At 70.9% G+C, this 226,802-nt stretch carries 220 protein-coding genes, 2 tRNA genes, 2 pseudogenes and 1 riboswitch (2 of these 225 only partly in view); of the genes and pseudogenes, 124 read left to right on the plus strand and 100 right to left on the minus strand.

Annotation, left to right across the window (positions count from 1 at the left end; all coding sequences use genetic code 11):
• The 5 genes from P3T41_RS05505 to P3T41_RS05525 all read right to left on the minus strand — a co-directional run.
• Positions 1–260, minus strand: the 5' end (the start) of a protein-coding gene (locus P3T41_RS05505; RefSeq protein ID WP_280688236.1) for a cation acetate symporter. 1,468 nt of this gene lie to the left of the window's left edge; only the first 260 of its 1,728 coding nucleotides appear in the window; its start codon is at positions 258–260; its stop codon lies off the left edge, out of view.
• Positions 257–643 carry a DUF485 domain-containing protein gene (locus tag P3T41_RS05510; protein ID WP_280688238.1) on the minus strand — a complete coding sequence of 129 codons (387 nt, stop codon included), beginning with the start codon at positions 641–643 and terminating at the stop codon, positions 257–259. The genes P3T41_RS05505 and P3T41_RS05510 overlap by 4 nt, the downstream gene beginning before the upstream one ends.
• A gap of 204 nt (positions 644–847) precedes the next feature.
• Positions 848–1,117, minus strand: a complete 270-nt coding sequence (locus P3T41_RS05515) for a hypothetical protein (RefSeq protein WP_280688239.1) — start codon at positions 1,115–1,117, stop codon at positions 848–850.
• Positions 1,118–1,304: 187 nt separating this feature from the next.
• Positions 1,305–2,204, minus strand: coding sequence for a response regulator transcription factor (locus P3T41_RS05520; protein WP_280688241.1), 900 nt, complete (start codon positions 2,202–2,204; stop codon positions 1,305–1,307).
• Positions 2,205–2,263: 59 nt separating this feature from the next.
• Entirely contained in the window at positions 2,264–3,118 is an 855-nt protein-coding gene (locus P3T41_RS05525; RefSeq protein ID WP_280688244.1) for a class E sortase, read from the minus strand.
• A 146-nt stretch (positions 3,119–3,264) separates the two neighbouring features.
• On the opposite strand from P3T41_RS05525, the gene P3T41_RS05530 reads away from it, so the two are divergent.
• Positions 3,265–4,110, plus strand: coding sequence for an alpha/beta hydrolase (locus tag P3T41_RS05530; protein WP_280688246.1), 846 nt, complete (start codon positions 3,265–3,267; stop codon positions 4,108–4,110).
• A 63-nt stretch (positions 4,111–4,173) separates the two neighbouring features.
• On the opposite strand, the gene P3T41_RS05535 is transcribed toward P3T41_RS05530, so the two are convergent.
• The 3 genes from P3T41_RS05535 to P3T41_RS05545 form a co-directional block, all read right to left on the minus strand.
• A complete protein-coding gene (locus P3T41_RS05535; RefSeq protein ID WP_280688247.1) occupies positions 4,174–4,821 on the minus strand; it encodes a hypothetical protein in 648 nt (215 codons plus the stop codon).
• An 87-nt stretch (positions 4,822–4,908) separates the two neighbouring features.
• Positions 4,909–7,626, minus strand: coding sequence for a BTAD domain-containing putative transcriptional regulator (locus P3T41_RS05540; protein WP_280688249.1), 2,718 nt, complete (start codon positions 7,624–7,626; stop codon positions 4,909–4,911).
• A 120-nt stretch (positions 7,627–7,746) separates the two neighbouring features.
• Positions 7,747–8,604 carry an SGNH/GDSL hydrolase family protein gene (locus P3T41_RS05545; protein WP_280688251.1) on the minus strand — a complete coding sequence of 286 codons (858 nt, stop codon included), beginning with the start codon at positions 8,602–8,604 and terminating at the stop codon, positions 7,747–7,749.
• Between the two features lie 167 nt (positions 8,605–8,771).
• Here P3T41_RS05545 and P3T41_RS05550 point away from each other — a divergent pair, with 167 nt between their 5' ends.
• Positions 8,772–11,633, plus strand: coding sequence for a BTAD domain-containing putative transcriptional regulator (locus P3T41_RS05550; protein WP_280688253.1), 2,862 nt, complete (start codon positions 8,772–8,774; stop codon positions 11,631–11,633).
• A 44-nt stretch (positions 11,634–11,677) separates the two neighbouring features.
• On the opposite strand, the gene P3T41_RS05555 is transcribed toward P3T41_RS05550, so the two are convergent.
• A complete protein-coding gene (locus tag P3T41_RS05555) occupies positions 11,678–12,241 on the minus strand; it encodes a sigma-70 family RNA polymerase sigma factor (RefSeq protein ID WP_280688255.1) in 564 nt (187 codons plus the stop codon).
• A gap of 506 nt (positions 12,242–12,747) precedes the next feature.
• On the opposite strand from P3T41_RS05555, the gene P3T41_RS05560 reads away from it, so the two are divergent.
• A complete protein-coding gene (locus tag P3T41_RS05560) occupies positions 12,748–13,305 on the plus strand; it encodes a hypothetical protein (protein ID WP_280688257.1) in 558 nt (185 codons plus the stop codon).
• Between the two features lie 106 nt (positions 13,306–13,411).
• On the opposite strand, the gene P3T41_RS05565 is transcribed toward P3T41_RS05560, so the two are convergent.
• The 12 genes from P3T41_RS05565 to eccD all read right to left on the minus strand — a co-directional run bounded on the left by P3T41_RS05565 (position 13,412) and on the right by eccD (position 45,215).
• The gene (locus P3T41_RS05565) at positions 13,412–14,035 is read right to left on the minus strand and encodes a type VII secretion system-associated protein (RefSeq protein ID WP_280688258.1); all 624 of its coding nucleotides are present in this window, start codon (positions 14,033–14,035) and stop codon (positions 13,412–13,414) included.
• 112 nt (positions 14,036–14,147) lie between these two features.
• Positions 14,148–35,192 carry a hypothetical protein gene (locus P3T41_RS05570; protein ID WP_280688259.1) on the minus strand — a complete coding sequence of 7,015 codons (21,045 nt, stop codon included), beginning with the start codon at positions 35,190–35,192 and terminating at the stop codon, positions 14,148–14,150.
• Between the two features lie 79 nt (positions 35,193–35,271).
• The gene (locus P3T41_RS05575) at positions 35,272–35,589 is read right to left on the minus strand and encodes a hypothetical protein (protein ID WP_280688261.1); all 318 of its coding nucleotides are present in this window, start codon (positions 35,587–35,589) and stop codon (positions 35,272–35,274) included.
• Positions 35,582–36,037 (minus strand): YbaB/EbfC family nucleoid-associated protein, encoded by a 456-nt coding sequence (locus tag P3T41_RS05580; protein WP_280688262.1) that lies wholly within the window; start codon positions 36,035–36,037, stop codon positions 35,582–35,584. The genes P3T41_RS05575 and P3T41_RS05580 overlap by 8 nt, the downstream gene beginning before the upstream one ends.
• Positions 36,038–36,208: 171 nt before the next feature.
• Positions 36,209–38,530, minus strand: a complete 2,322-nt coding sequence (locus P3T41_RS05585; RefSeq protein ID WP_280688264.1) for a hypothetical protein — start codon at positions 38,528–38,530, stop codon at positions 36,209–36,211.
• 54 nt (positions 38,531–38,584) lie between these two features.
• Positions 38,585–40,867: a hypothetical protein gene (locus P3T41_RS05590; protein WP_280688266.1), complete on the minus strand. Its 2,283-nt coding sequence runs from the start codon at positions 40,865–40,867 to the stop codon at positions 38,585–38,587.
• A gap of 133 nt (positions 40,868–41,000) precedes the next feature.
• A complete protein-coding gene (locus tag P3T41_RS05595) occupies positions 41,001–41,345 on the minus strand; it encodes a hypothetical protein (RefSeq protein WP_280688268.1) in 345 nt (114 codons plus the stop codon).
• Between the two features lie 2 nt (positions 41,346–41,347).
• On the minus strand, positions 41,348–41,548 hold the full coding sequence (locus tag P3T41_RS05600; RefSeq protein ID WP_280688270.1) for a hypothetical protein: 201 nt from the start codon (positions 41,546–41,548) through the stop codon (positions 41,348–41,350).
• Between the two features lie 7 nt (positions 41,549–41,555).
• Positions 41,556–41,846 carry a WXG100 family type VII secretion target gene (locus tag P3T41_RS05605; RefSeq protein ID WP_280688272.1) on the minus strand — a complete coding sequence of 97 codons (291 nt, stop codon included), beginning with the start codon at positions 41,844–41,846 and terminating at the stop codon, positions 41,556–41,558.
• 52 nt (positions 41,847–41,898) lie between these two features.
• A complete protein-coding gene (locus tag P3T41_RS05610) occupies positions 41,899–42,228 on the minus strand; it encodes a hypothetical protein (RefSeq protein ID WP_280688274.1) in 330 nt (109 codons plus the stop codon).
• Positions 42,229–42,341: 113 nt separating this feature from the next.
• Positions 42,342–43,784, minus strand: coding sequence for a type VII secretion protein EccB (gene eccB / locus P3T41_RS05615; RefSeq protein WP_280688276.1), 1,443 nt, complete (start codon positions 43,782–43,784; stop codon positions 42,342–42,344).
• 48 nt (positions 43,785–43,832) lie between these two features.
• Positions 43,833–45,215 carry a type VII secretion integral membrane protein EccD gene (gene eccD / locus P3T41_RS05620; protein ID WP_280688688.1) on the minus strand — a complete coding sequence of 461 codons (1,383 nt, stop codon included), beginning with the start codon at positions 45,213–45,215 and terminating at the stop codon, positions 43,833–43,835.
• A 230-nt stretch (positions 45,216–45,445) separates the two neighbouring features.
• On the opposite strand from eccD, the gene eccCa reads away from it, so the two are divergent.
• Together eccCa and P3T41_RS05630 are read left to right on the plus strand one after the other, a co-directional pair.
• Positions 45,446–49,435, plus strand: a complete 3,990-nt coding sequence (gene eccCa, locus P3T41_RS05625) for a type VII secretion protein EccCa (RefSeq protein ID WP_280688278.1) — start codon at positions 45,446–45,448, stop codon at positions 49,433–49,435.
• Between the two features lie 88 nt (positions 49,436–49,523).
• On the plus strand, positions 49,524–51,899 hold the full coding sequence (locus P3T41_RS05630; RefSeq protein ID WP_280688280.1) for a hypothetical protein: 2,376 nt from the start codon (positions 49,524–49,526) through the stop codon (positions 51,897–51,899).
• 18 nt (positions 51,900–51,917) lie between these two features.
• On the opposite strand, the gene P3T41_RS05635 is transcribed toward P3T41_RS05630, so the two are convergent.
• The 8 genes from P3T41_RS05635 to P3T41_RS05670 all read right to left on the minus strand — a co-directional run bounded on the left by P3T41_RS05635 (position 51,918) and on the right by P3T41_RS05670 (position 63,792).
• Positions 51,918–53,114, minus strand: coding sequence for a hypothetical protein (locus P3T41_RS05635; RefSeq protein ID WP_280688281.1), 1,197 nt, complete (start codon positions 53,112–53,114; stop codon positions 51,918–51,920).
• A 255-nt stretch (positions 53,115–53,369) separates the two neighbouring features.
• Positions 53,370–53,891, minus strand: coding sequence for a hypothetical protein (locus P3T41_RS05640; RefSeq protein ID WP_280688283.1), 522 nt, complete (start codon positions 53,889–53,891; stop codon positions 53,370–53,372).
• Between the two features lie 65 nt (positions 53,892–53,956).
• Positions 53,957–56,752, minus strand: a complete 2,796-nt coding sequence (locus P3T41_RS05645) for a hypothetical protein (RefSeq protein WP_280688285.1) — start codon at positions 56,750–56,752, stop codon at positions 53,957–53,959.
• A gap of 2 nt (positions 56,753–56,754) precedes the next feature.
• Complete coding sequence (locus P3T41_RS05650; protein WP_280688286.1) at positions 56,755–58,080, minus strand: S8 family serine peptidase; 1,326 nt, start codon at positions 58,078–58,080, stop codon at positions 56,755–56,757.
• Positions 58,081–58,109: 29 nt separating this feature from the next.
• Entirely contained in the window at positions 58,110–61,544 is a 3,435-nt protein-coding gene (locus P3T41_RS05655; RefSeq protein WP_280688288.1) for a right-handed parallel beta-helix repeat-containing protein, read from the minus strand.
• 63 nt (positions 61,545–61,607) lie between these two features.
• A complete protein-coding gene (locus P3T41_RS05660) occupies positions 61,608–62,951 on the minus strand; it encodes a hypothetical protein (protein ID WP_280688290.1) in 1,344 nt (447 codons plus the stop codon).
• A 121-nt stretch (positions 62,952–63,072) separates the two neighbouring features.
• A complete protein-coding gene (locus P3T41_RS05665) occupies positions 63,073–63,546 on the minus strand; it encodes a hypothetical protein (protein ID WP_280688701.1) in 474 nt (157 codons plus the stop codon).
• Between the two features lie 51 nt (positions 63,547–63,597).
• Positions 63,598–63,792: a hypothetical protein gene (locus tag P3T41_RS05670; RefSeq protein WP_280688702.1), complete on the minus strand. Its 195-nt coding sequence runs from the start codon at positions 63,790–63,792 to the stop codon at positions 63,598–63,600.
• Here P3T41_RS05670 and P3T41_RS05675 point away from each other — a divergent pair.
• Together P3T41_RS05675 and P3T41_RS05680 are read left to right on the plus strand one after the other, a co-directional pair.
• On the plus strand, positions 63,757–64,137 hold the full coding sequence (locus tag P3T41_RS05675) for a phosphodiester glycosidase family protein (protein ID WP_280688689.1): 381 nt from the start codon (positions 63,757–63,759) through the stop codon (positions 64,135–64,137). The genes P3T41_RS05670 and P3T41_RS05675 overlap by 36 nt on opposite strands.
• 439 nt (positions 64,138–64,576) lie before the next feature.
• The gene (locus P3T41_RS05680) at positions 64,577–65,437 is read left to right on the plus strand and encodes a nuclease-related domain-containing protein (RefSeq protein WP_280688292.1); all 861 of its coding nucleotides are present in this window, start codon (positions 64,577–64,579) and stop codon (positions 65,435–65,437) included.
• Between the two features lie 192 nt (positions 65,438–65,629).
• Here the strand turns inward: P3T41_RS05680 and P3T41_RS05685 are convergent.
• Positions 65,630–65,716, minus strand: a tRNA-Thr gene (locus P3T41_RS05685).
• A 615-nt stretch (positions 65,717–66,331) separates the two neighbouring features.
• Between P3T41_RS05685 and P3T41_RS05690 the strand changes: the two genes are divergently transcribed.
• Positions 66,332–68,659, plus strand: coding sequence for a hypothetical protein (locus tag P3T41_RS05690; protein WP_280688293.1), 2,328 nt, complete (start codon positions 66,332–66,334; stop codon positions 68,657–68,659).
• A gap of 41 nt (positions 68,660–68,700) precedes the next feature.
• On the opposite strand, the gene P3T41_RS05695 is transcribed toward P3T41_RS05690, so the two are convergent.
• Both P3T41_RS05695 and P3T41_RS05700 read right to left on the minus strand, forming a co-directional pair.
• Positions 68,701–69,519 carry a class I SAM-dependent methyltransferase gene (locus P3T41_RS05695; RefSeq protein ID WP_280688295.1) on the minus strand — a complete coding sequence of 273 codons (819 nt, stop codon included), beginning with the start codon at positions 69,517–69,519 and terminating at the stop codon, positions 68,701–68,703.
• Positions 69,516–70,529 (minus strand): XRE family transcriptional regulator, encoded by a 1,014-nt coding sequence (locus tag P3T41_RS05700; protein WP_280688297.1) that lies wholly within the window; start codon positions 70,527–70,529, stop codon positions 69,516–69,518. Before P3T41_RS05700 ends, P3T41_RS05695 begins: the two co-directional genes overlap by 4 nt.
• A 500-nt stretch (positions 70,530–71,029) precedes the next feature.
• Between P3T41_RS05700 and P3T41_RS05705 the strand changes: the two genes are divergently transcribed.
• The 5 genes from P3T41_RS05705 (at position 71,030) to P3T41_RS05725 (ending at position 74,790) form a co-directional block, all read left to right on the plus strand.
• Positions 71,030–71,524 carry an ATP-binding protein gene (locus P3T41_RS05705; RefSeq protein ID WP_280688299.1) on the plus strand — a complete coding sequence of 165 codons (495 nt, stop codon included), beginning with the start codon at positions 71,030–71,032 and terminating at the stop codon, positions 71,522–71,524.
• A 178-nt stretch (positions 71,525–71,702) separates the two neighbouring features.
• Positions 71,703–71,846: a hypothetical protein gene (locus P3T41_RS05710; protein ID WP_280688301.1), complete on the plus strand. Its 144-nt coding sequence runs from the start codon at positions 71,703–71,705 to the stop codon at positions 71,844–71,846.
• Between the two features lie 13 nt (positions 71,847–71,859).
• On the plus strand, positions 71,860–73,047 hold the full coding sequence (locus tag P3T41_RS05715) for a cupin domain-containing protein (protein WP_280688303.1): 1,188 nt from the start codon (positions 71,860–71,862) through the stop codon (positions 73,045–73,047).
• Positions 73,044–73,940 (plus strand): aldo/keto reductase, encoded by an 897-nt coding sequence (locus P3T41_RS05720; RefSeq protein WP_280688305.1) that lies wholly within the window; start codon positions 73,044–73,046, stop codon positions 73,938–73,940. Before P3T41_RS05715 ends, P3T41_RS05720 begins: the two co-directional genes overlap by 4 nt.
• Positions 73,924–74,790, plus strand: coding sequence for a hypothetical protein (locus P3T41_RS05725; protein WP_280688307.1), 867 nt, complete (start codon positions 73,924–73,926; stop codon positions 74,788–74,790). The genes P3T41_RS05720 and P3T41_RS05725 overlap by 17 nt, the downstream gene beginning before the upstream one ends.
• 84 nt (positions 74,791–74,874) lie before the next feature.
• Here P3T41_RS05725 and P3T41_RS05730 read toward each other — a convergent pair whose 3' ends face one another.
• The 3 genes from P3T41_RS05730 to P3T41_RS05740 all read right to left on the minus strand — a co-directional run bounded on the left by P3T41_RS05730 (position 74,875) and on the right by P3T41_RS05740 (position 77,587).
• The gene (locus P3T41_RS05730; RefSeq protein WP_280688309.1) at positions 74,875–75,282 is read right to left on the minus strand and encodes a hypothetical protein; all 408 of its coding nucleotides are present in this window, start codon (positions 75,280–75,282) and stop codon (positions 74,875–74,877) included.
• Between the two features lie 385 nt (positions 75,283–75,667).
• Positions 75,668–76,810 carry a DUF3631 domain-containing protein gene (locus P3T41_RS05735; RefSeq protein WP_280688690.1) on the minus strand — a complete coding sequence of 381 codons (1,143 nt, stop codon included), beginning with the start codon at positions 76,808–76,810 and terminating at the stop codon, positions 75,668–75,670.
• Between the two features lie 552 nt (positions 76,811–77,362).
• On the minus strand, positions 77,363–77,587 hold the full coding sequence (locus tag P3T41_RS05740; protein ID WP_280688691.1) for a hypothetical protein: 225 nt from the start codon (positions 77,585–77,587) through the stop codon (positions 77,363–77,365).
• A 113-nt stretch (positions 77,588–77,700) separates the two neighbouring features.
• Between P3T41_RS05740 and P3T41_RS05745 the strand changes: the two genes are divergently transcribed.
• Complete coding sequence (locus tag P3T41_RS05745) at positions 77,701–78,315, plus strand: helix-turn-helix transcriptional regulator (RefSeq protein WP_280688311.1); 615 nt, start codon at positions 77,701–77,703, stop codon at positions 78,313–78,315.
• An 11-nt stretch (positions 78,316–78,326) separates the two neighbouring features.
• On the plus strand, positions 78,327–80,075 hold the full coding sequence (locus P3T41_RS05750; protein ID WP_280688313.1) for a tyrosine-type recombinase/integrase: 1,749 nt from the start codon (positions 78,327–78,329) through the stop codon (positions 80,073–80,075).
• A gap of 86 nt (positions 80,076–80,161) precedes the next feature.
• Here P3T41_RS05750 and P3T41_RS05755 read toward each other — a convergent pair whose 3' ends face one another.
• On the minus strand, positions 80,162–81,412 hold the full coding sequence (locus P3T41_RS05755) for a tyrosine-type recombinase/integrase (RefSeq protein ID WP_280688315.1): 1,251 nt from the start codon (positions 81,410–81,412) through the stop codon (positions 80,162–80,164).
• Between the two features lie 400 nt (positions 81,413–81,812).
• Complete coding sequence (locus P3T41_RS05760) at positions 81,813–82,169, minus strand: helix-turn-helix domain-containing protein (RefSeq protein ID WP_280688317.1); 357 nt, start codon at positions 82,167–82,169, stop codon at positions 81,813–81,815.
• A gap of 520 nt (positions 82,170–82,689) precedes the next feature.
• Between P3T41_RS05760 and P3T41_RS05765 the strand changes: the two genes are divergently transcribed.
• The 29 genes from P3T41_RS05765 to P3T41_RS05905 all read left to right on the plus strand — a co-directional run bounded on the left by P3T41_RS05765 (position 82,690) and on the right by P3T41_RS05905 (position 95,830).
• Entirely contained in the window at positions 82,690–82,932 is a 243-nt protein-coding gene (locus P3T41_RS05765) for a hypothetical protein (RefSeq protein WP_280688318.1), read from the plus strand.
• Between the two features lie 100 nt (positions 82,933–83,032).
• Positions 83,033–83,353, plus strand: a complete 321-nt coding sequence (locus tag P3T41_RS05770) for a hypothetical protein (protein ID WP_280688320.1) — start codon at positions 83,033–83,035, stop codon at positions 83,351–83,353.
• Positions 83,350–83,526 (plus strand): hypothetical protein, encoded by a 177-nt coding sequence (locus P3T41_RS05775; protein WP_280688321.1) that lies wholly within the window; start codon positions 83,350–83,352, stop codon positions 83,524–83,526. Before P3T41_RS05770 ends, P3T41_RS05775 begins: the two co-directional genes overlap by 4 nt.
• 142 nt (positions 83,527–83,668) lie before the next feature.
• On the plus strand, positions 83,669–83,809 hold the full coding sequence (locus tag P3T41_RS05780; RefSeq protein ID WP_280688322.1) for a hypothetical protein: 141 nt from the start codon (positions 83,669–83,671) through the stop codon (positions 83,807–83,809).
• 14 nt (positions 83,810–83,823) lie between these two features.
• Positions 83,824–84,228 (plus strand): hypothetical protein, encoded by a 405-nt coding sequence (locus tag P3T41_RS05785; protein WP_280688323.1) that lies wholly within the window; start codon positions 83,824–83,826, stop codon positions 84,226–84,228.
• Positions 84,229–84,324: 96 nt separating this feature from the next.
• On the plus strand, positions 84,325–85,521 hold the full coding sequence (locus P3T41_RS05790; protein WP_280688324.1) for an AAA family ATPase: 1,197 nt from the start codon (positions 84,325–84,327) through the stop codon (positions 85,519–85,521).
• Complete coding sequence (locus P3T41_RS05795; RefSeq protein ID WP_280688325.1) at positions 85,518–86,048, plus strand: hypothetical protein; 531 nt, start codon at positions 85,518–85,520, stop codon at positions 86,046–86,048. The genes P3T41_RS05790 and P3T41_RS05795 overlap by 4 nt, the downstream gene beginning before the upstream one ends.
• Complete coding sequence (locus P3T41_RS05800; protein WP_280688326.1) at positions 86,045–86,431, plus strand: hypothetical protein; 387 nt, start codon at positions 86,045–86,047, stop codon at positions 86,429–86,431. The genes P3T41_RS05795 and P3T41_RS05800 overlap by 4 nt, the downstream gene beginning before the upstream one ends.
• A complete protein-coding gene (locus P3T41_RS05805; RefSeq protein ID WP_280688327.1) occupies positions 86,428–86,904 on the plus strand; it encodes a hypothetical protein in 477 nt (158 codons plus the stop codon). The genes P3T41_RS05800 and P3T41_RS05805 overlap by 4 nt, the downstream gene beginning before the upstream one ends.
• A complete protein-coding gene (locus tag P3T41_RS05810) occupies positions 86,901–87,188 on the plus strand; it encodes a WhiB family transcriptional regulator (protein ID WP_280688328.1) in 288 nt (95 codons plus the stop codon). The genes P3T41_RS05805 and P3T41_RS05810 overlap by 4 nt, the downstream gene beginning before the upstream one ends.
• A complete protein-coding gene (locus tag P3T41_RS05815; RefSeq protein ID WP_280688329.1) occupies positions 87,185–87,415 on the plus strand; it encodes a hypothetical protein in 231 nt (76 codons plus the stop codon). Before P3T41_RS05810 ends, P3T41_RS05815 begins: the two co-directional genes overlap by 4 nt.
• Positions 87,412–88,455, plus strand: coding sequence for a hypothetical protein (locus tag P3T41_RS05820; RefSeq protein ID WP_280688330.1), 1,044 nt, complete (start codon positions 87,412–87,414; stop codon positions 88,453–88,455). Before P3T41_RS05815 ends, P3T41_RS05820 begins: the two co-directional genes overlap by 4 nt.
• Before the next feature lie 91 nt (positions 88,456–88,546).
• Complete coding sequence (locus tag P3T41_RS05825; protein WP_280688331.1) at positions 88,547–89,410, plus strand: hypothetical protein; 864 nt, start codon at positions 88,547–88,549, stop codon at positions 89,408–89,410.
• Entirely contained in the window at positions 89,410–90,123 is a 714-nt protein-coding gene (locus P3T41_RS05830; protein WP_280688332.1) for an ATP-binding protein, read from the plus strand. The genes P3T41_RS05825 and P3T41_RS05830 overlap by 1 nt, the downstream gene beginning before the upstream one ends.
• Positions 90,123–90,347: a hypothetical protein gene (locus P3T41_RS05835; RefSeq protein ID WP_280688333.1), complete on the plus strand. Its 225-nt coding sequence runs from the start codon at positions 90,123–90,125 to the stop codon at positions 90,345–90,347. The genes P3T41_RS05830 and P3T41_RS05835 overlap by 1 nt, the downstream gene beginning before the upstream one ends.
• A gap of 93 nt (positions 90,348–90,440) precedes the next feature.
• Entirely contained in the window at positions 90,441–90,956 is a 516-nt protein-coding gene (locus tag P3T41_RS05840; protein ID WP_280688334.1) for a hypothetical protein, read from the plus strand.
• 3 nt (positions 90,957–90,959) lie between these two features.
• Positions 90,960–91,181 carry a hypothetical protein gene (locus P3T41_RS05845; RefSeq protein ID WP_280688335.1) on the plus strand — a complete coding sequence of 74 codons (222 nt, stop codon included), beginning with the start codon at positions 90,960–90,962 and terminating at the stop codon, positions 91,179–91,181.
• Positions 91,178–91,819: a hypothetical protein gene (locus P3T41_RS05850; protein WP_280688336.1), complete on the plus strand. Its 642-nt coding sequence runs from the start codon at positions 91,178–91,180 to the stop codon at positions 91,817–91,819. The genes P3T41_RS05845 and P3T41_RS05850 overlap by 4 nt, the downstream gene beginning before the upstream one ends.
• 22 nt (positions 91,820–91,841) lie before the next feature.
• Complete coding sequence (locus P3T41_RS05855) at positions 91,842–92,552, plus strand: hypothetical protein (RefSeq protein WP_280688337.1); 711 nt, start codon at positions 91,842–91,844, stop codon at positions 92,550–92,552.
• Positions 92,553–92,627: 75 nt separating this feature from the next.
• Entirely contained in the window at positions 92,628–92,807 is a 180-nt protein-coding gene (locus tag P3T41_RS05860) for a hypothetical protein (protein WP_280688338.1), read from the plus strand.
• A 64-nt stretch (positions 92,808–92,871) separates the two neighbouring features.
• Positions 92,872–93,297 (plus strand): hypothetical protein, encoded by a 426-nt coding sequence (locus P3T41_RS05865; RefSeq protein WP_280688339.1) that lies wholly within the window; start codon positions 92,872–92,874, stop codon positions 93,295–93,297.
• 53 nt (positions 93,298–93,350) lie between these two features.
• Complete coding sequence (locus P3T41_RS05870; protein ID WP_280688340.1) at positions 93,351–93,656, plus strand: hypothetical protein; 306 nt, start codon at positions 93,351–93,353, stop codon at positions 93,654–93,656.
• Positions 93,653–93,868, plus strand: coding sequence for a hypothetical protein (locus tag P3T41_RS05875; protein WP_280688341.1), 216 nt, complete (start codon positions 93,653–93,655; stop codon positions 93,866–93,868). Before P3T41_RS05870 ends, P3T41_RS05875 begins: the two co-directional genes overlap by 4 nt.
• Positions 93,865–94,107 (plus strand): DUF6354 family protein, encoded by a 243-nt coding sequence (locus P3T41_RS05880; protein WP_280688342.1) that lies wholly within the window; start codon positions 93,865–93,867, stop codon positions 94,105–94,107. The genes P3T41_RS05875 and P3T41_RS05880 overlap by 4 nt, the downstream gene beginning before the upstream one ends.
• Positions 94,104–94,340 carry a helix-turn-helix transcriptional regulator gene (locus tag P3T41_RS05885; RefSeq protein WP_280688343.1) on the plus strand — a complete coding sequence of 79 codons (237 nt, stop codon included), beginning with the start codon at positions 94,104–94,106 and terminating at the stop codon, positions 94,338–94,340. Before P3T41_RS05880 ends, P3T41_RS05885 begins: the two co-directional genes overlap by 4 nt.
• Positions 94,337–94,678, plus strand: a complete 342-nt coding sequence (locus P3T41_RS05890) for a DUF6085 family protein (protein ID WP_280688344.1) — start codon at positions 94,337–94,339, stop codon at positions 94,676–94,678. Before P3T41_RS05885 ends, P3T41_RS05890 begins: the two co-directional genes overlap by 4 nt.
• Positions 94,675–95,499 carry a hypothetical protein gene (locus P3T41_RS05895; protein ID WP_280688346.1) on the plus strand — a complete coding sequence of 275 codons (825 nt, stop codon included), beginning with the start codon at positions 94,675–94,677 and terminating at the stop codon, positions 95,497–95,499. The genes P3T41_RS05890 and P3T41_RS05895 overlap by 4 nt, the downstream gene beginning before the upstream one ends.
• Positions 95,496–95,672: a hypothetical protein gene (locus P3T41_RS05900; protein WP_280688348.1), complete on the plus strand. Its 177-nt coding sequence runs from the start codon at positions 95,496–95,498 to the stop codon at positions 95,670–95,672. Before P3T41_RS05895 ends, P3T41_RS05900 begins: the two co-directional genes overlap by 4 nt.
• Before the next feature lie 11 nt (positions 95,673–95,683).
• The gene (locus P3T41_RS05905; RefSeq protein ID WP_280688349.1) at positions 95,684–95,830 is read left to right on the plus strand and encodes a hypothetical protein; all 147 of its coding nucleotides are present in this window, start codon (positions 95,684–95,686) and stop codon (positions 95,828–95,830) included.
• A gap of 17 nt (positions 95,831–95,847) precedes the next feature.
• Here P3T41_RS05905 and P3T41_RS05910 read toward each other — a convergent pair whose 3' ends face one another.
• Entirely contained in the window at positions 95,848–96,060 is a 213-nt protein-coding gene (locus P3T41_RS05910; protein ID WP_280688351.1) for a type II toxin-antitoxin system Phd/YefM family antitoxin, read from the minus strand.
• A 117-nt stretch (positions 96,061–96,177) separates the two neighbouring features.
• On the opposite strand from P3T41_RS05910, the gene P3T41_RS05915 reads away from it, so the two are divergent.
• From P3T41_RS05915 to P3T41_RS05930, 4 genes are all read left to right on the plus strand, one after another.
• Complete coding sequence (locus tag P3T41_RS05915; RefSeq protein ID WP_280688353.1) at positions 96,178–96,522, plus strand: DUF6011 domain-containing protein; 345 nt, start codon at positions 96,178–96,180, stop codon at positions 96,520–96,522.
• A 37-nt stretch (positions 96,523–96,559) separates the two neighbouring features.
• On the plus strand, positions 96,560–96,757 hold the full coding sequence (locus P3T41_RS05920) for a hypothetical protein (protein ID WP_280688355.1): 198 nt from the start codon (positions 96,560–96,562) through the stop codon (positions 96,755–96,757).
• A gap of 83 nt (positions 96,758–96,840) precedes the next feature.
• Entirely contained in the window at positions 96,841–97,032 is a 192-nt protein-coding gene (locus P3T41_RS05925; RefSeq protein WP_280688356.1) for a hypothetical protein, read from the plus strand.
• A gap of 67 nt (positions 97,033–97,099) precedes the next feature.
• Complete coding sequence (locus P3T41_RS05930; RefSeq protein WP_280688358.1) at positions 97,100–97,327, plus strand: hypothetical protein; 228 nt, start codon at positions 97,100–97,102, stop codon at positions 97,325–97,327.
• Between the two features lie 9 nt (positions 97,328–97,336).
• Here the strand turns inward: P3T41_RS05930 and P3T41_RS05935 are convergent, their stop codons facing one another.
• Positions 97,337–97,876 (minus strand): HNH endonuclease, encoded by a 540-nt coding sequence (locus P3T41_RS05935; RefSeq protein ID WP_280688359.1) that lies wholly within the window; start codon positions 97,874–97,876, stop codon positions 97,337–97,339.
• Positions 97,877–98,069: 193 nt separating this feature from the next.
• On the opposite strand from P3T41_RS05935, the gene P3T41_RS05940 reads away from it, so the two are divergent.
• The 9 genes from P3T41_RS05940 (at position 98,070) to P3T41_RS05980 (ending at position 102,194) form a co-directional block, all read left to right on the plus strand.
• Positions 98,070–98,960 (plus strand): DUF2637 domain-containing protein, encoded by an 891-nt coding sequence (locus P3T41_RS05940; RefSeq protein WP_280688361.1) that lies wholly within the window; start codon positions 98,070–98,072, stop codon positions 98,958–98,960.
• Positions 98,961–98,969: 9 nt separating this feature from the next.
• Complete coding sequence (locus tag P3T41_RS05945) at positions 98,970–99,128, plus strand: hypothetical protein (protein WP_280688362.1); 159 nt, start codon at positions 98,970–98,972, stop codon at positions 99,126–99,128.
• Between the two features lie 6 nt (positions 99,129–99,134).
• Positions 99,135–99,299 carry a hypothetical protein gene (locus tag P3T41_RS05950; protein ID WP_280688364.1) on the plus strand — a complete coding sequence of 55 codons (165 nt, stop codon included), beginning with the start codon at positions 99,135–99,137 and terminating at the stop codon, positions 99,297–99,299.
• A gap of 3 nt (positions 99,300–99,302) precedes the next feature.
• On the plus strand, positions 99,303–100,034 hold the full coding sequence (locus P3T41_RS05955) for a hypothetical protein (RefSeq protein ID WP_280688366.1): 732 nt from the start codon (positions 99,303–99,305) through the stop codon (positions 100,032–100,034).
• Positions 100,034–100,501: a hypothetical protein gene (locus tag P3T41_RS05960; protein WP_280688368.1), complete on the plus strand. Its 468-nt coding sequence runs from the start codon at positions 100,034–100,036 to the stop codon at positions 100,499–100,501. Before P3T41_RS05955 ends, P3T41_RS05960 begins: the two co-directional genes overlap by 1 nt.
• A complete protein-coding gene (locus tag P3T41_RS05965) occupies positions 100,501–101,190 on the plus strand; it encodes a hypothetical protein (RefSeq protein WP_280688370.1) in 690 nt (229 codons plus the stop codon). Before P3T41_RS05960 ends, P3T41_RS05965 begins: the two co-directional genes overlap by 1 nt.
• Positions 101,191–101,302: 112 nt before the next feature.
• Positions 101,303–101,524 (plus strand): hypothetical protein, encoded by a 222-nt coding sequence (locus P3T41_RS05970; RefSeq protein ID WP_280688372.1) that lies wholly within the window; start codon positions 101,303–101,305, stop codon positions 101,522–101,524.
• Positions 101,521–101,916: a DUF6221 family protein gene (locus tag P3T41_RS05975; RefSeq protein WP_280688374.1), complete on the plus strand. Its 396-nt coding sequence runs from the start codon at positions 101,521–101,523 to the stop codon at positions 101,914–101,916. The genes P3T41_RS05970 and P3T41_RS05975 overlap by 4 nt, the downstream gene beginning before the upstream one ends.
• Entirely contained in the window at positions 101,913–102,194 is a 282-nt protein-coding gene (locus P3T41_RS05980; protein WP_280688375.1) for a hypothetical protein, read from the plus strand. Before P3T41_RS05975 ends, P3T41_RS05980 begins: the two co-directional genes overlap by 4 nt.
• A 107-nt stretch (positions 102,195–102,301) precedes the next feature.
• Here the strand turns inward: P3T41_RS05980 and P3T41_RS05985 are convergent, their stop codons facing one another.
• Entirely contained in the window at positions 102,302–102,577 is a 276-nt protein-coding gene (locus tag P3T41_RS05985; RefSeq protein ID WP_280688377.1) for a hypothetical protein, read from the minus strand.
• 142 nt (positions 102,578–102,719) lie between these two features.
• Here P3T41_RS05985 and P3T41_RS05990 point away from each other — a divergent pair, with 142 nt between their 5' ends.
• The 22 genes from P3T41_RS05990 (at position 102,720) to P3T41_RS06095 (ending at position 119,502) form a co-directional block, all read left to right on the plus strand.
• Entirely contained in the window at positions 102,720–103,244 is a 525-nt protein-coding gene (locus tag P3T41_RS05990) for a helix-turn-helix domain-containing protein (protein ID WP_280688379.1), read from the plus strand.
• On the plus strand, positions 103,241–103,453 hold the full coding sequence (locus tag P3T41_RS05995; protein WP_280688381.1) for a hypothetical protein: 213 nt from the start codon (positions 103,241–103,243) through the stop codon (positions 103,451–103,453). The genes P3T41_RS05990 and P3T41_RS05995 overlap by 4 nt, the downstream gene beginning before the upstream one ends.
• 306 nt (positions 103,454–103,759) lie before the next feature.
• Positions 103,760–105,082, plus strand: coding sequence for a phage terminase large subunit (locus P3T41_RS06000; protein WP_280688383.1), 1,323 nt, complete (start codon positions 103,760–103,762; stop codon positions 105,080–105,082).
• Between the two features lie 90 nt (positions 105,083–105,172).
• Positions 105,173–105,433, plus strand: a complete 261-nt coding sequence (locus tag P3T41_RS06005) for a hypothetical protein (RefSeq protein WP_280688385.1) — start codon at positions 105,173–105,175, stop codon at positions 105,431–105,433.
• Positions 105,430–106,812: a phage portal protein gene (locus P3T41_RS06010; protein ID WP_280688387.1), complete on the plus strand. Its 1,383-nt coding sequence runs from the start codon at positions 105,430–105,432 to the stop codon at positions 106,810–106,812. Before P3T41_RS06005 ends, P3T41_RS06010 begins: the two co-directional genes overlap by 4 nt.
• A 23-nt stretch (positions 106,813–106,835) precedes the next feature.
• Positions 106,836–107,081 carry a hypothetical protein gene (locus P3T41_RS06015; protein ID WP_280688388.1) on the plus strand — a complete coding sequence of 82 codons (246 nt, stop codon included), beginning with the start codon at positions 106,836–106,838 and terminating at the stop codon, positions 107,079–107,081.
• Entirely contained in the window at positions 107,078–108,421 is a 1,344-nt protein-coding gene (locus P3T41_RS06020; RefSeq protein WP_280688390.1) for a head maturation protease, ClpP-related, read from the plus strand. The genes P3T41_RS06015 and P3T41_RS06020 overlap by 4 nt, the downstream gene beginning before the upstream one ends.
• On the plus strand, positions 108,418–109,818 hold the full coding sequence (locus P3T41_RS06025; RefSeq protein WP_280688392.1) for a phage major capsid protein: 1,401 nt from the start codon (positions 108,418–108,420) through the stop codon (positions 109,816–109,818). Before P3T41_RS06020 ends, P3T41_RS06025 begins: the two co-directional genes overlap by 4 nt.
• A 52-nt stretch (positions 109,819–109,870) precedes the next feature.
• Entirely contained in the window at positions 109,871–110,293 is a 423-nt protein-coding gene (locus P3T41_RS06030) for a hypothetical protein (protein ID WP_280688393.1), read from the plus strand.
• Between the two features lie 3 nt (positions 110,294–110,296).
• A complete protein-coding gene (locus P3T41_RS06035; RefSeq protein ID WP_280688394.1) occupies positions 110,297–110,767 on the plus strand; it encodes a hypothetical protein in 471 nt (156 codons plus the stop codon).
• 118 nt (positions 110,768–110,885) lie between these two features.
• Entirely contained in the window at positions 110,886–111,161 is a 276-nt protein-coding gene (locus tag P3T41_RS06040; RefSeq protein WP_280688395.1) for a hypothetical protein, read from the plus strand.
• Positions 111,158–111,583, plus strand: a complete 426-nt coding sequence (locus P3T41_RS06045; RefSeq protein WP_280688396.1) for a hypothetical protein — start codon at positions 111,158–111,160, stop codon at positions 111,581–111,583. The genes P3T41_RS06040 and P3T41_RS06045 overlap by 4 nt, the downstream gene beginning before the upstream one ends.
• A 4-nt stretch (positions 111,584–111,587) precedes the next feature.
• Entirely contained in the window at positions 111,588–111,845 is a 258-nt protein-coding gene (locus P3T41_RS06050) for a hypothetical protein (RefSeq protein ID WP_280688398.1), read from the plus strand.
• Between the two features lie 54 nt (positions 111,846–111,899).
• Positions 111,900–112,454, plus strand: a complete 555-nt coding sequence (locus P3T41_RS06055; RefSeq protein WP_280688400.1) for a hypothetical protein — start codon at positions 111,900–111,902, stop codon at positions 112,452–112,454.
• Positions 112,451–113,506 carry a hypothetical protein gene (locus P3T41_RS06060; RefSeq protein ID WP_280688402.1) on the plus strand — a complete coding sequence of 352 codons (1,056 nt, stop codon included), beginning with the start codon at positions 112,451–112,453 and terminating at the stop codon, positions 113,504–113,506. The genes P3T41_RS06055 and P3T41_RS06060 overlap by 4 nt, the downstream gene beginning before the upstream one ends.
• 1 nt (position 113,507) lies before the next feature.
• A complete protein-coding gene (locus tag P3T41_RS06065) occupies positions 113,508–113,900 on the plus strand; it encodes a hypothetical protein (RefSeq protein WP_280688404.1) in 393 nt (130 codons plus the stop codon).
• Complete coding sequence (locus tag P3T41_RS06070) at positions 113,900–114,355, plus strand: hypothetical protein (protein WP_280688405.1); 456 nt, start codon at positions 113,900–113,902, stop codon at positions 114,353–114,355. Before P3T41_RS06065 ends, P3T41_RS06070 begins: the two co-directional genes overlap by 1 nt.
• Positions 114,355–115,302, plus strand: coding sequence for a hypothetical protein (locus P3T41_RS06075; RefSeq protein ID WP_280688407.1), 948 nt, complete (start codon positions 114,355–114,357; stop codon positions 115,300–115,302). Before P3T41_RS06070 ends, P3T41_RS06075 begins: the two co-directional genes overlap by 1 nt.
• Positions 115,302–115,727 (plus strand): hypothetical protein, encoded by a 426-nt coding sequence (locus tag P3T41_RS06080; protein ID WP_280688409.1) that lies wholly within the window; start codon positions 115,302–115,304, stop codon positions 115,725–115,727. Before P3T41_RS06075 ends, P3T41_RS06080 begins: the two co-directional genes overlap by 1 nt.
• A 2-nt stretch (positions 115,728–115,729) precedes the next feature.
• Positions 115,730–116,137 carry a hypothetical protein gene (locus P3T41_RS06085; protein WP_280688411.1) on the plus strand — a complete coding sequence of 136 codons (408 nt, stop codon included), beginning with the start codon at positions 115,730–115,732 and terminating at the stop codon, positions 116,135–116,137.
• Position 116,138: 1 nt separating this feature from the next.
• The gene (locus tag P3T41_RS06090) at positions 116,139–116,558 is read left to right on the plus strand and encodes a hypothetical protein (RefSeq protein WP_280688412.1); all 420 of its coding nucleotides are present in this window, start codon (positions 116,139–116,141) and stop codon (positions 116,556–116,558) included.
• A 133-nt stretch (positions 116,559–116,691) separates the two neighbouring features.
• The gene (locus P3T41_RS06095; RefSeq protein ID WP_280688413.1) at positions 116,692–119,502 is read left to right on the plus strand and encodes a phage tail tape measure protein; all 2,811 of its coding nucleotides are present in this window, start codon (positions 116,692–116,694) and stop codon (positions 119,500–119,502) included.
• 8 nt (positions 119,503–119,510) lie between these two features.
• Here P3T41_RS06095 and P3T41_RS06100 read toward each other — a convergent pair whose 3' ends face one another.
• Positions 119,511–120,065, minus strand: coding sequence for a hypothetical protein (locus tag P3T41_RS06100; protein ID WP_280688414.1), 555 nt, complete (start codon positions 120,063–120,065; stop codon positions 119,511–119,513).
• Between the two features lie 30 nt (positions 120,066–120,095).
• On the opposite strand from P3T41_RS06100, the gene P3T41_RS06105 reads away from it, so the two are divergent.
• The 7 genes from P3T41_RS06105 to P3T41_RS06135 all read left to right on the plus strand — a co-directional run bounded on the left by P3T41_RS06105 (position 120,096) and on the right by P3T41_RS06135 (position 125,801).
• Complete coding sequence (locus tag P3T41_RS06105; protein ID WP_280688416.1) at positions 120,096–120,602, plus strand: hypothetical protein; 507 nt, start codon at positions 120,096–120,098, stop codon at positions 120,600–120,602.
• Between the two features lie 3 nt (positions 120,603–120,605).
• On the plus strand, positions 120,606–122,834 hold the full coding sequence (locus P3T41_RS06110; protein ID WP_280688418.1) for a hypothetical protein: 2,229 nt from the start codon (positions 120,606–120,608) through the stop codon (positions 122,832–122,834).
• Positions 122,835–122,842: 8 nt separating this feature from the next.
• Entirely contained in the window at positions 122,843–123,373 is a 531-nt protein-coding gene (locus P3T41_RS06115; RefSeq protein ID WP_280688420.1) for a hypothetical protein, read from the plus strand.
• Between the two features lie 345 nt (positions 123,374–123,718).
• Positions 123,719–124,204, plus strand: coding sequence for a hypothetical protein (locus tag P3T41_RS06120; protein ID WP_280688422.1), 486 nt, complete (start codon positions 123,719–123,721; stop codon positions 124,202–124,204).
• Positions 124,201–125,094, plus strand: coding sequence for a hypothetical protein (locus tag P3T41_RS06125; RefSeq protein WP_280688424.1), 894 nt, complete (start codon positions 124,201–124,203; stop codon positions 125,092–125,094). The genes P3T41_RS06120 and P3T41_RS06125 overlap by 4 nt, the downstream gene beginning before the upstream one ends.
• Positions 125,095–125,106: 12 nt before the next feature.
• Complete coding sequence (locus P3T41_RS06130; protein WP_280688426.1) at positions 125,107–125,472, plus strand: hypothetical protein; 366 nt, start codon at positions 125,107–125,109, stop codon at positions 125,470–125,472.
• On the plus strand, positions 125,469–125,801 hold the full coding sequence (locus tag P3T41_RS06135; protein ID WP_280688428.1) for a hypothetical protein: 333 nt from the start codon (positions 125,469–125,471) through the stop codon (positions 125,799–125,801). Before P3T41_RS06130 ends, P3T41_RS06135 begins: the two co-directional genes overlap by 4 nt.
• 72 nt (positions 125,802–125,873) lie before the next feature.
• Here the strand turns inward: P3T41_RS06135 and P3T41_RS06140 are convergent, their stop codons facing one another.
• Positions 125,874–126,188 carry a hypothetical protein gene (locus P3T41_RS06140; RefSeq protein WP_280688430.1) on the minus strand — a complete coding sequence of 105 codons (315 nt, stop codon included), beginning with the start codon at positions 126,186–126,188 and terminating at the stop codon, positions 125,874–125,876.
• Between the two features lie 63 nt (positions 126,189–126,251).
• Between P3T41_RS06140 and P3T41_RS06145 the strand changes: the two genes are divergently transcribed.
• The 4 genes from P3T41_RS06145 to P3T41_RS06160 all read left to right on the plus strand — a co-directional run bounded on the left by P3T41_RS06145 (position 126,252) and on the right by P3T41_RS06160 (position 129,550).
• A complete protein-coding gene (locus tag P3T41_RS06145) occupies positions 126,252–126,887 on the plus strand; it encodes an HAD family hydrolase (RefSeq protein ID WP_280688431.1) in 636 nt (211 codons plus the stop codon).
• Between the two features lie 96 nt (positions 126,888–126,983).
• Complete coding sequence (locus tag P3T41_RS06150) at positions 126,984–128,162, plus strand: helix-turn-helix transcriptional regulator (RefSeq protein ID WP_280688433.1); 1,179 nt, start codon at positions 126,984–126,986, stop codon at positions 128,160–128,162.
• A gap of 240 nt (positions 128,163–128,402) precedes the next feature.
• Positions 128,403–129,317: a terpene synthase family protein gene (locus P3T41_RS06155; protein ID WP_280688435.1), complete on the plus strand. Its 915-nt coding sequence runs from the start codon at positions 128,403–128,405 to the stop codon at positions 129,315–129,317.
• Positions 129,318–129,334: 17 nt separating this feature from the next.
• Positions 129,335–129,550, plus strand: coding sequence for a hypothetical protein (locus tag P3T41_RS06160; RefSeq protein WP_280688437.1), 216 nt, complete (start codon positions 129,335–129,337; stop codon positions 129,548–129,550).
• Between the two features lie 214 nt (positions 129,551–129,764).
• Here the strand turns inward: P3T41_RS06160 and P3T41_RS06165 are convergent, their stop codons facing one another.
• The gene (locus P3T41_RS06165; RefSeq protein ID WP_348533629.1) at positions 129,765–130,001 is read right to left on the minus strand and encodes a helix-turn-helix transcriptional regulator; all 237 of its coding nucleotides are present in this window, start codon (positions 129,999–130,001) and stop codon (positions 129,765–129,767) included.
• Between the two features lie 515 nt (positions 130,002–130,516).
• Positions 130,517–130,590, minus strand: a tRNA-Thr gene (locus P3T41_RS06170).
• A 286-nt stretch (positions 130,591–130,876) separates the two neighbouring features.
• Between P3T41_RS06170 and ugpC the strand changes: the two genes are divergently transcribed.
• The 3 genes from ugpC to P3T41_RS06185 all read left to right on the plus strand — a co-directional run bounded on the left by ugpC (position 130,877) and on the right by P3T41_RS06185 (position 133,496).
• The gene (gene ugpC / locus P3T41_RS06175) at positions 130,877–131,968 is read left to right on the plus strand and encodes a sn-glycerol-3-phosphate ABC transporter ATP-binding protein UgpC (protein WP_280688438.1); all 1,092 of its coding nucleotides are present in this window, start codon (positions 130,877–130,879) and stop codon (positions 131,966–131,968) included.
• A gap of 163 nt (positions 131,969–132,131) precedes the next feature.
• Positions 132,132–132,608 carry a hypothetical protein gene (locus P3T41_RS06180; RefSeq protein WP_280688440.1) on the plus strand — a complete coding sequence of 159 codons (477 nt, stop codon included), beginning with the start codon at positions 132,132–132,134 and terminating at the stop codon, positions 132,606–132,608.
• Positions 132,609–132,704: 96 nt separating this feature from the next.
• Positions 132,705–133,496 carry a nucleotidyltransferase family protein gene (locus P3T41_RS06185; RefSeq protein WP_280688442.1) on the plus strand — a complete coding sequence of 264 codons (792 nt, stop codon included), beginning with the start codon at positions 132,705–132,707 and terminating at the stop codon, positions 133,494–133,496.
• 96 nt (positions 133,497–133,592) lie between these two features.
• Here P3T41_RS06185 and P3T41_RS06190 read toward each other — a convergent pair whose 3' ends face one another.
• The 6 genes from P3T41_RS06190 to P3T41_RS06215 all read right to left on the minus strand — a co-directional run bounded on the left by P3T41_RS06190 (position 133,593) and on the right by P3T41_RS06215 (position 140,503).
• The gene (locus P3T41_RS06190) at positions 133,593–135,491 is read right to left on the minus strand and encodes a DoxX family membrane protein (protein ID WP_280688444.1); all 1,899 of its coding nucleotides are present in this window, start codon (positions 135,489–135,491) and stop codon (positions 133,593–133,595) included.
• A 275-nt stretch (positions 135,492–135,766) separates the two neighbouring features.
• Complete coding sequence (rlmB, locus tag P3T41_RS06195) at positions 135,767–136,762, minus strand: 23S rRNA (guanosine(2251)-2'-O)-methyltransferase RlmB (RefSeq protein WP_280688446.1); 996 nt, start codon at positions 136,760–136,762, stop codon at positions 135,767–135,769.
• A 112-nt stretch (positions 136,763–136,874) separates the two neighbouring features.
• Positions 136,875–138,269 (minus strand): cysteine--tRNA ligase, encoded by a 1,395-nt coding sequence (cysS, locus tag P3T41_RS06200; protein WP_280688448.1) that lies wholly within the window; start codon positions 138,267–138,269, stop codon positions 136,875–136,877.
• 233 nt (positions 138,270–138,502) lie between these two features.
• Entirely contained in the window at positions 138,503–139,003 is a 501-nt protein-coding gene (gene ispF, locus P3T41_RS06205; protein ID WP_280688449.1) for a 2-C-methyl-D-erythritol 2,4-cyclodiphosphate synthase, read from the minus strand.
• Entirely contained in the window at positions 138,993–139,727 is a 735-nt protein-coding gene (gene ispD, locus P3T41_RS06210) for a 2-C-methyl-D-erythritol 4-phosphate cytidylyltransferase (RefSeq protein ID WP_348533630.1), read from the minus strand. The genes ispF and ispD overlap by 11 nt, the downstream gene beginning before the upstream one ends.
• A gap of 293 nt (positions 139,728–140,020) precedes the next feature.
• On the minus strand, positions 140,021–140,503 hold the full coding sequence (locus P3T41_RS06215) for a CarD family transcriptional regulator (RefSeq protein WP_030244332.1): 483 nt from the start codon (positions 140,501–140,503) through the stop codon (positions 140,021–140,023).
• Positions 140,504–140,989: 486 nt separating this feature from the next.
• On the opposite strand from P3T41_RS06215, the gene P3T41_RS06220 reads away from it, so the two are divergent.
• Entirely contained in the window at positions 140,990–141,664 is a 675-nt protein-coding gene (locus P3T41_RS06220) for a DUF461 domain-containing protein (RefSeq protein WP_280688452.1), read from the plus strand.
• A 112-nt stretch (positions 141,665–141,776) separates the two neighbouring features.
• Here the strand turns inward: P3T41_RS06220 and P3T41_RS06225 are convergent, their stop codons facing one another.
• Positions 141,777–142,472 (minus strand): response regulator transcription factor, encoded by a 696-nt coding sequence (locus tag P3T41_RS06225; protein WP_280688454.1) that lies wholly within the window; start codon positions 142,470–142,472, stop codon positions 141,777–141,779.
• Positions 142,469–143,761 (minus strand): ATP-binding protein, encoded by a 1,293-nt coding sequence (locus P3T41_RS06230; RefSeq protein WP_280688456.1) that lies wholly within the window; start codon positions 143,759–143,761, stop codon positions 142,469–142,471. The genes P3T41_RS06225 and P3T41_RS06230 overlap by 4 nt, the downstream gene beginning before the upstream one ends.
• A 275-nt stretch (positions 143,762–144,036) precedes the next feature.
• Here P3T41_RS06230 and phoU point away from each other — a divergent pair, with 275 nt between their 5' ends.
• Both phoU and P3T41_RS06240 read left to right on the plus strand, forming a co-directional pair.
• The gene (phoU, locus tag P3T41_RS06235) at positions 144,037–144,702 is read left to right on the plus strand and encodes a phosphate signaling complex protein PhoU (RefSeq protein WP_280688458.1); all 666 of its coding nucleotides are present in this window, start codon (positions 144,037–144,039) and stop codon (positions 144,700–144,702) included.
• A 179-nt stretch (positions 144,703–144,881) separates the two neighbouring features.
• Positions 144,882–145,070 (plus strand): hypothetical protein, encoded by a 189-nt coding sequence (locus P3T41_RS06240; RefSeq protein ID WP_280688459.1) that lies wholly within the window; start codon positions 144,882–144,884, stop codon positions 145,068–145,070.
• Between the two features lie 62 nt (positions 145,071–145,132).
• Here P3T41_RS06240 and P3T41_RS06245 read toward each other — a convergent pair whose 3' ends face one another.
• A complete protein-coding gene (locus tag P3T41_RS06245) occupies positions 145,133–145,891 on the minus strand; it encodes a phosphoglyceromutase (protein WP_280688461.1) in 759 nt (252 codons plus the stop codon).
• Between the two features lie 158 nt (positions 145,892–146,049).
• On the opposite strand from P3T41_RS06245, the gene P3T41_RS06250 reads away from it, so the two are divergent.
• Positions 146,050–147,336 carry an MFS transporter gene (locus tag P3T41_RS06250; protein ID WP_280688463.1) on the plus strand — a complete coding sequence of 429 codons (1,287 nt, stop codon included), beginning with the start codon at positions 146,050–146,052 and terminating at the stop codon, positions 147,334–147,336.
• Here the strand turns inward: P3T41_RS06250 and P3T41_RS06255 are convergent.
• Positions 147,306–147,875 (minus strand): YbjN domain-containing protein, encoded by a 570-nt coding sequence (locus tag P3T41_RS06255; RefSeq protein ID WP_280688464.1) that lies wholly within the window; start codon positions 147,873–147,875, stop codon positions 147,306–147,308. The two genes, P3T41_RS06250 and P3T41_RS06255, sit on opposite strands and share 31 nt — an antisense overlap.
• A 76-nt stretch (positions 147,876–147,951) precedes the next feature.
• Positions 147,952–149,274, minus strand: a complete 1,323-nt coding sequence (gene mshA / locus P3T41_RS06260; protein WP_280688694.1) for a D-inositol-3-phosphate glycosyltransferase — start codon at positions 149,272–149,274, stop codon at positions 147,952–147,954.
• A gap of 426 nt (positions 149,275–149,700) precedes the next feature.
• On the opposite strand from mshA, the gene P3T41_RS06265 reads away from it, so the two are divergent.
• Positions 149,701–150,423 carry a class I SAM-dependent methyltransferase gene (locus P3T41_RS06265; protein WP_280688466.1) on the plus strand — a complete coding sequence of 241 codons (723 nt, stop codon included), beginning with the start codon at positions 149,701–149,703 and terminating at the stop codon, positions 150,421–150,423.
• A gap of 134 nt (positions 150,424–150,557) precedes the next feature.
• Here P3T41_RS06265 and P3T41_RS06270 read toward each other — a convergent pair whose 3' ends face one another.
• Complete coding sequence (locus P3T41_RS06270) at positions 150,558–151,115, minus strand: O-acetyl-ADP-ribose deacetylase (protein WP_280688468.1); 558 nt, start codon at positions 151,113–151,115, stop codon at positions 150,558–150,560.
• A 224-nt stretch (positions 151,116–151,339) separates the two neighbouring features.
• Here P3T41_RS06270 and P3T41_RS06275 point away from each other — a divergent pair, with 224 nt between their 5' ends.
• Positions 151,340–153,058, plus strand: coding sequence for a SpoIIE family protein phosphatase (locus P3T41_RS06275; protein ID WP_348533631.1), 1,719 nt, complete (start codon positions 151,340–151,342; stop codon positions 153,056–153,058).
• A gap of 68 nt (positions 153,059–153,126) precedes the next feature.
• Here P3T41_RS06275 and P3T41_RS06280 read toward each other — a convergent pair whose 3' ends face one another.
• From P3T41_RS06280 to P3T41_RS06290, 3 genes are all read right to left on the minus strand, one after another.
• Positions 153,127–153,471, minus strand: a complete 345-nt coding sequence (locus P3T41_RS06280) for a DUF2516 family protein (protein ID WP_280688470.1) — start codon at positions 153,469–153,471, stop codon at positions 153,127–153,129.
• 174 nt (positions 153,472–153,645) lie between these two features.
• Positions 153,646–154,179, minus strand: a complete 534-nt coding sequence (locus tag P3T41_RS06285) for a hypothetical protein (RefSeq protein ID WP_280688471.1) — start codon at positions 154,177–154,179, stop codon at positions 153,646–153,648.
• Positions 154,180–154,205: 26 nt separating this feature from the next.
• Positions 154,206–154,556 (minus strand): helix-turn-helix transcriptional regulator, encoded by a 351-nt coding sequence (locus P3T41_RS06290; protein WP_280688472.1) that lies wholly within the window; start codon positions 154,554–154,556, stop codon positions 154,206–154,208.
• A gap of 420 nt (positions 154,557–154,976) precedes the next feature.
• Between P3T41_RS06290 and P3T41_RS06295 the strand changes: the two genes are divergently transcribed.
• Both P3T41_RS06295 and P3T41_RS06300 read left to right on the plus strand, forming a co-directional pair.
• Complete coding sequence (locus P3T41_RS06295; RefSeq protein WP_280688474.1) at positions 154,977–155,261, plus strand: hypothetical protein; 285 nt, start codon at positions 154,977–154,979, stop codon at positions 155,259–155,261.
• A complete protein-coding gene (locus P3T41_RS06300; RefSeq protein ID WP_280688476.1) occupies positions 155,258–155,464 on the plus strand; it encodes a DUF6193 family natural product biosynthesis protein in 207 nt (68 codons plus the stop codon). The genes P3T41_RS06295 and P3T41_RS06300 overlap by 4 nt, the downstream gene beginning before the upstream one ends.
• Positions 155,465–155,560: 96 nt before the next feature.
• Here P3T41_RS06300 and P3T41_RS06305 read toward each other — a convergent pair whose 3' ends face one another.
• Both P3T41_RS06305 and P3T41_RS06310 read right to left on the minus strand, forming a co-directional pair.
• Positions 155,561–155,749, minus strand: coding sequence for a DUF397 domain-containing protein (locus tag P3T41_RS06305; protein WP_184945486.1), 189 nt, complete (start codon positions 155,747–155,749; stop codon positions 155,561–155,563).
• 18 nt (positions 155,750–155,767) lie between these two features.
• Positions 155,768–156,010: a hypothetical protein gene (locus P3T41_RS06310; RefSeq protein WP_280688480.1), complete on the minus strand. Its 243-nt coding sequence runs from the start codon at positions 156,008–156,010 to the stop codon at positions 155,768–155,770.
• A 182-nt stretch (positions 156,011–156,192) separates the two neighbouring features.
• Here P3T41_RS06310 and P3T41_RS06315 point away from each other — a divergent pair, with 182 nt between their 5' ends.
• Positions 156,193–156,429: a hypothetical protein gene (locus P3T41_RS06315; protein ID WP_280688482.1), complete on the plus strand. Its 237-nt coding sequence runs from the start codon at positions 156,193–156,195 to the stop codon at positions 156,427–156,429.
• 318 nt (positions 156,430–156,747) lie between these two features.
• Positions 156,748–157,839: a hypothetical protein gene (locus tag P3T41_RS06320; protein ID WP_280688484.1), complete on the plus strand. Its 1,092-nt coding sequence runs from the start codon at positions 156,748–156,750 to the stop codon at positions 157,837–157,839.
• Between the two features lie 62 nt (positions 157,840–157,901).
• Here the strand turns inward: P3T41_RS06320 and P3T41_RS06325 are convergent, their stop codons facing one another.
• The 3 genes from P3T41_RS06325 to P3T41_RS06335 form a co-directional block, all read right to left on the minus strand.
• Positions 157,902–159,287 carry an ABC transporter permease gene (locus tag P3T41_RS06325; protein WP_280688486.1) on the minus strand — a complete coding sequence of 462 codons (1,386 nt, stop codon included), beginning with the start codon at positions 159,285–159,287 and terminating at the stop codon, positions 157,902–157,904.
• Positions 159,284–160,228 (minus strand): ABC transporter ATP-binding protein, encoded by a 945-nt coding sequence (locus P3T41_RS06330; protein ID WP_280688488.1) that lies wholly within the window; start codon positions 160,226–160,228, stop codon positions 159,284–159,286. The genes P3T41_RS06325 and P3T41_RS06330 overlap by 4 nt, the downstream gene beginning before the upstream one ends.
• A gap of 201 nt (positions 160,229–160,429) precedes the next feature.
• A complete protein-coding gene (locus P3T41_RS06335) occupies positions 160,430–163,144 on the minus strand; it encodes a PKD domain-containing protein (protein ID WP_280688490.1) in 2,715 nt (904 codons plus the stop codon).
• Between the two features lie 429 nt (positions 163,145–163,573).
• On the opposite strand from P3T41_RS06335, the gene P3T41_RS06340 reads away from it, so the two are divergent.
• Complete coding sequence (locus P3T41_RS06340) at positions 163,574–164,818, plus strand: MFS transporter (RefSeq protein ID WP_280688492.1); 1,245 nt, start codon at positions 163,574–163,576, stop codon at positions 164,816–164,818.
• A 113-nt stretch (positions 164,819–164,931) separates the two neighbouring features.
• On the opposite strand, the gene P3T41_RS06345 is transcribed toward P3T41_RS06340, so the two are convergent.
• The 3 genes from P3T41_RS06345 to P3T41_RS06355 all read right to left on the minus strand — a co-directional run bounded on the left by P3T41_RS06345 (position 164,932) and on the right by P3T41_RS06355 (position 169,595).
• Positions 164,932–166,086: a MerR family transcriptional regulator gene (locus P3T41_RS06345; protein WP_280688494.1), complete on the minus strand. Its 1,155-nt coding sequence runs from the start codon at positions 166,084–166,086 to the stop codon at positions 164,932–164,934.
• An 84-nt stretch (positions 166,087–166,170) separates the two neighbouring features.
• Positions 166,171–166,380, minus strand: coding sequence for a hypothetical protein (locus tag P3T41_RS06350; protein WP_280688495.1), 210 nt, complete (start codon positions 166,378–166,380; stop codon positions 166,171–166,173).
• Positions 166,377–169,595: a DEAD/DEAH box helicase gene (locus tag P3T41_RS06355; protein WP_280688497.1), complete on the minus strand. Its 3,219-nt coding sequence runs from the start codon at positions 169,593–169,595 to the stop codon at positions 166,377–166,379. Before P3T41_RS06355 ends, P3T41_RS06350 begins: the two co-directional genes overlap by 4 nt.
• Before the next feature lie 202 nt (positions 169,596–169,797).
• On the opposite strand from P3T41_RS06355, the gene P3T41_RS06360 reads away from it, so the two are divergent.
• A complete protein-coding gene (locus P3T41_RS06360; protein WP_280688499.1) occupies positions 169,798–170,418 on the plus strand; it encodes a YceI family protein in 621 nt (206 codons plus the stop codon).
• Positions 170,419–170,518: 100 nt separating this feature from the next.
• Here P3T41_RS06360 and P3T41_RS06365 read toward each other — a convergent pair whose 3' ends face one another.
• Positions 170,519–171,553, minus strand: coding sequence for a LysR family transcriptional regulator (locus tag P3T41_RS06365; RefSeq protein WP_280688502.1), 1,035 nt, complete (start codon positions 171,551–171,553; stop codon positions 170,519–170,521).
• Positions 171,554–171,676: 123 nt separating this feature from the next.
• Here P3T41_RS06365 and P3T41_RS06370 point away from each other — a divergent pair, with 123 nt between their 5' ends.
• On the plus strand, positions 171,677–173,041 hold the full coding sequence (locus tag P3T41_RS06370) for an MFS transporter (protein WP_280688503.1): 1,365 nt from the start codon (positions 171,677–171,679) through the stop codon (positions 173,039–173,041).
• On the opposite strand, the gene P3T41_RS06375 is transcribed toward P3T41_RS06370, so the two are convergent.
• Positions 172,942–173,475 carry a GNAT family N-acetyltransferase gene (locus P3T41_RS06375; RefSeq protein ID WP_280688505.1) on the minus strand — a complete coding sequence of 178 codons (534 nt, stop codon included), beginning with the start codon at positions 173,473–173,475 and terminating at the stop codon, positions 172,942–172,944. The genes P3T41_RS06370 and P3T41_RS06375 overlap by 100 nt on opposite strands.
• Before the next feature lie 453 nt (positions 173,476–173,928).
• On the opposite strand from P3T41_RS06375, the gene P3T41_RS06380 reads away from it, so the two are divergent.
• Positions 173,929–174,642, plus strand: coding sequence for a TetR family transcriptional regulator (locus P3T41_RS06380; RefSeq protein ID WP_280688696.1), 714 nt, complete (start codon positions 173,929–173,931; stop codon positions 174,640–174,642).
• A gap of 44 nt (positions 174,643–174,686) precedes the next feature.
• Here the strand turns inward: P3T41_RS06380 and P3T41_RS06385 are convergent, their stop codons facing one another.
• A complete protein-coding gene (locus P3T41_RS06385; protein ID WP_280688507.1) occupies positions 174,687–175,979 on the minus strand; it encodes a GNAT family N-acetyltransferase in 1,293 nt (430 codons plus the stop codon).
• A gap of 75 nt (positions 175,980–176,054) precedes the next feature.
• Positions 176,055–177,419: an MFS transporter gene (locus P3T41_RS06390; protein WP_280688508.1), complete on the minus strand. Its 1,365-nt coding sequence runs from the start codon at positions 177,417–177,419 to the stop codon at positions 176,055–176,057.
• 92 nt (positions 177,420–177,511) lie between these two features.
• On the opposite strand from P3T41_RS06390, the gene P3T41_RS06395 reads away from it, so the two are divergent.
• Entirely contained in the window at positions 177,512–178,432 is a 921-nt protein-coding gene (locus P3T41_RS06395; protein ID WP_280688509.1) for a LysR family transcriptional regulator, read from the plus strand.
• Between the two features lie 55 nt (positions 178,433–178,487).
• Here the strand turns inward: P3T41_RS06395 and P3T41_RS06400 are convergent, their stop codons facing one another.
• The 5 genes from P3T41_RS06400 to P3T41_RS06420 all read right to left on the minus strand — a co-directional run bounded on the left by P3T41_RS06400 (position 178,488) and on the right by P3T41_RS06420 (position 187,380).
• Positions 178,488–179,717 (minus strand): C40 family peptidase, encoded by a 1,230-nt coding sequence (locus P3T41_RS06400; protein WP_280688511.1) that lies wholly within the window; start codon positions 179,715–179,717, stop codon positions 178,488–178,490.
• Between the two features lie 142 nt (positions 179,718–179,859).
• Positions 179,860–180,810 (minus strand): hypothetical protein, encoded by a 951-nt coding sequence (locus tag P3T41_RS06405; protein WP_280688513.1) that lies wholly within the window; start codon positions 180,808–180,810, stop codon positions 179,860–179,862.
• Between the two features lie 79 nt (positions 180,811–180,889).
• A complete protein-coding gene (locus tag P3T41_RS06410; RefSeq protein ID WP_280688515.1) occupies positions 180,890–182,809 on the minus strand; it encodes a threonine/serine exporter family protein in 1,920 nt (639 codons plus the stop codon).
• Between the two features lie 183 nt (positions 182,810–182,992).
• Positions 182,993–185,407 carry a hypothetical protein gene (locus tag P3T41_RS06415; RefSeq protein ID WP_280688517.1) on the minus strand — a complete coding sequence of 805 codons (2,415 nt, stop codon included), beginning with the start codon at positions 185,405–185,407 and terminating at the stop codon, positions 182,993–182,995.
• Positions 185,404–187,380, minus strand: a complete 1,977-nt coding sequence (locus tag P3T41_RS06420) for an ATP-binding protein (RefSeq protein WP_280688519.1) — start codon at positions 187,378–187,380, stop codon at positions 185,404–185,406. Before P3T41_RS06420 ends, P3T41_RS06415 begins: the two co-directional genes overlap by 4 nt.
• Positions 187,381–187,638: 258 nt before the next feature.
• On the opposite strand from P3T41_RS06420, the gene P3T41_RS06425 reads away from it, so the two are divergent.
• Positions 187,639–187,956, plus strand: a complete 318-nt coding sequence (locus P3T41_RS06425; protein WP_280688521.1) for a hypothetical protein — start codon at positions 187,639–187,641, stop codon at positions 187,954–187,956.
• Positions 187,957–187,963: 7 nt separating this feature from the next.
• Here the strand turns inward: P3T41_RS06425 and P3T41_RS06430 are convergent, their stop codons facing one another.
• Complete coding sequence (locus tag P3T41_RS06430; protein ID WP_280688522.1) at positions 187,964–189,313, minus strand: TetR/AcrR family transcriptional regulator; 1,350 nt, start codon at positions 189,311–189,313, stop codon at positions 187,964–187,966.
• A gap of 187 nt (positions 189,314–189,500) precedes the next feature.
• On the opposite strand from P3T41_RS06430, the gene P3T41_RS06435 reads away from it, so the two are divergent.
• Positions 189,501–190,658, plus strand: coding sequence for an acyl-CoA dehydrogenase family protein (locus P3T41_RS06435; protein ID WP_280688524.1), 1,158 nt, complete (start codon positions 189,501–189,503; stop codon positions 190,656–190,658).
• Positions 190,659–190,731: 73 nt separating this feature from the next.
• On the plus strand, positions 190,732–192,471 hold the full coding sequence (locus tag P3T41_RS06440; protein ID WP_280688526.1) for a class I adenylate-forming enzyme family protein: 1,740 nt from the start codon (positions 190,732–190,734) through the stop codon (positions 192,469–192,471).
• Between the two features lie 50 nt (positions 192,472–192,521).
• On the opposite strand, the gene P3T41_RS06445 is transcribed toward P3T41_RS06440, so the two are convergent.
• Positions 192,522–192,800, minus strand: coding sequence for a hypothetical protein (locus P3T41_RS06445; protein ID WP_280688528.1), 279 nt, complete (start codon positions 192,798–192,800; stop codon positions 192,522–192,524).
• Positions 192,801–193,127: 327 nt separating this feature from the next.
• Here P3T41_RS06445 and tatA point away from each other — a divergent pair, with 327 nt between their 5' ends.
• The gene (tatA, locus tag P3T41_RS06450; protein ID WP_280688530.1) at positions 193,128–193,406 is read left to right on the plus strand and encodes a Sec-independent protein translocase subunit TatA; all 279 of its coding nucleotides are present in this window, start codon (positions 193,128–193,130) and stop codon (positions 193,404–193,406) included.
• A gap of 138 nt (positions 193,407–193,544) precedes the next feature.
• On the opposite strand, the gene P3T41_RS06455 is transcribed toward tatA, so the two are convergent.
• Both P3T41_RS06455 and P3T41_RS06460 read right to left on the minus strand, forming a co-directional pair.
• Entirely contained in the window at positions 193,545–194,741 is a 1,197-nt protein-coding gene (locus P3T41_RS06455; RefSeq protein ID WP_280688532.1) for a histidine kinase, read from the minus strand.
• Positions 194,742–194,872: 131 nt separating this feature from the next.
• Complete coding sequence (locus tag P3T41_RS06460; protein WP_280688533.1) at positions 194,873–195,865, minus strand: MmcQ/YjbR family DNA-binding protein; 993 nt, start codon at positions 195,863–195,865, stop codon at positions 194,873–194,875.
• 173 nt (positions 195,866–196,038) lie between these two features.
• Between P3T41_RS06460 and P3T41_RS06465 the strand changes: the two genes are divergently transcribed.
• Positions 196,039–196,713: a MerR family transcriptional regulator gene (locus tag P3T41_RS06465; protein ID WP_280688535.1), complete on the plus strand. Its 675-nt coding sequence runs from the start codon at positions 196,039–196,041 to the stop codon at positions 196,711–196,713.
• 7 nt (positions 196,714–196,720) lie between these two features.
• Here the strand turns inward: P3T41_RS06465 and P3T41_RS06470 are convergent, their stop codons facing one another.
• Positions 196,721–198,358 carry a protein kinase gene (locus tag P3T41_RS06470; RefSeq protein WP_280688537.1) on the minus strand — a complete coding sequence of 546 codons (1,638 nt, stop codon included), beginning with the start codon at positions 198,356–198,358 and terminating at the stop codon, positions 196,721–196,723.
• Positions 198,359–198,740: 382 nt separating this feature from the next.
• Between P3T41_RS06470 and P3T41_RS06475 the strand changes: the two genes are divergently transcribed.
• The gene (locus tag P3T41_RS06475) at positions 198,741–199,685 is read left to right on the plus strand and encodes an alpha/beta fold hydrolase (RefSeq protein ID WP_280688539.1); all 945 of its coding nucleotides are present in this window, start codon (positions 198,741–198,743) and stop codon (positions 199,683–199,685) included.
• A 73-nt stretch (positions 199,686–199,758) separates the two neighbouring features.
• Here the strand turns inward: P3T41_RS06475 and P3T41_RS06480 are convergent, their stop codons facing one another.
• The 3 genes from P3T41_RS06480 to P3T41_RS06490 all read right to left on the minus strand — a co-directional run bounded on the left by P3T41_RS06480 (position 199,759) and on the right by P3T41_RS06490 (position 201,819).
• On the minus strand, positions 199,759–200,358 hold the full coding sequence (locus P3T41_RS06480) for a cation transporter (protein ID WP_280688541.1): 600 nt from the start codon (positions 200,356–200,358) through the stop codon (positions 199,759–199,761).
• A 92-nt stretch (positions 200,359–200,450) separates the two neighbouring features.
• Positions 200,451–201,050, minus strand: coding sequence for a hypothetical protein (locus P3T41_RS06485; RefSeq protein ID WP_280688542.1), 600 nt, complete (start codon positions 201,048–201,050; stop codon positions 200,451–200,453).
• Between the two features lie 37 nt (positions 201,051–201,087).
• Positions 201,088–201,819 (minus strand): class I SAM-dependent methyltransferase, encoded by a 732-nt coding sequence (locus P3T41_RS06490; protein WP_280688544.1) that lies wholly within the window; start codon positions 201,817–201,819, stop codon positions 201,088–201,090.
• Positions 201,820–201,907: 88 nt separating this feature from the next.
• On the opposite strand from P3T41_RS06490, the gene P3T41_RS06495 reads away from it, so the two are divergent.
• Positions 201,908–202,594, plus strand: coding sequence for a hypothetical protein (locus tag P3T41_RS06495; RefSeq protein WP_280688546.1), 687 nt, complete (start codon positions 201,908–201,910; stop codon positions 202,592–202,594).
• 99 nt (positions 202,595–202,693) lie between these two features.
• Here P3T41_RS06495 and P3T41_RS06500 read toward each other — a convergent pair whose 3' ends face one another.
• From P3T41_RS06500 to P3T41_RS06540, 9 genes are all read right to left on the minus strand, one after another.
• A complete protein-coding gene (locus tag P3T41_RS06500; RefSeq protein WP_348533632.1) occupies positions 202,694–204,001 on the minus strand; it encodes an erythromycin esterase family protein in 1,308 nt (435 codons plus the stop codon).
• Positions 204,002–204,266: 265 nt separating this feature from the next.
• Positions 204,267–205,055, minus strand: a complete 789-nt coding sequence (locus P3T41_RS06505) for a hypothetical protein (protein WP_280688548.1) — start codon at positions 205,053–205,055, stop codon at positions 204,267–204,269.
• A 16-nt stretch (positions 205,056–205,071) separates the two neighbouring features.
• Entirely contained in the window at positions 205,072–205,917 is an 846-nt protein-coding gene (locus P3T41_RS06510; RefSeq protein ID WP_280688550.1) for an aldo/keto reductase, read from the minus strand.
• Positions 205,914–207,104, minus strand: coding sequence for a cupin domain-containing protein (locus tag P3T41_RS06515; RefSeq protein WP_280688552.1), 1,191 nt, complete (start codon positions 207,102–207,104; stop codon positions 205,914–205,916). The genes P3T41_RS06510 and P3T41_RS06515 overlap by 4 nt, the downstream gene beginning before the upstream one ends.
• A gap of 14 nt (positions 207,105–207,118) precedes the next feature.
• Complete coding sequence (locus P3T41_RS06520; RefSeq protein WP_280688554.1) at positions 207,119–207,259, minus strand: hypothetical protein; 141 nt, start codon at positions 207,257–207,259, stop codon at positions 207,119–207,121.
• A 94-nt stretch (positions 207,260–207,353) separates the two neighbouring features.
• On the minus strand, positions 207,354–207,518 hold the full coding sequence (locus P3T41_RS06525; RefSeq protein WP_280688556.1) for a hypothetical protein: 165 nt from the start codon (positions 207,516–207,518) through the stop codon (positions 207,354–207,356).
• Positions 207,515–207,970, minus strand: a complete 456-nt coding sequence (locus P3T41_RS06530; protein ID WP_280688558.1) for an ATP-binding protein — start codon at positions 207,968–207,970, stop codon at positions 207,515–207,517. Before P3T41_RS06530 ends, P3T41_RS06525 begins: the two co-directional genes overlap by 4 nt.
• 393 nt (positions 207,971–208,363) lie before the next feature.
• Complete coding sequence (locus P3T41_RS06535) at positions 208,364–208,993, minus strand: HAD-IA family hydrolase (protein ID WP_280688559.1); 630 nt, start codon at positions 208,991–208,993, stop codon at positions 208,364–208,366.
• Positions 208,990–210,336 (minus strand): helix-turn-helix domain-containing protein, encoded by a 1,347-nt coding sequence (locus P3T41_RS06540; protein WP_280688561.1) that lies wholly within the window; start codon positions 210,334–210,336, stop codon positions 208,990–208,992. Before P3T41_RS06540 ends, P3T41_RS06535 begins: the two co-directional genes overlap by 4 nt.
• A gap of 218 nt (positions 210,337–210,554) precedes the next feature.
• Between P3T41_RS06540 and P3T41_RS06545 the strand changes: the two genes are divergently transcribed.
• The 5 genes and pseudogenes from P3T41_RS06545 (at position 210,555) to P3T41_RS06565 (ending at position 215,960) form a co-directional block, all read left to right on the plus strand.
• Positions 210,555–211,601 (plus strand): tetratricopeptide repeat protein, encoded by a 1,047-nt coding sequence (locus P3T41_RS06545; protein ID WP_280688562.1) that lies wholly within the window; start codon positions 210,555–210,557, stop codon positions 211,599–211,601.
• 48 nt (positions 211,602–211,649) lie between these two features.
• Positions 211,650–211,772, plus strand: a pseudogene (locus P3T41_RS06550) (transcriptional regulator); the annotation flags it as partial.
• Between the two features lie 58 nt (positions 211,773–211,830).
• On the plus strand, positions 211,831–212,373 hold the full coding sequence (locus P3T41_RS06555) for a flavoprotein (RefSeq protein WP_280688564.1): 543 nt from the start codon (positions 211,831–211,833) through the stop codon (positions 212,371–212,373).
• Between the two features lie 2 nt (positions 212,374–212,375).
• Positions 212,376–212,786, plus strand: a complete 411-nt coding sequence (locus tag P3T41_RS06560; protein WP_280688566.1) for an NUDIX hydrolase — start codon at positions 212,376–212,378, stop codon at positions 212,784–212,786.
• Between the two features lie 468 nt (positions 212,787–213,254).
• Complete coding sequence (locus P3T41_RS06565) at positions 213,255–215,960, plus strand: TIGR02391 family protein (RefSeq protein WP_280688568.1); 2,706 nt, start codon at positions 213,255–213,257, stop codon at positions 215,958–215,960.
• 711 nt (positions 215,961–216,671) lie between these two features.
• Here the strand turns inward: P3T41_RS06565 and P3T41_RS06570 are convergent.
• The 6 genes and pseudogenes from P3T41_RS06570 to P3T41_RS06595 form a co-directional block, all read right to left on the minus strand.
• Positions 216,672–216,857 (minus strand): hypothetical protein, encoded by a 186-nt coding sequence (locus tag P3T41_RS06570; protein WP_280688570.1) that lies wholly within the window; start codon positions 216,855–216,857, stop codon positions 216,672–216,674.
• A 565-nt stretch (positions 216,858–217,422) separates the two neighbouring features.
• Positions 217,423–217,689, minus strand: coding sequence for a hypothetical protein (locus P3T41_RS06575; protein WP_280688572.1), 267 nt, complete (start codon positions 217,687–217,689; stop codon positions 217,423–217,425).
• A 19-nt stretch (positions 217,690–217,708) separates the two neighbouring features.
• A complete protein-coding gene (locus P3T41_RS06580) occupies positions 217,709–218,434 on the minus strand; it encodes an MgtC/SapB family protein (RefSeq protein ID WP_280688574.1) in 726 nt (241 codons plus the stop codon).
• Positions 218,435–218,487: 53 nt separating this feature from the next.
• Positions 218,488–218,742 (minus strand): annotated as a pseudogene (locus P3T41_RS06585) (winged helix-turn-helix domain-containing protein); the annotation flags it as partial.
• Positions 218,743–218,913: 171 nt separating this feature from the next.
• Entirely contained in the window at positions 218,914–219,207 is a 294-nt protein-coding gene (locus P3T41_RS06590; RefSeq protein ID WP_280688576.1) for a hypothetical protein, read from the minus strand.
• Between the two features lie 168 nt (positions 219,208–219,375).
• Entirely contained in the window at positions 219,376–221,025 is a 1,650-nt protein-coding gene (locus P3T41_RS06595; RefSeq protein ID WP_280688580.1) for a divalent metal cation transporter, read from the minus strand.
• A 316-nt stretch (positions 221,026–221,341) separates the two neighbouring features.
• Positions 221,342–221,519: riboswitch (M-box (ykoK) riboswitch) on the minus strand.
• Positions 221,520–221,786: 267 nt separating this feature from the next.
• Here P3T41_RS06595 and P3T41_RS06600 point away from each other — a divergent pair.
• From P3T41_RS06600 to P3T41_RS06615, 4 genes are all read left to right on the plus strand, one after another.
• Positions 221,787–222,377: an NAD(P)H-dependent oxidoreductase gene (locus tag P3T41_RS06600; RefSeq protein WP_280688581.1), complete on the plus strand. Its 591-nt coding sequence runs from the start codon at positions 221,787–221,789 to the stop codon at positions 222,375–222,377.
• Positions 222,378–222,642: 265 nt separating this feature from the next.
• Positions 222,643–223,557: a permease gene (locus tag P3T41_RS06605; RefSeq protein WP_280688698.1), complete on the plus strand. Its 915-nt coding sequence runs from the start codon at positions 222,643–222,645 to the stop codon at positions 223,555–223,557.
• A 46-nt stretch (positions 223,558–223,603) separates the two neighbouring features.
• Positions 223,604–224,338 (plus strand): TIGR03943 family protein, encoded by a 735-nt coding sequence (locus P3T41_RS06610; RefSeq protein ID WP_280688583.1) that lies wholly within the window; start codon positions 223,604–223,606, stop codon positions 224,336–224,338.
• Between the two features lie 126 nt (positions 224,339–224,464).
• Positions 224,465–225,745 carry a hypothetical protein gene (locus tag P3T41_RS06615; RefSeq protein WP_280688585.1) on the plus strand — a complete coding sequence of 427 codons (1,281 nt, stop codon included), beginning with the start codon at positions 224,465–224,467 and terminating at the stop codon, positions 225,743–225,745.
• A 48-nt stretch (positions 225,746–225,793) separates the two neighbouring features.
• Here the strand turns inward: P3T41_RS06615 and P3T41_RS06620 are convergent, their stop codons facing one another.
• Positions 225,794–226,802, minus strand: partial view of a transglycosylase domain-containing protein gene (locus tag P3T41_RS06620; RefSeq protein WP_280688587.1) — the 3' end only. Its footprint extends 1,013 nt past the window's final position; only the last 1,009 of its 2,022 coding nucleotides appear in the window; its start codon lies off the right edge, out of view; the stop codon is at positions 225,794–225,796.

A 226,802-nucleotide genomic window follows, 5' to 3' on the forward strand; every position in this document is an offset into this window, starting at 1 on the left:
ACCAGGTAGCCGGCGGTGTAGCCGACCGGGTACCAGAGCACCTCCCGACCCTGGGTGAGCACCAGGCCCGCGATGCCGAGGAAGGAGGCCGCGGAGAGGTACTCGCCGCTGATCGCCGCGCCGTTGAGCCGGGGGTTGACCATCCGGGAGGCGACGTAGAAGTCGGAGGTGGTGCGCGAGACCCGCAGGCCCAGCGCGCCGATCAGGACCGTCGCCGCCGAGACCACCGCGACCGCGACGAGCGCGTAGGAGCCGCTCATCCGGTCGTCCCGGCCGCGCCGTCGTCCGGTGGCCTGCTCTCGTTCGCCTCGGCCCGTGCGACGTACCAGCGGCCGATCAGCCAGAGCACCGGGTAGCTGAGCACGCCCAGCACCACCCAGACCGTGTTCACGCCGGCGATGCTGCTGCCGGCCAGGCCCGGTGCCACGGCGAAGAGCAGCGGGAGCAAGGCGATCAGCAGCACCAGGGCGGCCGCGGCGGTGAGGGAGGTGCGCAGCTGACGCCGGATCAGCGCGCTGACGGCGGGATCGGCGGGCTCGGCCGGCGGGGGCGCGGGGGCCGAGCCTCTGGGAGCCGGGACCCGTCCGGCGCGCGGTCCGCCGGTGACCAGCTCGCGGCGCGGGCGCGGCTCCTCTGCGGTCACGGTGCTTCCCTCCGCGTCGGCATGCGCGCATGTGTGCGCACACATGCGCGCATGGCACGGCAGCCGCCCGCCGCTGTCGGTGTCTTGAGTCGCACAGTGTACGCATCCGGTCGGATGCGGTCATCACCGATCACCACGGGAAAACACACGGAAAATACAGTGAAAACAGGGGAGAAACCGGCGGTGCCGGGCGGCGGCCCGGGGTCAGCGGCCGGACGTCCCGGACGCCGCGGTGTGGGCGATCTGCAGCTCCACGAAGGACTCCTCGGCCCGGCGGAAGGCGATCTCCATCGCGGCCGCCGCTGGGGCACTCGCCAGCCCCCGGCTGGCCTCGGAGACCTCCAGGAGCACATCGGCCCACCAGGCCGCCACCGTCTTCAACCGCCCCAGGTGCTCGGCGAGTTCGCGAGGATTGGTGGGTGTCCCGACCGGGAGGCGATGGACCTCGACCAGCAGCTCATCGATGTGGGACACCCCTGGTTCCTCCTAGCTCGGTCCGCCGTCCGCAGGACATCCCGCGGTCCCCTTCACGGCGCGGGACCAGGGCCAACGATAGGGCAACCCCCTCTGTGCGGAGGGCATTCGGCGAGCCCCGTCGCCGTACGGCGGCTCTGGTGCGCCGTACGGCAGCGGCGCGGCGACGAACGGTCGCGGCAGGCCGCTACCCCGGGCCGTTGGTGGCCCGGCGGACCAGCAGATCGCGCAGCGCCCGGGCGTTGCGGCGGCTCACCGCGAGCAGCTCACCGCCGACCCGGACACTCACCGCGCCGCCCTCCGTCTGCAGTTCCTGCACCGCGCGCAGCGCCACCAGGTAACGGCGGTGGATCCGGACGAACCCCTGCGCGCGCCACCGCTCCTCCAGAGTGGCGAGCGGGATCCGGACCAGGTGGCTGCCGGTGGCGGTGTACAGGCGGGCGTAGTCGCCCTGGGCCTGGGCGTAGTCGATCTGGTCGACCGGGACGAACCGGGTGATGCCGCCCAGCTCGACCGGGATCACGTCGTCCGCCGGGAGCGGGGCGGCGGGCGGCTCGGCGTGATCGGGTGCCCGCGCGGGTCCGGCGAGCGCCGGCGGCACTGGCGGCACTGGCGAGACCGACGGGACCGACGGGGCTGACGGCGCGGCGGGCTCCGGCGGCGCCACGGGCGCGGCCGGCGGCGCGGCACGGTCCGGCTCGACCCGCTCGCAGACCCGGCGGACCGCCTCGGCCAGGCGCTCCCGGCGGACCGGCTTCAGCACGTAGTCGACCGCCTTGAGGTCGAAGGCCTGGACGGCGTACCCCTCGTGGGCGGTGACGAAGACGATGGCCAGCGGCTTGGCGAAGCCGGCCAGCAGCCGCGCGGTGTCCAGGCCGTTGAGCCCCGGCATGTTGATGTCGAGGAAGACCACGTCCAGCCGGTTGTCCCCGTCGTTCCCGGTCTCCAGGGCCTGGCCGATCCGCCGCAGCGCCTCGGTCGCGTTGCCCGCCCCGTCCGCCCGCTCGACCCGGGGGTCGGCGCGCAGCAGGTAGAGCAGCTCCTCGAGGGCCGGGGGTTCGTCGTCCACCGCCAGTACACGTAGCACGGCGTTGGAGTCTAGTGCCGCGTCAGGCAACAGGGCCTGTCCGGGCGTGGCGTCCCCGTTCACAGGCCGGGGATCCCGGTGGGCTGGGCGGAGCGCGGGACGACCTTCACCAGTTGCCCGAAGCGGATCAGCCGGCCCGCCGAGCTGTACTCGGGCGTGCAGGTGGTCAGGGTCAGGTAGCGGCCCGGCGCGGTGAAGCCGGAGCCGGCCGGGATCGGGGCCAGCACGCCGACGTCCCCGGTGGCGACCTGGGGGATGCCGCCGGTGAAGGCGTAGACGAAGAACTCGTCCGCCGTCTCGACCACGGCCTCGTCGCCCGGCTTGAGCTCGGCCAGCCGGTTGAACGGCGCGCCGTGGGTGGTGCGGTGCGCGGCCAGCGCGAAGTTGCCCAGGCCCTGCCAGGGGAAGGCGGTCTCCTGGGCGCCGGAGTAGTGGCCGATCAGTCCGTGGTCGAGCACGGTGGTGGTGTCGGTGCCCTCGGCGATCGCGGTGTCGAGGCCGATCGCGGGGACGTGCAGCACGGCGAAGGCCTGGCCCTCGGCGTAGTGCTGGGGGTAGCTGCCGGTCGCGGTGAGGCCATGGGCAGCGGTGGCGGTCGGGCTCGGGACGGTGGACGAGCTCGGCCCGGCGGTCGGGCCGGCGGACGGCTTCGACGCGGCCGCCGCCTGGCTCCAGCCGCGCTCGACACCGGCGGTGACCTGAGCGGCCTGGTCGCGGGCCTGCTGGTCACCGATGGTGAACTCGTAGACCAGCGGCAGCGGCAGCCCGATCCCCAGCGCCAGCAGCGCCGCCCCGCTCCCCCGGGAGAGCCGCAGCCGCCGCTGCCGCGCCCGCTTGCGCGCCGCCGCGCGCTGGACGCTCCACGACCACCGGCTGAGCTGGCGGTCGAGCGGGTTCGGGTCACCGGTCGGCATGACGACTCCCGTCAGGTGCGGAACTGCGGACAAGGCGCCGGAATCCACCGGCACTTGTGGAACACGGCCCGGAGCCGGTGCCGGGTTCACCGAGGTGGTGTGGTCTGATCATCAGGCCTCACGCGCCACCGACAGGAGCTGACCCCATGTCAACAGCCACCGCCACCCAGCTGGTCATCGGCCAGCACACCTTCGACGCCCTGGTCGCCGGGCCGGCCGACGGCGAACTCGTCCTGCTGCTGCACGGGTTCCCCGAGTTCGCGGACTGCTGGACCGAGCAGCTCGACGCCCTCGCCGCAGCCGGCTACCGCGCTCTCGCGGTGGACCAGCGCGGCTACTCCCCCGGCGCCCGGCCCGAGACCGTCGAGGAGTACGCCGTCGAGAAGCTGGTCGCGGACGCCCTCGGCTTCGCCGACGCCCTCGGCGCCGAGCGCTTCCACCTGGTCGCCCACGACTGGGGCGGCCTGGTCGCCTGGGCGCTGGCCTGGGCCCACCCGGAGCGGCTGCGCAGCCTCACCGTGCTCGCCACCCCGCACCCCGAGGCCCTCTACCGAGCCCTCACCGGCGACGGCGACCAGCGGGAACGCTCCCAGTACGTCCGGCACTTCCGGCTGCCCGGGCACGTCGCCGAGCTGGGGCTGCTGGCGGACGACGCGGCCACGCTGCGCGCGCTCTACCGCGGCGCGCTGTCGCCGGAGCTGATCGAGTCCAACGTGAAGCGGCTGACCGAGCCGGGGGCACTGACCGGCGGGATCAACTGGTACCGCGCGCTCAACGAGGAACTGCGGGTGCCAGCCGGCGAGATCACCGTGCCCACCCTCTTCGTCTGGGGCACCGAAGACCGCGCGCTGGGCCGCGAGGCCGCCGAGCTGACAGCGGACCACGTCAAGGCGCCGTACCGCTTCGTGGCCCTGGAGGGCGCCACCCACTGGCTGCCCGAGGCCGACGCCGAGCGGATCATGCCGCTGCTGCTGGAGCACCTGGCCGGCTGAGCCTTCCGGACGGTCCGCAGGCCCGTCGCGGGGAGTCGACGGGCCTGCGGGAGTGCGTCCGCGTCAGTGGTGACGCGCGGCGCGGCGGGTGAAGAAGAGGACGGCGCCACCGGCGGCCAGCAGGGCGGCGGCCCCACCGGCGATGCCCGTCACGTTGCCGGCACCGGTGAAGGCGAGCTGCTGGCCCTTGGGCGAGGCGCTCGCGGTCGGGCTCGACGGAACCACGGCCGCCGGCTTGGACGGCGAGGCGGTCGGCGTCGCGCTCTGCGATGAGCTCGGGGTGACCGACGGGCTCGCGGGGACGCTCTTGGTCGGGGTCGGGGTCGGGGTCGGGCTCGGCGACGGGCTGGCCGGCGCGCACTTGGGCTCGGCGACCGTGGTGACCGAGGCGTGCACGTCCTCGCCCGGGAGGTCGAACTTGACCGTCCAGGTGGTCCCGGCACCCGCGTAGGGGACGGTGAAGTCGGCGGTGCCGCCGCCCTTGACCGTGCCCTTGACGGTGTCGCTCGTCCTGTCGTTGCCGATCACGAACGAACCCTCGTGCGAGTCCTTGTCCGTCACCGTGAGGACGATCTTGCCGGGCTCGTCCTTGCAGGTCGCGGTGAGCGTGACGCTGCCCGGCGCCCAGGCGTACGCGGTGCCCGCACCGCAGATCACGGACGCGGCGAGGCCGGCCGTACCGAGAGCGACCGCGGCCCTCTTGCGAGTCATGCTGTCTCCATCTGTCTCAGGTGTCTCGCCCGAAGGCCGGGCGCACCCCGCAGAACGGGCCCGCCGCCACCCCTGGTTCAGAGCTCGCTACCCCCGGTTCGGACCGTGGTTCAGCCTGGCCACCAGCTCGCCGCCCTCCGCCACGAACTGATCCCGCTGCGGGAACGCCTCCTGGGCCATCGCCAGAACCGGCTCCAGCACGCCCCGGGCGAGTTCCAGCGCCTCCCCGGGCCGGCCGAGCAACTCCAGCACCAGCGCCCGCTCCAGTACCAGCCAGCGGTGCTCCTCCTCCGTGCACACCTCGCCGAGCGCCAGCGCCCGTTCGACGTACCGCAGGGCCGACTCCGGGTCGCCGCAACTGCGGGCCAGCCGGCTGCACCGGCGCAGCACCGCCGCCAGGACCCGTGGTTCGTCCAGGGCCTGCGCGCAGCCCACCGCGGCCTCCCAGACGGCGAGGCAGGCCATCGGCGGCCGGCCCAGCGCCTCGCCGCAGATCGCCAGCCGGATCTGGCCGGCGCACAGGTTGCGCAGGTCCCCGGCGGCCATCGCGGTGGCCACGGCCCGTTCCAGGTGGGGCAGGCCCTCCTCGGGGCGGCCGGCCCGGGTCAACGCGAGCCCCAGCTGCCCGGTGAGCCGGCCGACGGCGGTGGGCGAACCGGTCGCCTCTGCGGCGCGCAGGCCGATGGTCGCGGTGGTCAGCCAGTGCCGGGCCGGGTCGGAGCGCCAGTAGAGCGTGCTGAGGTTCTCCACCAGCCGCCAGGCGTGCCCGGCGCGGCCCAGCCGGGCGGCCTCCTGGATCAGGAAGCGCAGCTCCGGCTCGTGCTCGCCGTACCATTCCTGTTCCTCGACCCCGGTCTCCCAGGAGGGCAGGCCCGGCGGCTGCGGTCCGGCCGGGCGCTCCACCGACCACCAGAAGACCGCGAACGGCTCCGCCGCCGCGGCGCTGACCGCCAACCCGAAGTCGAGCAGCCGCTCGAAGGCCTCGTCCCGCTCCTCGGTGGGGACGGTCTCCGCCAGCAGGTGGGTGGAGTAGCGGCGGATCAGGCTGGAGCGGGTGTAACGACCGGGCCGTTCCTCGGAGATCAGGTGGTAGGCGGCCAGGATGCCCAGCGCGAACCGGGCCAGGGTGAGGTCGCAGCCGAGCAGCGTCGCCGCCACCCCGGGGTTGATCCTGCCCCCGGAGCAGAGCCCGAGCAGCGCCAGCAACCGCGCTGACACCGGCGGAAGTTGACGATACGTCAGAGCGAGGGTGGCCCTGATGCCGATGCCGCCGAAGGTGTCCAGGCCGGCCAGGCCGGTCTGTTCGTCCTCGATCTCGGCCACCAGTTGCGCCACCGTCCACCCCGGCCGGACCGCCAGCCGGGAGGCGCAGATCCGCAGCGCGAGCGGCAGCCGGTCGCAGAGCCCGGCGAGGCGCCGGGCGGCCGCCGGATCGGCCGCCACCCGCGCCTCGCCGACGGTGGCCGTCAGCAGCGCGACGGCCTCCTCGACCGGCAGCGGCTGGAGCAGGTGCCAGGCCGCCGCGTCCTGGGCGACCAGGTCGAGCAGCGCGATCCGGCTGGTCACCACCACCGCGCAGCCCTCGCCGGCGGGCAGCAGCGCCCGGACGTCCTCGGCGGAGCGCACGTTGTCGAGCACCAGCAGCAGGCGGCGGTCCCTGGTCAGCCGTTCGAACAACTCGGCCAGCGCCTGCTCCCCGGCCGGGATCTGCTCCGGTTCCACGCCGAGCGCCAGCAGGAAGCCGCTCAGCACGTCCTGCGGATCCTTCGGATCCTGCTCGTCGAAGCCCCGGAGGTCGGCGAAGAGCCGGCCGTCGGGGTAGCGGCCGGCCGCCCGGTGGGCCCAGTCGACGGCCAGCGAGGTCTTGCCGACCCCGGCCGGGCCGACCACCACCGCCAGCGGCACCTCGCCCGGCCTCGGTTGGAGCGCCTGGTCCAGCCACTGGCTGTCGCAGGCCCGGCCGATCAGCCGGTCGACGCGGGGCAGCCGCTCCGGGCCGGCGTCGCCCACCGTCGGGCCGGCGGGATCGGCCGGGGGTGCCACAGCGGCCGGGACCGCGGCCCGGTCCGGCTCGGCGGCGGGCTCCCCGGCGAGCACCCGGCTGAGCGCCTCCCGCAACTCGGGCCCCGGGTGGACGCCGAGCTCCGTGCGGAGCAGCGTCGCGGCCCGCCGGTAGGCCTCCAACGCCTCGGCCTGCCGGCCCGCGTGGGAGAGGCAGCGCATCAGGGCCGCGACCAGGTCCTCCCGCAGCCCTTCGGCCAGCACCGCCACCTCGAGCACCGGAATCACCCGGCCGATCCGGCCCCGGCGCAGCTCGCAGTCGGCCCAGGCCGTCAGCACGGTGAGGCGCACGTCGTAGAGCCGCACCGCCACCTCCCGCTGGAAGGCGCTGGGCGGCAGGTCCGCCATCGTGCTGCCGCGCCAGAGGCCGAGGGCCTGCTGGAGCAACTCCGAGCGCTCGTCCTGGTCCTCGGTGGCCCGGGCGCGCCGCCACAGATCCGCGAAGACCTCGCTGTCCACCAGCGACGGATCCCCGGTCAGCCGGTACCCGGAGGGGAGGGTCTGCAGGCAGAGTTCCTGCGGCAGCACCTTGCGCAGGGCCGCGACATGGCCGTGCAGTGCGGCCTTGGCCTGGGCGGGCGGCTCGCCGTCCCAGACCAGGTCGAGCAGCCGGTCGACGGAGAGCGGCTGGTTGATCTCCAGCGCCAGCGCGGCCAGCACCGCCCGGCGCTTGGGCCCGCCGATCTGCACCGCCGCGCCGCGCGCGTCGCGCAGCGCGATCGGCCCCAGCAGCAGGACCAGCATGCGGACTCCCCACGCCATCGGACTCCGGCGATCGCCGCACGTCATCGCGAGTCCGCGCCGCCTTCGGTTCGCCGAAGACTACGGGACGTCCGGCCGGCGGCGCATCCACCGGCGTGACCGTCAGGAGCCGGTGCCCTCCTGCGGAGCGGTCGCGATGGTGTGGAGGAACTCGGCGGCGATCGCCGCGTAGCCCACGGGGTTCGGGTGCAGGTTCTGCTCGGTGCACATATAGGTGAGGCCGCAGATCTCGGCCACGTTCAGCGGTACGGGGGCGCCGCTGAAGTCGTCGGTGTGCCAGACCTGCTCGACGTCCGCGACCAGGTAGCCCGCCTGCTGGTAGGCGCCGGCCTCGACGGTGTTGAACGCGTCCGTCAGCGGCACCGACGCCTTGGCCTCGGCCTGGCCCGCCGGGCCGGACAGCCAGGCGGCCAGCACCGGGTCGTAGGTGCCCATGCCGACCGAGACGGGCGCCCGGCCGCCGGCCGCCGCGTCGAGCCCGCTCAGGATCAGCGGCAGGTTGGTGGACACGTTCCGCATGGCCTGCGGGACGCAGGAGCTGTCGACACCGGTCGGGGTCACGCAGGCGGAGATGTCGTTGGCACCGATGTTGATGGTGAGATACGCCACCTGCCCCTGATGCGTGCTCAGGAAATCCTCGGCGGCCGCGAGCTGGCTCGGGAAGCCGGCGTAGGCGCAGTGGCCGCCGTTCAGCATGGTGACGGAGGTCTCACCGGTGCAGCCCAGCTTGACCAGCTGGAGGTTCGGGTGGGTGAGCCGGAGCCCGGCGTAGACGTCGTCCACGTAGCCCTGGTCGGTGTTGCCCTGACCTGGCTGGTAGCCCTGGGAGAGCGAGTCGCCGAGCGCGAGGTAGTAGCTGGGCTGGGCGGTGTCGGCGTGGGCGGGCAGTTGTCCGGCGGCCGCCAGGCCGAGGGCGGCGACGGTGGTGCCGAGGGTGCGGAGGGCGCGGAGCAGGCGCATGCGAGGGTCTCGATTCTTACCGGTGGGGGATGGCGGTGGACCTTCGGGGGATGGCGGAAGGACTCGAGGTTCTGTCACAGAGCACGTCAGGGGCGGTGAGCGTGGTTCAGCACGCCGTTAGACTTCGGATCCGGTGCTGTGCGGACACCGAGGTGGGAAACAGAGACATGGGCATACGGCTGCTCGGCCCGGTCGAGTTGCGGACCGGCGACGGGGGACTGGCCGAGATAGCGGGAGCGAAGCGGCGCGCGGTGCTGGCCCTGCTCGCCCTCGAACTGGGCCAGGCCGTCCCGGTGGAGCGCTTCTTCGAGCTGCTCTGGGGCGAGCAGCCGCCGGCCCAGGCCAAGGCCGCACTGCAGGGGCACATCGCGGCACTGCGCAAGGTGCTCGACGGCACCTGCTTCACACTGCTCACCCGCTCCCCCGGCTACCAACTCGACGGGGACGCCCGGTCGGTGGACACCCGGCACTTCGAAGCCCTGGTCACCGAGGCCGCCACGACCGCCCACGACGCCGTGGCCGCGGCACTGCTCCAGTCCGCGCTCAATCTGTGGGGCGGCCCGGCGCTGGCCGACCTGCCCGACACCCCGCTGGCCCTGGCCCTGGTCGACCGCCTCGACGGCGCCCGCGTCGCCGCCGTGGAGTCCTGGGCCGAGCGGCTGCTGCGACTGGGCAGCGGCCCGCAGGCGATCCCGGCGCTGGAGCAGGCCGTGCGGGCCGACGGACTGCGCGAATCCACCGTCGCCCTGCTGATCCGCTGCTTGCGGCAGGCCGGCCGGAACTCGGCGGCGCTGGCCGCCTATCAGCACGCCCGGACCCGGCTGGACGAGGAGCTCGGCGTCAGCCCGGGCGCCGCGCTCCAAGCGGCGGCCGACCGTCTGCCGGCCACCGACGGCGCACCGGACGCCCCGTGCGATGTCGCGGCCGTCGCCAAGCCGCCGCGCGCCGGCGCCACGCTGCCCGGCGCCGGCCTCGCCGCCGCGCCCCGGGCCCACAGCGCCGCCGACCTGGTCGGCTGCCGGCTGCCCCGGCGGCCCGGTGGTTTCGTCGGCCGCGGCGCCGAGGCCCGGTGGCTGGACCGCGAGTGCGGCGCCGACCGCACCGGCGCGGGCCTGGCCGTCGTGGTCGGCCCGGCCGGCACCGGCAAGACCGCCACCGTGGTGACCTGGGCGCACGCCACGGCCCCGGGGTTCCCGGACGGCCTGCTCTTCACCGATCTGCGTGGCTTCGACCCGGCGGGCCCCACCGATCCCACCCAGGCGCTGGGCCGGTTCCTGCACGCGCTGGGTCTGCCGGAGAGTGCGATCCCGGAGGACCTGGCCGCCCGTGCGGCGCTGTTCCAGGAACGGACCAGGAACCGCCGGCTGCTGGTCGTGCTGGACAACGTCCGCCGCGCGGCCGATGTCACCCCCCTGCTGCCCGCCGGGCCCGGCTGCGCCACGGTGGTGACCAGCCGGAGCACGCTCGAGGACCTGGTGGTCGCCGAGGGCGCCGCCGTGCTGCGGCTGGAGGCGCTCGCCGAGGAGGAGGCCATCGGCCTGCTGGAGCGCCTGCTGACCCCGGCCCGGGTGCGGGCCGAGCGGGAGACGGCGGCCAGGCTGGTCGAGCTCTGCGACAAACTGCCGCTCGCGCTGCGGATCGCCGCCGCCCGGCTGACCTCCCGGCCCGGCTGGACCATCGCCGACCTGGTCGCCGAGCTGTCGGACGAACGGACCCGACTGCTCGCCCTGGACACCCAGGGCACCGCCAGCGTGACCAGTGCCCTCTCTCTGACGTACCGTCACCTCCCACCGGACGCCGCCCAGTTGCTCGGCCTGCTGGCCGCCCATCCGGGCACCGAGGTGGACGCGCTGGCGGCGGCCGCGCTGCTCGGCAGCGGGACCGGGCCGGCCCGGCACGCGCTCGGCGCACTGGCCGCCTACCACCTGCTCGGCGAGAACGCGCCGGGCCGCTACGGGCGGCACGACCTGATCCGGCTGTTCGGTGCGCAGTTGCTGGCCGAGCAGGGCGAGGGCGGCCGGCGCGGCGCCTCGGTCCGGCTGCTCGACTACTACCTGGCAGCGGCCCGAGCGGCCGCCGAACTGGTCCAGCCGGGCGGCGAGATCAGCCCCTGCGCGATCGAGCACCCGCCCGCCGCGCTGCCCCGGATCGTCGACGTGCGCTCCGCGCTGGCCTGGTTCACCGCCGAAGAGCCGACCATCCGCCGCCTGGTCACCATCGCCGCCGACCAGGGTGAGCACCAACGGGCCTGGCGGCTGGCCGCGTTGAGCTACGTCCTGTACCACGGGGCGGCCCGGCTCACCGACCAGCTGAGCTGCCTGCGGTCAGGGCTGCTGGCGGCCCGCCGCAGCGGCTCGCGGACGGCACTCGCGGCGCTGCAGGCGCTCACCGCGAGCGTGCTGGCCGACACGGGGCGGCTCGAGGAGGCGCGGGAGCTGGTCGGCGAGGCGGTCGCGGGGACCAGTGCGACGGACGGCCAGGTGCATGTGGTGGCGCTGGTCACCGATGCCAAGGTGCGGGCGAAGTCCGGCGAGATCGACCAAGCCGTCGTCGTGATCAATCGAGCCGTGGAGCTGCGCAATTGGCTGGGCCTCGGCATCGAGTCGGCCGGGCTGCTGAGCAATGCCTCGGCCCTGCACGGCATGGCCGGGCAGGTCGGCACCGCGCTGAAGCTCGCCCGGCAAGTCCGCCGGCTGCTGGCGGACCATCCCGAGGCGACCCATCACCTCTCGGCGATGGTGAACGAGGCGCACGCCCTGCAGAGCCTCGGGGAGTGGGAGGCGGCGGAGGCGGCGTGGCAGGAGACGCTGGCCCGCTGCCGGAGCGCCGGACTGCTCCAGCTGCACGCCATGACGGAGCGTCAGTTCGCGGAGTTCCTGCTGGAACGCGGGCGCCCGGACGACGCCGCCGGGCATCTGCGGATCGCCGTCGAGCTGTACACGACACGCGGGGAGCTCGCCCTGGCCCAGCAGTTGGTGGCCCAGGTGGCCGAGGTGGAGGCGCTCGTCGCGCAGCCGTCCGGGCGTTAGGGCTCGGTCGGCCGGTGGGCGGTTGACCGATGGCGCCGGCCGCGTCACGCCAGGACGGCCAGGCCGCGCTGCTCGAGCACCGGGCGCAGCGCCCGGATCGCGTAGAAGTTGCGGGACTTGACGGTGCCGGCCGGGATCCCCAGCACGGTGGCGGCGTCGGCCACCGAGCGGCCGTTGAGGTGCAGCTCGACCAGCACCTCGCGGTGGTGCGCCGGCAGTTCGGCCAGCGCCAGGCCGATGTCGTGCGCGGCCAGCACGTCGTCGTACGGGTCGTGGATGAGGTCGGCCTCCTCGGGGACAGTGCCGTCCCCGACCTCCTGGGCGCGGGCGGCCCGCATCCGGAAGTGGTCGATGGCGATCCGGCGAGCCACCGTGAAGAGCCACGGGCGGCTCTTCTCCGGACCGCCGGCGATCGCCTCGGGGTGCTGCCAGGCCCGCAGCAGCGTCTCCTGAAGGATGTCCTCGGCCCTGCCCCGGTCGCCGCTGGTCAGCCGGAGCAGCGCGCGCAGCAGGTGCTGGCCGTGCAGTCGGTACAACTCGGCCAGCGTCTGCTGGTCCAGCGTCCGCCGCTCGGCGGTGCCGCCCTTGACCATCTCCTGTGCCTGCATCGCCACCGCTTCCCTTGCCTCGGCTCGACCCGAACGGTCGAGGTGCCCCCCTGACCGGCGGGTCCTCTCAACAGAACTCAGCGTGCCGTAGGCCGCCAACGGACTGCCAACGTTCCTAACAATTCCCGACGAGAAGGCTGTGACCTGTGACTTTCCGGCGATGGCAAGGCGGGGCCGGCCAAGACTGCCAATTTTGGGGGCCTTCGGCGGCCGCCGGTCGACCGCTGGACCGGCGGACGGCGACCGGCGGACGGACGGCGGACGGTCGGGGGCCATTGGGGACCATCGGGGACCGGCCGACCGTCCGCCGAACGGTCGACCGTCGGACGTCACACGCCGAACGGGCGAACGGTCACCACGCGCACCAACGGCACCGCTCGCACCAACATCGCGCCAACGCCCGCGCCGAGCGGGCACTGAACCCCGGCTCCGGTGCCCCCCGTACCTCTGGCCGGGGAGCATCCACCGAACGACCAGAGACGACCAGGAACGACCGGGAGAGAGACATGGCGCGTAGCTACCGAGGTGCCTGGCGGATCACGGTGGTCAAGAAGGCCGCCGACTGGGACAACCGGGTACTGGTCAGGGTGCGGGGGCGGGAGATCGTGATCCCGGGCCGAACCGGGGCCGGGCAGCTGATCGACGCGCCGGAGTGGGAGATCGAGCTCCAGCACAACTACGGTGCCGGCTGGCGGGAGAACATCCGGACCGTGCCGCGCGCGGGCGGACGCAACAACAACGGCCTCACCAGCGAGCTGCTCTACAGCAAGGACCACGACTGGCCCGGGGACACGGTGGAGGAGAACATCGTGATCCGCCTGGACCAGGTCGGGAACCCGTACGAGCAGGAGCAGCGCGCCCCCGCCACCTCGGCGCGGACCGCCGAGCGGCCCGGTATCGCGCCCGCCGCACGGGTGTCGACGGTCTCGGGCGGCGGCGGTGTGCCCGCCACGCCCGCGGTCTCCAGGACCGTGCCCAGGACCGCCGCGACCGCGCCCGCTGTCCCCGCTACCCCCGCTACTGCCCCGGCCTCGACCGAACGCGGCTGGTCCGCCCGGGGGTGAACGCCGGCCCCACGCTGGGGCCGTGGGTGCGGCGAAGCCCGTGCCGTCCGGAGCATCGGACGGCACGGGCTTCGCCGTGACCGGGGGCAGCTCTTGGGCATCCGGATCAGGAAACCGCGGCGGCGCCCTGGGCCTCGAGCAGCGCGCGGACGTCCGCCGGGTCGATCCGCATCGAGACCGGACCGCCGAGGTTGACCATGATCCACAGCCCCTCGGGGATGTTCCCGACCAGCCCCGCCAGCTCGACCTCGCCGTAGGACTGGACCTCCGCCGCCTCCAGGTGCTCCTCCGCCGTGTACACCAGCACGGCCCGCTCCCCGTCCGGCAGTTCGACCACCTGAATGGACTTGTCCTCGCCCACGGCAAGGGCCACCGTCGCCCCGGCCAGCGCCCGCAGGACGTCCTCGGGCGAGCCGTAACCGGTGGCCGCCAGCTGGACGGCCGCGTCGACCGGGTCGGTCGGCTCCGGCCACTCGTGGGCGAGTGGCGAGGGGCGGTACTCCTCGTTCTCCTTGAACTCGGTCACCTCGCCGCCCTCGTCCCCGAGCCACTCCCCCAGCACGGCCCAGGCCGGCGGCGGCCCCTCACCCTGCCAGGTCGGGTCGACCAGGCCGATCCACTGACCGGGCGCGGCCTTCGCGGCAGCGCGGACGTAGTCGGGAATGTCCTGCGCACCGATGGCCGGTGCGACCAGTGCCTCGGCGGCACTCTCGGTGGCGATTTCGGCCACGACGGCCTCCTGATCGTTGGGGGAACGCGTTTCGAACGCACAGCGGCGTCCGTCTGGATCCACGGCCGGGGCTCGGCCGAAGGTTCAGCCGAGCCCCGGACCACCACCGGCCTCAGCCCATCAGCGCGTTCGCGATGTCGTCGGCGATCGAGGGCGGATTGGCGGTCGAGGGCGGGCTGAGCACCTCCTCCACCACCGGGGTGTCCTGCTCCGCGGCCGGATCCACCCGGACGAAGCCCTGCGCCCCTCCCGGCGAGCCACCGTCCGCCGGCCATCCGATCGCCGGAATCCAGCTGCCCCGGCGGCCGGGCAGGAACGCGTGTCCACCGGTCAGCGCGAAGACCGTACGACCCGTCAGGTCCGCTACCTGGTAGGCTAGTTCCATCCCGCCGACCCCCGCGCCGGGGACCATCAGCACGATCGGCGCCGCCTTCGGCAGCTTCGCCAGCGCCGGGTCCGCCGCGACCATCTCGGCGAAGCCGTCAGGCTCCACCGCGAGCGGCGAGTCCGTCCCGGCCGTCAGCCTCACCTCCTGCGCCGTACCGCTCGCCAGCACGAAGTACGGCTGGTGCTCGGCCGACCACGGCGCCTCGACCGAACCGTGCTCCCCTTGGACGTAGCCGGGCTCGCCCGGATACACCTCAGGATCCACGGTGACCTTGCTGAACGCCCGCGCGCCGCCGTCGAACCCGAAGATCACCGGGTCGATGCTGTCCCAGTCACCCGGGGACAGGTACGCGCGACCGGCCGGCTTCGTGTCGTCCTCGCCCAGCGGCATGCCGTGCACCAGCGTGTCCGTGCCCGGCACCCGGTGCAGATCGCGGCCTTCCGGCCCGGCGCCCGGGTGGTAGCCCGAGGGTGCGCTGGTCAGTGACTCGGCGAGGGCGCTGTCGGGTTCGAAGGTCTGGAAGCGGCCCTTCGTCCCGTCCCGCATCAGCATGGAGAGCGTCGGACGCTGGGTGCCGTCGGACGGGACGGTCGGGGCAACCGCAATCAGATGTGTCGGTGCGTGCACCTTGAGCCCGGAAGCAGCGGACACGTCCCGGGCCACCGATGCCGCCTCGCACCCCATGAGCACGAGCTCCGGCTTCTGGCCACGCTGCGCAGCGGCCTCCTTCAGCCCCTTCACGACCTGGAGGCGCTTGAGATAGCCGCCGAACTGGGCGCCGCTGAACCTCTTGTCGCCCAACTCCGTGGACGTGCGCACACCGAGCTTCCCGGCGTGCGTCACATAGAAGACCGTGTTCTTCGGCTCGTACGGAACCTTCTCGACCAGACCCGTCGCCAGCTGCGGATGCACCCGGTGCTCATAGGTGTCGAGCTTCAGCAGGTGCGAGTACAGGCTGGGATCGCGGTCCATCGCGCCGAAGCGGCCGATCAGCTCTCCGTTGGGGCTGTAGAGATCCTTGGCGATGACCTGGTCGTCCCGCACGATGGTCCCGTCGAGTGCGACCAGCTGACCGGCCTCCTCCGAACCCGTCAGCTGGGCGGAGCCGGCGGCAGCCGTGCCGTTCGAAGCTTCGTCATCAGCCAGCCAGGCAGCCGCCGACTCGTGCTCGTCGGTCGAGAGCACCGGGTGGTCGCCCGGGTGCAGCGACACGGTCTCGGGTACCGGCGACGCATCCTCGCCGAACATCGAGTCGCTGGACTCCGGCCAGACGATCTCGCCGATCTGCGCCCCGATCCGACGCGGATCCCCGCCGAACGGACCGAGGCTGACCCGACGATCGGGCAGTTCGGCCTCCTGCTCGGCCAACGACAGAAGCGGTCGCTCCCCGCCGGGGACGAAGCGCAGCAGCGGTTCGAGACCCGGCTGGTCCTTGAGCCCCTTGGTCTCCGAGGGCCGGTGGGTCCCCACGATCTTCTGGTAGATCCCCAGGTCGAACGGCTTGGTCGGCTTCCAGAACATGTGCGCGCCGTGCTGGACGATGCCCGCGTCGAGCATCTCCTGCTTGGCCGCTTCGTACTCGTCCTCGTCCAACCGGATGCCGTCTGCCCGCTGGAGGTCGAACACGTCGTGGTCACCCGTCAGCGGCCGCCACACCCCGTCCTTGTCCAGCTGCTCGACCACGCCGTCCACCACCCGGAAGCGCGGCTGCTCCGCCTGCCCGAACTGCCGCATCTTCTCCTGGAGTTCCTTGAACTCGGCGCCCCGCTGCTGGTGGCGCCGCTGGACGGCGACCCAGAGCTTGTCGTCGGCCAGTTCCGGCCGGGACGACCGCTCCGGCAGCACGGGCTCGAAGAACCCGACGAGGCCGCGGTCGGACGGCTTCGCTCCCGGTACGTCGTCCCGAAGGTAGAGGTCCTCCGGGCTGATCGTCTTCGCCTTGATGTCCTCCGGCTTGGGCAGCGCCCGGATACCGTGATCGCCCCTCAGGTGCGCCACCGCGTCGGGGTTGGTCGGCCGGACCTCGATGACGACGCCCAGCCGGTCGGTGATCTCCTGGAACTTCTGCTGGGTCTCCCGGGGCATGCCCAGCACCTCCTCCGCGTAGCGCGGGGCCATGCGCAGGAAGCTCACCTTGCCCAGGACCGCCTCGGGCACCTGCTCGATCTTCGGGACGCCGGAACGCACCGTGCCACGACGCCAGTCGCGCGAGGCATCGCCGATCTGCGGCGGACCCGAGGAGGAGGTCCTGGTGGCCGGCGGCTGGTCCGTCAACGTCCCGGGCGACTGGTGACTCGGCAGGTCGCCGGGTCCGGCGTGGCCGCCGTCCGTCTCCGTGGTCGCCGTGCCCTCGACGGAGTGGAACAAGCCCCAGTCGCTGGCCGGCAGCTCGGCCTCGACGCTCGAAGCCCGATCGGAGGTGAACCAGTCGATGCCGCCCTTCCGCGACGACCCCGTGCGGTCGGGCTGCGTCCCGTCCAGCAGCGGCCGAGCAGGCTTGGCGGCGGGCCCCGACGCGACCGACGAGACACCGTCGTGGCCACCCGGGTAGAAGGTGCGGAACTCCCCTTCGCCACCTTCAGCATTGGGGGCCACGGCGATCGTGACCTCCTCCGAGCGGTCGTACGGGTCGTCCGGCGGTGGCGTGAAGCCGACCATGGCCGTCGGTGCGTGCACCGTGAGACCGAGTTCGTCCGCGACCGCCTGCGCGTGCGCGGCCGACTCGCAGGACATCAGCACCACCGAGACGGGCTTTCCGGCAACCGCCTCCTGCTTGAGCGCGACGATGCTCGGCCTGCGCTTGAGGAACCCGCCGAGTTGCGGTCCATCGGCCGGTGCGGCACCCGGGACGAACTCGAAGCCCGTCTCGTCCGCGTGCGTGTTGAAGAAGTACGCGTGCTCCGGGTCCCAGGGAACGTGGTGCTCCGGACCGCTGAGCGACTCCTCATCCGCCAGGCTCTGATAGGAGAAGAGCTCATTCAGCCGACCGAGCAGCGGAGCCTGCTCATGCTGGGTGCTCTGGTCCAGCAAGGCCCGACCGATCGGCCTCCCATGACCGTCGATGATCGTCCAGCTCCGCAGTCGGCTGTCGGCGACCTGTGTTCCGTCGACCAAGGTCACCTGGCCGGAGTCGTCGCCGTGCGCGGGGTCGACACCACCGGCGGACGGCGGGTCGACCCGCACGATCGTGCCGCGCGGCACGGGTTCGCCGTGGCCGTCCTGATGCGGGGTCCGCAGGCCCAGCGACCAGCCGTCGTCCTCCGGCACCATGTCCATGTCGCCGGTCAGGGCGTACACGGTCCGGTCCGTGGCCGCTGCGATCCGGCGCGGCAGGTCCAGCGTGCCGTCGCCGCTGTGCGGGATCGCGAGGACCAGCGGGACGTCCTCGGGAAGCCGGGCCAACTCCGAATCGCCCGCCAGGACGGCCGCGAACGCATCGTGGCCGACCGTGATGAGGTTTCCGCTCTCGTCCGTCATGAGCAGTTCGTCCCCGGAGTGGCGTCCCATGACGAAGTACGGCTCCGGGCCGCCCAGCCACGGCACCGGGAAGCGGCCGAGGTCCTGCACCAGGTAGCCCTGCTCGTCCGGGTCCCGCTCCGGGTTCACCAGGATGTGGCGGTAGTCCACCAGGTGACTCCGGAAGCGCGGAAGTTCGCCATCGAGCTCCTCGAAGTCCTCCGGCTCCGCGAAGGCCCGACCCTTGGCCCGCGGGTCGTCCTCCGAACCGAGTGGGCGGCTCTGGACCAGTTGCTCCGTTCCGGGCAGCTCGTGCAGATCGCGGCCGTCCGGCCCTGACTGCGGGAAGTGCAGCGCGACCGGCGAACGGTCGTCAGCGCTGCCAACGTGCTCGCCACCGAACGTCACCGCACCGGGCAACCGGGACAGCGCCTCGGTTTCACGTTCGATCGTGATCAGCGAGCTGCGACGGCGCTGCTCGACGGTCTCTCCCATCGCGGCCGGGTTCGGGTCGCGTCCCTTGGAGCGGCTCTGGATGTTGAGCTGATCGACACTGGCCGTGCGCTTCGGATCGCCGGCGATCTCGGCCTCCTTCTTCAACGCGGCCGAGACGTAGCCCAACAGGGCGTGCTCGGTGGCGACGCTGCGCCTGCGGCCCTGCGCCTTCGCGTTGAACGGGATTCGGGAGTTGCTGTAGCCGGTGATCCCCACCTTGAACGAGGGCGGCTGGTCGTTGCGCCAGTCGTAGTGCAGTTCCTTGAGGACCTGCTCGGAGAACTTCTGTACCCGTTGCTGCGCGAGATCGTCGAGCGACGTGCCGTTGCGGTCGAACGCGATCGTGGTCTGGTTGAAGCCACGGCCGCCGGACACGACACCCGCGAACGGGTTGGCGAGCTTGACCCGCTGGGCGACACGCCACTCGTAGAAGGTCTCCTCCTTGGCCCGGCCGTACATCTGGAAGAAGTACAGATCGGTGTCCTTACCGAGGTGCTCCGGAGAGAGCCGCTTCAGCACGTTGACCGTCTTGTCCCGGACCGCGGAGAGCTGCTTCTCCAACTCGGGACGATCCGCCTCGTCGGCCGTGTCCAGAGCGGCGCGAAGATCGCGCATCTTGCCGAGGTTATCGAGGAGTTGGGCGCGTCCCCCGGACGGGTCGGCCATCCGACCGGACTTCAACTCCGCGTCGATCTGCGGCAGCACATCCTTGTACCGGTCGTAGATCTGGTCGGTCGCCTCCTGCAGTGCGTTCCGGACCCCGCCGTCGCGCCGGTAGTTCTGCAGCGTCATGTGGTGCAGGTCGTCATCAGCGGCGGCGATCACGGAGGCGAAGTGGTAGCCACCGCGACGGCCTTCCTGGTAGCCGTTCACCGGGTCCAGGGAGAAGTCAGCGCCGAAGTCACGATCGCCGGTGATACCGCCGCTACCCACCGCCTGGATCAGATACGCCTCACTGACATCGGGCCAGGCGAACTGGTTGGTCCCCAGCTTCATCGAGGCCTCGGCCAGCGGATCCGGCTCTGCCGGATCCTGTCCCCAACTCGCGTGCAGTGCTTGCCCGTAGCGCTTGCCCTGTCCTGCCGAACCGCCGAACTCGCCAGGCTTCGTCGCGTCCTTCAGCACCGAGACGGCCTGCTCGCCGGACAACTCGTCCAGTGACACGCCACCCTCGGCGACCTTGGCCAGCAGGTCGGCGATCTCATGGGTGCCGGTCACCTCGATCCCACTCGCCGCCTTCAGCGGCCCGACCAACGCGTTCAGGCCGCCCTCGTCCTTACCGAGCGCCGTGCCCAGTCCGTCCCGGAAGACGAAATGCGAGGGAGCGCCACCCAGCACGATCGCCGCGAAGTCACGGCAGACCTCCGTCAGCTTCGCGTCACCGAAGTCCGCCACCACCATCGACAGCTTCCGCTGCGCGCCGTCGACCGTCACCTCGACGCTGTTCTCCGGCACGATCCGCAGCGTCACTCCGCTGTCGGCCCGGCGCAGCGCCGCCGAAGCCTGCTCCACCACCTCCTTCGTGGCGTAGAACTCACCGTGCTCGCCGAGCAGCGAGTTCACCGCCATCGACCCGTCCGCCGACAGCCGCAGCGCCGGCTTCTCGTCGTGGTGCAGTACCCGTGCCACCTGAAGATCACCGAACGAGCCCACCAGGTCACCCGACGAGCCGAAGACCACCTTCGCCCTCGGTTCCCGACGGGTGAAGGGCACCGGCACGCCCTGGCCCGAGGCCCCGTCCTTCGCATGGCCAGACGTCAGCACATAGTCGCTGACCGTCGAACTACCGGTCCACTGCGAACGGATGGCGTGGGTGATTCCCTCGACCGGCCGACCGCCGGAGTCCACCAGGCCGGACAACCCGTGGAACGCCCGGCCGTGATCCCGCGGCAACGGCCCGTCGCCAGAGCCCGCCAGGCGCGCGAACCGCGACCCGTCGTGCGTCACGTATCCCTTCGGCGCAGCCACCGAACCCACCGGCGACCGGCTGTCGTCCACCGGCAGATGAGCACCCAACCGCTCGACCGTCACCTCACCGGCACCAGCGGACACCTTCAGCTTCAGCCAGTGTCCACCGGTCTGCACCGACGGCCGACCCAGCAGATCGAACCCGAGACCGTTCGCGCTCGACACCACCAGATGGCCCGACCCCGACGGCCGAACCGCTCCGTCCTTGCCCACCGGCGGCGCGAACCAGAGCGTGCCCTCCGGTGCGTACGCCTCCAGGTCCAGCTGCGGCAGCTTCTCGTGCAGCGCCCGCAACACGTCGGCGGCAAAGGACGCCTCGGCGCCGCTGGCCGCGTCACAGGCCGACAGCAAGAGCGGCTTGTCACCCTGCCACACCCCCAGCCCATGCAACTTCGCCAGCACCGAAGCGAGTTCGTCCACTGATACCGGCCGGCCCTCCCACAGCGGCCGCCCCTGTCGATCGGTGTGTGCTGCCAGCACGAAGAACCGGTCATCTCGCGGGAAACGATCCACCGCGTCCCGGCGACCCTGCGACGCCGAGCCGTCATCCAAGAGCCTGGCACCCGAGCGACTCTGATGGTGCATCAGCGCGGAGACCATCGCGTCCACTCGGTCGCCGCTTGACGACACCACCGCCGGACCGGCTACCCGATCACCACCGAACGCCACAGCTCCGGACAGCTCGGAGTGCTCCTCCGGGTTGTTCGCGTCCTGATGTCCCAACTCAGCGTGCGCGGCTTCCTGACTCTCCGTCAGAGGTCGCTCCTGGGCCGGCTCGAGCCGAACGGGCTCAGGGATCGGCTCCAGCTCGTCGGCGACGTGCGACGGGCCAGGTCGGTCCGTCGCCGGCGCGGTCCCGGTCAGTTGCACGCTGCCCACGCGGCGCCGGACGGACGTGCGCTCCTCGGGCAGGACGTCCTTCGCGGGAAGTCGCTGGCCGCGGGAGGTCGCGACGATGTTCACCTGCGTGTGGTCGAACGGGTTCTCGCTGTCCCGGCCGGCGATTTCGAGGAAGCTCTGCAGGTCACCCTTCAGGTTGTCCGCGCGGAGCTGACCGGTGTCCTTGCGCCGGGACACCCGGGCGTTTCCGCCGACCTCGATCTTGACGGCGAACTTCGACGGGTCGTTGTACACCTTGATGAGTTCGGCGACCTTCCCACCGAACTTGTTGATCTCGCTGTGGCCCTCGGAGTCGAGCGTCTTCGCACCCTTGTCGAAGATGACGTTCAGCTCGTCCAGCACCAGCGGTCGCTCCACGGACGGCTCCTGGTGCCGACCGGTCGCCAGGCTCTCCGGGTCGAGCTTGGTGCCCGCCGCCTTGGCCAGCGCGGCCGCGGTCAGCGGACGTCCGCGCCGCTTGGCCTGCTGCGCCAGGGCGAGCAGCCGCTGCCGGTCGCCGGGCTGGACCGCCGCCTCGGCGTCCATGCCCAGGACCGAGCGGGCCAGCCGGTCGAGGTGTTCAGGGCGCAACTCGCCGCTGTGGCCGTACTCCTGGCGCAGGACGTCGGAGAGCCTGCGAACGTGCGTCAGCTCGGCCACGGTGGGCGTGGCGTCGGAGCCGGTGAGGTACCGGGTCACCTTGACGATGTCCCGCATCCGCAGGATCTCGTCCCCGGACACCTCGGCGCTCGGCTCGGACCCTCGCCCCAGGAGGGTGCGCGGCTCCCGGAGCAGTCCGGTCTCCCTTGCCAGGTCGGCCAGTTGCTCCGGCGTGTGCTCGGCCGGGTGGACGCTCAGCGTCGCACTGATGGCCAGCTGCGAGAGGATCGGCTGCGCGTCCGGTCCGTCGTAGAGCTCGGGGTAGTCCCGCTTCAGCGCCTCCGGATCGCGGGCCCCGAGCTCGGTGGTGATCTCGATCCGGTCGGCCGTCAACCGTTCCTCGCCCGGCTCCAGATGCTGCTGGAAGTCGTCCAGGTAGTGGCCGAGACGTCGACCGAACTCGGCCACCGCCGCATCCGTCAGCCCACTCGCCGACTCGTGCTCGGTCGGCAGCGAGTGCGTCGTGAAACGGACGGACGGCAGCTCGACTTCCTGGCGGAAGCGCCACAACGCGGCCTTGGCCACCCGGTGCGCGATGTGGTCGACACGGTCGCTCTGGATCTCGGTGAGCTGTTCCGTCTCGGCTCCGAACTCCAGCTCAATTCGCGGGTCGGCGTGATCGCTGAGCACGACCATGGCGATCGGGTTGTTCTTGTTCCCGCGCGTCGTGCGACTGTCGAGCATCGCGTACTGCTCGAAGAGCGTCTCGCCCTTGGCACGACCGTTCATGGCGAACCACCACATGTCACCTTCGCGGCCCATGTCGTCGCCGGAGAGGGCGAGCATCACGCGGTGCCCGTTGGCGCGCGCGTCGTCGAGCTCGGACTGGAGGGAACGCTCCTTGAGCGCCAGCTGCTGATCGTCGCCGGTACCGGCCTCCCGCAACTGCTCCTTGACCCGTGCGAGCTCCGCACCCACATCCCGGATCTGGACGATCACCTTGGCCAGCCCGACCTGCGGGTCTCCCTCGGAGAGCTCCCCCCGCGCCACGGCCTCGTTGAGGTCCTCCAGGATGGCGTCGATGCGCTCCCCGTAGTGCTGGATGTTGGCGTCCAGCGCCTCGGCCGCGAGCTCCCTGGCGCGCGTGTGGAAGTTGGCGTTCTCCAGGGTGATCTGGTGCTGACCGTCGAGGCTCTCGATCACGACCGGCGCGAAGTGATAGCCCCAGACCGGTGCCCGGACCCCGTCGTCGTCGCTGCCCAAGGTCTGGGCGAAGTCGAGGGAGAACCGGCGCCGGCGGTCTCGGTAGTCGTGGGCGACCGACTGCATGACGTAGCCTTCGCCGCCGACCCGGGCCCAGGCCTCCTCGTTCACCCCCATGCTCTTGGCCTGCTCGGACAGCTTCTTCCGCAGCGCCTCGTTACCGGGCGTGAACCGATTCAGCGCCCGGCCGTATGCCTCGCCGGGAGTGGGCCAGTCACTCTCCTTCGTCTTCGGCGCCTGCGCCATCACCGCCTGGCCCCACTCGGGGTCCAGCTCCACCGTGCTCTTCCCGTAGGCAGCCTTGGCGAGGGCGTCGGCCAGGTGATGAGTTCCCTCGATCTCGACGCCGTTGTTGGTGCCGATCCTGGCAGTGACCGTCTTTCCGGTGCCGCCCTCCTCGGGACTGCGCATGTCGGAGAGCACCGCGTGCGTGTGAGAGGCACCGAGAACCTTCTCGGAGAAGTCGCGACATACGGATGACGGGTCACTGTCGAAGCGCACGCTGACCTTGAGCAGCTCACGCTGCTCGCCCTCGTGGCTGAAACGGATCTTCACCTTGGTGTCGATCACCAACTCGGCCTTACTGCCGGCTTCGCGAAGGCTCTGCTGCGCGTGACGGATGGCGTCCGGGTGGCCGAAGAACTCCCTCGAGCGCCCCTGGTGGCTGGCGATCACCAGCGATCCATCGCCGGAAACCCGCAGCTGCGGGTGGTCAAGGCTCTCCACGGGCCGCTCGGCCCGATACGCGGGGAACGACGTGCTGCCCTCGCCATCGCCGACCTGCTTGACCCGGCCGCCGGTGGCGTAGGCATCGCGGTAGTTGAACACGGACTCCGGGTGCTCGCGCTGCCCCGACTCCTGCGCGGTGACGTCCTCGTGCTCGTTGATCACCTCGTAGTCGTCGAGGTAGGTCGACGGCCGCGCCTGCTCCCGGGGAACCGGCCGGCGGCCCCGGACGACCTGGTACCCGTCCTCCCTCGGGCCGTTGTCGGGGCTGAGTTCGTGGCCGGTGGGCGGGTCGTCGTGGTGGCGCAGTTCGACGGTGTACTGGTAGCCCTTGTGCTGTGCGTGCTGCTCCAGGGTGGTCTTCAGCTCCTGGGCCCGCGCGGCAGTCGGCAGGCTGTCCGGGTTCGGACCCGTGTGCCCCTCGTGCAGGTGGTTGACCGTGATCTTCTGCAGGTCCGACCAACGCAGCGGACCATGGACCTGCGTCTCGAAGTACGACTCCGTCGTCACACCGTTCTTCTTGACGTCCTCCCCGAACGCCTGGTCATGCGCGAACCCGGTCGCCTCACCGAACGCCAGGCGAACCTGGTGCGCGTCACCGTAGTTGAGCAGCGGGTCCAGGTGCGAGTCCGGCGTCACGGACCGCGCACCCATCTGGCCGGCCGTCCAGCTGTCGCGCGGCGTGTGCGTCACCCGGCCACGGATGTCCCCGTCCCAGTGCATCACGAACGCGCCGTACCGGGTGGCCACACCCCGGGTCTGGTACTTCGAGATCATCGCCGCGTACTTCGGCAGCTCATCCGGGTTCTCCGGCTTGAACTTCGACCCCTTGCTCTCCGTGTCCTGGAAGAACGCCTTCGTCGCCGAGTCCCGCCGCAGCGACGGCGCGTATCCGAAGTGCTCCTCCACACTCCCGCGACGCGAGTCGTCGACCGCCGCCTGCGACGCCCGGGTCCGCCACGTGTTACGGAACTCCTGACCCTCGTCGTTGATCAGCTTGTCCAGCAGCGTCGCGTCCACCCCAGACGACGAACGCCGCTTGAACGGCTCCCTCAGCTTGTCCAGCATCTGCGACGAACGACGACGCCCACCACCCGTGCTCACCTTCCGGTTCGCGTTCAGCTCGCGATCCAGGTGGAAGTTGGTCGCGATGCTCATGTTCTGGTGCATGTGCTCGTGCACCTGCTGCAACAGCGACGAGATCTCCTCGTCAGTGCCGACCGGGTAGCCCTTCACCCACGCCCAATCACCCTTCTGCTCCCGCAGATTGGTGATCAGCAGCTGACGCTCACGCGCCTCGAACTCGATCGCCTTACGCTCCGCCAACACCAACGCGGCCACCTGCGCCGGCTCCAACGCCTTCCAGTCCGTCTGGTCCTTCAACGTGTCGAACAGCGCACGGTCCTCCCGCGCGCGCCGCAGATCCAACGCCGCCAACGGGTTGTTCGGCTCCTCGACCGCCAGCGCCTGGGCCTGCGCGATCTTCTCGTCCAGGTGCGCCACCGCGCTCTCGGGGTGCTGCAGGTCGTGCGACAACTCCAGGTCACGCGGACCCGGAATCATCAACTGGCGTGGCCGGCCCTCCAGATCCCGCAGACCCTGCTCGGTCTGAAGGTCGGCGACCTCCGCCTCCACGTGCTGGAGCTTCGCCTGGACATGCTCGATCTGCCACTGCGGGTCGGAGCCGAGCGTGAGCGAGCCCAACTTCTCACGCAGCGAGGCGATCTCCGCCGTGCGGCGGTCCATGCCCGTTTGGAGCGACTCGTCCGACCCCCGCAGGAACCGCGAGAACTCCGAGCGCAGGCTGTCCTGCTGGCGCGGAATGCCTCGCTCCAGCTTCCCAAGACGATCCTTCTCCTGGTCCGACAGGGTGTCGCCAGCGTTCTGACGATCCTTCAGGCCGGCCAGCTCCTGACGCTGCGACCCCAGGTCATCCCACTTCTGCGAAGCGGTGGTGAACGGGTCCTCCGTCTGATCGCCCGCCACCCGCAACGGACGGTCCAACGGATGCCCCGCCACCCCCATCTCGATCACCGGACGCGGACCATCGGCCTCATCGTCAGGAGTGTTGTCAGGGCTCACCTCGGTCCGCTGGTCCCGCGGCCCGACGGAGTCCAACGGGTGCACGGAGTCATCACCACTGTGCGTGGTGACGGTCTCCTTCGGCCGGGGGTGGAAGGTCTGGAACGACCCCTCCTCACCGTTCGCCGACGGCCGCACATAGAGCACCGCACCCGACTTCGCGTTGAACGGGTCCTCCGGGTCACCACTCACCACGCCAGCACGGCCGGTCGGCGCGTGCACCACCATCTTCGTCTCGTCCGCGACCGCCTGCGCCTCCGCCGCCGACCCACAACTCAACAGCACGATCGACGCCGGCTTCTCCGGCTCCTTCTCCAAGGCCGCAGCAGCCTTCAGATCGATCAGACTCTCACGCCGGTTCAGCAGCCGACCGAGACCGTTGCCACCCACCCACTTCGTGCGACCGTCCTCGGTCTCCAGGCTGAAGCCCTTCGCCTCGTAATGGTCCGCGAAGAGATAGAAGTCCTTACCCCACGGCACCTGCTGGAACTTCCCCGAGGGCGTACGCCAGTCATCACGCTGCTCGTAACTCCGCAAGTCCCGCAACTGCCGGTACAGATCCTGCCGGATCCGCCAGTCACCGTCCTTGAACACCGCGCGGCCGAACGACTTGCCGCTCTGGTCGGTCAACTGCCGCGTCCGCACCTGCGAATCATCGATCACCTCCCCGCCATGCGTCTGCAGCGGCGCGTTGTCAGGGCTCGGCTCGTGGGAGGCCGATGCCACGGGCCCGTCGTGCAGTTGGAAGCCGTGCTGGGGCTTGCTCTGCTCCTCGGCGCCCATGAGCTTGCGGAAGTCCTCGGACATCCGCCGCTCGGCCGCGACGGCTTCCACCGGGTTGGCCCGCTCCGAGTGGACCGCCTGCGGGTCCGGGCCGTAGAGGCGCTCCAGCAGCGGCAGGAGCATCGGCTCGTTCGCGCGAACCCACTCGTGCCCGTTGTTGCGCGGATGATCCGTGTACGGGTCCTTGTTGGTATTGGTCCCCAGGTACGCGTTGCTGACCTGGGCGAAGTACTCGTACTCGTTGCGGGAGGCGTAGTTGTCGCCGCTTGGGTGGTCGTACCGGCGCGGGCCGTCGGACCACGCGACCAGGCTGTCCTGGCCTAGGGCGTGAGCTGCCTGGTCCATCATCAGCTTGTACTGGTACGCCGAAGTCACCAGTTGCTTGTCCTCGGGCGACAGGCCCGCTTCATGGACCGCGTGGGCGAACTCGTGCGTCGTGGTCGAGTAGCCGTCCGGGTAGTGTCGGACCCAGCCGATCGAGGTGTCCTCCCCGAGCAGGTTCTCCTCGGTGACGGCGGCCTCGCCGCCGGCCTGCAATCCCCTGATCTGGTCGAGGCTTCGCCCGTCACCGGACGCACCCTCCGCCTTCTGCCCGCGCAGACCCTCGAACGGCGGGACCTCCGTCATCATGACGTCCCTGGGCACCACCGTGGCCCCGGCGCCCTTCTTCAGCATCCGGGCGGCCACATCCGGGTCCTGCAGCATCCGTGCGACCTGCGCACGGGCCGCCAGCCGGGCCGAGATCGGCTGCTCCGCACGCGGATCCACCCGGACGATCAGCTGGGCCGCCGTCGCGGCCAGCTCCTCCTTCGACAGTGAGGCGCGCAACCCGTTGACGAAGTCCGGGTTGAGGGCCAGCCAGCGACGCTGTGCGTCGGTCAGCGAATCCAGCTCGCGAGCGCGCTCCTGCGCCGACTTGGTCGGCAGCTCGTTGACCAGCTTGAAGGCCTCGTCCCCCCCGATCGTGTCGAAGTGCCCCTGCAGAAGTCCCTCCTGGAACCAGCGGCTCCGGCTCTCGGCGTCCAACTGCGGGTCGACCGAGGACGCGCCGTGCGGGGCGGTGTCGGTGGCGGTCCCGGCCTCGCTGTCGGTCCCGTTGTCGGGGCTGAGTTCGTGGTTGGTGGGCGCGTCGTCGTGGTGACGGAGCTCGACGGTGTACCGGTAACCCTTGAGCTGCGCGTGCTGCTCCAGGGTCGCCTTCAACTCCTGGGCGCGGGCGGCGGTCGGCAGGCTGTCCGGGTTCAGGCCCGTGTGACCCTCGTGCAGGTGGTTGACCGTGATTGTCTTCAGATCCGACCAACGCAGCGGACCATGGATCTGCGTCTCGAAGTACGACTCGGTGGTCACACCGTTCTTCTTGGCGTCCTCGCCGAACGCCTGGTCGTGCGCGAAGTCGGTGGCCTCGCCGAACGCAAGGCGGACCTGGTGCGCGTCACCGTAGTTGAGCAGCGGGTCCAGGTGCGAGTCCGGCGTCACGGACCGCGCGCCCATCTGACCGGCCGTCCAACTGTCGCGCGGCGTGTGCGTCACCCGGCCACGAATCGCCCCGTCCCAGTGCATCACGAACGCCCCGTAACGCGTCGCCACACCCTTGGTCTGCAACGGCGAGATCAACGCCGCGTACTTCGGCAGCTCATCCGGGTTCTCCGGCTTGAACTTCGAACCCTTGCTCTCCGTATCCTGGAAGAACTCCTTCGAGGCCGAGTCCCGCCGCAGCGACGGCGCGTACCCGAAGTGCTCCTCCACACTCCCACGACGCGAATCATCGACCGCCGCCTGCGAAGCCCCCGTCTCCCACGTGTTACGGAACTCCTGACCCTCATCCTTGATCAGCTTGTCCAGCAACGTCGACGGACGCCGCTTGAACTTCTCCGTCAACTTGTCCAGCAGCAGCCCCGACGAACGGCGCCGACCACCCACGCTCACCCGGCGGTTCGCGTTCAGCTCGCGGTCCAGGTGGAAGTTGGTCGCCACCGTCATGTTCCGGTGCATGTGGTCGTGCACCCGCTGGAGCAGCGCACTGATCTCTTCGTCACTGCCGAGCGGGTAGTCCTTCGCCCACGCCCACTCACCCTTCGGGTCCCGCAACTTCTCGATCAGCAACTGACGCTCACGCGCCTCGAACTCGACCGCCTTGCGTTCCGCCAACACCAACGCCGAGACCTGCGCCGGCTCCAACGCCTTCCAGTCCGTCTGGTCCTTCAACGTGTCGAAGAGCGCCCGGTCATCCTGCGCGCGCCACAGATCCAGCGTCGCCAGCGGGTTGTTCGGCTCCTTCGCCGCCAACGCCTGGGCCTGCGCGACCTTCTCATCCAGGTGCGCCACCGCGCTCTCAGGGTGCTGAAGGTCGTGCGACAACTCCAGGTCACGCGGACCCGGAATCATCAACTGGCGCGGCCAGCCCTCCAGATCGCGCAAACCCTGCTCGCCCTGGAGGTCGGCGACCTCCGCCTCCACATGCTGCAGCTTCGCCTGGACATGCTCGATCTGCCACTGCGGGTCCGACCCATGCGTAAGCGAGCCCAACTTCTCACGCAGCGAGGCGATCTCCGCCGTGCGGCGGTCCACACCCGCCTGCAGCGACTCATCCGAACCCCGCAAGAACCGCGAGAACTCCGAACGCAGACCGGACTGCTGACGCGAAATACCCCGCTCCAGCTCCCCCACACGACCGCGCTCGGCATCCGACAAGGCCCCGCCAGAATCCTGACGATCCTTCAGGTCTGCCAACTCTCGGCGCTGCCCTGCCAACTCGTCCCACTTCGAGGCCGCAGTGGTGAACGGGTCTTCGGTCTGATCGCCTCGCACCCGGAGCGGACGGTCCAGCGGATGCCCCGCCACCCCCATCTGCGTCACCGTCTCCGGACGCGGACCATCACCCTCATCGTCAGGAGTGTTGTCAGGGCTCACCTCGGTCCGGTGCTCAGCCGACCCGACGAGGTCCAGCGGGTGCACCGAGTCATCGTCACTGTGGGCGCTGAGGGTCTCCTGCGGCCGGGGGTGGAACGTCTGGAATGTCCCCTCCTCACCGTTCGCCGACGGCCGCACGTACAGCACCGCACCCGACTTCGCGTTGAACGGGTCCTCCGGGTCACCACTCACCACACCGGCCCTACCGGTCGGCGCGTGCACCACCATGCCCGTCTCGTCCGCGACCGCCTGCGCCTCAGCCGCCGACCCACAGCTCAACAACACGATCGACGCCGGCTTCTCCGGCTCCTCGACCTTCCCCTGAGCCGCAGCAGCCTTCAGGTCGATCAGGCTCTCACGCCGGTTCAGCAACCGACCGAGACCGTTCCCACCCACCCACTTCGTGCGACCATCCTGGGTCTCCAGACTGAAGCCCTTCGCCTCATAGTGATCGGCGAAGAGATAGAAGTCCTTACCCCACGGCACCTGCCGGAACTTCCCCGACGGCTGACGCCAGTCATCACGCTGCTCATAACTCCGCAAGTCCCGCAACTGCCGGTACAGATCCTGCCGGATCCGCCAGTCACCGTCCTTGAACACCGCCCGACCGAACGACTTACCACCTTGATCGGTCAACTGCCGCGTCCGCACCTGCGAATCATCGATCACCTCCCCGCCATGCGTCACCAACCGCCCGTTATCGGGCAGCGAGAACGGACCAGAACCGAAGAACACCTTCCCCGGCATATCCTCCGCGAGCGAGGCATACGCGATCTTGTTCTCTTCGGTGTTCCCGAAGGTCTCACTCGTCCAGCCCAGGCCCACGACCTTCACACTGTCGTTTTCCGGCCCCCGCCCATCGACCACGATCGCCACATGCTGCGAGTTCGCACCCAGCACCACCAACTGGCCGACCTTCGGCTCCCGCACACCCGCCACGAACTCGCTCTGTGAGAACGGCAGCAGACGCTTCGCCAGCCACTGATTCCAGTCCTGGCCCCCCGTGTCCGTGGTCTGGTACGTCTCCCTGATCCACTCCGCCGACAGCACACGCTTGTGGAAGCCCGCCAACATCACGGTCTCCCAGCAGTTCGCCGACGTGCCCTCCGCCAACTTCGGCGCCAGCTCCGGATCCGCACCGTTCCGCGCCCAGACCGCGAAGTCGGTCGTGCCTTCCTGACCCGACGAATCCCACCGCATCCGCGCCTGCTTCACCGCGAGCTCGTCCAGCAGCGACGAGACCCGGCGACCTGCCCGCAGCGGCTGCCCCGGGTGGTCGTCCAGCGCACCCGAGATGTTGTGCATCAGCAGCTGGTCCGCCAGGCCTTCGGCCGACTCCGCCAGGTGCGGAATGTCGTGCTGCTGCAGGAACTCCCGCACCTTGGCGACATCCGCCGGGTGGTTGTCACCACCAACCCCGACCGAACCCTCGACCTCCAGGTCCAGGTGCGCCAACTGCTCACGCCGCAACGGCTGCTGCCGCGCCACCTCGATGTGCTCCAGCAGCTCCAGACCGATCTCGATCTTCACCTCGGTCGGACGCGGCGCCGGACGACCCTTCACCGCACCGATCGCGACCGACTCGCTCGCCTTCTTCTGCAAGTCCTTCTCGGCGATCGGCGCCAGCGCGTCCTTCAACGACTTCGCCTGATCCGCCGACAGCAACTCGAAGTTGCTCATCCGCGACACGAGCTCATCAAGCTCACGCGCGGAACCGTTCGTCCTCCCGTTCGCACCGAGAATCGCACCCGACGGCAGATTCACCTGCAGCTCGGGCAGCCCGTGCTCACTCGGACCGTTGTCCGGGCTCATGGCATGGACGTCGGACGCGACCGACTCGTGGGCAGCCGGTTCCACGTTCACGTTCGGCGCCACCGGCTCGGACCGGTCGGCACGCGGCGTCATCGCCAGTTCGTCGAAGATGTCGCCGAACGACGAGACCTCGGCGATGGTGGGGAGTTCGAGGTTCCCACCGGCGACGTCCTCATGCGTGTCCGCTGCCGACGACTCGACGGCGGGCTTCGGACCGTCCCCCATGGACTCAGAGGCGGTGGGCTTCGGCGCCTCGACCTCGCTGTCGGTCGAACCATGGTCGCCGGTCAGGCTCTTGTACTCCTCCCCCTCGACCAGCGTGGGCTTCGCGGGCGCCTTGACCGTCGAGCGGGCCGGCGGCGTGGTGTCCGACTCGATGGGACCCTCGCCGTGGCTGCCGGAGTCCTCGACCACGGGCTCCTCGTCGACCCCGCCGAACAGAGTGTCCGCCCACTCGCGGAACTCGGCCGGCCCCTCCTCTCGCTCCGGAGTCCGCTCGCGCGCCTGAGTCAGCTTCGCCTGGTAGCCGTCGCCGTCGCGGTGCACGGTGACCTCAGGGCGGCCCTTGGGGCCGTGGACCGCGAGTTCGTGCTCGATGCCGGCCTCGTCCCTGCTCACGACGCGCAGCCGGATGCCCAGCGCGTGCGCCGTCAGCGGCACCAGCGTCTCGTCCTGCCGCGCACCCGAGTTGACCAGCTCGCGGAGCTGCTTGAACTCCTCCTCGGAGAGCATGGTCCGGCTGTTGGTGCGGGCCTTCGCCAGCAGGTCGACCAGCTTCTCCTTGGCGAGCCGGTTGAGGTTGATCCGCACGCCCTTCTTGGCCAGGTAGGCGAACTGCTGCTCCGCCGAGAGCGTGCGGCCACCACGGCCCGGGAACTTCTGGCCGAACTCGGCCTCGGCCTCGGCACGGGCCCGCGCCGGGGTGATGCCCTTGGACTCGGCGAGCTCCGCCGCACGCAGCTCGATGTACTGGCGGCGCAGCTCGCCCGCCTCGTCGGCCGGCTGCTCCCGGTGGGCGGCGACGAAGCTACGGGCGGCGTTGCGGCCGGTCTGGTTCCGGAAGTCCCAGGCGACCTCGGTCTCGGCCGTCCGGTGCGCGTACTGCTCGCTGCGCCCCTGACCGGTGAGCTCCTTGACCCGCGCCTTGAGGTAAGCGGCCTGGAGCACGTGCTCGGGGACCACCTCGTGGCTGGGCGCGCTGCTCAGGCCCAAGGCCCGCAGCTCGGACCGAACCTGATGGACCGTCATCTCCTCGGCGGCCGCGTGCACGGCCTCGGGGTTCTGCTGGCGGAAGGCCTTGGCGACCTCGACCGGCAGCGTCTGCGGCGTGGTCTTGGTCAGGAAGGCGTCGACCGTGAGCTTCGTGCTCCGGCTAGCCGTCGCGAGCTGCGTGTCGTCGAGGAGGCTGCCGTGGCGGCTGACCTCCAGCGCGGAGAGCAGGCTGTGGCTGTCGGCCACGCTGCCGTCGTTGAACCGGTCGGTGACGGTCTTGAGGGCGGTGTTCCAGGAGTCGCTCAGCGTGGTGTTCCCGACGGTCTCGTGGATCGTCGGGGACTCCTCCGCGTTGCTGAACAAGGGGGTGTGCGAGGTGGTGGGGGCATCAGCGGTGCTGGCGAAATCCGCGGAGGCGGTGGCAGTGGCAGTGGCAGTGGCGTGCTCGGAAGCGGTGGCGGGCTTGAGCCCCATCCCGGTGAGCGCCTCGTCGCTGAACGAGGTGCTGACCGGCTCGATCGGCTTGAGGAAGCCGCCGTCGCTCACGGTGCTCGGGCGGGCGCTGGGCAGGTTCTCCGGCTGCATGCCCGTGTTGACCAGGTCGCCGAACGACTCGCCCAGGTCCGGCTCGGCCAGCTTGGGCGCGGCGGAGGAGGTGGCCGGCCGGGAGACGTCCCCGAGGTCCGGCCAGGTGTGGCCCGCGTAGAGGTCCTCGACCATGGTCGGCGCGCCGTGCGGGTTGTTGCGCGGCACCGGGAAGGGCGCCTCGTAGCCGGCCAGGTTGGCGAGCATCGAGAGGTACGTGATCGGGTCCTTGGCGCCGTAGTACTTGTCCCCGCTCGGCGCCCGGTCGGGGTTGTTCCGCCAGGCGTTGATCTTCTCCATGTACACGTGGCCGAGCGGGGACGTCACGTGGTGCATGGCCTGGCCGAGCACGCCCATGGCCATGCCGGACATGAACCCCACGGCGTTGACGTCGAAGTTCTGGCCGTTGGCCGCGTTGATGATCCAGCCGGAGAAGAGGTTCTGCAGGCCCTGGTCGACGTGGTTGATGATCTCGCGGCCCATCAGGAACGTCGAGTCGCCCTCGCCGATGTGGTCGATCAGCTCCGGCAGCAGGTGCGACAGCGTGCCGACCGCACCCGCGTCCATCCGACCGGCTCCCTGGGTCAGTGTCCGCTCCAGTGCGGCGCTCAGATCGGTGTGGTCTGCGCCGGCCCGGCCCCACATCTGAGTGATCGTCCTACCGAAGTCCTTGCCGACGTCCCCCGCGAGCTTCCGACCGCCCAGTACCTCGCCGAGGTGCTTCCGGAAGAGGTTGTCCATCTTCTGCTCGAAGGACTCGGCGATCGAGCCCTCGCCCATTCGCTGGAAGCCGGTCCCGAACTGGGTGGCCGTCGCCTTCAGCAGCATCCCCAGGTCCTGCGAGAACGCCTCCGAGGCCTGCGTCTCCAACCACAGCTGGGCGACGGCAGTCGCCTCCTGGGGCGTCAGAGACCCGCCGTGGTCGAGCTGCCCGGCTTCCTTCTCCACCTCGTGGACCGCGACTTCGGTGACCTCCTCGGCCACGACGTGCTCGACGGCTGCCTCCGCCTCCTGCTCCGCGGCTTGCTTCGCGGCCTCCTCGGCGGCCGCCCTGGCCGCGAGCGCCAGCGTTTCGTCGACCTGCGTCTCGACGCTCTGCGTCACGTCGTGGCCGGCCACCGTGGTGACGTCGTGCGTGACGTCGTTGGTGACCTCGTGCGTGAGGTCGTGCGTGAGGTCATGCGTCACGTCGTTGACCACGGCGTGGCCGAGGTCGCCCGCCGCCGTGTGCGTGCCGTCGTTCACAGCGGTGTCCAGCGCGTGCGCGAGGTCCCCGGCCAGCACCTCGCCGCCACTACGGCCGAGCGCCGAGCTGAGGAAGTCGCCCAGGCCCTTGCCGACGATGTGCATGATCGGACCGAGGATGGCGTTGACGCCCGCGTTCTCCAGCGTCGAGACGATGTTCGACGTGTCGTAGCCGTCGCGGTGGCCCTCGATGATCTGGATCGTCTGGACCAGGGCGTCGAGCCGCAGACCTGAGGTGACCTGGTTGAACGCCTGCTTCGCGACCTGCTCCACGAACCACTTCGAGAGCTGGACCAGGAACTCCTTCGTCAGGAAGTACTCCCAGGCGAGCTCGAACAGCACCTCCGGCTGGAACGGCGCCCAGAGCCACGCGTTGATCGTGTTGATCAGCAGGTCCACCAGCTGAGCAATGATCATCAGCTGCGTGTACTCGGTCTGGGTCGCGGTCTGGTAGGCGTAGGCCGCCAGGTCCGACACCTGACTCGCGGTCATCGACAGGGGGTCGGTGCCGTCCGACAGGGCGACCAGGTTGCGCATCGAATCGACGAACGCGCTGCCGCCCTGGCCCTGGAAGTTGTCCGCGAGCCAGTTCGTCAGCGCGGTGATGTGGTCCCGCAGTTCCGGGAGGTCCTTCGCGAGTTGCTGGTAGGCCACAGCGGTCTCCCGCATGCCGTCCGGGTCCATCGTCGGATAGCACTGCTGGCCGCCGAGCACGGCGAGCATGTTCAGGAGGTCTTCACTCAACTTGGCCATTACCGCGTATCCTTAAATGCTTACTACCAGCAATGCGAACGAACTGGACCGGCCCCCGGAACCGCCCGGCCGACCGGTACTAGTGGTGGAAATCCGCGAGATGAACCGATGCCTCATCGATATTGCCGATGTGGTTGACCGCGGTCCGCCCGTTCACACCCTTCGCGTCCACGACCTCGCCAAGGCGGCCGACCGTGTCCGTGGCGTCCCTCATCACGGGATCGCTCTGCTCGAAGTACGCCTCGGCGGCGGAATCGACCGTCCGGTCCCCGCCGAATTCGGTGTTGTACTCGTTCAGCGTGTGGAGGTCCCCCTGGACCTTCAGGAGCGAATCCGAGACGCTCTGGAGAAGTTCGAAACCCCGTGGGGACTCCTCGCCGACGAAAAGCTCAACCATTGAATTCCTCCTGCTTCTTGTTCCGGTTCTTCCTGGCCTCCGCCTCGGCGTAGCCGGGACGCATCGACCGCAGCGGTTCGAGCAGCGCGTGCAGCTCCGCGCCGCCCGGGACCGACAGGCGGAGCAAGTCCTGTACGCCGTCCAGGCGTTCGGTCGGCTTGGTGAGCTTCTCGCCGACCTTCGCGCGGGCCTCGTTGAGGAGGTCGGTGAGCACGGTGGCGAGTTGGGCCGGTGCCATCGCCTGGTACGCGGTGGTGTGGAAGGTCAGCGAGACGACCTGGCCCTGCGCACCGACCTTGGCGGTGACCATCCGGTCCTTCGTGGTGACCTCGGCGGTCGTCGCCAGGTACTCCTTGCGCATCTCCTGCAGCTTGGCGTGGTGCTCCTGGACCCTGGCCATCACCTCCTGGACGTGCTCCGAGCCGGACGGGTCGTCCATCTCCGCCATGTCCCACCTCCGAATAACTCACTGAACTCACTGAAAACCGAGATGCGCGCCGGGCCGGACGTGCCGGGCCCGACGCGCATCGACGCGGGTACCTCTCGCCTCTAACCGGCTCTACGGGCACGGTCCACGGCGAGGTTCAGAGTGGGGTTCACAGGGGGTCGGGCAGGCGGATCAGCGCCCGATGACTCCGTCCACCGCGGTCGACTCCGTCCCCCAGGTCTCCTCGTCCTCGGAGAGCCAGGTGGTGCGCTGCCGCTCCTGCCCCTGGCCGCCGGCACCGCCCGCGCCCATGCCGCCCATGCCGCCCATCGGCGGCATCATCGGGGGTTGTTGGGACTGGGTCGGGGTCGGCGTCGAGGGACCGCCGGACGACTGGGACGGGTCGAGCGAGGAGGCGGCGGAGGACGTGCTCCGGCCCGGGTTCTGCCCGCCGGGGACCTGGTCCGGGTTCAGCGCCGCCGCCTGCTGGGCGGCCTTCGTCTGGTCCGGGGTCAGCAGGCCGCCGTTGTTCAGGACCTGCTGCGGGTTGAAGCCGGAGCCCGCACCACCCGTGGTGGGCAGCGGGGTGGAGGCGGGGATGTTGGAGGTGTCGAACTGGGGCGGTCCGCTCTGCGGCAAGGGGGTGTTGTTGAAGTCGTTCCAGCCGCCCTGCTGCTGCGAGGGGTGGTTGGAGCTCATCGCGGCTTCCTCGTCGGCCAGCAGCTGGCTCGACTGCGAGACCGGGTTGCCGCTGGAGTCGAGCACGGAGCCGTCGTGGCTGATCGTGTCGCCCTGGCCGAGCACGATCTTGTTGCCGTTGCTGTCCGTCAGGAGCTTGCCGTCCGGACCGGTGACCGTCCCGTCCGCGTTGATCTTCGACCCTGCCGGAACCTTCAGCGCGTCGCTGTTCGCGTTGGGGTTCTGCTGTTGCTGCTGCGTGCCGACCTTGCTGCCCTTGGGCGGGAAGTACGGGTGACCGCCGATCATGTACGGGTGACCGTCCGGCCCGTAGAGTTCGCCGTTCTTGCCGATCGTGGAGCCCGGCGGAACCATGATCGGATTGCCGTGCTTGTCCTTCAGCGGCTGGCCGTTCGGGCCGAGCAGCGGGACGTCACCGTTGCTGTTGGGGTTGGCGTTCGGGTTGAGATTGGGGTTCAGGTTCGGGTTGTGCGTGGAGTTCGGGTTCGGGAGGCCGTTGCTGTTCTTGTTGAGGTTCGGGACGGAGTTCTTGGAGTTGCTGCCCGGCAGGCCGCCCGGCAGGCCACTGCCGCTGTTCTTGCTGTTCTTGCTGTTCGGACCACCTGGCAGGCCACCGCCCGGTGAGCCGCCGCCCGGCAGACCGCTGTTGCTGTTCGGCAGCGAGTTGCTGTCGAGGTTCGGATTGAGGTTCGAGTTGCTGTTGATGTTGCTGTTCGAGGGGCTCTGCGGCAGCGGGATGTTCTTCGGCGCCGGCGTGATGTTGGTGGGGATCTTGTCCATCAAGGTCTGGATCACCTTGTCGAAATCGGACATCGCGTTGCCGGCACCCACGTCCAGCGTCGTCTGCAGATTGAGGAGCCACTTCTGCATGGCGGCGTTCCGAACGTTGTCCCAGAAGGCCTGGTTCGGATTGCTGTCCTGCATCACATTGCTGTACACCGGGGTGCCGTCGTCGTAGAGCTTGGGACTGTCCACGACGGTGCCGTAGGGCGTGGTGATGCTGACCTGGAGGGGATATCCGTACGAGTCGTACTGGATGTTCGCCTTGACCCCGTTCATCGGCTGTCCGGGACCGACACCGAGCACCCACTTGAAGCAGTTCGCCGGGTAGGCGAGGTCGGTCGCCAGCCACTGGTTGTAGGTGTCCCAGAGCGCGCGGTGGGTGGCCCCGAGTTGCGACCGGACGTCCTGCAGCGGCTGGGCGAGCGAGCCCTGCATGTTCAACTGGTCGTGCAGGCTGCTGAACTCGCCGGCCAGTCCGTCCAGCACCATGCGGAACTCGTTGGCCGCCGTACCCTGCCAGTCGCTGCTCGGATCGCCGACCGTGTCCCGCCAGCCCTGGATCGTCTGCTGCCAGCCGACCAGCCAGGAGTCGAAGTTCCCGATCATCTGGGAGGCGGCGTCGAAGCTCCACACGCTCGTGGTGTCGTTCTGGGCCCCACCCCAGAGCAGGTCGGTGAGCACCTGGCCGGGCTGCTGGTAGAAGTTGGAGAAGGCGGAACCCGTGTCGAAGGCGGGGTAGTTCATCTTGATGCCGACGAACGTGTACCACCAGTTCTGGCCGAACCCGTCCAGGTAGGGGACCCAGAGGCAGGCGTCGAAGGTGCTCCAGAGATTGGTCTGCGTCGTCCAGACGAACTGGCCGCTCGGGATGAGCCACTGCGTGGACGGGGAGTTCGAGTTGTTGGGGTTGAGCTGCCCGCTCGAATTCTTGACCATCGGGTTGGTCCCGTCCGAGGCGACGGCACTACGGTCGACGATGTTCGCCGCCTTGGCGGACCAGTCGAACGTCTGCAGCGTTTCTTCCCAGTTCATGGCGGTTGGCTCCCAGTGTGTCCAGACGTGCTGATGATCGGTACTGCTGCGGCGCTACCGGCCGATGACGCCACGCACCCCTTCGTCGGTATCGGTGCCCCAGGTCTCCTCGTCCTCGGAGAGCCAGGTGGTCCGCTGCCGCTCCTGCCCGCTCTGGGAGCCGATGCCGCCCATGCCGCCCATGCCACCCATCGGCGGCATCTCCGGCATCCCCGCCGAGCTGGTCGGCGTCGACTGGCCTTGCAACTGCGCCAGTTCCATCGGATCGATCTGCTCCGGGTTCAGCGCGAGGCCCTTGTCCTGAAGGCTCTGCTCGTTGACGCTGAGCTGGGGGTTGGTCCCGCCGACGGTCGCCACCCCGGACAGGCCGGAGGCGTCCGGCATCCCACCGTCGGGGTTGACCGCGAGCCCGCTGGTGCCGGAGGCCAGGGGCCGGTGCGAGCCGATGCTGAGCCCGCTCGGGTCGAACTGGGTGGGCCCCGGCGGGAGCAGCGAGAGCGTGTGCTGCTCGTCGGCCAGCAGCTGGGTGGACTGTGAGACCGGATTGCCGTTCGCGTCCAGCACGGTGCCGTCGGCGCTGATCGTGTTGCCCTGGCTGAGCACGACCTGGTTGCCGTTGCTGTCCGTCACGAGCTTGCCGTCCGGACCGGTGACCGTGCCGTTGGCGTTGACCGTCGAGCCTGGCGGAACCTTCATCGGCATGTTCGAGCCGGGCATCGCGAGGGGGTTCGGCGAGGCGCCGACCTGGCTGCCGCTCGGCGCGTAGTAGGGCATGCCGTTGATCATCAGCGGCAGGCCGTTCGGCCCGAGGAGCTCGCCGTTCGTACCGATCGTGGAACCCGGCGGGACCAGGATCGGGAAGCCGTTCCGGTCCGTCAGCGGCAGGCCGTTCGCACCGAGCACCGGCACCTGGCCGCTGCCGCCACCGAGCCCCGGGCCGAAGCCTGGGCCGAAGCCCGGCAGGCTCGGGCCGCCAGGGTTCATGGCCGGGTTGCTGGTGCCGCTCGGACGTGACACCGGCGGGAGGCCGCCCGGGCCGAGACCGTTCGGGATGGAACCCGCCGGCAGGCTCTTGCCCGAGGAGTTGCCGTTGCCGGCCGGCGGGCCGACGGCCGGCCCGCTGATCGACGAATTGGCGCTGGCGTTGGCATTGGCGTTCGCGCTGGCGTTGCTGTTGGCATTGGCATTGCTATTGGCGTTGGCGCTGCTGTTGGGGCTCCCGAACGCGTTGACGTTCAGCGAGACCGCGCTGATCGTGGGGATCTTGTCCAACAGCGTGACGTACACCCCGTCGAGCGTGCTCATGGCCTGGCCGGCCGGGCCGTCGAGCAACGTCGTGACGCTGGTGAGCCACTTGTTCCAGGCCGCCGTCTTGAGCTTCAGCCAGAAGTCCGCGTGGTTCCCATCGGGCACCGGGCTCGACGAGCCGAACGGACCGCTGTTGTAGTGGGCGTTGGCGTCCGGGTTGTCGACGATGACGCCATAGGGGGTGGTGATGGTGACCTGGGTCGGCGAGTAGTTGCTCATGTCCGTACCGCAGATCGCGACACCGCTCGCGCCGGCCATGCCCCCGGCGGGATCGAGCGCCCACTTCAGGCAGTTCAGCGGATTGGAGAACGGATCGGCGCGCCAGGCCCAGTAGATGGAGTACAGCTGCGAGTGGGTCGCACCGAGCGTGGTGAACGCGGCGTCCAGCGCGGGCGCGATGGCCTGCATGTTCATCTGGCCCTGCAGGCCGTGGAATTCGACGCCGAGCGCGTCCAGGACGGCCCGGAACTCGTTGGCCGCACTCCCCTGGAAGTCACTGGTCGGGTCGCCCACGGTGTTGCGCCAGGTGTTGAGCGTCTGCTGCCACGTGCTGAACTGGGCGTCCAGGTTCCGGGCGAGCGTGGAGGCGGCCTCGAAGCTCCACTTGCTCGTGGTGTTGTTCTGGGCTCCTCCATAGCACAACTGCTCCCAGGTGTTGGCCGGTTGGGTGATGAAGCCGTCGTAGGGGCTGCCGGTGGCGAACGCGGCCTGGTTCGCGTTGATGCCGATGTAGGTGGTGTAGACGATGCCGGTACCGCTCTGGTTGTCCACCACGCCGGTGACGCTGGTGTTCGTGTAGAAGCCGCCGCCGGTGTCGAAACTGATCATCCAGCAGTAGTCGAAGGAGTGCGAGTAGTCGGCGTTCGAGGTCCAGACGTAGCGGTTCGAGTCGGTGTACCACGCATCCTGGCCGCTGCCGCCGGAGCCGGCGCTCCCGTCCGAGGCCACGGCGGCGCGTTGGGTGACGGTCGGGACCAGCTTCGTGTCGGCGAAGGTCCCCACCACGTTCTCCCAGTTCATTGCCGCCATTGCCGTGGACTCCCATGGGTGCGGACGGGCTGACGCCGTCGTGGTCGCGGTTCGTGGTCGCGGGTCGGGGCCCGGCCGAGGTTCGGCCGGGCCCCTGGGGTGCCGCGGTTGCGGCTGCCGGTACCGGTCGGTGCTACGGGCCGGGCGGCGGGGTGAGGTTGAGATTGCTGCTGCCGCCACCGGGCGGCACCACGTCGCTGAGGACCAGCCAGATGTCCGCCGACGTGAGGCTGTCGGTGTCGGAGTTGTGCAGCGTGGTGCTCGCGTTCTTCAGGTCCTGCTCGGTGCGCTGGACCTGTCCCTGGATCGTGACGACCTGCGTCTGCAGACTTCCGCAGAAGGTCTTCCACTTCTGCTGGAGGTCTCCGGCCCGCGAGTAGTAGGCGGGATTGCCCGGCATCAGCAGGGTGTAGCGACCGGCTTGCGCGGTGCGCCCGTCGGTCGCCGGCGGACCGCCGGTGCTGTTGGGGTTTGCCATGCTCAACCGCCCTGTGGGGTAGTTCCGCCCGTGCCGGCGAAATCGTGCAGCATGTCGATGACATGCGTGCCGTTGTTCCCGGTGCTGCCACTCATGTCGTCGTACATGTTGTTGAGGTTCGGCACCATGTACTCGGTGAACCAGGCGTCGGTGACAACGGTCACGCCCGCGCTGCCGTTGTCCCAGTTCGTCGTGGAAGCCATCCCGGCCTCAGTGCTGCGAGAGGATGGACGCCGCGCTGCTGTCGCCCTGGTGCAGGGCGTCGGAGATGTTCTGCAGCGCGACGGAACCCTGCTGGAGGTCCGTCGTCAGCTGGTCGTGGCTCCGGTTGAGCAGCTGGCTGAAGGTGTCGAACGGGTCCTTGTAGGGGCCCTGGAAGGACTCGGTGCTGTTGGTCAGGTTCTGGATCAGGTTCGCCAGATCCTGCTCCATCGCCGCGCTGGCCTGGGCGAACTGGGTGATGCAGTTGGCGATCTCGTCGTACTCGATGGAGATGTCCATCGGAGGCTCCTTTCGTTGGGTGGCTGAACCGGTGGACGTGCGGTGGGTCGGCTCAGCCGCCGAGGGCCTTGGTGATCAGGCTGTTGCCGCCCCAGTTGCCACCAATCGCGTGGGCCTCGTCCTCGGCGTTGTTGAGGACGGTCTGGGCGTGGACGGTGGCGTCCAGGAAGCTCTGGAAACCGGTCATGAGGTTGCCGTAGGTGGAGTTCCAGTCCCGCATGGTGCCGACGAAGGACTGGGCCGCCAGGGACTTGAACCAGGTCTCGACGTCGACCGTGACCTGCTCGATCTTCTGGGCGTGCGTGATCATGCTGGCGACCTGCTCCTGCAGACCGTTGATGCACGACTGGACGTCGGCATCGACTTTGGACGATGTGGCCACTGTTGCTCCTTCTCTCGGTGTGCCGATCTCTCTCGACGCGCGGATCAGCGGCGTCTCACCAGGGTGAACGGGCTGCCGGGGACGGCCGGTTCAGCTCTGGAACCGCCGCGCCGTCACCCCGCGCAGGGGGCGTTCGTCGCCGACGGGTTGACCACCCCGCCGTTGGCCAGCAGGCTCGGATCCAGGCTGGGCCCGGTCGGCAGGAAGGTCAGCAGCCCGTCCGGCACCGCCGTCGGCGAAACCGCCGCGTAGCCCAGCGACTTGACCACGGCGGCGGACGGGATCGGGTACTTCACCCCCGCGTCGGTCACCAGGTAGTCGGTGGTGCCGTTGCCGCCACCCGACAGCGCCCGGACCAGCGCTCCGCCGCCCGGCCGGACCGCGATCAGGTCGGCCTGCGTGCAGGTGGGCACCACGCCCGGCTGCGGCGGGGGCACCAGGCCCGCCACCGCCGCCGCGTCCACGATGCTCACCGAGGTGACCGGGGACCCGGCACCGGGGTGCGTGTCGGCGCAGACGCCCTGCCCCTGACCCGGGGTCACCAGCTGCGGCGGGTCGGCCGGCAGCGCCGTCGAGGGCTTCACCCCGGCGGCGGTGTGCGCGGCCAGATCCTCCGGGCCGATCGTCGCCACCGTCACCGCGCCGCCGCCGTAGGCGTCGTGCTGGGTGCGCGGGTCGCCGCGCAGCAGTGCCAGCAGGGTGTTGGTGAGCGGCACCAGACCGGAGCCGGTGAGCACGTAGTGCTCGCCGCTCGGGCCGGCGAAGAGCTGGCCGACCTTGCTGGGCGCGCCGGCCAGCGACGGACCCGCCGTGCCGCGCCCGTCGATCACCGGGGCGGTCAGCTCGGAGCCGGCCGGCAGGGCGTTGAGGAAGCTCGCGGTGACCGGGGTCGGCGTGGCCTGGGCGTAGCCGAGGGCCTGCAGCGCGCCGTTCGCCGTGTCGACCTTCAGCCGCTGCCCGTCCCAGAGCAGGTAGCTGCCACCGTCCGGGGTGGCGACCAAGGCGCCCTGGGTGGCGCTCAGCTGATCGCCCTCGTCCTGCGCGCCGACCGCGAGGGCCAGTTGGGGCGTGGCGCCGCCGGACTGGCCGGGCTTGCTGACGCCGCAGGCCAGCCAGGCACCGCCGTCGAGCTGGGCGGCGGGCGGCAGCCCGTCGGGCGCGCCGACGATGCCCACCGGCGCGGCGCGGGTGACACCGGCCAGCGAGGCCTGGCCGACCTGTTGCATCGTCATCTGGTCGCCGGCCAGGAGCTTGGCGCTGGTCTCGTTGAGGACGGAGTGCAGCGCGCCGCCCAGATACAGGTAGCGCGCTCCGGTCTCCTTGACCATCACCAGCGTGCCCGCCTTGGGGAGGCTGGTGCTCACCCCGGGCGAGATCAGACCGAAGACGCCGACGCCGGCGCAGGCGGCCATGCCCAGGGCGATGCCGATCACCGCGCCGCGCGTGGTGCGCCCGTGCGGGGTGTCCGGCGCGTCCGGCTCGGCGCGCAGCATGCCCGAGGCAAGCCGGCTCATCACGAACAGGTGCGCCTGCACCTGATCGCGTCGGGACTGCATCCTGTTCCTCCAGTGGCGTTGTTCCGACTACCGCAACCCCGGCGAAGCTCAGCCGCCCAGGCCCCTGACCTTGCCGAACACGCCGATCGCCCACATGCCCAGCGGCACCAGCGAGACCGCCGAGAGGGTGTGCAGCAGGTCCGCCGCGCGTCCCCAGTACGGCAGCAGCCGCTTGCCGGGCACCGACCAGGCGGCCACCAGCAGCACGGAGGCGATCGAGACGAGTCCGGCGAGCACCCCGAGCCGACCGGTCGGGGACTGGTGCAGCGCGATCCCGGCGAGCAGCAGCGCCAGGCCGTACGCGCCGGGCAGCAGCACCGTGAGCCGCTGCCAGATGCTCCCGATCGCCCGGGCGTGCAGCAGCAACAGCACGCTCAGGGCGACCGTGAAGCAGCGGGCCGCCGTGCTGGTGCCGGTGCCCAGCAGCGACAGCGAGGCGGTCAGCGCCAGTCCCGCCACCAGGTGGAAGGCCAGCAGGTAGTTGTCCGCGATCACGCTGCGGCTCAGCACGCCCGACGCCTCGAAGGGCTCGATCTCCTCCTGGAGTTCCTCGGCGTTGCGCGGCAGCGCCGGCAGCCGCAGGCCCGAGAGCCGGAACGCGACCGACGGCATCAGCGCGCCGAACACCACCACGACCACCGCGACCGCCAGCGCCGAGTCGTGCGCCGAGAGCCCGCAGAGCGCGAGCACCCCGGAGATCACGCCGAGCAGCGCGAGCACCACGGCCCCGAGGAAGAACGGCGCCGAGCAGCCCACCGCCGCCAGCCCCAGCACGGCCGCGCCGGCCGCCGCCGAGCTGCCCGCCAGCAGCCGGGCACCGGTCAGCGCCGGGCCCGCCGTGCCGACCGGGAGCAGCAGACCGGCCGTCGCCAGGTACGGGATGGCCATCGCGCCCAGCGCGGTGCCCGCGATCGCGTCGCCGACCGCCCGGGCGGCGCTGACCGCGCCGAGCAGCAGCAGCATGCCCACGACGGTGGCCGCGATCTCGCGCAGTTGCTGCGGTCCCGGCATGGCCAGCAGGGCGAGGCCACCGGCCAGCGCCACCAGGCCGAGCCCGAGGGCGAAGTGGTGGGTCAGCGCGGGCCGCCAGTTGTCGCCGCGCTCCTGCATGCCGGTCCTGACGCCGTCGACCAGGTCGTCGAAGTGGACCGGCGGGAACGCCTGACGGCGCGGCCGCAGGTGGAGTTCGTCGCCGTCGTGCAGCTCGAGGGCGTCCAGGGTGCGGTTCTCGTCCAGCGGTTCCCCGCCGAGCTTCTGCAGCACCCAGCCGCCGTGCTCCAGGCCCTTCTCCTCCAGGTCGGCCCCGGCGTAGCCGAGCACCGTGGGGAGCAGGTCGGCCAGTTGGACGTCCGCGGGCACCGCGAGCTCGAAGGTCGTCTCCGGCGCTCGGAATCTGAGGCGGCACAGACCCGCGATCGCACTACCGCTCATGCTCACGCTCGCCCACCCTCCTTGGCTGTCGGCCGCACCCGTTCGCCCGGTGCGGGAAGTCCATGAGCGCGTGTCGGCTGAGCACGGCTCCACCGCACTGAACGGCTGCCGCGAGCCGAGCGGTTCAGCGGCCTCTCGACACGAATCGGAGCAACCCGGCCGAATGAACCGGACCGCGAGCGCGAGCCGTGGACCGGGGAGACGGCCTTGGTCAAGTGGAGGAGCCTTCGTTGAGCGTTGTCCTGGTCAACCGCACCGCCAGGCGCCCCGGCCCGGAGATGCCGGACGGGGAGATCCAGCTGCAGGAGCCGCCGCCACTGCCCGAGGCGCAGAGCGCCATGTCCAACATGATGCAGATGCTGCCGATGGCGCTCGGCTCGCTCTCGATGCTCTTCATGTTCATCCGCCCGGGCGGCAGCGGCGGCGGCGCCATGTCGTACCTCGGCATGGGCATGATGGGCCTGTCCGCCGTGGGCATGCTGGTGGTCTCGCTGGTCCGCGGCTCCGGCGACCGCAAGCGCCAGCTGAAGGCCGAGCGCCGCGACTACCTCCGCTACCTCTCGCAGATGCGCAAGCAGGTCCGCAAGACCATCGCCAAGCAGCAGGAGGCGCAGGCCTGGCGGCACCCCGTCACCTCCGAACTGGCGGCCCTGGTGCGCACCACCCGGCTCTGGGAGCGGCGCACCCAGCACCCCGACTTCAGCGACGTGCGGATCGGCACCGGCCCGCAGCGGCTCGCGGCCAAGCTAGCGCCGCTCTCCACCAAGCCGGTCGAGGACCTGGAGCCGCTCACCGCGCACGCCCTGCGGCGCTTCATCCACGCCTACGGCACCGTCCCCGACCAGCCGATCGCCATCTACCTGCGCGGTTTCTCCCACCTCCTGGTCCAGAGCGAGAACGCCGAGGCCGCTGAGAGCGCGGAGGACACCGAGCGGGCCCGGGCGATGGTCCGCGCCATGATCGCGCAGCTGTCCGTCTTCCACACCCCCGACGAGCTGCGGATCGCCGTGGTCGCCGACGGCGAGCAGCGCGAGCGGTGGGAGTGGAGCAAGTGGCTGCCGCACGCCCTGCACCCGACCGACACCGACGGCGCGGGCGCGGTGCGCCTGATGGCCAGCTCGATGATCGAGGTGGAACAGGTCCTCGGCGAGGAGTTCGGCGCCCGTCCGCCGTACGAGGCCGACGCGGTGCCCAACCGCGAGGAGCCGTTCACCGTGATCGTGCTGGACGGCGTGCCCGTCCCGGCGACCAGCCGGGCCGCCCTGACCGGCTACCGCAACGCCATCGTGATCGACCTCGCCGGTGTGCTGGAGTACAAGCACGCCAAGTACACGCTGCGGCTGAAGATCGAGGGCGAGACGCTCTCGATGGTGACCGCCGACCGCAACCGCAAGGACACGGACACCGAACTCGGCCGCCCCGACGGCATGTCGATCGCCGAGGCCGCCCGGCTGGCGGTGCTGATGGCGCCCTACCGGATCGGTGACTCGGCCGACACCAGCGAGCCGCTGGAGACCGACTTCGACCTCACCGCGCTGCTCGGCATCAGCGACCTGTACGAGCACGACGTGGCCGCGCACTGGGCCAAGCGGACCCTGCAGACCAAGCTGCGGATCCCGATCGGCCTGGGCGCCGACGGCCAGCCGATCGACCTGGACATCAAGGAGTCCGCGCAGGGCGGCATGGGCCCGCACGGCATGCTGATCGGCGCCACCGGCTCCGGCAAGTCCGAGCTGCTGCGCACGCTGGTACTGGCGCTGGCCGTCACCCACTCCTCCGAGCTGCTCAACTTCGTCCTGGTCGACTTCAAGGGTGGTGCCACCTTCCTGGGCCTGGACGGTCTGCCGCACACCTCCGCCGTCATCACCAACCTGGCCGACGAGGCCCACCTGGTCGACCGGATGCGCGACTCGCTGCACGGCGAGATGGTCCGCCGCCAGGAGCTGCTGCGCTCCGCCGGCAACTACTCCTCGCTGCTCGAGTACGAGACCGCGCGGCTGAACGGCACCCCGCTCGACCCGATGCCCAGCCTCTTCGTGGTGGTCGACGAGTTCTCCGAACTGCTCGCCGCGCACCGCGACTTCATGGAGCTGTTCATCATGATCGGCCGCCTCGGCCGGTCGCTCGGCGTGCACCTGCTGCTCGCCTCGCAGCGGCTGGACGAGGGCCGGATGAACGCGCTGGAGTCGCACCTGTCGTACCGGATCGGTCTGCGCACCTTCTCCGCCATGGAGAGCCGCGGCGTGCTGGGCGTCCCGGACGCCTACCAGCTGCCCTCGCAGCCCGGCAACGGCTTCCTGCGCAGCGACATCTCCACCCTGACCCGCTTCAAGGCCGCCTACGTCTCCGGCACTTACAAGCTCAAGCGCCGGCCCGCCCGGCAGGCGGTGGTGGCCGGCCAGGTGGTCCGCTACGGCACCGACTACGTCGAGCCCCGGCACGTCGAGGTCGAGATCGAGGAGGAGACCCCGGCCTTCGAGGAGACCCGCTCGCTGTTGGAGATCGCGGCGGAGAAGCTCTATGACGCCGGTCCGCCCGCCTACCAGGTCTGGCTGCCGCCGCTGGACGTGCCGCCGACCCTGGACGAGCTGCTGCCGCCGCTGGCCCCGCACCCGCGGTACGGCCTGACCGTGGAGAGCCAGAGCGAACGCGGACGGCTGCGGGTGCCGGTCGGCGTCATCGACCGCCCGTTCCACCAGCTGCGCGACGTGATGTTCGCCGACCTCTCGGCGGCCGGCGGCCACGTCGGCATCGCCGGCGCCCCGCAGAGCGGCAAGAGCACCGTGCTGCGCACCCTGATCACCGGCCTGGCGCTCACCCACACCCCGGCCGAAGTGCAGTTCTACTGCCTGGACTTCGGCGGTGGCACGCTCTCCGGCCTGCGCGGCCTGCCGCACATGGGCGGGGTCACCGGACGGCACGACCCGGAGCGGGTGCTGCGCACCATCGCCGAGGTCAACAGCATCATCACCCGGCGCGAGCGCTCCTTCGCCGAGCAGGGCATCGACTCGATCACCGCGTTCCGCAAGCTCAAGGCGGCCGGCAAGCTCCCGGACGAGCCGAACGGCGACGTCTTCCTGGTGATCGACGGCTGGAACACCGTCCGCCAGGAGTTCCCCGACCTGGTCGCGGTCCTCGCGCTGATCTCGCAGCGCGGGCTCAACTACGGCGTGCACCTGATGATCGCCACCAGCCGCTGGGGCGAGCTCTCCGGCTCGCTGCGCGACCAGTTGCAGACCCGGTACGAGCTGCGCCTGGGTGACCCGGTGGACTCCCAGATCAACATGCGCGCGGCCCAGAAGGTGCCGAAGCTGCCGGGCCGTGGCCTGACGGACGATCAGATGCACTTCCTGATCGCGCTGCCCCGCACCGACGGCTCGGGCACCACCGAGGACCTCGGCGAGGGCATCGCCGACCTGGTCGACGCGATCGCCGACCACTGGCAGGGCCCGCGCGCCCCGCAGGTCCGGATGCTCCCGATCAGCCTGGACGCCACCGAGCTGCCGGCGCCGCGCGGCCGCCTGCAGGTCGCGATCGGTCTGGAGGATCAGGAGGTCGAGCCGCAGTGGCACGACTTCGAGTCCGACCCGCACCTGATCGTGGTCGGCGACACCGAGTCCGGCAAGACCAACCTGATGAAGCTGCTGGCGAAGTCCATCATGAAGGCCTACACCCCGGCCGAGGCCAGGATCATGCTGATCGACTTCCGGCGCGAGCTGTACGACACCATCCCGGAGGCGTACCGCCTGGGCTACGCGGTCTCCGTGGACAGCGTCCGGGAGATCGTGGACGGCGCGGCCAAGGCCATGAAGAACCGCGTCCCCTCGGCCGACATCAGCCCGGCCCAGCTCAAGCTGCGCGACTGGTGGCAGGGTCCCGAACTGTTCATCCTGGTCGACGACTACGACCTGGTCAGCACCAGCAGCGGCGCCCATCCGTTCGCGCCGGTCCTGGACTACCTGGCACAGGGCACCGAGATCGGCCTGCACCTGATCGTCGCCCGCGGCGCCAACGGAGCCTCGCGCGGGCTCAGCGACCCGCTGCTGCGCAAGATCCAGGAGGTCAACTCGCCTGCGGTGCTGCTCTCCTGCCCGCCGTCCGAGGGCTTCCTGTTCGGCAACTTCAAGCCCCGCCAACTGCACCCCGGGCGCGGCTTCTACATCACCCGGCGGCGCACCGTCCAGGTGCAGACCGGCCTGCTGCCGGAGGACCAGGGCTGAACCCCCGGTGTCCACCGGCTCGTAGAACCGGGTGGGAGCCGGTACTGACAGAGCATCACCCGGCGATCAGCGACGGAGGCGGCAGACGATGAAGGCGACGACCATGCATCCGCAGGGAACCCCGCAGACCGGGGCGGCGCCCGGTCCTGCCGTCCCGCCCGCCGCCGCGACGCTGCGGCCGGTCGGCCCGCACCTGGTGATCGCACCGCCGGGAGCCGAGGACGACAGCCTCTGGGCCGCGCTGGGCGGGCTGCCCGCCGTGCCGGACGCGTTGATCCTGCTGGTGGCCACGGCGAACGCCGCGCCGGTGCTGCGCCAGCAGCTGCCCGAACTCGCCCGCACCGCCCGGGCCCGGGGGGCGAGCACCATCGTGCTCGCCGCCTCCGGCCTGGCCGCCGCCGCTGGGAGCGGGCGGCGCCCGGCCGAGCAGGTGGCCGGGATGGTCGGGCTGACGGTGATCGCGCCGGACGGCATGGTCTCCATCCAGCCGGACGGCACGCTGGAGGTCACCCCGGCCGGGCCGGGCGGCGCGGCATCCTGGTGGCGGTGCACGGCCACCGGGCCCGCCGAGCCGCTGGGGGCCAGCTGGCCGGCGCCGGTGTTCGAGGCGGAGCTGGTGGCTCCGGTGGCTCCGGTGGCCTTCGAAGCTCTTATCGCAGCACCCTCCCCCCAGCCCGGCGGTCCGGCCGTGACGCCGCTCCAGTTCGGGTACTGGATCAGGTCGGCGGCGTTCGACGACGACGCCGTCCTCGGCCCGCGCCTCGACTCCCTCGCCGCCGACCCCGGCACCCTCGTCCTCGTCGTCGGCCACCCGGCCGCCCCGGTGGTCCCCGCGAGCGTCCTGGCGACCACCGTCCGAACCCACGCACCGGCCTCGGCCGGGCTGTTGCTGAGCGCACCGTGGGCCGACCCCGAGCAGCTGGTAGCGCTGGCCACCGAGCTGGCCTGGGAGCTGGACCGCGACGTCCGGGCCGCCGTCGGCCTCCCCGCACTCACCGGCAGCGGCAACTCGACCGTGCTGCTCGGCCCGGACGGCTCCGCCACCTGGGAGCCCTACCTGACCGAGCTGACCGCCTCCCCGAGCCGGGGCCGGGTGGTGGCCACCTCCTGGCGCCACCGCCAGGACGGCTGGACACCGCTGGCCCCCGCGCTCTTCGGCGTCCCCGCGCTGCCGGGCTGGCTGCTGGAGGCGATCCCCGCCGGGCTCTGGCTCCGCACGGACGGCCACCCGGCCGACCCGGCGACCCGCCTGCTGCCGCCCGAACCGAACCGGCCCGTGCTGGTCGTCGGCGAGCCCGACCGGCCGGTGGCCCAGGAGGTCTTCGAGCGGCTGGGCCAGCTGCTGGACGGACTGCCGCCGGGCAGCCCGGTGCGCCCCGGCCTGCTGGTCGACGCGCCGCTGAGCGCCGACCTGCGGGCGGTCGCCCGCTTCGTGGCGCGGGTGCACCAGCTCGACTGGGTCGAGCGGCCGGCGGCCGTGCCCGCTCCCGCGCAGGCGAGCACCGAGCCCGCGCTCATCGCGGCACCGGCACAGCTGGCCACCATGGCGAGCGCGGCGCAGCCGGGGAGGCCGCTGGGCATCATCGGCGCCCGCGAACCCGACCCCGTCCCCGTCCCCGTCCCCGCCATCGAGCCCGAACCGGCCGAGGCGGTCATCGACTCCCTCTCACTCTCGCTCTCGCCGCGCGCCTTCTCTTCTGATGGTCCGTCAGTCCAGCTCGGTGCCAGCACTTCTGAGGACCGCGAGCAGCTCAAGGCGCTGCTCGGCCCGACCTTCGTCCGGCTGGCGAACAAGGCCGACCAGATCGCCACCCGGCTGCCCGGCCTGCGCTCCACCACCGTCACCGACATCAAGGCCGACCTGGTGGCCGTGCTGCTGCACCACACCGACACCGGCGTCCCGGCCACCCGCGCCGAGCTGATCGACGCGGCCCGCGGCGACCGGCCGAGCCACCTCTCGGCCTTCCTGACCTGCCTCGGCTCAGGCCTGCGCCGCCTGCCGAGCCACCACGGCGCCGTCCTGCTCGGCGCGATCGCCGGCGAACGCGAGCTCGAGCAGTACACACCGGGCTCCCTGCTGCTCGAACCGGCCCCGGTCGCCGCCCTGCCCGCCCACGACGTCGACCTGGGCGCACCCGTCGAGTTCGCCGTCTGGTCCACCACCGGCCGCCGCACCGCACTCTTCGGCGCCCCAGGCGACGAGCCCGCCGTGGTCTTCCCACCCGGCACCCGCTTCAGCGTCCTGAGCATGCTCCCCAGCACCGAGCCCGGCACCCCGAGCCGCGTCCTGCTCCGCGAGGTCAGCGCCACCACCGAGGACGACCGCGGCGCGGACCGCGAACGCGGCATCCAGGACCGCCTGCTGAGCTGGCTGGAACGCCGCGACCGCCTCTCCGCCCAGGAACGCCGCGCGATCGACCGCCCGGAGCGCTTCCACCTCACCCCGGGCGTGACGCTGAGCTGACCTGATTCGTTCCGGTGATCAGGCGGCCAGGAAGGCCGCCGCCCGCTCGTCCAGTTCCTGGGCCGGCCGGATGTTCCGGGCCCGGACCGACGCGAGACTACGCCGCATCTCCACCGCGGCCTTGCGGGTGCGGACCGACTGCACGCCCTCCATGCTGTCGAGCGCCCGGCCCCACGTCGCGCACGCCTGCTCGATGTGCCCTTGAGCGTGCTGCATCTTGGCCTGTGCCACCAGGTCGAGGGCGAAGATCCGGGCGTAGGTGCTCGCCGACCGCCCAGCGGCGGCGGCCGCGTATTCTTCCGCTGCCCGCCGCTGGTCCCGCAACTTGTCGAACACCTTGGCCGTGCGGGAATGCACGGTGGCCTCGACCGGCCCCCACGACAGCGCCCAGAACGGCACCTCGTCCCCCTGATCGGCCGTCAGGAAGTCCTGCGCCCGCTGGACGGCTTGAACCGCGCCCGTGCGGTGCCCGGCCCCCGCGAGGGCGTGCGCCCGGGTCACCTCGAACAGCGCCTCGGTCCGGGTGTCCACTCGCCCGCGCACCTTGCGCATCGCGACCTCCGCGAGCGCCAGGCAGTGCTCCGGCCGGTTCAGCTTCATCCCCTGCTGCGACATGGTCCGCATCACGAAAGCCTCGTGACCGGTGACACCCGATTCCCTTGCCAGAGCCAGGGATTGGAGGTAATACCGCTGGGCAAGCCCCTGCTCGCCCGCGTCGTACGCCTTCCAGCCCGCGAGATGCACACCGGACGCGGCGGCCGACAGCATCGCGGCTCGGTCGTCCTCCGTGCGGAACCGACCCCGGCGCAGCGACGCCACATCACTCATGAGGTACTGCACCAGTGAACTGCGTCCGTGCTGGCCGCCGTGGCGCTCGTCCATCACCGTGAACATGTGGATCATGTCGCGCACGGCAACGACCTCGTGCTTGCCGGACACCGCCCCTCTGCGGGCCGCCTCGGTCCGCTGGGCGATCTCCTGGACCTGGCCGAGCGGAAGCAGGGCGCCGGCCACCGAGTAAGCCGAGGTCGAGAGAGAGCGACGGCGGTCCAAGTCAGCCCTCCAGATCCGCGAGAGGACGCCCACCGCGTCCGGCCCGATCGACAGGCCGATGTTGGTGTCATCCCCTTCCGCGGCTGAGCGTAGACCGAGGTCCGACGGGACGAGCATCCGGCCCAGCGCATGGCCGGTGCTGGAGAGCCGGGTCGACGGCACCGTGTGCGCCTACCAGGGCGGCCCACGAGCCCTTTCCACCCTGGAGGCTGTGGCCACGAAATGGCTGTCCAGCGGGCGCCCGGGGCTCGACCGCTACGGGCTCACCGTGACCCCAGAAGCGAACAAGGTCTGACTGGATGAACTCGACAACACGATCGGCGTCTTCGGGTAGCGACCACTGCGATGGCCCCGAGTCCGGCTCGGGGCCATCGGCATTCGGCTCGACCATCAAGGGTGACGCGCCCAACGCACCGATCAGAGGAACGCGCTGTAGTCGTCCCCCGCCGTCGCGACCCGAGCCGGCGCTTCGCCCGCGCCCGCGCCACCGGAGGTGTTCACCCGCGTCGGCGCACCACCGGTGACGGGCATGCCGCCTGAGGTGGTCGTGCGCGCGGGCTGCGTGCTCGTGCGAGCGGACCAGGACGACTCGACCGACGCACGCGCGGTCGCCACGGCCTCCGCCTCCGGGGCCCGCCCACCGCGAACCGTCTTCTCGACCCGCAGCGTCAGGTTCCGGTCCCGTCGGTCGCCCGGGCGGTCCCGGTCCTTGCTGCGGATCAGCTGGCTCTCGACACCCCCCACCTCCTGCCAACGCGACTGCACAGCACGAATGTTGGCGAACCAGGTGCCGTCGATCCGATGCTCCAGTGCGAGGTCCCAGCTCTCGGCCTCGATCACCTCGCTCGCCCCCTCCGTGCCCGGGATGACGATGGTGCGGCCGGTGCCCCGGATGGTCACCACGGCCCGCTGCGGCCACTCGGCTTCCACTCCGGTCACCGTGATCCGGCAGGGTCCTTGGTACCAGGCCATGATTCTCCATACCTCCTGCGTAGCTGGTGGTCTCACCCCGGTGAACGGCTCGCGCGCACCCGCTGGTTCGAGGTGGGCAGCGGCAGGTAGCCGACCGGCGGCACGAGCGGGCGGACCTTCGGTGGCGGAGCAAGGGCGCCGGGTCCGGCCCGGACCAGGCGGACGGGCACGCCGAGGTAGCGCTCCAACCGCCGGGCGAAGTCCCGGATGGCCGCCGCGCTGCCTGCGGGTACGACGAGGTCCACCGGCCGCCCGGCCGCGCCGACCGCGAGCACCAGCAGCGCCAGACCCTCCGGCCGGACCCCCAGCTGCTCGGTCCAGTCCAGCCCGGGGACCAGGCCGAGGCTGATCCGCAGGTGTCCGGGCGGCACCGCGGCGAAGCGGCCCTCGTGCCGCCACAGGCCGGTCGTCTGCGGCGTTCTGAGCCAGAGCCCGATGGCCTGGCCGAGCGGATCCACGGCGACCTCGGTCAGCGGCGCCAGCCGATCGAGGTAGGCCGGCAGCGGTTCGTCCGGCTCGCGCAGGACGGCGGGTGAGACGAACTCGTCCAGCAGCCTGGCCGGGACCTCCGGCACGGGCAACTGCGAACCGATCCAACGGTGTTCGGGGCACGCTTCGCGGTCCAGCAACAGTTCCGCCTCGGGGGGCAGGTCGACCCGCTCGGCGGTGCCGTCGTCGCCCCGGCGCGCGTCGGTCACCGAGGCCACCGCCTGCCAGGGGCCGGCAGCCGTCGGCAGGACCCGGAGCAGCGCGGTCCACGCCGCGTCGGGATCGGGCAGGGCACGGATCACCGGGTCCACCGCAGCGAGGTAGAGGTCCCCCTCCCTGGCCAGCAACTGCCATTCCAGGAACGTGAGGCACCGGGCCAGCACCTCCGTCACCTCGTCGGCGGACGGCTGTCGGGGCCCGGCCCCAGCCGCGTCCGCCGGCAGTGGCCGGCACCAGCTCCCCTCGCTGCCGTAGATCCGGGCGGGGTCGGTGGGCGGCAGGTCGTCCCCCTGGAGGCCGAGCAGGCGCAGGACGTCGTGGTGGATCCGGCCGGACCGGCAGGGGGCGATCTGCCGCAGGTCCTGGTCGTCGTGGCCGACGTAGGGCCTGGCCATCGCCTGGACGCCGCCGAAGACGTCCGCCTGGGTCCGGCTGTAGTTCAGCCGGGCGCACTCCGCCCAGAGCGCGATCGCGGGGTGGTGCGCCGGGGCGACCAGGATGTCGTTGCAGACACCCTCGCCGGGCAGCGGGTTCATGGTGAACCCCAGGAGCGAGCCGGCGACCCGGTCGAAGAAGTCCGGCAGGCGCTCCTCGGGCTCGGACTCCGCGTCCGCGCCGACCAGGACGACGTCGCCGTCCGCGTACGCGCCGCCCAACCGCTCGATGATGTCCACCCGCAGGTGGTCACTGGCCGAGGCGTAACCCCGGGCCAGCTGCTTGGACATCTCCAGGACGAACGGAGCGCGCAGCTTCATCGGAGCCTCGGCATGGAACACCTCGAAGATGTTCACCAGGTGGATCCCGTTGCCGGTGGCCCAGTCGAGCAGCGACCGGACGGCCGCCAGCGGGTCGTTGCGGCCGCGCCTCGGCACCGGTTCGGCGCGGGCCGGTTCGACGGGGCACGGTTCGACGGGGCCCGGTTCGGCGCGGGCCGCGTCGAACAGCTCGCGGGGCACGTCGGTCCAGAGCACGAAGTCCACCTGGCCGGCGTAACGGCGGGCGGCCCGTGCGTAGTTCTCCCGGAACACGGTGGTCCGGGGCATCGGCTTGCCCAGCCAGATGCCGTGCACGACCCGCGGTATCCGGGTCAGCTCGGGGAGTGGCGGCGCTCCCGAGTCCGCCGGCTGCCCCCAGCGCCGCAGCTCGGCGGTGCGGGCCGACTCGCTGACCGGTCCTGGATCCAAGTCCAGTGCGGCCGGGGTGAGTTCGGCGGCCGTCGGGGCGGGGCGGATCATGCTCAGGCGCCGCAGCAGCGGGGCGAGGTGCTCGGGCGGCAGTGAGTCGAGGTCCAACCCGGCCAGGAAGGGTGGCGGCGGGGGCAGTTCGCGCAGGCCGAACGGATCGGCGCCGAGCCAGGCCGCCTTCACGTCTTCGCACTCCGGCAGGTGCAGGGCGGGGTGGGTGAGCCCGCGCAGCCAGTCCAGCAGTTGGGGATCAGTCGGCACGGTCGGCCGATCGCCGACGGCCGGACCCCGCCGGACCCGGGCCAGCAGCCGCCCGGTCAGCTCTGCCGCGCGTCGCTCCCGCCCCCGCCGGGCCGCCGCGAGCCGTCGGCGCGTGCCGGCCCGGGCGGCCACCTCATCGACTGCTGTCTCAGCGAGTTGACGAACCATCAGCTCGACGGCTTGCTCCAGCTCCGCCCCGCGTTCGTCCAGCGCCGCCGCCCCACCCCGGGCCATCGCCGCGCTCCGCGCCCGACGCACCGCCACTTCGTCCAACACCCCGCCAGTGGCGAGGAGTTCGGCCACCCGAGCCGCATGCTCCGGCCCGTTGAGCTCCTGCACGATCCGCCGCACCCGGGCCACCGCACCGGCCGCGAGCACGGCGCGCTCGGCGAGGTCGGCGGAGAGCCGCCCGGCCGGCAGCGCGTCGATCGCCTCCCGGGCGAGCTTCGCGGCGTGCTCCTGGGCCAGGCTCGCATCGCCCGTCGTCACCAGCCGGGTCATCGTCTCGGCCTCGGCAAGCAGCCGGGCCAGGTCCGCCTCGCCCAGCGCCGCGCGCCCCAGCAGCCCCTCCAACTCCCCTGCGGCGCGCCGCCCGTACTCCTTTAGCCTGGGCAGCGCGTGCGCCAGGGCCACTGCCCGCGCGGCATCCACCGTCTGGTCAACAGACCCCGACACGGCTAGGCCTGCCCCGTCGGGCCCACGTACCGTCCCGGACGCCAGCCGCGTCGCCGCCCGCGCGGCAGGATGACCCCGACGGCCGCCACCACGACGACCACGGCGAACGCGATGCCACCGACCATCAGCGCCTGCCCTCGGCCGCTGACCACGCGGACCACCGCCGGCATGGTCATCGGCGTGCCGGGCGGCGCCGGTCGCGGCGAGGCGGCCGCGCCGGTCTCGCCGGGGACGAAGGCCGTCACCGCCGCGACCGGGTCCACCGTGCCGTAGCCGAACCGGGGGTCGGGCAGCATCGTGCCCGGATGGTAGGCCGTGGCCTCCAGGCGGTGCGCCAGCTGAATGGCCGTCAGATTCGGCCGGTAGCCGAGCGTCAACGCCGCGGAACCGGACACGAAGGCCGCCGCGAAGCTGGGCCCGGAGGCCGTGAAGTAGCCCGTCCCGGCGGGCCCGGTGCTCATCACCGAGTCGCCCGGCGCCATCAGGTCGACCCGGACACCGCTCTGCCCGCTCTGCCCGAGCGCACTCGAACTCCCCTGCGGGGCCGTCCCGATGGGGCCCAGGTCGGAGACCGAGAGCACGCCCGGGTAGGCCGCCGGATAGGCCGCCGCCTGGTTGCCGCCGCCACCACTGTCCAGCGCGGCCGGGGCGACGACCAGCGCGCCCTTGCCCTGGGCGTACTGCACTGCGCCTGAGAGCGCGGGGCTGCCCACCTGGGCCGGCATCGCGATGTCGATCACCCGGGCACCACCGTCGGCCGCCGTGCGGATGCCGGCGGCGAGCGTGTCCGCGTTGGTGATGCCGGTCTGGTCGGTCACGCCCACCGCGAGCACCTGGGCCTGCGGGGCGATCCCGGCGAAGCCGACGCCCGGCCGCCGCTGGGCGGCGATCAGACCCGCCACGAAGGTGCCGTGGCCGACGCAGTCCTGCCCCGAGGTGGTCGTCCCGTACGCGCGCTGCCCGAGCGTGAGGCGTCCGGCGAGCACGCCCGCCGTGTCGTCCACCCCGGAGCCGACCACCGCGACGGTCACCCCGCTGCCCTGGGTCAGCGACCAGACCTCGTCGGCCCGCAGAAAGGTCTGCGCCCACGGGATCCGGGTGCTGCTCGCACCGGACCCGGTCTGGCAACCGTTCTGCTGGGTACCGCTGTTGGTCTGCGCCAGGCCCGGCAGCGTGCCGGCATCGGACGACGATCCGGTCGGCGAGGGCGAGGGCGAGGCCGACGGCGAGGGCGAGGCCGACGGCGACGGCGAGTCCGCGACGGCGGCGCCCGCCGGCAGCAGCAGCGCCCCCACCAGCACAGACCCCGACAGCAGTGCCCTGGACAAGGCCGCGACAGCGCCCGCCTGCCGCGCCCTCATCCCGCGACCCCCAGCCGGTCCGCCGGGAGGTCCCCGGGCAGCAACAGGCTGAGCTCCGCCAGGTCGTTGATCTCCAACTTGCTGAGCCGGCCCGCCTGACGGGTGATCATGCTCTCCAGGAGCTGGCGCGCCGAGCGCCCGTTGCCGAAGGTGCGGTCGCGCGGCATCGCCGCGAAGAGCCCACCGAGCGCGGCCACCGTCTCGCTCGCGAGGTTGTAGCCCGCGCCCTCGGCCATCGTCTCGACGATGGTGACCAGCTCGTCGTCGGTGTAGTGCTCGAAGGCGATCTGCCGGGAGAAGCGGGAGGCCAGACCGGGGTTGGAGCCGAGGAAGTGCTCCATCTCGTCCTGGTAGCCGGCCACGATCACCACGACCTCGTCGCGGTGATCCTCCATCAGCTTCATCAGCGTGTCCACGGCCTCCTGGCCGAAGTCGTTGCCGCTGCCGTTCCTCGGCGTGAGGGTGTACGCCTCGTCGATGAAGAGCACTCCGCCGCGCGCCCTGTCGAAGGCCTCCTTGGTCAACTGCGCGGTGTGGCCGACGTAGCGGCCGACCAGGTCGGAGCGGGCCGTCTCGATCAGCTGGCCGCCGGGCAGCACGCCCAACTCGGCCAGCAGCTTGCCGTAGAGGCGGGCCACGGTGGTCTTACCCGTACCGGGCGGCCCGGCGAAGACCAGGTGGTGGCTGATCGTCGCGGTCGCCAGGCCGGCCTCCTTGCGCCGGTTGACCTGCTTGATCAGGTTGACCAGGTCCTCGACCTGCTCCTTGGCGGCGGGCAGGCCGATCATCGCGCGCAGCTCGTCCAGCAGTTCGGTGCTCTTCGGCGCCTCGGCCTGCTCGGCGGGCCGGGCGATCGCGGCGGCCGCCTCCGCGCCGACGTCCTCGGGGACCAGCAGCGCCAGGTCCTCGTGGCCGATCTCGGGCAGCGTGGCCAGCCGGGAGGCCTGCCGGTCCACCATCTCCTCGAAGACCTTGCGGGCCGCGCGGCCGTTGCCGAAGTCGGGGCCCTTGGGCAGCTTGTCGAGGTGGAAGGCGAGCGCCTCGCGGGCGCCCTCGGCCAGCTGGTAGCCGTGCCCGGTGGCCGCCCGCTCCACGATGGTGGTCAGCTCCGCCACCGAGTAGTTCTCGAACTCGATGGTGCGGCTGAAGCGGGAGGCCAGGCCCGGGTTGGAGTCGAGGAAGCCCTGCATCTCCGCCGAGTAGCCGGCCACGATCACCACGATGTCGTCACGGTGGTCCTCCATCAGCTTGACCAGGGTGTCGATGGCCTCCCGGCCGAAGTCGGGTCCTGAGCCGCCGCCGCCCTGTGAAAGGGTGTACGCCTCGTCCAGGAAGAGCACACCGCCGAGTGCCTGGGTGAAGACCTCGGTGGTCTTGATCGCCGTGCCGCCGATGATCGAGGCGACCAGGTCCGCCCGGGCGACCTCGACCAGGTGCCCGCTGCGCAGCACCCCCAGCTCCGCCAGGATCGCGCCGTAGAGCCGCGCCACCGTGGTCTTACCGGTGCCGGGCGGTCCGGCGAAGATCAGGTGACGGCCCATCGGCAGCGCCGGCATCCCGGCCAGCTCGCGCCGCCTGGCCACCTTGTTGAGGTTGACCAGGGTGTTGACCTGCTCCTTGACCCTGCCCAGGCCGACCAGCGCGTCCAGCACGGCCAGCGGGCCCTCCGGGTCGACCCGCTCGGTTCGCGCGGCCCGCGCGGCCCGCTCGCCGGACTCGGTGGGCTCGCCCTCGCCCTCGCGGAACTCGCCGAACTCGCCGAACTCGCCGTACTCGCCGTACTCGCCGAACTCGCCCCGCGCGCCCCGCTCGCCGCCGCTCTCGGCGGTGGCGGTGCTGTGCGCGTCGGGCATGCCGTTGTCCCGGCTGTGCACGGTCTCGATCGACAGCCGCGAGCTGGGCTTGCTCTGCCGCAGGCCCGAGCCCCGGTTGCCGGTGACCGTGCAGTCGATGATCCGCACCGGGTCGGTGGAGTCGATCCGGATGCCGTCCGCGCCGTTGTCCAGCGCCTCGCACTGGGTCAGGCTGGCGCGGGCGCCCTGGGCGAGCAGGATCCCGTGCCGGCGGTTGCCCCGGGCCCGGGTCCTGGTGAGGTTCGCCTCGCCGTTGTCCTCCACGACCAGCCCGTCCTCCCGGGAGTCGTTGAGGTCGCAGTCGCGCAGCGCGGCGATGCCGGTGCCGCCGACGCTGACGCCCGAGGTCCCGGCGTCCCGCACGGTGGTGTTGCCGATGTAGGTGTTGGCACCCTCGGCGACCCGGATCCCGGCCTTGCCGGTCGCGGACACCTCGGACGCCTCCAGCCGGCCCCGGCCGTCCTGGCGCACCTCCACCCCGTGACCACGGGTGTCGGAGACGCTCGCCCGGCGGATCAGCGGGTTGGCGCCCTCACGGATGCTGATGCCCTCCGCGCCGACGTCACGGACCTCCAGCCGGTCGAACTCCGCCGCGTTCTCGCCGACCAGCTCCACGCCGATCGCCCCGCAGTCCCGCACCGAGACCCGGTTCAGCGCCGGACTGGACGACTCGCCCACCCAGATCCCGGTCTGCTCAGCGCCGCTGACCTCGCAGTCCTCGAAGGTGCCCCGGGACTTGGCGGTGACGTGGATGCCGTGCCCCTTGGTCCGCACCGTCCGGCAGCGGCGCAGCACCGGGTCGGTGCCGGCCACCAGCGCGATGCCGTGCGCGGCGGTGGCGGTGACCGTGCAGTCCTCCAGCACCACCCGGGCGCCGGAGCTGATGTAGACGCCGAGCGTCACGTCCCGGACCTCGGTACGCAGCACCCGGGTCGAGCTCTGCTCCTCCAGCGCGATCGCCGGCTTGTCGGTCGCGGAGATCTCGCAGTCCTCGATGGTGCCCCGGGCCTCGCCGTTGGCGCACACACCGTTGCCGCGCGCGTCACGCATCACGACCCGGCGGACCACCGGGTTGGCGCGCTCACCGATCACCACCGCGGAGGTCGCCACGTGCTCGACCACGCAGTCCTCGATCACGCTGGTGCCGGTGGAGGTCTCCACGATCCCCGCCCCGGCCGGGTTGACGACCCGGCAGCCGCGCATCGCGAGCGAACCCTGCTGGCGGGTGAGCACGGCCGTCCACGAGTTGCCGATCACCTCGCAGTCCTGCAACGCGGCCTGACCGCGCGGGACATCGACGGCGGGCAGGTCGTCGTCCCGCCCCTGCAGCACCAGGCCGGTCAGCTGGACGGCATCCGCCACCACCTGCACCACCGGCCCGCTCGCGGGGCTGACCCGGACGCTGCCCCGGCCGTCCTCGGCGGTGATGGTCACCATCTTCGTGATGACCAGGCTCTCCTCGTACCGGCCGGGGCGCACTGAGATCACCGCGCCGCTGCGCGCCACCTTCAGAGCCTCGCCGATCGTGCGGTAGGAGCCGCTCTGCTCCGCACACACTGTCAGCACATGGCGCGACATGCCCTGGTGTTCCCTTCGTCCATGGTGGTTGGCGGTGACCGCCGGGTCCCGGCCGTTCCGTACCTAGGCGGTGCAGCTGACCTTGACGGCGTCGGCCGCGTGGTGGGCGTAGGTCTTCGTCGAACCCGACCAGTCCTGACCACGGGTGTGCAGCATGACCGCGAGCTGCCCGTTGCTCACCGAGAAGCTCCCGGCGCCGACCCAGTGGCCCCGGTTGGCGGTCTGGTTGATCGAGAACGAGCCGATCGTGCCGCTGCCCGGGCCGAACTGGTTCTGCACGGTGTAGTAGGTCGGGTCGCCGCCGACCGCCTTGATGTCGCCGTCGTTCGGGATGTAGACCGAGACCTGGCAGGACCCGCTGGAGACCGCGCCGGTCTTGAACGTCCAGACCGTGGAGTTGCTGTCATCGTGCGTCGCGTCACCGGACATCGGGACGGCGCTGTACTTGCCGCTGCAACTGTCGCCGGTCCAGCCGCCGGTGCTGGTGTTGTACCAACCGGTCTGGCCCTGGTCGAACCAGCCGTACTGGTTGAACCCGGTGCCGCTGTTGGAGCACCAGGGCCCGGCCACGCCGGTGTACGTCGCCGGAGCGGGCGGGGCGGCGGCCTGGGTGGTGGGCTGCGCGGCGGGCTGCGCGGGGGCCTGCTGAACCGGCGGGGCGGCCTGCGCGGGGGGCTGGGCGCTGCTGGGGTGTGTGCTGGTTCCCGGGTTGCCGCTGCTCCGCTGGGCAGCGGCACCGGCACCGGCACCGGCACCAGCACCGGCACCGGCACCGGCACCGGCACCAGCGGCCACCGGACCGGGCGCGGCCGAGGTGCTGCCCTGGGCGGCGACGGGCGCGGCGGCGGAGGGGGAGGGGCTCGGCGACCCGCCCACCATGGCCGCCGCCGGGGCACTGCTCCCGTGGGAGTCGAAGGTCGGCACGAAGCCGTTGCCGCCGTTCTGCTGGCTGAACCCGGCCGGCGCCGGCCCGGGCGGCACGCTCGGCCCACGGTGCGGACCGGACCCGCCGAGGTTGGAGAGGAGCAACGGCAGCCCCATCAGCACCACGCCGGCGGTGGCCGCCGCGGCGATCATCGGCCGGGAGATCCGCCCCGGCTTGGCGACCCGCTCCACCCCGGCAGCGGGGACGAGCTCGACGACCGCCTCGGACTCGGCCGCGGTCTCGGCCACCTGCTCGGGGACGGCGGGCGCCTGACCCGCCGCGCCGACCGCCGCCCCGGCCATCAGCGCCGGGTCCGCCGTCCCAGCCTTGGCCGCTGTCCCAGCCCTGGCCGCCGTCTCAGCCCTGTCAGGGTGGGCCTGACCCGGCTCCGGCTCGCTCTCCCAGGCGACGGCCGGCAACTGGTAGCCGGCCGCTGCCTGTGCGACCGCCTCGCCCGCGCTGTCGTGCCGATCCTTTTCCACTGTTGGCCCCCTCGCCCCTTCGACGATCCGCTGCGCATGGTGCGTGCACCCGGTTCGACGGATCACGAGCCGTTCAGGGTTCAACGCACGGTGCGGCGGTGATCCGGAACCGCCCTGACGGTCAGCCGGCCCGCCAGACCGGCTCGTCGTCCGCGGTCTCCGGCGGGGTCAGGATGAAGGCGGCAGCCCGCTCGACCGTCTCCTGGTCCGGGGTCCAGTCGAAGCTCCCCCGCTCACGCAGGTGCGCCAACAGCCCCGGCTCGGGCGCCAGCCCGTACTCCTCCAGGTAGTACGTGACGGTGTCGGTCCAGATCCAGCTGCCGTCGGTGCGAAAGTTCATCGGCACCACGGCCCCGCGCGACGGGTCCACCACGTCGTCCATCAGCGTCGGCGTCATCAGCACCGGCACCCCGGCACCGAGATACCCCACCAGCGCCTCCAGCCCCGCCTCGTCCTCGATCACCGGGTGGTCCTCGGCGAACGCCGGCCCTGTCACCGGGTCCACCAGGTCGAAGACCGCCGCCAACTCGAACCGCGCGGTACCGCCCGCCTGCCCACTGATCGCTTCCACCACGGTGCCGCTCCTGTCGCTCAAGGTCCGCCACCTCGTTCGACGTGCCGGCCGACCCGCCGGGTTCAGGCCCCGTCACACACCCGCCCCGCCCGGCGACTCGGTCCTCCAGTCCATCGGCACCGAGGCGAACTGGCTCTCCACCACCCTGAAGACCGGCCAGCCGGTCACCCTGAACACCAAGGTGACGGACGAACGCGGCACCCGGTCACCTTCGGCCCGCACGACTCCGTCATCAACGGCGGCCCGCAACTCCTCGGCAACGGCCACGAGGACATCAACCCGGTCGCCGACGGCGTGGCCCACCCCGGCGACCCGTCCTACTTCTACGGCTGGGGCATCCGCCGCAACCCCCGCACCATGATCGGCAAGGACAAGCCGAGCCACCTCGTCCTGCTGGAGGCCGACGGCCGCGAGTCCGGCTCCAGCCAGGGCCTGACCCTGGACGAGGAGGCCAAAACCCTCAAGTCCCTCGGCGTGTTCGCGGCCATGAACCTCGACGGCGGCGGCTCCTCAGCCATGCACGTCGACCACGCCCTGGTCAGCAAGCCCGACGCCACCGGCGAACGCCCGGTCGGCGACGCCGTCGTGGTCGTCCCCGCACCGGCGAAGTAGCGCAACTGACGCTCGACTCAGCGCGTGGGCGGCCGCCGATGCGCTGATCCGTGACGCCCCCGTGCTCGCCGTCCCACCAGCCGACGAACTCATGCAGGTGGTCCCTCTCGCGCCACCTCGGCGCGGATCCCCTCCGCCGGCTCCTCCGGCAGCATCACGGTGTACTTCTTCGTTGCCACACCAGACATCATGCCGTCCGCCGGCCCCTTCAGAGGGCCACAATGCACCCGGGTACGCCCCTGGGTGGCCGGCCAAGGAGCGAGCGGCCGGGCTCGTGCCGCGCCTCGCCGTGCGCGGCGCCTTGAACCCACAGAGAAGGCCTCTGCTCACCCAACCGCTCCGGGCTCCTGGCCCCCTGTGCTCCGCTGGTGCGCCCTTGGCGCGCCCCCTGGGATGTGCTGAGGTGGTGCAGGCTGATCAACGACTCCCGGGGGTGGGGATGGACGGCTTCGGCGTTGCACGCTGGCGACGGCACGGGCAGGACCGGCTGTATGTGAACCGGACCGAGGGCGGGAAGGCCGTCGGCTGGTACGACTTGAAGAGCCATCAGCTTGTGATCACGGATGAGAGCAGTCGGACCGCTGTGGTCGAGGCGCTGACCCCTCATCTGCCTGACGTGGTGTTCACGCCCGCTCCTGCCGCTGCACCGGAGCCGGCCGCCATGGATGACATCGAGATCTCACCAGCGGGGGACCTCGCTTCCAACCAGCCAGGTGACGCGCTCCGGCGGAAGATCGCTCAGCTCGAACCCACCTTATGGAAGCGGGTGTTCGCTCGGTGGCTGTCGAACGAAACCACGGAGGCGCACTCATGGGCCGTGGGCCTGGCCGGTGAGCGGCTCGTGGGTGGCCGACTGAATCGTCTCCGACGAGGCGGATGGAAGGTCTTGCATTCGATCCAGCTGCCGAGCGGATCGGACATAGATCATCTGGTCATCGGTCCGCCCGGCGTATTCACCGTCAACACGAAGCACCACAAGGGCAAGTCCGTCTGGCAGGGAGATCACGCCATCACGGTGAACCGATCAACCACCAGGTATCTGCCGATCAGCGAGAGCGAAGCAGAACGTGTCGGGCGCGTCCTGTCTGCTCGTAGCGGGTTCCTGGTGCCTGTCCGGCCGGTGTTGGCAGTTGTCGGCGCCGCCTCCGTCACGACGAAGAGCGCGCTTCCGCCCGTGGTGCTTCTCGTGGACGGCTCGCGAGTCGATCAGCGCTTGTCCGGGCTGACGCCGGTGCTCGCGCAGGAGCAGGTGGATGCGCTCTTCGCAGTGGCTCGGCAGCCTCAGACCTGGATGCGGTGATCCTGCCTACCCGCTGGCGGTCGCCAGCCTGCGCCCGCGGTGGACACGAACCTGGGGGGCGTCGCCCAGAGCGCGACAGTGGCACGGCCGGACCGACCACCCGCGCAGCCCGAACAACCATCAAGGGCCAGGCTCCCCGGACAACCCCGGGTGACCTGGCCCTTGCCATGCGCTGTGGAGCTTCGTTCCCTGAGCCCCCTGTCGGGTTCGAACCGACGACCCCCGCTTTACAAGACGAACCCGGATCATGACGGCGCGTGACGCCTGATGCCGCGTGGCGCTGAACCTGCAGGTCGGCGCCACGCAGCCGATTGCTTGATCCACATCCAGTTAGGTCCTGCCATCTCGTCCGCTCACGCATCGCTCACGCACACGGGAGCCTCCCTGCGTTGTTCTCCCATATCAGCGACGGCGACGAGAGAGAGCCTCCATCAGCAACCGTAGAACTGAACGAGCGGCAGCCCGTCGATACGCGTGACGGGACCAAACCGCTGGTAGTGCGACACCGACAACCACAACCAGCGCAAGGCCCGCCGCCGCCGCCAAGACAACCGGCACATCCGCTGCCTGCACAACTCCAGTCAGAAGCTTCACCCTAGTCTCCGAACTCCTCGTCCCTGCTCGCTGACGACTGGAAGTAGTCCAGACTGGGAAGTGTCCGTCGATCGCTCAAGACGGTCGGCCGGGGAAACCCGCAGGTGAGAAGCATGTCCGGAGTATCCGGAGTCGGACAGTGGGCAGCATGGACGGGACGGTCAGGTGGAACGGTTGGATAAGGCTGGCAACGCCCGGACCAGGCTGGCTGCCGCACTGCGGACGCTGCACCAGTCCGCCGGGGGCCCATCTCTTCACGCCGTCGTGCGACGAGCGGCGGAACACGACAAACACTCGCCATTGAACACGTCATCAATCAGCGAGTGGATTAATTGCAAATCCATACCAGGGAGAAAGCGCGAGCTAGCCGTCCTAGTCAGAACATTACTACTCTGGGGGAATTCGTCATTCGCCTCTCAGAAAAACGCCGGGCTGGCAATCGAGGAGATAGCAAGAATTGAGCGACTGCGACTGGCCGCGCAGGCCGAAAAGCGATCACCGACGGCCGCCAAGGAAGATGCAACGCACCATTGGGTGGGCCGTCCACTGGCAGCCTGGAGCGATCCGATAGCTCTTGAGGTTCACCGCCCGATCAATGTGGCCGGATCCTCAAATGATCTACCTGAATACCTAGAACGCGCACATGACCAGATAATCGCGAACGCCCTCGCCGAAGACTTGCCGCGCTTGATAGTGATCGTCGGTGGATCCTCAACCGGCAAGACTCGCGCCGCCTACGAGGCCATCCGAAAGCTCCCTCAAGATTGGTATCTCCACCATCCCATATCACCCAATAAGCCAGAGGCCCTGATTAAATGCCTCCAGCCCGGGAAACTGAAGCCTAGAACCATAATCTGGCTCAACGAGCTTCAAGAATACCTATTCCCCGCAAGCGGAGAAAAAGCTGCTGCCGCATTGAGAGAATTCCTCTCCGGAAACGATGAAGTAGTAGCGATAGGGACGCTTTGGCCCGATTACTGGCAAGACCTCACCCGGGCACGCGGCCCCGAGGAGGACGATCATAGCCAGGCCCGAGGGCTCCTAAAGCATGCAGCCCAAAGAATTGACATAGCCCCAGACTTCTCGGCCAGTGAACTCGAGGAGCTGGGGAATCGCGACCCTAGAGTCCGAATGGCTCTCAAATCGGCAAGAGATCGGGTAACTCAATACATCGCAGCCGGCCCAGCCCTTGTGGAGTTCTTCATAGACTCCCAGCAAATCGCCCCAGGGGCCTGGGCCATGCTATCTGCTGCGATGGATTGGTGTGTCGTAGGAAATTCAAACGAGACCACCGAAGGATTTCTTCGCATCGCTTCCGAGGGCTACCTGGATGACGATCAATGGGGAACACTTCAAGACGAATGGTTCTGCGCCTCGCTAGATCACGCGATGACACAACTCCATGGAGCAATCAGGCCACTTACCCGAATTCGCTCCCGGGATGACGACAGCCCGGGTATACGATATCGGCTGGCCGATTATCTTCTTCAGGATGCCCGACAGAACCGGTCTTCGATCCCCGTGCCTGCAAGCTTTTGGCGTGGCGTGCTCGCGGCAGAAGATGGGTTTTACATTCCCACATATGCCCATGCTGCCGAAGACAGGGGAATGCATGAAACAGCAGCACAGCTCTGGGCTCCTATGGCCATGGACGGTGACCCTGTGGCCCTTGCTTCCCTTCTTCGCAACCCACGCGCGGATCAAATTGCAGTACAAAGCATGACTGCCAGTGCTATCGACAGCCTTGATCAATGGGATTCAAGTAGCCTCGGATGGCTACTCCAAGAACTGAGGGACTTTCCTGAGTGGAGCGGGATCGCCACAGAAAGGGTCAGCAGGAGAATTGCGACCCTGCCTGTCGCTTCGCCAATTGATATGGGCTCCATCCTGGAGTTGCTCGAGCGCCACGGCCACCTCGAATCGGTAGCCGAATATTCACTTAAGATAGAACAGAATATCTCAAGCATTGACTTGACCGAGCCATCAGAGCCGCTCTTCCTTGTCGAAATCCTCCGGGAATCGGCCACCGATCAGGCCCAGAGAACTGCCTTGGTCGTCGCGCGCCATGTCTGCGAGACCGAAATTAGCGTTGGGAATTTTGCTCTTCTGCTTGCACTTATGCACGATACAGATATCTTCAGCGAGGGGGTACGGCGACTGGAGGGAATGCTCGATAAGGTCGACACGACAAATCTCATGCAGACGCACCCACTGGCCTTTAACATGAGGTCACTCGGACTAACGGATGCAAGCCGGGCACTGCTGAGGCGCGTGTCGGAGACGATTGGTGATCTGTCGATCGATCAGTCGTATGCACCACTTGAGATAATGGCCCTCCTCCAGGGAGAGGGTTTCCATGACGGCGCTTTCTGCCTAGCCGTCCGGGTGTCCAAGGAATATGATCCTGGCTTGACTGGGGCAGCAGCTCACACGCTCAGAAAATTGAATGCCTGCGCCCCCAGAAGCGTCGTTGAGGAGTATGCGCAACGCATGGCCCACTCTGGCCCAATAATCCCAGTCGAAGACGCAGCCGAGGTCGCCGATTTCTTTGGCGAGCTCGAAATGAGTGAACTCCGGAGAATCTATTTGGCGCGCGTCAATGATTTTCTGCTACGGGAGGGATCCTAATCCCCTAGAAATAGACCCGCGCACGGTGGCGGGCGGCTCTCCTAATAACGGCATACTAGAATTCCGCCCATGCATGTGATCTTGAACGAGCCTTCGGTCGCGATAGTGGCGGCAGCGATATCGGCTGCCCGGCTGACGGTCTCATGGAACGGAACACCGCATTGGTCGGCCCACGCCTCATAGGAGGCAAGGTGGGCGACGATCGGCGCCGCGTCGGTGATCTCGATGGTGCCAGGCAGTTCCCGCACCCGGATGTCCTTGAACGCCGTTCCGAGGTACCCGGGAGCCTTCTCCAGGGAGAAACGGGAGCTGAGGGAGACCCGTGCCGGCCCCTTGGGGATCCCGAGGACGTCTCCTGCGGCCCTGGCCCAAAGCTTGTCCAGCTCCTGCTTGTCGGTGTCGCTGTTGGTCGAGGCGATGAGCGCGCCGCCAGGCCGAAGGACACGGGCCAGCTCCTTGATCGTGGCCTCAATGTCGCTGACGTGGTACAGCATGTGCAGGGCCAGCACGGCATGGGCGCTGTCGTCGGCGAAGGGCAGGGCCTGGACATCGGCCACCAGGACCGGCTTCTTGACATCGGCAAGGATGCCCGCCGAGATGTCCATCCCGACGACCTGAAGGTCCGGCCGGTCATTGTGCAGGCGGCTGACGAACTTGCCGTTGCCGCAGCCGACGTCGAGGACGATCCCGCTGCTGCCGGCCAACTCTTCGAGGACGATCCCGGGCAGGTCGTACTGCGGCTGCTGCCACCGGTAGATGGACTGGCGGGCGGCCAGGTGGCGTCCGTCAGCGTAGGCGCTGTTCGCGAGGATGGACTTGTCGGCGACAGCGGCGTCCTGCTGTGCGGCGTTGCTCGTCACTGTGGCAGCTCCGGAGGGTTCGTGAGTGCGGGTCGAGAGCAGGCTTCTCTGACATTCTCACGGAGACTCAGGACGATCGGGGAGCCTGCGTAGGCGGGCTCGGCGAGACGAGTGCTTAGCGCCCGAAGGCGGCTGGAGATGCTCGCTGTTCGCCGGTCCGGTGCGGCAGCCAGCACCACCGAGAGCTTCTCCTGCACACCGTCAAGGTCGCCGTGTGCGAGATGGGCGTTGACGAGATCAAGGTGGGCGGCCAGTAGGTCACCGGAGGACTGCTCCTGCTGCGGTGCGGACTCGTACATGGCGATGGCCCTGGAAGACGCCTCGATGGCGCGGTTCACGTGAGCCTGGCTACCCAGGGCAAGGAGGGCCGTGCCGGCGTAGGTGAACTGCTTTGCCTCGGGGAACGTGAACACGCCTGGGAGATCCACGGCGGCCACTGTGCTCCGCGCTGCCTCGCCTGCCCCTACCGCTCGGAGCGCGCTCACACTGTCGCCCAGTGCCGCAGTGGCCCGTGCTTCGAGACTGAGCAGACGGGCTGCGATCGTCCCTCCGTCCGCGTACAGCAGCCCAGCTCTGGCCAGCTCGGCCGCCTGGCGATGGTCCTGCTGCCAGTAGGCGATAAGGGACTGGACGGATCGGATCCAGGCCCGAAGGCCGTTGTGGCCAGCTGACTCCGCACAGCGCCAGGCCGTGCGCGAGTGCGTAGCAGCAGCTGTGTACTGACCGAGGTCGAGGGCAACATGCGTGGCCAGGCCACAGAGACGCCCGGCCTGTAGGTAGAGATGACTTGTCTGGTAGGGGTGTTGGCGGCCGTGCAATAGCTCGAACACCCCTCGCCGGAGAGCCCCGATGTCGTGGAAGACCTCGGCTACGGGCTTGCTGACGTAATCCTCTGCCAGCCTGGCGATGTCCGCATCGATCTGCTCCAGCAGCGTGTCATCTACATTGGAGGCGCTCGCGAAGCGGAGGAAGACCGCGGACTCCGCTGAGTCGGCCGCCACTACCGCCACGAGACCATTGCCGTGGTCCGTGCGCAGAGCAGGCACGGGAGCCAAGGCATTGTCATCACCAGCCGGAGATGAAACTGCTTCGGTGCTTCCGGAGGGCGCCAGCAGGTCCGCCAACTGGTCGACGGAGAGCCGCAGGGCCCGGGCGAGCCTCGGTCGCATCCAGGGCTGCGGACTACCTCTACCGCTCTCCCAGCGCCCAACGGTCGAACGGTCCACCTGGAGGGCCTCGGCCAGGGACTCCTGCGTGTGGCCGACGGCCTCCCTGCGCTGGACCAGCTGGGACCTCCTGGGTGCCATCCCGAGTCCTCCAGTGGTACGTCAGTTCGTCTGTAGCCACAACAAGCCAGGTCATGGCCAGGTTTGCAGCACGGATCCCCCATTGCCGCATCAATTCTGCTCTGGTTCACCAGCTTTGGAGGCGGTTCTGTAGATCCCTGTCGGGTGAATCCCGGCGCGAATCGGCCCGATGCCGACCTCGTCCCCGTGAAAGGTCCGCGCGCATGTCCGTCGCCACCCAGCAACCCACCGCCCCCACCCCGTTCGGCTTCCGCGTACTACCCAGTGTCGAGGCCGTACCGGACGCACGGCGGCGGGTGATACGGACCGTGCGCGGCTGGGGCCTGCCGCTGGCGGAGGACGCGCTCCGGGACGTCGAGTTGCTCTCCAGCGAGCTGATCACCAACGCCGTGTCCCACACGAACGCCCCGTGCGTCGTGTGCGTGTCCTGGGGCAGTGGGCGGCTGCGCGTCGAGGTGGTGGACAGCAGCCACAAGCTGCCGGCTCCCGGTGGGATCGACCTCGACGCGACCGACGGGCGGGGGCTGTTCCTCGTGGCGGCACTCGCGACGGACTGGGGCGCGGAGCCGGACCCCGCCGGCAAGCGGGTCTGGTTCGAGGTCGGCACCACCGCCGCCGTGTCAGGGGACGAGCGCCTCACTGCGCTGGTGAGGGCCGCTGCCCCGAGCGCACAGGAGGTCGTGCCGACCGACGTCTGACAAGACTTCCTCCCACCCACCTCGGGCGGGAGGGATGCAGGTGGCCGCACCGCCAACAGCGCTGCGGCGTAAGCACCTGAGGTTCCCCGCTACGGCTTGCCCGGGCAACGGGAGCCATCGCAGCACACACGACGGGGCCGGGCAGCCAGCCCGCCCCATGACCTCGAAGGAGCACTTCATGCCCGAGAACCTGATGACCACCAGCACCGAGTTGGAGGGCGACGGCCTGCTGGTCGCCCGCGCGAAGGTCACCGCGGCCCGCTCGCGCGGCGAGCAGCCGTCCGACGGCGGTTCCACCGGCCGCACCGACACCAACGACTGACGGCTGCATCACGATGACCGCCGAGCGCTTCTCGGTGGTTGAGCGTCTGGGCGGGGATGACTTCCTCGCCCAGACGCTCGGCCTCAGCTTCAAGGTCGCACGCGGGCACGCCGCGTCACTCGCCGGACTGATGAGCTGGGATGACCTCAACGCCATCCTGACCCACCACCGGTTCGAACCCCCGCGCTTCCGCCTCGCCGCCAACGGCGAGCAGGTGCCCGCGCACACGTACTCCCAGCCGATCGTCACCCGGCGAAGCACCGTCTGGCACCGCCTCCAGCCCTCCGAACTACACAAGCGTCTCGCCGAGGGCGCCACGCTGGTGCTGGACGCGGTCGACGAACTCCACCCCGGCATCAGTGCCCTGGCCGGCCAGCTGGAGCGCTGGCTGCGGATCGGTGTACAGGCCAACCTGTACGCCTCCTGGACTGGCACTGAGGGCTTCGGTGTTCACTGGGACGACCACGACGTGGTCGTCGTCCAGCTCGACGGCGCGAAGCGCTGGCGCATCTACGGGCCCACCCGCACGGCACCGATGCACCGCGACGTCGAGACGCCGGAGCCGCCGCCCGAGGAGCCCATCGCCGACCTGGTCCTCACCGCCGGTGACGTGCTCTACCTACCTCGGGGCTGGTGGCACGCCGTCGCGGCCTCCGAGGGTGAGCACTCGCTCCACGTCACGTGCGGACTGCAGAGCACCACGGGCGCCGACCTGATCACCTGGCTGTCGGAGAAACTGCGAGCCCACGAGGCCGTCCGGGCGGACATCCCGCGCTTCGGAACCGCCGAGGAGCAACGCGCCTTCCTGGACACGCTCGGCAAGCTCATCGCGGCCGAGCTGGAGAACGACGACCTGATCGCCCGCTTCTGCACCGCTCGCGATGCCACCGAGCGCGCCCGGCTCGCGCCGTCGCTGCCCCACATCACGGCGGCCCCGCCGGACCCCGACTTGCAGGTGCGCCTGATCACCACGCGGCCCGCCCTCATGGCCCTACCCGACGACACCATCAACCTGACCACCGGCGGAGAGGAGTGGACGTTCGCTGCAAAGGCCGAGCCAATGCTCGTGCTCCTCACCGACGGTGAGCCCCACCGGCTGGCCGACCTCGCACAGGCCGCAGGCATCACCCTCGCTCAGGCGGCTGGTGTCGTGACGGAGCTGGTCGACGGCCAGGCCGCTGCCATCGGACGCCCACGGTGACGGCGCAGCTGGGACTGGGCACCTACCGCTGCCCTGACGTGGCCGAGGCCGCACTGATGGCCGCGTCCCACGGAGCGGACTGGGTGGACACTGCACCCAACTACGAACACGGCCGGGCAGAGGCGTCCCTCGCCGAGGTGCTAGCCGCCTATCCGGGGCTGCGCATCTCCACGAAGGTGGGTTTCGTCCCAGCCAACGCCAGGGAACTCGGCCTGCAGGCCGACGTGCTGACCGCAGCGGACGCCGAACGCGGGCACTGCCTGGCCCCGAACTACATCGCCTGGCAGCTCGCCCGCAGCAAGCGCGTGCTCGGCCGCGTGCCCGACCTGGTGTTCGTGCACAACCCCGAACACGGCTGCGGGGAGGCCGACGTCCCCGCGCGGCTGCATGCCGCTTTCGTGGCTCTGGAAGAGGCGTGCAACCACCAGGTCATCAGCTCCTACGGCGTGGCGACCTGGCGGGGCATCAGCAGCAGTGTGTTCGACGTGCCAACGCTGCTCGACCTCGCGACCAAGGCTGGTGGCGCGAACCACCACCTCCGAGCGATCCAGCTCCCGATCTCGCTCGTCCACCTGGCGCCCGTCGCTCAGGCTCTCGACGGACGCGGACCGGTCGTCGATGCGGCGGCAGCGGGGCTGGAGGTGTTCGCCTCCGCCCCGCTCCACGGCGGCGAGATCCCCGGCATGGTGACCCCGGAGCTGTCCGAGCTGATCAACCCCATTTGGGCTCCTGCCGAGGTGGCTCTCGCCATCGTGGCATCTGCCCCTGGGGTGACGCGTGTGCTCCTGTCGACCGGAAACCCGGAACACTGGACGCAGGCAGTCGAAGCCGTCGGCCGACCGCCGCTGTCTCCGGACTTACTCCGAAGGGTCGTTGATGTACTCGGAACCTGAGCCGAACACCGCCGAGCGGATGCGCAAGGCGCACGCCACAGCGGCGACGGTGCTCGGCGCGATCCCGAACGGCTCCCACGAGTCGTGGGGCTGGCGCGGACGCACCCTCAGCCGTCCGGTCACCACGGCGTCCGGCGTGGGCTGGCTCCGTCTGCTGTCCGCCCCGGCCGAGAAGGCCGGCGGCAAGCTCTGGGAGGGACCGCAGGAGGCAGAGCTCCTCATGCCTCCTACGGTCCCCAGGCCACGCCTGAGGAGCCGACACACCTGGACCGAAGACGAAGACGGTTACCTGGCCGAGCTGTACGACAGGGTCACCGTTCCCACCATCACCACCCACGAGCCGATCCTCCGGAAGGCTCCCGACCTGGACGACGCCTGGTGGGACGGACTCAGCACAGCCCTCGACGCCATCGCCGCCGTCCCCAGCGACCGGGTGGCGGTCCGTCAGGAGTATCTGGACCGCGCCATGCCGCAGTACCTCGGCATCCCGATCGACACCAAGGCCCCCTCCTGGACCACCGCCCACGGCGACCTGCACTGGGCCAACCTCACAGGCCCGACCCTCACGGTCCTCGACTGGGAAGGCTGGGGCATCGCGCCGGCCGGCTACGACGCCGCGCTGCTGTACTCCTACAGCCTCCTGGTGCCCGACACCGCTGCCGACATCCGGCGGCGGCTCGGGCACATCCTCGACACGCCCGCCGGGAGGTTCGCGGAACTCGTGGTCATCACCGAACTCCTGCAGACCACCACCCGGGGCGACAACCTCGACCTTGAGGAGCCCCTGCGGAGGCGAGTCTTCGAGATCACCAGCGCTCGGCCCTCCGGTCGAGGGAACCACGTCGAGTAGCCCTTGGGATATCCAACGCGACAACTTGCTCTGCCCACTCGCTCGGTGGGACTGAGGAGTGCGACTCAGCTTGTCGCAGACACATCAGCCTTTTCCGGTAAGGGACTTCGCGACACCGATGATCGAGGAGAGGAGGGCAACGATCGCACCCAGGCTCGCGAGGCTCGTAGTGGCGTTGGGGAAAAGGTCCGCCGAGATCTCTCGCCACCGGCGTCGCACGACGAGTCCCTTCAGCTTCTGCCATTGATGCTGCTTGATGTGGCAACCACGAAGAACACCACGGCCGTTGTTGCGGCAGGTCTGCGCCTCACCACGATTCAGAGCGGCACACGGGACTGGTGCTTGGAAGAGAAACCACAGGAAGCTCAGAGCAGACAGAGCTGTGATCGCTAGGGGCCCAAAGTCAGCGGTCAACCATCCGGTCATAGCAACGACGAAAGCAATCAGCCCCCAGTAGCGCCAAATGCCGTTCATTCTCTTCTTATTAGCCACAGCGGCGTACGGTATCGACGCGTAGGGAGGCGCAGGAAGAGCGCACAAGCGCACGGGGCGCGCGACGGGCGTGGGCTTCTGGGACAGGTGCAGTACGTCGAGCCGCTTGCAACTCTGGCCGCCCTCGGCCCGCAGGCTCGGCTGCTCCGCCGCCGACCAAGCAGAACCTCGGGGCAAGGACTCCTTACCCCATAACTTGCTCCGCGTGCGGTCTCAGCCTGTGGTCCTCCGACGGACACCAGGATGCCGTCACAGTCGTCCCACCCGTCGCGTTGCTGGTCAGGCTGGTACGGATCGCGGAGACGGGACGGCTGGACTCGTTGCGGGGAAGTGACCCGTCCCCGCCCTGAGCTGGGCGGGGACGGGTGGTACGGGTGGTGGAGGGTCAGCGGCCGATCCTGGAGGGCTGCTCGGCCGGATCGGGGCAGTAGCGGTTCCAGGCGTCCAGGAAGCTGTTGCGGGTGAAGCCCTTGCGCTGGGTGTCGCGGTCGAAGCAGATGTTCGCCGAGCTGATGCCGTAGTCCTTGAGCAGGAGCTGCAGTCCTCGTGCACTCAGCCCGGTGGGTCCGTATTCGGCCCACGGGGCCTCACTGTCGGCCTTCAGGGCGGCCAGAAGGTGCTCGGTAGACAGGGCGTCCGGATTGCCGCCCGCTGCGAAGACTCGGCGGATGTCGAGCAGGATCCTGCTCTTCAGGCCGCCGTCCTCGTCCTGTCCGGACTCGTGCGCGGTCATGGCGCGGCAGGCCGCACGGGCGCGGACGGGCCACTCGCCTCCGGCGAGGTCGGCGACCGCCACCAGCGGCTCCCAGGTGTCCGCGGCGCGGTCTTCGACGGGCATGGGAGGCTCCAGCTCTCCAGCCACGTCGACCAGAGGTGCCACCCAAGCGCGGAGGCGCTCTCGCAGGCCGTGCAGGCCCGGGGTGTCCCGAATGGTGCGGAACGAGGCGACGGTCTCGCCCGGTGCTCGGCGACGCATGCGGATGACCACCGACCGGTCCATGATCGTGTCCGGAAGGTCACCGATCCCGGCCAGGGCCGCCATGGCGAAGGTGGGGAACTTCATTGGCTTGTGGTCGGGCCCGGACACCCGCAGTGTGGGCCGGTTGCGCTGGTGACCGGCGTTCAGCAGGCCGCGCAGATCCTCGTTCTTCTCCGCAGCCTTGACGCTGCCGAACAGGGTGTCAGCCTCGTCCACCAGCAGGGTCGGCGGCTTGTCGGTTATCGACCGGAAGATGGCCGCCGGGGTCGCGTTGACCGTGATGAGCGGGTCGTGGACGGTCTCGGTGATCACGTCGAGTAGCCGGGACTTGCCGCACCGCTTGGCGGGGCCGATCACCGCCAGCCGCGGGGCGTGCTGCCACGCAGGCTGCAGGTGGGTGGCGGCCACCCACAGCGTCACCGCGTCCAGGGCCTGCTCGGACGGCAGGATGACGTACCTGGCGATGGCCGAGCGGAGTTCGGACAGCAGGCCCGCACCTGGCGTCGCGGGGGCGACCGGGTCACCTGACCGGGCGCCCGGGTCGGTCAGCGCAGACTCGGCTGTCAGCCGGTCAATCTGCCCAACTGCTTTGGGTAGCTCAGCGTCAGTGACCGGTGTGACCGGGTCACTGACCGGCTGGTCGGTGGTCACGGCGGTCAGTGACCCGGTCAGTCCGGCGGAGTTCCGGTCAGCTTCGTCGGTCAGTTCAGCGTTCTGACCGATCGCCGGGCGGTACTGACCGGGCCTGCCGGGGATCGCGGTGGGAGGCCAAGGCTTCGGGCCTCCCGGTATGGACTGCGGAGAAGTAGAGTCCATGGTGAAGCTCCTCGCTGGGGCGCACGACCTGGCAGTCGCGCGCCACCGGTTCGAACGGTTCGCCTGATCTGGGGACTTCGCCCGGCCCTCGGTGTTCGTAGCACCGGGGGCCTTCGCATGCCTGGCCGCGTCTGCGACTCAACGTGCAGGCAACGGAGCCGCGTTGCGGTCGCGGCGACCTGCTGGCGACCGCGACGATACGACCGCTTCCGGGGAAGATCCACTGTTCGGGCGGGCAGTCCGCCCACGGCAGACAGCCGTGCGCGCAGCCCGCCCACAACACCGTCACGCGGCGTCGCCGACACTGCCCTCGACCGACGGGTCAATGCCCAGCAGGCGAAGCAGATCGGCAGTGATGACGCGGTACTTCTTGCCCAGCCGCAGGACTCGACAGGGGTAGGCGTCCCGGCGCGCCAGCTCGTAGCCCTTGCTGCGGCCGAGGCCGATCGCCCGGTTCGCAGTGTCCAGGTCGATGGCCGCCGGCAGCACGAGCAGCTCGGCCCGGCTCATGCCGAAGGTCTCCTGGTTCACGGTCTCGGTTCGCACAGCTGTCTCCGTTCGTCGGCGCGCCCCCGGCGGGTCGCGGGAACAAGGGACAGAATGCGCGGCCATAAAGTGTCGATATGACACAAGAAGCGATGGAAGAGTGGGCAGCCCGGATCACGAAAGCCGTGATCGCCGAGGTCCGCAGGGCCAGGAAGGAGCTGGGCATGACCGCGCAGGACCTGGCCGATGCCTGCGAGGAGCTGGGCCACCCCATCCCCCGCAACGTCATCGCGAACTGGGAGTCAGGACGGCGGCTGACCCTGACCGTTCCCGAGCTCATCGTGCTCGCCAGAGCGGTCGACACGCCGCCGGCCGCGCTGGTCTTCCCCCTCGGCGGAAGCAGCGTGGAGTACCTCCCCTCCGAACGCTCGGACCCGTGGACGGCCTTCAGCTGGTTCGTCGGCGAGGACGTGGATCACGCGACCGGCGACGCGGCCCTGTTCCGGACGTACGCCAGCAAGGAGGAAAACCTCCGAACCAGCCACCACGACGCCTGGCAGCTCCAGTTCCTCCCCGGAGGAGATACCTGGCCGCCCGGATCCGACGCGAAGTTCGAGCTGTTGGTCCAAGCCGTCCGCTCGGAGCTCCTGCCGATCCGAGCCCGACTGCGCGAGTGGGACCTGACTCCTCCCCCGCTTCCGAGCCACCTCGCGTTCCTCGATGAGGAAGCCAATTCCGCCAACCGTGCATAGGAAGGACCGTCTTGAAGGGCTCCACCTACCATCGCTGCTACTGCCGCGACTCCGACACCGGGAAGCCGCTCGGCAAGTCGTGCCCCAAGCTCGCCAGCCGCAAGCACGGCTCCTACGCGATACGCCAGGAGCTGCCCAACCGCCCGGACGGCTCGCGCCGGGCCTTCAACCGCTCCGGCTACGAGTCCCGCAAGGCCGCCCAGGCCGATCTCGACCAGGTCCGCGAGCTGCTGCACATCCCGGACTCGGACGACCCCGAGGGCCTTGCCCAGATAGCCGACCTCCTGGAGCAGGTCGGCCACGAGAAGGCCCCGCTGCCCGACGTCGAGGAGATCCGGCGCCGACTCACCTCCGGCCAGGACCTCCAGAACCGGCTGACGGTCGGCGAGTGGCTCGATCAGTGGTTGGCGGGCAAGCGCGGCCGCCAGACCGCGATCAGCCGCGACGAGAGCAGCATCCGGCTGCACCTCAAGCCGCGGATCGGCCACATCCGGCTCGACCGCCTCCGAGTCCAGCACCTGGAGGAGATGTTCGCGGCCATCGAGGAAGCGAACATCGAGATCGCCGAGGCGAACGCCCAGCGGCAGGCCACCATCGACGAGCTGGCCCAGATTCCCTGGAAGGGGCGGGAGTTCCGCGCGCAGCGCAAGGCTCTCAAGGCCGCCCTCGCCGAGATGGAGCCGTTCCGGCGCACCGTCAGCGCAGCGACCTGCCAGCGGATCCGCTCCACGCTCAGGGCCGGTCTCAACGCCGCGATCCGGCGGCAGATCATCACCTTCAACCCGGCCTCCCACGTCGAGTTGGAGTCCGCGAAGCGGCCCAAGCCGCTCGTCTGGACGGATGAGCGGATCGAGCAGTGGGAGCTCACCGGCGAGCGGCCGTCCTCGGTGATGATCTGGACGCCGGAGCAGACCGGCGCCTTCCTCGACCAGGCCGCTGGCGACCGCCTCTACGCGCTGTTCCACCTCATCACCTTCCGCGGGCTCCGGCGTGGCGAGGCGTGCGGCCAGCGGTGGGCCGACACCAACCTGAGGGCCGGACTCCTCACGGTGGCCAAACAGCTCGTCGTGGACGGCTGGGCGGTCTACGAGGACGACCCCAAGACCGACGCGGGCGCCCGCACCATCGCCCTCGACTCCGAGACCGTGGCCGTCCTGGAAGCGCACCGCGAGCGGCAGCGGTCCGACCGCGAGAAGTGGGGCGGCGCCTGGGTCGAGACCGGCCGGGTCTTCACCAAGGAAAGCGGCGAGTGGCTGCACCCCACCGCCGTCACAGACCGCTTCCGCGAGTTGGCCGACGAGGCCGGCCTCCCGCCGATCCGCCTGCACGATCTCCGCCACGGCGCGGCGAGCCTCGCTCACGCCGCCGGAGCGGACCTGCACACGATCAAGGAGATGCTCGGCCATTCCTCGATCGGCATCACCTCAGACACGTACACGACCCTGCTCCCCCAGGTCGACCGGGCCATCGCCGAGGCCGCAGCGCAGCTCGTCCCCCGGGCGAACAAGCCGCGCAAGGCTGCCCAGTCCACCGCGAACCCCCAGCCCACCGCGCCATCCGCTCACGCATCGCTCACGCAAACGGCCTCGGACCAGGAGTCCGAGGCCGGTGATCAAGCCCCCAGAAGGCCGAACCTGCAGCTCATCCGGGGTGGCGCACTGAGCCCCCTGTCGGGTTCGAACCGACGACCCCCGCTTTACAAGAACAGGAAAGCGAGTCTCCGAGGTTTTGAGAGTTCCGGAGAGGCGGAGAGTGCTTAGCGGAACCGACTCAGCCCCCCTCGACTGTAAGTCTGAGAGAGGCTGAGAGAGGATCAGCTATCAGGGGATGTGGATTCGTTGTGGACTCAGGACACCACGCGCAGTCGCGGCTGGTCAGCACCCGCGAGAGCGGCCCGCACCGACTCCACTACCTCCGGCCCGGCGTGAGTGTACAACCACGTCACCTTCGACCCGCGATCATGCCCCATGATCACCTGAACGTCCTTCTCCGGCACGTTGAGGTCTTTGAGCCGCGACGCGAACCGGTGCCGGTAGTCGTGGATCCGCGGCCACCACTCCGTCCGCTTCGTCTCCAAATTGACCACCTTCCGCGCAACGCCCGCATCCTGGATCGCCTTGATCCAAACACGGCGAAAGTTGTGCCGGCTGAGCACCCCACCGCGCGGGCCGAGGAACAGCAGTTCCTCCGAGTGCAGTTCGCCGTCCGCGATGTCCGACCGGGTCGCCTTCGGCTTCCACCGATCGACCATGCTCTGCACCGCAGCCACTGCGGTCGGTGTCAGCGGCACCGTCCGGAAGCCGGCGTCCGTCTTGGGCGCCGGCTGTCGGAAGAGCCCGCTGTCATCCTCGGAGATGATCTCCTTGACGCTCGCCGTGGCGCCCACCAGGTCGACGTTGCACAACCGCAGCCCCGTGTACTCGCCCCAGCGCATGCCGGTCTCATCCGCGAAGTCCAGGAGCGGCCGGTAGTACTCGGGCAGCTGGGCACGGATCAGCGCGCACTGCTCGTCGGTCGGCGGGGCCAGTGCGTCGGCATGCTTCGCAGGAGGCGCCTCGAGTGCGATGCCGAAGCAGGGGTTGTCCACGCGCCGCTTGTCCAGGATGGCGGCCTGGAACAGCTTCCGCATGTACTCCAAGGTCTTCTTGCGGGTGTGGTAGCCCTTCACCTCGTTCTGCAGCCAGTCGTCCAGCTCGATGAAGCCGACCGATGCCACCGGCCATGCCCCCCACTTCGGTTCGACGTGGACGGCCCAGATCGACTCCTTGCGGCCGCGGGTGGTCGGGCGCCCCTTCTTCTTCTGGGTCTTCCACCACGTCGCGTGGAAGTCTGCGAGCTTCATCTGGCCGCGCTTCGGGTCCAGGTAGGTGCCCTGCCGGACCGTCGTACGCACCTGGTCGAGGAAGGCGTCCGCCTCCCCCTTCTTCGCGAAGTGCTTCGCCTTCTGCTTGCCGTCCGGCCCGCGGTACCGGGCCTGCCAGGAGCCGATGCAGTCCCGACGCTTCTTCCGCTCGCCCGGATACTCCTCCAGGCAGGCGGCGCAGCCGCAGCTCTTGCTGCGGAGCTGGCGCGGGTTGTTGAGTGCCCTACGAGGCAACGTAAGCCTCCCTGTGTCGTTGAGCGGGCACCCGGAAGGTCTCCACGGGGGCCCCGCACCAACACACTGCCTCATCCTGCGGCTGAGGGATGCCAAGTTCAGCCAAAACCGCGCGTACGGCGATGACTTGGCGGTCGCAGGAGAGGCCGGCGGGGATGGTGATGACGCCGAGCACGGCGTCCCAGGGTCTGCTTGGGTGTGGGCTGCGGTGGACGAGGATGCACATGCGAGCGTCCCCCTTGGGGCATGGGTGGCCGTCAGGGCCGCTGGGGGAGGACGGTGCAGCGGCATCTCGTGGGGTGTCTGGGCACACGAACATACCGCTGCGGGAACTGCAGCGCTATCGCCTTGAACCAGAGATTCCGGTCTGCTGACGGGTTGCCATGGGACGAGCTGACTGTTAGTCGGCGTCCCGACTCGCGAGCGCGGCCATCTGGACTTCCATGATCCGCTGTTCGTCAGCGGTGAGCCGACGGTAGAGCTCCAAGATCCGCTGCTCGGCGTCCGGGCTGAGCGGGCCGGGCGCGCGGCGGCTTGCTGCGGCGAACACGTGCTCGCGAGGTTCGCCGATGGCGTCCGCGAGCTTGTCACAGGACTTCCGGGATGGGACCCGCACGCCGTTCACCCAGGTGTTGACGGCGGAGATGGAGACGCCGGCCCTGCGCGCGATCTCGGTCTGGGTCAGCTCAGGATGCTGCTCCTGGACCCTCCGGATCAGCTGCGCGAGCGTCTCGCTGCTCTCGTCAAGCTTGTCCATGTACGCAAGCATGCCAAACAGCCTTCTACGTTTACAAGCGCACTGTAGAAGGCTGGCGGAAACTCGCCGAGCTTAGAACGCACGTTCGAATCACTGCAACCATGGTGATCGTTCCCCCTGACGCTCTCCCGAACCCCTCCCGAACCCCCTTGACCGCTCTTCTACTTTTACTGTAGAACTGTAGATGTCAGCGGCAAGCACTGCAGCCGACAACCACAAACCGCGAGGTCATGCATGTCCCGCCTGCACCGCAAGAGCGACGGCCAGCCAATCCGCGACGCCATGTTGGCCGGCGGTTGGTCGATCCCGAAGCTCGCCGAGGCCACCAAGTCGGTGGACCCGCTCGGACGCGGAGTCAGCCGGTCAGCCGTCGGAGTGCTCGTCTCCAGCGGCAGCTCGGGGCGGGAGAGATGCCGACTCCGCACCGCATGGCTGATAGCCGACGCGCTCGGCCAGCCGCTCCAGAAGCTCTTCGACATGCCTGGAGCTTCTACTTCTACAGAAGAAAGGTCAAGAGCCGATGACCGTCAGCACGCTGCCGGCCCCACTGCTTAAGCAGACCGAGCTGGAGACCTACTACGGCGTCTCCGCCTGGCTCGTCAACAAGTGGGTCCGGGACGGATGCCCCGTCGAGCGGCTCCGCAGTGGACAGCGGCGCTTCGACCTCGCCGCAGTGAAGGCCTGGCACGCGGAGGGATCCGCAGACGGCCAGCAGGCCAGGGCCATCCAGTCCGAGCAGGCGCTTAGCCGCCGCTCGGCCTGACCCCCAACTGTGGGCGGGCCGCCCCCGGATGCGACCCCAGGGAGCGACCCGAAGCCCACCACTTCACCCGATCTGACAGAACAAGAGGAAGGGGCAGGCCATGAGCCAGCCTACCGACCGTGGCGCCTCGTTGGCGCCCGTCGACCCGAACATCTCCCGGCGGACGATCGTCGCCGCCGACATCACCGAGTTGAACGCGTACTGGATCGCGGCGGGGCCGCGGCGGACGCTGGCGACGACGGGCCGGTACGAGCGCCGCGGCGGCCAGTTGTTCGCGACGGGTGGCCTGGACTGGCACCTGACGGACGGCCTGTTGGTCGTGGTGGCCGTGACGGCCGAGGACGAGGTGCCGGATCTGCCGGTGGTGCGTGCGGCCAGCCTGGTCCCGTCGGTACCGAGCGCAACGGCGGTGGCGGCATGAGCGCCGGCCAGCGGCCGGTGCCGCTTCCGGTGCGCGAGCGGTACACCGAGGCCGAGCTGGAGTTGATGGCCCAGTGGGTCGACCAGCACGGGGATCCGGCGGACTGGTGTGAGGAGACGCGCCGCGCCTACGCGAACACGCTGGCCAACATGCGCGCTCTGGGGACGTTGTGAGCCGCCTGCGCGCCGTCTGGCGCCGCCGCCTCGCGTTCCTGCGGTACCGCCGGGCGCTCGCCGTCCAGCGCAGCCACTGCGGCGGGATGTGCTCGACCGCTGACCGAGCCCGCGTGATCCCGCGCCAGCTGCGGAGGTCGTCGTGATCTTCGCGCTGATCTGCCTGGCCGCCTGCGTGCTGGTGACGGGCGTGTGCTGCCGGGCCCTGCTGGCCGCGGCGCGCTGCGTCGCCACCGCCCTCGGCCTGACCCTCACCAACGACCGCAAGGGGGACCCCCGATGATGCCGTTCCTGTCCATGCCGTTGCCGACGTGGCTGCGCCGCCGGAGCACCGAGCCCGAGCAGTGGCAGCCGGGCAACCCGAAGCGGCTCGCCGACGACTTCCAGGCGCTGCAGGCGGACGCGGCCGAGCTGGGTCGCCAGCTCACCGTCACCCGGCAGGCGCTGGACGTCGAGGCCGCACGGGCGTCCGCCGCCGCACAGCGGGCCGAGGCCGCCGAGGGCGAGCACTCCAAGGCCGCCGAGCTGCTGAAGCAGTCGCACCGCGGCCTGCGCGATGTGGCCGACGAGCGCGACCGGCTGACCACCGCCAACAGCAGCCTCCGCCGCCAGCTCCACCGGGAGTTCGGCTACGACGAGGCCGCGATCGACGCGATCGAGAACGGCAGCGGCGAGCCCGCCGGCAAGCGGGCGCTGACGTGATCACTACCCGCACCGGCCAGCCCCGCAAGGCCTGACCCACCTCGAACTTCCGCCGGGCGCCGCGAGCGCCCGGCCCACATCACGGAGACACCCCTGATGACCAGCTTCACCTTCGCCCCGGCCACGCGTGAGCAGGCAAAGGCCCGCATCGCCCTCCAGGGGCCGGCCGGGTCCGGCAAGACCAAGTCCGCCCTGCTCATGGCCGAGACCCTGGCCGCTGGCGGCCCGATCGGCCTCATTGACACCGAGCGCCGGTCCGCCGCCAAGTACGCGCCGGTGCCCGGCCGGCCCGACCTTGGCGGCCACCAGTTCCTTCACCTGCCCATGGACTCCTACGACCCGCGTGACCTGGCCAAGGCCGTGCATGCGGCCGCTGACGCGGGGATCGCGTGCCTCATCGTCGACTCCTGGTCGCACTTCTACGCCGGGAAGGGCGGCCTGCTGGAGCTGGTCGACGGGTTCGGCCGCAAGGCCGGAGCTGCAGGCACCTTCGGCGGCTGGAAGGAGGCCACGCCGATCGAGCAGGAGACCCTCGACACGCTGCTCCGGTTCCCGGGCCACCTGATCGTCACGCTGCGGACGAAGAACGACTACTCGCTGGAGGGCGGCAAGGTCACCCACCACGGCGTCAAGGTCATCCAACGGGAAGGCACGGAATACGAGTTCGACGTCATCGCCACCATGGTGGAGGGCACGGCGACGTTCACGAAGACCCGCTGCCCCGCACTGACCGGGGCCGTGTACCGGCACCCGGGCGAGGATGTCGCCAACGTGATCCTGGAGTGGCTCGGCGAGGGCGTCGACCCTGTCCAGGTGATCCTGGACGACCTGCTCGCCGAGGGGCTGACTTACCAGGCTGCCATCGACCTGCACAACCGAGCTAAGGGACGGAACCTGCTGGACGCCGCCGTCCAGCACCCGGTGTCGAGGGCGTCGATGACGCTCGGAGCGCTGATCGCTGAATACGGGCAGGCCGCGAAGCCGAAGGCGGCGCCGACACGTCCGCAGCAGCCGACCGACCACGAGGTCGCCCTAGCCGCATCCTCGCAGTACCACGCCGTCCGGGTCGACGCCCACTCGGTCACGGACGAGCGGCTCGCGGCGGAACGGCCCACCGCAGCACCAACGGACCCGCGCGCGAGGGCGCTCGACGAGCTGCGTGGCGCCGCCGTCGCGGCGGACGTGGCGGCCACCCTGGAGACGGACTTCGCCCAGTCCTATGGCGTCGCCCTCACCGGCGCCACAGTCGAGCAGATCCGCGAGATGGCGGCCCTGCTGCGGGGTGCGGCATGAGTCTCCAGGACGCTGCGGCCCGCGAGGCCGTGCTGAAGGCCCTGTCCGACCGGATCGGGGACGCGCTGAAGGCGGTCCGCACCGAGGTGCAGGCCGAGTTGGATGCGGCGGCTGGCGTGCGGCAGATCGAGGCGCGGCTGCCTGACGGCAAGTTGGTCGCGAAGGTCTCGCTGACCGACCCGGCTCCGGCAGCGGTCGTCACCGACCCGGATGCCTACCTCGCCTGGGTCCGTGACCAGCACCCGGCCGGCAAGGACAACGTGGTCCGGCGCTTCGTCACCGAGGTCCGCCCGGCGTTCACGACCGCGCTGCTCGCCGAGCTCACCGCCGCTGGCGTGCCGCAGTGGTGCGACCAGCAGACCGGCGAGGTGCACGACGTGCCCGGCGTCGAGATCCGGGCCACCCGAGCCCGCTCGCACTCGGTGCGGTTCGAGAAGACCGGCCGCGACCTGGTGGCCGAGGCCTGGCAGGCCGGTCTGTTGGCCGACATCGTCCTGCCGCAGATCACCGCCGGAGGTGCCGAGTGAACGCCGCCCTGCCACCGACCAGCATGGACGCTCTCCGCGAGGAGGTTGAGCGCCTGCGCGTCCACCTCGCCGAGTTCGTCGGACACGAGCCCACCATCCGCGAGGAGATGGGCTACCTCAGCAGGGAGCGCATGCGCCTGCGTAGCGAACGCGACCGGGCGCGCCGGATCGCGGTGCAGTTGGAGCAGGAGAACGCCCGGCTCCACCAGGTGATCGGCTTCCTGCTCACCAACCCGCTGCAGCGCATGGCGATGCGCGTCTGGACGAGCGACATCGACGCGATGCTCGGCCGGGTTGAGCTGGCTGACCTCGGCAACGACCGCACCGAGATCACCTACCAGTGGCTCCAGGACCGGCTCGCCGCCCCGGACGGTGCGTCATGACGCCCGAGCAGCGGGGCGAGCTGGCCGAGCGGCTGCTGCCCCACGCGGCCGCCCTGGTCTGCCTCGTCCACGGCGACGGCGACCGGCGCGACATCCAGCAGGCCCTCGCCCGCCTCACCCAGGTCGAGCGGGACGCCCTGCCGGTGGTGCTGGCCGCCCTGGTCGACCCGGACGCCGAGATCGCCGACCTGCTGGCGTTCGTCACCTGGGATGAGTACGGGCGCCCAGCCACACCGGTTCGGGTCTCCGGGTCGGTTCGGGACCTGGCCGACGCCGTGGAGACGATGCCGTCGCCCCAGGGTCGGGCTGCGGCGATCGTGGAGGACACGGCCGAGCTGGTACTGCAGGGCCTGCCGCGTTCCGCGATCGCCGACCGATTCGGCGTGACCTGGAACGCGGTGCAGAAGGCCCACGAGCGCACCGGCGTCCCGCTGCCAGCCATCATCGCGGACGAGTTGGCGGGTGCCGCATGACGCTCATCATCAACCGAGCGGCATGGGTCGACCGCGCGCTCTGCCGCGGCTCCGGGCACCTGTTCTTCCCCGAGGGCCAGCATGCCCGGCACCGTACCGAGGTCGCGGTCCGGATCTGCGCGGCCTGCCCGGTCACGGCGCAGTGCCTGCAGCTCGCGCTCGACGCCGAGGGCAACGCGGCTGCCGGCGCCCGGTACGGGGTCTACGGCGGCCTCACCCCGGCTCAGCGCCGCAAGGTCTACGACCGCCGCCGGCAGCGCAGCACCGAGCAGGCCGCGTCATGACGCGCCGCCACCAGTTCGAGACGGACCCGCTCGACCAGGGCGCCCCCGTCATCAGCGCCCACACCCGCACCACCGTTGCCCAGCGGGCCCGCGCCCGTCGGTACGTCGCCGCCAACGCACACGACACCGACGACCTGCGCGACCTCCTCGGCTACCTCGGCCTCAACGACCCGACCGAGATCACCGCCCAACTCGCCCACCGCCACCAGCAGGGAGACCAGACGTGACCACCGAGACCGCCGCCCCGGCCAAGGCCACCGTCAACGCCTACAAGCTCCGCCAGCTGCTCGCCAAGGTCGAGCCGCACGTCAACCACGGCGACTACTACCCGGGCATCGCCGGACTCCGCCTCGAAGGCGACGGCCAGCAGCTCCACGCCATCGCCACCGACCGCTACACCATGGCCATCGCGCGCACCAGGACCTCGGGGGCCGGCGACTGGGCAGTCACCATCCCCGCCGCGCGGCTCAAGTCCCTCCGCCACTGGGTCAAGGGGCACGACCGCGACACCCTCATCGACATCACCCCGTCGGCCCGCAGCATCGCGTTCACCAGCCCCACCGCCGAGCTCAGCATGGCCGGCGAGGACGGCGACTTCCCGAAGTGGCGCGCCATGGTGGCCAAGCTCCTCGCGAAGGACCCGCAGCCTGTCCCGCTGACGGCCGTCACCAGCGAATACCTCAGCCGCTGGGGCGCGGCCAGCACCTGGCTGAGCGTCACCCAGGCCGGTCCGAACGAGCCGTTCATCTTCTTCGGAGACGACTTCATCGGCCTCCAGATGCCGGCCCGGCGCGAGGACGGCGCCACCCGCGAGAAGGCCATCGCGCAGTGGAGCACCACCCTCGGTGCGGCCCCGGCCGAGACGGTGGAGAGCCCGATGCTGGACAAGCCCTCCAGTGCAGTCCCCGCCGCCACACGCGAGCTGCTCCGGCAGGTCCTCATCTCCGCGAACGACCTGTTCGAGGACGACGACGCGCACCCGTCCGCCATCGGCGCCCACGCCAGGGCCGGCGTGCACGCCTGGATGGCGCACCGCCTGCTCCAGGCCCTCCAGGTCACCGACTCGCGCCTCGCCGAGCAGGTGCTGCGGTCCCTCGACGACGAGCTGGAGGCCGGTGACTTCTCCGAGACCGCCTGGGAGGAAGCCGACGCGCTTGGCCACGACCCGAAGGCATGGATCGACGACTACGCGGCCGCCCGCGCACGCCGCGCCGAGAAGGTCGCCGCCGAACGCGAGGCCGCCGCGCAGCTGACCGCCAGCGACTGACCCGCACCGCCCTGACGGCCCGTGGCGGGGCCGGCACCAGCCCCCCCGCCACGGGCGCACCACCCACCACCGCACCGCCGGAAGGACCACCGTGACCCTGGACGCCATGTACTGGGTGTGGCTGCACTCCCAGTCGAAGGGGACCGGCCGGCACTGCCTGCTCGCCGTCGCCAACAAGGCGCCCGGAGCGGACTGTGTCGCGTCCGTCAGCACGGCCGAGTTCGTCCAGTGGTCGAACGCCGCGAAGTCCTCGGTCGTCACCGCAGTGGACAAGCTGCTGCAGTCAGGTGAACTGAAGCTCATTCAGCCGGCCAGCGGGAGCCGCGCCGCGGTGTACGCGCTGCCTCTCGCGGTCGGCTACAAGAGGCCGAAGCCGGGTTCTCTTGGTCCGGTTTCCGGACCAAGAGAAGACGAAGCTCGGTCCGGAAACGAGACCAAGAGCGACCCGTCTTGGTCCGGAAACCGGACCGAGAGCCCAGAACCTCTTGGTCCGGAAACAGGACCATCAGGGTCCGGAAACCGGACCAATAAGGGTCCGGAAACCGGACCCCTCTACCAATCCCACTCTCCCAAGAGGGAGAGAGCGATCGACGCGCCAGCCTCTGGCGCCAGCTTCCCCGAGTTCGCCCGGCCCCTCGCCGACCAACTCCAGCTCGCCGGAGTCCACGTCCGCTGGCCCTTCAACCCCGGCGAGTGGACCAAACTCCACGCCGCGATCCTCAAGTCCGGCATCCCCGCGCTCGTCGAATACGGCCGCCGCACCTGGGACCGCCAACGCGGAGACATCGACTCCGCCCGCTACTTCCTCCGCGGCTGGTGCGAACTTGCCCCCCTGCCCTCCCCAGACGCCGAACGGCCACCCCTGCACGCCATCAACACCGGCAGCAGCAACAGCGGCTGGCAGCCCTACAGCAACCCCACCGACCACTCGGTGTACGAGAACGGATGGACCTGATGCCCGAGCCCCAGACCGTCGGCGCCGACGACGCACTCACCCAACTCGCCGACATCCTCGCCGCCCGCGGCATCACCCCACCCACCACCCACGAGCTCAACGGCTACAGCCCCGACGAGCCTGGCCACCCCGCCTACCACCGCCAGCAGCGCATCAACGCCGCCCTCGCCCGCTGGACCACCGCAACCCCACTCCGCTACCAGCACGCCACCGCCACCGACCCCCGCGTCATCCACTGGGCCGCCGACGTCGTCGCCAGCCCCGACAACGCCCGCAGCCTCCTCATCACCGGCAACACCGGCACCGGCAAGACCCACCAGGCCTACGGCGCGCTCAAGCTCATCGCCAACCACGGCCCCAAGAGCTTCCAGATGATCGCCACCACCAGCGCCGACATGTACGGCAGCCTGCGCCCCTCCGGCGCGGCCGGCGCCGCCGAACACGGCCTGAAGAAACTCTGCGAGATCCCGCTGCTCCTCCTCGACGACCTCGGCTCCGCCAAGACCAGCGAGTGGACCGAGGAGATCACCTACCGGCTCATCAACTACCGGTACAACCAGTGTCTCCCGACGATCTTCACCAGCAACCTGCCCGCCAAGACCAGCGACGGCCGCGACCTCACCACCACCCTCGGCGAACGCATCGCCTCCCGCCTCGCCGAGATGACCACCGTCGTCCCCATGGCCGGCACCGACCGCCGCAGGGCCAACTGATGGGCGCCGCGCGGCCCGCCGAACTCCACCTCGGCCAGCGCCCGGACGAGTGGGCCATCGCCTGCCCCGTCGCCCACTGCCTCGCCCGCCCTGGCGCCGCATGCAGCACACCCACCGGCCGCCGCCTCACCGCGGGCAGCCACCCCAGCCGCCTCGACGCGTGGCTCGTCCAGCAGCACGGCGTTCCGGCCGCAACGCCTGACGGCGGCAACGACGCCCGCTGACGGGCCGCCAGCCATCGCAGACCGGACACGCCGACCCCGCGCGCCCGCGAACCACCCCACAAGCCGCCACAACCGCCCTGGAGCGATTCCGCCATGACCGACACCCAGCCCGCTGCCCGCGAGGCCGACGCCGAGTCCGTCGACTGCCAGTTCTGCGGTGACACGATCGCCTGCGAATGCGGCGACTGCCACTGCCCGGAGGCAGCTGAGGCCGAGCCCACCAGCCTCCTCGTCGCCCGCACCACCACCCCTGACGCTCCGTTCGAGGCCGACAGCACGGCCGACTGGGCGGCTGCCGTGGAAGCCGCGACCGGTATCCGCCTCGTCGTCGATGACGGGCTCCCGCCGTGGGAGGCCGTCTACGAGTCCGCCACGTTCACGAGCCGCCTGCTCGCCTACTGCCAGGACGAGACCACGGCGCGTGGCGCAGCCGAAGCCTGGCTACGGGAGCACTGCACCGACGCGGCCGGCCTCGTCTGGACCCCGGACCCGCAGATGGCCGTCCGGGAGTGGGACCAGTGGTGGTCCCTGTCTCGTACCCACGAGGACGGCACGCCGCTGGACACCGAGATCGTCGTCCGCCGCCGCGCCGCCGCCCAGGAGGGCTGACCGATGAGCACCAGCACCTTCGCGCACGAGTGCGAGACCCTGATCCGCGAGAGGTGGGCCCGGGTCTGCGGCGACCAGCCCACCGAGATCACCATCAGTACGCAGCCGCCGCTCGTGATCGGCCCGTACACCCAGGACGGCCTGCGCTGCCCGCACGGCATCACGTACTGGCTGGAGCCGACCGGTGAGCAGATCGCCCAGTGGGTCCGGGATGGTGTCGAGTGACCACCGCCCCGTTGTCCGACGAGCAGTACGCCGCCATCCGCGCCCGCGAAGCCGCCGCCACCAAGGGCCCGTGGTGGGCCGACAGCCACGAGATCTACTCCGGCCCGCACGACATCCCCGGCCTCGGCGAGTGGGTTGCCGAGACCTGCGTGGCTGACGAACTCGAACGGTCCGAGGCGAACGCCCACTTCGTGGCTTCCGCCCGCACCGACGTGCCTGCGCTGCTTGCCGAGGTGGACCGCCTGCGCGCCGAACGCGACCAGGCCCGCGCCCGACTGGCCACCGTGGAGGCTGCCGAAGGTGCAGCCCGCGCCGCCATGGAAGCCATCTTGCTCGTCCCCGACCGCGACCCGGACGCCGCCGACAGCAGCCCGGAGTGGCACGCCCGCATCGGCTACAACGACGCCCTCTCGGACGTCCGCGACGCCATCGGCACTACGGCCTTCGAGCCGCGCCCCACCCGCGACCAGGTCCTCGCCGAAGCCGCCGACCACCTGGACCGCATCGCCGACGAGACCGAGGCCCAGGTTGCCGCCCACTACGGCCACTCCGGGATCGGCCCCGGCTCCGCCGACATGGTCCGCGAGTGCGCCCGCACCCTGCGCGGCCTCGCCGCTGACGCCCCGCACCCCAACTGACCACTGGAGAGGAGCCCAGACCGTGCCGCACCCCAAACTCCACCAGATCCGGCGCCTCATCGACGCCGGCCTCACCAACACCGCCATCGGCCAGCAGCTGCACGTCGAACGGCAGACCGTCGGCCGGATCCGCCACGAACTCGGCCTGCCCCTGGTGCCCCGGCAGCCGCTGACGGTCGAGGAGAAGTGGCGGCAGCGCACCCGCGAACTCCCGGGCGGCCACCTCGAATGGACGGGCGATACCAGCACCGGCCGGGGCGTCCCAGTCCTGCGGCACTCCGGCCAGACCTACACCGCCGGCCGCGTGGCGTTCCGTATACAGCACGGCGCCGACCCAACCGGCCACGCCAAGCCCGACTGCGGTGTGCGGTACTGCGTCGCTCCGGCTCACCAGTACGACACCGCTGCTCGCCAGCCCGTGCGTGAGCCGCTCGTCCGGTACAACAGCGCGGAGGCGAAACTCGCCGCGCTCACCGAGGCCACGCCGGACGGGCACCTCGCGTGGGCCGGTCCGACTACTGCCGACGGGCGCCAGATCCTCACGCACGGCGGTGTCAACCACACGGCCGCCCGGGTCGCGTTCCGCGCCAGGTGGGGCCGCGAGCCGATCGGTGTCGTCCTTCCGAGCTGCGAGTACCCGCGCTGCCTGCTGGGCGAGCACCTGGACGACACGAAGGCCCGCAACGCCTACCGGGCCATGTTCAGCGCCGTGTTCGGCCGAACCGCAGCCTGACGCCTGCCTGACGGCCGTCACCACCCACCCGGGGCCGCTGACCGGCGGCCCCACCACCAAGGAGCAGCACCGCCCATGGACATCCGCATCGACCGCGCCGCCAACCGCATCGTCTTCACTACCGACCGCGGCGTCATCGTCAACATGCCCGCCGAGATCACCAGCGACGACGCCACTGCCACCGAGCTGACAGTGCCCGCTCTGGAGAGCATCACGTTCGCCGACGTCATGACCTACGTCGGGTCAAGCGAGTGACCGCCGAGCCGCCGCCGGACGACGACGACACCATCCGCTGCTGACCACCCACCAGGAGCACCTGATGACCGACTACGCCCGTCACGCCCGCGACGCCTACCACGCCTACGGCCAGTCGACCGGCTGGCTCACCCACGACGGCCGCCAGATGCCCGGCTGGAACGACCTCGGCGACGCCGTGCAGGCCGCCTGGACCGCCGCTGTCACCGCCGTCCTGCCGCCCCTCACCGTCGCCCTGACCGTCTACCAGGCCTGGTGGGAGGACTACGCGAACTGGGACGGCCAAGCGATGTACCTCGACGCCGACACGGCGAAGGAGCAGGCCGCCACGGACTACGTGGCCGAGGAGTACGGCGACCAGGACGACCCCGAGAGCGCGCGGCCCGGCGAGCTGACGTGGGGTCGCGTTGGCAGCGGATGGAACCTTGCCGACAGCGACCGGTCGACCGCCGTGCACGTCGACCCGACGCCCGTCTACCGGCGCCGCTGACCACCCTGCCGCCCGCCTGGTCACCCGCCAGGCGGGCACCCCGAAGGAGCGCCATGACCGACCAGCCCACGCTCGCCGTCACCGAGTACACCCTGAACGCCCTGCCCACTGAGGCCCGTACCGCCGACTGGTGGAACTGGAACGTCTACGCCCGCCGCAACCGGGCCGGCAGGTGGATCGTCACCACCGGCGGCGAGTTCTACGACACCGACGGTCGCCCGCACGGCACCGCCCACGAGGCCGGCCACCACACCCGCGCCGACGCCATCGACCTCGCCACCCGCGTCGCCAGCACCATGACGGTCATGGGCGAGACCGCCACGCAGGCCGCGGACCGCATCCTGAGCGCCGCGTCATGACGGGCTACATGGCCGCCTGGCTTGCCCTGATCACCGTGCCCGGCATGGTCCTGCTCGCCCTCGTCCGCACCGACCGGTGGCTCGACTGGCGCCGCGACCGCAAGGCGATGCGCCGCCAGGTCGATGAGGTGCTCGCCGACGCCGAGCACCGCCGCCACGCCGCCGAGTCCGGCCTGTTCGCCATCAACCCCGAGGAGAACGACCCGTCATGAGCACCGTTCGCCCCGGTCAGATCTGGCAGGACAACGACCCCCGCACACACGGCCGACAGCTCCGCATCGAGACCGTCGACACGACCCACGCCACCGCTGTTCCCGTCGCAGTCACCCCGCAAGGCGCCGTCGCTCTGCTGCCCGGGCGTGCCACCCGGATCCGCGTCGACCGGTTCCGGCCCACCAGCACCGGCTACCGACTCATCCAGGACGTCGACGGGAAGTCCGACCCGTCATGACGCCCCGACAGCCCGCTGTACTCGGCCGCCAGCTCAGCCGCCGGGAGCTCCAGGTGCTTGCCCTCGCCGCGCACGGCCGCACGAACTCGGCCATCGCCCGCGAGCTCGGCATCTCGTTCGACAGCGTCCGCACCTACCTGCGCACCGCCTACAGCAAGCTCGGCGCCCGCGACCGCGCCCACGCCGTCCACCTCGCCCACGACCAGATCACCAGGACGGAGACCGCCCCATGACCCACTTCCCGACCGTGCAGGGCCGCTGCCCTGCCTGCACCCGCAGCACCCTGATCCTCGGCGCCGGCGGCTACGTCACCTGCGCTCACCTCGAATGCCCCGACCCGACCGCGGCCAGCAACCTGCTGGAGCAGCACCCGGCCCAGCAGAGCGCAGAGCTGGAGCACTACCGGCGCACCGTCGCGCTGATCGGCGAACTGTGCCGCCGCATCCGAGTCCAGTCCGACCACGCGCCGGACGACTACCGGCTCGGCCACAACCACGCCGCGGGCCGCGTCGTGCGACTCCTGCAGCGTGCCGAACAGCGGCTCACCATCACGATGGGACAGCACCGATGAGCAGCGACCACTACCTGACGCAACTCCAGGACCAGCGCGACAGGCTGCAAGAACAGCTGGCCGCCGCCGAAGCCGAACGGGACGGCGCCTACCGCGAGCGCGCCCACCTCGTCGCCTGGCTCGCCGCACTCCACCCCGCCGTCATCGCACCCGCCCCCGACATCGACGAGCCCGGCTGGCAGATCATCTATCTCCAAATCAGCCCTCACCGCCAGGCCAGTTGGCACATCAGTCCGCGCGACGCCGACCTGTTCAAGCGGGTCGAGCACGTCCCCGCTGACGACCCGCGCGCCCAGTGGGACGGCCACACCACCCGGCAGAAGTACAACCGGATCCGGCACCACACCACCGTGATCAACCTGCTCAGCGGCGCCCACCCGGTCGACCCCGTGACCCGAGCAGGAGTCGCCGAGGCCCGCATCGCCGCCATCCGGGCGCTCGCCGCCGACATGCGGCAGGTGCTCGAATACGAGGGCCCGCGGCATGCCCACCTGGCGGCTGGCGTCTGGGACACCAGCGGCCTGCCGTGCGGGCACTGCGCCCGGGTCCAGCGGCTGCGCGCTGGTCTCGCCACCCTCGACGGCCCCTCCGAGCGGCTGGCCTGCTGCGTGTGCGGCAGCGCGAGCGCCACCTACTTCAACCACCTCGGCCTGGCGTTCTGCCCGCTGTGCGCCGACTGCCACTGCAGTCAGACCCCGTGCGAACGGACCGGGGTCAACGATCCCGCCGTGAGCAGCGTCGTAGCCGCCGCCGAGCCTTGCACCGGTCGGCCCGGGTTCTGCCGCAGCTGCCGCACCATCCACCTCAACACCCCGTCATGACGGGCCGGTTCGAGGACGAGCGGTGGGCCTGGTACGACCACGAGCCACCCGACGAATCCGACGACGAGCCGCCCGACGGCCGCCTGCTCACCGCCGCCGAGGCGCTCGCGCTCCGCTACGGCCGCCCCGTCGACACCCCCACCGACATCGCCAACTACCAGCCCACCACCTGAACGGAGCGCCGATGGCCATCCTCATCGCAGCCGTCACCAGCCTCGCCCTCGCCGCCTGGGTCCTCGCGGCCAGCATCCGAGCCGACCGGGCGGCCCGCGCCGAGCGCGATGAGACGACCCAGCTCCAGGAGGCCGGCGACGGTCACCGGACGCCCTGACGGCTACTGCCTGACCGTCATGACGCGGCTGGCGGGCCGTCCGACGCGCGATCACGCAGCTCGGCGAGCGCCCGCTGTGCCGACTCGTACCAGTCCACCGGCACGAGCAGCGCCGCCGTCTTGCCGTGGCGGGTGATCGCGGTGTGCTGGCCGGCGAACTGGGCGGCGTTGAGGAGGTCGCCGAGCTTCTTGCGGGCCTCTTCGGTGGGGACGGTCTCGGATGCGGTCATGAGTGAAGCGTAAGGCCCTACTGTTCCTTAAGAAAGTTCCTTAAGGTCCTTGTGTTCTGTCCTGTAGTTCCGTAAGGTTTGTAAGGCAAGAGTGAGACGCAAACCGAGGAGCACAAGATGGCCGCCAGCACCCACACCCACTGCCTCCGCTGCGGCCGCACCCTCAAGAGCGCCACCAGCCAGGCCCGCGGTCGTGGCCGGCACTGCGCCGCCAAGGTCCGCCGCGCCGCGGTCGTCGTCGACCTCAGCGCCTACAAGCCCGCGCAGATCGCCAGCGCGCAGGAGCTGATCGAGGACGCCGCGATCATCCCGATCCGCGGCAACCGCATCTACCGCTCCGTCAGCAGCGACGGCAGCGAGCTGTACCTGACCGCCGTCACCGGGCACTGCAACTGCCCGGCCGGCCTGCGCGGCACCCGTTGCTACCACGTCGCCGCTGCCCAGCTGTTGGCCGCCGCCTGACCGCCACCCAGACCACCCACCTGCAGAAGGAAACCCGATGTCCAGCACGGCCCGCATTCTCTGCGCCCACGGCTACGTCCTCATGCAGGACTCGTGCCCCGGCTGCGACTCCGCCGAGGAGACCCCGCACCCCGCCGACCCGGTCAAGGTGCGGCCGTCCTGGTCGTCTCGCACGCTGACCCGCTGTCGGACCTGCGGCAAGACGCCTGGTCACCAGATCCACAAGACCGCCTGATGGCCGCCGGGTGCGCGACTCGCGCGTGCACCCGGCGAGCACTCACCTAACCCCCACCCCAACCAGCAAGGAGCACAAGGCCGATGACCGACCCTTACGACGACGACTCGGACTACGACGAGGACGACAGCACCTCGGAAGAGTGGCAGCCCGGCGAGTGCGACCGGTGCCACGGCGAGACCGTGTACGGCCCGCTCGGCCCGGTGTACTGCGCCTGCGCCATCGAGCAGGGCGCGGCCGACGAGGACTGTGTCTGCGGGCCCGAAGAGGACTGATCGCTCAACCGGCCCGGCAGTCAACCAGGCTGCCGGGCCGACCCACATGCCACCCAGGAGGCCCGTCATGACGACCGCTGACACCCTCGCCGCCGCTCGGCCGGCCGCCCCGATTGCCACGCCGGACGCCGAACAGCTCACCTGCGAGGCCTGCGACCGCACCACCGACCCGGACGAGTTCCGCGCCTGCGAGGCCGGCGAGATCGACGACCCGATCTGCGACGAGTGCCTCGCCGTCCAGCAGGACACCGCCGACTGGGACCGCTACAACGCCACCGCCTACTACTACCGCTGACGGCGCCGGCTACTCGGGGTCCAGTGGCTGGGCATCGGCCCATTGCTGCACGAACTCCACTCCAGCTGGTGTGAACTGGTAGATCTCAGCCACTGGCAGGGTGGCGCCGCCGCTCACGATCCGTCCGCCCGTCCAGGGCAGTTGCTTCAGATACCCGTCCCGGATCAGGTACCACAGCGAGATCTCGGAACCGGGCCCCATCGCGATCTGATCACCCGGAGCCGCCCCCGCCGCGAGCTTCGCCGCGAACGCCTCAATGAGGCGGCGCTCAACGTCTCCGTACCGGCTGTTCATCACGGCCAAGTTGGCCTTGTACAGGCGCAGCGACTTGCGGTCGATCTGACCGGGCCTGTCGCCCTTGCGGGCGTGGCAGGTCGGACAGAGCGCGATCAGATTCTCGAACTCGTGAGTCTGGACCTTGGCCCAATCCTCGATGTGCTCGATCTCGACCGGGTGCTGACGGCAGGCCGGTACGGCGCATCGGTGCCCGGCCTCAACCAGAACACGGCGTCGAAGCTCTGCGGGAATCGCGGGACGTCCATCAGCCATGTGCGGATCCTAGGTGACTTGGCTCATGACGGCCGTCAACCCCCGCTGACCAGCGGCGATTTGACGACTGCGGGAATCCGTGACGGACCGTCGTAAACCCTGCTAAAGTGCCCCGTACTACAACAAAAAAGCGGCCCCACCGGGAGACTGGAACTCTCCTGGCAGGGCCTGACCACAGGAGACTTGACCTCCCATGGCTGTCGCACAGACTACTGCGACCAGCGGCTTGACGGTGCACACCCCCGTCATGACGCCATCGCGCACCATCCGACACTGGCGCCCCACCCTCTGGCTTGCGGTCATCGCCGCCGGCGCCACCATCGCCCTCACCGGCGTGACGTTCTGGCTCTCCTACGAGGCGCTCCACGACCTCGCCGCCAGCCACCACCTCGTCGCCGCCCGCGCCTGGGCGTGGCCCGCCACCATCGACGCGTTCATCATCGTTGGCGAAGTCCTCATCCTGCGCGCCTCGTTGCTGCGCCGGATCGACTGGCTCGCCGTCCTCCTCGTCGCGCTCGGATCGGTCGGCTCGATCATCCTCAACATCGTGTCCGTCGGTGCGCACGTCGACGGCACGACCCGGGTCGTCGCCGCCGTCCCGCCGGTCGCCGCGCTGCTCGCGTTCACCGCGCTGATGCGGCAGATCTACCGGGCGCTCTCCACCGACGCGGCACCGCGCGGCGGCGAGGCACTGACGGGCGTCAGTGGCCCGTCTGACGAGGAGTTCGCCCAGGCTCGGGCCGACGCGCTAGTGGCCGTCGCCGCTCAGCTCCCGCCGCTGCCTCCGATGCCGCCCGAGCCGCCCATCCTGCCGCCCGCTCCGCCAGAGACGCCCGCTGAGGAGGCCGCGCCAGAGGCCGGCCCGAGGCCGATCGTCTACAGCAACCCCGGCTGCTACGCGATCAGGCCCCTGTACGACGCTGGGGCCCGCCCCGGAACAGCGGCCATGCGCCAGGCACTCCTCGACGGCGGACACGGCAACGTCTCCGACGGCATGATCCGCGGCACCCTGCGCGCCGAGATCGAGCGCCACGAGCCGCACCTGGCCGCGCTGCCGTCCGCCGTCCCGGCCCGCACCGCCTAACCCGCCGCCGTGCTCGCCCTCCTCTGGGCGATCCCCGCCATGCCCGCGCTCGCCGTCGTGCTCGTGCTGCTCCCCGAGCAGCACCGCGGCACCGCCATGCGCGCCGCCCTCGGCCTGTGGATCGCCATCACCTGCATCGTCCTCCCCGCGCTGCTCTCCAGGAGCTGAACCGCCATGACCTACCAGGAACGCGAGACCCACCCGCCGGCCGCCACCACCGACCAGTACGGCCAGCGCCAGTTCACCCCCGCGCCCGCAGCCGCCGACGTCGTCACGAACTTCGGCTGCGACTACGGCGACATCTACGCCACGCCGGCCGCCGGCAAGCAGGAGGGCTGACCGATGAGCCTCGATCTGCCCGCTCTGCCCGGCCCGGCCGCACCGCAGCCCCTGGAGCCCACCGCCGTCAGCACCGCGCCGCCCCGGTCGGAACCGGCGGCACCCGCGCCGACCGTCCTCATCAGCTCCCGCACCGTCAGCGCACCGCCCGCCCCTGAGCCCGAGCCTGATCGGCCGCCGAGCGCGCCCAAGCCGCCGCGGCTCACCGCCGCCGAGCAGCTGCGCGCCCGCAAGCTCCGTCACGCCCGCCGCCGGGCCGAGCGAGCCGCTGCCCGAGCGGCGGAAGCCGCCGAGGCCGAGCAGTACGACGAGGAGCTCCCCGACGACGAGCCGGAGCAGCAGCCGCGTGCCCGACGGCGCCACACCTACCGCCGCTACCAGCCGCAGCCGCACCGCCGCCGCACCCCTGACCAGCGTCAACGCGGCCGCCTCAAGACCCTCGTGGTCACTGCGGCCGCCGCCGGCATCGGCTGGTCCACCCCGGCCGGCCACCTCGCGTCCGGCCTCATCCACCAGCTCGGCGCGGCCAGCCCCGGCTGGGGCGTCGCCGGCGGCACCGCCATGGTCGCCGGCGCCGCCTACGTCGACTTCGTGCTCCGCGGCGGCCGCTCGCCCGGCGGTGCGATCGCCGTGCGCAACGTGCACTCCTGGGGCCTGATCTTCGTGGTCGTCGCCCGTATCCCGCTCGCCACCGTGCTCCTCGCCCTCTGCCTCTACGCCCCGGGACGGATCTGATGACCCTGCAGCAGCTCGCCGCCGACCCCAACGCGGCCATCACCACCGGCCAGCAGCTCCTCGGTTCCCTCGGCACCGGCGGCGCCGCCCTCGTCGCCACGACGGTCACCTACCTCGGCGTCCGCGGCAAGGGCCGCCTCAAGCTGGGCGACACCGGGGCGTTCGTCTCCGGCGTCGTCTCGGGCACCCTGTACGGCGCAGCGGCCACGTTCTGGACCGCGCCCGCCAGCATCACGAACGGCATGGTCGGGTCGATCACCGGCCCGGCCGGCCCGTTCGGCAGCGTGGGGCTGGGCGCGGTCGCCACCCTGATCGCCGTCATCGCCTACGCCGCCGACCTCAGCAGGGGCAAGAGCGCCGTCCTCGGCATCGCAGCCGCCACGGTCTGGGCGGAGGCCGGCGGAATCTGGTCTACGGCCGCGGTGGCTGTCAGCGGCGTCACCGGCCACTTCCTCGGGATGGCGTGATGGCCGTCAGCCTGATCAAACCCGCGCCCGAGGCGCCGCCGGACGAGGAACAGCCGCCCCGTCAGCCGCTGCTGGCCATGCCGGACCTGGCGCCCTATGTACGCGGCGGCAGCCACACTGTGCGGGCGCTCGGGAATGGCTCGGCCGCGCTCGCCCGCCGAATCTGGCGGTCCCCGAAGCTGCGGGCGCTCCTCGGCCGCGTCGACTGGGGCGCGGCGCTGCGGAACCCGGCGTGCTGGTTCTGCACCGCCGGCGCAGGGTTGGCCGCGTGGCGGATCATCGGCCCGTACGCCGTGCCCGTGGCGGCCGGGCTGGCCGCAGGCTGGGGGGTGCTCGCGCTGATGCACAGCAGCCCCGGCCCCGAGGCCGCCGAACCGGTCGAGGAGCAGCAGCCGGAAGCTCCCGCCAGTCAGGCCCCGGACGACCCCCGCGCGGCGTTCCTCGCGCACGTCCGCCGGGGTATCGGCACCGCCTCCGGTGTCCACCTCCGCACCCTCGCCACAATGGCCCCGACGGACGGCTTCACGATCGCCGAGATCCGGGCCCTGTGCGACCGCTACGGGGTGCTGGTCTCGGACCGCGTGAAGGTGGCCCGGAAGGTGTCTGTTGGGGTGCGGCTGGCTGACCTGCCGGCGCTCTCCCCGACCGTGGTCCAGGAGCGGGACCGGGCGGGTAGTTCCGCCGCGTGACCTGCGGAAACTACCCGCGAGCTACCCGAGAACTACCTACCCGACTACCCGTCAGAAACTTGCCGCCCCGGGCACCTGCCGGGGCGGCCACACCTGCGAGAGGATGCGCAGCATGAGCGACGAGCAAACCGCGCCCGCCACGGCGAACGAGCGCAGGCAGCGCCTGCTGGCGACGATCCGGCGCAGCGGTGGCACCTGGGACTGGCGTCGGGCCCGCGAGACCTACAACCCGCGGCCCGTGCCCAAGCGTGTCCGGGCCGACCTCCAAAGGCTCTGCAAGGACCGGCTGCTGGTGCGCATCGCGCTCGGCGAGTACCAGCTGGCCGACCGGTGACCGGCGATCTGGTGGCGTTCCTGCGCGAACGCCTCACGAAAGCCCGCTCAGGCGCCGGGGACATGACGCTGTTCCGCCGCCGCTCCCAGACTGACCCACTACCGCTAGCCAAGATGCGGCAGTTCGGGCCGTCCAAGGAGAACCTCGAGGAAATCACGGACTTCATACAGCTGAGGCTCTCCCTCATCACGCCACCGATGTTCCCGGCGCCCGACGACACCGGTCGAGCGATTCGGGCACTCGGTGATGTCGCTGTGTCAGCCCGCGTCGTCGGCAACCTGCAGATCGACCAAGGCGGAGCGGCCATCCTGGAGTGGGCGACACTTCAGTGCATCGCAGACCACTGGCGCGATCACCCCGACTACCGGAAGGAGTGGGACTCCATCAGATGACCGACATGACCATCGTGCGCGCCGTCCAGACCTGCCTGGCGTGTCCGTCCCAGTGGGACGCCTGGACTGACACCGGCCAGTACCTGTACCTCCGTTACCGGTGGGGAACCGGCACCGCCGAAGCGTTCCCGTCACCAGACGTCGACACGTGGCCTGACACCGACGCCACCATCGCCGAGTTCGACACCGGCCGCGACCTGGACGGAACCATCAGCCTCACCGAGTTCTGCGCCCAGGCCGGGCTCACCCTCGAACTCGCCGCCGTGCCCGAGCACTGACGTGGACCGCGCTTTAGCCGGGCTGATCGTGATCGGCATCGCCGCCGGGGCCTTCGGCGCCGTGTTCCCGCTCGTGTGGCTCTTCGAGCACACGGCCGCCCTGACCGTCAGGATCTGTCGCTGGTTGCGCGCTGCCCGCGCCAGCCGATGACCTGACCGGCGATCATCACCGCGACGCCGGCCACCAGCAGCACGACCGCCGCCGTCAGCCGCCCCGACACCACCTCGCTGCACGCGACACCCAGCGGATCCGTCAGGCTAGATGGGAAGAACCCGGACCCGCAGTCCCCATCCGGCAGGATCCCCACGACCGCGCCGCCGGCCGCGAGCAGCCGGCCACCCCACCGCAGTGCAGCCGCCGCGCGGCCCGTCGCCTCAGACATGCCCGCGAGCATCCCAGCCCGACAGGCTGAGCAGCCAGCCCGGCCACGGAATCGTGACCGGGCCGCAGCGTTCTCGTGCGCAACAGTGGGGGCACACCCACTATCGCGCTACGCTGAAAACCAGCGTAAGGAGGCAGCCCGCGTGAGCAACAACCCAGCAACGCGCGGCGGCGACGGCCGCTTCGACCGCAACGTCGCCACCGCCGAACAAGACGCCGAGGCCGCCCGCCTCCGCTCACGAGGCCTGACCTACCGCCAGATCGCCACCGAGCTCGGGGTAGACGTAGCCACCGCTCACCGCGCCGTGAAGCGCGCCCTGGACGCCGTTGTGGCCGAGCCGGCCGCCGACGCGCTCAGCTTCGAACTGCAGCGCCTCGACGAGGAACTCGTGCGCCTGGACGACCTGTACGGCCGGGTAGTCGAGGTACTGGAGCGCGAGCACGTCACTGTGTCGCAGGGCCGCGTCGTTGAGCACGACGGTCTCGCCGTTCCGGATGACGACTGGATCCTCCGCGCTGTCGACCGCCTCGTGAAGATCGACGAGTCCCGGCGCCGCAACGGCGAGTCCCGCCGCAAGCTCCTCGGCCTGGACTCGCCCGTCAAGACGCAGATCTCCGGCGGCCTGACCTACGAGGTGGTCGGCGTAGACCCCGAGGCACTCCGGTGATCGACCGAGCCCTGAAGGCCATCCTGCTGCTCTGCGCCGCCGGGCTGATCGTGGCCGTCAGCATGCTCGTTACCGCCGCTGCTGGCGTAGTCGCTGGCAGCGATGGCCCGAGCATCCCCGCGCCGTTCCTCGGGCTGTTCTACCTGCTGTGGGGCGTCTTCGGCATCGCTGGGGCATGGGTCGTCGCGCGACTGGGGGCGCAGCGGTGAGCGAAGCCATCTACCGGTACGAACTCCCTGTCGACGGCGACTGGCACACCCTGCCGCTCTCCGGCGCCGTCCTCCACGTCGACTGCCGCACGGCTGACACAGTCGAGCTCTGGGCGTACCACAGCGGAGGCCCAGAGCTTCCACGCGCCTTCCAAGTCGTCGGCACAGGCCAGCCCCTCCCCGCAGGCTGGAAACGGCATGTCGGGACGTGCCTCAGCCCTGACCGCCAACTGGTCTGGCACGTGGTGGAACAGCAGCCGTGACGACCGCGCCCCTGGTGCGCCGCTACCACCCGCGCGGCGCGCCATGACCAACACTGTCGTCCGCTACGAGCCGCGCGGCGCAGCGGCTGAGCTCTTCCGCGCCCGCGATCCCGAGCTGTGCATCGTCGGCGCCGCTGGCACCGGCAAGAGCCTTGCCTGCCTGTACCGCATGCACCTGATCGCCATTCAGAACCCGCAGTTCAGAGGCCTGATCGTACGCAAGACCGCCGTGTCGCTCACCTCAACCACCCTGGTCACCTTCAAGAAGAAGGTCGTTGCCGAGGCAGTCGCCGCCGGGGTGGTTCGCTGGTACGGCGGATCCCAGCAGGAAGCCGCCGGCTACTACTACGAGAACGGCGCCGTGATCAACGTCGGCGGCATGGACAAGCCCGAGAAGATCATGTCATCCGAGTACGACCTGGTATTCGCCGACGAGGCAACCGAACTCACCGTCGACGACTGGGAAGCGATCGGCACCCGCCTCCGCAACGGCGGCCTGTCCTGGCAGCAGCAGATGGCCGCCGCCAACCCGGGCCACCCCACCCACTGGCTGAAGCTCCGCGCCGACGAGGGCAAGCTTCGGATGCTCACCAGCGTGCACCGCGACAACCCGCGGTTCGTCAACGCCGACGGCACCCTGACCTCGGACGGCGTCGCCTATATGGCCAAGCTGGACGCCCTCACCGGTGTGCGCCGGCTACGCCTGCGCGAGGGGAAGTGGGCAGCCGCCGAAGGCCTGATCTACGAGGAGTGGGACCCGACCACCCACCTGGTCGACAAGTCCGTAATCCAACCCGGCTGGACTAGGTGGCTGGTCATCGACTTCGGGTTCACCAACCCGTTCTGTGCGCAGTGGTGGGCCGAAGACGGCGACGGCCGCTTGTACCTCTACAGGGAGATCTACAAGACGAAGACCCTGGTCGAGGACCATGCCCGGCACATCCTCAGCATCGTGGCCCCCGGAGGGAAGTGGATCGAGCCGAAGCCACGCGCGGTCATCTGCGACCACGACGCGGAGGACCGCGCCACCCTCGAACGTCACCTCGGGATGTCCACCAGCGCGGCCTCGAAGACCGTCAAGGACGGCATCCAGGCCACACAGGCGCGGCTGCGGCCGGCCGGTGACGGCAGGCCGCGGCTGTTCATCTGTCAGGACGCCCTCGTCGAGCGGGATGCCGCCCTGGTCGAGGCGAAGAGGCCGACGTGCACCGTCGAGGAGATCACCGGGTACATCTGGGATGCGCAGCCGGGCAAGCAGCCCAAGGAAGCACCGGTGAAGGCGGACGATCACGGCATGGACACGATGCGGTACATGGTCGCCGAGCGGGATCTGGGCGGCCGGCCGAGCATGCGGTGGCTGACGTAAGCAGCACCTTCACAGGAGATTCTTCTGTTCTGACCCGATGAAACAGGAGGATTTGTTGTCACCACGGTGATTCTGCGTACTATTTTCAGCATGGCGGCAGTGACTGGGTGGGCCCCCGCGCGACGCCCCCGGATCCCGGGGGCGCTCGCTGCGGCCGCCCGCGGCACCGCTACCCACGCCAAGACCGCCACTCAGCGCCTATCTGGCAGCTTCCTCACGATCGCCGGTCTCGGCTGCTTCGACGTAGGCGCGTTCACCGCCAACACCATCGCCGGATGGTTCGTCACCGGCGCATCTGTGCTGCTGCTCGACTGGAAGCTCGAAGGCTCCAGCCGCGGTGAGCACTCGTGAGCAGCCTGATCGGCAAGATCCTCGCCAAGGGTGCCGGCCAGCCAGCCGCTCCGGTCTCCTATGCCGCCGCCGGCCACCTGTCCCTGTCCTCGATGCAGGGTGGCGCCGATCCGGCCGGCTACATGCGGGCCTACGGCAGCTCGGGCACCGTGTTCAGCATCGTCAGCACGCTGGCCAGGCAGACCGCGAAGCAGCAGTGGCACCTCTACAGGCAGCAGCCGATCGATGGGCGGCGCCGGTACACCACCGCCGACAAGGGCAGCGACCAGCGCGTCGAGGTCATCAGGCACCAGGCGATCGCGCTGTGGAACCGGCCGAACGACTTCATGAGCGGCTTTCAGCTGCGTGAACTCTGCCAGACCTACCTCGACTTGACCGGCGAGGGCTACATCGTCGTCCAGCGCGACGGCCGGGCGACATTCCCGACCGGGCTGTGGCCGGTGCGGCCGGACCGGATGGAGCCCGTCCCGTCCCGCGAGCGGTACCTGGCCGGCTACGTGTACCGGGGCCCGAACGGCGAGGCGGTGCCGCTGCAGCCCGACGAGGTCATCCAGATCCGGTACCCGAACCCGTTCGACCCCTACCACGGGCTCGGGCCGATCCAGTCGATCCTCATCGACATCGACGCCGCGAAGTACAGCGCGCAGTGGAACCGCAACTTCTTCCTCAACTCCGCTGTTCCCGGCGGCGTGGTCCAGATGGACAAGCGGCTCAGCGACGACGAGTGGAACGAGTTCACCGCCCGCTGGCGCGAGAACCACCGCGGCGTCGGCGCGTCGCACCGCGTCGCCGTGCTGGAGAACGGCGCCGTCTGGGTGCCGAACGCGTTGTCGATGAAGGACATGGACTTCGCGAACCTGCGCAACGTCAGCCGCGACGTGATCCGCGAGGCGTTCGCCATGCACAAAGCGATCCTGGGCACCAGCGACGACGTGAACAGGGCGAACGCGCAGACGGCACAGGAGCTGTTCGAGGCGTTCCAGATCACGGACCGGCTCGACCGGTGGCGGGACACCCTCAACTGCAGCTACCTGCCACTGTTCGGCTCGACGGGTGAGGGCGTCGAGCTGGACCACGATGACCCGGTCACCCGCAACCGCGAGAACGACGCCCAGGAGCTGAAGGCCAAGGCTGCGGCGGCCTACCAGCTGGTGTCGGCCGGATACGACCCCCACGACGTGCTGGAGACGGTCGGCCTGCCCGACATGGGCGTAGCGGAGACCGCGACGCAGGCCCCGGCGCTCCCGCCGGCATGGGTCCCCGCGCTGCCGGCCGCGCCCGCACCGGGGCAGAGCGACGACGGCCAGGCAGACGACGGCAGCGCACTGGAGGCGATGATGGCACGGCAGTTGGCGTGGAACTCGGCTGGTGCCCGATGACGGCCCCACAGTCCCCTCCGCCCATGGACCCCGGCAATCAGCTGCTCGCCGGCGGCCCGGCGCAGCTGTCCATGTCCGAGGCGATGACCGCGGGCGGGAAGCTCGCGACCCTCACGGTTCGGACCGCCTCGACGACGCTGACTGTGTTCCTGGAGCGCGACGACCTGCAGACGTGGGCCAACACACTGCAGGCGGCGGCCGACCGGATGAGCGGCCTGACCGTGATCCGCGCGACCGGCGTGCCGGAGCTGGCGGGTGTGCCGTCATGAACGACCGGATTACCGCGATGCAGCGCTCCGCGCGCCGCCTCACCAACCTCGTGCAGCAGCCCAAGGCTGGCTGGTACCGGGTAGTCCGCAACGATGCCGGTCCGACGCGCGTGGACATCTACGACCAGATCGGCGGCGGCGGCTGGTTCGACAGCGGCGTAACCGCGGTCGACTTCGTCAACGAACTCGCGCAGATCAACGGCGACATCGAGGTCCACATCAACTCGCCGGGCGGCGACGTCTTCGACGGCCTGGCGATCTACAACTCGTTGGCGCAGCGGCCCGGGAAGGTAACCACGATCGTGGACGGCCTCGCCGCGTCCGCCGCCAGCTTCATCGCCATGGCTGGCACGCAGCGGCTGATCAGTCCCGGCGCCATGATGATGATCCACGAGGCGTCCGGGGTCTGCCTCGGCAACGCGGACGACATGCGCGAGACCGCCGATCTGCTCGACAAGGTCTCGGCGAACATCGCCTCGATCTACGCGGCCCACTCCGGCCGAGCGGACGGCTGGCGCTCCGCGATGCAGGCCGAGACCTGGTACACGGCCGACGAGGCCGTGGCCGCCGGCCTCGCGCACCGGATCGCGGAGCGACCGGCCGAGGGCGCCCTGGCCGCCGCGGCCGGCTGGGACCTGACCGCGTACGCCCGGGTGCCGGAGCGCCTGCGCAATGCCGCGCGGCCGGCCGCGGCCGACGGCGGCAGCACCCCGTTCGAGCCGGCCCCATACCGGCAGGGCAATGACGAGAACGTCCAATGCCCGACCTGCGACAAGTACAACGCGCCGGACGCCCGGTTCTGCGATCAGTGCGGCGCCAAGCTCGTCGGCCGCGACGACGTGTCAGAAGCCGCAAACCACGGCGGGCCGGTGCTCGGCGTCGAGTCAATGCCGGTGACCAACCGGGCGATGCCCGTCCACCACACCGCGACCGTTGACGAGCCGTGGGACGGCCCGGCGGCAGTCGCCGCGATGCCGAACGACGACCAGGTGTTGGAGTACTGCCACGCCTGGCAGTCGGCCGAGGCCGCCGCCGCGCCGCACAAGTCCAGCGACGACGACGCGGACGACCAGAAAGCCAACTACAAGTTCCCGCACCACAAGACCAAGGGCGGGCCGGCGAACCTCGCCGCGTGCCGCAACGGCCTCGCGCGTCTGTCGAACGCGGACATCCCCGACCTCGACCGCGACGGGGTGCGCGCGCATCTCCAGGCTCACCTCGACGACGCCAAGAGCGACGACGACAGCACCAACAACCATGCCGGGATGCCCGGCTGGCTCCACAACACCACCGCGCCCCGCCCGGCGTGGCTCAACTCCGCCAAGGAGGCGACGCAGTGACGATCACCATCCCGGACTCCCCGACGGGGCTCGCCGAGGTCCTGAACGACGGCGACAAGCTCAAGGAACTGTGGGCCAGCAAGGAGAAGCTCGGCGAGTTCATCGAGGGCTACGCCTCCGCCGTCGACAAGGCCAACAAGGGCGAGATCAACGCGCAGGCTCGCGAGCAGATGCAGCTCGTCCTCGCCGAGTACCTCAAGAACAACGGCAGCGACGCCCGGCCGCCGGTGGACCTGGCCGGGAAGCGGGCGGACAACCTGCGCCCGGAGATCAAGGGCTTGCCGTCCGGCGCCCGCAAGTCGCTCTACAACCGTCGCGCGCCTGGGGCGAACGCGGACGGCATCTTCGAGGACGCCTCCGAGTTCTTCCGGGCGACCTGGCATCGCGCCGACCGGATGCGGGACTACGACCAGTTGCGCCCGAAGCTGGAGCGGCTGCAGCAGATCCAGAACTCGTACGGCTCCGAGGTTCCCGGGGACGGCGGGTTCCTGATCCCCGAGGAGCTCCGCAGCGAGATCCTCCAGGTCGCGCTGGAGACCGCAGTCGTGCGGCCGCGCGCGACGGTGATCCCGATGAGCAGCCTGCGCGTGCCGATCCCGATGATTGACGACACCTCGCACGCGTCCAGCATCCTCGGTGGCGTGGTCGGCTACTGGACCGAGGAGGCCGCGGGCCTCACCGAGTCGCAGGCCTCGTTCGGCCGGGTCGTCCTGGATGCCAAGAAGCTGACCGCGTACGCCGAGGTCCCCAACGAGCTGCTCATGGACGCGCCGGCCTTCGAGGGTTTCTTCTCCGGCACCTTCCCGAAGGCCATCAGCTGGTTCGAGGACGTGGCGTTCCTCACCGGAACCGGCGTCGGCGAGCCGCAGGGCTTCATCAACTCCCCGGTATCCGTGCAGGTCGCCGCCGAGCCCGGCCAGCCGACCGGCACGATCGTGTGGGAGAACCTCGTCAAGATGTACTCCCGCATGCTCCCCACCTCGCTGGGCCGGGCAGTGTGGATCGCGAGCATCGACACGTTCCCGCAGCTCGCGACGATGGCGCTGAGCGTGGGCACCGGCGGTGGCCCGGTGTGGATCGGCAACATGGCCGGCGGCCAGGGCGGCATGGACACCCCGCCGATCAGCATCCTCGGTCGCCCCCTCTTCTTCACCGAGAAGGTGGGCCCGCTCGGTACGACCGGCGACATCAGCTTCGTGGACCTGTCGTACTACCTCATCGGCGACCGCATGGAGATGCAGTCCAGCGCCTCCGAGCACTACAAGTTCGCGAACGACAAGACCGCATACCGCGTGATCGAGCGCGTCGACGGCCGGCCGTGGCTGCAGTCCGCGATCACCCCGAAGAACGGCTCCAGCAACACGCTGTCGCCGGTCGTCCAACTCGCTTCCCGCTGAGCCAGCGGCAGTGACGCCCCGCTAACACCCAAGTCATCAGAGAGGCACAGCAATGGCAGGCATGGAAGGCCTCGGACGGCTGCTCGACGTGATCCCGATCGCGGCCGGGCAGGCGTTCAAGTTCCGCGGCGCGTCTGCGGTCCTGTTCGTGTGCACCGCCGCGGACACGTTCACGCTGACCGCGTCGGGCACCTACGGCGGCTCGTACACGAGCCCCGGCAACGTGATCACGCACTACTACCAGCGGGCCGACACCAACGGCACGCACGCATGGACCCGGCAGACGCAGGCCGCGTCGAACGCGGTCGTGCAGGCGTCGGCGTACACCACGGCGTTCGAGGTCCTCACCTCGACGATCGCGGACCCGAACGACTACCTGAAGGTGTCCGTGGGCGGCTCAGGCCTGGTCACGGCGATCCTGCACGACCTCACCGTGCAGCGGAAGCCGGCCAACCTCGAGATCCTGGGGGCTTGAGCCGTGGCGACGCTCATCAAGAACCAGGACGTGCGGACGCTCGCGCTGGGCATCCAGGTCAGCCGCGCCACCAACACGCTGCCCGCCAGCACGGCGGGCAACATCTTCACCGTCAGCGGCGGCCGGATCCTGCTGGTCGCCCTGATCGGTGAGGTGACCACGGCGATCCAGAACCAGGCCTGCACCCTCAAGGTCTCCACGGCGCCCACCGTCGGCTCGGCGGTGGACCTGTGCACGGCAGGGTCGATCATCAACGCCCCGGTCGGCGTCCACTTCAGCCTCCCCTCGTCCGCGGCATCGGCCCTGACGACAGACCTCAGCACCGGCGGCGGCGTCCAGGACGTGATGACGTCGGCGTGGCTGATCCCGGTCGGCAACCTGACGGTCACGACGTCGGCGACGAACACCGGCAGCGTCAAGTGGGACCTGGCCTACATCCCGTGGGACAACGCCGCGCAGGTTGTGGCGGCCTGACATGTCGATCGAGGTGTGCCCGCGCTGTACCTGCCGATTCGCGGTGGGCCTGCTCCGCTGCCCGCAGTGCGGCGAGGGCGCGCCCCTGTTCGCCAACCGACCGAACGAGGAGGAAGCGATGCCGCGCATCACCGTCGCCGACGGGCCGTCCAACGCGGCGGCGCAGCCCGGCGAGCCCGGCTATGTCGAGCCTCCGGCGCAGCCCGAGGCCGTCGAGGAGCCAGCCCCGACCCCCGCGCTGGCGGCTCCCGTGGCTGAGGAGGCGCCCCCGGTGGCAGCCGAGCCCGGGCCTGTGGCCGAGGTGGCGGCAACCGAGACCAGCGGCACCGACCCTGCTGTCATGCCGGCCGCTGACGTCGAGGTCCCGCAGGTACAGGGCAGCAGCAAGTCATGACGTACGTCCGGTCCGGCGGCGGATCCAACGAGCTGTTCCGCGCCTCTGGGCTCACCCTCAGCGGCACGGGCAGCGACACCGTCACCGCGGGCACGGTCAACGCCCTGACCGCGTCGGCGGCCGGCACGATCGACCTGTCCCGCATCAGCAACGGGCTGCTGGTCGTCAACGCCGCGAACGCCCCGACCGGCACCAACCCCACGCTGGCGATCTTCTTCGACGTGAGGGACTACTTCGGGAACTGGTGCCAGGTCTCGGGCGCTACGTCGATCGGGGGCGCCCTGCTGAGCACCAGCGGTGTCACCTTCGGCAACATCTCGGCGACGGGCTACCAGCTCACCGACGTGGGCCGGATTCGCTGGGTGCTGACCGGCACGACGCCCGCGTTCAGCGGCGTCTCGTTCTCGCTGTACGGGCGGTGAGCGCATGTCCTGGTACCAGCTCCTCGACATCCGCCGCCAGGCCCGGGCCGAGTTCGAGCGGGACCCCAACGTCGTCGGGCCGCCGACGGCATGCCCCAACGACGGCGAACCCCTGGAGCCCGGGCCGCCGAGCGAACCCGGCACCTGGCACTGCCGGTTCGACGGCTGGTCCTACCCGCGCGACTGGATCCGGCCCGAGCCGCCCGCCGGCCTGTTCGACGGCGTAGCGGAGGGCCCCGGAAGCTACGGCGGACTCCCGTAGGACAGCACCACGGCGCAGAGCATCGACAACTACCACGGGCGGAGGAGGAACGGTATGAAGGCCACGAGCGGCCACACCGCGAAGCACGCGGGCAGCGCCAAGCACGTTGGCACCCGCAAGCACCGCCCGTCGTCGAAGGCGCAGTTGGCTGCCGCGAAGAAGTGGCAGTCGGCGGGCGCCCACGCCTCCCATGTGCATGCTGTAGCGCGGCATGCGGGCCACCCGACGCCCGCGAAGTGGTCGCCGAACCTCGACGTCGCCTGCTGCGCGGCCGAGGCCCTTGCCGCGTCCCTGCGCCTGACCGGCCACGTGGTGACCGATCAGGATGTCCTCGACCTGTACTGGCTCACTGCGGACGACGCGGACGCCGGAGCCGGCCTGTGGGAGACGATCGAGGCAGCCGCCGAGTACGGGCTGGCAGGCGTGCGGCCGCTGGACGCCCGGCCGGCCCTGCGCGCCGACACTGGGGTGATCCTCGGGGTCGACCTGGCCGAGCGGCACGCCCTCACCGTGGACGGGCACGGCGTGTGGACGTGGGGCGAGTGGCGGCCGGTCTCCTGCGGCCTGCTGGCCGCTGCTGACGAAGCGTGGGCGATCACATGGCCGTGACGACGCCTTGCTACTGCACGCGCGAGGACGTGAAGCGCGCGATCGACATCCACGAGACGGCGCGCAACAACTGGCAGATCGACCGGGCCATCCAGTCCGCGGCCCGCAACATCGAGGGGTTCCTTCACCGCGTCTTCTACCCGCAGGACACCACTCGGTATTTCGACTGGCCGAACTTCCAGTACGCGTACCCGTGGCGCCTGTGGTTCGACCAGTGGGAGCTGGCGGCTATCCCCACGTCGGTAACCACTGGCGGCGTCACGATCCCGCTGTCAGCGTGCAACTTCGAGCCGGTCAACTCCGGTCCGCCGTACACCTACCTGGAGCTGCGCCGGGACCAGCCGTACAGCTTCGGTGTCAGTTCAACGCCGCAGCGCGACGTGGCCATCACCGGCACCTTCGGGTACTGGACCGCCACCGACCCGGCCGGGCAGTTCGCGTCTGCGATCTCCTCGACGACATCACCGATCGTGATCGTCTCCGACGGCAGCCTCGTTGGCGTCGGAGACCTGCTGATCGTCGACTCCGAGCGGATGCTGGTGTCGAACCGGTCCACTCTCGACACCGGGCAGACCAACCTGACCGGCGGGACGGCGGCTTCGGCGGCCGACGTGGCGATCAGCGTCACTGACGGCACCCAGCTCCACATCGACGAGGTCATCCAGCTCGACTCCGAGCGGATGCTGATCGTCGACATCACCGGCAACACGGTGACGGTCAAGCGGGCTTGGGACGGCACCGTGCTGGCCACCCACAGCACCGGGGCGCACATCTACGCGTTCCGGACCCTGACCGTGGCCCGCGGGCAGCTCGGCACCACCGCAGCCACCCACGCCAGCGCGGCGCCGGCCAGCATCCACCGCGTGCCGTCGCTGATCCGGGACCTCGCGATCGCCGAGGCCACCAACCGGGTCCTCCAGGAGACCGGCGGTTACCGGGACCCGCAGGGCGACGGCGCGGCCGCGATCCAGCACCTGGGCACCGCACTGGCGGACCTGTGGGACGAGGCCGAGACGACGTTCGGCCGCAAGACCCGGAAGCGGGTGATCTGAGATGGCCACCAACAACGTCTACGTCACCGTGACCAAGCTGGGCCCGACCGTCGAGGGGATGGCCGAGCCGCTGATTGGTCTGATGATGGAGGGCGCGGTCGCTGAGCTCGCCTCCTACACCAAGCACGAGGTCAGCATGGAGCTGATCAACGTGCTGCAGCATCCGACGGGTTACTACGAGTCGCGGATCGTGGCGGAGCCGGTCAGCGCCGAGCAGTGGTCGATCAACGACTCGAACGTGATCTACGGGCCGTGGCTGGAGGGCATCGGCTCCCGCAACGCGACCACCCGGTTCAAGGGCTACGCCACGTTCCGCCGTGTCCAGGGCCGCATGTCACAGAAGGCAACGGCGATCGTGCAGGCCTGGGTTGACCGCACCGTCGGGAGGCTTTGATGGCGATCAACATCACGGGCATCCTCGACGCTCTGCAGTCCCACGCGCTGAGCACCGGCCTGTTCGACCAGGTCAGCGGCCACGAACCGAAGAACCCGCCCGGGAACGGCCTCGTGTGCGCGTTCTGGTCGCAGGCCATCGGCCCCGTCCAGGCGGCATCCGGGCTGGCGATCACCACGGGGCGCCTGGAGTTCAACGCCCGGCTGTACAGCTCGTTCGTTCAGCAGCCCGAGGACGCGATCGACCCGAACCTGATCGCCGCGGTCGACACCCTGCTGACCGCGTACAGCGGTGACTTCGAACTCGGCGGCAACGTGCGGAACATCGACCTGCTCGGCCAGACCGGCACGCCGCTGAGCGCGCAGGCCGGCTACCTGAATCAGGGCGGCAAGACGTACCGCGTGTTCACGATCGTGCTGCCGGCCATCGTCAACGATCTCTGGGGGCAGTCCTGATGGCGAAGACCAGCGGTCTCGGCGACAACTTCTACGTCGGCGGATACGACCTGTCCGGCGACATCAACAGCCTCTCGAAGATCAGCGGGACGCTGGCCACCATCGACGTGACCGCCATCAACGAGTCAGGCATGGAGCGCCTCGGCGGAAAGCGCGACGGCGCCGTGGACTTCACGGCGTACTTCAACCCGACCGGCGCCCACCCGGTGCTGTCCGCGCTCCCGACCAGCGACGTGCAGGCGAGCTACCGGCGCGGCACCGTGCTGGGCAACCCGGCTGCCGAGATCGTCGCCCGGCAGCTGAACTACGACCCCACCCGCGGCGCCGACGGGGCGCTCACCGTCGCGTGCTCCCTCTCCGGCGACGGCTTCGGCCTGGAGTGGGGCATCCAGCTCACCCCCGGGCTGCGCACCGACACCGCGGCCACCAACGGCACCAGCGTCGACCAGGCCAACGGGCTGGCGACACCCGCTGTACCGGCGTCCGGGACCCCGCAGGCGAACACGTCGCCGCTACCGGTCCAGGTCGTCATCAGCGGCGGCACGATGACGGCCGTCGTCATCAACGGGGTGACCGTCGGCGCCGGCGCCGGCACGTACACTCTGCCGGCCGGGCAGTCGATCACCCTGACGTACACGGTCGCCCCGACCTGGACATGGGCGGCGCAGACCACGTACGGCGCCCAGGCCTACTTGCAGGTGACCGCGTTCACCGGCACCGACATGACCGTGCAGATCCAGGACTCGGCTGACGGCGTCACGTTCGCCCCGGTCACCGGCCTGACGTTCACTCAGACCACGTCGGCGCCGGGGGTGCAGCGCATCGCCACCGCCAGCACGGCGACGCTGCGCCGCTACGTGCGCGCCGCCACCACCACGGTCGGCGGGTTCACGTCGGCCACGTTCGCCGTGACGCTCGTGCGCAACCAGGTGGCGGTGGTGTTCTGATGTTCCGGATCCAGCCAGCGCTCGCGGTCGGCGCCTACCAGACGTACAGCATCACCGCGCCGCACGACCGCACGGTGCGGGCGGCGTGCGAGGAGGTCGGCTGTGCGGCGTGGCTGAACGGCTGGCAGTCGACGGTGGACGAGTCCACTGAGCTCGGGCAGCGGCAGGCCGCCTACATCCGGCAGCAGGCGGGCCGGACGTTCCGCGAGCAGCGGAGCGGCGAGGGCCTGACCGTCTTCACCTTCGACTCCCGTCAGCGCTGCTTCGCCGACCACCGGACGCGGCCGGAGACCTACGCGGTGCGCGATGGCGACTGGCGAGGCAACCCCACCGGCCGTACCCGCCGGCACGCCAACGCGCAGGACTGGACTGAGGACTTCGGCGAGCACCAGCAGCGGATCGCCGACCAGCACGAGAGGGGCTGACCATGGCCAAGAGCACTGGCCTCGGGTGGACAACGCTGTCGGTCGACGACGCGACCAACACCCAGCAGGCGATCAAGAACGACATCACCAACCTCCAGTTCGCGACGCCGCGCGCGGTGCAGGACGTGACCGGCATCGACAAGAGCGCGATCGAGCGGCTCCTGCTCCTCGCGGACTTCTCGATCACCCTGAACGGCGTCTTCAACCCGGCGGCGAACGCGGAGCACGACGTCTTCAAGACCGTGCCGTCCACCAGCGTGCAGCGCCTCGTCACGATCGTGACCAACGGCAAGACGCTGGCGCCCACCGTGCTGTTCACCGACTACTCGATCACCCGTGCCGCGGCTGGCGAGCTGACCTGGTCCACGCCCGGCGTTCTCGCCAACGGCGTCGTTCCGACCTGGAGCTGACATGGGATTCAGGGTCAAGCGCAAGGCCTACAAGCTGGTGTTCCAGGGCACCGAGTTCGACGGGCTGGAGGCCACTGTCCGGTCGCTGACGACCGGCCAGCTCCTGCAGTTGGAGGCGGCCCGTCTGGCGCGGGCCGCGGGCGGCACGGGCAGCGAGGGCGCCACCCGGGAGATGGTCGAGTTCCTCGCCGACGCGCTGGTGGAGTGGAACGCCGAGAACGAGGACGACGGGACGCCGATCCCGGCGACGCTCGACGGCCTGCTGTCTCAGGACCTCGACGTCGCCATGGCGATCATCGCCGCGTGGCAGCAGGCGATGAACGGTGTGGCAGCCCCTTTGTCCGAGACCTCCAGCGGTGGCGAGCCGTCCCTGGAGGCGTCGATTCCGATGGACGCACCGTCACCGAGCCCCACGAGCTGAGGCACGCCCGGATCGTCCTGCAGCTGTGCGACCGCTGGCACAAGCTGCCGTCTGAAGTCCTGGCCGAGCCGGCCGAGATGCTCCGCCTGTTGAAGATCGTCGAACTCGGTGGACCTGGAGAGGAGGGGCCTGCATGACGAACGTCGTCGAGATCCTGGTGACCGCGAAGAACCTGACGGGCCCCGCTTTCGCCGAGGTCAAGGCGTCCGGCGAGGGCATGAGCTCCACGATGGACAAGGTCAACAAGACGGCGGCGCTCGCGGCCACCGCGATGATCGGGTTCGTCGGCGAGTCCGTGAAGATGGCCGCAGATTTCGACTCCAAGATGAGCCTGATCAACACTCAGGCCGGCGTCAGCCAGGACAAGATGGCTGGCCTGAAGGCCGGAGTCCTTCAACTCGCGGGCCAGATCGGCCAGAACCCTGACTCGCTCGCGGAGTCGCTCTACCACGTCGAGTCGAACTTCGAGTCGCTCGGCATCACTAGCGAGAAGGCCCTGGACATCACGAAGACTGCGGCCGAGGGCGCGGCCGTCGGACACGCCAACCTGGTTGACGTCACCAACGCCCTGACTGCGGCCGTCGCTTCAGGCATCCCCGGCGTCCAGGACATGTCGCAGGCCATGGGTGTTCTGAATGCGACTGTTGGCGTCGGCGATATGTCAATGCAGGATCTGGTCAAGGCATTCGGCAGCGGAATGGTCGCCACCGTCAAGGGATTTGGCCTCAGCATTTCCGATGTCGGCGCAGCGCTCGCAGTTTTTGGCGATAATAACATTCGCGGAGCAAATGCCGGAACGCAATTGCGCATGTCCGTCATGGCTCTAGCAAATCCCCTGTCAACGGCCGGAGCCACCCTGGAGAAGCTCGGCCTGAAGCAAGACACCCTTGCCAAGGATATGCAGCAGGGCGGCCTGAAACTCGCCCTGGAGGACTTGACCGCTCATCTGCAGCAGGCCGGTGTCACCGCCGATCAGCAGGGTCAGGTCATCACCGATGCGTTCGGCCGAAAAGCAGGTGCCGGCCTGAACGTTCTGCTTTCCCAGATGGATCGCCTGGAGTCCAAGTATCCTGCGCTGGCTGCCGGGGCCAACGGATTCGGCGATGCCTGGGCAGCCACGCAGAAGACTTTTTCCCAGCAGATGAAGGAGCTGCAGGGTAGCGTGGACGCGTTGATGATTTCCATCGGCGAGAAAATGCTTCCTGTGCTCGGCAACTTTGTGCAGGCGCTGTTGGATCACAAGCAGGCTGTCCTTCAGGTGGGCGAGGCGGTCTCCGCGCTCATTGGAGTTCTTGCAGGATTCGCGGCGATCAACAAGGTCGTCGGGCTCGTGACCAATCTGACCACCGCTTTCAAGGACGCTGGGACTGCGCTTGTGGCCTACAAGGCGCGGGTGGCCGAGGCGCAGGCGGCGTCAGAACTCGCGGGCGGTGGCATCACGAAGTTGGGCGCCGCGTTCAGCGCCCTCTCGTTGACCGGGAAGTTGACGCTGGCGATGTCCGCGATCGGCTTGGTGGTGCTCGCCGTTCAGAAATTGCAGGAGGTTAGCACCAAGGCACCGCCGAGCATCAACGGGATGACCACGGCCCTCGGGAATTTCTCTGAGAAGGCGCAGACCTCCGGCGTGCTGGCCCAGACCTTCGGTGCCAACTTGCAGCAGCTTGGCTACGCGGTCGACCGGGTAGCCGGCAAGGCCAGCGGCATGGATGCCTTCAACGACGCCATGAACAAGATCTTCAGCTTCGGCATGGCCCAGTCGAACTCGATGAAGCAGGCCAAGGACCAGATCAACGCCCTCGACCAGGGCCTAGCGAACCTCGTGCAGGGCGGTCACGCCGACCAGGCCGCACAGGCACTCACCGACCTCCAGAACGCCCTCGCCAAACAGGGCAAGAACCCCGACGAGCTCAGCAAGGAACTGACCCAGTACAACCAGGCGCTGGGCGCGGCCGCGCTCGAGCAGAAGCTGGCCGCGGAGAGCATGGGCGCCCTGGGCACGCAGGCCGAGCAGACCAACCAGCTCCTGCAGCAGCAGACTCTGGACGCGCAGGGCCTCAAGGACGCGATCATCAGCCTGAACGATGCCAACCGCAGCGCCCTGGACAGCATGGCCGGCTTCGAGCAGTCCATCGCCGACGCCAGCAAGGCCGCGACCGACAACGGCCACGCCCTGAAGTACAGCGGCGACCAGCTGGACCTGACGACGGACTCGGCACGGAACGAGGAGAAGGCGCTCTCGGACTTGGCCGCCAAGACCGACGCTGCGGCCGAGGCGGCGTTGAACAACGGCGAGTCGATGGACACGGTCAACCAGATCTACGGGCAGGGCCGCGACAAGCTGATCGCGCTCGCGCAGCAGATGGGCCTGACGAAAGACCAGGCTAAGGACCTGGCCGACCAGATCCTGTCGACGCCCGATAAGACGGCGGAGCTCAAGGGCGACATCAGCGACTTGCAGCAGAAGATCGCCACAGCGCAGCAGCAGCTCGCGGCCGCCCCGAGCAGCAAGAAGGTCCAGATCTCCGCCGAGATCTCCGATCTCCAGGCCCAGTTGGCGGACGCGCAGGCCCAGATTGACGCTCTCACTGGCAAAACGGTGACGATCACCACGCACATGGTGACGTTCAACGATCAGCAGTACGGGCACGGCGGCCCGGGCAGCTACGCGCACGGCGGGATCATCGGCGCAGCTGGCGGAGGCCCGCGCTCCGGCATGACCTGGGTCGGTGAGCAGGGCCCGGAGTTGGTGCGGCTGCCGTACGGCTCCACGGTGATCCCAGCCGGGCAGAGCGCCGGCATGGCTGCGGCGGCGGCTGGCGGCGGTCGTGGCGGGGCCGTGCAGCTGGAGTGGGTCGGCGGCAACGCGGGCGACGAGTTCATGTCGTGGCTGCGCAAGAACATCCGGATCCGCGGCGGCAATGTCCAGACCGCGCTCGGCTCGTAGGGGGTGAGCTAGTGACGACGTCGACGTGTGTTGCGGCTTTGCTCCGATCCGGTGGCCCATCGCAGGTTCCCCGGCTCATAGTTGCCGTCGTTGTTGATGCGGTCGAGGGAGTATCCCGTCGGGCAGGGGCCGAGTTCGCTGTCGAGGTGTGCAAGGAACGTGGCCACATCACGCCAGGCAGGGTGGACGGTAATGCCGCGGCCTCCGTAGTTGTGGTATGCAGCATGGCTCGGGTTCTCGCAGCGGTCGATCATGTTGAACCACCGGTGGTAACTCGGGTGGTTGGCGAGTCCGTGGGTTATGCGGTGCAGCCGTTCGGGCGTCGCCCGGGTTGCCGCGAAGCGTTCGGTCATGCTGCCTCGGAGCTTGGTGCATCCGCAGGACCGGGCCGGTTCCTTGGCCCTGTACAAATTCTGCAAGAGAACGATGGTCAGGTTTCCGCAGTCGCATTCGCAGTTGGCTGCGCGACGGGAAGGCTGGCCCGGCTTCCGTACCGATGTCAGCTCGGTGACGACAAGGCGCCCGAACCTTTCCCCGACTGAAATCAATTGCGTCGTTCGCATCTAGCCATACTACCGAAAGGACTTGTAACTGTGCATCGCTACAAGGCTTTTAATGCTGCGATGCCGACCACGACGGCTATTGCCAAGGTGGGCACCGGCACCAGCATCAAGACGATGCTGCAGGTAGCGACGCCGTCCACGCGACAGTGCCAGCTGATCTCGTGGGGCTACACGCTGGACGCGGTGCCCGGGTCGACGGGCGGCATCATCGAGTTGATACAGACGGACGTGGCGGCCACGGTGACCGCGCACGTAGCGTCCGGGGTCCAGCCGCTGGACCCGAACGCCCCGGCCTCCCTGATGACCCTGGGGGTATCGGCGACGGGCTACACCGCCAGCGCGGAGGGTACGCCGACCGCGATCCGGACGCTCGACACCGACATGATCCCGGCAACCGCCGGTGCCGTCCCGGTGAACTACGACTACCAGTGGATGCCCGACGAGCGGCCGATCATCGCGGTCAGCAAGTTCCTGAGGGTGCGCGTCACGTTCAGCGCCGCGGTCAACATGCTGTGCTGGGTCTGCTGGGACGAGTGAGCCATGGGTAACGTCGCGGCACAGGTGATGGCGTGGCAGCGCCGTGCCCGGAACCGTCCGGGCCCGCTGTCGCCGGTGACCGCGCCGACCGGCGACAGCCCCAACGGCGCGCCACTGCAGGTCGAGATCCTGATCGACGGGATCTGGACTGACATCACGAGCCGCATCATGACCCGGGACGGCACGGTCAATGTCGCGATCACGCGGGGGCGTCCGAACGAGACCTCCGCCGTGGTGCCTGGGAGCTGCACGTTCCAGGTCAACAACCGGGACGGCCAGTTCAGCCCGCGCAACCCCCTAAGCGTCTACTACGGCAAGATCGGCCGGAACACCCAGGTCAGGGTGTCTGTGCCGTCGGGCAACTCGAAGGCGTACCGGTTCTGGGGCGAGATCACGACGTGGCCCACGAAGTGGGACTCGACCGGCGCGGACGTGTGGGTGGAGATGGAGGCCGCAGGAATCCTGCGCCGCCTGGGCCAGGGCGCGGCCCCTCTGGCGTCGACGCTGTTCACGGCGCTCACCGGGCCGACGACGAACCCGGTGGTGGCCTACTGGCCGTGCGAGGACGCGGCGAATGCGACGTCGATCGCCTCCGCGATTCCCGGCGTGAACCCGATGGTGATCACCGGCACCCCGCAACTGAGCACCTACACGGGGTTCGTGTGCTCTGCGCCGCTGCCGATCCCCGGCAACACCGGGAACTTCACGGGCACTGTGCCGGCGTACACCACGCAGGTCGCGACGATGGTGCGCTTCCTCCTGGCGATACCCACGACCGGCGCCACGGACGGTCAGACCCTGTGCATCATCATCGCGTCCGGAACCATCCAGCGGTGGGAGGTGTACTACGCCGCGGCGAACGGCGGCCAGCTCGGGCTGCGCGGGCTGGACAGCACACGGACGACGACGTTCGTCGACACGGGAGTTGGGGGCTACTCCGTGAACGCGGTGCCGGCTCAGGTCTCTGTCGAACTGGTGCAGACTGGTCCGGACATCGACTGTTCCGTGAATGTGCTGCCAGTTGCGGCCGATACGTCCATCGGCATTGCCGGCATCGCATCGTCGCAGACCGTCGGCGCCGTGGTGTCCGTGGTTATCGGGAGCGGGGTGTCGCAGACCGCCGTCGGCCATCTGCGTGTACAGACGGCCAGCGCCTCGCCTACGGACGGATTCGATCTCCAGCAGCAGGTCGTCGCGTACACGGGTGAGAACGCCAGCGCACGCATCTCCCGGCTGTGCGGCGCCATCAGCGTGCCGAGCGAACTGATCGGCACGGCCAGCGACACCGTCGCCATGGGCCCCCAACTGATCGCCACCGCGATGAACCTCATCAACGACGCTCAGGCGGCTGACCTCGGGGTCCTGTACGAGAGCACATCGGCCCTCGGGCTCGGCTACCGCACCCGGGTGAGCCAGGAAAACCAGACTGCCGCGCTGCCGCTGTCCTACACCGCCTTCAACTTGTCCGAAGTCCCGGGCCCGATCGATGACGACCAGTACACGCGTAACGACATCACCGTCAGCCGGACTGGCGGCTCTTCGTCCCGAGCCACGCAGACGACTGGGGCCATGTCCGTGCTGCCGCCGCCCGCCGGTGTCGGCCAGTATCCGAACGCGGTCACGATCAATGTCGCCACTGACGGTGTCCTTCCCCATCAGGCCGGCTGGCGCCTTCTGCTGGGAGCCGTCAACGAGGCTCGGTACCCGACGGTCAGCGTCAATCTCTCGCACTCCAGCTTTACGTCGAATCCGGCACTGCGGCAGCAGGTGCTGGCGGTGCGTCCGGGCGACCGGCTGACGATCAGCAACCCGCCGGCGTGGCTGCCGCCGGACCTGATCAGCCAGCTCGTCATCGGCGCCTCGGAGACGATCGACCAGTTCCAGCACCGGATCACGTTCAACTGCGTTCCGGAAAGCCCCTACCACGTGGCGCTGCTGGAGGACTCGGTCCTGTCGCGGATCGACAGCGGAGGCAGCCAGCTCGCGGCCGACGCGCAGCCCACGGACGCCACGTTGCTCGTCGCAACGACCATGGGCGCGGTGTGGACGACCAACGCGGCGGACTGGCCGTTCGACATCCGGATCGCGGGCGAGCAGATCACCGTGACGGCCGTCAGTGGCGCCGTCAGCCCGCAGACGCTGACCGTCACGCGGTCCGTCAACGGCGTCGTCAAGCCCTTGCCGGTCGGCGCTGACGTGCGTCTCAACCAGCCCATGATCACCGCCCTGTAGGAGGCACCGTGGTTCTCGCAGTTCCGGCCCCACCGATCCGCGCAGCCGGCTCCCGTGTCACCGCCACCACCTACGAGGCCGACATCACCGATGCGGTGAACTTCCTGGCGAACCCGCCGATCTTCGAGGGCTACCAGTCGGCCGCCCAGTCGATCCCCAACACCACGCTGACCGCGATCGGGATCAACACCACCCTCACCGACACGTACACCGGCCACGACAACGTCACCAACAACTCGCGGTACACCTGTCAGTTGGCGGTGCCGGGCTGGTATCTCGTCATCGTCAGCCTGGGATTCGTTGCGAGCGCCACCGGCTCCCGCCTGATCGAGATCCACAAGAACGGCACCGCGATCAAGCTGATCCAGTCCGGCACGGACTGCTCGCACACCGACATCAACGCGGCCATCCAGTGCACCGCGATCATCCAACTCGTTGCCACTGACTACGTCGAGGGCTACGCCTACCAGTCCAGCGGCGGAGCTCTCAACACGAACCCCGGCAACTGCGGCATGTCCGTGATCTGGCTGCACGCGTGAGAAGAGGAGCAACCCCGTGTCCGTCCCCTCAAGTCCGGCACCTGCGGCAGCCTGCGGGCTCGGCGGCTGCACCAACCCTGTCGTTGTGCAGTGGCAGCGCCGCGTGGCCCCCGCCGACCCCGAGTCGCTGCCCGCAGTCCAGGCCGTGTTCGCGTGCACGCAGCACGCCATGGCCTTGGACCTGGCGTCCCACGTGCATGCGCCCGCTTGCACCGCGCCAGACCTGGCGCACTTGCCGGGCTGCAACTGCACCCCTGAACCGCTGCCCACGCCGCCCCCGGCGGTCCAGACCGTGACCCTGTCGACCGGCTGGACCGTGTCGGCCTCCTAGATTCGGGAGCCTCTATGAGCACCAACATGCCGCCCCCGCCGACCGAGCCGCATTTCGGTACGACGCAGTCCGGCCACGACGTGCACCTGCGGACGCTGGACCATCACCCGGTGGCGACCCGCTACCAGCGGCTGAACAAAGCGCTGGCCGTGTGGATCACGAAGAACGTCGGGACGATGAGCTGCTTCTGGCTGTTCACCGTGCTCGCGCTCCTGAGCCTGCCGGCGACGCTCCACCTGATGGGCATACACGTGCCGCTCGTCCCGGCGTACATGCTGACGCTGGGGTTCATCTACCTGATCACGTGGATCTGCCAGAACTACATCCAGCTGGTGCTGCTGCCCGCGTTGATGGTGGGGCAAAACCTGCAGAACGAGGCGAGCGACGCCCGCTCAGCGAAAACCTTCGAGGACGTCGAGGCCGTACGCGGGCTACTCCAGTCCGTGGCCAACCACCTCGGCGTCGCCACGCCGGATACCCCGGGGGAGGCCGCCCCGTGACGCGCACGATGTACGACGCCGTGACCGCAGCCAACGTCCCCGCCGGTGCGACGCTGGTGGCCGGTTACGGGGACGGCTACTACCAGAACGTCGCGGCGTTCCGAGCCCGGTTCCCCGGCGCCACGGTCGTTGAGATCGCCGTGTTCGCCCACGACGACCTGGGTCAGGTGCTGGACGTCGAGACGGGCGACGCCACGCCCGCTCAGGCGCCGGGCTGGGTCCAGATGCGGCGCGCCGCGGGCGTCGATCCGACGGTGTACTGCGACACGTCAACGTGGCCAGCAGTACGGTCCGCGTTCCAGTCGGCAGGCGTCGCCGAGCCGCACTACTGGATCGCCCAGTACGACAACAACCCGACCATCCCGGCCGGCGCCATCGCGAAGCAGTACCAGGACCCGGGCCCGTACGACCTGAGCTCCGTCGCCGACTACTGGCCCGGCGTCGACCCAACCCCGGAGGATGATGTGACCCCTGACGACCTGCTGAACGCCCGGCTCCCGGCGCTGCCGGGCGGCTACGTGCCGTCCGTGTCGGATGCCCTGCATGGCGCCGCGAGCGCCGACGACAAGATCGATGGCCTGCCCGCAGCGCTCCTCTCCGCTCCGATGCCCGCCTACGCGGGTATCCCGGACGGCAAGGGCGGCACCTACATCCCCACCGTCGGCGAGTGCATCAACGGCGCCAAGCAGGCCGGAACGCAGATCGCCGCGCTCGGCCAGCAGGTGACGGCGCTCAGCGCGGCCGTGACGACCCTGGCTACCCAGCTCACCGCCGCCCATCCGGGCGTCGACACGGCCACAGTCGTGGCCGCCGTGCAGGCCGCGATCGCCGCGGCTGTGGTGCACGTAGACGTCCAGGTCGCAGGCCCCACCCCGACCCCTTCTTCCTGACAGGAGATCATCATGGCCAACGCCGCCCCCATCGAGGCCAAGGTCCGGGCCAGCGCACTTACCGCCGCCCTGCTCGGTGTCGTCATCACCGGACTCAACTCCGTCGGCGCGAACAGCAGCCTCCTCGCGCCGCTCCCGCAGTGGGCCCAGTCCATCGTCACGCTGCTCGCGCCGCCCCTGGCGGTGCTGCTTGCTGGTTGGGCGGCGCCGCACTCGCCGCGGTCGGCCAGCGTCGCCACCGCGCCGGTCGCTGCTGTGTCCGACGCCGCCCAGGCGCCGCTGGCGGTTGCCCCGCCCGTCGCCGTGGTGCCGGCGGCTGCTCCGGTGCAGCCGGCCGTGCCGGACAGCCCGGCCCCGGGCCTGGCGAGCGGCGCATGAGCGACAGCACCGGTATCGCCGGCCTCGACCAGCTGGCGCTGTGGTCCGTGGCACTGACGGCGATTGCCGGTGCTGCCGCCCTGCTGTGGCGGGTAACTCGGGGCGCGCACAGGATCCTGCAGCGGCTGGACGAGTTCGCCGATGACTGGCATGGGGTCCCGGCCCGGCCGGGCGTCCCTGGCCACGACGGGGTGATGGCCCGGCTCGGCGGAATCGAGCAGCGCCTGGTCGCCGTCGAACACGAGCTGCACCCCAACTCGGGAGGAAGCCTCCGGGATGCGGTCGACCGCGTCGCGGCCAAGGTAGGAGTCAGCAGCCCCGAGGAGTAGACAAGCGCCCCGCAGCTCTGGAGGCGGGGCGCTTCGTCGTGTCCGGGGTCAGGCAGCGGCCGCGTGGGCTGGCTATTCGCCGAGGCCGGCGTTGTCGATGCCGTCGGGGGTGAGGGGCTGGAGCCGGGTGGGGTCGTGCATGATCCACGCCCAGCCGCCGACGGGATCGTGGGGTTCCTGGCGCCAGCGGACGTGGGCTGCCCAGCCGCTGGGGAGTCGCCGCCACTGGGTGAGGAGCGCGGGGCGCCACTCGCCCTCGATGCAGATGATCACGATCTGCCAGGTGTCGCGCTGGGGCGACATGCCCGGTCCGAGCAGCTCGGGCTCGGGCGCGCGGGCGATGTCGCCCGGGTACCGCTGCGGCTCGGGCTCGGGATGGTGCTGCACGACTCCAGGATATCGCTCACGTGTTCGATTACCTGCGCGGACCCTCTCCACTACGCTGCCGCCATGGCGATCAAGGCCGTCGTTTTCGACGTAGGGGAAACCCTGACCAGCGATACCCGCTACTGGACCGACTGGGCCAACTGGCTCGGCGTGCCGTCGCACACCATGTCCGCCCTGGTCGGCAGCGTCCTCACCCAGGGCCTCGACAACGCCGAGGCGATCCGGATCGTCAAACCGGGCTGCAACGTGCCAGCAGAGTGGGAAGCGCGACGGGCCGCAGGCCACGACGAGCGTCTCGACGAAACCGACCTGTACCCCGACGTACGGGTCGCGCTCCAGCAGCTGAAGGACAGTGGCCTGTGGGTCGGGGTCGCCGGCAACCAGAACGTCCGCGCTGCCGAGTGCCTGCGTCAGCTGATGCTGCCAGTCGACGGCATTGCCGTGAGCGCCGAGTGGGGAGTCTCCAAGCCGAACCCTGCGTTCTTCGACCACATCATCGCCTGGACCGGCTACCAGCCCGGGGAGATCGTCTACGTCGGTGACCACCCAGCGAACGACATCGTTCCAGCCCGAGCGGCGGGGCTCCGCACCGCGCACCTTCGCCGCGGCCCGATCGGCCTCACCACAGCAAGCCCATTGGCGGACTGGACCGTCGACTCGCTGAGCGAGCTGGCCGACGGGCTGACCAAGCCAGTATGAAGAACCGCTCCACCACGCGGTGTTGAGGCGGTTTGAGTACCCGGGCCGTGCAGGCCCGGGTACCGTTCCGAGTGGTCGCACGGAACGGAGTCCAGTATGCCCAGTGCCGTCCTGCTCGGATACCGAATCGCCACAGCACGCGCCCTAGCTGGGCTGACACGCGCTCAAGTGTACGAAGCATCAGGGGTGTCGGTCAGCATGCTCCGCAAGCTGGAGGGCGGCGAGCGTACACCGAGCGACGCGGTATTGGGCGCGCTTGCCGAAGCTCTGGGCACCACAGCAGACGAGTTGCTTGGCGGTCCCGGTCGCACCGACAGCCGGGTCCATCGCGTGATCCCTGTCATCCAGAGCGTCATCGCCGCCTATGATCTCCCGGACTCTGGGCCGATCAGGTCGATCGCGTCACTGGGCACCGCAGTTGACGAGCTGACTCAGCACCGCGTCCAATCTCGCTACGGCCAACTCGCCGAGCAGGCACCCGAGGTCTTGGAGGAGCTGTTTCGGGCACTGGACGCGGCCACCGGCCACGAGCGGCGGTGCATTGCCCGGCTCCTGGCGCTTGCACTGCGCGCCGCCGATGCCGTGGCTTACAAGTACGGCTATGTCGACCTGTCGGCGCGTCTCGTGGATCTGATGCGCTGGGCGGCCGCAATCGCCGGGGACCCGGCGTTGCTGGCTGCGGCCGCGTACGTCCGCATGGAGGTGTTCTTCGCGTCCCACCGACTCGACGCCGGCCTGCGGGCGTTGGATGCCGCGACGGCGGCACTCCCCGCTCCCACCACGGTGCCGCTCGCCGCAGCGGCTGCCGCCCTCCACATGCGGGCTGCTGTGGTCGCCGGACGCCTCCGGGACTCCGGCCGCGCCCGTGAGCACCTAACGGCCGCCGACCATCTCGCCACCAGCGTCCCAGAGCGCCTATACGACGGGACCGCGGTCGGCCCGGACTCGTTGCAGATTCACAGGCTGGCAGTCGCGGTCGAGCTCGCTGATCCGGCCGACCTCGCCCGGGCAGTCACTGAGGCCAACCGGTGGGCACCCCCGCGCACGTTGCCGGCCGAGCGTCGCTCGCACTACTACATCGACCTCGGCCGCGCGCAGATGCAGCTGGGCCAGCGCGAACATGCCCTCGAATCGCTCCAGGTTGCCCGGCGGATCGCGCCACAGCACGTCCGCGAGCACGGGCAGGTGCGGGCCGAGCTGGCAACCCTCCTACGCCTGTCCCGAGGCCGAAACGAGGAACTGCGCGCGTTCTGCCAATGGGCTCGCGCCGTCTGAACAAGTGCCACAGGTTGTGACACTTCGGCCCCTGTTGGCGGCCGATTATCCCTATGTGACCACAGCACCCGCTCCCGCCGGAACCATAAGCCCCGCCCGCCTCCACGGCGAAGCATGCATCACCTGCGGCCAGACGCAGGGCCCACTCACCGCGGCAGGCGTTGTCTATACCGAGTCCGGTCGGGCCCGGCTCGGCTGGCCGGTCGTGGCCTGCCCCGAGCACGCCGGGGAGGAGTCCTGATGGAGATGACCGACACCCGGCATCCAGGCCTGCACCGGGCGGCCCACGCCTTCCTGGAGCGGCACGCCCTGCACCCGGACCCGGCCGCCTTCCTGAAGCACGGCTACGTGCCCTTGTTCCTTGCCGCGTGGCGGGGTTCGACCGGCGAACCGCTGGAGTTGGCCGCGTGCTGGGGTCTGTGGACGTGGCGCGCCGACGACGTGTTCGACACGGAGCTGCGAGACGCCGACAGCCGCATCATTCGGGCTCTCGTCGGCCGGCTCGCGGATGTCCTGGACGGCGATCCCCCCGAGGACGTCGATCAGCCGATCACCCGGGCGCTCGCCGACCTTGTCCAGCGGACCCGGCCGTCGATGCCGTCCGGGTGGTGGGACCGGTACGCGTCCGAACTGGACGCGTGGCTGCGCGCTGCGGCCGACAAATTGGAGGGCTGGACCCGGCCGGCCCGTACGCCGTCGCTGCGCCAGTATCTGACGCTGCGGCCGGTCGACGGCGGGATGCTGCTCGCGGCGATGTGGTGCGAGTTGGCTCTGGGGTGCGTCACGCCGGACTGGGACGGGCTCCTCGTGCACCGGCTGCTCGACGCGTTCTCCGCCGTCGGCACCCTGACGAACGACCTCGCCGCCTCCACCGATGACAGGTTCACCGCGCAGGCAGCGCTGGCCCGCACGACTGGGTCAACGGAGCTGGCAGCCCGGCGACACGTGCGCGAGCAACTGGATGCCGAGCAGATTCGCTTCCAGTTTCTGCTGACCGCTATCCGCGACGATGCCCGCCTGGACGACCCGGGGGGAGTCTCCCCTGTCACCATCGGGTTCGCGGCTGCGCTGGATCGGTTCCTGCTGGCGCTGACCGCCTGGACGCACATCAGCTCCCGGTACGCACTCGCGGCCCCGGCGGCGGTGGCGCGGTGACGCGGCGCCAGGATCGGTTGCTCGATGAGCTGCATGGCCTCGGTCGGCTGCTGCAGGCCGCTGCGGTGGATGGCGCTGCGGTGGACGTGCTGGATCCGCTGCTCGCCGACATGCGGCAGGTGCATGAGGGGATCGTCGACCACCTGGCCGCCGAGCTCAGCTTGCCGCGCCGTCGCGCGGTCCCTGCCCCGCTGCTCGCGCGGTCCCTGGCCCGGCGCCGCTGCTCGAGCTGACCCGGGCGTTCATGGCCGCCCAACAGACTCCCGTGCCGGCCGCTGGTGGAATCCGAAGGACAGCGGCTGGCACGGGCCCAACCCGCGTGGCGGGCGTTCACCGGCGGCGCGTATGCTGCGCGCGCCGGTTTGTCCGATTACCGGCGAAAGCTGCACCACCAGAGGAGCATCGCCCCGATGAGCACCACCCCGCCGCTCGCGCGCTCCGGCCGGCTTACTCGTCGCGGAGTAGCTGCGACGCAGGAACGCCGAGTGCTCGCGCGATCAGCATGAGGGCGTCCAGTGATGCGGAGTGCGTGGCCAGCTCAGTGCGGTAGACGGTATGCCGGTGCACTCCTGACGCTTCGGCGAGGCGCTCCTGGGACCAGCCCCGCTCGGTCCGCAAGGCGCGGACGCGGCGCCCGACCTGCTTTCGCTGGTCGAGCACCCAGATAGGAAGGTCGGTCGGCACCTAGTCACGCTGACCGGTCCATGATCGAATGTCAGCCGCAAATATGCGGCAAAATGCCAGGTCATCAGGTGTACGCCGCCAGGGCCTGGGCATCAAGGAAGCGGCTCCGACGGCCTCACTCGGCCGATTGGAGCGTACGGAGCGGGCTCGGGAGGTTGCGTATCCCCTCGGGCCCGTTAGACGCCGCATGCCGGCGTCCCGCCCCGGCGCGCACTCGCGCCGGGGCGGTTTAGTGTGTACGCAAGAGAGCCCCCGTCGACGTAAGCGACGGGGGCTCTCCCGTGGTCGGGCCCGAGTGTCCTCCCCGGCCCTTCCACGGCCACGCGAAGGGGGCGTATCCGGCCGTGCCAACATGGCCGCCCCTACAGCAGTCACTCTACGGGATGGAGCTGACTTGACCAGGGGCGTTATTGAATCTCGATCGGGGGGGTTGTGGACTTTATGCGGACTCTCAAGATCAAGAAGAGCCCCGAACCATGATCTCGTTCGGGGCTCCCCAGCAGGTCAGATACGCGAGCCCCCTGTCGGGTTCGAACCGACGACCCCCGCTTTACAAGAGCGGTGCTCTGGCCAACTGAGCTAAGGAGGCACGGCGACCGTCCACGGCGAGGCCATGGCGGCAACCGGGTCGCAGTCTACCGGCAGGGGCGGGCGCGGTGGGGTGGATGGCCCGGGGAGATCGGCGGGAGTGTGACCGGACCGGTATGAGGGTGGGCGGTGAGAGGGGCTGACAAGGGGGAAAGGGGCGGGTAGCCTCGGCCGGAGCGGGTTCTCGAGTGGTCCAGACCATCGGACAGACGAGGACCGGCCCGCACCACTCACCCCTTTACTCGGATCGTCCGGCACGTTCCTGCCGGTGAAGGAGACGCACCATCATGGCTTCTGTCACGTACGACAAGGCGTCCCGCCTCTACCCGGGCGGCACCAAGCCCGCCGTCGACGAGCTGGACCTGCACATCGAGGACGGCGAGTTCCTCGTGCTGGTCGGCCCCTCCGGCTGTGGCAAGTCGACCAGCCTGCGGATGCTGGCCGGTCTGGAGGACGTCAACGGTGGCGCCATCCGGATCGGCGAGCGGGATGTGACCCACCTGCCGCCCAAGGACCGGGACATCGCGATGGTGTTCCAGAACTACGCGCTCTACCCGCACATGACCGTCGCCGACAACATGGGCTTCGCGCTCAAGATCGCCGGCGTCAACAAGGCCGAGATCCGCAAGAAGGTCGAGGAGGCCGCGAAGATCCTCGACCTGACCGACTACCTGGACCGCAAGCCGAAGGCGCTCTCCGGCGGTCAGCGCCAGCGTGTCGCGATGGGCCGGGCGATCGTCCGCGAGCCGCAGGTCTTCCTGATGGACGAGCCGCTGTCCAACCTGGACGCCAAGCTCCGCGTCTCGACCCGCACCCAGATCGCCGGCCTGCAGCGCCGCCTGGGCATCACCACGGTCTACGTGACGCACGACCAGACCGAGGCCATGACCATGGGCGACCGCGTCGCGGTGCTCAAGGACGGGCTGCTCCAGCAGGTCGACACCCCGCGCCGGATGTACGACAAGCCCGCCAACGTCTTCGTGGCCGGCTTCATCGGCTCGCCCGCGATGAACCTGGTCGACGTCCCGCTGGTGGACGGCGGCGTGAAGTTCGGCGGCTCGGTGATCAACATCGACCGCGAGCACCTGGCCGGCGCCGGCAGCGACAAGACGGTGACCGTCGGGATCCGCCCGGAGCACTTCGAGATCGTCTCCGACGGCGGGATCGAGGGCGTGGCCGTCACGGTCAACGTGGTCGAGGAACTCGGCGCGGACGGGTTCGTCTACGGCTCCACCAAGGTCAGCGGCACGGACGTGGACATCGTGGTGCGGGTCCACGGCCGGCAGATCCCGCAGAAGGGCGAGACCATCAACGTGGTCCCGACCGGCGGCGAGACGCACGTCTTCTCGACCAGCACGGGCGAGCGCCTCAGCGCCTGATCGAAGCCCCTGATCGAAGCCCCGGATCGAACAGGCAGCTCCGCACAACCGAACGACCGCGCGCGGCCCCGTCGGACACCCGTCCGACGGGGCCGCGCCGCTGCGTCACTCATCCGTGTGACGGAGTGCCTGCGGGGCGTCATACGGCGCTAACCTCACTGGCGTGAAGCAGCTCGTTCGCCGCATCGGCCAGACCATCGCCCTCACCCTGCCCGTGGTCCTCGTGACCACCGGCACCCTCGCCGTGACCCGAGTGGCCTGGGCGCCGCCGGTGAACGACAACCAGCAGGTGGTGGCCGCCTCCAGCGGCGTCGGCGGTGGCATCGGCCGCACCGCCACCACCGCCGACGTCACCGGTGCCACCAACGGCGGCGGTGCCACCAGCCACTCGGGCATGTCGCCGCAGGACGCCCTGCGCACCGACCTGATGCAGGAGTTGCGGTCCCGTGGCGCCGCCGCGGCGCTGGACCTGCTGGACCGCAGCATGACCGCGCAGCCCGCGCTCACCCCGTACTGCAGCACGCTCGCCAAGGAGTTGGGCCAGGCGACGCTGAAGCTGTACCAGGGCGACGTGCAGCGCGCCCGGTCCTTCGCCCGCCCGGTCTGCGACGGCTCCTTCGCGGCCGGCATCGCGGGCTGACGCACCGTCAGCGGAGTCCGCACGTCACCCCAGGACCACCCGCACGCCACCCGAGGCCGAACCCGGTGAGCGGCATCCAGGCCTATCCTGCTGCCCATGACCGGCTTCGACCTCCCCGCGCCCCCTTCCGCGCCGTTTGCCAGCCCGAGCCCTCTGGTCGCCCCGACCCCTGCGGCCACCGTCACGCAGGCCGTGATCCTGGCCGGCGGTCAGGGCTCGCGGCTGCGCCCGTACACCGATGACCGGCCCAAGCCGCTGGTCGAGATCCCCGGCACCGGTACGCCGATCGTCGGACACCAACTCGCCTGGCTGGCAGCCGAAGGCGTGACCGACGTGGTGATCTCCTGCGGCCATCTGGCCGAGGTGTTGCAGGCCTGGCTGGACCAGGCCGACCTGCCGCTCCGGGCCAGCACCGTGGTCGAGGCCGAACCGCTGGGCCGGGGCGGCGGGTTGAAGTTCGCCTCGAAGGCGCTGCCGCGCCCGGACGAGCCCTGGTACGCCACCAACGGGGACATCTGGACCCGGTTCAGCCTGCGCGAGATGGCCGCCTTCCACCACGAGCGGGACGCCCTGGCCACCCTCGCGCTGGCCCGGCCCCGGATCCCCTGGGGCGCGGTGGAGACCGACCAGTTCGGCAACATCCTGGACTTCATCGAGGCGCCGCCCTCCCCGTTCCTGATCAACGCCGGGCTCTACGTCTTCGCGGCCGGTTTCGCCGAGCTGCTGCCCGACGTGGGCGACCACGAGCGCACCACCTTCCCGCAACTCGCCCGTGCCAAGCGGCTCGCGGGCTACCAGCTGCCGCAGGGCGTCTACTGGCGGGCGATCGACACCGCCAAGGACCTCATCGAGGCCGCCAAGGAGCTCGCCGCAGCCCGGCAGGACTGATCCCCGCTCCCAGAACAACTCCCAGAACAAGTCAGGGGCCCCTTTGCTCCGTTCCGGCCGGAACGGAGCAAAGGGGCCCGTGACGCACCCGCCGGTTCAGGCCAGCGGCGCGCGCCCTGAGGAGCCGTCCGCCGAGGTCCCTGGACCCGGCATCCCCAGCGTCGACGGCAGCCGCAGCTGCGGCGGGCCGCTGCCCAGCACCCCGCCGATCAGCCCGTCGCTCGGGCTGGACTTGGGTGCCCGGGTGCTCGCCCCGGACCCGGTGCCCTGGCTGCCGCCCGACGCCGGCGCCCCGCCGCCGGCGGGGGTCGTGCCGGGGCCGGGCGCGCCGGCGGTCGAACCGCCCTGCCCGGTCGCGTTGCCGGCCCCGGAGCCCTCACTCGTGGCGCCCCGGGTGGACGTGGACGGGTGCGCCTTGGCGCTCTTCCCGGCCGAGGGTGCGGCTGAGGACGACGCGGACGGCGCCGCCGACGGTGTCCCTGCCCCGTGGCCGGTGGCCGCCCCGCCGCCCGGCACTGCCGGGACGGGCACCACGGGAGCCTGCGACACGCCCGAGCGACCGGTGGTGGCCGGCCAGACCGGCGTGCCGTAGTCGGTCGGTGGCTGGCCGGGGCCGGGCTGCGGCCGCCCGCCGGTGCGCACGGCGGCGCCCAGCAGCGAACCGAGCAGCAGGGTCAGCCCGATCACCACGACGGCCGCCACGGTGCCCCGGCGCAGCACCCGGCGGCGCACCGCCCTGGGTGCCTGCGGGCCGTACCGGCGCCAGGCATCCAGCGCGATCCGGCCGTCCAGCGAGGCGAACGGCGCGCCGGCGATCAGCAGCGGGCTCCAGGCCGCCAGGAAGATCAGGTCGGGCGTGTCGTAGACCGGCACGGCGCGCCAGCTCACCGTGAAGAGCAGCGCGGCGGAGAGCAGCATCGCGGCTCCGGCGGCCAGCCGCTGCCAGAGCCCGAGCAGCGACAGCACGCCGACCACGATCTCGGTGAACGCCACGCCGAGGCCGGCCCCGACCGGGTGCGCCATGGCGAAGTCCAGCAGCGGCTGGGCCGCCTTCCACGCGTGCAGCGAGGCGAGCCAGCGCATCATCGAGCCGCGGTCGCCGCCGTCGAAGTACACCGGGTCGCAGATCTTGCTGAAGCCGGCGTAGACCGAGAGCGAGCCGAGCAGCACCCGCAGCGGCAGCAGCACCAGCCCGAGGTCGACCTTCCGACCGGGGTGCCAGGCGTGCCGGCTCGACTCGCCCGCCATGGCGGCGGCCGAGTACTCGGGCAGTTCCCCGCTAGGTTGCCAACCCGCCGCGCGGGTCCGCTCCCGGCGCGGCTCGGCGGGCCGCTCCGGCGTGGCGGACCCGGGCGGCGTGCGGGGGCCGGGCGGCTCGTCCGCCGCCCAGCCGTGCGGTTGCCGGGGCACCGCACCACGCCCGCTGTAGGAGCCGTGGTGGCCGCCGTAGCCGTACGAGCCGCCGACCGGCGCGTCGTCCCAGCCGGGCACGGCCTCCAGCGGCTGGGTCTCCTCGGAATCGACCAGGCCCACCGAGGACCCGCCGATCGAGGACCCGCCCAGCGAGGACCCGCCGCCCGAGAGCGCCCCGGCCGAGGCCGGGCCGCCCGCCGGCGCGGGCACGGTGTTCAGCCGCACCGCGTCCAGCAGCTGAGTGGCCGCCAGGTCGCCCGGCGCCGCCTGACCGCTCCAGGTGACGGCGGTGACCCGGCCCTTGCGCCGTGGCGCGCCGAGCGCCGTCGAGCCGCCCAGCGCGGACCCGGCTCCCGCCAGCGCTCCGGCACCGGCCAGCGATCCGGCACCGCCGTCCGCGCTCCCGGCCCGGACCAGCCCGGGCCGGCCGCCGTACGTCAACGCCGCGTACGGCCGCCCGAAGGAGTCCGCGTACGGCACCGCCACCGGCGGCGGCGCGTCGAGCAGCGGCGCGAGCGGCGCGGGCAGTCTGAGCCGGAAGCTGACCTGGGTGTTGCTGAGCCGAGCGGGATCGCTCGGCACCTTGACGGTGCTGAGGGTGGGCTCAGCCTCTATCCCTGTCGCTTGGCCGAACCGGGGGCGCCGAGGTGTTCTGGTGTCCACACCCCTCTAACCGGGTGACACCCGGTTAGGACACTCTCCCGGGTGCAACTCCCGGGCGTGGCTGACGGATCCGGTCAGTCTCGCGCGGGATGGTGACCGTTCGGATCAGACTCGGAAAGAACCCGTCACCGTCAGGCCACCGACCGTCGAGCAGCGCCGTCTCACCGGCCACCGACCCTCGAGCGCCGCCCGCCTCACCCCACCTTGGCCCGCAGCCGCGCCGCCTCGTAGAGCACGATCCCGGCCGCGACGCCGGCGTTCAGCGACTCGGTCTGACCCGGCATCGGAATCCGCACCCGGATGTCACAGGTCTCCGCGACCAGCCGGGACAGTCCCTTGCCCTCGCTGCCTGCCACGATCACCACCGGACCGGTCAGCGCCTCCAGGTCGCCGATCTCCGCCTCGCCGTCCGCCGCCAGGCCGACCACCAGCAGCCCGGCCTTCTGGTAGGCCTGCAGCGCCCGGGTCAGGTTGGTCGCCCGGGCCACCGGCAGCCGGGCCGCGGCGCCCGAGGAGGTCTTCCAGGCACCGGCCGTCATGCCGGCCGCCCGCCGCTCGGGGATCACCACGCCGTGCGCGCCGAACGCCGCGGCCGACCGGACCACGGCGCCCAGGTTGCGCGAGTCGGTGACCCCGTCCAGCGCCATGACCAGCGCGTCCTCGCCCAGGTCGGCGGCCGCCCCCAGCAGGTCCTCGGGGTGCGCGTACTCGTAGGGCGGGACCTGCAGCACCAGGCCCTGGTGGTTGAGGCCACCGGTCATCTGGTCCAGCTGCGGGCGCGGCGCCTCCATCAGCGGGATGCCCCGCTCGTTGGCGGCCTGGAACGCCTCGCGCACCCGGTCGTCGGTGTCGATGAACTGCATCACGTAGAGCGCGCTGGCCGGCACGCCGCCGACCAGTGCCTCGACCACCGAGTTGCGGCCGACCACCAGCTCGGCGGCACCCGCGCCGCCGCGCCCGCCGCGGCCGCCACCGCCGGAGCGGCGCATGCCGGCCCGGGCCTTGGCGTCCCGCTCGCGCTTGACCGCGGCGTTGGCGGCCCGCTGCTTGGGGTGCCCCTTGCGGGCCTCACCGGGCGGGGTCGGGCCCTTGCCCTGCAGTGCCTTCCGGCTGTGGCCGCCGGTCCCGACGCTCGCGCCCTTCTTCGATCCGGGGTTGCGTGCGTTCCTGCGCTGGCTGTTGCCGGCCATGGCGATACTTCCTGTTCTATCCGTCTGCGTCATGCCGATGGGCCGTACTGGTCGAGGCTCGTCGAGACTCCTCGGAGTACGGCCCACCGGCGCCCTGCGAGTACGCGCGGGGCTACTGGTTGCTGATCGTCCAGCGCGGGCCGGACGGGGTGTCCTCGATCGCCAGGCCGGCCAGGCCCAGCTGGTCACGGATGGCGTCCGCGGTGGCGAAGTCCTTGCGCTCCCGGGCCGCCTGGCGCTGGTCCAGGACCAGCCGGACCAGCGAGTCGACGACCCCGTGCAGGTCCTCGCCGCGCTCCGTGCCGGTCCACTGCGGGTCGAGCGGGTCGAGCCCCAGCACTCCGAGCATCGCACGGACCTCGGCGAGTCGCGCTACCGCGTTCTCCTTGTCGTCCGCCGTCAGCGCGCTGTTGCCCTGCCGAACGGCGGTGTGCAGCACGGCCAGCGCCTGCGGCACGCCGAAGTCGTCGTCCATCGCCTCGGCGAAGGCCGGCGGCACCTCGGCGGCCGGCTCGACCGGACCGCAGAGCTCGACCACCCGCTGGATGAAACCCTCGATCCGGGCGAAGCCGGCCTCGGCCTCGCGCAGCGACTCCTCGCTGTACTCGATCATCGATCGGTAGTGCGGGCCGGCCAGGTAGTAGCGGAGCACGATCGGGCGCCAGCGCTGCACCATCTCGGAGATCAGCACCGAGTTGCCGAGCGACTTGGCCATCTTCTCGCCGCTCATGGTGACCCAGGCGTTGTGCACCCAGAAGTTCGCGAAGTCGTCGCCGAAGGCCTTGGACTGGGCGATCTCGTTCTCGTGGTGCGGGAAGATCAGGTCCAGCCCGCCGCCGTGGATGTCGAAGGCGTTGCCCAGGTACTTGTGCACCATGGCCGAGCACTCCAGGTGCCAGCCGGGGCGGCCCTGGCCCCACGGCGTGGTCCAGCTCGGCTCGCCCGGCTTGGCGGCCTTCCACATGGCGAAGTCGCGCGGGTCGCGCTTGCCGGTCTCGCCCTCGCCCTCCGGCTGCAGGAGGTTCTCCAGCTTCTGGTTGGAGAGCTCCAGGTACTGCGGGAAGGACTTGACGTCGAAGTACACGTTGCCGTCGGCCGCGTAGGCGTGGCCCTTGGCGATCAACGTCTGCATCATGTCGATCATCTCGGGGATGTGGCCGGTGGCCCGCGGCTCCACGGTCGGCGGCAGGCAGCCGAGCACGGTGTAACCGTCGTCGAAGGCTCGCTCGTTGGCGTAGGCGATCTGCCACCACGGCACGCCGAGCTCGTGCTCCTTGCGGATCACCTTGTCGTCGATGTCGGTGACGTTGCGCACGAACGTCACCTCGAAGCCGCGGTAGGCGAACCAGCGGCGCATCACGTCGAAGTTGAGGTTGGACCGCATGTGCCCGATGTGCGGGGCCCCCTGCACGGTGGCACCGCACAGGTAGATCGAGACGCAGCCCGGTACAAGCGGGACGAAGTCGCGTACCTGGCGGGTGCTGGTGTCGTACAGGCGAAGGCTCACACCGTCCAGCGTAGTGGGAATCAGGGGATGCCCCGCGACGTTTGGGCGTCCCACCCGTCACGAGTTCATGGCAAACCGGACGATCCGGCTCCGATTTCTTCGTCCGAGCCGGACCGCCCTGCGCCGGCCACGAGCCGGGGCCACAGCCGCCCGGCCGGCTTGCGCGGGCGGACCGACCACCACCCGCGCACCTGACCCTCCATCAGTTCCGTTCGCCCAATGGCGGTCCCGGTTCAGCCGCGCTGGTAGACCAGCGCGGTGGCCAGGCCCACCAGCCCCTCGCCGCGCCCGGTCATGCCGAGCCCGTCGGTGGTCGCCGCCGAGAGCGAGACCGGCGCGCCGACCGCAGTCGAGAGCACCTCCTCGGCCTCCTGGCGCCGGCTGCCGATCCGCGGCCGCACCCCGATCACCTGCACCGCGATGTTGCCGATCTCGAAGCCCGCCGCGCGCACGATCCGGGCCGCCTCGGTGAGCAGCGTCACCCCCGAGGCGCCCTTCCACTCGGGGCGGCCGGTGCCGAAGTGGGTGCCCAGGTCGCCGAGCCCGGCGGCCGAGAAGATCGCGTTGCAGGCGGCGTGCGCGACCACGTCGGCGTCCGAGTGGCCGGCCAGGCCCTGCTCGTAGCCGTCCCAGCGCAGGCCGCCCACCCAGAGCGGCACGCCGTCCGCGAAGGCGTGCACATCGGTGCCGATCCCCACCCGGGGAATGATCGGTGACGGGACGTCAGAAGCCATCGGAGGCCCTCCTACGGGCGAGTACGGCCTCGGCCAGCACGAGGTCCAGCGGACGGGTCACCTTGAACGCCTCCTCGTGGCCCGGCACCACGACCACCCGGCCGCCGTAGTACTCGACCAGGCCGGCGTCGTCGGTCACCACCGGCGAGCCGCCCGCGGCCTCCTCGGTCAGCGCCTTGGCGTGCACCTCGGCCAGCGTCTCGCGGCGGAAGCCCTGCGGGGTCTGCACCGCCCGCAGCGTGGCGCGGTCGGGCGTGTCGAGCACCGGCTCCGGCTCGCCGGCGGCCACCGGGCGGACCCGCTTGACGGTGTCCGCCAGCGGCACGGCCGGCACCACGGCCTCGGCACCGGCCCGCACCGCGGCCACCACGGCGTCCACCACCTCGACCGGCACCAGCGGGCGGGCCGCGTCGTGCACCAGCACGATCTCGGTGGACTCCGGGATCGCCGCCAGGCCGAGGCGGACCGACTCCTGCCGGGTCGCGCCACCGGCCACCACCCGGATGTCCTTGCCGTCCAACCCGTGGCTGTCCAGCAGGCTCAGCACCTCGGCGACCCCCTGCGGCGGCGCGGCGACCACGACCAGCCCGACCGCCCGGCTGCGGGCCAGCGCGCGGACCGCGTGCACCAGCAGCGGCGCGCCGCCCAGGTCGCGCAGCGCCTTGGGCGCCCCGGGGCCGAGCCGCTCGCCCCGCCCGGCGGCCGGAACCACGGCCGCCGCCACTACTCCTGTGCTGTTCAGGGTTTCACTCCTTCGGCGAAGTGGGTATGGCCCAGGCGTACCCGTCAGACGGTGCACCGGACCCCTTCCACCCCGGCGCCGCCTCTCGGGTACCGGTGTGCAGGCCCCCACGCTACGAGCACGACAGATCACACGTCACACCCGGGCGCGGTCATTCGGCCCCGGGCATGCCACAGCGCCCGAGTGCCTTCTCGGCACCGGGCGCTGTTGAACGGCCGCAGTCGAACGGCACTCAGCCGCACCACACACGTACGTCACGGCGAACGGGCGACGCCCTACGAGGCGAGCACCTCGTCGAGCAGCGTCTCCGCCTTGTCCTCGTTGGTGTTCTCCGCCAGCGCCAGTTCGCTGACGAGGATCTGCCGAGCCTTGGCGAGCATCCGCTTCTCGCCGGCCGACAGGCCGCGCTCGCGCTCCCGCCGCCACAGGTCACGCACGACCTCGGCGACCTTGATGACGTCACCGGACGCGAGCTTTTCCAGGTTCGCCTTGTAACGGCGAGACCAGTTGGTGGGCTCTTCGGTGTACGGTGCGCGCAGCACCTCGAAGACCCGGTCCAGACCCTCCTGGCCGACCACGTCGCGCACGCCGACGAACTCCGCGTTCTCCGCGGGGACGCGCAGCGTGAGGTCACCCTGCTGAACCTTCAGCACCAGGTAGGTCTTGTCCACACCTTTGATCTGGCGAATTTCGATGGCCTCGATCAGTGCAGCCCCGTGATGGGGGTAGACCACCGTGTCGCCAACCTTGAACGTCATGTGACAGGACCCCTTCCGTGGCTTTCCAGAATAACACGCTTTTCCGTCCGCCCGAAGGGCGTTTTCGCAGGTCAGGGCCGGTCTCGGGGCTTGACAAGGACCCCTGCGGCGTGCTGCGACCACCCCGCGTGAGCGGCTTCTCGCAGGTCGGAGGCCCTTCTCGCGACGATCGAAAGCGCGGGCAACACCCGGCCGATCGGCATTCGATCTTGAAGTCGACACCGGATATTCACCGTTTCCCGATCGTGATCTGATCTTGACGCGGTTCCGGAACCACACACAACATCGCCACACCGTGCCCCGACCGGACCGCTTCAACCCGCCCCGACTCGCCCCGACCCGCCGGGCCGATCCTGGCGCACGGCGCGGATCCGATCACTGGAGTGGTCCGCACGCGACACGGGGCCACCCCGTGAGGGGCGGATAAGTGTGGTGGGTACGCTGAGCGCTGACAACCCGACACGTGACCCAAGGAGATGCGCCGCCGTGAGCCGCAGCCTTCGACGCGGTGGCACTGCTGCCATCGTCCTCGCCCTCGCCGCCGTCTCGCTGTCCGCCTGCTCCGCCGGGAGCAGCGCCGAGACTCAGACGATCAAGCCGAACACGCCGGCCACCTCACTGGGCACCGACCTCAAGCTCAACGGCATCGTCGTCGTGGTCAGCCAGGACCAGAGCCCGGGCCAGCCCGGCCCCGCGAACCTGACCGTCAACATCAGCAACACCGGCAGCACCCCGCAGACGCTGACCAACGTCACCGTCGGCGGCGTCGCCGCCACCCTCGACGACGCCTCGGGCGCGCCGCTGCCCGGCGGCATCGTGATCCCGGCCAACAGCGCGGTGGCGCTCGGCGCCAGCGGGCAGCCGTCCGCGCGGGTCGCCTCCGCGACGCTGGCCCTGGGCGGCTTCACGCCGACCTCGTTCTCGTTCTCCAGCGCGGGCAAGGTCGACGCCTCGGCGCTGGTCAACCCGGCCCAGGGCCCGTACGAGTCCTTCGGCCCGGTGATGCCGTCCGGCTCCGCCGCGGCCTCGGCGAGCGGTTCGGCCGCCGCCTCCACCTCTCCCGCCGCGAGCGGCTCCGCCGCCGCCTCGACGGGCGCGAGCACCTCGGCCACCGCGAGCAGCTCGACCACCGGCTCCCCCAGCTCCAGCCCCACGCACTGATGCCCTGGACGCGCACCCGGCGCAAGGGTGGCGCGCCCCGCGTACAGCTGAGGGCCGCACCCCGTTCTCCGGGGTGCGGCCCTCAGCCGTAACTCACTGCGAGCGGTTCGACTTACGGCTCGAACTTGTAGCCCAGGCCACGGACCGTGACCAGGTAGCGCGGCGCGCCCGGGTCCGGCTCGATCTTGGCGCGCAGCCGCTTCACGTGGACGTCCAGGGTCTTGGTGTCACCGACGTAGTCGGCGCCCCAGACCCGGTCGATCAGCTGCATCCGGGTGAGCACCCGGCCCGCGTTGCGCAGCAGCATCTCCAGCAGGTCGAACTCCTTGAGCGGCAGGTCGACCTTGCCACCGTCCACGGTGACCACGTGCCGGTCCACGTCCATCCGGACCGGGCCGGCCTCCAGCGCGCCGGGGCCGCCGCCGTCGTTGCCGATGCCACCCTCCTCGCCGCGGCGGCGCAGCACCGCGCGGATCCGGGCGACCAGCTCGCGGGTCGAGTAGGGCTTGGTGACGTAGTCGTCAGCGCCTATCTCCAGGCCCACGACCTTGTCGATCTCGCTGTCCTTGGCGGTCACCATGATCACCGGCACGTTGGAGCGCACCCGCAGCTGGCGGCAGACCTCGGTGCCGGGCAGCCCAGGCAGCATCAGGTCGAGCAGCACCAGGTCGGCGCCGTTGCGTTCGAACTGCTCCAGTGCGTCGGGCCCGGTGGCGGCGACCGCCACCTCGAAGCCTTCCTTGCGAAGCATGTAGGAGAGAGCGTCGCTGAACGACTCCTCGTCCTCGACCACCAGTACTCGGGTCACGATCGGGCCTCCGGGGCAGGAAGGGGGGTTGGGGTTGCGGATGCGTCAGTTGCGCTGCTCGCCGCGCCGCCGGTGGCGGCCGGGTTCTGCCCGGCGGGGAGCCGGACGGTGAAAGTGGAGCCTTGGCCCTCGACGCTCCAGACCGAGACGGTTCCGCCGTGCGAGGCCGCCACGTGCTTGACGATGGACAGGCCCAGGCCGGTACCGCCGGTGGCCCGGCTGCGGGCCGGGTCCACCCGGTAGAAGCGTTCGAAGATCCGCTCGCGGTCCTTCTCCGAGATGCCGATGCCCTGATCGGTCACCGAGATCTCGATCAGCTCGCCGTCCGCCTCCCCGATCGCGGCGGCGCTGGCTATCCGGCGGGTCGCGATCGCCACCCGGGTGCGGGGCGGGCTGTAGTTGACCGCGTTCTCGACCAGGTTCCCGAGCGCCGCGGCGAGCTGGCCGCGGTCGCCGAAGAGGTGGAGGCCGGCGATGCCACCGGCCGCGATGTGGATCTGCTTGGCCGCGGCCTGCTGCCGGCAGCGGTCCATCGCCTCGGCGATCAGCTCGTCGACCGGGACCGGTTCGGGGTCCATCAGCAGGCGGTCGTCCTGGACCCGGGAGAGGTCGATGATCTCCTGGACCAGGCTGGCCAGCCGGGTGGCCTCGATCTGCATCCGGCCGGCGAAACGCTGCACCGCCTCCGGATCGTCGGCCGCGTCCGCGACCGCCTCGGAGAGCAGCGAGAGCGCCCCCACCGGCGTCTTGAGCTCGTGGCTGACATTGGCCACGAAGTCGCGCCGGACCGCCTCGATCCGACGGCGCTCGGTGAGGTCCTCGACCAGCACCAGGACCAGCCGGGAGCCGAGTGGGGCGACCCGGACCGAGACCGAGAGCGGCTCGCCGTGGCGCGCCACCCCCGGGCGCGGGACGTCCAGGTCGGCCTGGCGGATCTCGCCGTCCCGGCGGGTCGCCCTGGCCAGCGCGAGCATCTGCTCGACGGCCACCGCGCCACCGCGGACCAGGCCCATCGAGTAGGCGGCGGAGCTGGCCTTGACCACCTCGTCGCCGTCACCCAGCACGATCGCGCAGGACCGCAGCACCGAGAGCACGGTGTCCACGCCGGGGGGCAGCGCCGCGTCCTGCAGCGGCCTGCTCACTGCTGATGAGCTGCTTCTCTTGCCGTTGCCGCTGCTGCTGCCCCGGCCCTGTTCGCGCTCGCTCCAGCGGAAGGCGATGGAGGCGGTGAGACCGACGCCGAGGCCGGCGATGGCGCAGGCAGCGGCGGCGGCCACATTCACGTCCATGCGGCCAGCCTAAGCGCATCGACCGGCCGCTTTGTAAGCATCAGAACAAGGCATCGACCATGCGTTGCCGAGAATTCACCTTCAGGTAGCTGCGGGTTCACTGCGGCGGCCGTGGGCCGTCGCCCGGACAGCGCAGTCTCGATCGCGCAGCCCGTGTGGGTAGGGAACGCGCGTACGATGCGCGCCACCAGCAGCGGCCGCCCACCCGGAGCCCGGGTCCGGCGGCTGGTCGGCACCGCCACCGACACCGCAAGCAAGAAGGAGAAGAGAAGCGCATGCGTGACGCTTACCACGAGGAACTCGACTCGATCGGCGACGGCCTGGTCGAGATGGCCCGGCTGGTCGGTTCGGCCATGGGTCGTGCCACCACCGCGCTGCTCGACGCCGACCTGGAGCTGGCGGAGAGCGTGATCGCGGCCGACGAGAAGGTCAACGCCCTCCACCACGAGCTGGAGAACACCGCGATCAACCTGCTGGCCCGCCAGCAGCCGGTCGCCACCGACCTGCGGATCGTGGTCACCTCGCTGCGGATGAGCGCGGACCTGGAGCGCTGCGGCGACCTCGCCCGGCACGTCGCCAAGGTGGCCCGGCGGCGCTACCCGGACACCGCCGTGCCGAGCGACCTGCAGCCCATCGTGCTGGAGATGGGTCAGCTCGCCCAGCGCCTGGTGGCCAAGGCCGGCCAGGTCATCGCCACCAAGGACGTGGACGCGGCGCTGCAGCTGGAGCGCGACGACGACGCGATGGACGAGATGCACCGCCAGCTCTTCGCGCACCTGGCCGACGACCGCTGGCAGCACGGCATCGAGACCGGCGTGGACGTCACCCTGATCGGCCGGTACTACGAGCGCTTCGCCGACCACGCGGTCTCGGTGGCCAAGCGCGTGGTCTTCCTGGTCACCGGTGAGCACGCGGGCGACTTCGTCGCCGAGCAGGCCTGAAGCCGAGTAGGCCCAAACCTGACGGCCGCCACGACGGCCGGCGATCGGTGCGGGGGCGCACGGCGACGCAGCGTCCCACACCTACGCGCCCATTGACGCTCCGTCAGCCGCCGGGCTTCACTCGAGGAGCAGGCAGCCCGTCACCCACTGCCTGCCTCGATCGAGGAGGGCACCGCACCATGACCACCACACCCGCCCGGCCCGCTCCGACTTCCGGTACCGCCGAACCGACCACACCGGCCGCCCGGATCACTCTTCCGGTGCTGATCGGCGCCTGCGGCTGCGGCCCCGGCTGCGGCTGCGGCTGCCAGTCCGGCGCCCCCTGCCAGTGCGGCAGCGCCAGCGGTGGCTGCTGCGGCGGGCACTGACGGAACGACGCAGGCCCGGCCCGGTGCGCAGTGCACCGGGCCGGGCCTGATCGTTTCAGGGCTTACTTCTTGCCCTGGTTCTTCACGGCCTCGATGGCGGCGGCGGCGGCCTCCGCGTCCAGGTAGCGGCCACCGGCGGCGACCGGCTTGAAGTCCGCGTCGAGCTCGTAGACCAGCGGGATGCCGGTGGGGATGTTCAGGCCGGCGATGGCCTCGTCGGAGATCCCGTCCAGGTGCTTGACCAGCGCACGCAGGCTGTTGCCGTGCGCGGTGACCAGGACGGTCTTGCCGGCCGCCAGGTCCGGCACGATCGCGTCGTACCAGTAGGGCAGCATCCGCTCGACGACGTCCTTGAGGCACTCGGTGCGCGGCCGCAGCTCGCTCGGGATCTCCGCGTAGCGGGCGTCGCCGGCCTGCGAGAACTCGTTGTCGTCGGCGAGCACCGGCGGCGGGGTGTCGTACGAGCGGCGCCAGAGCTGGAACTGCTCCTCGCCGAACTCGGCCAGGGTCTGGGCCTTGTCCTTGCCCTGCAGCGCGCCGTAGTGACGCTCGTTCAGCCGCCAGCTGCGGCTGACCGGGATCCAGTGCCGGTCGGCCTTGTCCAGCGCGATCTGCGAGGTGCGGATGGCACGGCGCAGCAGCGAGGTGTGCACCACATCCGGGAAGAGGCCCTCGGCGGCGAGCAGCTCGCCGCCACGCGCGGCCTCCTTCTCGCCCTTCTCGTTGAGGTCGACGTCGACCCAGCCGGTGAACAGGTTCTTCTGGTTCCACTCGCTCTCGCCGTGGCGGAGCAGGATCAGTCGGTAGGTCGTGTCAGCCATGAGGCACAGCTTAGTGGAGCCCGAAAAACGGCTGGCCTGTCCCAAGGCGGCACCGGTAATGTGCTCCCTGCCACCGCACCACTTACCGTCGCACGTCCCCCTGCTGAGCGAACCCCACCGACCGCTCACCGGGACACCTGCCGCCCGGGAGACGCCCCATGCCCACCGCCCCAGTCGCCCCTGCTTCCCTGACCGGCCGGCTGCGCACCGCGACCAGCGAGTCGGTCGGCGGACTCCCCTCGGCGTTCTGGTGGCTCTGGACCTCGACCCTGGTCAACCGGCTCGGCGGCTTCGTGGTCACCTTCCTGGCGCTCTACCTCACCGTCGACCGCGGCTACTCGGCCTCCTTCGCCGGTCTGGTGGCCTCGCTCTTCGGCCTGGGCGGGGCGATCGCCGCGCTGGTCGGCGGGGTGCTGACGGACCGGATCGGGCGGCGGCCCACCCTGCTGGTCGCCCAGTCGCTCACCGCGCTCAGCACCACGGCGCTCGGCTTCGCCGACGGGCGGTTGATGATCGCCGCCGTGGCCTTCCTGGTCGGCCTGAGCAGCAACGCCTCGCGGCCCGCGGTCTCCGCGATGATCGCCGACGTGGTGCCCGCCGCCGACCGGGTGCGGGCCTTCTCACTCAACTACTGGGCGATCAACATCGGCTTCGGCGTCTCGGCGGCGGTGGCCGGGCTGATCGCCGCCCACGGCTACCTGACCCTCTTCATCGCCGACGCGGCCACCACCCTGCTCTGCGCGTTCGTGGTCTTCGTCAAGGTCCCGGAGAGCCGCCCGACCGCGTCCGGCCAGGCACCGGGCACGCCCGGCCGGGCAGCGGCCGCCGGGCCCGCGGTCAGCCTCGGGACGGTCTTCCGGGACCGCCGCTTCATGGCACTGGTCGGGCTGACCTTCCTGGTGGCGCTGGTCTTCCAGCAGGGCAGCACCACGCTGGCCGTGAGCATGGGCAAGTCCGGGCTCAGCACGGAGCAGTACGGTCTGGTGATCGCACTCAACGGTCTGCTGATCGTCCTGCTGCAGATCCCGGTCACCCGGCTGCTCCAGGGCCGGGACCGCGGGGTGCTGCTGCTGGCCGCCGCGCTGCTCATCGGCTGGGGCTTCGGCCTGACCGCGTTCGCCGGCTCGTCCGCGCTGATCTACGCCGGCAGCGTCGCGGTCTGGACGATCGGCGAGATCATCCAGGCGCCGACCAGCATGGGTCTGGTGGCCGAACTCTCGCCGACCCACGCCCGCGGCCGCTACCAGGGGGTCTACTCGCTCTCCTGGTCGGCCGCCTCGTTCCTGGGCCCGGCCGCCGGCGGCTTGCTGCTGGACCACGCGGGCCACCGCACCCTCTGGTACGGCTGCGCGGTGGTCGGCACGGTCGCGGCGGTGGGCTACCTGGTGCTGGGCCGCCGGGCGGACGCGGCGCGTCAGCCGGCGCCGGTACCGGTCTCGGCCTGAGCGTCGGTCCCGGCCCCCGCGTCCGGCACGGGCTGCCCGGGCTTGGCCAGGTGCTTAAAGGCGTCCAGGTTGCGGGTGGACTCGCCGCGCTTGGTCCGCCACTCCCACTCCCGCCGGATGGCCGAGGCGAATCCCAGCTCCAGCAGGGTGTTGAACGGCTCGTCTGCGTTCTCCAGCACGGTGCCGAGCAGCCGGTCCACCGTCGGCCCGGTGAGCGCCTCCAGCGGCAGCCGGCCGGTCAGGTAGACGTCGCCGAGCGGGTCCAGCGCGTACCCGACGCCGTACAGCCTGGTGTTGCGCTCCAGCAGCCAGCGGAAGACGGCCTCGTGGTTCTCGTCCGGACGGCGGATCACGAAGGCGCTCACCGAGAGGGTGTGGTCGCCGACCCGCAGCGCGCAGGTGGTGCTGAGCTTGCGGGTGCCGGGCAGCGTCGCGACCAGCGTGTAGGGGTCGGCGACGGCCGGCTCCCAGTCGACACCGGCCTCGTCGAGCGCGGCGGCGAGCAGTCCGAGGGCCTCGTCCTTGGTACGGGTTGCCATGACCGTGACGTTACCGGCTGGTACCGGTCCGCGCCGTGTTCTCCCCTTGTTGGAGGGTCCGCCGCTGGTGCGCTGCCTACTGCTGGCTCAGCCGCCGCCGCGCTCCGGCCAGCCGACCGGCCGGGCGGGCCAGCGCCCCCGCGTACACGTCGGCGGTGGCCGCCGCGGACGCGCCCCAGCCGAAGCCGGCCGCGTGCCGGGCCGCCGCCGCGCCCTGCCTGGCCACCAGCTCGGGCTCGGTCACGTACGGCTCCAGCGCCCGAGCCCAGGCGGCCGGTTCGTGGCCGCGGACCAGCGTGCCGGTCTCGCCGTCCCGCACCGCGACCGGCAGGCCACCGACCGCCGCGGCCACCACCGGCGTCCCGCAGGCCTGCGCCTCCAGCGCCACCAGCCCGAAGGACTCGCTGTAGGAGGGCATCGCCAGCAGCGTGGCCGCCTGGTACCACTGGGCCAGCTCGGCCTGGCCCACCGGCGGGTGGAACCGCACCACATCGGCGACGCCGAGCTGGGCGGCGAGCTTCTGCAGGCCCAGCGGCTTGGCCAGTCCCGTCCCGGACGGGCCGCCGACCACCGGGACCACCAGGCGCTCGCGCAGCTCGGGCCGCCGCTCCAGCAGTGCCGCGACCGCCCCGAGCAGCACCTCGGGGCCCTTGAGCGGCTGTATCCGGCCGGCGAAGAGCAGCACCGCGGCGTCGGCCGGCAGGCCGAGCCGGGCCCGGGCGGCGCGGCGGTCGCCCGGCCGGAAGACCTCCAGGTTGACCCCCGGGTGCACCACGGCGAGCTGGTCGCCCCGGGCGCCGTAGTGCGCGGCGAGCTCGCCCGCCTCGTCCGCCGTGTTGGCGATCAGCCGGTCGGCCGCCTCGACCACCTGGGTCTCGCCGATCACCCGGGCCGCCGGCTCGGGTGTATCGCCCTCGGCCAGCGCCGCGTTCTTGACCTTGGCCATGGTGTGCATGGTGTGCACCAGCGGCACGCCCCAACGCTGCGCGGCCAGCCAGCCGACCTGCCCGGAGAGCCAGTAGTGCGAGTGCACCAGGTCGTAGTGGCCGGGTCGGTGCCCGGCCTCGGTGCGCAGCACGCCGTGGGTGAAGGCGCACAGCTGGGCCGGCAGGTCCTCCTTGATCAGGCCCTCGTACGGCCCGGCGGTGACGTGGCGGACCAGCACGCCGGGCGCGAGCTCGACGGTCGGCGGCAGTTCGGAGGAGATGGCCCGGGTGAACACCTCGATCTCGATGCCGAGCCCGGCCAGGCGCTTGGCCAGCTCGACGATGTAGACGTTCATGCCGCCGGCATCACCGGTGCCCGGCTGGTGGAGCGGTGAGGTGTGCACGCTCAGCATCGCGATCCGGCGCGGACGACGCGGCCGGCCGGCCGCCAGCGCGTGCAGGCGCCCGCGGATCGGCGGGGTCTGCCGGTCACGCCATACCGTCGACACGGGGGGCTTGATCACGTGGCTGCGGCCTCTCTGGTCTGCACTGCGACGCCTTGGGCGACGACCACTCCTGTGGTTCCAACTGGAAGACAACCTCCCAGAGTGCACGCCGCATTCCCGCGACCGGGCAGGTCGGGCCGACGGAGCGACGCACATCACGCCGACCGCCGCGCCCGGCCCCGACCCGGCCCGGCGTACCCTGCGGGGATGGCCGCTTCCTTCGACCCGGGCTCGTCCGGGCACTCCGCCGCGCTCCGGCCGCCGGGGACGCCCAGGACACTCAGGACGACGGGGACGCCCAGGACGCCCAGGACGTCTAGGACGCCGACCGCCACGGCCCGCCCGGTCGGCACGGTCACCCGAGGCACCACCAACACCAACCGACTGCGGCGGATGGACCGCTGGATCGTCCACACCCTGGGCCCGCGGCTGCGCGCCGCCGACCGGCCGCCGGTGGCCGTCGACCTCGGCTACGGCGCGGCGCCCTGGACGGCCGTCGAGCTGTCCAACCGGCTCCGGACGGTCCGGCCCGACCTACGGACGGTCGGCATCGAGATCGAGCCCGCCCGGGTCGCCGCCGCGCTGCCCTACGCCGAGCCGCCGGCGCTGACCTTCCGCCGCGGCGGCTTCGAAGTGCCGCTGGACGGTGGTGCGGCGCAGCTGATCCGGGCCGCCAATGTGCTGCGGCAGTACGAGGAGGAGGCGGTGCGCGGGGTCTGGGAGCGGCTCTGCGGCCGGCTGGCGCCGGACGGCCTGCTGGTCGAGGGCACCTGCGACGAGATCGGCCGCCGCCATGTGTGGGTGGCGCTCGACCCGACGGGCCCGCGCACGGTGACCTTCGCCGCCCGACTGGCGGGCCTGGAGCGCCCCTCGGACCTGGCCGAGCGGCTGCCGAAGGCGCTGATCCACCACAACGTGCCGGGCCGCTCGGTGCACGCCTTCCTCACCGACTTCGACCGGGCCTGGGCCGCCGCCGCGCCGTACGGGGCGTTCGGCGCCCGGCAGCGCTGGGTGGCCGCGTGCACGGCACTGTCGGGGCAGTGGCCGCTGGTGGACGCGCGGGGGCGCTGGCGGCAGGGCGAGGTCACGCTGCCCTGGTCGGCACTGGCGCCCTGAGCAGGGCATTCAGGTTCACTCGAACGAGTTATCGAATTCCCCTGGCGTGTTGACGGGGCATCAGGCCACTATGGGGGCGCACCTGGTGACACCCGCTCCTTGACTCGATCACACTGCTGTCGGGCCCCGCCCGACTAGCCGGCCAACCCCAGTTCCTCCCGCACCCGCGCGAAGATCTCGTACGCCTCCGCGCCGAACAGCACGAACCGCACCTCCAGGTCCACCGCCTGCTCGACCGGATCCTCCGCCAGCACCTCGGCCACGGTCGACAGCGCGATCCGGGCCGCGTCCTCCAGCGGCCACCGGTACACCCCGGTGGACACCGCGGGGAACGCCACACTCCTGGCCCCCAGCTCCAGCACCGCCAGCCGGAGCGACTCCCGATAACAGGAGGCCAACAGCCGTGCCCCCTGCTCGTACCGCTCCGCCCCGTACACCGGCCCGACGGTGTGCACCACATGATCGGCCGGCAGCCGACCGGCCGTGGTGGCCACCGACCGGCCGACCGCCAGCCCCCGCCCGTAGTGCGAGGCCCGCAGCGCGCGGCACTCGGCCAGGATCTCGGGACCGCCCGCACGGTGGATCGCCCCGTCGACACCACCGCCACCGAGCAGCGACGAGTTGGCGGCGTTGACCACCACGTCCACCCGCTGCTTCGTGATATCACCCTGAACCAAAGTGATCTGCGTCACCGTCAGCCTCCCGCAATCCGGCCGTGCCGCCGCCCGGCCCCAACCCGTTCACGCTAGCGAGCAAGCCCGCCACCTGCGTGGCAATAACCACATCCACAGCGGCCCGTCAGGGAAATGCCCGGAGATCACGTTATGGTCGCGAGAAGCTCCCTGACTCGCGGTGCCTCGCGGGCACTGCGCGCGGACCGCAACCGTTACCCCGTCAGGGAAAGGGAGGAACATCCGTGCCCGCTACGGGAGACGGGCCAGGACTCGGCGCCGAAAGCCGGTCCGGTGCCCCGACAGGAGCTGGCGTCCGTCAGCGTGTCGCTGCCCCCTGCCCTGATCCGGCCACCGCCACGCTCGGTGCCGACGGACTGAACGGGCTGAACGGACTGGGCGGCCTGGACTCCCTGCACGGCCTGGAGACCCTCGAGACCTTCGGTCGACTCGGCGCGCTGAGCGCATTCGGCGAGCCCCCGCACGCCGCCGGGCACCCGGCGGCCACGGACGGCGAGCCCGCCGCCGCCCTCGCGCTGCCCGGCCCCCGCTCCACTTGGCGCCGCGCGGCGATCGACCGGGCCGCCGCGCCGCTCAAGCTGCTGGTGATCGAGAACGACACCAGCGACGCCCGGCTGCTCGAGGAGCTGATCGCCGCCAGCGGCACGCCGGTCGAGCTCTCCTGGGCTCGCGGTCTGGACCAGGCCGCCGCCCAGCTGACCCCGCAGCCCGCCGTCCCCGGCCGCCGGGCCCGCACCCTGCCGATCGACTTCAGCTGCGTGCTGCTCGACCTGGCCACCCCGCCGACCGCCGACCCGGCCCGGGCCGCGGCCGCCGTCGGCACCGACCCCCTGGACGGGCTGCGCGAGCTGCTGCGGCTCGCCCCGAACGCGGCCGTCGTCGTGCTCACCGACGCCGCCGACGCCCAGCTGGGCGCCGCCGCGGTGGCCGCGGGCGCCCAGGACTTCCTCACCAAGGACGACACCGACGGCCCGCTGCTGGCCCGCGCGCTGCGCTACGCCGTGGAGCGCAAGCGGGCCGACGAGTCGCAGCGCCGGCTGGTCGAGGCCGAGCTGCGCGGCCAGGAGAACGCCCGGCTGCAGCGCCACCTGCTGCCCACCCCGCTGCTGGAGGGCGCCGAACTCTCCTTCACCCGCCGCTACCGGCCGGGGCGCCGTCGCGCCCTGCTCGGCGGCGACTTCTACGACGCCGTCCGCACCGACGACGGCACGGTCCACGTGGTCATCGGCGACGTCTGCGGGCACGGCCCCGACGAGGCCGCCCTCGGAGTCGCGCTGCGGATAGCGTGGCGGACCCTCGTCTTCGCCGGCCTGACCGGCCAGACCCTGCTGACCACCCTGCAGCACGTGCTGGAGCACGAGCGGCGCAGCGACGAGATCTTCGCGACCCTGTGCATGCTGGTGATCACTCCGGGCGCGCCGCCGGACCAGGCTCCGCGCGGCCACCGCCGCGCCACCGACGGCGGTCGCACGCCCGGCGAGCGCCCGGCTCCCGGGGTCGGTCAGCAGCCTCTGCCGTCCGACCGGCCCGGCGTGGAGCACGCCCAGCTCTACCTCGCGGGGCACCCGGCGCCGCTGCTGCTCACGCCGTCCCAGCGTCCCGTGGTGGTCTCCTTCGACCAGGCGGGCCCGGCGTTGGGCCTGCTGCCCTGCGACGACACCGAGGCCAGCTGGCCGCCGCACCACCTCGAACTGCCGCCCGGCTGGAGCCTGCTGCTCTACACCGACGGCCTGATCGAGGGCCGGGTCGGCGCCGGCTCACGCCGGCTGGGCCAGGACGGCCTGCTCGGCCTGATCGGCGACCACCAGGCGAACGGGCTGACCCGAGGTCGGCTGGTGGACGGCGCCCTCGCCGAGGTCGAGGACCTCAACGGCGGCGCACTCACCGATGACGTCGCGGTGCTGCTCCTGGAGCGGATCCAGCAGCCACCGCTACTGGGCTGAGTGGCGGCTGCTGGACCCGCTCCGGGAGCAGCGCCGCCTCAGCCCAAGCTCGCTGGCAAGCCGCAGCGTCACCAGGGCCCGTAAGGCCCCATGTTGCGACGGTCGTCCTTGCCGCCGCGGCCACCCGTCAGCGCCTTGATGGCCGGGCGGACGTCGACCATGTAGACGATCGCCGCGACCAGACCGGCCAGGGTCAGGAAGCTGCCGATGAAGTTGGCCCCGAAGAGCAGGTCGAGGCCGAGCGCGATCCCGAGCACGACCAGCCAGAACGTCTTGGTCTTCTTGTCGGCGGCGCGGTACGCGTCCTCCCGCCGCACGGCGGCGTCCACGAAGGCGAACCCCTTGAACAGGATGATCCCGACCGACAGCCACCAGAGCGGGTTCAGGAGGTTGATGTACGCGATGTAGCCCACCCGGGTCTCCTCACACGAAGCCTCGCCGCCGCCAGACCTTGACTTCCCACGGCTGAGTCATTCCATCCTGACACGCTGCGGCGCCCGACAGACGGTGAACGTGTCAGGCGCGCGCAGCGTGCCCGGGGCCGGTCGGACGGCCGCGCCGCCGCCCCGCTGCCGCTGCTGCTACTACTACTTCGCGGTACCGGGCGACTTCCGGGCCCGGGTGGCCTTCTTCGCCGGCTTCGCCTCGGCGCTCGCGTCCTCGACGATCTGGGCGTCCACCGCGGCCGGCTCGACGATCTCGACCGTCACCGCCGCGCTCTCCGGCTGCGCCGGGGAGCCCTGCCCCACCACGCCCTTGCCGCGCTCGGCCAGCTCGTCGTAGACCTCCTTGGCCTTCACCGCGAGGCCGGCGGCCCGGCCGACCTGCTGGAACGCGAAGGTCTGCGCCCGGTCCTGCAAGGACTTGAGGTCGGTCGGCAGCGTGGTCACCGTCCCGACCATCTTGGCCTGCGCCTGCGCCAACCTGGTCTGCGCCTCCTGCAGCCGCGCGGCCGCAGCGTCCTGCGTGGCCCTGCGGTCGGCGGCCAGCGCCTCGAGGTGCCCGGGCACCTCGCGCAGCTTCGCGTACGCCAGGTCGCCGGCACCCGCGAGCGCGTACAGCGGCGTCGGGTCGCTCAGGGTCTTCCTGATCTCGTTCCTGATCTCATCGGTGCTGGGCATCAGCATTTCCTCTCCATCGTTCGGCCTCACTCGGCCCTGTTGTCACGCACGAAGGCCTCGTACACCGCCAGCAGCGCGTGCTTCTGCTGCTCACTGATCGCCGTGTCCGCGAAGATCGCGGCCCGCAGCTCCACCCCACCGGCAGGCCGTTCCTCCAGGATTCCCGCCTGCACGTAGAGCGTCTCCGCCGAGATCCGCAGCGCCTTGGCGATCTGCTGCAGAATCTCCGCGCTCGGCTTGCGCAGCCCCCGCTCAATCTGGCTCAGATACGGGTTCGACACACCCGCTACCTCCGCCAGCTGGCGCAACGAGTACTGCGCGGCACGCCGCTGCTCCCGGATGTACTCACCCAGGGAGCCCACCTTCAGTGAAGCCATACCCTCATGCTGCCCACTGCTGCTTGCAAAAGCAAGCACCCAGCTAGCGCGTCGGCGCGGCAACCGTGTGACTTCGCACGATAGATGGCCACTTTGCAGGCTTGTTGACCAACCTCTCCAGGCGACTTGGCCAGCGAGACAGGGCACGGCGAGAGGCTCGGTGATGACCGGCCCGCCCGCCCCGGGGACGGCCATCCGGGCTGTCAGGCACACCTCCCAGGCTCAGCCCATGAATGATCAAATCTGGGTTGGCGTTCGGGAGCGCGTGCGGGCGTTGGGGGTAAGCCCGGCAGGTACCAGCGTCTTCGGGTCGTCGGGGCACCGGTTCGCGTTGGACGAGCCGCTGACCCCGGCCGAGGTCGATGACCTCGAGGCCCAGGCAGGCGTTGTCCTGCCCGAGGCCGTGCCGTTCGCGGGGCCGTGTTGCGTGAGCTGGCTGCCGGGGCCGGCAGCCGGGTTGAGCGCCACGTTCTGGACGCTGCGGTACACCGGTCCGGGCTCGAGGAGGCCAAGGAGCAGGCCCCGTGCATCGAGTTCCGCCCGTGGGCCCTCGCGCACGAGCGGGAGCCGCTCGGTGCTGTCGAGCTGGCGTGGTGCCTCAAACTCGACCGCATCCACATGCCGCCGATGAACCGGTTCCCGCGCGTGCATGCGCTGTTGGCGGCCGCTTACGCCCAGCCGGTGCTCCGCCAACTGTGCCGGTGACCAGCCACTTCAACCTCTGGTTCTCCACCAGTACCACGGCGCGATGGAACACGACACGGGTCGGGTACATGATCTGGCCGCACGATGAGGGGTTCTACGGGGTTCGGAACGGGAGTGAGTTGCTCGCGCGCTTCGATACGCCGGAGGAGGCCGTAGCCTTCGTGGTTGCCGTCCTGCCGGAGGGGATCGGGCCGGCGAATTGAAGCGTCATTCGAGCGGGCATTGGCAGCGATGATGCCAGGCGCATGCAGTGCGGCTGTGGCCGACTGCCCGTTGGTGGGCGGGCAGTCGGAGGCTGGTTAGCGGTGGGTGGTGGCGAGGTGGAGGAAGGCGGTCCAGGCGGTGGGGGTGAGGGTGAGGGCGGGGCCGTGCGGGTCCTTGGAGTCGCGGACGTGGATGGTGGCGGGGGTCTTGGCGATCTCCACGCAACAGGTGGCTTCGTTGGTGCTGTAGCTGCTCTTGTTCCAGACGAGTTCGATGGCGTTCATCGTTCTCCCAAAGGCTGGTTAGCGGTGGGTGGTGGCGAGGTGAAGGAAGATGGCCACGCCAAACTCCCTTTGCGTCATTCCCCGTTTCTCGCGAAAGAATCTGATCAGCTTGCCGAGGGCGCGGAAGAGGTCGGCCGCGCCCTCGGACTCCTCGGGCGCCTCCGGGCGCTTCTCCTCGGCGAGGTCGCCAAGCTTTTCGAGTTCACTGGGCCGACTCGCCCCAGGAACCCCAACTGTCTTGTCCTGCCCCGTAGTCGTCATCGTGACCACCGTTCCTGACACCCGATCAAAGGGCTACGGCCGCCGACCCGGACAGGCCCGCACGAGTGCCGGCGGCTCAGCACCCAGACGCCTCTCCACCTTGAGCGGCGGTGTCCCGTAGCCGGACGCGCCGCCCACGTTGGGGGACGACGTCGATCAGGGACGAGCGGTGGGAGCCCGTGATGTTCTCTCCGGACCGCACGGTCGGCGCCGTCGTGATCTCGCATCTCGGCTGCGCCGCCCGCCAGTGGCTGATCATCAGCGGCCCCGAGCAGGGGCGCATCTGGTCCGACAACCGGGTGGACGACGAGGACCTCACTCCGCTGCTCGACGGGCGCGGGGAGCCGGTGACCTTCGCCCAGTGGTACCTGTCCTGGCTCGAGAACAGCGAACGTCAGCAGCAGATCATCCCTTCGTAGCATTCGATGATCTTGGTGACGTTGTACCCGCTCCCAGTGCGCCAGCAGCGGATAGCCCCACATGTGGCCTGGCCGACTACCCCGAAAACGTTGGCCAACTACAAAGCACAGTCACAAACCGCAACACGCGATGCGTCCGGCTACCGACGCAGCCCAAGGGGCACGCCCACTCGGCTGACCGCGTGGCCGTGCATCCGATCGGTTCGACTACGGATCCTTCCGGTCAGCACATCCGGCTCGGGTTCTGACCGGCCGTCTAACGTGACCGTCAGTGGGGGAAACCACTGACTCCCTTGGAGGTGAGCCGTGCGTCCCGAGATGACACGGCGTCAATCCGCTCGGCGGCCCGAGAGCGGCCCGGTCAAGCGCGGGTTCCTGCGGCCGGGTGCCCTGTGCTCGCTGGCCGCGGCGGCCGTACTGGCGTTCGCCGGTGCCGGGACTGCCGTGGCTCAGCCGTCGGGCGGCCCCGGCGCGCCGGCCGCGCGGGCGACCACGGCCTCCAGCGGTTCCGCCGGCTCCAGCAACTCCACGGCGAGGCTGTCCGACGGCACCGTCGTCGACTCGGCCGCCGCCGCGAGCAAGGTGCAGGACTACTGGACGCCCGAGCGGATGAAGAACGCGATCCCGCTCGACGCCCCGGACCCCGGCACGCCGCCCTCCGGCAGCGCAGGCCCCGCCGCCGCACCGACCGGCGAGCCGGGCAGCACCGAACCGGTCGCACCGACCGTGCCGGGCCGAGCCGGCCTGCGGGAGCCGCTGATCAACGAGTCCGCCGCAGTGGGCAAGGTGTTCTTCACCGACCCGAGTGACGGCAAGGACCACGTCTGCAGCGGCAGCGCCCTCAACAGCCCGTCCAGGCAGCTCGTGATCACGGCCGGCTCCTGCGTGCACGGCGGCCAGGGCAAGACCTGGATGACCAACTGGATCTACGCGCCCCGGTACCGTTCCAGCAGCTACCCGTTCGGCACCTACGCCGCCAAGCAGTTCCGCGCCTTCGACGCCTGGATGAGCAGCAGCGCCCCCAGTCGCAACGTGGGCCTGGTGACCACCTGGCCGCAGAACGGCACCCGCCTGGTGGACGCCACCGGCGGCCAGGGCCTCTCCTGGAACTACCCGCAGAACGTGGACGTCACGGCCCTCACCTACTCGCTCGACCGCAGCGACGGCGAGATCCAGCAGTGGTGCACCGGCACCACCGCGCGGGGCTACTTCAGCGGGACCATCGGGCTCTACTGCAGCCTCGGCACCAGGTCACCCGGCGGCCCCTGGCTGCGCGAGTTCGACAACTCCACCGGCCTCGGCCACGTCAACGGCGTGATGTCCGCCATCGACTGCAGCGACTGGAACCAGAGCTCGTACTTCGACGACGGAGTGAAGTCGATGGTCGACGCCCAAGGCAGCGTCACCTGACGCGGCACCAGCCGCCGCACCGCGGCCGCCCGGCGTACCTTCGCGCCGGGCGGCCGCGGCGTTCATCCGGGGAGCAGATCGACGTTGCCGTCGAACTGCCAGAGCGGGTTCGGCACCGCCTTTCCCCCGCTGATGATCAGGAAGTAGCCGTTCACCTCCACCGGACCGTCTCCGTCGGCGGTGTACCGCCCGTTCGCGGTGACATTGAGCTGGTAGACGGCTTGGGCGGTGGCGTTGTAACCGGGGACGTTCCAGGAGACCGTGCAGCGCCAGTCGTTGCCCGATCCCTCCTGCGCGCCGAGCCCTGCGCTCTTGTCACAGGCCGCGGAGGTCTGCAACTGCGCTTCGGTGACCGGCGGTTGGCGCATCTGCGCTTGCTGGAACCGGTAGAGGTGGGCGAACGCCGTGGCCACCGACCGTTGCACCTTGGTCTGGTCGATGCCGGAACCGCCAGTCCCGGTCGTCACCGCGACGACACCGACCGTCGCGGCCAGCACCCCGACCAGCGGGAGGACACCCAAGGTCAGCACCTTGCGTCCGGCGCCGTCGTTGTTGAGATTGGTGAAGTCCCGGCGGAGGAAGAGCAGGTAGGCCAGTGCCGTCGCGGCGACCGCCCACACCAGACTGACCCCGACGCCGATCAGCAGGGGCCCGAGTTGCCGGGGATCGGCGAAAAGACCGTTCCAGGAGATGAAGGCGTAGCCGGGCAGTGCCAGGCGCACCGGGACCGGCAGCGGCAGCATCTGCGCCACCTGCATCCCGAGGGCGGCGAGCATGGGCAGGAGCAGGCCCATCGGGGATCGCCCCAGGGCGATGGACCCGAGCAGCCCGATGGCCGCCAGGGCGAGCGTCGGCGCCAGCACGCAGACCCAGGCCAGCAGGACACTGCCGGCCGCGTCCCCGCCGGAGAGCTGGTGGCCGTCCAGCCCGACCAGCGGCTGGTTCCCCTCCGCGAGCAGGCCGCCGAACACGCTGGAGACGGCCAGGCCTGCCACCAGCAGCCCGATCACGGAGATGCTGGCGATCGCCTTGGCCGCGAAGATACGCCGGTGCGAGCGGACCGCGATGAGCAGATGGCGCCAGGTGCCCAGCCGGTCCTCGGAGGCGAACACGTCGCCGGCGACCATGGACGTGACCAGCGGCAGCGCCCAGGTGCCGGCGAAGCCGAGCACCACCAGCGACCCGGCCCAGCCGGTGGCGTGCATCCACCGGCCGAACAGGGTGTCCGACGGCAGAGTGCTCTGCTGGTCGATCGCGAAGACCAGCAGGCCCGGACCGAGCCAGCACAGCCCGATCAGCAGGCGCACCCGCCAGGCGGAGAACTGCTTGACCAACTCGAAGCGGAGGATGCGGGCCACCGGGACCGGGCGCGCACCCGCCGTCCCGGCCCCAGCCTCAGCCCCGGCGGCGGGAACGGGGGCGGGGGCGTCAGCGACGGTCGCGGTCATCGGTCGGCCTCCTGCTCGGTCAGGGCGAGGAACGCGGCTTCCAGCGGTGAGACGACGGGCGCCAACTCACGCAACGCGATGTCGTCGCGCACCATCCGGGCCACGAGTTGGTCCACGGCTGCCACCCGGGCGCGGACGACGATCACATCGGTGTCCGGTCGTGCCGGGGCGTCGTAGCCGTCGATGATGCTCACACCGGGCGTTGTGGCCGCGACCGCGCGAGCGGCGGACGGATCCGACGCGCGCAGCCGGTAGTCGAGTTCGCGGTTGTCATCGGAGAGCTTTGCCACCGGTCCGGAGAAGACCACGCGCCCGGTGGCCAGGATGGTGACCTCGGAACACAGCGCCTCCAGATCGTCCATCCGATGGCTGGACATCACGACCGTGACGCCTTCGGCGGCCAGCCGGCTGAGCACACCGTGCACGTGCTTCTTGCCGACCGGGTCCAGGCCGTTGGACGGCTCGTCGAGCACCAGCAGCCGTGGCCTGGTCAGCAGCGCCGCGGCCAGCCCCAGCCGCTGGCGCATGCCCAGGGAGAACCCACGGACCTTGGCGTCGGCGACGTCGGCGAGCCCGACCTGCTCCAGTGCCTCCTCGACACCCGTGGCGGGCGCGTCATCAGGGCGCAGCGCGACCAGCGTCGCAAGGTTCTGCTTCGCGGTGAGAGTGGGGTAGAGGCCGGGCCCGTCGACGAACCCGGAGACACCGTCAGGCGCGGCCGGCGCGCGTCCCACCGGAGTGCCGAGGATCTCCAGACTCCCTTCGTCAGCGACGGCCAGGCCCAACAACAGGCCGAGGAGCGTGGTCTTGCCGGCGCCGTTCGGGCCGACCAGGCCGTGGATCTGACCCTGCGTCATGCTCACATCGATGTGGTCGAGGGCGACGACATCACCGAAGACTTTGGTGATGCCCCGGCCTCTCACCGCGACGGGTGTGTCCATCCGTTCATCCATCCCTCAGCTGGCGCTCAGCTGATCCTGAAGAACCCGATCTTGAAGAACCTGAGCCTGGCGCGTGACGCGCAACCTCGAGGACAGCGGCCTCGTCCCGTGCAAGCGGCACCGGGTGGTGCACCGCAGTGCACCACCCGGCACTCTTTCGCGATCACATGATCCGCATCGGACTCGGCGAACTCGTCAGGCTCAGCTGACGTTCAGCGCGGTGTCGTCGAGCACGAACGACGTCTGGTACTCGAAGTCCTCGACACCGGTGAACTTCAGCGTCACCTGCTGGCCGGCGTAAGCGCCGAGGTTGAAGGTGTGCTGCGCGTATCCGGTGTTGTGGTTGAGGTTGGAGTAGGTGGCCAAGGTGCCCAGGACGGTGCCGGAGCTGTTGAGCACCTGCACCTTGAGGGTGTCGTAGGCGGTGGTCGTCGAGGTCTCGGCCGTGTTGGTGTGCAGCCAGAAGCTGAAGCTGTAGTTGCTGCAGCCGCTGGGCAGCGTGACGGTCTGGGCCAGGGTGTCGGTGGTGGCCTTGCCCCAGCCGTCGAGCCAGGCGTCCCAGGTGCCGCTGTGCTGCGGTTCGGAGCTGCTGTTGCCGATCACCGCGAGGGGGCTGTGCGTCGAGGTCACGGTCCACGGCGCGGGGTTGGAACTGCCGTTCTCGAAGCCCGGGTTGCCGAGCAGTTGCTGTGCCTGGCAGCCCGTGCCGGTGGGGGTGACCGTCGCCTCGCTACTCGCCGCCCCCTCGCCCACGCCGTTCACCGCGGTGACGGTGTAGTAGTAGGCCTGACCGGCGGTCAGCCCCGTGTCCGTGCACGAGGTCACCGCGCCCAGGCCGCTGCAGCCGCCGCTGGTCAGCAGCGTCTCGCCGCCGCTGGCGGTGCCGCGGTACACCTTGTACGAGGTGACGTTCTCGCCGCCGGTGTTGGACGGCGGCGTCCAGCTCAGCGCGGCCTGCCCGGTTCCGGCGCTCGCCGTCAGGCCGGTGGGCGCACCCGGTACCGTCGCGGCGATCGGCGAGGCTGTGATGGTCACCGTCGAGGATGCGGAGTTCGCCGGCGAGGCGCTGTCGGTGACGGTCAGCGTCGCGGTGTAGGTACCCGCGGTGCTGTAGGTGTGGCTCGGGTTCTGGGTCGTGCTGCTGGTCCCGTCACCGAAGTTCCAGCTGTAGTTGTACGCCGGGGTACCACCGGTGCCGGTGCCGGTGAAGGCGACGTTCAGCGGCGTCTGACCGGAGGTCGGCGTGGCCGAGGCGGTGGCCGCCAGCGGGTTGCCGACGGCGTTGACCGTGGTCGTCACCTGCGACGTCGCGGTGTTGGCCGGCGAGGCGCTGTCGGTGACGGTCAGCGTCGCGGTGTAGGTACCGGCGGCGGTGTAGGTGTGGCTCGGGTTCTGGGTCGTGCTGGTGGTCCCGTCACCGAAGTTCCAGCTGTACGTGTACGGGGCCGTGCCGCCGGTGGCCGAGCCGGTGAAGGTCTCCGTCAGCGGCGCGTTGCCGGTGGTCGGGGACCCCTTGGCGCTCGCGGACAGCGGGGTCGAGCCCTGGACCCAGAAGTCCTCGAGCGGGTCGCCGAGCGCGGCCTGGTCCGCGGTCGTCATCGGGAAGGTGGACGAGCCCAGGTTGTCGTTCGGGTCGATGACGCCGGAGTGCACGTTCTCCATCGTGCGTTCCATCGCCGCCACCACGTTGCCCGTGGTGTACGCCACGTGCGAGACGTAGTTCTGCTTGACGTAGGCCGACGGCCCGATGACGAGCAGCGGCACGCGGTAGGTGTTGCTGACGTGGTCCGGGCCGTTGCTGCCGTTCTGGGTGTCGTCCTCGGTGACGACGATCAGGGTGTTGTTCTTGTACGTCGGGTTGCTCTCGATGGAGTTGACGATGTTGTTCGTCGCGGTGTCGTTGCCGGAGATGTCCTGGTAGGTGCCGGGGTGGTCGTTGAACAGCTCGACGTAGTTGTAGGCCGGCATCCCGTTGGTGTTGATGAAGTTGAGGTAGTCGTTGGAGATCGTGCTGTCGGGGAGGCTCTGGTTCTGGCAGGTGTACTCGTTGGTGTGCAGCTCTTCGGGGATGTTGGTGCCCGGGCGGTTGGGCGGCAGGACCTCGACCTTGCCGTCGGCCGGGTTCTTCCAGTAGCCGCTGCCGCTGTTGAGCATCCAGTAGATGTCGCCGTTCATGATGAACGTGTACGGGCTGCTGCCACTACTGGTGCCGGACGGAGCCGTGCAGGCGCTGGTGCCCTCGTCCGTGGGACCCTTGCTGCTCTGCAGGAAGCGGTCGAACTGGGTGCCGTTCGACGGGTACGACTGCTGCTGGCTGCTGGACGAGGACTGCCCCGAGAACATGAACCAGTGGTTGGGGCCGGACGGCGGCTGAACACCGGTGCTGTACGAGTCGGACAGCGCGTAGGTCTTGGCCAGCTGGTGCAGGTCCGGCACGGAGCTGATGTGGTTGGTGCTCTGCACCTGGCCGTTGCAGCTGGGACTGATCGTGGTCGCGCAGTCGCCGAGGTAGTCGTCGAAGGTGTGGTTCTCCCGGTAGATGACCACGAAGTGCTGGAACGGCGGGAAGTACGGCGCCAGCGGGTTCACCGCCGCGGTGGGCTTCCCCACCACCGTCTGCTGGCCACCGACCGTCTGCACGACGCTCTTGTCGGTGATCTTGAGGTCCTTCGGCTGCGGGAACTTCGTGAACTCCACGCCGGGCGCGGCGAACACCGCGCCGGTGCAGTCGAAGTCGTCCGGCTTGTACGTCTGCGGACGCTGACCGACCGGAAGGTTCTTGGCGTTCGCCGGGCTGGTCGCCGGGTTCCAGCCCTTCAGCGTGCACGAGCCGACGCCGGTCGCGGGGTGCTTTCCGGCCCCCTGGGCGGTGGCCAGCGAGGCCCCCGCTAACGTGACAACGGCGAGCAGAGCCACACTCGCCGATCTCTTCTTCCACTTCCTCATCGACACCCTCCGTACGTGACGGTTCATGGTCAGATGACTGCGGTCCGTATGGTGGTCGCGAATCGGAGACCTAGCAAGTAGATGCGCGTAGATTTCTCTGGGACTCGGGTTTTTTGGTCTGGCGTTCGTCCCCTGTTGCCGGAAGGTTCGACGACTCTTGGACGCCGAGCCCGAGTAAGCGTTCGACCGCTGCGGTGAGTTGACGATGCGACAGGTTGGCTCGGTGATCTGGGAGATGCGGGCGCCGAAGAGGCTCGAGACCCAGGCTGACGCCCCTGTCTGCACAACCAATAGTTGTGCCTTCATGGCGGATCGGTTGTTTGATCTCGCCATCCACTACCCGCTTTGATGCCGATGGTCAGCGTGTGGTTGTTCGGATCGGCGAGAGGCGCGTTGGGTATGACGGGTAGGCGGGCGCTGGGGCGGCGCTTCGGGTGGTTGTGGGCGGCGTACGCCGTCAGCTCGTACGGCTCAGGGTTCGGGTTCGGCGCGTTTCCGTTGATCGCGGTCCTCGTGCTGCACTGCGGGCCCGCCCAGGTGGCGGCGCTGGCCGGCGCGGGGCGGGCGGTGGGAGCCGTGGTCGCGGTGCCGCTCGGGCCGTGGGTGGAGTTCCGCCGCAAGCGGCCGGTCATGATGGCGATGGACCTGATCCGGTTCGCGGCGTTGCTGAGCGTCCCGGCCGCGTACGCGCTCGGCTGGCTCAGCTTCACCCAACTCCTCGTCGTCGCCGTCGTCACCGCCGCGGCCGACATCGTCTTCAAGGCGGCCAGCGGTGCGTATCTGAAGGCACTGGTACCGCCGGCGGACCTGCTCGTCGCGAACGGCCGGTTCGAGTCCACGACGTGGACCGCGACCACGGTCGGGCCGCCGCTCGGCGGGGCCGCGATCGGACTGTTCGGCCCGGTGACGACCGTGGTGGCCGACGCGGCCAGCTACCTGCTCTCGGCGCTGGGCATCCGCGCCATCGGCGGGACGGAACCGCACCCCGCGCGGACCGGCGTACCGCGGCTGCGAGCGGGCGATCTGCTCGAGGGATGGCGCCACATCCTCGGCCACCCCGTGCTGCGCCCGCTGTTCTTCAACACGATCGTGGTCAACGGCCTGATCATGGCCTCCGAGCCGCTGCTCGCCGTACTCCTGCTGGGCCGCCTCGGGTTCGCGCCCTGGCAGTACGGTCTCGCGTTCGCCGCCCCTTGCCTCGGTGGTCTCGTCGGCTCCCGCCTCGCGCGCCCACTCGCGGCCCGCCTCGGGCAGCACAAGGTGATGCTCACCGTCGGGGCGCTGCGCGCGTGCTGGCCGGTCGGATTGGCGTTCGTCCAGCCCGGTGTCCCCGGGATCGTCCTCATCATCGCCGTCCAACTCGGCCTGGTGACCTGCTGCGGCCTGTTCAACCCGGTGCTGGCCACCTACCGGCTCGACCACACCGACCCCGACAAGGTCGCCCGCACCCTGTCCGCGTGGTCGGTCAGCAGCAGCGCCAGCATCGCGGCCATGACCGCGCTGTGGGGCCTGCTGGCCACCATCACCAGCCCCCGCACCGCGATCGCGCTCGCCGGAGTCCTCCTGCTGGCCACCCCGCTGCTGCTCCCACGCCGCGAGAACGCGCCCCGGAACGCAGGGGAACCGGCCGCGAGCCTCAGCTGAACCGCCCGTGGTACGTCGTCCTCGTCGTGGCGCTCCGGCGCCCGGGGTGGCTGGGGCCTGTCGTCAAACCCCCTTCTGGCGTCGCCGAGCAGAAGGGGGTTTGACGACAGGTCCTAGGTCAGCCGGATGGGCATCAGCACCGAGAAGTTCCCGGCCGCCTGGTCGGCTGAACGGATCGCCAACGGGCCGATCGTGCCGCCGAGTTCGAGGACCAGCTGGTCCGGTGCGCCGGCCGCGAGCGCTTCCAGCAGGAACTCCTGGTTCACCGCCACCCGCAGGTCGCCATCGGCCGCTTCGGTGTCCTCCAGTGCGGTGCCCGGCTCGCTCTCGACCACGCGCAGTTCGCCGCTGCGGCTGACGGCGAGGACGGTGACCGGGACCTCGTTCTGGTCGGCGGACCGGTCGGGGGTGGCCGGGGTGTACGGGCGGGTGGCGCCGTCCGCAACGGCGCGGCGCAGCGTGGCGGTGGGCAACTCGACCCGGTGGGTGGGCCGCAGGCGGATCAGGCTGCGGTAGTCGGGGAAGTCCAGGTCCAGCCGGTCGCCGGCCACCCGGCGCCCGCCGGCCTCGGCCGCCACCGAGGCTCCCTCGACCGTGAGGGTCAGCTCGCCGGCGCCCGCCGCGTCGGCTTCCGCCGCCATGGTGCCGAACTCGTCGGCGAGCGCGGCCGGCAGCAGAACGTTGAACTCGGTCGGGGCCGCCGCGCGGGCTGGGGCCGCGCCGACCGCCAACCGGTAGCGGTCGGTGGCCACCAGCCGCAGCAGCTCGCCGTCCAGGTCGAAGAGGATGCCGCCGAGCATCGGCGCCGCGGGCTCGGCGCTCACCGCGAAGCGCACGGCCGCCAGCGCCGCGACCAGGTCGGCTGCCGCCACGGTGAGCCGGGCACCGCCCAGGGGGTCGGCGGATGCGGAGGGGTCGATCGTCGTCATGGTGTGCTCCCGTCGGTCGATCAGCGTACGGACGTGGGAGAGCTCGCGACGCGCGTCCGCCAGACCGTCCTCCAGCCGCCGCAGGTGCGTGTCGAGCACCTGGTGGGCGGAGTCGGAGTCGGCCGGCGCGGCCAGCAGCAGCCGGATCTCGGCCAGCGGCAGTCCCACTCGGCGCAGCCGGCAGAGCAGCCGGGCGTCGGCGAGCTGGGCCGGCGCGTACCAGCGGTAGCCGGTCTGCGGGTCGACCCGGGCGGGGCCGAACACCCCGGCGCCGTCGTAGAACCGCAGCGCGCTGACGGTCAGTCCGCTCTCCCGGGCCAGCTGCCCGATACTGCGCATCACGCTCTCCATGACGAGGACTCTGAGGGCTCGACCAGGTCGAGGGTCAAGCGTGGTCGTGGTCGTGGTCGTGGCTCATCGGCCTCACGAGGTCAGCGCGCGGTAGACGGGGGCCAGCAGCGTGCCGAGGCCACGGCCGCGCACGGTGATGTCGGGTGCCGCCAGCCGCTCGACCGGCAGCGGCCCCGCCCGGCCCGGACGGGGGGTCGGGGGGAGCTCGTCCTGGCGAAGCGTGAAGTCGCCGACCCAGTAGTCGTCCAGTGGCCTCGCGGCACCCGTGCTGTCGTCGTTCATTCGGCGATCGCCTCCTCGGTGAGGGTGAGCAGCTCGCGCAGCTCACCGTCGGACAGGTCGGTGAGCCACCGCTCGCCCTCGCCGACCGCCGCCTCGGCCAGCGCGCGCTTGGCCTCGATCATCCCGGCGATCCGCTCCTCGACCGTGCCGGCGCAGACGAAGCGGCGCACCTGGACGGTGCGGTGCTGGCCGATCCGGTGGGCCCGGTCGGTGGCCTGCTGCTCGACCGCCGGGTTCCACCACCGGTCCAGGTGGACCACCTGGCTCGCGGCGGTGAGGTTGAGCCCGGTGCCGCCGGCCTTGAGCGAGAGCAGGAAGACCCCCGGTCCGTCGCCGCCGCCCGGTTCCTGGAACCGCTGAACCAGCTCGTCGCGCCGCCGGGCACTCAGCCGGCCGTGCAGGTAGAGCACCTCGGTGTCGAGGCGCTCGGCCAGGTGGCGGTGGAGCAGCGTGCCGAACTCGGCGTACTGGGTGAAGACCAGGGTGCGGTCGCCCTCGGCGAGAGCCTCGGCCAACACCTCCTCCAGCCGGGCGAGTTTGCCCGAGCGGCCGGCCACCGCCGAGCCGTCGTGCAGCAGTTGGGCCGGATGGTTGCAGACCTGCTTGAGCTTGCCGAGCGCGCCGAGCACCGCACCCTTGCGCTGCACCCCCTTGATCCCGCGCAGCCGGTGCAGCAGGTCGGCGACCACCGCCTGGTAGAGGCCGGCCTGCTCGGCGGTCAGCGTGCACCAGACGGTCATCTCCTGCTTCGGCGGCAGCGCGACCGCCACCGCCGGATCGTCCTTGCGCCGCCGCAGGATGAACGGGCTGGTCCGGCGCAGCAGTTCGGCGGTCCGCTCGGTGTTGGCGTGCTGCTCGACGGGGATCGCGTAGCGCTCCTTGAAGGCCGCCGCCGAGCCGAGCAGGCCAGGGTTGGCGAAGTCCAGGATCGCGTGCAGCTCGGTGAGGCGGTTCTCCACCGGCGTGCCGGTGAGCGCGATCCGGTGCTCGGCGGGGAGTGAACGCAGCGCCCGGGACTGGGCGGTGGCGCTGTTCTTGATGTTCTGCGCCTCGTCGGCGATCACCCGGTGCCAGGCGATCCCGCGCAGCTCGGGGCCGTCGCGCTGGACCAGTCCGTAGGTGGTGATCACCAGGTCGGCGCCGGCCACGGCGGCCCGCAGCTCGTCCCCGGTGGGACGGTCGGGGCCGTGCTGCACGTGGACCCGCAGCATCGGCGCGAACCTGGCCGCCTCGCGGCGCCAGTTGGCGATGAGCGAGGTGGGGCAGACCAGCAGCGTCGGGCCCGGCAGCGCGGAGTCGGCCAGCTCGCCCCGCTCGGCCGCCAGCAGCGCCAGGGCCTGCACGGTCTTGCCCAGGCCCATGTCGTCGGCCAGCACCGCGCCCAGCCCGAGCCGCCCGAGCGAGCGCAGCCAGGCCACCCCGCGCTCCTGGTACGGGCGCAGCGTGGCGCCGAAACCGGCCGGCAACGCGACCGCGGGATGCCCGGCCGCCGCCCGCTCGTCCGCCACCCGTTCGCCGAGCAGCGCACCGAACACCCCCGTGGCCGTGACGGCGCCGATCGGCAGTCCGGCGACCAGCGCGCCCGGGTCCAGGATCAGCTGGAGCAACCGCCCGGGCCGGCTCTCGCCGACCCCCTGCCGGGTCAAGAAGTCGACGGCGTCGGCAATCTGACGGACATTCATCTCGATCCACTGCCCGCGCACCCGCACCAGCCCGCGCTTGGCCGCCGCCAGATCGGCCAACTCCTCGGCGGTGAGCGGCTCGCCTTCCAGTGCCAGCCGCCACTGGAAGGCGACCACGGCGTCCCGGTTGAGCCAGGCATGCCCGTCCGGCGGCGGCGTGCCCGCCGTCCGTCCGGCGGCCGCGCCAGGAGCGGCGCCCCGCACCGTGAGCGCCATCCCCAGCCGTGGCCTGCGCTGCCACCAGCTCGGGAGCAGGACGCCGAAACCGGCCGAGGTCAGGGCCGGGGCCGCCTCGCGCAGGAAGTCCAGCGCGGTGTCCCGGTCCAGCGTCAGGCCGCTCGGCCGGCCCGCGCGCAGCGCCTGGCGCAGCTCGGTCCGGCATCGCACGGCCCGGTCCAGCTCGGCCAGATAGGCGCCCTGCGGGTCCTCGACCTTGCGCTCGAAGGCGGCCACCGCCGCACCGCCGGCCCACAGTTCGCCGGCGGTGACCAGCAGCGAGGGCTCGTCGACGGCCTGCAGCAGGAATTCCAGCCGCCAGTGGTCGTCGGAGGTGCCTCCCTCGGGGTCGGCGGGATCCGGCCCGAGCGGCTCGACCAGCCGGAAGCAGAGCCGGACCGCCGGCTGCTCGGGGCCGCCCGAGGCGTGCCAGGCGGCCAGTCGATCGGCCAGCCGGTCGAGCGCCGCCCGTGGCTCGCCCGGTTCCACCGCCAGCAGCCCGTCGCCCGCCCCGAGCCCGGCGAACCAGCGCTCGGCGGCCTGCCCGTCGGGCTCGCCCGCCGCCCCGACGCCGCGTGGCAGCCGCACCACACCCGGGTGGTCAGCCAGGGTGGCCCGGACCTCACGGTCGGTCAGCGCCTCCAGCACCTCGGCGAGCAGCACCGTGCCCGGCCGACCGGCCCGGGCCACCGGCGGGCAACCCTCGGCGAGGGCGGTCGCCTCGCGGCGGTCGGCGGTGCCCAGCACCGGCTGCCAGCGGGCGTACGGCGCACCGTCCAGCTCGACCAGCGCGGGCAGCACCTGGCCGCCACCGACCAGGCGCCAGGCCAGGTCGTGCACGGCGGTGAGCCAGCGCAGCGAGGACCCGTAGGCGACGTCGACCCGCCCCGGGCCGTCGAGTTCCGCGCTGGTCAGTGCCCAGCGCGGGTCGAACAGCTCGCCCAGCAGCTGGGCGGCCTCGGCCGGCTCGAAGACCAGCGCGGGCACCCGCCAGGCGTGCAGCGACACCCCGCTCGGCGCGGCCCGGCCGCCGAGCAGCTCGGGCGAGGCAGTGGGCACCCCGCTCAGCGAGGGCAGGGTCAGCGTGGTCCACCGCTCGGCCGCCTGGCCGGCCAGCCACCCGAGGCCGGGGCCGATGCCGCCGAGCAGGTCCGCGAGCAGCGCGGCGGGGCAGGCAAAGGGGTGCGGGCGAGCCATCGCCCCACCGCCCGGGTACGGCACCGGACCGCGCGCCGCGTCGAGCGCCCGCGCGTCCTCCGCCCACAGCGCCAACCGCCCGCCGCCCGGCCCGTGCCACAGCGCGTGCACCGCGAACACCGCTCCCGGACACCTCCTCCCGCGCTCGCCGGTCACCGTCGCCCGGTCACCGTCGCCCGGTCAGCCCGGTCGCTCTTCGCAGCCTAGCCACGACCTGTGACAACACATTCGGCCAGCTTGGTTGAAGGTTGAACGAAAAAGCCCTATGGTGGAGCCAACAAGTTGAAGCCTCAACAAAAGGCTTCGAACCCGAGGAGGAGCCATGGGCCTGTTCAGCCGCAAGACCACCGCCACCGCGACCGCCACCACCGTGCTGGACGCCCCGGCCGCGACCACCAGCACCGACCTCGCCCACCTCACCGGCGACTACACGATCGACACCACGCACAGCCGGATCGGCTTCACGGTGCGGCACGCCATGGTCACCAACGTGCGCGGCGAGTTCACCGACTACCACGGCAAGCTCCACCTGGACGGCAGCGACCCGGCCGCCTCCACCGTCGAGCTGGTGATCCAGGTGGCCAGCGTCGACACCGGCAACGAGCAGCGCGACGGCCACCTGCGCACCGGCGACTTCTTCGCGGTCGAGACCCACCCGGAGATCACCTTCCGCAGCACCGCCGCCGCCCAGCTCGACGCCGAGACCTACCGCCTGCACGGCGACCTCACCATCAAGGGCACCACCCGCCCGGTGGTCCTCGACCTGGAGTTCACCGGCAGCGCCGTCGACCCGTACGGCATCCAGCGGCTCGGCTTCGAGGGCTCGACCACCGTCGACCGCACCGACTTCGGCCTGAGCTACAACGCGGCGCTGGAGACCGGCGGCGTGCTGATCGGCGAGAAGGTCAAGCTCAGCTTCGACGTCTCCGCCGTCCGGGCCTGAGCCCGGCTGCCACGCCCGCCCGGCCCGTGACGCCGCCGGCGCGCCCGCCCGCCGGGCCTCCAACGCCGCCACGTGCGGCAGGATGGCCCACTGCCTCCGCTCAGCGGCGGGCGGCCGCCGGCCGCTGGTCGGACGCGGCCAGCAGCGCCTCGTCCGGGGCGCTGAGCCAACTGGCCGGCGGCCGGGCCAGCCACGCTTCCCGTTCGCCCAACTCGGCGGCGCAGGAAGCGATCAGCGCGACCTCGGGGTCGGGCGTCGCCGTCCGCCGATCGGGCGCCGCGGCGCCGGCGCGCCCTTCGGGCCGGTACACCAGGCTGACCAGGGTCAGCGGCACCGGGTCGACCAGTGGGCGGGTGACCACCCCGGGCAGGTCGGGCCCGCCGACGGTGGTGAGCATCGGGTGCCCGTGCCGCGCCAGATAGCGCGCGGTCTCGGCCGCGCCGACCGGGTAGGACCCGACGCCGGCGGCCGTCAACCCGTGGGCGGCCAGCAGGTGTTCACCGAACTCGGTCCACTCGGTGGTGGCCGGATTCCCGGCGCAGATGTCCACCGGGTGGCCCACCAGCTCGGCCGTGCGGATCGCGCTCCGGGCAGCCAGCGGATGGTCCTGCGGCAGCAGCAGCGCCACCCGCTCCAGCCGGACCGGACGCTGCGCCAGCCGCTCGCGTGACTGTGGCGGCAGCCCGCTGAACCAGCCGAACGAGACGTCCAGCCGCCCGGCCAGCAACTCCCGCGCGCCGGCGGCCAGTCCGCCGTGATAGCGGGCCAGCAGGGTGGCCTGCGGGTCAGCGGCGCGAGCGGCGGCCAGGATCCGATCCGCCGTCAGATCCTCCCCGGTGACCGCGCTGTTGAGGTCGACCAGCACCACCCGGCGCGGCGGCGGCGCCAGGATCTCCGCCTGCAGTGCGAGCAGCCGCCGGGCCTGCGGCAGCAGCCGCTCCCCCGCCTCGGTGAGCGCGACGCTGCGCGTGGTGCGGCTGAACAACTCGCGCCCGAGCAGGCGCTCCAGCGTCCTGATGTCCCGGCTGAGCGCCTGCTGGGCCAGGTGCAACCGCGCCGCCGCCTGCCCGAAGTGCAGGGTCTCGGCGGTCGCCAGGAAGCCGCGCAGCAGGCGGGGGTGCAGGTCGACGGGCATGCGGGCGAGAGTAGCAAGCGATTGACAACACAGCTGCGTCAATCGCCCCGAACAGGTGTTGGACCGTGCCGGGGCACGGCGGACAGGCTGAGGCCATCCCCGCCACCCCTCCCCTGGAGTCCCGTGTTCGCCCCCTACCGCCGCCTGTTCGCCGTGCCCGGCGCGCTCGCCTTCACCTGCTACGGCCTGATCGGCCGGCTCTCCTTCTCGATGCTCGGCGTCAGCCTGCTGACCGCGGTCGTCGACCGCCGCCACTCCTACGCACTGGCCGGCGCGGTCTCGGCCGCCGGCATGGTCGGCGTGGCGCTCAGCATGCCGCTGCTCGGTCGGCTGGTCGACCGCTACGGGCAGCGCCGGGTCTCGATCCCGGCGGCCCTGTGGTCCGCCGTACCGCGCACCGCGCTGCCGTTCCTGCTGCACGGCGGCGCACCGGCCTGGGCCCTGTGCGCAGCCGCCACCGCAGCCTCGGTGGCGCCCAATCTCGGCGGCATGTCCCGTGCTCGCTGGGCCCACCTGCACGGCGCCGACCCGGCCCTGCTGCACCGCGCCAACTCGCTGGAGCAGGCGCTGGACGAACTCTGCTACCTGGGCGGCCCGGTGCTCGGGATGCTGCTCTGCACCACGCTCTTCCCGGAGGCCGGCCTGCTCGCGGTCAGCGCGCTCGCCACCACCGGCGCGCTGCTCTTCGCCGCCCAGCGCCGCACCGAGCCGCCAGTCGCACCGCCGCCGGGCAGCGGACCGCGATCGCCGCTGCGGGCCCGGGGCGCGATCGTGCTGGTGGTGGTCTTCCTGAGCACCGGCGTGGTCTTCGGCTCGCTGGAGATCACCACCCTGGCCTGGGCCGGCGCCCAGGGCAGGCAGTCCGCGACCGGTCTGCTACTGGCCCTGCTGGCGGCCGGCTCCGGCGTCTCGGGTCTGCTCTTCGGGCTGCTGCCGCAGCGGTCCTGTCCCGTCCGGCGCCTGCTCGTCAGCCTCGCCGCGATGGCCGCCCTGCTCCTGCTGCCGCTCTCGGTCACCGGCCTCGGCGGTGGCCTGGGCACGCTGGCCGTGGCCCTCTTCGTGACCGGCACCGGGACCGCGCCCACCATGGTCAGCGGCCTGGCGCTGCTGCAACGGACGGTGCCCGCAAACGCGTTGAACGAGGGCATGGCGTTCGCCGTCGCCGGGATCGTCACCGGCAGCTCGGCCGGCTCGGCGCTCGGCGGGCTGCTCGCGCAGCGACTGCGGGCCGGCGGCGGCTACCTGCTGCCCGCCGGGGCGGCGCTGCTGGCCCTGCTGATCGCACTGGCCGGCAGCCGCCGCCTGCGGCCGACCGACCGCACAGCGGCACCCGTACCGGACGAGCCACGTGACCACGACCGACCGAGCGGCGGCGCACCCCGCAGGCGCTACGGCCGCGCCCAGGTGTACTCGTACTCGGGCAGCTCGCCGGCGCCGGGGAAGACCGCCGCGCCGGTGCGGGTCCGCACCCCGCCGGCCCGCTCGTAGAAGGCGACGGCCCGGTGGTTGTCGCGCAGCACCTCCAGGTAGAGCGGCGCACCGGCGTGCACGCGGGCCGTCCAGTCGCGCGCGGCGGCCAGCAGCGCCGCACCGATGCCGGCGCCGGTGAGCCCGGGGCGGACATGCAGGTTGTCCACCAGCACCCGCTCGTCGGGCTGCGGCACCAGGTAGCAGAATCCGAGCAGTTCGCCGTCGGCCCGCTCGGCGAGCAGCAGAACGGGAGTCGCGGCCGGCTCGCCGTAGTCGACCGTCAACCGGATCGCCCACAGCTCACGCCGCTGCTCGACCAGGCCGTCGCCGAGCACCGTGGCCGGGACGATCCCGGCGTACGCGGTGCGCCAGCTGGCGGCGTGCAGGTCGGCCACGGCGGACGCGTCGGCGGGGCCGCCGGGACGGATCGAGAACTCTGCGGTATCGCTCACGCCCCGATCCTGCCACCCCTTCACCCAGCCGAGCTTGAACGCGTTCAAAACAGCGGCTACAGTCTCCGCGACAGCAGCGTCGAGCGCCTTCGAAGATGGAGTGGTCCGCATGGCATCCGTGGCCGACAGCGGGGTCACCGTCCAGGCGGTGGGCACCCCTTCGTCCCCCTCGCACCGCCCCGGTCCCGACACCGGCGACGCACGGCGCGCCTGAACCCGCCGCTGAACCCGAAGCTGCACCCGCCGCCCTCGGCCCGGCCGACCACCGGCCGCACCGAGCTAGGCTCAGACCTCGTGGACGACCCGAGGATCCCCGCCGACCCCGCCGACCCGAGCCGGCTGCCGCCGCCCGAGAGCGCCGCACCGGCGCCGGCTCCCTCCTCGCGGCCCGCGCCGGACAGCACGAAGCCCCAGGCCCCCAGAACCGCCAAGAGCGAGCAGACCCGCGCGCTCATCCTGGAGACCGCGATGCGCCTCTTCCAGGAGCGCGGCTACGACAAGACCACCATGCGGGCGATCGCCGCCGAGGCGGGCGTCTCGGTCGGCAACGCGTACTACTACTACGAGGGCAAAGAGTTCCTCATCCAGGGCTTCTACGACCGGATGACGCGCGAGCACGCCCAGGACACCCGAGCCCGGCTGGTCGGGACGACGGACTTCGCGCAGCGGCTGCAGATCGCCCTGGAGTCCTGGGTGGACTGCGCGGCGCAGTACCACGAGTTCGCCGCCCAGTTCTTCCGCACGGCGGCCGACCCGGACAGCGCGCTCAGCCCGTTCTCGAACGAGTCCCACCCGGCCCGCGAGACGGCCGTCCAGCTCTTCCGCGAGGTCCTGGACGGCTCGGACCTCGGTCCGAAGATCGACCCGGAGCTGGACGAACTGCTGCCCGACCTGCTCTGGCTGCACCTGATGGTCGTGGTCCTGTACTGGGTCTTCGACCGCACCGAGGACACCGAGCGGACCCGGGCCTTCGTGCGGCGCTGCTCGCCGCTCGTGGCGAAGATCGTCGCCCTCTCCCGCTACCGGATCTTCCGCCCGCTGGTGCGCGACGCGGTCGACCTGGTGCGGGACTTCGTGCTGCCCACCATCGGCAGGACCACGACCGGCGGTTCGACCAGGAGCAGGAAGGCCACCGAGCCGACCGGCAAGCGCGGACGGCGCGGCTGAGCGGCTGAGCGGCTGAGCGGCGGCACAGCACTCCTGAGCCTCGGTCAGAACGAGTCCGGGTTCCACGCCGTGAGCGGGGTGCCGAGCAGCCGGTCGAGCTCGAAGGCGGCGCCGGGGCGCAACTCCTCGACCAACCCGCCCGCCACCAGCCGGCTCGCCGACTCGGCGCCCAGGTAGAGCGAGCCGAGCGCCGCGGCGCTCAGCGCGAGGTCCGGTTCGTCGGCGCTCTCGGCGACCCGGCCGACCCCGTCGGCGTCCGCCGTCAGCGCCCAGCGCCCTGCGGCGTATCCGGCGGCATCGCTCACCTCCAGGAGCACCCGCCCGGCGCCGGCGTAGCGGCGGGCCGCGAAGGCCGCCGGCACGTCCAGCACCCGCAGCCACATGAAGTCGGCGTTCTCCTCGTGCGGCACGGCGCCGCGCGGGTCGACCAGCAGGAGCGGCAGCGGGCTGTCGGGGCCCAGGTTGGGCGCCTCCAGCTTGCTGACCCAGTCCACCGAGAAGAGGTAGCGCCACAGGCCGACCTCGGTCGCCCGGTCCAGCGCCAGGAAGTCCCGGACCTTCAGCGTGCAGTCGGGATACGGGCCGTCCCAGTGGTCCTCGACCTGGTAGATCGCCAGGCCGGTGACGGTGCCGGCGGCGTCCCGGTGGACCACCGCGAAGGGCTCCTTCCAGGGGTGCCCCGGCACCTCGGCCTGGCCGGTGGCCTCGCGCCAGTAGGCCTCGTCCCGGGATATCGCGCCCGGCCGGTCACGGCGCCAGCGCTCGTGCAGCTCCGGGCCGACCTTGGCCAGCTCGGCCATGTCCACCAGGTCGAGCCGCCCGCCCGTCGCGCCGAAGGAGGCCGGCAGGTCGGTGCGGATACCGCGCGAGCGGCGCAGGTCGACCCGCCAGCCGTGGTGCCGGGTCGCCGGGCCGAACCCGAACCGCCCGTAGATGGCGTACTCGGCGGCGATCAGGATGGCGACCGCCTCACCGCGCTCGCGGGCGCCCGCGAGGTCGCGCCCCATCATCCGGCTCAGCAGGCCGCGGCGCTTGTGGGTCTGGCTGACCGTGACGCCGGTGATCGCCGAGACGGGGAGCAACGCACCCCCGGGAAGCGTCAGTTCGAACGGCATGCTGCGGAAGGTGCCGACGCAGTGACCGCGGTCGAACGCTCCGAGCATCCGGCCCGGCTGGTACCGCAGCCGGCGGTGCTCCTCCCCGGCGGGCAGACCGGCCCGCAGGAAGCCCGTGTTGACCGCGGCGCCCCAGACCGCCACCTCCTCCACGGGCAGCGACCGGATCTCGATCTCCTCGGTGGTCGCCGGACGGCCTGCGGCTGCTTCGTCGGTGCTCATCAGGCCACGGTAGGACGAGGGATCGCATCCAGGCACCCGATTTTCCGCGCCCTCGGCCACCGCCTGCACCGGACGTCAGTTCCGGCCCTTGGCCGTGGCCCCGGCCACCAGCGCGACCGCGACCAGCCCGATGACGATCAGCACCACCCCCGCCCCGGGCAGGCCGCCCAGGGTGCCGAGCACCGCGACGCCGAGCGCCGAGCCACCCTGCCGGATCCCGTTCAGCGCGCCCTGCCCGGTGGCGGCCAGCTCGGCCGGTGCGGCGACCGCCATCTCGGCGGCGGCGCCGGGGATGGACAGGGTGCCGGCCAGCGCGAGCGCGAGTTCGGCCACCACCAGCAGCGGCATCGGCACCCGGCTCCCGCCGCAGCAGGCCAGCAGCACACCGCCCAGGACGGTGGCGGTCATCCCGGCCAGCAGCACCGGACGGGCACCGTGCCGGGCCATCAGCCGCCCGGTGAAGAACGGCATCACGCAGACCGGGACGGTCAGCGGCAGCGAGGCCAGTCCCGCGTCGAACGGCGCGAGCCCGTCCTGGTGCTGCAGCCAGACGTCGATCAGGTACATCCCGCCGTAGAACGCGAAGCAGGAGACCGCGGCGGCCACCAGCGCGGCCCGCACCCGCGGCAGCGCGAGCAGCGCCGGCGGCAGCAGCGGGGCCGCGACCCGACGCTCCACCAGCACCAGCGCCACGAAGGCGAGCAGCGCGGCGCCGATCGGGACCAGCGCGAGCGGCGCGGTCCAGCCCTTGATGCCCGCCTCGACCAGGCCGAAGGTCAGCGCGCCGAGCGCGGTGGTGGAGAGCAGCAGACCGGCCCGGTCCAGCGCACGGACGGCCCGCACCGGCGGGGCCGGCAGCCGGCCCGCGAGCAGCAGGGCGAGCAGCGCGATCGGCGGGTTGACCAGGAAGACCAGCCGCCAGCCGCCCAGTTCGACCAGGCCGCCGCCCAGCACCGGCCCGATCGCGGCGCCGATCCCGCTCACCGCGGCCCAGGCGCCGATCGCCCGGGTGCGGCGGGCCGGGTCCGGGTTGAGCGCGATCAGCAGTGCGAGCGAGGCGGGCACCAGGCCGGCGCCGGCCACACCGAGCAGGGCCCGGCCCGCGATCAGCCCGCCGACGGCGGGCGCGCCGGCGCAGAGCAGCGACAGCACGGCGAAGGCGCCGAGGGCGCCCGCGTAGACCCGGCGGGCGCCCCACCGGTCGGCGAAGACGCCCGCCGCCAGCAGCAGTCCGGCGAAGACGACGGTGTAGGCGTCGACCGCCCAGGGCAGCGCGGCGGCGGAGGCGTGCAGCGAGCGCTGGATGTCCGGCACCGCGACGTTGAGGACGGAGGTGTCGAGCAGCACGAGCAGGTTGCCGACCGCGATCCCGGTGAAGGCCAGGCGGGAACGGGCTGGTGAGAGGGCGTCAGTCGGGGGTGCCAGGGTGTCGGTGGTCATGGCAGCAGCCTCGCCCCGCAGCCCGGTGCCGGGCCACGGCGTAACCCCGATACCCCCATCGGGAATCCCGATGGGGGTGGCAAGCTGGTCCGGTGGACACACGCTACCTACGCGCCTTCGTCGCCGTCGCCGAACTGGGCGGAATCTCCGCCGCCGCCCAGCAGCTGGGTTACGCCCAGTCCAGCGTCAGCGCCCAACTCAAGCGCCTGGAGGCGGAGTTGGGCACCGATGTCCTGCTGCGCGGCGGCGCCGGCGCCAGCCTCACCGAGGCCGGCGCGCGCCTGCTGCCGCACGCCCGGGAGGCGTTGGAGCTGGAACAGCGGATGCACCGGGCCGCGCTCGGCAGCCGGCCCAGACTGCGGATCGGCTCGCAGGAGTCGCTGGCGCACGCCTGGCTGCCCGAGGTGCTGGCGGCGTTGGAGTACGGCGCCGGCGGCGCGGGATCGGGGGCCGATGTCGAGCTGACCGTCAGCAGCCGGGCCCGGATCGAACAGGCCTTCCGGGACGGCGAATTGGATCTGATCTTCCGGTACGACAGCGGTGCGGTGACGCCGGGCCCGCATGCCGTGGTCGGGCACGATCGCACGCTGCTGGTGGCCGCGCCGCACCACCCGCTGGCCCGCGCGCAGTCGCTGACGCCGGAACAGCTGCTCCCCTACGACTTCCTGGTCGCCGAGCCGGCCTGCACCTCGCAGATGCTGGTCGACCGCTTGGGACGGGACCTGCTGGCGAACGCCCAGCTCTCGACGATCACCGGCTCGCTCTCCGCCCTGCTGCGACTGGCCGGGCACGGCCACGGCCTCGCCCTGCTGCCGCACCAGTCGGTCGCCCGCGAGCTGGCCTCGGGCGAACTGGTCGAACTGCGGCTCGCCGAGCCCGTCCGCCCGGTCAGCATCACGGCGCACTGGCACCCGCGACTCGGCTTGGCCGAACGCCCGCTGCACGCCCTGCTGGAGCTGGCCCGCCGCGCCGATCCACTGCCGGCGGTGGGGCAGCGGGCGGCGGTGGGGTGATCGGTCCGGCCGGCCCGCAGACGTCGTCCCCGGCTGCCGGCTGCCGCCCGCCGCGTCAGGGGCGGGCGTAGAAGTCGGGGGTGCCCATGATCCAGAGGCTGGCCTGCTTGATCGCCGTGCCGGTGCGGGGGGCCTCGATGATCTGGTCGTCGCCGATGTAGAGGGCGACGTGGTGGATGTCGGCGGCGCGGCCGGTCTGGGTCCAGAAGACCAGATCGCCGGGGCGCAGCTGGTCGTAGGTCACGGGGGTGGACTCGGCGTACTGGTCGGCGGCGAAGTGGGTCAGCTGCTTGCCGCCCTGGCGCCAGGCGAGCATGGTCAGCCCGGAGCAGTCGTAGCCGTCCGGGCCCTCGCCGCCCCAGATGTAGGGCAGGCCGAGCTTGCCGCGGGCGAAGTCGAGTGCCGCCTGGGCGCCGGCCTGGGACCAGGGCGCGGAGCCGTCCACCGGTGGCGCCGGTGCCACCGACGGCCGAGCCGCGGCCTCAGCGGCAGCCTGGGCCGCGGCCTTGGCGGCCGCCTCGGCCTGTTGGGCGGCGATCGCCTCGACCGCGCTCTGGCGTTGGCGCTCGAGGTCCACCGTGGTGTCGCGGGCGGCGGCCAGCTCGGCGAGCAGGCGTTCGCGGCGCTTGCCCAGCTCGGTGACCTGCCCCTGCTGGACCGCGAGCCGGGACTGCGCCCGCTTCCTGGCCTGGTCGACGGCCGTCGCCGCGCGCTGGGCCTGGTCGGTGGCGGCGCGCGCGGCGCCCACGGCCTCGGTGGCGGCCTTGGCGGTGGCGGTGGCGGCGTCCAGGATCTGCCGGGTGCTGCGGCCCGCCGCGCCGACGGCGGCGGCCTGCTCGGTGGCCTCGTGCGGGCCCTGCGCGTTCAGCAGGTCGTTGAGCGCCGCGAGTTCGGGGCTGGTGCCCAGCCGGTAGGAGGCGGCGGCCAGGCCGGCCGCGTCCTCGGCGGCGGCGGCCCGGGCCGCTTCGGCGGCGGCCGCGCGGTTGCTGGCGTCAGTGGCCGCGGCGCGGGCCTTGGTGAGCTTCACCTGGGCGCCGTCGTAGGCCTCGACGGCCTGCTCGGCGACCCGGCCGGCCTGCTCCAGCTCGTTCCGCGCACCGGTCAGCCGGGCCTCGATCGCGCTGACGGCGGCGGCCCGCCGATCGGCCTCGGCCCGGGCGCCGGCGATCGTGTCGGTCGAGGGGTGGGGCGGATCGTCGGCGAGGCTGGGCGCCGGGGCGGCGAGCAGCCCGGCGAGCGCGGTCAGGGTGAGCAGTACGGCGGTCAACAGTCTGCGCGGCACCATGAGACCTCACCGTCCGACGATCAACGAAATATCCCATCACGTGACAATTCGGTCACTCGACGCGATGTTCGCAGACCCGGCCGGAGGGACCGGCCCGCAACCCGCGCCCCATGCGGGTGATCGTGGTCCGTCTGACGTCGGATCAGGGGCTGCGCCGCCGCGGGCCCCGGGTGCGGTACGAGCGTGCCCGCCCCGCCTGCACGGTGCGCCGGCGCTGGTCGGCGCCGCGCTCGGGGGCCTGCTCGCCGCGGGCCGCGCGGGTCGCGTCCAGGTGCGCGGTGGCCCGGGCGGCCATCGCCTCCGCCATCCGGTGGGTGGCCGTGTGGTGCGCGGGGACCTTGTCGGGGGCGCCGGCGATCAGGTCGAACACCCAGGTGCGGGCCCGGTCGGCCCTGGCGTGCAGCCGCCGTTCGCGGCGCAGCGCCCGGGCCCGGCGGCGCGGCCGCTCGGCGTACCGCCAGCGGGCCCACGGGCTGGACGGGCGGGCCAGGCGGACCGCGCCGATCCAGGACAGGCCGGGCACCATGATGCCGAGCAGTCCGGTCCACAGCTTGCCCTTGAGCAGCGCGACCACCGACGCCAGCGCGTTGACCGAGATCACCGCGACCAGCCCCCACCGCCCGGAACCGCCCGCGTCGCTCTGCCCCGGAACCACCCCCAGCGGCACGTACCCGGTCAGCAGCAGCGCGGTCAGCAGGATGCCGAGGATCACCGCGTCCACCGACTTGCGCCCCTGCTCGCTCCAGTAGACGTCCTCCAGGTGCAGGATCAGCGCGAACTCGTCCAGCACCAGCCCGCAACCGATCCCGAAGAGCAGCCCGAACCAGTCGATCCACGGGTGCCCGCCGTTGGCGGCGAAGACCCCGATGCCGGCCACCAGCAGGCACCCCACCCCGAAGACCATGTGGTGGATGTGCAGCCCGCCGGGGGTGATGTTGCCCGGCCACCAGCGGACCCGGGCCCGGATCATCCGCACGCTGAAGCGGATGAGGACGAACGAGCTGATGAAGCCGACCAGCAGCAGGAAGAGCGGCTGCTTGTGAGCGGCGATGATGTGCTCGCGGTAGCCCTCCACCAGTCCGGCGATCTGCATGAGCGGTACGTCCTCGGAACTTCGTCGCTGCTGTCGGTGCTGTCGGTGCTGATGGTGCCGACGTGCCTCTAACGTCCGGTCAGAAGCCGCGGGTACGTTTCGCCGCGCGTCGCGGGCCGGTCAGGTACGGCACCAGGCGGCCGTCGGCGCCGGCCAGCGTCCCGATGCCCGGCACCTTCATGAAGAGCCTGGCCACCTCGCCCCCGAGGTTCACCCCGATCGCCAGCGCCATCGCGATGGCGGCCGCCCGGCTGACGAAGACCAGTCCGGCGGAGGGATGGCCCTGGGCGAAGGAGAGCATGCCGAGGTAGAGCGCGGAGCCCGGCATCAGCGGGCCGAGCGCCGCGGTGACGTACGGCAGCGCCGAGGCGTAGCGGTAACGGGCCATCAGCTGGCCGAAGAGGCCGACCAGTCCGGCGGCTATCCCGGTGGCGACGATCTGCGAGATCCCGGCGTTGTGGGCGAGCACCCCGTAGACGGCCCAGCCGATGCCGCTGTTGAAGGTGACCATCGCCAGGGTGCGCCGGCTGGTCTGCAGCAGCATCGCGAAGAACAGGGTGAGCAGCATCGCGGCGATCAGCTGCACCGGCGGGTTGTAGATGCCGCTGAGCGACTCGGCGGGCCGCAGCTGGGCGTCGTAGCTGACCCCCGCGTAGAGGATCAGCATCACGCCTATCACGATGCCCGCCACCAGGTAGACCACTTCGAGCAGCCGGGCGGCGGCAGTGATGTAGAAGCCGGTCAGGCCATCCTGCACGGCGGCGACCAGCGCCCGCCCGGGCAGCAGCGCGAACAGGCCACCGGTGATCACCACCGAGCCGCGCAGGCCCGCGCTGCTGAGCGAGAGCAGGATGCCGCAGAACGCGGCCGGCATCGCGGCCAGCACGAACTGGTAGAACTCGGGCAGGCCGCGCCCCGCCACCCAGGAGGCCAGCCGGTCGCCGATGATCGCGGCCACCACGGCGTTGATGAAGACCAGCCAGGCCTTGGCGTCCACCTGACCGCCGACCAGGAAGGTGGCCGCGCCGGCCAGCAGGCCCGCGGTGACCGACAGCAGCCAGGCCGGGTACGGGTGCCGGTTGCGGCGGATCAGGGCGAGCCGGCGGTAGGCGTCGTTGACCGTGACCTTCTCGGCGGTGATGTCCGCGACCAGCCGGTAGACGGCGGCCAGCCGGGTGTAGTCGGAGGTGCGGCGGCGCACCACCCGGGCGGCGGTGACCGGGGCCTCGACCAGCGAGGGCTGGTAGGAGATGGAGATCAGGGTGAAGGTCACCTGCGGCTCGCAGCGGTCCAGCGCGTAGGCGTGGGTGACGCCGAGCATCGCGGCCTCGACGTCCTCGGCGCTCTCGCCGCTGGCCAGCAGCAGCTCGCCGATCCGCAGGGTCAGGTCGAGGATCCGCGGCACGTGGCGGGCGGTGGCCTCGGCCTTGACCTCACGCTTGGTGCGCTCGTAGGCGGGGCGCTCGGACATCGGGGTGCGCAGCAGCGTGCGCATCCGGTCCGGCCACGGCGCATCGCCGGGCGCGCCCGGGTTCAGCAGCGGGATCGGGCCGCTGGGAGGGTTGTAGCCGACGGCGCGCCAGACCTCGGGCGGCAGCGTGTCCTCGGAGCCGCCGCCGAACTCGACGAAGGCGGCGAACTCGTCGCGGACGGGGGGCTCGACCGGCTCGGACTCGACGGACTCGACGGACTCGGCCTCGGCGGACTCGCCCGCCGCGGGCTCCGGTTCGGGCTCGCGCTCCGGTTCGGGCTCGGTGGCCGGTCCGAGCAGCCCCTCGGTCTCCAGTGGCAGCGGCGCGAGCGGGATCAGCTGCACCTGGTCGGCCGGCGGGGCGGGGTTGCCGAGCAGCCCCTCGGTCGGCGGCGCCTCGGCCGGCGGGACGGGCGGCACCGGCGGGACGGCGTCGGCTGCGGGCCGACCGTTCCCACCCTGCTCCCGGTCCCCGCTCTTCCCGCCGCGAGCGCTCCTGCCGCCGCCCGGTCGGCCCCGCTTAGGCACTGCCGCTCCTCACCGCCCCGGGGTGGCCGTGCCACCGTCCGTGATCTTCGCCTCCACCTTGCCCGATGCCGAGTCGGGACGCATATGTACAAGTCGTCCAGGAAGGTCGGGAAGGTTCCGAAAAGCAGACGATACGACGAACAGGTGGCCAGGCGACACCGCCCCGACCACAGCACCCTGGCGTCAGAGCCCGTAGCGCTCGATGACCCCCTCGTGGTGCGCCAGGTCGGCACCGGCGGCCTTGGCCAGGTCGAGCCAGCAGACCGGGTGTGCCCAACCGGCGGTCAGCTCGGTCAGCAGGGCGTCGGCCTGGGCGGCACCGGCGGTCGGCGGCACCCCGAGGGCGGCGTAGATGCCCGGCAGTTCGGCGGCCTCGTCGGCCGGGTCGGTGATCAGGTACTGCTCGCCGCTGTACGCCCAGATCCCGTAGCCCGCCTCGTGCAGCGCGGTGCGCAGCTCGGCCCAGGCCTGCGGCCCGGGCCAGGCGCCGTCCAGGAAGTAGCTGGTGTACCCGGCCGGATCGAGCAGCGTCAGCAGTTCGAAGGTCGGCCGCCAGCGGGCCCGCTCGGCCTCCTCGGCGTCCTGGGCCGGGGCCGGCTCCAGCAGGGCGGGGGCGAAGACCACCACGTCGTGGTGGTTGAGCTGGACGTCCTCGCCGAGCACCGGCAGGATCCGCGCGGTGGCCGGACCGGTGCGCAGCGCGGGCAGGTCGGTGGCCGCCCCGTTGCTGCGCCGGGCCCGGATGGTGACGACCTGCCACTCCTCGTCCACCGGGCCGTCGGCCTCGTCGAACTCGATGCCCAGCCGCGCGCCGGTCTCGCGGACCGCGGCCCAGTCGCGGTTGGCGGTGGCGGCGGTGATCAGGTGCCAGAGGTCGGCGGGCTGGACGGTGCGGTACAGCTCCTCGGGCGCGGTGCCCTCGACCGGCAGGGCGTGCGCCAGCAGCTCCTGGTAGAGCCGCTGGGCGGTGCCGTGCTCGCCCAGTTCGGTGGCCGCGGCGGCGGCCAGCCGGCGCGGGTTGATCCGGTCCGGCTCCAGCGCGAGCAGCGTCCGGCAGCTCTCCACCGCATCCGCCCAGCGGCTCTCGGCCACCGCCCAGCGGGCCCGGATCCAGTGCGCGTCGCCCGGGCTCGCGCCGGCCACCCGGTCGGCCAGCCGCCGCAGCCCCTCCCCGTCACGGGCCTCGATCAGCACCGAGCTCAGCATGCCGATCAGATCCTGGTGACCGGGGTCGCGCTCCAGCCGGGCCCAGAGCAGCTCGGCGGAGGCCTGCTCGTGGCCGAGCGAGGCGAGCAGGCCGGCCAGGGCGAGCAGCAGGTCGGTGGCGGCCGACGATCCTCCCCCGGCCTCCGGCTGGGGGGACCCCCATGCCGACGCGCCGCCCCCGAGCCCGGCCCAGCCGGCGGCCAGCAGGTCCAGGTCCGCCTCCGGGTCGACCTCGCCCGCCCCGTCGGCCCGCTCGCCGAGCAGCCGCGGCAGCTCCAGCGGCGCGACCGGCAGCTCGGGCACCGGCAGCGCCTCGGCCGCCGCCCGCAGCTCGGCGAGCGCGGCGGCCGCGCTCTCGGTACGGCGCAGCAGGGACAGCTTGCGCTCCCCGGTTGCCACCAACGCGAGCGCGACCGAGCGCGCCCCGCGCCTCGCCGCCAGCCGTCCCGCCATCAGCGCCAGGTCCAGGCAGGGGCGGTGCGAACCGGCGGCGTCCAGGTAGGAGACCCAGTGGGCCAGCCGGACGCCGAGCCGGGCGTCGTTCGGGAACCGGTCGGCGGACACCAGGCGCTCGACCGCCTCCGTCCAGCGGTGCCGGATGTCGGCGAAGCCCTCGGCCTCCTCGACCGGCGGGAGCTGCGCCAGCGCCTCGTCGAAGCGGCCGAGCGCGGCCAGCGCGCGGGCCCGGATCACGCCGAGTTTGCGGCGGTCGTCCTCGTCCAGGGTGTGCCGGGCGGCGGTGTAGGCCTGCTCGGCGGCGGCGAGCGCGGCCAGTGACTCCTGGTACCGGCCGAGCTTGTACAGCGCGGCGGCGCGAGCCTGGCCGAAGGAGAGCGAGACGCTCTCGCCCGCCGCCTGGATCCGCAGCTGCGCGCGGTCCAGGTGGGCCAGGGCGGCCTCGGCCCGGCCGTCGTCCTCCAGAGTGTCGGCGTACTCGCGCGACAGGCAGTCGAAGCAGGCGCGGGCCGGCTCGACCCGCTCCAGCGCCTCCTCCAGCACGGCGAGCCGCTCGGGGACGTAGCCGGGGCCGTCGATGTTGGCGTGGCAGATGGTGAAGTCCTGCACCGCGCAGACCGCCTGCGGGCAGCCGGCGGTCTCCTCGCGGTGCGCGAACTCCAGCAGCGAGACCGCCTCGGTCATCGCCTGCTCGCCCTGGTGGCGCTTGTTCAGCAGGTTCTGCAACCGCCAGTGCCGCAGGAAGACCTCGACCCAGGGCAGGCCGAGCGCACGGGCCGAGGCGAGCGCCTCCGGGTACATGGCGTCCAGCTGCTCGTTGCGCCCGTCGACGGCGTGCCCGGCGATCTCCACCAGCGCCGTGGCCAGCCGGTGTTGCCCGGCCTCGACCAGTTGGCCGTGGGTGTCGTGGACCCAGCCCCAGATGTCCGTGCTCATCGGGTGCCCTCCCCCTGCTCGCGCCGTTGATCGTCACCGCGTTGATCGTCACCGCGTTGATCGTCACTGCGTTGATCGTCGCCGTGCGGACCGTCGTCGAAGAGTCTGTCGAACCCCACTGACAGGCCGTCGACCGGTGGCGCGGTCAGCGCGGCCACCGCGGTGCCGACCCCGGTGAGCGCGGCCCCGAGGTCGCCGCCACCCGAGCCGGACGCACCGGCCGCCGCCATGATCACCTTGAGCGAGCGGAGCAGCCCGGCCGCCGTGGCGCTGCCGGTGTGCCCGGCCCGGTAGGCCCGCAACAGGTCCTGGACGGCGGGCGAGGCGGTGTTGAGGTAGAGCCGGGCCCTGACCCCGCCGTCGGTCCTGGCGGTGAACGCCCGGGCCAGCCGCAGCGCGGCCGACGGGATCCGGGCGTCCGCCTGGTCGTCCTCGATCCGCGCCTTCAACTCGGCCTCGCGGTCCGGCACCAGCACCAGCGGCAGCCCGGGCGGCTCGAACCGGGCCGGCACCAGTTGCTCGCCCTCGTCCGCCAGCGCGGCGGTCAGCCAGCCCAACTCCTCGGCGGGCAACGGGCTTTCTGGGTCGCGGAACAGCTCGCGGTTGCCGTCCTCGCTGCCGAGTTCGACGATCCGGCAGTCGCGCAGCTGCGCGTAGCGGCGCAGGAACGGCAGCACGGCGTACCGGTCGCCGCGCGCGATCGGCACCCGCATGGCGCGGTAGAGCATCTCCTCGAACCCGCCGCCGGAGCCGAGCGCCACGTGCACCACGCCGCCGCCGGCCGCCCGCAGCGCACCGGCCGTCAGGTCGCCCTGCGAGGTGGGCACCGGGACGTCGTCGGCGAGCAGGGTGAAGAGCCGCTCGTCGCAGAGCGCGGCGCCGAGCAGGTCCTGGCCGTGCCGGGCGAGGATCCGCCGCCAGGCGGCCGGCTGCAGCCGGGCGGTCTCGTAGAGGCCGTTGACGATCGCATCGGTGAGCGCCTGCTGGAGGGCCCGGTAGTGCTCGTCGCGCTGCAGGTCCTCGCGGCTGGCGGTGGGGGTCAGCCGGTTGGACTCGACCACGCCGCCGATGAACCCGGCCCAGCTGGGCAGCAGGTCGCGGGCGTCGTCGGCGAGCAGCATGCCGCGCAGGTAGACGGCGAGGTCGCGGTTGTCGCTGCTGCCGTAGCTGCCGCCGTCCTGCACCCAGAGCAGGCCGACGGCATCGGTGGTGCCGTCGACCGGCTCGACGGCGAACGCCGTCAGCGGCTCGAAGCGTCGTCCGAAGGCGGCGGCGAACTCCATCCGCATCGCGTGCTGCCTGGCCTGCGGGATCACCGCGCGCCAGGGCACCGCGATGTCGTTGACCGGCCGCTCGTCGTCGCCGACGTACACCGGGACGGTCAGCAGCACGCAGTAGCGGCCGAGCACCTCGCGCAGCGCCGCCTCGTCGGCCAGGTGGGCGTGCTCGGGCTTGAGGGTCAGCTCCACCACGCTGCCGGGCCGCGGCCGGGCGGCCACCGGCTCGACGCTGTACTGCTCGCCGCCGCGACTGCGGTAGCGGTGGCCGAGCGTCGGCTCGCGGTGCGAGGTGGTGGTGACGGTGACCTCCTCGGCCACCGAGAAGGCGGAGAGGAAGCCGAGGCCGAACGCGCCGATCAGTTCCTCGTTGCCGGTGACCTCGCGCAACAGCCGGGTGTACCCGGTGCCGACGGTGGCCAGGTAGGCGTGGATCTCGGGTTCGGTCAGGCCCGCGCCGGTGTCCTCGATCGCCAGCGTCCTGGTGGCGGCGTCGGCGCGCACCGCGATCCGCGGGTGGTGGGCGGCGGCGCCCGCCGGGTCCTCCAGGCGGCGGCGGGTGTGCGAGTCGTGCGCGTTCTGCACCAGCTCGCGCAGCGCGACCAGCGGTGTGGAGTAGAGATGAGTGGCGAGGACGCTCACCAGGCCGCCCAGGTCGACCTCGGTGGTGCGCAGGTTCTCCTGACCTTCAGACATGGTGCCCCAGTCTGCCAGTCCGACAATCGTGCGACCACCGCTTTCCCGGGGGGCGGACCCCCTTATGCGCCGATCAAACCTTTTTCGGTCGATACCCGGCTGTTATAACCCTATTGAGCGAATTGCCACCGGATCACTGGCCGCCGACCGGAGCAGCGGGTGATCCTGATCGGGCGACGTCAGGCAACCGGCGCAGCGGGGCGGCCACCCCGCGAGCGCCAACTCGCAGCATTACCAAAGTACTTCTAGGAGACCATCGTGTCCCGTACCCGTGCCCTCACCGCCGTCACCGCGCTCGGCGCCTTCCTGCTGCTCGGCATCGGCAGCGCCCAGGCCGACAACGGCGCCGGCGCCAGCCAGGGCTCCAACAGCAGCGTGGTCAGCAACTGGGGCTCCGGCAACGTGGTCGGCAGCATCCACGGCAACGGCAACGGCACCCAGCAGACCGCCACCGGCTCCGGCGGCAGCAACCAGAACAACACCACCGCCGTGGCCGGCAACGCCGGCAACGTGGCCGCCGAGCAGGGCAACCTCGACTACCTGCACTCCGTGCACTACCTGCCGGCCGCCGGCTGACCGGCGCTCAGGTGGTGAACCGCTGAGCAGGGGGCGGGTCCGGCGCCGGACCCGCCCCCTGCGGCATCCGGCGGCGCGCGTCGCCCGGCGCCACCCAGCGGCCGGTGCCGAGCACGGCGTGCGCCAACTGGTGCAGCCGCGCGGCGAGTTCCGTGTCCTGGGCCCGATCGCCCGTCCGGACACCGTCGTTGACCAGGGCGAACATCGCGTGCACCCGGATCCGGGCCTCGGCCTTGTCGTCCTCGGGCCTGACCCGGCGCAGCAGGTCCACCCAGAGCCGCAGGAAGTCCCGGCGGAAGTCCAGCGCCGCCTTGCGGTCCGGCTCGGCCAGCCGCTCGGTCTCGCTCAGCATGACGCCCAGGTAGTGGCGGTGCCGGTCGGCGAAGGTCAGATAGGCGCGCAACCCCTGGTCCAGCGACTCGGCCGGCTCCCCCGCCGCCGCCAGCACCGGCGCCACCTCGTGCCAGAGCCGCTCCCGGCAGCGGACCAGTGCGGCGGCCAGCAGGTCGGTCTTGGCCGGGAAGTGCTTGTACAGGCTGGGCCCGGCGATCCCCACCGCCGCGCCGAGCCGATCGGTGCTGACATTGTCGAAACCACGCTCGTCGAACAGCCGGACCGCCGCCGCCAGCAGCTCCTCGCGCCGGCCCGACGGCGCGCTCTCGCGGAGGATCTCGCGGCCTCCAGCGATGCTTCCTCCAGCGATGATTGACGATGCGCCAGGAAGCGGTACGACGAACACCGCGAGCAGCAGCTCGCCCATCAGCCGCTCGAACCGGCGGCGCGGCGGCGCGAAGGTGTGGTACGACAGGCTGCCCGCCACCGAGAGTGCCGACCAGACCAGCGACTCGGCCTGTTGCCTGGACAGTTCGGGCCTGGCGTCGAGCAGCAGCCGACCCGCCGCGCGGACGCTGGCGCGCAGCGCCCGTCGCAGTTCGGCGCGGTGCGTGGGCGGCAGCAGTCGGGCGTCGCGCTGCCAGAGGGTGGCGAGCGCGCGTTGGTCCACGGCGGCCACCGCGAGCGCCGCGGCCAGCGCGCTCAACGCGGCCACCCCGTCCACCCGAGCGCCGCCCGCGGCCAGCGCACCGCCCGCCGCCACTGCACGGCCCGCTGCCACCCCGTTGACGGCCGCCGCCAGCTCGTCCAGACCGCCGCGCACCGCCTGGCGCAGCAGCTCGGGCTTGCCCCGGTAGTGCCGGTAGAGCGCGGGCGCGGTGATCCCCACCGCCGCCGCCACCTCGGCCATCGCCACCTGGTGGTAGCCCCGCTGGTGGAACTGCTCGGCGGCCACCGCGAGGATCTGGGTGCGCCGCCCGCGCGGCCGGCGCGCGGACCCGCCCGGGCCGCCGTCCGGTGCCATCCGCCGCCTCCCGCCACTGGGTACCACCCGGCTAGCAATCATTCACATAAAGGCCGCACAGGTCTACTGCCGGAGCCCGCCTGACCACCGCGATCGACTGCGCGCGGACTCTGGACAGAAAAGCTACCGGCGATTAACTTGGCGATCGATCAGTACCCTGCTCCACCCGTGCGAAGGGAGCGCCGTCGTGCGCCGCACTGTGTACAACGAGGACCACGAGGCGTTCCGGGCGACCATCCGGGACTTCATCGCCAAGGAGGTCGTCCCGGTCTACGAGAGCTGGGAGGCCGAGGGCCACCCGCCGCGCTCCTTCTACAACAAGCTCGGCGAGCTCGGCGTCTTCGGCATCGAGGTGCCCGAGGAGTTCGGCGGCGCGGGCGAGACCGGCTTCAAGTACCAGGCGGTGATCACCGAGGAGGTGGCCCGCGCGGGCGTCAGCTTCGGCTCCTCCGGCGTGCACACCGGCCTGGTGCTGCCCTACCTGCTGGAGTACGCCAACGAGGAGCAGAAGCAGCGCTGGCTGCCCGGCTTCATCTCCGGCGAGATCATGACCGCGATCGCGATGACCGAGCCGGGCACCGGCTCCGACCTCGCGGGCATCACCACCACCGCCAAGCTCTCCGAGGACGGCACCCACTACGTCCTGAACGGCGCCAAGACCTTCATCACCGGCGGCGCGCTGGCCGACCTGGTCCTGGTGGTCGCCCGGACCAGCCCGTACGACCCGGCCAACCGCCGGGCGGGCCTGTCCATCCTCTGCGTGGACACCACCTCCGAGGGCTACTCGGTCGGCCGCAAGCTGCACAAGATCGGCCTGCGCACCTCGGACACCGCCGAGCTGTCCTTCGTCGACGTCAAGGTTCCGGTCGCCGACCTGCTCGGCGAGGAGGGCAAGGCGTTCAGCTACCTGACCCACAACCTGGTTCAGGAGCGCCTGGCGATCGCGGTCGGCGCCTACGCGGCCGCCGCGGCGGCGGTCAACTTCGCGCTGCAGTACGTGAAGGACCGCAAGGTCTTCGGCCAGGCGGTGGCCGAGTTCCAGAACACCAAGTTCGTGCTGGCCGACTGCAAGTCGCAGGTCACCGCGATGCAGACGATGGTCGACCAGTCCATGGAGCTCTACCAGAACGGCGAGCTGACGGTGGCCGACGCCGCCGAGGGCAAGCTGTTCTGCACCGAGGCGGCCTCGGTCGTGATCGACAAGTGCCTCCAGCTGCACGGCGGTTACGGCTACATCCTGGAGTACCCGATCGCCCGCCTCTACACCGACAACCGGGTGTTCCGGATCTACGGCGGGACCAGCGAGGTCATGAAGACGATCATCGCCAAGTCGCTGGGTCTGTAACCACCGCGCCGGGGGTGGGCCGTCCGGCGGCCCGCCTCCGGCTGCCGCGTTCCACCGCATCGTGGAGGCCGCCTTGACCAGCCCTGTCCCGTCCAGCAACTCGCTCGCCGTGGTGACCAGGGTGCAGGCCGCGCTCTGCGCTCCCGGCACCCCGTTCGCCACCGTCGACACTCCGCGCGGCCGGCGCTACGCGAACGCCCCCGCCGTGCTGCGCGACTTCCTGGAGACGACCCGGGCACACGGCGCCGGACCGTTCCTGCTGCTGGACGGCCGCGGCTACAGCTACGCCGAGCACTACGCGGCCGCCGCCGCCCTGGCCCACCGCTGCCTGACCGAGTACGGGCTGCGCCCCGGCGACCGGGTGGCGATCGCCATGCGCAACCTGCCCGAGTGGCAGGTCGCCTTCTGGGCCACCCAGCTGGCCGGCCTGATCGCGGTCCCGCTGAACGGCTGGTGGTCGGCCCAGGAGCTGGCCTACGCGCTGGACGACTGCACGCCCGGCCTGGTGGTGGCCGACGCGGAGCGGACCGAGCGGATCGAGCCCTGGCTGGCGGCCCAGCAGGAGCGGGGCGGGCGCCCGTGGCTGCTGACGGTCGGCGTCACCTCGCCGGCCGACCCGGAAACACCGCGCACCGAGCGGTTCGAGCGACTGCCGGCCCCCACTGACGGCGTGTCGGCCCCCGAGGTGGCGATCTCTCCCGAGGACGACGCCACCATCCTGTACACCTCCGGCACCACCGGCCGCCCCAAGGGCGTGGTCGCCACCCAGGCCGCCTGGTGCGCCGCCACCGTGAACCCGCGGTTCTTCGGCGCCACCGCCGCGCTGGCGGCCGGCCAGGACCTCGCGGCGCTGCGGCCGCACACCGTCCTGCTCACCTTCCCGTTCTTCCACGTGGCCGCCTTCACCACGCTCTTCCCGCTGATGGCGAGCGGCGGCTGCGCCGTGCTGCTGCGCAAGTGGGACCCGCAGGCGGCGCTGGAGCTGATCGACCGCCACCGGGTCACCCTCTACAGCGGGGTGCCGACCACCGCGCTGGGCCTGCTGGAGGCCGCCGAGCGGCGCGGGCTGCCGCTGACCGGCCTGACCACGATCGCCACCGGCGGCGCCGCCGCACCGCCCGAGCTGGCGCGCCGGATCCACCGCCAGTTCGACAGCCGGGTCGAGGCCCGCAACGGCTACGGCCTGACCGAGGTCTGCGGCGGCGTGATCGGCAACGTGGGCGCGCGTTACCTGGAGCACCCCGAGAGCATCGGCCGCCCCTCGCCCGCTCTGGAGGTGCGGATCGCCGACCCGGCCGGCGAGCGGCTGCCCGAGGGCGAGGTCGGCGAGCTGTGGCTGCGCGGGCAGTCGGTGTTCCGCGGCTACTGGCACAACCCCGAGGCCACGGCCGCCGCCTTCGACGGGCCCCCCGAGGCCGGCGGCTGGTTCCGCACCGGCGACCTCGCCTGCGTCCGGGACGGCGAGGTCTACGTGGTGGACCGGCTCAAGGACCTGGTGATCCGGGGCGGCGAGAACGTGTACTGCGTGGAGGTCGAGGGCGTGCTGCACGACCACCCGGCCATCGAGGACGCGGCGGTGCTCGGCGTGCCGCACGCCACCCTCGGCGAGGAGGTGGCCGCCGTGGTCCGGCTGCGCCCCGGTGCGAGCGCGGACGCCGAAGAGCTGCGCCGGCACGTCGCGGGCCGGCTGGCGGCCTTCAAGGTGCCGGCGCACGTGGTGTTCCGCACCGAGCCGCTGCCGCGCAACCCGACCGGGAAGCTCCTCAAGCGCGAGCTGCGCGCCGAGGTCCGCCCGGGGCCGGCCGAGCGGTAGGCGCGGGGGAGCTCGGGGGTCCGGCTCGGCCCGGTTCGGCAGGGCATGCGTCAGTTCAGCGAGGCCTGGTCGGACACGTTCGCGTTGCGCCAGGCGTCGAGGCCGGCCTGGGAGGCGGCCCGGGCCTGCTGCAGGGCTCGGGACGCGCGCTCGGTGGGCGCGGTGTCCAGCTGCCGGACCCAGCCTCGGCCGGCGGTGGCCAGCGCCACCCCGACCAGCGTCGTGCCCAGCAGCCCCGCCACCGCGCCGACACCGCCGAGCAGCAGCCCGGCGCCGAGCAGCTTCCGGTTGAGCTGGAACCCTTCGAAGATCTTCTGATTGGTCGTCATACGACTCACGATCAGTGAGCCGCCGACCACCCGCACGCCGGACGGGTCCGACCGAGCGTCGGCGGGCCGCTGCGCGCGCCGGGGTCCGGAGCCGGACCGGCGCGCCGCACCCGCGCGCTCGCGATTCACCCGGTGGACCGGCACCGCCGTAGTGGTCCAGGCCACACGGGGACGCAACGCGCCGAAGATGCCGCTGTCACCCGCTCTTTGACCACCGTTTCCCGAGCGGTGTATACGTTCCGCCGCGGGGCCAGGCATACTGGCTGGGTCGGACGGCTCCGTCCGACCCAGCAACCGCGAGAAAACCGAAGGGACCGGTGGTCAGGGATGTTCCGCAACGGTCTGGAGCCCTGGCACCTCCTGGTGGTGCTGGCTGTCGTCATCCTCCTGTTCGGCTCCAAGAAGCTGCCGGAGATGGCTCGTGGCCTGGGCAAGTCCATGCGCATCCTGAAGGCCGAGACCAAGGCCATGCGCGAGGACGACGCTCCGGTCACCGACAACACCACGGCCAGCTCGACTGCCACCGAGCAGGAGCGGCCCGCGGTGGCCCCGGTCAACGTCACCAAGGCTGACGAGACCCCCAAGACGAACCACACCGCCGCCTGATCGGCTTCCGAAGCCCCTGACGCGGCTGCCCTCGGGCGGCCCGTCAGGGGCTTCGACGTGCGCGGGGGGGCGACCCCACCGCTCGGGACGATTGCCTGTTATGTCCCTATATCTGCCGATCTGACAGTGGATGGCCGGTCAGGCCGGCACCTCCAGCGTGACCAGCCAGCCGGCCGGCGTCGGACCGGCCTCGGCGGCGCCGCCGACCCGCTCGATCCGCTCGCGCATCCCGCGCAGGCCGTTGCCGCCGCCACCGCTCGGGCGGGCGGCCTCGGCTCCCGGGATCTCGGCTGCCGCCGCATTGGCGATGGTGAGCCGGAGCGGCTCGGCGCGGTAGTCGAGGACCACCTCGGCGGGTGCCCCGCTCGCGTAGCGGGCCACGTTGGTGAGCGCCTCCTGCACCCCTCGGTAGAGCGCGAACTCGGCCTGCGGCTCGCACGGACGCCTGGCTCCCCTGACCTCGAAAGCGACCTCGAGCCGCAGGTCCCGGCCACTGCGCTCGACCAGCCCGGCGAGGTCCGCCAGGCCCGGCAGCCGGTCGCCGCGCAGTGCACCGACGGCGTGCCGGGCCTCGACCAGGCCCTCCCTAGTCAGCTCGACCGAGCGGCCGATGATCTGCCGGAGCAGCGGGGCCACCGGCTCCCGATCGGCCAGCGTGCGGGCCCCCTCCAGCTGGATGGCCAGGGCCGAGAGCGACTGGGCCAGCACGTCGTGCAGCTCGCGCGCGATCCGGGCCCGTTCGGCGTCGGCCGCCGCCCTGGTCTCCGCCTCCCGGGCGTCGGCCAGCTCGGCGAGCAGCAGTTCGGTGCGGTCATGGCTGTCCCGGCTGATCCGCAGCAGCCGGGCGGTGACCGCGAGCACCACGCAGAGCAGCACCACGGAGCTGATCGTCACCAGCGGTTGGTGGAACGTCAACCTCAGGATGACGGCCACCGCGAGCGTCGTGCTCCCACCGACGAGCAGCGCGCGCCGCTGGTCGAGCCGGATGAAGCAGGTCATCACGGCGCCGGAGACCGGCAGTACGTTGAGGGCGCCGGGTTCCACGGCGGTGAGCAGCAGCGCACTGGCGCAGCTGAGGCCGAGCAGGGGCAGCAGGACCCGGTCGGCCGCCCCCGGGCGACCCGAGCCGACCACCGCCAGCGGGACGGCGAAGCCGAGCAGCGCCAGGCTGACGACCAGTCGCCGCCCGGCCAGACCCGGCGGCACCGAGCTCGTCCAGGCCGTGACGGCGACGGCGGCCAGCAGCAGCCAGCCCAGCGGGCGCAACCGGGTCACCTGGCTGTTGCGCCGCCGCTCGGCCTCGGCCTTCGCGCGGGCGACCCGCTCACTCACCATGGCCCGCAGCATAGGGACGGAGCCACCCTGCTGACCAGCCGCGCAGCCGGAGCCGACACCCGCTCAACAGCAACCGGCAGGGCTTGCCTCCAGCTGAGCCGACCCGTCACTCCTCGCCGGCCGAGCACCGGTCACAGCGCCTCGCCGGCGGTGATCGTCACGTACAGGTAGTCGTCCAGCACCTTGGCCAGCGGGACCGTCCCCCGCCCCAGCGCGGCCGGCAACTCGGCCTCGGTGAGGCCGGATTCGGCGAGCACCGCGCGGGCCCAAGCCCGGCCGCTGCGCAGGTGGCGGTGGAAGGCCGCGCCGTCCCGGGCGCCGTGCAGCCGGGCGGCGATGGCCGCGTCCCAGGGCATCACGGCGGCCGGGCGCAGCGCGTAGAGCGCCTTGGCCGCGGCGGTCGGACCCAGGGTGCGGCTGGGCGACACCCGCAGAGCGGCCAGCGCGGCGTAGGCCTCGGCCAGCGCGGTGATCTGACGCTCCGTCAAGCTGGTGATGGTGGTCTCCGGCTCCGGGTCCGGCAGGGTCGCGCCGTACTCGGTCCACCAGCCGGCGAGGGCCGCGGAGAACAGATCGGGCTCGCCCGGGCGCGGGTAACGGATGCGGCAGCCCCAGGAGTTGAGCCAGCGGTGCAGCGCCTCGCGGTGCTCGGGCCGGGCCAGGTCGGGGATCGGCGCGGTGGTAGCCGCCCAGCGCTCCCAGCCGGCGTCCACGCCGTCGCCGTACCCGGCGAAGACGGCGGCGGCCGCCCGCAGTCGGGCCAGGTTCGGACCGGGCGCGAGCCGGGAGGCCTCGTACTCGGCGGCCACCCGCTTGGGGACGCACAGCCGCCAGGCCTGCTCGACGATCTCGCGCAGCTCGTCCTCGGCCACCGCGGCCAGCCGCAGGCGCAGCCAGTTGTACCGCTCGTCCGAGGGGACCGGGGGCACGAACGTGTCGGGCTCGGTGGCCAGCAGCATCGGCCGCTCCTCCTTGAGGCAGGCGAAGCCGAGCAGCGTCTCGTCCGGCGAGAGCGCCAGGTAGACGATTCGGCCGATCCGGAACTTCACCCGGTCCCGGATCAGGTGCTCCTCGGTGCGCGGCAGCGCCATCGCCATCGCCCGGACCTGCTCGGCTGTCGCCATCGCGCCACCCCGTTCACGCCACCCGGGCGCGGCCCCGACGGCGCGCCCCTCGGCGGGATCCTGCCACAACTGACGGACACTCAAGGCTCGCAAGGGTCTGGTTGCGGCGACCGCGCCACCCCTAGGCTTTGCGGACATCACCGCTGCTCCTGGGCGGGAGAGGAGGTCGGCCTGTGCGCGTCGGGGAGTTGAGCCGGCAGACCGGGGTTCCGGTGCCCACGATCAAGTTCTATCTGCGCGAAGGCCTGGTCCCGGCCGGTGAGTTGACCTGCCCGAACCAGGCGCAGTACGGCCAGCGGCACGTCCGGCGGCTGCGACTTGTTCGCGCACTGCTGGAGGTCGGCGGGCTCTCCGTCGCTGCCGCCCGCGACGTGCTCGGCCCGCTCGACGCGCCCGAGGTCTCGCTGCCCGACACCCTGGGCATCGCGCGGCGCGCGGTCACCCCGGCCTGCGGCGCCCCGGCGGAACCGGACGCGGATCGCGCCGGCGCGCCGCCTGCGGACCCCGCCGGGCGGGCGGCGCTCGACGCGGCGGCCGCCTGGGTGGTCGAACGCGGCTGGCAGGTGCGGCCCGGCGGGCCGGCCTGCGCGTCACTCGCGCAACTGATCCGCACCCTGCACGAACTCGGTCGACCCGACCTGCTGGAGCTGCTCGACGAGTACGCGACGGCGGCCGAACGGCTGGCCGCCGCCGAGCTGGCGCTGGTCGACCGACGGGCGGACCCGGACGGGCGGCTGGAGGGCGCGGTGCTCGGCACGGTGCTGGGTGACGCGCTGCTCGCCACCCTGCGGCGGCTCGCCCAGGAGGACGCCTCGCGGCGGACCTTCACCGCCCCTACGGTTCTCTGACGAAGCGTCAGTTGCCGCCGTTGTCACCGACGTTGCCGGGGTCGATGGCGTTTCCCGGGTCGTTGGCGCCGCCGCCCTGGGCGTTCAGCGAGTTGATGATCGAGCCGAGCTGGTGCTGCCAGGAGGCGTTGGTCTGAGCGTCCACCGTGTGCTTCTTCGCCAGGTCCCGGACCTGCTTCTGCGCCGCCTTCAGCGCCTGGACCGCGTCCTGCGGCTTGTTGGCGGTGGCCGCCGCCGCGGCGACGTCCAGCGTGTGCACCAGCGGCGCCTGCCGGTCCTTCGGCAGCGGGGCGGCGGCAATCTCGGCGCGCAGCGCGCCGATCGCGGCCACCGGGGTCGCCGGGCTGGGCTTGGCCGGCGAGGTCGGCTGGCTCGGCACGGTGCTCGGCGCGGGGGCGCCGGGGGCAGCGGCGGTCGAGCCGGCGGCGGGCGGTGTGCTGCTCTGCTGCCCGCTGCTGCCCGTCGAGGAGGAGGGGTTGGCGAAGACCAGCGCGCCGACCAGGCCCAGCACCGCCAGCCCCGCCGCTCCGAGCACCAGCGCCATGGTGCGGCGCGGGCGCCCGGCGGGGGCGGCCGAGTCGGCGCCGTCCGCGTAGTGGCCGTCGAAACCTACGAAGCCGTCGCGGCCGGGGTGTTCGGACTGCGCGGCCAGCACCGAGGTGGGCGCGGCCCCGCCACCGAACGGCCGCGGCTCGGATATCGGGCCCGGCATCGGCGGCAGCATGGTGGTGCGATCGCCGTCCGTCCCGGTCCCCGTCCCAGTCCCCGTTCCCGGGGTGGGCATGGGCGTGGCCAGCAGCTCCGCCGTGCGGTCCACCACCCCCGCCACGGTCACCGCCGCGAGCAGCTCCGCCCGGGCGGCGCCCGCGCTGGCCGGCCGGTCCGCCGGGCGCTTGGCCAGCAGGCGCGCCACCACCAGGTCGAGTGCGGGCGGCACGTCGGGGCGCTGCCGGCTGACCGGCGCGGCCTCCTCGGTGACCTGCTTGAACGCGGTCGCGACCGGCGTCTCGGCGGTGAACGGCGGCTGCCCGGTGAGCATCTCGGTGAGCACGCAGCCCAGCGCGTAGAGGTCGGTGCGGCCGTCCACCTCGCCCGCGGTGGCCTGCTCGGGCGACAGGTAGGCGGCGGTGCCGAGCACGGTGGCGGTCTGGGTCAGCTGCTGCCCGGCGGCCGAGGCGCGGGCGATGCCGAAGTCGACGACCTTGACACCGCCGTCGTCGGTGATCATCACGTTGGCCGGCTTGACGTCCCGGTGCACCAGGCCGGCCGCGTGCGCGACCTCCAGTGCCTCGCACATCGCCGCCGCGATCCCGACCGCCCGCTCGATCGGCAGCGGCCCCTGCTCGGCCAGTACCGAGGCGAGCGACCGGCCCCGGATCAGCTCCATCACGATGTACGGGGAGCCCTCGTCCATGCCGGAGTCGAAGACCATGGCGATCCGCGGGTGCACCAGCATCGCGGCGTGCTGGGCCTCTCGGCCGAACCGCTCGGCGAATCTCGGGTCGTCGGCCAGCGCGTTGTTGAGCACCTTGACCGCCACCGGCCGGCCGAGCACCCGGTCCATGCCGTGGTACACGGTGGCCATGCCGCCCACCCCGAGGATCCCGACCAGTTCATAACGGCCGTTCAGTGCTCGTCCGATCACTGGTCCCGCTCCTCACACTCCATCGGCCGGGTACTCACGCGCCCGGCACTCGCGCCATGATCCGGCATCATCGCGACATACCCCCAGTCGGGGTACCGCAGAGGGTATCGGCGGATCCGACGCGGGCCTCTGGTACGGGCATCCGGGTGTGGACGCCCGGTGAGTACGGACGTGGGTTCGCGCCGGCCGGTTGCCGTCGTTCGTACAGGACCACCGAGCACCCGCCGAGACTCGCCGACCACCGGCACGGCCGGCCCCTCAAGGTGTCACTTCGTGCGCGGTGTCTGGCCAAGTGCTTAACGCGGAAGTAACTTACCGGCCAGTTCCTCGGCGCACCCCCACGCGCCGTTCGCACACCTCCTACCCCACCCGGAGGACAGCCATGTCTGGAACACCCCTGCGCCCACCCCTGCCCAGAACCGGCTTCGGCCGCCGCCTCGCGTCGCTGGCCGCCGGCTGCGGCCTGCTCGGCGCCGCGCTGGCCGGGGCCGCCGACCCCGCCCAGGCCGCCGTCCGCGGCAGCGGCGGCGACCCGATCGCCGCCGCGCAGGCGCTCGCCGCCCCCGGCGTGCCCGGGGCCAACGACTGGTCCTGCCACCCGAGCGCGGCCCACCCGCGCCCGGTCGTGCTGGTCCACGGCACCTTCGCCAACGGCTCGGTCAACTGGCTGACCATCGCCCCCGCGCTGGCCGCCAACGGCTACTGCGTCTACGCCTTGACCTACGGCGCGGTGCCGAACGTGCCGGTGCTGCGGGCGATCGCCCCGGTGGCCGACTCCGCCCAGCAGTTGGCCACCTTCGTGGACGGCGTGCTGGCGGCGACCGGCAGCGGCCAGGTCGACCTCGTCGGCCACAGCCAGGGCGGCATGATGCCGCGGTACTACCTCAAGTTCGACGGCGGCGCGGCCAAGGTGCACACCCTGGTCGGGCTCGCCCCGAGCAACCACGGCACCACGCTGGACGGCCTGACCACGCTGGCCCAGTCGTTCCCCGGCGCCCAGGCCGTGGTCAGCTCCGCCTGCCCCGCCTGCGCGGACCAGGAGGTCGGCTCGGCCACGCTCGACCAGCTGAACGCGGGCGGCGACACCATGCCGGGCGTGGACTACACGGTGATCGCCACCGAGGACGACGAGGTGGTCACCCCGTACACCTCGCAGTTCCTCAGCGGCCCGAACGTGGAGAACGTGACGGTCCAGGCGCTCTGCCCGCTCAACCACCCCGACCACGTGCTGATGGCCACCGACCTGGTGGTGCTGCACGAGGTCCGGCACGCGCTCGACCCCGCCCACGTGGGCGAGGCCGACTGCTCGGCCAACCTGACCGGCTGAGCCGGCCCACGTCGCTGAGCCCGTTCCGGGGACGGGCCCAGCGGCGTTTCCTGCCCGCCCGCCCGACGCCTGGTCAGCGCTCGGCCCGAAAGATCTCCAGCGCCTCACGCACCGCGTACCCCACCAGCACGTACCCCGCCAGCGGGTCCGCCCACCACCAGCCGAGCGCGCCGTTGAGCAGCAGCCCGAGCAGCACCGCGGTGGCGAGCAGGCCGTCGATCAGCGTCACCCGGCCCTCGGTGCGCAGCACCGGGTTGTCGAGCGCCGCCCCCGTGCGGGCCTTGCCGGCCGCGAGGGCGAACATCACACCGGCGGTGACGGCGGTCCAGACGACGCCCAGCGGCGAGTGGTGCGGACGGAAGCCGGTGACCAGCACGAGGGTCGACTGGATCGCCAGGTAGCCGGCCAGCAGCGCGAAGCCGCCGCCGATCAGCCGCAGGGCGAGCTGCTGGCGCGCCTTGCCGGTCCCGGTCAGCTCCCAGAGGACGACGGTGGAGGCGCCGATCTCGATCAGCGAGTCCAGGCCGAACCCGGCCAGCGCCACCGACCGGGCGGCGAGGGCGGCCACGGCGAGCACGGCGATGCCGACGACGTTCCAGCCGAGGGTGGCGCACTCGAGGGCGATGCCCCGGCGGATCAGGGCCTGACGGGAGATCTCGCGAACAGTCGGCACCGGCCGCAGTCTGCCAGGCACCACCTCACGCCCGCCAGAACCGCTCGCATCGTGGCGGCCCGGCGGTCCCCCGCGCGGCGGAGCCCCGGAAGCTAGCCGAACACCAACGGGCACCCGCGCCGGAGCGAGTGCTGCGCCGCCCGGAGGTACAGCGCGACGTAGAACGCCGCGTCCAGGTCCTCGCTCCACCGCCCCGGCCGCGCCGCCGCCAGCTCCTTCGCCGAACCGTCCATGAACCAGATGCTCAGCTCGAGGTTGTCACACATCGCCGGGACCTCGGGCGGCAGTTCGACAGCCGACGCCAACTTCTCTGCGACCGCCAGTAGTTGGGGAGCACCGAGCACGATCGTCTCGTCGAAGTAGGCGGATTCGACCGGCAACCGGATCTCCCCCTCGATGGAGCAGGGCACCAAGACCGTCCAGCAGCTGAGCAGTTCGGCCTCGGCCTGCGAGAGGTGACGTCGGCAGAGCTCGCCGAAGCCGTCCATCCCAGGGCTCAGCTTCTCCTCGAAGGACTGCCCCGAACCAGGCACGAACTCCGCCCCTTCGGGCATCGACTCGGGCACGGACTCGTACGGCGGCAGCCCACGCCGACGCAGCTCCACGTTGAGCGCGGCCGCGAGTTCGCCGTAGCCGTCCCCCACCACGTCGAACCACTCCGCCGCGCCGACGCTCACCAGGTAGATGCCCATGCCCGGAAGCTACCGAGCCGCACTGACACGATCCGCTCTAGCCCGGGCGGCGGGCGATGGTGATGATCTCGCGGCTGGCCGCGGTGATCGGCTCGCGATCCCAGTCGCCGTACTGCGCCTCGATCTCGAAGCCCGCGTCGGCGAGGAGCGCGTTGAGTGCCCGGACCTCGAGGAAGCGCAGGCTCTCCGAATCGACGCGCAGCACGGTGCCGTCCGGCTCGGCCACCGTGCCGTGGAACGTCACCACGTCGTCGACGACGGAGTCGACCTCGTGCCAGACGCGCAGTTGGCGACCGAGGAAGTCGACGTCGCCGACGTTCGACGGGTTCCACCCCTCCCAGGCCCGCGCCTGCGGGTGGCGGGTTTCGAACACGAAGCGGCCACCCGGGCGCAGGGCCGCGCGGATCGCGGTCAGCGAGGCGCGCAGGTCGGCCTCGGTGAGGAGGAACTGGAAGGCGTGGCCGGTCATCGTGGCAAGGTCGAAGCCGGCCCCGCTCGTCGCTTGTGCGGCCACCCCCTCGACCCAGTCGACGTCCGCGCGGCGGGCGGCCCGGTTCAGCGCCGCCCGGTCGGGGTCGAGGCCGACGAGGCGGCCGCGATGGCCCTGCTCACGCGCGAGGATCAGCATCGCGCCCGTCCCGCAGCCGACGTCCAGGACCGAATCCGCCGCCATGACCAGCTCGGCGTAGAAGCGGTCGCCGGGCCAGTGGGCGGGATCCCACGGGTTCAGCACGTCGTACATCACGGCAGCGTCAGCGTCTGAGATCACCGTGGCAGTGTCGGCCAACTCCCGCGCACCGACAACCGATTAACAATCCGCTGGTCCCACGACGGGCGTCGACCCTAGGCTCCGGGCCATGCCCGAGAACCCTTGGTTTGCGATCGACGAACCGGACGAGGACGACTTCTACGAGTTCAGCGCCACCGAGCTCGCCTTTGTGGAAGCTCTGCGCGAACGCACCGCCTCGTGGGCCGCCGCTGGCGTCGAGGGCCTGGTCGGGCGTTCCGATGAGCGGGACTCGTTGGTGGCCTACCTGGACTTCTGCGATCCCGGCCTACCCCTCCACCTGGTCGACATCGGAGTGCACTTCTACGGTGACCGGGTCCGGGGTGACCGACTGCACAACCAGCTCTACACACTGACCGACCACCCGTCCAGCTGGGCGCTGGAGGCGACCGGCACGATCGAGGAGTTGGCCCAGCAGTCCGCGGACTGGTTCGTGTCGGTGCTGCGCAAACCCGTCGTCCTCTACGTCTGGCTGAACCGGGACCGGTGGGCCTACGCGGCACGGTTCGCTTTCGCAGACACCAATCAGACGATCTGCCAGGTCTACAACACGGATCTCGCCCCGCCAGGACAGGCGGAGGAGCTGGCCGCGGCCGGCCACGTCCACGGGAAGGGCTGGATCCAGACCGTCGGACTGCCCGCGCCGACCCTCTACCAGCACATCCGTGGCGACCTGAGCGCCGCCGTCCTGCCGCCAGGCATCCGGGCCGTTACGAAGCGCGGCCCCATCGGTGGCATCTGGTACGAAGGCTGGTAGGCGAGCTCACGTGACCCGATACGTTGGTCATGCCGCTGATGTCGAAGGACGAGCGGCCGGCGGCCGGACCCTGTAGCCGCGCCGGCCGGCCCCCGGGTGCTACAGCTTCCTCGCCTCTCGGACGGTGTGGAGGTGGACCAGGACGTCATAGGCCCGGCCGATGGCGAGCTCGGGCGTCGGGTCGACCGGGAACTGCGTGCCGACGTCGTACGTCGGGCGCGAGACGTCCAGCCAGGTGCGAGCCGCGGCCGGGGCCTTGCGCAGGTCGGCGTAGTAGTCGCGGTACCGGACCTGGTCGAGCGTGTACTCGTTCGTGCCGGGGCCGGCAGGGGGGACGGTGAACGTCTTCCAGTCGCCGCCGAGCGCCTGGTCCTTGGAGAGGAAGGATCCCCGGTCGAAGGTGGTGCCGATGGCGAGGTAGTCCGCGCCCAGGGTGTCGTGGAGGAACGCGCCCTGGGTCTTCGGATACGTCGTCGGGTCGGTGGCGGTGTAGCCGACATGGTCGTCCTGGGCCGACAGCAGGATCCTGCCGCCGGTGCGCCGCTGCCACCACGTCGTGGTCTCGGCCATCACCTGGTCGCGGTAGCGCTCCATGGCGGTCAACGAGGCAGGGTCGTCGACGTTGACGGTGAGGAAGGTGTAGGTCTCGGCGATGTTGCGGGCGTTCTGCAGGGCGAACTCGAAGTCGTCGTTTCCCGGCTTTCCCTGGCTTTCCATCAGCTCGAGCAGTTGCTGTGCCGTGGCTGCGTTCTGCTGCCGTTCTGCGAGCGGTCGGTTCAGGTAGCCGATGGCGTCGTCGAGGGGCCGCAGGCCGGTGAGGAGGTCGTTCAGGCGCGGCAGGGACTCCGGATGGGTCCGCCGGACGTAGTCGGTGACCGCGTCGAAGACGGGCGCGCCGAGGCTGGGCGCGCCGATGTCGTCGCCCAGGAAGTGGACCGGGTGATCGGGGTGTTGGCGGTTGTGGTCGCGCATCCACTGGACGAGGGTCACGAACTCCTCGCGGTCCCAGGGGGAACCTGCCATCGTCTCGTGCACGACCTGCCGTGCGTCGCCGTTGCCGTGCTGGAGGTAGTCGTCGATCCGCAGCCCCGCCGACCAGCTCATCTCCAGGGCGAAGGTGGTGAATCCTTTCTGCTCGACGAGGTAGCGGAAGACCCGGTCCTTCAGCGCGAAGAACTCGTGCGAGCCGTGCGTGGCCTCGCCCAGGCCCACCACCTTGGCGTCGCCGACCATCACCCCGAGCGGCCGCAGGTCAGCTGTGCCGGTGCCCGGCTCCGCCGAGAGCAGCGGGTGGGCGATCCGGTCCAGCGCGTGGACGGGGTCCGGCGCGCTGGCGGAGGCGGACACCGCCGGTGACGCGTACGCGGCCGTCGCGGGAGCCAGCGTCGTGGCCAGGACGATAGCCACGGCAGCTAGCCGCTTCCCACTTCGGATCATGTGATCACTCCTCAACCCAGGTGATGTCAAGTGCTGTTGAGAAGATGATCACTCTCGTGGCAGCCTGGGCGCGCTGGGGCCGACCCGACACTTTCCCTGGGGATAACCCCACAACCGGGCTTCGGGATCCGGCGCTCCGGACGTGCAGGCGGGCTGGGCAGCGCCAGCGTCTGAGATCACCGGGCGTGTGTCTGCCGACTCCTCGCCACCACAACGCCCCACGCCAGGGCCGTGATCAGTGCGCAGGGCGAACCCCGGTGAGCCGGTGCGCCGCGTCAGCGAGGAGAGGGGCCAGTTCCGGGTAGTACCCCCGGTCGACGGCCTGGAGCATCTCCGCGAGGGCGGCCAGCTGGCCGACACGTCCCGCCGGGGTGTCGAGGATGTCGGAGAACTCCGCGCGGATGCGGTTCGCGACTGCGGGGACGAGAAGGCTGCTCACCCACAGGAGCGCGGGGTCGTAGCCGACCGGGACGAGTCCCCAGCGCTCCCAGTCCAGGATCATGAACGGCCGCGCGGTCAGGTTGGCCCAGTGCAGATCTCCGTGACCGGTGATCCGCTCGACCTTGGTGGGGGCCGGGATGCCGAGGTAATTCGGAAACACCTCCGCCATCCATGCCGGCCGCAGGGTGACCTTCGTACCGGGGGCCGTGGCGATGCCGTTCAACGCGCTCTTCATACCGGCCCACCAACTGTCCCCCAGCTTCGGGTCGTCGCGCAGGTCCGGTGTCGCAGACACCACGGGCCCCGTGAAGTCGAAGACGTCAGCCTGGTAGAAGCAGCCGGCCTCGGTCCAGTCCAAGGCGTCGTGCAGCCGTGGGCGCGGAACGGACGCCGAGATGAACTGCTCCGCTCCGAGGGCTCCTTGGCCGGCTGGCCGGGGAGCGTGGCGGCGGCTGTTGCAGGAGACGCGAAGCCAGACGTCTTCGGCCCGGCGGCCGATGGTGGTGCCGGAGGTACCGAAGACGGACGGGCCGGAGCAGGCGAGACCGAGGAAGGCGGCGGCCTTGGCGTGTGCACCTTCCATGCGGTGGCGGGTTGCGTCATCCGGCTGAAAGGACATCTAGCACCTTCCGGAGTCGGGCTTCGGGGATCGGGTGGGCGAGAGCCGTTGTGGCACCGTCCCAGTGTTCGCGGCTGCTGGTCGAGGTGAGGACGACATCCAACGCCGGGCAGGAGCCGACGACGTGGAACGCGGCTGCGTGCGGGTTAGATCCCGGATGGATGAGATTCACCAGTTCCGGGGTCATCAGGCTGGGGAGTTCGCCACCGTGAAGGGGTGCGGACGCGAAGGTGGTGAGCCCGGCGTCGCGAGCATGCACAAGTGGCCCGGTTCCGTTGAGAGCCTGGGTGATGGGCTCGGCCATGACCAGGCTCACCGGCATCTGCACCCCGGCTAGGTGGTGACTCTGCGACCCGGCGGCGTCGCGTGCCAAGGTGATCAGCTCCGCGACAGTGAACGCCTGCGAGGTGAAGCCGGACCATGTGGCGACACCGTATCCGCTGATGCGACCGGCGTGCACGAAATCCTCCAACACGGCGAACGCGGCCAGAAGGTTCTCGTGTAGCTGCCGGCGATCGTGGCCGGACCGCTCGGGATTGTGGACGAACACCAGGTCGGCCCGACCGAGGTCGGCGAGCGAGCGATCGGTCTGCGCGCGGACGAACGCGGGGGCGAGACTGTGCCGTCCGTCCGGGTCGAACCCTGTCTTCGTCGCCACCCTGGCGGCCGGGTGCTCGACGAGGGCGGTGGCGAGGGCACGGTGTGCGTAGCCATGCGCGTAGTTGGGCGCGGTGTCGATCCAGGATGCTCCCGCCGAGAGGGCGGTGCGCGCCGCCTCACTGACGGCGCGCACCCGGTAGGTCCCCAGCCCGAGGACCGCGTTCAACGTGCCGCCTTGACGACGGCGGCGCCTTGACCCTTGATGAGGACGGACAGGACGCCTGCCACATCCTTGACCTCCAGGCCGGCGGCGTCGGCGAGTTCTCCAAGAGTGGCGGGTTCGCCGCTGAGGAGTGCGAGGAGCATCGGGGCGGCTTGGTCCGCGAAATCCCACTCTGTGCCGGCCGCAGAGAGAGTCACTGTTCCCACCTCGGGGTTAGCGGTGAGCTTGGCGCGAGCTGCGGTGAGCCTGACAGTGATCTCACGGCGCGGGGGAAGCGCGTCCACGTACGGCAGGGAAGGGGCTGGGCGTCCGAAGTGGTTGGTGTCAACGGAATCCGCCCACTGGTCGATCAGCGCCGGGTCGGCCAGGGCGCTGATCATCGCGGCTCGCAAGGCGTCCAGATACGTGGCCTTAGCCGCCGGTTCGGCGTGGCGGGGGATGTCCAGCCGCATGCTGGTGTCGTGGTGCATCTGGTCGGCCAGCCAACTGATGAGGCCGGATCCGGTGTGCGTGACGAGACCGAACGTCAGGTGAAGGGATTCGGTGCCCTGGTCTGCGGTGACGGTGTGCCACCATCCGCGCGGCAGATAGAGGACATCACCGGGGTTGAGGACGATGTCCGCGACCGGTTCACCGTCGGGTTCCTCCGGGGACTCCACGTCGCGGAAAGTAGGTGCCGTCCGGGTGGGCTCCCACAGACGCCAGCGCTTCGCTCCGTGCTGCTGGACCACGACCACGTCGTGGTCATCCCAGTGCCGGCCGAAACCTTCGTGCTCTGTCCAGGAGGCGTAAGCGTTCGTCTGTACGGGAGTACCGACGAAGCGTTCCAGGGCTTCAGCGGCGGCACCGATCGGCGGGTGAATCGCGTCGATCGCGTCCACGACCAGGGAAGCGCCTTCGGCGAGCCGGGCGTGAAGCTCGGCGGGATGGACGCGGTTCCAGGTCACCCCGCGTCGGTTGGTGATCGGTGCCGAGTACCGGTCCAGGGGAACCGTCTCGCCATCCTGCGACAACCGCAGCCTCGGCGGCTCCATGCGGTGTGTGGCGAGAACGGTGTTCAGATCGTCCCAGGACAGGAGGGGAGCCATGTTGGTCCCGTCAGCCGGGAAGACGGCGTAGGAGCGGTGGAACGCCTGGGTGAGGAACAGGTCCCCACCCAGGCGCACCGCCCACGAAGCGGAATCATGCATCGTGGGCGTCCGGCTCAGGTGTCGTTCTGGTCGGACTTGCCGCCCGTGTTGTCGGACGGCATGTCGGCGCGGGAACGCGCGGCGCGGATGCTACGGACGGCGACCAGCAGGCCGCCCCCGTCCTCCTCCGGAGCGGCGGGCATGGTGTTCTCCATCGGGTTCTCCTCTCGGACATCTCCCACCGGCCTCTCCGGCGGGGAGCTCAGCAGTGGTGGTGCAACCTCCCCGGATGGGGAGGAGTCTTGGGGGTCAGCTGCGGCGGCAGCGGGGGCAGTCGCAGAGTGGCCAGGATTCGTAGCGGGGCAGGTAGCTGAGCTGGTCGTTGCCGGTGTGCTCTTCGCGCTTGAGCTCGACCAGTTCGCCGCTCTCGTCCTGCGTGCTGACGGTGAAGGTGAGGATCGGCTGCTCACTCACGCGGTGGCCTTCTGGTGTGCGCTTCGCACCAGGGCACCCAGGCGTTCATCAGCGGTCAGGGCTGCGTCGGCGGTAACCAGGAAGTGGACCGCCTTGCCTTGCTCCCTCCGCTCCCAACCCCAGGAACAGGTCAGGGAGTCGACCAAGGTGAGCCCGCGTCCTGATCCCTTCTCGAAGTCGGGGGTGAGCACCGTAGGGAGTCGAAGCGAGCGGTCGGTCACCTCGACTTTGAGGTGGCGGCCGGTCCACTCGGTCCGCACCCAGCACTCACCACCCGCGTGAATCAGCGCGTTGGTGATGATCTCGCTGGCGCACAGCAGCACGTCGGCCACCGCGTGCGGGGACAGCGGGAGGCCCAACTCTCTGATGGCCGAGGCGATACGGTGCCGGGCCTGGGCTACGGCACCGTCGGCGGACTGGACGTGGAACACGTCGGCAGGGCGGTCGTTCACGCTGCACTCCTGGCCCTGACCTCGATCGTCACCCGACACGGCCACGGGCTCTCGCAGCGCACGCACCGGCCGTTCACGCTGCGGTGCTCGTCCAGCAGGATGCGGTCGGCGGTCGCGGTCTCCCGGCTGCCGGTCGACACTCGGGCGGGGGCCCGGCTGGCACGCTTTTGTACGGGTCGACCAGCGAGGCAGAGGCGCTGTTCAGCCTCCACGGATGGGAGGAGCGGTCGGCAGTGGTCATCTGTGTCTCGGTTCCGGTCGGGCACCCCGGCCAGCGAGGGGCCTGTGCGGCTTGGTCAGCCACCCCGGGGCGGCTCGGAGACCACAGTGCCGCCCGGCAACGGAACGCATCCGCAAGCGCGTTGCGGACCCGCAACGACATTGCGGGTCGGTCTAGACCTCTTCGGTCAATCGCAGGCCGAGCAGGGATTCCATCTGCTCGATCGTGGTCGCCGGGTCCGTGGCGAGGATGGTCGCGATGCCGAGCTCCTCGGCCGGTGGGAGGTTGCGGGCGGTGTCGTCCACGAACACGCATGCCTCGCCGGGCAGGTCCATCAGGTCGAGCATCGTTCGATAGAGGATCGGGTCGGGCTTGCGAGCCTTGTAGCGCTCGGAGATCAGGACCGCGTCGTAGTTCGCCACCAAGTCATGGCCGAGATAGGGGTCGCAGGGCTCGGAGCCGAGGCTGTTGGAGAAGATGCCGACCTTGATCCCGGCCATTCTGGCGGCCTCGGAGGCGGCGATCACCGACGGTTCGAGGTGCAGGTCCTCCAGGACTCGGCCGAGCAGGTTGGTGCCGTCGATGCCCAGCAGGGTGCCGGTCCGTTCGTTCCACTCGGTCTGGGTGATCGCACCGCGCTCCAGGTCGGCGTAGAGGGCAACGCCCTCGGGGTTCTTCGCGATCATCGACAGAAAGGTGCCCTCAGCCAGGCCGGCGCGGCGATCGAAGCCGGCGGCGCAGGCCGGGACACTGGTGGTCAGCACCCCGCCGAAATCGAGGATCAGGCCCATGCGGCGGCTCATACGGTACTCCCGGCGGTCTTGAGGAGGGTTCGGGTGTCGATCACGTGCTCGCCCAACGAGCGGACGGCCACTGTGCGGTGGGGGCGGAGGCTGCGGTGCAGCTCAGATACCCGGCGCAGGGTCTCGCGGTGCTGGACTTTCTCCACCAGGTCCAGTGCGGCCTGGCCGTCGGCGCACGCGGCCTCGATGTCGTTGGCGCCGGCGTTGGCCTCGGCCCGGGAGATGTAGGCGGTGCAGCGGTGGCGCATCATCTCCTCCGGCAGCCGGTCGATCGCCTGGTCCAGGGACGGCAGAGCCTCGCGGTAGCGACCCAGGCGGACCAGGTCGCTGCCCTCGTAGGCGTCAGCCTTGGACAGGTCGAACCAGGCGATCCCGCCCCAGCGTTCGTCGTCCATCGGGCCGGACAGCACGGTGCGGGCCTCCTCCAGCGAGGAGCCGAAGCCGTGGTCGTCGCCGGTCGAGGCGTACATCTCGGAGGCGACAGCGTTCGTCCAGGCCAGCATCCGCCGAGACGCCCCGCGCTCGGCGCGGTCCACCGCGGCGAGCGCGTAATCCAACCCGCTCTCCGGGTCGCCGCCGTAGGAGGCGTTGAAGGCCCTGCCACCCAGGACGAGTGCCAGCAGCTCGGGACTGTCGATCTCCTTGCCGATCTCATAGCCCATGTCCATATAGGAGTCGGCTTTCTGACGATCAGCCAGGTCAAGAGACAGCAGGCAGGCCGCCAGGCAGGCCATTTCGGCCATGTGCGCGAGCAGCAAGGTCCGTAGCTCGGCCGGCTGATCCTTGGGCCGCAGCGACAGCACCAGCTCGATCTGACTGTGTGCCACCGGTACCAGCGTGGCTGCCGGGAAGCTCTTGTAGGAGCGGCGGTAGAAGGCGCCATTGGACCGCAGCTCATCCACGGTCGGGCGGTCCAGGGTGCCACGGGGCGACTGGGCGGTCTGGGCCTGGGCATCCGGGGACAATCCGGCAAGGGCAGTGGTCACGCCCGCGAGGGCGCCGAGGTTGAACGTTCGTCGCAGCACAGCATCTGAGCTTTCCGCATCGAGCCTCGCCGTGCGTGCCGAAGCCGGAGAAGGCCGGTGTGAGCCGAGTGACGGCGCGTCAACTTCCGCCACCGGATGGCGCACATCGAACGCTAATAGATATGGAGTGGCCACCTCCAACAGCCCGGCCAACTTCTCAGCTGTCACCACACTGTCGAGCGGGATCGCCCCTCGCTCCACCTGGGAGACCCACGACTCCGAGCGCTCGGCCAGATCCCCGAGAAGAGCCTGCGGCCACCCTTTCCGCTTACGCGCCTTGGCGATGCGAGCGCCGATCAGCTTGTCGATCTCTGCCACAGGACAACCCCAAGGCCGTGTTCGAGAAACTACCGACGGCAACCGTACGACCGGAGCCGCTCTGTTGACAGGGGAACCGCCTGGGATACCTCGACCGAGCGAATCCGATCCGGCGGGGGCGCGGTCCGGCAATGCTTTGGCAACCGCCTTCACCCGGTGACGGGAGTGCTGCTGATGATCCGCCAACTGTTCTGGCCCATCCAGGATGTGGCGATACCGTGGATTCCGTCATCGAGCTGAGCCGGAGGGACGTGGTGGATCGCCGGGGTTTCGTGGCTGCCTCCAGCGCGTACGCGCTCGCGGCCCTGGGCCTGCCCGACCCGGACGCCGTCCTGCGTCGGGTGCGGACCAAATCCGGCGGCACAGCCCACGTCGGCCGCGGCGAGGCCGCCGCGATCCGGCAGATGACCAAGTCCCTCGGCGACGCGGCGGCCGAACTCGGCGGCGGACACGCCCGCCACCTCGCCGTCCGCTACCTCCACGACGACGTCGCCCCCTGGCTGGACGGAACCTGGACCGAAGCGGTCGGCCGCGAGCTGTTCGCCGCCGCCGCCCAGCTCGTCCACCTCGCCGGCTGGATGGCCCAGGACGAGGGCAACCAGGACGCCGCCCAGCAGTACTACGCGCACTCCTTCCGCCTTGCCTCCGAAGCAGGCGACGCCGAACTGGCCGCCACCGCCCTGCGCGGCCTCGCGGTCCAAGCGATCGACCTCGGCTTCCGGGCGACCGCGGTCCGGGTGGCCGAGGACTGCGTCGATCAGGCCAAGAGCCTCGACGACCCCCGGGCGCTGGCCTACTACCAGACCACCCTCGCCAACGCTGCCGCCCTTGACGGCGACCGCCGCACCGCCACCACCTCGCTCGCCGCCTCGCAGACCTCGATCGAACGCGCGACCGGCGTCCCGGGCGAATCGTGGGCCTCGCACTACAGCATCGGCCGCTGGGCCCACGAGGCCGGCATGATCCTCGCCCAACTCGGCGACTACACCAGCGCGCAGGACCACCTGCACCACGCGCTCGACATCCACGGCCTCGACCGCCGCCGCACCCGCGCCATCGTCCTCGCCGACCTCGGCACCGTCCGCCTCCGCCAGGACGACGTGGACGGCGCGATGGCCTCCTGGACCGAGTTCCTCGACTGCGCGGACGGCATCCGCTCGGTCAAGGTCCAAGACGCCGTCCACGACATGAGAGCCCGTCTGTACCGGCTTCGCGATGTCCCCGGCGTCGAGGAACTCGACGACCGCGCTGGAGCCCTCGAATAGGCCGACGCACCCAGTCCCCAACAACTCCGCATCGCGGAGCGTGTCCCGTCAGCGCGGCCAAACTGCCAGGTCCGCATCCCGGTCCCGGAGCGTCGGGCGGCACTGTGGGTGGAGGCTGCACGGGCGTACAGCCAGCAGGGCAGACTGGCCGAAGGATGCAAAGCGCTCAGGAGCTCGGCGCACTGTCCTTGAACTTCGCTGTTTCTGGCAGGAGTTGGGAGTCCAGGTTTTGACCGACCACCGCGAGCCGTTCCTGTATGTCGTCGTCTGCGCGTCGGGCATCGCTGACGGAGTGAGCGAACTGATCACCGCTGCCCACGCCGAAGGCTGGAAGGTCGGCGTGATCGCCGCCCCCAGCGGGCTCGGCTTCATCGATCAGGAAGCGGTCGAGGCGCAGACGGGCTACCCGATCCGTTCGGCTTGGCGCACGTCCAGCATCCCCCAGCCGCTACCTCCGGCCGACGCCATCGCGGTCGCCCCCGCGACGATCAACAAGTGGGCCGCCGGCATCTCGGACACGCTCGCGCTCGGCATCCTCTGCGAGGCGTACGGGCTCGGCATCCCGGTGGCCGTCCAGCCGTACGTCAACTCCGCCCAGGCGGCACACCCTGCCTACGACGAGAGCCTGGCCCGGCTCCGGTCCATGGGCGTCCTGATCGGCGACTACGTGCCCCACATGCCGAAGGCCGGCGGAGGCCGTGAGAGCTACAACTGGACCCACGTCCTCGACCTGCTTCGCCCGGTGGCGCGGTCGATCACGGAGAGGAAGTAGCTGTGCAGGATGTTGCGGACGAACGTCCGGGAATCGCCGCCGCGATCGTGGTCCGTGGGGGCCGCGTCCTGATGGTGCGGCGGCGGGTGAGCGAAGGCCAACTCTCCTGGCAGTTCCCGGCCGGCAAGATCGAGCCCGGCGAGTCGCCAGAGGAGGCAGCCATCTGCGAGACCGCGGAGGAGACCGGCCTCGGTGTGGCCGCCGGCAAGCTTCTCGGCGAGCGCGTCCACCCCATGACCGGGCGGCTCATGTCGTACACCGCCTGCGAAGTCGTGAGTGGGACCGCCACGGTGGCGGACGCCGAGGAAGTGGACGAGGTGGCGTGGGTGGCCCTCGCCGAGATCCCGCCGTACGTGCCGTACGGGCTGTTCGAGCCGGTGCAGGAGTACTTGGACGCCGTTCTCAAGGCCTGACGGACCCCGTCCGAGCGACCGTGGGGACAGCCACCAGTTGATGGTCACCCCCACGGCTGTTGCTCTCTACTGGCGGAGATCACTTATTCCTGACATATCGCATTCCTCTGCCATCGCGTACGGTCGACATGTGCGCAGCCCACGTGGGGTCTGCCGCACTCGGCAGTCGTACAGGTTGATGGGCTTGCCAGTCGCGCGGTCGGGCCGGGTCTCTGGTCAGCCACTGCGGGCGCATCCGGTGGCAAGCCCGGGGTCCAGACTGTTGCAGGCGTCGTCCCTAAACGTGGCGCCCCTGCCTAGAGTGTCGTCAGGTTCCCCCTGAGTGAGCGGGCCAGTGCGGTCGCAAAAGCTGGCTCAAGCATCGGCAAGCGCCGCGACGTGTGACGAAGTCATCCCGGTCGACCACCGCCGATGACTATCCTTGAAATATCCGTGCGCCAGCGCCACGCTGGGTGCGAGCATCATGGCGTGGACGACGATGCCGTGGGCGCTGAAGATCAGGTTCTCGTGCAGACCGTCTACGAGTTGCTGCGCCAGCGGGGAGCATGGCCCACTTTCACAGCCGTGGACCTGCGGGCCGACCGCGAACTGGGCATCGAGGACGCCCAAACCGCCTTGGTGGCGCTCAGTCCCCGATATGTGAACAGGCCCTGGCAAGGACACGGTTACTCCGACAACGACGAGGTTCGGCTGACGCTCCGTGGGGTGGCTTCGTGTCAGGGCGGCACAGACGACCTGGCACGGCTGAGCGATCTCGTCGAGTGGACAGTTACGCTGGAACAGCGCGCCACTAGCGACTCCGAGGTGCAGCTCACTGCTTCAAGCGCGGACTTCGCAGCGCAACTGGGTCTGCCCCTGAGTCCCTCGGGCGGCGATGACGAACAACCGACCAGTGAAGTCGTCGAGGCACGCGACCTGATGGGCCGCCTGTTCGTCCTGGCAGACCTGCTTCCGCATCTGTGGGCAGGGAGCAGCAAGCCGAGGGAGGAGCCTTGGCTGTGGCAGCGCCTCGTGGACCGGCGGGGTGTTCGCCCCTACCGTAAGATCAGCAGTGTTGATCAACTGTTGGCCTACGCCGATGAAGAAGGCCGCGAGCGGCCGAAGGTTACCGGTAACACGATCACCAACATCTTTTACAACAACGCGGTCGTCTCGCATGGTCAATCGGGGAGTGCTCCGCTCGCGTCCCCGGATGGGGAACTGGATATTCATCTGACCCTCCTTCGCCCGGAGGTCGTCGAGGCGTGTGCTGACCTCCTGCGCGCAGACCGGTTCGACGACGCAATCTTCGCGGCCTTCCGGCGACTTGAGCACGAGGTGCAACAGCGCAGCGGAAGCCACGCCATCGGGAACGACCTCGTCACAGCGGCATTCCGGGACAAGAAGGACCCCATCCGGATCTCCGATCGAGAGCAGGACAAGGGGCGGCTGGTCGAACTGTTCGCTGGGGCGATCGGACTATTCAAAGGCGACCGCTCACACAAGGACCGGCCACTGCTCCCGTGCCGCTCTCGCCGCGAATGCTTGCGGCTGCTCGCGCATGCCAGCTCGCTCCTGGATCTGCTGGATCGTGACGTCGACCGAGCGCCGGCTGTGCGCGGCTACCGTCATGACCAAGGCGCCACTGTCACCTTGTGGGTTGAGCGTGCCGGGAGTCAGGTCCAGGTATGGCTCGACGAACGGACACGGCTGGACAATGTCAGTTACCAGGCAGGCACCCTAGTCGTCGATGTGGGCGGCATCCCGGCCGGGGAACATCGCATCCATCTGGTGGAGGGGACCCGCCAGGGTCCTGCGCATACAGTGTGGATCACCCTCGAGCCGGGTCAGAAGAGCTGGTACCGCGTGGTGGAGGTCAATATCCCTCTGTACGCGGATGCGATGGCGCAACAGCAACTGGAACTGGGCGGCGTACGGCTGGCGACGCTGGTGGCTGGGGTCTTGGGGGAGCGCGTTGTCGTGACGCGGGAGACCTACCAGGTCGGCCACTATGTCGCTTGGCACTTGGCCACTTCTGACGCCAGCACCGGGCCGGTGTGGGTGCGCGACCGCCCTAGCGGCCAGCTTCGCAAGGTGTGGGACGACGGCAGCGTATTTGATGGACAGCCAGTCGCTCCCGCCCACCCTGAGAGGCTCATGAAGATCAGTATCGAGCCGTCCCACCTGGCTCTGCGTGCCAAGGCTAAGTCACCGCTACGTGTTATGGGCCACTTCACCGACGGCACGGCGACCTGGACGGCGCCGGTAGACGATCCTCAAGTTGAGACCAGTAATGAAAGAGCCGCAAAGTTCAATGGCGGCACGGTCTTCGCGAAGGAACCCGGGACGGCCGTGCTCCGCTGTCTGCACGGCGGCTGTTCCGCTGAGGCGAGCGTGGAGGTCGCGGCCCACCCGAGTGGCACACTCACCACCTACCTGTCAGGCCTGCCTCCGGTCGCCGGCATCGCGTGGACTCCGGACGGCCTGATAGTGAGCACACGCGGTCGACAGCTGTGGCGGGCGGGAACGGACGGGGTCTACCGCCTGGCGGCCATGGTGCCCGCCCAGCTGCTGCCCAACATCGGAACGGACACGTTGTCCGCCCGTAGCGATGGCGAACTCGCTGTCCGGCTCCTTGAGCAACGAGCCGTGCTTGTACTCCACCACAGCACTGGCTACAGCAGTAGCACCTTGGTAAAGCTCGCGACGGAACCCACAAGCACACCGATGGCGTTCGTGCGGGACGAGGCGGAACTGATCGTCGCCCTGCACACGGGTGAGCTCCAGCGGGTGAGTATGGACGGTTCGGCGGTCCCGCTTGGTGCCGTTTCCGGCCATCCCGTTGCCTTGGCGCGAAAGGACCAATCGCTGCTCGTCCTGTGTTCTCCGGATGCTGAAGCTACGCCTGAGAACCGCCATAACCGGTTGTGGCGCCTGTCCCTCGGCGCGCTGGACACCGCTCCTGCCGACCTGCTGGCCGGTCAAGGTCTGGCCGGCTTAAACGGGGTGGTGTGGACCAACGTCGGCATCGTGCTCAGTGACTTCGACGGAGGCAGACTCCTCGAACTCAGGGAGGGGCGAATCGTGGAACTGGCCACGGGGCTTCGCAACCCGGGCCAGCTCGCTGCTGCGGAATCGGGCGATCTCTACGCGGCGGAGTTCGGCGCAGGTGCCGTCCACCGCCTCCTGGCGTAACGAGGTCCATTGTCGAAATACTGCGCTCAGTTCAATTCCGCTCGTCAGTTCCAGGTCGCCCCGGGCAAGGAGCCCGTCGAAGGCAAACCCACTGTTAGGCAGCGACCACCAGGAAGTCACCCGCTTTGGCGATGACTTCACGCTGCCACGCCTGCGACTGCGACTGCGCATACGTCGGGTCGCCGTGGACAGCGAGGCCGTGCTTAGCACCTTCGGGCTCGTACAGCTCCGCCCCGGCGCCGGACAGAGGCCTTTACTGGCGCGAGAGTTCGACAGATTCGAAAGTTCCCTTGGTGCCGTGGAGATGCGGACGGGGACACGGACGGAGAAGCCACGGCCGCCCAGCGGTTCGGCGCGTCCCTGCGAAAGGCCACTCGCGCATCGCCGGGGACTGTCCCCGAGCGAGCACCGCTCAACGCACCAGCGGACACCCGAGCTTCGGGATTCGGGACCCGAGCGCTCTTTCTGAGGAACGGTGGGTGGTCATATCCCGCCCACCCACCCAATGTCCTTCGCAGCCAATGAGTATGACTAATCGTCACCAGTTGGCAACTGCCCGCGATCACGGTGTACGGTTCGCGCAAAGCAGCAACCCCCGCCCGGTGCGCTAACACCAGACGGGGGTCTGACCGACACGATCGAAAGCCAGTCGATCCAGTGGCTATTACCTATGCTATCGCCGCGCCCGGCTACGGCAAGCGGTCCGCGCCGTCACAACACCCGAGCGGACCAGATGACTTCGCTCACCTGACCGACCGCGAGGCCGAAATCGCCGGCTATATCGACGGCGTGCCCGATGGTGCCGCGATCGACGTGAAGTCCCTCGCCCGGATGCTCGCCCGGTTCGGGCAGCAGGCCGTCAGCACCGTGCTCCGGGCTCTCACCCGGAAGGGCCACCTGCGCCGGGTGCGCGAGCGGGTGGGCGAGGGGCTGACGCAGTGGGTCTCCCGGACGTACTTCTCGCGTACGCCGCGCAGCTCGGCTTGGTGGGAGCAGTTCCTGACGGACCGTCGGACGGGCGGGCGCACGGACCCTGCGCCCGCGCCCCCGGCGCGCTCCGTGTCGTACCGGGCGCTGGCCTCGCTCGCCGCGGCCGATCGGCGGATGATGCTCTCGGCGGCCGAATGTGCGGAGTTGGAGGCGCTCGCCGCCGAGTGGTTCGCGCGGGGAGTGACCGTCGAGCAGTTCCGGTTCGCGATGACCAACGGGCTGCCGGCGACGGTGCAGTGCCCCGGGGCGTTCGCGCGCAAACGGCTGCTCGACCGGCTGCCTCCGGAACAGGTGATCGAGCAAGCGCCATCGAGACTGACGGAGTGTCAGGGATGCTACCGACCCGCCCGGCCGAACGCGTTGCAGGACGGCCGCTGCCGCCGCTGCCGGGAGGAGCACGACAGAAGCCGGACCCCCGGGCTGATCGCCGGGATCCGGGCCGCGATGCGAGAACGCGGTCGGCCCGGCAGGGTCAGTGATCCCGCCGGTTCACCGCCTCCGCCAGGAGCACCGCCACCGCCTCCGGCAGGCCCAAGTGCCGGGCGATCCAGGCAGGTTCGTGCCCGGTGAGGGCCAGCACCCAGGCGGTGTGCAACCGGCCCAGGGGGTGGTCGGCCAGGTACGGCCGCACCGCCTCCAGCGGGAAGTCGGCCAGGCTCTCGGCGGTGAACCAGTCCTCCGCCGGCTCCCCCGCCGCCGGGGCTCGGCGCCGCCGGAATGCCGCCAGTCTCCCCCACATGTCCGCGCCCCCGTTCGCGTCACGCCATCGCCTGGTTGACGTCCTCTTCCTCGTCCAGGTGCCAGTGCAGGTCCCGGACCCCGGGCTCCAGCGAGAGGCGGGAGATCACCTGCTCCAGCGCACTCGCCACGTCGCCGCTGACCGAGAGCGAGGCGCGCAGGCTGGTGATCTCGGGCGTCTCGCGGCGGGCGCGCAGGCCGGTCGGGGTGAGGCCCGAGGTGCTGAGGGCCTGCAGCAGCAGGGCACGGATGTGGGTCTCGGCGCTGCGGTCGCAGCGCAGGTGCAGGTTGGCCTCGACCACCGCGTCGGGGTCGGTGCCGGCGGCCGGGACCCGGTCGAGCAGGCGTCCGGCGGGGCGGCCGACCACGTGGATGGCGATCACGGCCAGCGTGCCGATGATGGCGAAACCGTACTTGCCGGAGGCGGCCAGCACACCGGCGGCGGCCGAGCACCAGAGGGTGGCGGCCGTGTTGAGGCCGCGCACCCCGGCGCCGTCGCGCAGGATCACGCCGCCGCCGAGGAAGCCGATGCCGGAGACCACGTAGGAGGCGACCCGGGTCGGGCTGCCGACGTCGCCGATGGCCTCGCTGTACAGCACGAACAGGGTGGCCCCGGTGGCGACCAGCGCGTTGGTGCGCAGGCCCGCCATCCGGGCGCGCCACTGGCGTTCGACCCCGATCACGGCGCCGCACAGGACGCCGGTGGCCAACCGGAGCAGGAAGTCGAGAGTGGACAGGGAGTGCATGAAGCACCTCCTCGATGAGTCGGACGCCGCGAGTCGGACGCCGCGTCAGGTAGTCAGGTACGGGCGAACGCCGGGTCGAACTTGTAGCCGATCTGCCGGACGGTGGTGATGGTGTCGCGGTGGGCCGGGCCGAGCTTACGGCGGATCCGGGCCACATGAGTGCTGACCGTCCTGGTGTCGCCCAGATTCGGGCGGCCCCAGACGGCATCCATCAACTGGCTGCGGGAGAGCACCCGCTTGGGCTGGGCCATCAGGTGGGCGAGCAACTCGAACTCCAGGTAGGTGAGGTCGAGCGGACGCCCGTCGACGGTGACGACGCGCTGGTCGATGTCGACCACCACGCCGACCGCCGCGAGGCGCCGGGTCGGCGCCGCCACCATGGGAGCAGTCACGGTTGGACTGTCGGAGAAGATCAGTTGAACCCGGGGGTAGTGCAGGGGCATCGAAACGCCTCCCTCTCGACTCGCGACTCTCGGCTCTCAGCTCTCGGCGTGCCAGGCGGCTTCGAGGTGGACGGCTCCGGCGGCGTCGGTGATGGCGTGCCACTCGGCGGCCAGCCGTACCCGCTGCCGGTGCGGAGCGGCGGTGGCGCGCGGCGCCGGGGGCTGGAAGGTGTGCAGGACCGGGCTGTCGAGCGGGCTGTCGGCCAGCCGCCGCAGCAACTGCGCCAGGAAGGCCCGGACCCGGACGGTGCCGCCGGGGCGGACGCTGGGGCGGACGACGGGTCGCGGCCGGGCGGCCGGGAGCGCGGGGTGGAACGTGAAGACGGACACGGGGAGCTCACCTCCGTGGACGGCGTGCGCGCACGTCACGCGCACGCGGGCATGGCGAAGCGGGCGCTTCGCGGGTTGAGCGTGCGTCAAGCGGACTACGTGCAGGACGAACCAGGGCCGGGGGGAGGCAGTTCGAGGCCTCCCCCCGAGGCCGGATGGCTCGGTGGTTCAGTGGCCGAGGGCGGTCTGGACGAGCTTGATGACGACCAGGATCATCGCGATCAGCAGGTACGTGCGCAGCGCGCCCATGCCGATCTTGCGGCCGGTGGACATCACCGGGCGAGTCAGGGTCGCCAGTGGGGGCATCCGCCAGTTGTCGCGTCCGGTGCGGTCGATGGGGTCCTCGGCGGTGGCCGTGCGCTTGCGGGTGAAGGCGAAGCCGGCGGCCAGCACCCCCAGCACGCCGCAGCCGGCCATGATGTCCAGGATCGCGCCGGAGGAGATGTTCGGGAACAGCACCGAGGCGGTCAGGATCACCGAGAGCGTCACCAGCACGCCAACCACGGCGGAGGTGAACGCGTTGACCTTCGGCCCGTTCGACCACGGCCCCAACACCTGCTTGTCGTTGCACAGCAGCAGCAGGAAGACGGAGGCCGACGGCAGCAGCACCCCGGCCAGCACCTGCACACCCTGCGTCAACAACCCCAGCGTGTGGTCGCTGGCGACCAGCACGATCGCCGCCGCCACGCAGACCAGCGCCGCGTAGACGGCGTAGAAGCCCTTGGCGCCGGCGACCCCGCGGTGCAGCGAGTGCTTCATGCCGAAGACGTCACCGATCGCGTAGGCGGTGGAGAGCGAGACGGCGAACGCGCCGATGATCGAGGCGTCCAGCAGCGCGATCGCGAAGAGCACGCCGACCAGCTTGCCGCTGTGGTCCGCCAGGCCCCTGGCCACCGCGCCCGCGTCCGAGAACTGCCCCACCCCGTCGGTGCCGGCGAACGCGGCGGCGGTGAAACCCATCATCGCGGCCGCGCCGACGACGACGATCACGATGCCGATCCACAGGTCGGCCTTCTCGTACTTCATGAACCGCGGCGTGATCCGCTTGTCGATCACGTACGACTGCTGGAAGAACAGCTGCCACGGCGCGACGGTGGTGCCCACGATGGAGATGATCAGCAGCATCACGGTCGCCAACTGCCCCGTGCCGCCCGGCATGTTCGGCACCACGAAGTCGTGCGCCATCCGCGAGGTCCTCGGGTGGACCATGAAGTAGATCGGCACCAGCAGCAGCGAACCCGCGCACAACGCCACCGCGATCCGCTCGAAACGGCGGAACGAGCCGGTGAAGGCCGAGGCGATGATGATCGCGGCGGCCAGCACGACCGAGGCGACCTTCGGCAGGCCCAGGTAGCCGGCCGCCAGCGTCACCCCGATGAACTCCGTCACCAGCGTCAACCCGTTGAGCAGGAACAGGTCGATCACACTGAACGCGCCCCAGAACTTCCCGAACCGCTCCAGGATCAACCGGGCGTGCCCGACACCGGTCACCGCGCCCAGGCGCAGCACCATCTCCTGGTTGACGTACAGCACCGGGACCAGCAGCAGCAGCGTCCACAGCAGGTGCGTGCCGTAGTTCTGCCCGGCCTGCCCGTAGGTGGAGAACGCGCCGGCGTCGTTGTCGCCGACCATCACGATCAGGCCCGGGCCCACGATCGCCAGCAGCGTCTTCAGCTTCGCGGACAGGCCCTTGCGCTCGGCCGTGTCATCCAGCCGGATCGTGCCCAGCGCACCCTTGATGTCACCCAGGTGCGCGTCATCCAGCACCGCGGCACGCGCGGCGGGAACCTTCGAGTCGAGAGTCGCGTTGGTGGTCATGATGAACCTCCCTCAGCCCCCACGGATTCAGGGGGAGTTTGGAGGCACGCGGCAGCTATCCCCGCTACGAACCGCACCAAGAAAGCACACCAGGCAGCAGGGCAGCACCGAGCTGCTGGTGATGGCGTGTCAGATCGAAAAGCGCGTAGCGAAGGTGGTTACCGCGAGCCGAAGAAGTACGAGGACAGGCGGGGGCAGGGGCTACTGTGGCCCGGACTACTGCAATCCATGAGTCTCTCGCCTCCTTCCGGCCGGTGCGTGCGACGGATCCGCTACGCATGACGACACGGCAAGGAGCTCGCTGACCTCGAAAGTCAGCTCACCCCAACTCGTCAGAGCTTTGGCACTTCACGGCGTGATCCGACTCGGCTGAGCCGGAAGCCACTTGGGATCAACCCTTAGGTCGGGAAGATCTGTCCTGATCCGGAGCGTCTCTCGACGGTTGGGATCAGTGGCCTGTGTCCATGAAGACGCCTCACCGAACGAGGTGCCTGCAAAACCTTGTACAGCTTAGCCCCGTCCAGACCGAACGCTTGCCGCATTTACCAAACCTTGACCTGCGAGACCTGGACACACCGCGAAGGACCAGGTCACCGAGCCGCGACCTGGACCCGAGGTGGCGGCACCACAGTGACCATCCCCGGCAACGCCCGACAGCCTCGGCCGCCTTCCCAGTTTCCTTGACCGCCACCGTGGTTCAGCCCGTAACGTCGTCCCGAGTCGATCGTCAGGTCGGCGCCATCGGCCTATGGGGAGGAAACATGTCCGACAAGCTGCGGATCGCCGTCATCATCGGAAGCGTCCGTGAGGGCCGCTTCGGACCGGTCGTCGCACGCTGGTTCCTGGAGCAGATCCGGGAGCACGCGGACCTCGAGGTGGACGCGATCGACCTGGCCGAGGTGGGTCTGCCCATGGCGTTCCCGGCGTTCGGCACCAAGCCGACCGGGGAGACCGCGGCGGTCGCCGACGCGGTGCGCGAGCGGCTGGCCGCAGCCGACGCGTTCGTCGTCATCACGCCGGAGTACAACCACAGCTACCCTGCGTCGCTGAAGAACCTGATCGACTGGCACAACGTCGAGTGGCACGCCAAGCCGGTCGCCTTCGTCTCCTACGGCGGCCTGTCCGGCGGCATGCGCTCGGTCGAGCACCTGCGCCCGGTCTTCGCCGAGGTGCACGCGACCACCATCCGGGACGCCGTCAGCCTGCACAACGTGTGGTCGCTGTTCGACGAGGACGGCGCGCCGACCGACCCGGAGGGGTCCAACGGCGCGGCCAAGCTGATGATCGAGCGGCTGAAGTGGTGGGCCGAGGCGCTCCAGGAGGCCCGGGTCAAGAGCCCGTACACCGTCTGACCCCCAGAACGGCAGGAGCGCGCCGGTCGACCCACGGACCGGCGCGCTCCCTGCCGAACCCGGCGGGCTACAGCCTCCGATCCCGGTGCGACGCAGTCGAACTGACGGTCTATCGTCCGAACAACGGCGAACGGATCGCGAGGAGCGGCGCACACGTATGGCGGAGCAGAACACCCTCACACCGGAGCACCCGGCCGAGCCCGGGGCCGAGCCCGACCGCCCGACCGGCCGACGGCTCGGGTCCCTCGAACTGCTCGTCGCGGGCATGGTGCTGCTGCTGGCCGGCCGGCGCTGGCTGGTCGGCTGGCTCGACGCACCAGGTCTGCAGGCGTGGACGACGGTCTTCGTCGCCATCTGCGTCCAGGCGATCCCGTTCCTGGTGCTCGGCACGCTGCTGTCCGCGGCGATCACCGCGCTGGTGCCGGCCTCCTTCCTGGAGCGGGCGCTGCCGAAGCGGGCGGTCCTCGCCGTCCCGGCGGCCGGACTCGCCGGGGCGGTGCTGCCCGGCTGCGAGTGCGCCTCCGTTCCGGTGGCGGACGGGCTGATCGCCCGCGGTGTGGCGCCCGCCGCCGCGCTCGCCTTCCTGCTCTCCGCCCCGGCGATCAATCCGGTGGTGCTCACCGCGACGGCGGTCGCCTTCCCCGGTCGGCCGCAGATGGTGCTGGCCCGGTTCGCCGCGTCCCTGGTCACCGCCGTCGTGGTGGGCTGGCTCTGGGCGCGGTTCGGCCGTCCCGAGTGGCTGCGCCCCTCGGTGCGGCGGGCGCAGCCGGCCGGTGCGGGTCGGTGGGCGGCGTTCCGGGCCGCGTTCGCGCACGAGTTCCTGCACGCGGCCGGCTTCCTGGTGATCGGCGGCATCACCGCGGCCACCCTCAACGTGCTGGTCCCCCGGCAACTGCTCGGCGGCCTCGCGCACCTGCCCGGCGTCTCGGTGCTGGTCCTGGCGCTGCTCGCGGTGGTGCTCGCGGTGTGCTCGGAGGCGGACGCCTTCGTCGCGGCCAGCCTGAGCGCGTTTCCGCTGCCGGCCCGGCTGGCCTTCATGGTGGTCGGCCCGATGGTCGACGTGAAACTGGTGGCGATGCAGGCCGGGACGTTCGGCTGGCCCTTCGCCTGGCGCTTCTCCACCGTGACGTTCACGGTCGCGGTGCTGGCTGCCACCCTGGCGGGCTGGTGGCTGCTTTGAACGGCCGAAGCACGGCGAAGCGGTGGCGTGGTGAAGGGGTGGCGCGGTGAAGCGTGAGGTGCAGGCGATCCTGCTGGTGCTGCTGGGCTCGGCGGTGCTGCGCATCTCGCTGTTCAGCGACATGTACCTGCGGTACGTACGGGCAGCCCTGCGGCCCTACCTGGTCACCGCCGGGGTCGTGCTGGTGCTGCTGGGCGTGCTGGGCGCCGTCGCGGCCCTGCGCGGCGCGCGCCACCAGGACCACCAGGACCACCAGGACAGCGACCACGACGCACACGGCCATAGCCACACCCACGGCCCGAGGATCGCCTGGCTGCTGATCCTCCCGGTCACGGGCATCCTGCTCGTCTCGCCGCCCGCCCTGGGCAGCTACACCGCCCAGCACGCGGCGAACACCGTCGCCAAGCCGGACACCGCCACCGGCTTCCCGCCGCTGCCCGCCGGTGACCCGCTGGCGCTGCCGCTCGCCGAGTTCGACGTGCGGGCCGCCTGGGACGCCGCGCAGCCGCTGAAGGGCCGCCGGGTGAAGCTGCTCGGTTTCGTCAGCCCGAAGAGCGGCGGCGGCTGGTACGTCACCCGACTGGTCATCAGCTGCTGCGCCGCCGACGCGATGACCTACAAGGTCGAGATCCGCGGTGCGGCCGCGCCGCCGACCGGCAGTTGGGTGGCGGTCACCGGGGTCTGGCAGCCCGACGGGCAGCCCGCGCAGCCCGATGCGGTGCCGGCTCTCAACGCCGGGCAGGTGGTTTCGGTGCCCGAACCGCGCGATCCGTACGAGTGAGAGTCATCACTGCCCGCGGGTGTCACCCCGGCCGCCTCCACCGCGTCTTCCAGTCGGACCCAGATCTCCGTCGGTCAGCCGATCCGGCTGACGGTACATCTGAACAGCTTGTCTGGAACGAGGTTGATGGTGGCGACCAATCGGCGTAGGACCGTTCTGCTGACCGGGGGCATGGGCGTCGCCGTCGCGCTGGCCTTCGTGCCGATGGCGCCCGGCGGCACGCGCGTGCCGGCGGCCGCCGCCTCGCCCGCCCCGTCGCCTGCCCTGTCGACCGGCGGCGCCCCGAGCGGCTCCCCGACGGGCGGCACCCCGAGCGCGTCGCCCAGCCAGCCGTGGGACGGCAAGGTCCGGGTGATCGGCGACGGGTCGACCTCCGACACCGGACCGCAGCCCAAGCAGCCGACGCCCGAGAAGCTGAAACCGGGCGAGAAGCCGCCGCAGTTCGTGGTCTTCTCCTGGGACGGCGCGCTGGAGGACGACAACCACCTGTTCTCGCACTTCCGCGAGGTGGCCCACGAGTCCAACGCCCAGATGACCTTCTTCCTCAGCGGCATGTACCTGCTGCCGAACTCGAAGCGCTACCTCTACCACCCGCCCCAGCATCCGGTCGGCACGGCGGCCATCGACTTCCCGACCGACGCCCACATCAAGGCCACCCTGGCGCAGCTGAGCGCCGCCTGGCAGGACGGCGACGAGATCGGCACCCACTTCAACGGCCACTTCTGCGGAACCGGCGGCGGCGGTGACTGGAGCACCGCCGAGTGGCAGAGCGAGACCCAGCAGGCCTACTCCTTCGTCGAGAACTGGAAGACCAACACCGGGTACACCGACCTCCCGCCGCTGCCGTTCGACTACCAGAAGGAGCTGGTCGGCGGTCGCGCGCCGTGCCTGGAGGGGCAGAAGACGCTGCTGCCGGCCGAGGCGGCGCTGGGCTGGCGCTACGACGCCAGCTCGCCGGGCGACAACCAGATCTGGCCGGCCAAGACCAACGGGATGTGGAACTTCCCGCTGCAGGCGCTGCCGTATCCGAACCAGAACTTCCAGGTCCTCTCGATGGACTTCAACTTCCTGGCCAACCAGTCCGGCGGCAACCCCGACGGCGACCCGACCAAGTTCGCGGGTTGGGAGAAGGAGACCGAGCAGGGCTACCTGAACGGCTTCGAGCGGGCCTACAACGGCGCCCGGGCACCGCTGTTCATCGGGAACCACTTCGAGAACTGGAACGGCGGCATCTACATGAAGGCCGTCGAGAACGTGATGCGGACCGTCTGCACGCAGCCGGACGTGCGCTGCGTCTCCTTCAAGGAAGTCGCCGACTGGCTGGACGTGCAGGACCCGAAGGTGCTGGCCCAGCTGCGCCGGCTGGACCCCGGCCAGGCACCGGACTGGTCGACCATCGTCAAGTGACCCGCCGGCGCCCGGCCCGAGCTGCCGGCAACCGCCAGCCCCTACCCGCTAGTCGGCGGAGACGCTCTTCACGTAGGTGCTCCAGATGTCGAGCGGATAGGCGGTGGCCGCAGCGGACTTGGCCGGATCGCCCTGGCCGTCCAGCGGCAGCGCCTGCACGCTCTTCGGGTCCAGCCGGAACACCGCGACGGCCGTGGACACCTGCCCGCTGTACCCGACGAACCAGCCCGCCCGGTTGTCCTGGGTGGTGCCGGTCTTGCCCGCCACCGTCCGGCCCGGCACCTGCGCACCCCGCCCGGTGCCCTCCTGTACCGTGCCGGTCAGCGCCGCGTCGACCTGCTGAGCGACCTGCTGGCTCAACGCCCGGGCCGGGGCCGGCTTCTGCACGTCGACCGGCGCCCCGTCCCGGGTGATCCGCAGGACCGAGTACGGATCGGTGTGCATGCCGCCGTCGGCGAACGCGGTGTACGCGTCGGCCATCCGGATCGCGCTCGGGGTGGAGGTGCCCAGCGAGAAGGCCGGCACCTGCGCCCCCAGGCTGTCGGGGAGCAGCCCGAGGCCGAGCGCGGTCTGGCGGACCTGGTCCAGGCCGGTGTCCAGGCCGAGTTGCATCAGCGGGGTGTTGACGGACTGCTCCATCGCCGTCAGCAGGCTGATGCTCCCCCAGGACTTCCCGCCGTCGTTGGTCCCCTTGACCAGGTGCCCGTCGCGGTCCCAGTACGGGCCTTCGGGCGTCTGCACCGGTATCTGGTTGTCGCCGTCGTAGGGCGTCGTGGGCGAGACCGGGGTGCGACCGGCGCCCAACTGCCGTTGCACCCCCTGGCTCAGCGCGGCGGCGTACACGAACGGAGTGAACGCCGAACCGGACGGCACCAGCGCCGAGTTGGCGTTGTCATAACCCTGTCTGAGGTAGTCGGGACCACCGTAGACCGCGAGCATCCGCCCGTCCGAGGCCACCGAGGCGGCGCCGACCCGTAGCCCCGGGTCGGCGTTCTGCCGGGCGGCTGCCGCCTGCACCGCGTCGGTCAGCGCCGTCTGGCTCGGCTTCTCGAAGGTG

The sequence above is a fragment of the Kitasatospora sp. GAS204B genome (assembly GCF_029892155.1).
Lineage (GTDB): Bacteria > Actinomycetota > Actinomycetes > Streptomycetales > Streptomycetaceae > Kitasatospora.

What these genes read in the sequence shown, in the direction of transcription:
- P3T41_RS05525 (WP_280688244.1), bottom strand. Translation starts at nt 3,118, where the DNA reads ATGCCGACCGGTGACCCGAACCCGCTCGACCGCCAGCTCAGCCGGTGG.
- P3T41_RS05530 (WP_280688246.1), top strand. Translation starts at nt 3,265, where the DNA reads ATGTCAACAGCCACCGCCACCCAGCTGGTCATCGGCCAGCACACCTTC.
- P3T41_RS05535 (WP_280688247.1), bottom strand. Translation starts at nt 4,821, where the DNA reads ATGACTCGCAAGAGGGCCGCGGTCGCTCTCGGTACGGCCGGCCTCGCC.
- P3T41_RS05540 (WP_280688249.1), bottom strand. Translation starts at nt 7,626, where the DNA reads ATGCTGGTCCTGCTGCTGGGGCCGATCGCGCTGCGCGACGCGCGCGGC.
- P3T41_RS05545 (WP_280688251.1), bottom strand. Translation starts at nt 8,604, where the DNA reads ATGCGCCTGCTCCGCGCCCTCCGCACCCTCGGCACCACCGTCGCCGCC.
- P3T41_RS05550 (WP_280688253.1), top strand. Translation starts at nt 8,772, where the DNA reads ATGGGCATACGGCTGCTCGGCCCGGTCGAGTTGCGGACCGGCGACGGG.
- P3T41_RS05555 (WP_280688255.1), bottom strand. Translation starts at nt 12,241, where the DNA reads ATGCAGGCACAGGAGATGGTCAAGGGCGGCACCGCCGAGCGGCGGACG.
- P3T41_RS05560 (WP_280688257.1), top strand. Translation starts at nt 12,748, where the DNA reads ATGGCGCGTAGCTACCGAGGTGCCTGGCGGATCACGGTGGTCAAGAAG.
- P3T41_RS05570 (WP_280688259.1), bottom strand. Translation starts at nt 35,192, where the DNA reads ATGGCCAAGTTGAGTGAAGACCTCCTGAACATGCTCGCCGTGCTCGGC.
- P3T41_RS05575 (WP_280688261.1), bottom strand. Translation starts at nt 35,589, where the DNA reads ATGGTTGAGCTTTTCGTCGGCGAGGAGTCCCCACGGGGTTTCGAACTT.
- P3T41_RS05580 (WP_280688262.1), bottom strand. Translation starts at nt 36,037, where the DNA reads ATGGCGGAGATGGACGACCCGTCCGGCTCGGAGCACGTCCAGGAGGTG.
- P3T41_RS05585 (WP_280688264.1), bottom strand. Translation starts at nt 38,530, where the DNA reads ATGAACTGGGAAGAAACGCTGCAGACGTTCGACTGGTCCGCCAAGGCG.
- P3T41_RS05590 (WP_280688266.1), bottom strand. Translation starts at nt 40,867, where the DNA reads ATGGCGGCAATGAACTGGGAGAACGTGGTGGGGACCTTCGCCGACACG.
- P3T41_RS05595 (WP_280688268.1), bottom strand. Translation starts at nt 41,345, where the DNA reads ATGGCAAACCCCAACAGCACCGGCGGTCCGCCGGCGACCGACGGGCGC.
- P3T41_RS05600 (WP_280688270.1), bottom strand. Translation starts at nt 41,548, where the DNA reads ATGGCTTCCACGACGAACTGGGACAACGGCAGCGCGGGCGTGACCGTT.
- P3T41_RS05605 (WP_280688272.1), bottom strand. Translation starts at nt 41,846, where the DNA reads ATGGACATCTCCATCGAGTACGACGAGATCGCCAACTGCATCACCCAG.
- eccB (WP_280688276.1), bottom strand. Translation starts at nt 43,784, where the DNA reads ATGCAGTCCCGACGCGATCAGGTGCAGGCGCACCTGTTCGTGATGAGC.
- eccD (WP_280688688.1), bottom strand. Translation starts at nt 45,215, where the DNA reads ATGAGCGGTAGTGCGATCGCGGGTCTGTGCCGCCTCAGATTCCGAGCG.
- P3T41_RS05630 (WP_280688280.1), top strand. Translation starts at nt 49,524, where the DNA reads ATGAAGGCGACGACCATGCATCCGCAGGGAACCCCGCAGACCGGGGCG.
- P3T41_RS05655 (WP_280688288.1), bottom strand. Translation starts at nt 61,544, where the DNA reads ATGTCGCGCCATGTGCTGACAGTGTGTGCGGAGCAGAGCGGCTCCTAC.
- P3T41_RS05680 (WP_280688292.1), top strand. Translation starts at nt 64,577, where the DNA reads ATGGACGGCTTCGGCGTTGCACGCTGGCGACGGCACGGGCAGGACCGG.
- P3T41_RS05705 (WP_280688299.1), top strand. Translation starts at nt 71,030, where the DNA reads ATGTCCGTCGCCACCCAGCAACCCACCGCCCCCACCCCGTTCGGCTTC.
- P3T41_RS05710 (WP_280688301.1), top strand. Translation starts at nt 71,703, where the DNA reads ATGCCCGAGAACCTGATGACCACCAGCACCGAGTTGGAGGGCGACGGC.
- P3T41_RS05715 (WP_280688303.1), top strand. Translation starts at nt 71,860, where the DNA reads ATGACCGCCGAGCGCTTCTCGGTGGTTGAGCGTCTGGGCGGGGATGAC.
- P3T41_RS05725 (WP_280688307.1), top strand. Translation starts at nt 73,924, where the DNA reads ATGTACTCGGAACCTGAGCCGAACACCGCCGAGCGGATGCGCAAGGCG.
- P3T41_RS05740 (WP_280688691.1), bottom strand. Translation starts at nt 77,587, where the DNA reads ATGAGCCGGGCCGAGCTGCTCGTGCTGCCGGCGGCCATCGACCTGGAC.
- P3T41_RS05745 (WP_280688311.1), top strand. Translation starts at nt 77,701, where the DNA reads ATGACACAAGAAGCGATGGAAGAGTGGGCAGCCCGGATCACGAAAGCC.
- P3T41_RS05760 (WP_280688317.1), bottom strand. Translation starts at nt 82,169, where the DNA reads ATGGACAAGCTTGACGAGAGCAGCGAGACGCTCGCGCAGCTGATCCGG.
- P3T41_RS05765 (WP_280688318.1), top strand. Translation starts at nt 82,690, where the DNA reads ATGACCGTCAGCACGCTGCCGGCCCCACTGCTTAAGCAGACCGAGCTG.
- P3T41_RS05770 (WP_280688320.1), top strand. Translation starts at nt 83,033, where the DNA reads ATGAGCCAGCCTACCGACCGTGGCGCCTCGTTGGCGCCCGTCGACCCG.
- P3T41_RS05775 (WP_280688321.1), top strand. Translation starts at nt 83,350, where the DNA reads ATGAGCGCCGGCCAGCGGCCGGTGCCGCTTCCGGTGCGCGAGCGGTAC.
- P3T41_RS05785 (WP_280688323.1), top strand. Translation starts at nt 83,824, where the DNA reads ATGCCGTTGCCGACGTGGCTGCGCCGCCGGAGCACCGAGCCCGAGCAG.
- P3T41_RS05790 (WP_280688324.1), top strand. Translation starts at nt 84,325, where the DNA reads ATGACCAGCTTCACCTTCGCCCCGGCCACGCGTGAGCAGGCAAAGGCC.
- P3T41_RS05795 (WP_280688325.1), top strand. Translation starts at nt 85,518, where the DNA reads ATGAGTCTCCAGGACGCTGCGGCCCGCGAGGCCGTGCTGAAGGCCCTG.
- P3T41_RS05805 (WP_280688327.1), top strand. Translation starts at nt 86,428, where the DNA reads ATGACGCCCGAGCAGCGGGGCGAGCTGGCCGAGCGGCTGCTGCCCCAC.
- P3T41_RS05810 (WP_280688328.1), top strand. Translation starts at nt 86,901, where the DNA reads ATGACGCTCATCATCAACCGAGCGGCATGGGTCGACCGCGCGCTCTGC.
- P3T41_RS05815 (WP_280688329.1), top strand. Translation starts at nt 87,185, where the DNA reads ATGACGCGCCGCCACCAGTTCGAGACGGACCCGCTCGACCAGGGCGCC.
- P3T41_RS05830 (WP_280688332.1), top strand. Translation starts at nt 89,410, where the DNA reads ATGCCCGAGCCCCAGACCGTCGGCGCCGACGACGCACTCACCCAACTC.
- P3T41_RS05835 (WP_280688333.1), top strand. Translation starts at nt 90,123, where the DNA reads ATGGGCGCCGCGCGGCCCGCCGAACTCCACCTCGGCCAGCGCCCGGAC.
- P3T41_RS05840 (WP_280688334.1), top strand. Translation starts at nt 90,441, where the DNA reads ATGACCGACACCCAGCCCGCTGCCCGCGAGGCCGACGCCGAGTCCGTC.
- P3T41_RS05845 (WP_280688335.1), top strand. Translation starts at nt 90,960, where the DNA reads ATGAGCACCAGCACCTTCGCGCACGAGTGCGAGACCCTGATCCGCGAG.
- P3T41_RS05860 (WP_280688338.1), top strand. Translation starts at nt 92,628, where the DNA reads ATGGACATCCGCATCGACCGCGCCGCCAACCGCATCGTCTTCACTACC.
- P3T41_RS05865 (WP_280688339.1), top strand. Translation starts at nt 92,872, where the DNA reads ATGACCGACTACGCCCGTCACGCCCGCGACGCCTACCACGCCTACGGC.
- P3T41_RS05870 (WP_280688340.1), top strand. Translation starts at nt 93,351, where the DNA reads ATGACCGACCAGCCCACGCTCGCCGTCACCGAGTACACCCTGAACGCC.
- P3T41_RS05875 (WP_280688341.1), top strand. Translation starts at nt 93,653, where the DNA reads ATGACGGGCTACATGGCCGCCTGGCTTGCCCTGATCACCGTGCCCGGC.
- P3T41_RS05880 (WP_280688342.1), top strand. Translation starts at nt 93,865, where the DNA reads ATGAGCACCGTTCGCCCCGGTCAGATCTGGCAGGACAACGACCCCCGC.
- P3T41_RS05885 (WP_280688343.1), top strand. Translation starts at nt 94,104, where the DNA reads ATGACGCCCCGACAGCCCGCTGTACTCGGCCGCCAGCTCAGCCGCCGG.
- P3T41_RS05890 (WP_280688344.1), top strand. Translation starts at nt 94,337, where the DNA reads ATGACCCACTTCCCGACCGTGCAGGGCCGCTGCCCTGCCTGCACCCGC.
- P3T41_RS05895 (WP_280688346.1), top strand. Translation starts at nt 94,675, where the DNA reads ATGAGCAGCGACCACTACCTGACGCAACTCCAGGACCAGCGCGACAGG.
- P3T41_RS05900 (WP_280688348.1), top strand. Translation starts at nt 95,496, where the DNA reads ATGACGGGCCGGTTCGAGGACGAGCGGTGGGCCTGGTACGACCACGAG.
- P3T41_RS05905 (WP_280688349.1), top strand. Translation starts at nt 95,684, where the DNA reads ATGGCCATCCTCATCGCAGCCGTCACCAGCCTCGCCCTCGCCGCCTGG.
- P3T41_RS05910 (WP_280688351.1), bottom strand. Translation starts at nt 96,060, where the DNA reads ATGACCGCATCCGAGACCGTCCCCACCGAAGAGGCCCGCAAGAAGCTC.
- P3T41_RS05915 (WP_280688353.1), top strand. Translation starts at nt 96,178, where the DNA reads ATGGCCGCCAGCACCCACACCCACTGCCTCCGCTGCGGCCGCACCCTC.
- P3T41_RS05920 (WP_280688355.1), top strand. Translation starts at nt 96,560, where the DNA reads ATGTCCAGCACGGCCCGCATTCTCTGCGCCCACGGCTACGTCCTCATG.
- P3T41_RS05925 (WP_280688356.1), top strand. Translation starts at nt 96,841, where the DNA reads ATGACCGACCCTTACGACGACGACTCGGACTACGACGAGGACGACAGC.
- P3T41_RS05930 (WP_280688358.1), top strand. Translation starts at nt 97,100, where the DNA reads ATGACGACCGCTGACACCCTCGCCGCCGCTCGGCCGGCCGCCCCGATT.
- P3T41_RS05935 (WP_280688359.1), bottom strand. Translation starts at nt 97,876, where the DNA reads ATGGCTGATGGACGTCCCGCGATTCCCGCAGAGCTTCGACGCCGTGTT.
- P3T41_RS05940 (WP_280688361.1), top strand. Translation starts at nt 98,070, where the DNA reads ATGGCTGTCGCACAGACTACTGCGACCAGCGGCTTGACGGTGCACACC.
- P3T41_RS05950 (WP_280688364.1), top strand. Translation starts at nt 99,135, where the DNA reads ATGACCTACCAGGAACGCGAGACCCACCCGCCGGCCGCCACCACCGAC.
- P3T41_RS05955 (WP_280688366.1), top strand. Translation starts at nt 99,303, where the DNA reads ATGAGCCTCGATCTGCCCGCTCTGCCCGGCCCGGCCGCACCGCAGCCC.
- P3T41_RS05960 (WP_280688368.1), top strand. Translation starts at nt 100,034, where the DNA reads ATGACCCTGCAGCAGCTCGCCGCCGACCCCAACGCGGCCATCACCACC.
- P3T41_RS05965 (WP_280688370.1), top strand. Translation starts at nt 100,501, where the DNA reads ATGGCCGTCAGCCTGATCAAACCCGCGCCCGAGGCGCCGCCGGACGAG.
- P3T41_RS05970 (WP_280688372.1), top strand. Translation starts at nt 101,303, where the DNA reads ATGAGCGACGAGCAAACCGCGCCCGCCACGGCGAACGAGCGCAGGCAG.
- P3T41_RS05980 (WP_280688375.1), top strand. Translation starts at nt 101,913, where the DNA reads ATGACCGACATGACCATCGTGCGCGCCGTCCAGACCTGCCTGGCGTGT.
- P3T41_RS05985 (WP_280688377.1), bottom strand. Translation starts at nt 102,577, where the DNA reads ATGTCTGAGGCGACGGGCCGCGCGGCGGCTGCACTGCGGTGGGGTGGC.
- P3T41_RS06000 (WP_280688383.1), top strand. Translation starts at nt 103,760, where the DNA reads ATGACCAACACTGTCGTCCGCTACGAGCCGCGCGGCGCAGCGGCTGAG.
- P3T41_RS06005 (WP_280688385.1), top strand. Translation starts at nt 105,173, where the DNA reads ATGGCGGCAGTGACTGGGTGGGCCCCCGCGCGACGCCCCCGGATCCCG.
- P3T41_RS06015 (WP_280688388.1), top strand. Translation starts at nt 106,836, where the DNA reads ATGGACCCCGGCAATCAGCTGCTCGCCGGCGGCCCGGCGCAGCTGTCC.
- P3T41_RS06020 (WP_280688390.1), top strand. Translation starts at nt 107,078, where the DNA reads ATGAACGACCGGATTACCGCGATGCAGCGCTCCGCGCGCCGCCTCACC.
- P3T41_RS06030 (WP_280688393.1), top strand. Translation starts at nt 109,871, where the DNA reads ATGGCAGGCATGGAAGGCCTCGGACGGCTGCTCGACGTGATCCCGATC.
- P3T41_RS06040 (WP_280688395.1), top strand. Translation starts at nt 110,886, where the DNA reads ATGCCGCGCATCACCGTCGCCGACGGGCCGTCCAACGCGGCGGCGCAG.
- P3T41_RS06045 (WP_280688396.1), top strand. Translation starts at nt 111,158, where the DNA reads ATGACGTACGTCCGGTCCGGCGGCGGATCCAACGAGCTGTTCCGCGCC.
- P3T41_RS06050 (WP_280688398.1), top strand. Translation starts at nt 111,588, where the DNA reads ATGTCCTGGTACCAGCTCCTCGACATCCGCCGCCAGGCCCGGGCCGAG.
- P3T41_RS06055 (WP_280688400.1), top strand. Translation starts at nt 111,900, where the DNA reads ATGAAGGCCACGAGCGGCCACACCGCGAAGCACGCGGGCAGCGCCAAG.
- P3T41_RS06065 (WP_280688404.1), top strand. Translation starts at nt 113,508, where the DNA reads ATGGCCACCAACAACGTCTACGTCACCGTGACCAAGCTGGGCCCGACC.
- P3T41_RS06070 (WP_280688405.1), top strand. Translation starts at nt 113,900, where the DNA reads ATGGCGATCAACATCACGGGCATCCTCGACGCTCTGCAGTCCCACGCG.
- P3T41_RS06075 (WP_280688407.1), top strand. Translation starts at nt 114,355, where the DNA reads ATGGCGAAGACCAGCGGTCTCGGCGACAACTTCTACGTCGGCGGATAC.
- P3T41_RS06080 (WP_280688409.1), top strand. Translation starts at nt 115,302, where the DNA reads ATGTTCCGGATCCAGCCAGCGCTCGCGGTCGGCGCCTACCAGACGTAC.
- P3T41_RS06085 (WP_280688411.1), top strand. Translation starts at nt 115,730, where the DNA reads ATGGCCAAGAGCACTGGCCTCGGGTGGACAACGCTGTCGGTCGACGAC.
- P3T41_RS06090 (WP_280688412.1), top strand. Translation starts at nt 116,139, where the DNA reads ATGGGATTCAGGGTCAAGCGCAAGGCCTACAAGCTGGTGTTCCAGGGC.
- P3T41_RS06095 (WP_280688413.1), top strand. Translation starts at nt 116,692, where the DNA reads ATGACGAACGTCGTCGAGATCCTGGTGACCGCGAAGAACCTGACGGGC.
- P3T41_RS06100 (WP_280688414.1), bottom strand. Translation starts at nt 120,065, where the DNA reads ATGCGAACGACGCAATTGATTTCAGTCGGGGAAAGGTTCGGGCGCCTT.
- P3T41_RS06110 (WP_280688418.1), top strand. Translation starts at nt 120,606, where the DNA reads ATGGGTAACGTCGCGGCACAGGTGATGGCGTGGCAGCGCCGTGCCCGG.
- P3T41_RS06120 (WP_280688422.1), top strand. Translation starts at nt 123,719, where the DNA reads ATGAGCACCAACATGCCGCCCCCGCCGACCGAGCCGCATTTCGGTACG.
- P3T41_RS06130 (WP_280688426.1), top strand. Translation starts at nt 125,107, where the DNA reads ATGGCCAACGCCGCCCCCATCGAGGCCAAGGTCCGGGCCAGCGCACTT.
- P3T41_RS06135 (WP_280688428.1), top strand. Translation starts at nt 125,469, where the DNA reads ATGAGCGACAGCACCGGTATCGCCGGCCTCGACCAGCTGGCGCTGTGG.
- P3T41_RS06145 (WP_280688431.1), top strand. Translation starts at nt 126,252, where the DNA reads ATGGCGATCAAGGCCGTCGTTTTCGACGTAGGGGAAACCCTGACCAGC.
- P3T41_RS06150 (WP_280688433.1), top strand. Translation starts at nt 126,984, where the DNA reads ATGCCCAGTGCCGTCCTGCTCGGATACCGAATCGCCACAGCACGCGCC.
- P3T41_RS06155 (WP_280688435.1), top strand. Translation starts at nt 128,403, where the DNA reads ATGGAGATGACCGACACCCGGCATCCAGGCCTGCACCGGGCGGCCCAC.
- ugpC (WP_280688438.1), top strand. Translation starts at nt 130,877, where the DNA reads ATGGCTTCTGTCACGTACGACAAGGCGTCCCGCCTCTACCCGGGCGGC.
- P3T41_RS06185 (WP_280688442.1), top strand. Translation starts at nt 132,705, where the DNA reads ATGACCGGCTTCGACCTCCCCGCGCCCCCTTCCGCGCCGTTTGCCAGC.
- rlmB (WP_280688446.1), bottom strand. Translation starts at nt 136,762, where the DNA reads ATGGCCGGCAACAGCCAGCGCAGGAACGCACGCAACCCCGGATCGAAG.
- ispF (WP_280688449.1), bottom strand. Translation starts at nt 139,003, where the DNA reads ATGGCTTCTGACGTCCCGTCACCGATCATTCCCCGGGTGGGGATCGGC.
- P3T41_RS06215 (WP_030244332.1), bottom strand. Translation starts at nt 140,503, where the DNA reads ATGACGTTCAAGGTTGGCGACACGGTGGTCTACCCCCATCACGGGGCT.
- P3T41_RS06230 (WP_280688456.1), bottom strand. Translation starts at nt 143,761, where the DNA reads ATGGACGTGAATGTGGCCGCCGCCGCTGCCTGCGCCATCGCCGGCCTC.
- phoU (WP_280688458.1), top strand. Translation starts at nt 144,037, where the DNA reads ATGCGTGACGCTTACCACGAGGAACTCGACTCGATCGGCGACGGCCTG.
- P3T41_RS06240 (WP_280688459.1), top strand. Translation starts at nt 144,882, where the DNA reads ATGACCACCACACCCGCCCGGCCCGCTCCGACTTCCGGTACCGCCGAA.
- P3T41_RS06245 (WP_280688461.1), bottom strand. Translation starts at nt 145,891, where the DNA reads ATGGCTGACACGACCTACCGACTGATCCTGCTCCGCCACGGCGAGAGC.
- P3T41_RS06250 (WP_280688463.1), top strand. Translation starts at nt 146,050, where the DNA reads ATGCCCACCGCCCCAGTCGCCCCTGCTTCCCTGACCGGCCGGCTGCGC.
- P3T41_RS06255 (WP_280688464.1), bottom strand. Translation starts at nt 147,875, where the DNA reads ATGGCAACCCGTACCAAGGACGAGGCCCTCGGACTGCTCGCCGCCGCG.
- P3T41_RS06265 (WP_280688466.1), top strand. Translation starts at nt 149,701, where the DNA reads ATGGACCGCTGGATCGTCCACACCCTGGGCCCGCGGCTGCGCGCCGCC.
- P3T41_RS06285 (WP_280688471.1), bottom strand. Translation starts at nt 154,179, where the DNA reads ATGCCCAGCACCGATGAGATCAGGAACGAGATCAGGAAGACCCTGAGC.
- P3T41_RS06290 (WP_280688472.1), bottom strand. Translation starts at nt 154,556, where the DNA reads ATGGCTTCACTGAAGGTGGGCTCCCTGGGTGAGTACATCCGGGAGCAG.
- P3T41_RS06305 (WP_184945486.1), bottom strand. Translation starts at nt 155,749, where the DNA reads ATGAACGCCATCGAACTCGTCTGGAACAAGAGCAGCTACAGCACCAAC.
- P3T41_RS06310 (WP_280688480.1), bottom strand. Translation starts at nt 156,010, where the DNA reads ATGACGACTACGGGGCAGGACAAGACAGTTGGGGTTCCTGGGGCGAGT.
- P3T41_RS06315 (WP_280688482.1), top strand. Translation starts at nt 156,193, where the DNA reads ATGTTCTCTCCGGACCGCACGGTCGGCGCCGTCGTGATCTCGCATCTC.
- P3T41_RS06320 (WP_280688484.1), top strand. Translation starts at nt 156,748, where the DNA reads ATGACACGGCGTCAATCCGCTCGGCGGCCCGAGAGCGGCCCGGTCAAG.
- P3T41_RS06325 (WP_280688486.1), bottom strand. Translation starts at nt 159,287, where the DNA reads ATGACCGCGACCGTCGCTGACGCCCCCGCCCCCGTTCCCGCCGCCGGG.
- P3T41_RS06330 (WP_280688488.1), bottom strand. Translation starts at nt 160,228, where the DNA reads ATGGACACACCCGTCGCGGTGAGAGGCCGGGGCATCACCAAAGTCTTC.
- P3T41_RS06340 (WP_280688492.1), top strand. Translation starts at nt 163,574, where the DNA reads ATGACGGGTAGGCGGGCGCTGGGGCGGCGCTTCGGGTGGTTGTGGGCG.
- P3T41_RS06345 (WP_280688494.1), bottom strand. Translation starts at nt 166,086, where the DNA reads ATGCGCAGTATCGGGCAGCTGGCCCGGGAGAGCGGACTGACCGTCAGC.
- P3T41_RS06350 (WP_280688495.1), bottom strand. Translation starts at nt 166,380, where the DNA reads ATGAACGACGACAGCACGGGTGCCGCGAGGCCACTGGACGACTACTGG.
- P3T41_RS06360 (WP_280688499.1), top strand. Translation starts at nt 169,798, where the DNA reads ATGGGCCTGTTCAGCCGCAAGACCACCGCCACCGCGACCGCCACCACC.
- P3T41_RS06365 (WP_280688502.1), bottom strand. Translation starts at nt 171,553, where the DNA reads ATGCCCGTCGACCTGCACCCCCGCCTGCTGCGCGGCTTCCTGGCGACC.
- P3T41_RS06385 (WP_280688507.1), bottom strand. Translation starts at nt 175,979, where the DNA reads ATGAGCACCGACGAAGCAGCCGCAGGCCGTCCGGCGACCACCGAGGAG.
- P3T41_RS06390 (WP_280688508.1), bottom strand. Translation starts at nt 177,419, where the DNA reads ATGACCACCGACACCCTGGCACCCCCGACTGACGCCCTCTCACCAGCC.
- P3T41_RS06400 (WP_280688511.1), bottom strand. Translation starts at nt 179,717, where the DNA reads ATGGTGCCGCGCAGACTGTTGACCGCCGTACTGCTCACCCTGACCGCG.
- P3T41_RS06405 (WP_280688513.1), bottom strand. Translation starts at nt 180,810, where the DNA reads ATGCAGATCGCCGGACTGGTGGAGGGCTACCGCGAGCACATCATCGCC.
- P3T41_RS06415 (WP_280688517.1), bottom strand. Translation starts at nt 185,407, where the DNA reads ATGAGCACGGACATCTGGGGCTGGGTCCACGACACCCACGGCCAACTG.
- P3T41_RS06420 (WP_280688519.1), bottom strand. Translation starts at nt 187,380, where the DNA reads ATGTCTGAAGGTCAGGAGAACCTGCGCACCACCGAGGTCGACCTGGGC.
- P3T41_RS06430 (WP_280688522.1), bottom strand. Translation starts at nt 189,313, where the DNA reads ATGGCACCGGACGGCGGCCCGGGCGGGTCCGCGCGCCGGCCGCGCGGG.
- P3T41_RS06445 (WP_280688528.1), bottom strand. Translation starts at nt 192,800, where the DNA reads ATGACGACCAATCAGAAGATCTTCGAAGGGTTCCAGCTCAACCGGAAG.
- tatA (WP_280688530.1), top strand. Translation starts at nt 193,128, where the DNA reads ATGTTCCGCAACGGTCTGGAGCCCTGGCACCTCCTGGTGGTGCTGGCT.
- P3T41_RS06455 (WP_280688532.1), bottom strand. Translation starts at nt 194,741, where the DNA reads ATGGTGAGTGAGCGGGTCGCCCGCGCGAAGGCCGAGGCCGAGCGGCGG.
- P3T41_RS06460 (WP_280688533.1), bottom strand. Translation starts at nt 195,865, where the DNA reads ATGGCGACAGCCGAGCAGGTCCGGGCGATGGCGATGGCGCTGCCGCGC.
- P3T41_RS06475 (WP_280688539.1), top strand. Translation starts at nt 198,741, where the DNA reads ATGTCTGGAACACCCCTGCGCCCACCCCTGCCCAGAACCGGCTTCGGC.
- P3T41_RS06485 (WP_280688542.1), bottom strand. Translation starts at nt 201,050, where the DNA reads ATGGGCATCTACCTGGTGAGCGTCGGCGCGGCGGAGTGGTTCGACGTG.
- P3T41_RS06495 (WP_280688546.1), top strand. Translation starts at nt 201,908, where the DNA reads ATGCCCGAGAACCCTTGGTTTGCGATCGACGAACCGGACGAGGACGAC.
- P3T41_RS06505 (WP_280688548.1), bottom strand. Translation starts at nt 205,055, where the DNA reads ATGGAAGGTGCACACGCCAAGGCCGCCGCCTTCCTCGGTCTCGCCTGC.
- P3T41_RS06515 (WP_280688552.1), bottom strand. Translation starts at nt 207,104, where the DNA reads ATGCATGATTCCGCTTCGTGGGCGGTGCGCCTGGGTGGGGACCTGTTC.
- P3T41_RS06520 (WP_280688554.1), bottom strand. Translation starts at nt 207,259, where the DNA reads ATGGAGAACACCATGCCCGCCGCTCCGGAGGAGGACGGGGGCGGCCTG.
- P3T41_RS06535 (WP_280688559.1), bottom strand. Translation starts at nt 208,993, where the DNA reads ATGAGCCGCCGCATGGGCCTGATCCTCGATTTCGGCGGGGTGCTGACC.
- P3T41_RS06575 (WP_280688572.1), bottom strand. Translation starts at nt 217,689, where the DNA reads ATGTGGGGGAGACTGGCGGCATTCCGGCGGCGCCGAGCCCCGGCGGCG.
- P3T41_RS06580 (WP_280688574.1), bottom strand. Translation starts at nt 218,434, where the DNA reads ATGCACTCCCTGTCCACTCTCGACTTCCTGCTCCGGTTGGCCACCGGC.
- P3T41_RS06595 (WP_280688580.1), bottom strand. Translation starts at nt 221,025, where the DNA reads ATGACCACCAACGCGACTCTCGACTCGAAGGTTCCCGCCGCGCGTGCC.
- P3T41_RS06600 (WP_280688581.1), top strand. Translation starts at nt 221,787, where the DNA reads ATGTCCGACAAGCTGCGGATCGCCGTCATCATCGGAAGCGTCCGTGAG.
- P3T41_RS06605 (WP_280688698.1), top strand. Translation starts at nt 222,643, where the DNA reads ATGGTGCTGCTGCTGGCCGGCCGGCGCTGGCTGGTCGGCTGGCTCGAC.
- P3T41_RS06615 (WP_280688585.1), top strand. Translation starts at nt 224,465, where the DNA reads ATGGTGGCGACCAATCGGCGTAGGACCGTTCTGCTGACCGGGGGCATG.